At 63.7% G+C, this 230,686-nt stretch carries 218 protein-coding genes, 7 tRNA genes, 1 other RNA gene and 1 pseudogene (1 of these 227 running past the window's edge); 79 read left to right on the forward strand and 148 right to left on the reverse strand.

The genetic code is table 11. The annotated features are described in order from the left end of the window. Positions 1–144 precede the first annotated feature (144 nt). From QMG83_RS08310 to QMG83_RS08320, 3 genes are all read right to left on the reverse strand, one after another. Positions 145–216 (reverse strand) — tRNA-Val (locus QMG83_RS08310). Between the two features lie 42 nt (positions 217–258). After that, positions 259–329: transfer RNA gene (locus QMG83_RS08315), tRNA-Cys, on the reverse strand. A gap of 54 nt (positions 330–383) precedes the next feature. Further along, positions 384–455, reverse strand: a tRNA-Gly gene (locus tag QMG83_RS08320). Between the two features lie 125 nt (positions 456–580). Here QMG83_RS08320 and QMG83_RS08325 point away from each other — a divergent pair. Continuing rightward, positions 581–656: transfer RNA gene (locus QMG83_RS08325), tRNA-Val, on the forward strand. A 59-nt stretch (positions 657–715) separates the two neighbouring features. Beyond that, positions 716–1,522, forward strand: a complete 807-nt coding sequence (locus QMG83_RS08330) for an EI24 domain-containing protein (RefSeq protein WP_283504906.1) — start codon at positions 716–718, stop codon at positions 1,520–1,522. Here the strand turns inward: QMG83_RS08330 and QMG83_RS08335 are convergent. The 4 genes from QMG83_RS08335 to zapE form a co-directional block, all read right to left on the reverse strand. Further along, positions 1,473–2,210 (reverse strand): YqjF family protein, encoded by a 738-nt coding sequence (locus tag QMG83_RS08335; protein ID WP_283504907.1) that lies wholly within the window; start codon positions 2,208–2,210, stop codon positions 1,473–1,475. The genes QMG83_RS08330 and QMG83_RS08335 overlap by 50 nt on opposite strands. Beyond that, entirely contained in the window at positions 2,179–3,267 is a 1,089-nt protein-coding gene (locus QMG83_RS08340; protein WP_283504908.1) for an ammonium transporter, read from the reverse strand. Before QMG83_RS08340 ends, QMG83_RS08335 begins: the two co-directional genes overlap by 32 nt. A 92-nt stretch (positions 3,268–3,359) precedes the next feature. Beyond that, complete coding sequence (locus tag QMG83_RS08345; protein WP_283504909.1) at positions 3,360–4,628, reverse strand: ammonium transporter; 1,269 nt, start codon at positions 4,626–4,628, stop codon at positions 3,360–3,362. 177 nt (positions 4,629–4,805) lie between these two features. Next, positions 4,806–5,825 carry a cell division protein ZapE gene (zapE, locus tag QMG83_RS08350; protein ID WP_283504910.1) on the reverse strand — a complete coding sequence of 340 codons (1,020 nt, stop codon included), beginning with the start codon at positions 5,823–5,825 and terminating at the stop codon, positions 4,806–4,808. Between the two features lie 160 nt (positions 5,826–5,985). On the opposite strand from zapE, the gene QMG83_RS08355 reads away from it, so the two are divergent. Both QMG83_RS08355 and QMG83_RS08360 read left to right on the forward strand, forming a co-directional pair. Beyond that, positions 5,986–6,885: a sulfurtransferase gene (locus tag QMG83_RS08355; protein ID WP_283504911.1), complete on the forward strand. Its 900-nt coding sequence runs from the start codon at positions 5,986–5,988 to the stop codon at positions 6,883–6,885. A 72-nt stretch (positions 6,886–6,957) separates the two neighbouring features. Continuing rightward, positions 6,958–7,332: a SufE family protein gene (locus tag QMG83_RS08360; protein ID WP_502949029.1), complete on the forward strand. Its 375-nt coding sequence runs from the start codon at positions 6,958–6,960 to the stop codon at positions 7,330–7,332. On the opposite strand, the gene QMG83_RS08365 is transcribed toward QMG83_RS08360, so the two are convergent. Then, positions 7,301–8,518, reverse strand: coding sequence for an alpha/beta hydrolase family protein (locus QMG83_RS08365; protein WP_283504913.1), 1,218 nt, complete (start codon positions 8,516–8,518; stop codon positions 7,301–7,303). The two genes, QMG83_RS08360 and QMG83_RS08365, sit on opposite strands and share 32 nt — an antisense overlap. Before the next feature lie 137 nt (positions 8,519–8,655). Here QMG83_RS08365 and QMG83_RS08370 point away from each other — a divergent pair, with 137 nt between their 5' ends. The 4 genes from QMG83_RS08370 to QMG83_RS08385 all read left to right on the forward strand — a co-directional run bounded on the left by QMG83_RS08370 (position 8,656) and on the right by QMG83_RS08385 (position 13,855). Then, complete coding sequence (locus QMG83_RS08370) at positions 8,656–9,192, forward strand: DUF3000 domain-containing protein (protein WP_502949030.1); 537 nt, start codon at positions 8,656–8,658, stop codon at positions 9,190–9,192. Between the two features lie 37 nt (positions 9,193–9,229). Next, positions 9,230–10,453, forward strand: coding sequence for an HRDC domain-containing protein (locus QMG83_RS08375; protein WP_502949031.1), 1,224 nt, complete (start codon positions 9,230–9,232; stop codon positions 10,451–10,453). Between the two features lie 73 nt (positions 10,454–10,526). Then, positions 10,527–11,723: a thiolase family protein gene (locus QMG83_RS08380; RefSeq protein ID WP_283504915.1), complete on the forward strand. Its 1,197-nt coding sequence runs from the start codon at positions 10,527–10,529 to the stop codon at positions 11,721–11,723. Then, positions 11,723–13,855, forward strand: a complete 2,133-nt coding sequence (locus QMG83_RS08385) for a 3-hydroxyacyl-CoA dehydrogenase NAD-binding domain-containing protein (RefSeq protein ID WP_283504916.1) — start codon at positions 11,723–11,725, stop codon at positions 13,853–13,855. The genes QMG83_RS08380 and QMG83_RS08385 overlap by 1 nt, the downstream gene beginning before the upstream one ends. 84 nt (positions 13,856–13,939) lie before the next feature. Here QMG83_RS08385 and dxs read toward each other — a convergent pair whose 3' ends face one another. From dxs to dut, 5 genes are all read right to left on the reverse strand, one after another. Further along, positions 13,940–15,880, reverse strand: coding sequence for a 1-deoxy-D-xylulose-5-phosphate synthase (gene dxs / locus QMG83_RS08390; RefSeq protein ID WP_283504917.1), 1,941 nt, complete (start codon positions 15,878–15,880; stop codon positions 13,940–13,942). 9 nt (positions 15,881–15,889) lie between these two features. Beyond that, a complete protein-coding gene (gene acnA, locus QMG83_RS08395; protein ID WP_283504918.1) occupies positions 15,890–18,706 on the reverse strand; it encodes an aconitate hydratase AcnA in 2,817 nt (938 codons plus the stop codon). Positions 18,707–18,880: 174 nt separating this feature from the next. Further along, positions 18,881–19,558: a DUF3159 domain-containing protein gene (locus QMG83_RS08400; protein ID WP_283504919.1), complete on the reverse strand. Its 678-nt coding sequence runs from the start codon at positions 19,556–19,558 to the stop codon at positions 18,881–18,883. 56 nt (positions 19,559–19,614) lie between these two features. Continuing rightward, the gene (locus QMG83_RS08405) at positions 19,615–20,235 is read right to left on the reverse strand and encodes a DUF3710 domain-containing protein (RefSeq protein WP_283504920.1); all 621 of its coding nucleotides are present in this window, start codon (positions 20,233–20,235) and stop codon (positions 19,615–19,617) included. Next, positions 20,232–20,723 (reverse strand): dUTP diphosphatase, encoded by a 492-nt coding sequence (gene dut, locus QMG83_RS08410; protein WP_283504921.1) that lies wholly within the window; start codon positions 20,721–20,723, stop codon positions 20,232–20,234. Before dut ends, QMG83_RS08405 begins: the two co-directional genes overlap by 4 nt. A gap of 61 nt (positions 20,724–20,784) precedes the next feature. Between dut and QMG83_RS08415 the strand changes: the two genes are divergently transcribed. After that, a complete protein-coding gene (locus QMG83_RS08415) occupies positions 20,785–21,237 on the forward strand; it encodes a DUF3093 domain-containing protein (RefSeq protein ID WP_283504922.1) in 453 nt (150 codons plus the stop codon). On the opposite strand, the gene QMG83_RS08420 is transcribed toward QMG83_RS08415, so the two are convergent. After that, positions 21,234–21,527 carry a DUF4193 domain-containing protein gene (locus QMG83_RS08420; RefSeq protein ID WP_283504923.1) on the reverse strand — a complete coding sequence of 98 codons (294 nt, stop codon included), beginning with the start codon at positions 21,525–21,527 and terminating at the stop codon, positions 21,234–21,236. The genes QMG83_RS08415 and QMG83_RS08420 overlap by 4 nt on opposite strands. 211 nt (positions 21,528–21,738) lie before the next feature. On the opposite strand from QMG83_RS08420, the gene sepH reads away from it, so the two are divergent. Next, complete coding sequence (gene sepH / locus QMG83_RS08425) at positions 21,739–22,752, forward strand: septation protein SepH (RefSeq protein ID WP_283504924.1); 1,014 nt, start codon at positions 21,739–21,741, stop codon at positions 22,750–22,752. 24 nt (positions 22,753–22,776) lie between these two features. Here the strand turns inward: sepH and QMG83_RS08430 are convergent, their stop codons facing one another. After that, positions 22,777–23,910 carry an alkaline phosphatase family protein gene (locus QMG83_RS08430; protein ID WP_283504925.1) on the reverse strand — a complete coding sequence of 378 codons (1,134 nt, stop codon included), beginning with the start codon at positions 23,908–23,910 and terminating at the stop codon, positions 22,777–22,779. A 12-nt stretch (positions 23,911–23,922) separates the two neighbouring features. Between QMG83_RS08430 and QMG83_RS08435 the strand changes: the two genes are divergently transcribed. From QMG83_RS08435 to QMG83_RS08455, 5 genes are all read left to right on the forward strand, one after another. Next, positions 23,923–26,391, forward strand: coding sequence for a DNA gyrase/topoisomerase IV subunit A (locus QMG83_RS08435; protein WP_283504926.1), 2,469 nt, complete (start codon positions 23,923–23,925; stop codon positions 26,389–26,391). 109 nt (positions 26,392–26,500) lie between these two features. Beyond that, positions 26,501–27,670 (forward strand): ROK family transcriptional regulator, encoded by a 1,170-nt coding sequence (locus QMG83_RS08440; RefSeq protein WP_283504927.1) that lies wholly within the window; start codon positions 26,501–26,503, stop codon positions 27,668–27,670. An 84-nt stretch (positions 27,671–27,754) separates the two neighbouring features. Further along, positions 27,755–28,642, forward strand: coding sequence for a Gfo/Idh/MocA family protein (locus tag QMG83_RS08445; RefSeq protein ID WP_283504928.1), 888 nt, complete (start codon positions 27,755–27,757; stop codon positions 28,640–28,642). Continuing rightward, positions 28,639–29,655, forward strand: a complete 1,017-nt coding sequence (locus QMG83_RS08450; protein WP_283504929.1) for a zinc-dependent alcohol dehydrogenase — start codon at positions 28,639–28,641, stop codon at positions 29,653–29,655. Before QMG83_RS08445 ends, QMG83_RS08450 begins: the two co-directional genes overlap by 4 nt. Continuing rightward, positions 29,652–30,629, forward strand: coding sequence for a Gfo/Idh/MocA family protein (locus QMG83_RS08455; RefSeq protein WP_283504930.1), 978 nt, complete (start codon positions 29,652–29,654; stop codon positions 30,627–30,629). Before QMG83_RS08450 ends, QMG83_RS08455 begins: the two co-directional genes overlap by 4 nt. On the opposite strand, the gene QMG83_RS08460 is transcribed toward QMG83_RS08455, so the two are convergent. The 3 genes from QMG83_RS08460 to QMG83_RS08470 are packed head-to-tail and all read right to left on the reverse strand — an operon-like array spanning position 30,626 to position 33,599. Beyond that, on the reverse strand, positions 30,626–31,930 hold the full coding sequence (locus QMG83_RS08460) for a protein O-GlcNAcase (protein WP_283504931.1): 1,305 nt from the start codon (positions 31,928–31,930) through the stop codon (positions 30,626–30,628). The two genes, QMG83_RS08455 and QMG83_RS08460, sit on opposite strands and share 4 nt — an antisense overlap. Next, on the reverse strand, positions 31,927–32,673 hold the full coding sequence (locus QMG83_RS08465; protein ID WP_283504932.1) for a sugar isomerase domain-containing protein: 747 nt from the start codon (positions 32,671–32,673) through the stop codon (positions 31,927–31,929). Before QMG83_RS08465 ends, QMG83_RS08460 begins: the two co-directional genes overlap by 4 nt. After that, entirely contained in the window at positions 32,670–33,599 is a 930-nt protein-coding gene (locus tag QMG83_RS08470; RefSeq protein ID WP_283504933.1) for an N-acetylglucosamine kinase, read from the reverse strand. The genes QMG83_RS08465 and QMG83_RS08470 overlap by 4 nt, the downstream gene beginning before the upstream one ends. A gap of 77 nt (positions 33,600–33,676) precedes the next feature. Here QMG83_RS08470 and QMG83_RS08475 point away from each other — a divergent pair, with 77 nt between their 5' ends. Next, on the forward strand, positions 33,677–34,282 hold the full coding sequence (locus QMG83_RS08475) for a GNAT family N-acetyltransferase (RefSeq protein WP_283504934.1): 606 nt from the start codon (positions 33,677–33,679) through the stop codon (positions 34,280–34,282). 14 nt (positions 34,283–34,296) lie between these two features. Here QMG83_RS08475 and QMG83_RS08480 read toward each other — a convergent pair whose 3' ends face one another. The 4 genes from QMG83_RS08480 to QMG83_RS08495 all read right to left on the reverse strand — a co-directional run bounded on the left by QMG83_RS08480 (position 34,297) and on the right by QMG83_RS08495 (position 39,597). Then, positions 34,297–35,118, reverse strand: coding sequence for a carbohydrate ABC transporter permease (locus QMG83_RS08480; protein ID WP_283504935.1), 822 nt, complete (start codon positions 35,116–35,118; stop codon positions 34,297–34,299). Positions 35,119–35,140: 22 nt separating this feature from the next. Next, positions 35,141–36,025: a carbohydrate ABC transporter permease gene (locus QMG83_RS08485; protein ID WP_283504936.1), complete on the reverse strand. Its 885-nt coding sequence runs from the start codon at positions 36,023–36,025 to the stop codon at positions 35,141–35,143. Positions 36,026–36,090: 65 nt separating this feature from the next. Next, a complete protein-coding gene (locus QMG83_RS08490) occupies positions 36,091–37,338 on the reverse strand; it encodes an ABC transporter substrate-binding protein (protein ID WP_283504937.1) in 1,248 nt (415 codons plus the stop codon). Positions 37,339–37,515: 177 nt separating this feature from the next. Beyond that, positions 37,516–39,597 carry a DNA gyrase/topoisomerase IV subunit B gene (locus QMG83_RS08495; RefSeq protein WP_283504938.1) on the reverse strand — a complete coding sequence of 694 codons (2,082 nt, stop codon included), beginning with the start codon at positions 39,595–39,597 and terminating at the stop codon, positions 37,516–37,518. Between the two features lie 243 nt (positions 39,598–39,840). On the opposite strand from QMG83_RS08495, the gene QMG83_RS08500 reads away from it, so the two are divergent. Beyond that, on the forward strand, positions 39,841–40,065 hold the full coding sequence (locus QMG83_RS08500; RefSeq protein ID WP_283504939.1) for a DUF7455 domain-containing protein: 225 nt from the start codon (positions 39,841–39,843) through the stop codon (positions 40,063–40,065). A gap of 84 nt (positions 40,066–40,149) precedes the next feature. Further along, the gene (locus QMG83_RS08505) at positions 40,150–41,151 is read left to right on the forward strand and encodes a sugar-transfer associated ATP-grasp domain-containing protein (RefSeq protein ID WP_283504940.1); all 1,002 of its coding nucleotides are present in this window, start codon (positions 40,150–40,152) and stop codon (positions 41,149–41,151) included. 22 nt (positions 41,152–41,173) lie between these two features. Here QMG83_RS08505 and QMG83_RS08510 read toward each other — a convergent pair whose 3' ends face one another. From QMG83_RS08510 to QMG83_RS08525, 4 genes are all read right to left on the reverse strand, one after another. Continuing rightward, the gene (locus QMG83_RS08510) at positions 41,174–41,869 is read right to left on the reverse strand and encodes a coenzyme F420-0:L-glutamate ligase (protein ID WP_283505540.1); all 696 of its coding nucleotides are present in this window, start codon (positions 41,867–41,869) and stop codon (positions 41,174–41,176) included. A gap of 19 nt (positions 41,870–41,888) precedes the next feature. Further along, positions 41,889–43,223 (reverse strand): RNA polymerase sigma factor, encoded by a 1,335-nt coding sequence (locus QMG83_RS08515; protein WP_283504941.1) that lies wholly within the window; start codon positions 43,221–43,223, stop codon positions 41,889–41,891. A 236-nt stretch (positions 43,224–43,459) separates the two neighbouring features. Then, positions 43,460–44,797, reverse strand: a complete 1,338-nt coding sequence (locus QMG83_RS08520; RefSeq protein ID WP_283504942.1) for an MFS transporter — start codon at positions 44,795–44,797, stop codon at positions 43,460–43,462. A gap of 54 nt (positions 44,798–44,851) precedes the next feature. Beyond that, positions 44,852–45,775 (reverse strand): proteasome assembly chaperone family protein, encoded by a 924-nt coding sequence (locus tag QMG83_RS08525; protein WP_283504943.1) that lies wholly within the window; start codon positions 45,773–45,775, stop codon positions 44,852–44,854. 135 nt (positions 45,776–45,910) lie between these two features. Here QMG83_RS08525 and QMG83_RS08530 point away from each other — a divergent pair, with 135 nt between their 5' ends. The 3 genes from QMG83_RS08530 (at position 45,911) to sucB (ending at position 50,500) form a co-directional block, all read left to right on the forward strand. Next, positions 45,911–47,404, forward strand: coding sequence for a leucyl aminopeptidase (locus QMG83_RS08530; protein WP_283504944.1), 1,494 nt, complete (start codon positions 45,911–45,913; stop codon positions 47,402–47,404). 95 nt (positions 47,405–47,499) lie between these two features. Then, complete coding sequence (gene lpdA / locus QMG83_RS08535; RefSeq protein ID WP_283504945.1) at positions 47,500–48,873, forward strand: dihydrolipoyl dehydrogenase; 1,374 nt, start codon at positions 47,500–47,502, stop codon at positions 48,871–48,873. Between the two features lie 61 nt (positions 48,874–48,934). Next, on the forward strand, positions 48,935–50,500 hold the full coding sequence (gene sucB, locus QMG83_RS08540; RefSeq protein WP_283504946.1) for a 2-oxoglutarate dehydrogenase, E2 component, dihydrolipoamide succinyltransferase: 1,566 nt from the start codon (positions 48,935–48,937) through the stop codon (positions 50,498–50,500). A gap of 39 nt (positions 50,501–50,539) precedes the next feature. On the opposite strand, the gene QMG83_RS08545 is transcribed toward sucB, so the two are convergent. Then, entirely contained in the window at positions 50,540–51,904 is a 1,365-nt protein-coding gene (locus QMG83_RS08545; RefSeq protein ID WP_283505541.1) for a protein kinase domain-containing protein, read from the reverse strand. A gap of 130 nt (positions 51,905–52,034) precedes the next feature. Between QMG83_RS08545 and lipB the strand changes: the two genes are divergently transcribed. Genes lipB through QMG83_RS08560 form a run of 3 tightly spaced genes read left to right on the forward strand, consistent with a single transcriptional unit; the run spans position 52,035 to position 54,404 of the window. Continuing rightward, positions 52,035–52,661, forward strand: a complete 627-nt coding sequence (gene lipB, locus QMG83_RS08550) for a lipoyl(octanoyl) transferase LipB (protein ID WP_283504947.1) — start codon at positions 52,035–52,037, stop codon at positions 52,659–52,661. Continuing rightward, positions 52,658–53,677 carry a lipoyl synthase gene (gene lipA, locus QMG83_RS08555; RefSeq protein ID WP_283504948.1) on the forward strand — a complete coding sequence of 340 codons (1,020 nt, stop codon included), beginning with the start codon at positions 52,658–52,660 and terminating at the stop codon, positions 53,675–53,677. Before lipB ends, lipA begins: the two co-directional genes overlap by 4 nt. Positions 53,678–53,681: 4 nt before the next feature. Next, positions 53,682–54,404, forward strand: a complete 723-nt coding sequence (locus QMG83_RS08560) for a DUF4191 domain-containing protein (protein WP_283504949.1) — start codon at positions 53,682–53,684, stop codon at positions 54,402–54,404. 17 nt (positions 54,405–54,421) lie between these two features. Here QMG83_RS08560 and QMG83_RS08565 read toward each other — a convergent pair whose 3' ends face one another. Further along, a complete protein-coding gene (locus tag QMG83_RS08565; RefSeq protein ID WP_283504950.1) occupies positions 54,422–54,823 on the reverse strand; it encodes an RDD family protein in 402 nt (133 codons plus the stop codon). Positions 54,824–54,955: 132 nt separating this feature from the next. Between QMG83_RS08565 and glnA the strand changes: the two genes are divergently transcribed. Further along, entirely contained in the window at positions 54,956–56,380 is a 1,425-nt protein-coding gene (glnA, locus tag QMG83_RS08570; RefSeq protein WP_283504951.1) for a type I glutamate--ammonia ligase, read from the forward strand. A 139-nt stretch (positions 56,381–56,519) separates the two neighbouring features. Here the strand turns inward: glnA and QMG83_RS08575 are convergent, their stop codons facing one another. The 3 genes from QMG83_RS08575 to QMG83_RS08585 form a co-directional block, all read right to left on the reverse strand. After that, complete coding sequence (locus tag QMG83_RS08575; protein WP_283504952.1) at positions 56,520–57,659, reverse strand: hypothetical protein; 1,140 nt, start codon at positions 57,657–57,659, stop codon at positions 56,520–56,522. Positions 57,660–57,744: 85 nt separating this feature from the next. Then, on the reverse strand, positions 57,745–60,684 hold the full coding sequence (locus QMG83_RS08580) for a bifunctional [glutamine synthetase] adenylyltransferase/[glutamine synthetase]-adenylyl-L-tyrosine phosphorylase (RefSeq protein WP_283504953.1): 2,940 nt from the start codon (positions 60,682–60,684) through the stop codon (positions 57,745–57,747). Between the two features lie 15 nt (positions 60,685–60,699). Continuing rightward, positions 60,700–62,037, reverse strand: a complete 1,338-nt coding sequence (locus tag QMG83_RS08585; RefSeq protein ID WP_283504954.1) for a glutamine synthetase family protein — start codon at positions 62,035–62,037, stop codon at positions 60,700–60,702. 74 nt (positions 62,038–62,111) lie between these two features. Here QMG83_RS08585 and panB point away from each other — a divergent pair, with 74 nt between their 5' ends. Next, positions 62,112–62,948 carry a 3-methyl-2-oxobutanoate hydroxymethyltransferase gene (gene panB / locus QMG83_RS08590; RefSeq protein ID WP_283504955.1) on the forward strand — a complete coding sequence of 279 codons (837 nt, stop codon included), beginning with the start codon at positions 62,112–62,114 and terminating at the stop codon, positions 62,946–62,948. Between the two features lie 3 nt (positions 62,949–62,951). Then, positions 62,952–65,846 carry an aminotransferase gene (locus tag QMG83_RS08595; RefSeq protein ID WP_283504956.1) on the forward strand — a complete coding sequence of 965 codons (2,895 nt, stop codon included), beginning with the start codon at positions 62,952–62,954 and terminating at the stop codon, positions 65,844–65,846. A 2-nt stretch (positions 65,847–65,848) separates the two neighbouring features. On the opposite strand, the gene QMG83_RS08600 is transcribed toward QMG83_RS08595, so the two are convergent. After that, positions 65,849–66,040, reverse strand: coding sequence for a methionine aminopeptidase (locus QMG83_RS08600; RefSeq protein ID WP_283504957.1), 192 nt, complete (start codon positions 66,038–66,040; stop codon positions 65,849–65,851). 25 nt (positions 66,041–66,065) lie between these two features. On the opposite strand from QMG83_RS08600, the gene map reads away from it, so the two are divergent. Together map and ppgK are read left to right on the forward strand one after the other, a co-directional pair. Then, positions 66,066–66,950 carry a type I methionyl aminopeptidase gene (map, locus tag QMG83_RS08605; protein WP_283504958.1) on the forward strand — a complete coding sequence of 295 codons (885 nt, stop codon included), beginning with the start codon at positions 66,066–66,068 and terminating at the stop codon, positions 66,948–66,950. A gap of 61 nt (positions 66,951–67,011) precedes the next feature. Beyond that, the gene (gene ppgK / locus QMG83_RS08610) at positions 67,012–67,794 is read left to right on the forward strand and encodes a polyphosphate--glucose phosphotransferase (RefSeq protein ID WP_283504959.1); all 783 of its coding nucleotides are present in this window, start codon (positions 67,012–67,014) and stop codon (positions 67,792–67,794) included. 14 nt (positions 67,795–67,808) lie between these two features. On the opposite strand, the gene QMG83_RS08615 is transcribed toward ppgK, so the two are convergent. The 21 genes from QMG83_RS08615 to QMG83_RS08715 all read right to left on the reverse strand — a co-directional run bounded on the left by QMG83_RS08615 (position 67,809) and on the right by QMG83_RS08715 (position 87,729). After that, positions 67,809–68,858 (reverse strand): threonine aldolase family protein, encoded by a 1,050-nt coding sequence (locus QMG83_RS08615; RefSeq protein ID WP_283504960.1) that lies wholly within the window; start codon positions 68,856–68,858, stop codon positions 67,809–67,811. 64 nt (positions 68,859–68,922) lie between these two features. After that, the gene (locus QMG83_RS08620; RefSeq protein WP_283504961.1) at positions 68,923–69,201 is read right to left on the reverse strand and encodes a hypothetical protein; all 279 of its coding nucleotides are present in this window, start codon (positions 69,199–69,201) and stop codon (positions 68,923–68,925) included. 58 nt (positions 69,202–69,259) lie between these two features. Next, positions 69,260–69,624: RNase P RNA component class A (gene rnpB, locus QMG83_RS08625), an RNA gene on the reverse strand. Positions 69,625–69,638: 14 nt separating this feature from the next. Continuing rightward, positions 69,639–70,379 carry a zinc ribbon domain-containing protein gene (locus tag QMG83_RS08630; RefSeq protein ID WP_283504962.1) on the reverse strand — a complete coding sequence of 247 codons (741 nt, stop codon included), beginning with the start codon at positions 70,377–70,379 and terminating at the stop codon, positions 69,639–69,641. A 43-nt stretch (positions 70,380–70,422) separates the two neighbouring features. Continuing rightward, positions 70,423–71,241: a Nif3-like dinuclear metal center hexameric protein gene (locus QMG83_RS08635; RefSeq protein WP_283504963.1), complete on the reverse strand. Its 819-nt coding sequence runs from the start codon at positions 71,239–71,241 to the stop codon at positions 70,423–70,425. A 46-nt stretch (positions 71,242–71,287) separates the two neighbouring features. Then, the gene (locus QMG83_RS08640; RefSeq protein WP_283504964.1) at positions 71,288–74,251 is read right to left on the reverse strand and encodes a purine-cytosine permease family protein; all 2,964 of its coding nucleotides are present in this window, start codon (positions 74,249–74,251) and stop codon (positions 71,288–71,290) included. Positions 74,252–74,260: 9 nt separating this feature from the next. Beyond that, a complete protein-coding gene (locus tag QMG83_RS08645) occupies positions 74,261–75,184 on the reverse strand; it encodes a DMT family transporter (protein ID WP_283504965.1) in 924 nt (307 codons plus the stop codon). Between the two features lie 57 nt (positions 75,185–75,241). After that, entirely contained in the window at positions 75,242–76,018 is a 777-nt protein-coding gene (locus tag QMG83_RS08650; protein ID WP_283504966.1) for a hypothetical protein, read from the reverse strand. Further along, positions 76,018–76,659: a SatD family protein gene (locus QMG83_RS08655; protein ID WP_283504967.1), complete on the reverse strand. Its 642-nt coding sequence runs from the start codon at positions 76,657–76,659 to the stop codon at positions 76,018–76,020. The genes QMG83_RS08650 and QMG83_RS08655 overlap by 1 nt, the downstream gene beginning before the upstream one ends. A gap of 79 nt (positions 76,660–76,738) precedes the next feature. Continuing rightward, positions 76,739–77,791, reverse strand: a complete 1,053-nt coding sequence (locus QMG83_RS08660) for an alpha/beta fold hydrolase (RefSeq protein WP_283504968.1) — start codon at positions 77,789–77,791, stop codon at positions 76,739–76,741. A gap of 26 nt (positions 77,792–77,817) precedes the next feature. After that, positions 77,818–78,462: a CoA transferase subunit B gene (locus QMG83_RS08665; protein ID WP_283504969.1), complete on the reverse strand. Its 645-nt coding sequence runs from the start codon at positions 78,460–78,462 to the stop codon at positions 77,818–77,820. Continuing rightward, a complete protein-coding gene (locus tag QMG83_RS08670; protein ID WP_283504970.1) occupies positions 78,462–79,238 on the reverse strand; it encodes a CoA transferase subunit A in 777 nt (258 codons plus the stop codon). Before QMG83_RS08670 ends, QMG83_RS08665 begins: the two co-directional genes overlap by 1 nt. Continuing rightward, positions 79,235–80,143, reverse strand: a complete 909-nt coding sequence (locus QMG83_RS08675) for an alpha/beta fold hydrolase (protein WP_283504971.1) — start codon at positions 80,141–80,143, stop codon at positions 79,235–79,237. Before QMG83_RS08675 ends, QMG83_RS08670 begins: the two co-directional genes overlap by 4 nt. Next, positions 80,140–80,886, reverse strand: a complete 747-nt coding sequence (locus tag QMG83_RS08680) for a 3-hydroxybutyrate dehydrogenase (protein WP_283504972.1) — start codon at positions 80,884–80,886, stop codon at positions 80,140–80,142. Before QMG83_RS08680 ends, QMG83_RS08675 begins: the two co-directional genes overlap by 4 nt. Then, entirely contained in the window at positions 80,883–81,539 is a 657-nt protein-coding gene (locus QMG83_RS08685) for a TetR/AcrR family transcriptional regulator (protein ID WP_283504973.1), read from the reverse strand. The genes QMG83_RS08680 and QMG83_RS08685 overlap by 4 nt, the downstream gene beginning before the upstream one ends. After that, on the reverse strand, positions 81,536–83,098 hold the full coding sequence (locus QMG83_RS08690; protein ID WP_283504974.1) for a class I adenylate-forming enzyme family protein: 1,563 nt from the start codon (positions 83,096–83,098) through the stop codon (positions 81,536–81,538). The genes QMG83_RS08685 and QMG83_RS08690 overlap by 4 nt, the downstream gene beginning before the upstream one ends. Next, positions 83,095–84,174: a branched-chain amino acid ABC transporter permease gene (locus QMG83_RS08695; RefSeq protein ID WP_283504975.1), complete on the reverse strand. Its 1,080-nt coding sequence runs from the start codon at positions 84,172–84,174 to the stop codon at positions 83,095–83,097. The genes QMG83_RS08690 and QMG83_RS08695 overlap by 4 nt, the downstream gene beginning before the upstream one ends. Then, a complete protein-coding gene (locus QMG83_RS08700; RefSeq protein ID WP_283504976.1) occupies positions 84,171–85,046 on the reverse strand; it encodes a branched-chain amino acid ABC transporter permease in 876 nt (291 codons plus the stop codon). The genes QMG83_RS08695 and QMG83_RS08700 overlap by 4 nt, the downstream gene beginning before the upstream one ends. Continuing rightward, positions 85,043–85,738: an ABC transporter ATP-binding protein gene (locus QMG83_RS08705; protein ID WP_283504977.1), complete on the reverse strand. Its 696-nt coding sequence runs from the start codon at positions 85,736–85,738 to the stop codon at positions 85,043–85,045. Before QMG83_RS08705 ends, QMG83_RS08700 begins: the two co-directional genes overlap by 4 nt. A gap of 26 nt (positions 85,739–85,764) precedes the next feature. After that, a complete protein-coding gene (locus QMG83_RS08710; protein ID WP_283504978.1) occupies positions 85,765–86,520 on the reverse strand; it encodes an ABC transporter ATP-binding protein in 756 nt (251 codons plus the stop codon). Between the two features lie 6 nt (positions 86,521–86,526). Then, positions 86,527–87,729, reverse strand: coding sequence for a substrate-binding domain-containing protein (locus QMG83_RS08715; RefSeq protein ID WP_283504979.1), 1,203 nt, complete (start codon positions 87,727–87,729; stop codon positions 86,527–86,529). A 127-nt stretch (positions 87,730–87,856) separates the two neighbouring features. On the opposite strand from QMG83_RS08715, the gene QMG83_RS08720 reads away from it, so the two are divergent. Beyond that, positions 87,857–89,053, forward strand: a complete 1,197-nt coding sequence (locus QMG83_RS08720) for an acetyl-CoA C-acetyltransferase (RefSeq protein WP_283504980.1) — start codon at positions 87,857–87,859, stop codon at positions 89,051–89,053. 23 nt (positions 89,054–89,076) lie between these two features. Here the strand turns inward: QMG83_RS08720 and QMG83_RS08725 are convergent, their stop codons facing one another. From QMG83_RS08725 to QMG83_RS08750, 6 genes are all read right to left on the reverse strand, one after another. Continuing rightward, positions 89,077–89,433: a YciI family protein gene (locus tag QMG83_RS08725; RefSeq protein ID WP_283504981.1), complete on the reverse strand. Its 357-nt coding sequence runs from the start codon at positions 89,431–89,433 to the stop codon at positions 89,077–89,079. A 37-nt stretch (positions 89,434–89,470) separates the two neighbouring features. After that, the gene (locus QMG83_RS08730; protein WP_283504982.1) at positions 89,471–89,950 is read right to left on the reverse strand and encodes a mycothiol transferase; all 480 of its coding nucleotides are present in this window, start codon (positions 89,948–89,950) and stop codon (positions 89,471–89,473) included. Positions 89,951–89,967: 17 nt separating this feature from the next. Then, a complete protein-coding gene (locus QMG83_RS08735) occupies positions 89,968–90,306 on the reverse strand; it encodes a YciI family protein (RefSeq protein ID WP_283504983.1) in 339 nt (112 codons plus the stop codon). Beyond that, positions 90,303–91,637 carry an RNA polymerase sigma factor gene (locus tag QMG83_RS08740; RefSeq protein WP_283504984.1) on the reverse strand — a complete coding sequence of 445 codons (1,335 nt, stop codon included), beginning with the start codon at positions 91,635–91,637 and terminating at the stop codon, positions 90,303–90,305. Before QMG83_RS08740 ends, QMG83_RS08735 begins: the two co-directional genes overlap by 4 nt. Positions 91,638–91,667: 30 nt before the next feature. Beyond that, positions 91,668–91,994: a YciI family protein gene (locus QMG83_RS08745; protein WP_349357899.1), complete on the reverse strand. Its 327-nt coding sequence runs from the start codon at positions 91,992–91,994 to the stop codon at positions 91,668–91,670. Positions 91,995–92,147: 153 nt separating this feature from the next. Beyond that, positions 92,148–92,223 (reverse strand) — tRNA-Val (locus tag QMG83_RS08750). A gap of 131 nt (positions 92,224–92,354) precedes the next feature. Here QMG83_RS08750 and QMG83_RS08755 point away from each other — a divergent pair. Further along, positions 92,355–93,044, forward strand: a complete 690-nt coding sequence (locus QMG83_RS08755) for a hypothetical protein (protein WP_283504986.1) — start codon at positions 92,355–92,357, stop codon at positions 93,042–93,044. Here QMG83_RS08755 and QMG83_RS08760 read toward each other — a convergent pair whose 3' ends face one another. After that, positions 93,045–93,518 carry a peroxiredoxin gene (locus tag QMG83_RS08760; RefSeq protein WP_283504987.1) on the reverse strand — a complete coding sequence of 158 codons (474 nt, stop codon included), beginning with the start codon at positions 93,516–93,518 and terminating at the stop codon, positions 93,045–93,047. Between the two features lie 215 nt (positions 93,519–93,733). Here QMG83_RS08760 and aceE point away from each other — a divergent pair, with 215 nt between their 5' ends. Further along, positions 93,734–96,460 (forward strand): pyruvate dehydrogenase (acetyl-transferring), homodimeric type, encoded by a 2,727-nt coding sequence (aceE, locus tag QMG83_RS08765; RefSeq protein ID WP_283504988.1) that lies wholly within the window; start codon positions 93,734–93,736, stop codon positions 96,458–96,460. Beyond that, complete coding sequence (locus tag QMG83_RS08770; RefSeq protein WP_283504989.1) at positions 96,417–97,658, forward strand: PucR family transcriptional regulator; 1,242 nt, start codon at positions 96,417–96,419, stop codon at positions 97,656–97,658. Before aceE ends, QMG83_RS08770 begins: the two co-directional genes overlap by 44 nt. Here the strand turns inward: QMG83_RS08770 and QMG83_RS08775 are convergent, their stop codons facing one another. Then, positions 97,659–99,446, reverse strand: a complete 1,788-nt coding sequence (locus QMG83_RS08775) for a hypothetical protein (RefSeq protein WP_283504990.1) — start codon at positions 99,444–99,446, stop codon at positions 97,659–97,661. It lies immediately after the preceding gene. Between the two features lie 121 nt (positions 99,447–99,567). Here QMG83_RS08775 and QMG83_RS08780 point away from each other — a divergent pair, with 121 nt between their 5' ends. The 4 genes from QMG83_RS08780 to QMG83_RS08795 all read left to right on the forward strand — a co-directional run bounded on the left by QMG83_RS08780 (position 99,568) and on the right by QMG83_RS08795 (position 103,099). Next, positions 99,568–100,485 (forward strand): ACP S-malonyltransferase, encoded by a 918-nt coding sequence (locus QMG83_RS08780; RefSeq protein WP_283504991.1) that lies wholly within the window; start codon positions 99,568–99,570, stop codon positions 100,483–100,485. 5 nt (positions 100,486–100,490) lie between these two features. Beyond that, positions 100,491–101,495 carry a beta-ketoacyl-ACP synthase III gene (locus QMG83_RS08785; RefSeq protein ID WP_283504992.1) on the forward strand — a complete coding sequence of 335 codons (1,005 nt, stop codon included), beginning with the start codon at positions 100,491–100,493 and terminating at the stop codon, positions 101,493–101,495. A 42-nt stretch (positions 101,496–101,537) separates the two neighbouring features. After that, positions 101,538–101,786: an acyl carrier protein gene (locus tag QMG83_RS08790; protein ID WP_283504993.1), complete on the forward strand. Its 249-nt coding sequence runs from the start codon at positions 101,538–101,540 to the stop codon at positions 101,784–101,786. A gap of 77 nt (positions 101,787–101,863) precedes the next feature. Continuing rightward, positions 101,864–103,099: a beta-ketoacyl-[acyl-carrier-protein] synthase family protein gene (locus QMG83_RS08795; RefSeq protein WP_283504994.1), complete on the forward strand. Its 1,236-nt coding sequence runs from the start codon at positions 101,864–101,866 to the stop codon at positions 103,097–103,099. Positions 103,100–103,284: 185 nt separating this feature from the next. Here QMG83_RS08795 and QMG83_RS08800 read toward each other — a convergent pair whose 3' ends face one another. From QMG83_RS08800 to aceA, 7 genes are all read right to left on the reverse strand, one after another. After that, positions 103,285–103,443 (reverse strand): hypothetical protein, encoded by a 159-nt coding sequence (locus QMG83_RS08800; protein WP_283504995.1) that lies wholly within the window; start codon positions 103,441–103,443, stop codon positions 103,285–103,287. A gap of 37 nt (positions 103,444–103,480) precedes the next feature. Next, the gene (locus tag QMG83_RS08805) at positions 103,481–103,984 is read right to left on the reverse strand and encodes a DUF3145 domain-containing protein (RefSeq protein ID WP_283504996.1); all 504 of its coding nucleotides are present in this window, start codon (positions 103,982–103,984) and stop codon (positions 103,481–103,483) included. A gap of 181 nt (positions 103,985–104,165) precedes the next feature. Next, positions 104,166–104,714 carry a PadR family transcriptional regulator gene (locus QMG83_RS08810; protein WP_283504997.1) on the reverse strand — a complete coding sequence of 183 codons (549 nt, stop codon included), beginning with the start codon at positions 104,712–104,714 and terminating at the stop codon, positions 104,166–104,168. Positions 104,715–104,738: 24 nt separating this feature from the next. Then, positions 104,739–106,406: a bifunctional 3'-5' exonuclease/DNA polymerase gene (locus QMG83_RS08815; RefSeq protein WP_283504998.1), complete on the reverse strand. Its 1,668-nt coding sequence runs from the start codon at positions 106,404–106,406 to the stop codon at positions 104,739–104,741. 87 nt (positions 106,407–106,493) lie between these two features. Further along, positions 106,494–107,831 (reverse strand): HNH endonuclease signature motif containing protein, encoded by a 1,338-nt coding sequence (locus QMG83_RS08820; RefSeq protein WP_283504999.1) that lies wholly within the window; start codon positions 107,829–107,831, stop codon positions 106,494–106,496. Positions 107,832–107,929: 98 nt separating this feature from the next. Further along, entirely contained in the window at positions 107,930–109,537 is a 1,608-nt protein-coding gene (gene aceB / locus QMG83_RS08825) for a malate synthase A (RefSeq protein WP_502949019.1), read from the reverse strand. Positions 109,538–109,578: 41 nt separating this feature from the next. Beyond that, positions 109,579–110,886, reverse strand: coding sequence for an isocitrate lyase (gene aceA / locus QMG83_RS08830; RefSeq protein ID WP_283505000.1), 1,308 nt, complete (start codon positions 110,884–110,886; stop codon positions 109,579–109,581). 133 nt (positions 110,887–111,019) lie between these two features. Here aceA and QMG83_RS08835 point away from each other — a divergent pair, with 133 nt between their 5' ends. Next, positions 111,020–112,483 carry an XRE family transcriptional regulator gene (locus tag QMG83_RS08835; RefSeq protein ID WP_283505001.1) on the forward strand — a complete coding sequence of 488 codons (1,464 nt, stop codon included), beginning with the start codon at positions 111,020–111,022 and terminating at the stop codon, positions 112,481–112,483. A gap of 8 nt (positions 112,484–112,491) precedes the next feature. On the opposite strand, the gene QMG83_RS08840 is transcribed toward QMG83_RS08835, so the two are convergent. Beyond that, positions 112,492–113,316: a DUF1684 domain-containing protein gene (locus QMG83_RS08840; protein ID WP_283505002.1), complete on the reverse strand. Its 825-nt coding sequence runs from the start codon at positions 113,314–113,316 to the stop codon at positions 112,492–112,494. A 21-nt stretch (positions 113,317–113,337) separates the two neighbouring features. Here QMG83_RS08840 and QMG83_RS08845 point away from each other — a divergent pair, with 21 nt between their 5' ends. Next, on the forward strand, positions 113,338–113,529 hold the full coding sequence (locus tag QMG83_RS08845) for a PLDc N-terminal domain-containing protein (RefSeq protein ID WP_283505003.1): 192 nt from the start codon (positions 113,338–113,340) through the stop codon (positions 113,527–113,529). A gap of 16 nt (positions 113,530–113,545) precedes the next feature. Here QMG83_RS08845 and QMG83_RS08850 read toward each other — a convergent pair whose 3' ends face one another. Then, positions 113,546–113,857, reverse strand: coding sequence for a DUF7882 family protein (locus QMG83_RS08850; RefSeq protein WP_283505004.1), 312 nt, complete (start codon positions 113,855–113,857; stop codon positions 113,546–113,548). A 109-nt stretch (positions 113,858–113,966) separates the two neighbouring features. Here QMG83_RS08850 and QMG83_RS08855 point away from each other — a divergent pair, with 109 nt between their 5' ends. After that, positions 113,967–114,554 carry a hypothetical protein gene (locus QMG83_RS08855; RefSeq protein WP_283505005.1) on the forward strand — a complete coding sequence of 196 codons (588 nt, stop codon included), beginning with the start codon at positions 113,967–113,969 and terminating at the stop codon, positions 114,552–114,554. Here the strand turns inward: QMG83_RS08855 and QMG83_RS08860 are convergent. The 4 genes from QMG83_RS08860 to QMG83_RS08875 all read right to left on the reverse strand — a co-directional run bounded on the left by QMG83_RS08860 (position 114,549) and on the right by QMG83_RS08875 (position 117,316). Then, positions 114,549–114,884 carry a hypothetical protein gene (locus QMG83_RS08860; RefSeq protein ID WP_283505006.1) on the reverse strand — a complete coding sequence of 112 codons (336 nt, stop codon included), beginning with the start codon at positions 114,882–114,884 and terminating at the stop codon, positions 114,549–114,551. The genes QMG83_RS08855 and QMG83_RS08860 overlap by 6 nt on opposite strands. Positions 114,885–114,971: 87 nt before the next feature. Then, positions 114,972–115,169, reverse strand: a complete 198-nt coding sequence (locus QMG83_RS08865; RefSeq protein ID WP_283505007.1) for a three-helix bundle dimerization domain-containing protein — start codon at positions 115,167–115,169, stop codon at positions 114,972–114,974. Between the two features lie 48 nt (positions 115,170–115,217). Next, complete coding sequence (locus QMG83_RS08870) at positions 115,218–116,195, reverse strand: sugar kinase (protein ID WP_283505008.1); 978 nt, start codon at positions 116,193–116,195, stop codon at positions 115,218–115,220. 29 nt (positions 116,196–116,224) lie between these two features. Further along, positions 116,225–117,316: a LacI family DNA-binding transcriptional regulator gene (locus QMG83_RS08875; protein WP_283505009.1), complete on the reverse strand. Its 1,092-nt coding sequence runs from the start codon at positions 117,314–117,316 to the stop codon at positions 116,225–116,227. A gap of 262 nt (positions 117,317–117,578) precedes the next feature. Between QMG83_RS08875 and QMG83_RS08880 the strand changes: the two genes are divergently transcribed. The 8 genes from QMG83_RS08880 (at position 117,579) to QMG83_RS08915 (ending at position 127,251) form a co-directional block, all read left to right on the forward strand. Beyond that, positions 117,579–118,877, forward strand: a complete 1,299-nt coding sequence (locus QMG83_RS08880; RefSeq protein ID WP_283505010.1) for an ABC transporter substrate-binding protein — start codon at positions 117,579–117,581, stop codon at positions 118,875–118,877. Positions 118,878–119,081: 204 nt separating this feature from the next. Further along, positions 119,082–119,909 carry a carbohydrate ABC transporter permease gene (locus tag QMG83_RS08885; protein WP_283505011.1) on the forward strand — a complete coding sequence of 276 codons (828 nt, stop codon included), beginning with the start codon at positions 119,082–119,084 and terminating at the stop codon, positions 119,907–119,909. Positions 119,910–119,911: 2 nt separating this feature from the next. Beyond that, positions 119,912–120,847 (forward strand): carbohydrate ABC transporter permease, encoded by a 936-nt coding sequence (locus QMG83_RS08890; RefSeq protein WP_283505012.1) that lies wholly within the window; start codon positions 119,912–119,914, stop codon positions 120,845–120,847. Positions 120,848–120,885: 38 nt separating this feature from the next. Then, entirely contained in the window at positions 120,886–121,650 is a 765-nt protein-coding gene (locus QMG83_RS08895; protein ID WP_283505013.1) for an SDR family NAD(P)-dependent oxidoreductase, read from the forward strand. Further along, positions 121,647–123,443 (forward strand): heparinase II/III domain-containing protein, encoded by a 1,797-nt coding sequence (locus QMG83_RS08900; RefSeq protein WP_283505014.1) that lies wholly within the window; start codon positions 121,647–121,649, stop codon positions 123,441–123,443. Before QMG83_RS08895 ends, QMG83_RS08900 begins: the two co-directional genes overlap by 4 nt. Continuing rightward, positions 123,440–125,407: a DUF4962 domain-containing protein gene (locus QMG83_RS08905; protein WP_283505015.1), complete on the forward strand. Its 1,968-nt coding sequence runs from the start codon at positions 123,440–123,442 to the stop codon at positions 125,405–125,407. The genes QMG83_RS08900 and QMG83_RS08905 overlap by 4 nt, the downstream gene beginning before the upstream one ends. Continuing rightward, entirely contained in the window at positions 125,404–126,048 is a 645-nt protein-coding gene (locus tag QMG83_RS08910) for a DUF624 domain-containing protein (RefSeq protein ID WP_283505016.1), read from the forward strand. The genes QMG83_RS08905 and QMG83_RS08910 overlap by 4 nt, the downstream gene beginning before the upstream one ends. Beyond that, positions 126,049–127,251 carry an MFS transporter gene (locus tag QMG83_RS08915; RefSeq protein WP_283505017.1) on the forward strand — a complete coding sequence of 401 codons (1,203 nt, stop codon included), beginning with the start codon at positions 126,049–126,051 and terminating at the stop codon, positions 127,249–127,251. Positions 127,252–127,273: 22 nt separating this feature from the next. On the opposite strand, the gene QMG83_RS08920 is transcribed toward QMG83_RS08915, so the two are convergent. Further along, positions 127,274–128,452 (reverse strand): glycoside hydrolase family 26 protein, encoded by a 1,179-nt coding sequence (locus tag QMG83_RS08920; RefSeq protein ID WP_283505018.1) that lies wholly within the window; start codon positions 128,450–128,452, stop codon positions 127,274–127,276. A gap of 580 nt (positions 128,453–129,032) precedes the next feature. Here QMG83_RS08920 and QMG83_RS08925 point away from each other — a divergent pair. Next, a complete protein-coding gene (locus QMG83_RS08925) occupies positions 129,033–129,638 on the forward strand; it encodes a hypothetical protein (RefSeq protein WP_283505019.1) in 606 nt (201 codons plus the stop codon). A gap of 129 nt (positions 129,639–129,767) precedes the next feature. Here the strand turns inward: QMG83_RS08925 and QMG83_RS08930 are convergent, their stop codons facing one another. Further along, entirely contained in the window at positions 129,768–130,589 is an 822-nt protein-coding gene (locus tag QMG83_RS08930) for an SGNH/GDSL hydrolase family protein (RefSeq protein ID WP_283505020.1), read from the reverse strand. Positions 130,590–130,751: 162 nt separating this feature from the next. Between QMG83_RS08930 and yczR the strand changes: the two genes are divergently transcribed. After that, positions 130,752–132,176, forward strand: a complete 1,425-nt coding sequence (gene yczR, locus QMG83_RS08935; RefSeq protein ID WP_283505021.1) for a MocR-like transcription factor YczR — start codon at positions 130,752–130,754, stop codon at positions 132,174–132,176. 393 nt (positions 132,177–132,569) lie between these two features. On the opposite strand, the gene QMG83_RS08940 is transcribed toward yczR, so the two are convergent. Further along, positions 132,570–133,064 (reverse strand): HIRAN domain-containing protein, encoded by a 495-nt coding sequence (locus tag QMG83_RS08940; RefSeq protein ID WP_283505022.1) that lies wholly within the window; start codon positions 133,062–133,064, stop codon positions 132,570–132,572. Positions 133,065–133,401: 337 nt separating this feature from the next. Between QMG83_RS08940 and QMG83_RS08945 the strand changes: the two genes are divergently transcribed. The 5 genes from QMG83_RS08945 to QMG83_RS08965 all read left to right on the forward strand — a co-directional run bounded on the left by QMG83_RS08945 (position 133,402) and on the right by QMG83_RS08965 (position 135,454). After that, on the forward strand, positions 133,402–133,623 hold the full coding sequence (locus QMG83_RS08945) for a hypothetical protein (protein ID WP_283505023.1): 222 nt from the start codon (positions 133,402–133,404) through the stop codon (positions 133,621–133,623). Beyond that, a complete protein-coding gene (locus QMG83_RS08950; protein WP_283505024.1) occupies positions 133,620–133,871 on the forward strand; it encodes a hypothetical protein in 252 nt (83 codons plus the stop codon). The genes QMG83_RS08945 and QMG83_RS08950 overlap by 4 nt, the downstream gene beginning before the upstream one ends. 12 nt (positions 133,872–133,883) lie before the next feature. Further along, complete coding sequence (locus QMG83_RS08955; protein WP_283505025.1) at positions 133,884–134,333, forward strand: hypothetical protein; 450 nt, start codon at positions 133,884–133,886, stop codon at positions 134,331–134,333. A gap of 69 nt (positions 134,334–134,402) precedes the next feature. Continuing rightward, positions 134,403–134,978 carry a hypothetical protein gene (locus QMG83_RS08960; protein ID WP_283505026.1) on the forward strand — a complete coding sequence of 192 codons (576 nt, stop codon included), beginning with the start codon at positions 134,403–134,405 and terminating at the stop codon, positions 134,976–134,978. Between the two features lie 257 nt (positions 134,979–135,235). Then, complete coding sequence (locus tag QMG83_RS08965) at positions 135,236–135,454, forward strand: helix-turn-helix domain-containing protein (protein WP_283505027.1); 219 nt, start codon at positions 135,236–135,238, stop codon at positions 135,452–135,454. Positions 135,455–135,536: 82 nt separating this feature from the next. Here the strand turns inward: QMG83_RS08965 and QMG83_RS08970 are convergent, their stop codons facing one another. Continuing rightward, positions 135,537–135,680 (reverse strand): hypothetical protein, encoded by a 144-nt coding sequence (locus tag QMG83_RS08970; RefSeq protein WP_283505028.1) that lies wholly within the window; start codon positions 135,678–135,680, stop codon positions 135,537–135,539. 195 nt (positions 135,681–135,875) lie between these two features. Here QMG83_RS08970 and QMG83_RS08975 point away from each other — a divergent pair, with 195 nt between their 5' ends. The 10 genes and pseudogenes from QMG83_RS08975 (at position 135,876) to QMG83_RS09015 (ending at position 142,386) form a co-directional block, all read left to right on the forward strand. Further along, positions 135,876–136,526 (forward strand): hypothetical protein, encoded by a 651-nt coding sequence (locus tag QMG83_RS08975; protein WP_283505029.1) that lies wholly within the window; start codon positions 135,876–135,878, stop codon positions 136,524–136,526. 37 nt (positions 136,527–136,563) lie between these two features. Further along, a complete protein-coding gene (locus QMG83_RS08980; protein ID WP_283505030.1) occupies positions 136,564–137,799 on the forward strand; it encodes an AAA family ATPase in 1,236 nt (411 codons plus the stop codon). A 166-nt stretch (positions 137,800–137,965) separates the two neighbouring features. Further along, a pseudogene (locus QMG83_RS15460) lies at positions 137,966–138,115 on the forward strand (hypothetical protein); the annotation flags it as partial. An 18-nt stretch (positions 138,116–138,133) separates the two neighbouring features. Continuing rightward, positions 138,134–138,766, forward strand: a complete 633-nt coding sequence (locus tag QMG83_RS08985) for a hypothetical protein (protein ID WP_283505031.1) — start codon at positions 138,134–138,136, stop codon at positions 138,764–138,766. A 221-nt stretch (positions 138,767–138,987) separates the two neighbouring features. Further along, complete coding sequence (locus tag QMG83_RS08990) at positions 138,988–139,437, forward strand: hypothetical protein (protein WP_283505032.1); 450 nt, start codon at positions 138,988–138,990, stop codon at positions 139,435–139,437. After that, complete coding sequence (locus QMG83_RS08995; RefSeq protein ID WP_283505033.1) at positions 139,434–139,808, forward strand: DUF4314 domain-containing protein; 375 nt, start codon at positions 139,434–139,436, stop codon at positions 139,806–139,808. The genes QMG83_RS08990 and QMG83_RS08995 overlap by 4 nt, the downstream gene beginning before the upstream one ends. Next, positions 139,805–140,578 carry a recombinase family protein gene (locus QMG83_RS09000; RefSeq protein ID WP_283505034.1) on the forward strand — a complete coding sequence of 258 codons (774 nt, stop codon included), beginning with the start codon at positions 139,805–139,807 and terminating at the stop codon, positions 140,576–140,578. The genes QMG83_RS08995 and QMG83_RS09000 overlap by 4 nt, the downstream gene beginning before the upstream one ends. A gap of 16 nt (positions 140,579–140,594) precedes the next feature. Further along, positions 140,595–140,852, forward strand: coding sequence for a hypothetical protein (locus QMG83_RS09005; protein WP_283505035.1), 258 nt, complete (start codon positions 140,595–140,597; stop codon positions 140,850–140,852). 3 nt (positions 140,853–140,855) lie between these two features. Next, entirely contained in the window at positions 140,856–141,128 is a 273-nt protein-coding gene (locus QMG83_RS09010) for a hypothetical protein (protein WP_283505036.1), read from the forward strand. Positions 141,129–141,174: 46 nt separating this feature from the next. Further along, complete coding sequence (locus QMG83_RS09015) at positions 141,175–142,386, forward strand: tyrosine-type recombinase/integrase (protein ID WP_283505037.1); 1,212 nt, start codon at positions 141,175–141,177, stop codon at positions 142,384–142,386. On the opposite strand, the gene QMG83_RS09020 is transcribed toward QMG83_RS09015, so the two are convergent. From QMG83_RS09020 to QMG83_RS09030, 3 genes are all read right to left on the reverse strand, one after another. Then, entirely contained in the window at positions 142,383–144,347 is a 1,965-nt protein-coding gene (locus QMG83_RS09020; RefSeq protein ID WP_283505038.1) for an AAA family ATPase, read from the reverse strand. The two genes, QMG83_RS09015 and QMG83_RS09020, sit on opposite strands and share 4 nt — an antisense overlap. Positions 144,348–144,420: 73 nt before the next feature. Further along, on the reverse strand, positions 144,421–144,888 hold the full coding sequence (locus QMG83_RS09025; RefSeq protein WP_283505039.1) for a hypothetical protein: 468 nt from the start codon (positions 144,886–144,888) through the stop codon (positions 144,421–144,423). A gap of 97 nt (positions 144,889–144,985) precedes the next feature. Beyond that, positions 144,986–145,059, reverse strand: a tRNA-Ile gene (locus tag QMG83_RS09030). Between the two features lie 105 nt (positions 145,060–145,164). On the opposite strand from QMG83_RS09030, the gene QMG83_RS09035 reads away from it, so the two are divergent. After that, positions 145,165–145,503, forward strand: coding sequence for a hypothetical protein (locus QMG83_RS09035; RefSeq protein ID WP_283505040.1), 339 nt, complete (start codon positions 145,165–145,167; stop codon positions 145,501–145,503). Here QMG83_RS09035 and QMG83_RS09040 read toward each other — a convergent pair. Together QMG83_RS09040 and QMG83_RS09045 are read right to left on the reverse strand one after the other, a co-directional pair. Then, on the reverse strand, positions 145,500–146,747 hold the full coding sequence (locus QMG83_RS09040; protein WP_283505041.1) for a glycosyltransferase: 1,248 nt from the start codon (positions 146,745–146,747) through the stop codon (positions 145,500–145,502). The genes QMG83_RS09035 and QMG83_RS09040 overlap by 4 nt on opposite strands. A 15-nt stretch (positions 146,748–146,762) precedes the next feature. Then, complete coding sequence (locus tag QMG83_RS09045) at positions 146,763–147,746, reverse strand: DMT family transporter (protein WP_283505042.1); 984 nt, start codon at positions 147,744–147,746, stop codon at positions 146,763–146,765. Positions 147,747–147,786: 40 nt separating this feature from the next. On the opposite strand from QMG83_RS09045, the gene def reads away from it, so the two are divergent. Beyond that, positions 147,787–148,353: a peptide deformylase gene (def, locus tag QMG83_RS09050; protein WP_283505043.1), complete on the forward strand. Its 567-nt coding sequence runs from the start codon at positions 147,787–147,789 to the stop codon at positions 148,351–148,353. A 3-nt stretch (positions 148,354–148,356) separates the two neighbouring features. On the opposite strand, the gene QMG83_RS09055 is transcribed toward def, so the two are convergent. The 13 genes from QMG83_RS09055 to QMG83_RS09115 all read right to left on the reverse strand — a co-directional run bounded on the left by QMG83_RS09055 (position 148,357) and on the right by QMG83_RS09115 (position 159,173). Next, the gene (locus QMG83_RS09055) at positions 148,357–148,662 is read right to left on the reverse strand and encodes an AzlD domain-containing protein (protein ID WP_283505044.1); all 306 of its coding nucleotides are present in this window, start codon (positions 148,660–148,662) and stop codon (positions 148,357–148,359) included. After that, positions 148,659–149,378 (reverse strand): AzlC family ABC transporter permease, encoded by a 720-nt coding sequence (locus tag QMG83_RS09060; RefSeq protein ID WP_283505045.1) that lies wholly within the window; start codon positions 149,376–149,378, stop codon positions 148,659–148,661. The genes QMG83_RS09055 and QMG83_RS09060 overlap by 4 nt, the downstream gene beginning before the upstream one ends. 87 nt (positions 149,379–149,465) lie before the next feature. Then, entirely contained in the window at positions 149,466–149,795 is a 330-nt protein-coding gene (locus QMG83_RS09065) for an SHOCT domain-containing protein (protein ID WP_283505046.1), read from the reverse strand. Between the two features lie 134 nt (positions 149,796–149,929). After that, positions 149,930–150,604 (reverse strand): response regulator transcription factor, encoded by a 675-nt coding sequence (locus tag QMG83_RS09070; protein WP_283505047.1) that lies wholly within the window; start codon positions 150,602–150,604, stop codon positions 149,930–149,932. Beyond that, on the reverse strand, positions 150,601–151,788 hold the full coding sequence (locus QMG83_RS09075) for a sensor histidine kinase (protein ID WP_283505048.1): 1,188 nt from the start codon (positions 151,786–151,788) through the stop codon (positions 150,601–150,603). Before QMG83_RS09075 ends, QMG83_RS09070 begins: the two co-directional genes overlap by 4 nt. A 244-nt stretch (positions 151,789–152,032) precedes the next feature. Next, complete coding sequence (locus QMG83_RS09080) at positions 152,033–152,881, reverse strand: type II secretion system F family protein (RefSeq protein ID WP_283505049.1); 849 nt, start codon at positions 152,879–152,881, stop codon at positions 152,033–152,035. A 10-nt stretch (positions 152,882–152,891) separates the two neighbouring features. Next, the gene (locus QMG83_RS09085; RefSeq protein WP_283505050.1) at positions 152,892–153,848 is read right to left on the reverse strand and encodes a type II secretion system F family protein; all 957 of its coding nucleotides are present in this window, start codon (positions 153,846–153,848) and stop codon (positions 152,892–152,894) included. Next, positions 153,845–155,407 (reverse strand): TadA family conjugal transfer-associated ATPase, encoded by a 1,563-nt coding sequence (locus QMG83_RS09090; RefSeq protein WP_283505051.1) that lies wholly within the window; start codon positions 155,405–155,407, stop codon positions 153,845–153,847. Before QMG83_RS09090 ends, QMG83_RS09085 begins: the two co-directional genes overlap by 4 nt. After that, positions 155,407–156,771, reverse strand: coding sequence for a CpaE/TadZ family protein (locus tag QMG83_RS09095; RefSeq protein ID WP_283505052.1), 1,365 nt, complete (start codon positions 156,769–156,771; stop codon positions 155,407–155,409). The genes QMG83_RS09090 and QMG83_RS09095 overlap by 1 nt, the downstream gene beginning before the upstream one ends. Next, the gene (gene cpaB, locus QMG83_RS09100) at positions 156,768–157,502 is read right to left on the reverse strand and encodes a Flp pilus assembly protein CpaB (RefSeq protein WP_283505053.1); all 735 of its coding nucleotides are present in this window, start codon (positions 157,500–157,502) and stop codon (positions 156,768–156,770) included. The genes QMG83_RS09095 and cpaB overlap by 4 nt, the downstream gene beginning before the upstream one ends. 9 nt (positions 157,503–157,511) lie before the next feature. Further along, positions 157,512–158,492: a pilus assembly protein TadG-related protein gene (locus QMG83_RS09105; protein WP_283505054.1), complete on the reverse strand. Its 981-nt coding sequence runs from the start codon at positions 158,490–158,492 to the stop codon at positions 157,512–157,514. After that, positions 158,480–158,887, reverse strand: a complete 408-nt coding sequence (locus QMG83_RS09110; protein WP_283505055.1) for a TadE family protein — start codon at positions 158,885–158,887, stop codon at positions 158,480–158,482. Before QMG83_RS09110 ends, QMG83_RS09105 begins: the two co-directional genes overlap by 13 nt. Positions 158,888–158,987: 100 nt before the next feature. Beyond that, the gene (locus tag QMG83_RS09115) at positions 158,988–159,173 is read right to left on the reverse strand and encodes a Flp family type IVb pilin (RefSeq protein WP_283505056.1); all 186 of its coding nucleotides are present in this window, start codon (positions 159,171–159,173) and stop codon (positions 158,988–158,990) included. 314 nt (positions 159,174–159,487) lie between these two features. Here QMG83_RS09115 and QMG83_RS09120 point away from each other — a divergent pair, with 314 nt between their 5' ends. Beyond that, positions 159,488–164,179, forward strand: a complete 4,692-nt coding sequence (locus tag QMG83_RS09120) for an OmpL47-type beta-barrel domain-containing protein (protein WP_283505057.1) — start codon at positions 159,488–159,490, stop codon at positions 164,177–164,179. A 7-nt stretch (positions 164,180–164,186) separates the two neighbouring features. Beyond that, positions 164,187–164,633 (forward strand): DUF6907 domain-containing protein, encoded by a 447-nt coding sequence (locus QMG83_RS09125; RefSeq protein WP_283505058.1) that lies wholly within the window; start codon positions 164,187–164,189, stop codon positions 164,631–164,633. On the opposite strand, the gene QMG83_RS09130 is transcribed toward QMG83_RS09125, so the two are convergent. The 12 genes from QMG83_RS09130 to dusB form a co-directional block, all read right to left on the reverse strand. Then, positions 164,590–165,234: a response regulator gene (locus QMG83_RS09130; RefSeq protein ID WP_283505059.1), complete on the reverse strand. Its 645-nt coding sequence runs from the start codon at positions 165,232–165,234 to the stop codon at positions 164,590–164,592. The genes QMG83_RS09125 and QMG83_RS09130 overlap by 44 nt on opposite strands. Next, positions 165,231–166,787, reverse strand: coding sequence for a sensor histidine kinase (locus QMG83_RS09135; RefSeq protein WP_283505060.1), 1,557 nt, complete (start codon positions 166,785–166,787; stop codon positions 165,231–165,233). The genes QMG83_RS09130 and QMG83_RS09135 overlap by 4 nt, the downstream gene beginning before the upstream one ends. 256 nt (positions 166,788–167,043) lie before the next feature. Further along, a tRNA-Asn gene (locus QMG83_RS09140) sits at positions 167,044–167,116 on the reverse strand. 84 nt (positions 167,117–167,200) lie between these two features. Continuing rightward, positions 167,201–168,217 (reverse strand): D-isomer specific 2-hydroxyacid dehydrogenase family protein, encoded by a 1,017-nt coding sequence (locus QMG83_RS09145; RefSeq protein WP_349357721.1) that lies wholly within the window; start codon positions 168,215–168,217, stop codon positions 167,201–167,203. 4 nt (positions 168,218–168,221) lie between these two features. Continuing rightward, positions 168,222–169,070, reverse strand: coding sequence for an ATP-binding cassette domain-containing protein (locus QMG83_RS09150; protein WP_283505061.1), 849 nt, complete (start codon positions 169,068–169,070; stop codon positions 168,222–168,224). 3 nt (positions 169,071–169,073) lie between these two features. Next, positions 169,074–170,750, reverse strand: coding sequence for an ABC transporter ATP-binding protein (locus QMG83_RS09155; RefSeq protein WP_283505062.1), 1,677 nt, complete (start codon positions 170,748–170,750; stop codon positions 169,074–169,076). Then, complete coding sequence (locus tag QMG83_RS09160; protein ID WP_283505063.1) at positions 170,747–171,787, reverse strand: ABC transporter permease; 1,041 nt, start codon at positions 171,785–171,787, stop codon at positions 170,747–170,749. Before QMG83_RS09160 ends, QMG83_RS09155 begins: the two co-directional genes overlap by 4 nt. A gap of 1 nt (position 171,788) precedes the next feature. Further along, positions 171,789–172,883, reverse strand: a complete 1,095-nt coding sequence (locus QMG83_RS09165; protein WP_283505064.1) for an ABC transporter permease — start codon at positions 172,881–172,883, stop codon at positions 171,789–171,791. Between the two features lie 108 nt (positions 172,884–172,991). Then, positions 172,992–174,623, reverse strand: a complete 1,632-nt coding sequence (locus QMG83_RS09170; protein WP_283505065.1) for an ABC transporter substrate-binding protein — start codon at positions 174,621–174,623, stop codon at positions 172,992–172,994. 183 nt (positions 174,624–174,806) lie between these two features. Further along, positions 174,807–176,702: a DNA primase gene (gene dnaG, locus QMG83_RS09175; RefSeq protein WP_283505066.1), complete on the reverse strand. Its 1,896-nt coding sequence runs from the start codon at positions 176,700–176,702 to the stop codon at positions 174,807–174,809. A gap of 294 nt (positions 176,703–176,996) precedes the next feature. Further along, positions 176,997–178,235, reverse strand: coding sequence for a deoxyguanosinetriphosphate triphosphohydrolase (locus QMG83_RS09180; protein WP_283505067.1), 1,239 nt, complete (start codon positions 178,233–178,235; stop codon positions 176,997–176,999). After that, positions 178,228–179,406, reverse strand: coding sequence for a tRNA dihydrouridine synthase DusB (gene dusB / locus QMG83_RS09185; protein ID WP_283505068.1), 1,179 nt, complete (start codon positions 179,404–179,406; stop codon positions 178,228–178,230). The genes QMG83_RS09180 and dusB overlap by 8 nt, the downstream gene beginning before the upstream one ends. Before the next feature lie 36 nt (positions 179,407–179,442). Here dusB and QMG83_RS09190 point away from each other — a divergent pair, with 36 nt between their 5' ends. Together QMG83_RS09190 and QMG83_RS09195 are read left to right on the forward strand one after the other, a co-directional pair. Further along, the gene (locus QMG83_RS09190; RefSeq protein ID WP_283505544.1) at positions 179,443–179,925 is read left to right on the forward strand and encodes an aminoacyl-tRNA deacylase; all 483 of its coding nucleotides are present in this window, start codon (positions 179,443–179,445) and stop codon (positions 179,923–179,925) included. Further along, positions 179,925–180,365, forward strand: a complete 441-nt coding sequence (locus QMG83_RS09195; protein WP_283505069.1) for a hypothetical protein — start codon at positions 179,925–179,927, stop codon at positions 180,363–180,365. Before QMG83_RS09190 ends, QMG83_RS09195 begins: the two co-directional genes overlap by 1 nt. Here the strand turns inward: QMG83_RS09195 and QMG83_RS09200 are convergent. Both QMG83_RS09200 and QMG83_RS09205 read right to left on the reverse strand, forming a co-directional pair. Next, complete coding sequence (locus QMG83_RS09200) at positions 180,362–180,502, reverse strand: hypothetical protein (protein WP_283505070.1); 141 nt, start codon at positions 180,500–180,502, stop codon at positions 180,362–180,364. The two genes, QMG83_RS09195 and QMG83_RS09200, sit on opposite strands and share 4 nt — an antisense overlap. Before the next feature lie 8 nt (positions 180,503–180,510). Next, positions 180,511–181,170 (reverse strand): DsbA family oxidoreductase, encoded by a 660-nt coding sequence (locus tag QMG83_RS09205; protein WP_283505071.1) that lies wholly within the window; start codon positions 181,168–181,170, stop codon positions 180,511–180,513. 137 nt (positions 181,171–181,307) lie between these two features. On the opposite strand from QMG83_RS09205, the gene QMG83_RS09210 reads away from it, so the two are divergent. Beyond that, positions 181,308–182,159 carry a S1 family peptidase gene (locus tag QMG83_RS09210; RefSeq protein WP_283505072.1) on the forward strand — a complete coding sequence of 284 codons (852 nt, stop codon included), beginning with the start codon at positions 181,308–181,310 and terminating at the stop codon, positions 182,157–182,159. Position 182,160: 1 nt separating this feature from the next. Here QMG83_RS09210 and QMG83_RS09215 read toward each other — a convergent pair whose 3' ends face one another. From QMG83_RS09215 to recO, 11 genes are all read right to left on the reverse strand, one after another. Then, positions 182,161–183,297, reverse strand: a complete 1,137-nt coding sequence (locus QMG83_RS09215) for a putative endonuclease domain-containing protein (RefSeq protein ID WP_283505073.1) — start codon at positions 183,295–183,297, stop codon at positions 182,161–182,163. Positions 183,298–183,542: 245 nt separating this feature from the next. Then, positions 183,543–184,928, reverse strand: a complete 1,386-nt coding sequence (locus QMG83_RS09220) for a glycine--tRNA ligase (protein ID WP_283505074.1) — start codon at positions 184,926–184,928, stop codon at positions 183,543–183,545. A 99-nt stretch (positions 184,929–185,027) separates the two neighbouring features. Beyond that, a complete protein-coding gene (locus QMG83_RS09225; protein WP_283505075.1) occupies positions 185,028–186,071 on the reverse strand; it encodes an aminotransferase class V-fold PLP-dependent enzyme in 1,044 nt (347 codons plus the stop codon). Between the two features lie 67 nt (positions 186,072–186,138). After that, complete coding sequence (locus tag QMG83_RS09230) at positions 186,139–187,197, reverse strand: Gfo/Idh/MocA family protein (RefSeq protein ID WP_283505076.1); 1,059 nt, start codon at positions 187,195–187,197, stop codon at positions 186,139–186,141. A 13-nt stretch (positions 187,198–187,210) separates the two neighbouring features. Next, on the reverse strand, positions 187,211–188,374 hold the full coding sequence (locus QMG83_RS09235) for a cysteine desulfurase family protein (RefSeq protein ID WP_283505077.1): 1,164 nt from the start codon (positions 188,372–188,374) through the stop codon (positions 187,211–187,213). Next, positions 188,371–189,219, reverse strand: a complete 849-nt coding sequence (gene nadC / locus QMG83_RS09240) for a carboxylating nicotinate-nucleotide diphosphorylase (protein WP_283505078.1) — start codon at positions 189,217–189,219, stop codon at positions 188,371–188,373. The genes QMG83_RS09235 and nadC overlap by 4 nt, the downstream gene beginning before the upstream one ends. Next, on the reverse strand, positions 189,216–190,754 hold the full coding sequence (nadB, locus tag QMG83_RS09245) for an L-aspartate oxidase (protein ID WP_283505079.1): 1,539 nt from the start codon (positions 190,752–190,754) through the stop codon (positions 189,216–189,218). Before nadB ends, nadC begins: the two co-directional genes overlap by 4 nt. After that, positions 190,754–192,031, reverse strand: a complete 1,278-nt coding sequence (nadA, locus tag QMG83_RS09250; protein WP_283505080.1) for a quinolinate synthase NadA — start codon at positions 192,029–192,031, stop codon at positions 190,754–190,756. The genes nadB and nadA overlap by 1 nt, the downstream gene beginning before the upstream one ends. Beyond that, positions 192,018–192,731: an NUDIX hydrolase gene (locus tag QMG83_RS09255; protein WP_283505081.1), complete on the reverse strand. Its 714-nt coding sequence runs from the start codon at positions 192,729–192,731 to the stop codon at positions 192,018–192,020. Before QMG83_RS09255 ends, nadA begins: the two co-directional genes overlap by 14 nt. Before the next feature lie 223 nt (positions 192,732–192,954). Beyond that, complete coding sequence (locus QMG83_RS09260; RefSeq protein WP_283505082.1) at positions 192,955–193,758, reverse strand: isoprenyl transferase; 804 nt, start codon at positions 193,756–193,758, stop codon at positions 192,955–192,957. Continuing rightward, positions 193,755–194,483 carry a DNA repair protein RecO gene (gene recO, locus QMG83_RS09265; RefSeq protein ID WP_283505545.1) on the reverse strand — a complete coding sequence of 243 codons (729 nt, stop codon included), beginning with the start codon at positions 194,481–194,483 and terminating at the stop codon, positions 193,755–193,757. Before recO ends, QMG83_RS09260 begins: the two co-directional genes overlap by 4 nt. Positions 194,484–194,556: 73 nt before the next feature. Between recO and QMG83_RS09270 the strand changes: the two genes are divergently transcribed. Then, positions 194,557–195,297 (forward strand): SDR family oxidoreductase, encoded by a 741-nt coding sequence (locus QMG83_RS09270; protein WP_283505083.1) that lies wholly within the window; start codon positions 194,557–194,559, stop codon positions 195,295–195,297. 64 nt (positions 195,298–195,361) lie between these two features. Next, entirely contained in the window at positions 195,362–196,018 is a 657-nt protein-coding gene (locus QMG83_RS09275; RefSeq protein WP_283505084.1) for a trimeric intracellular cation channel family protein, read from the forward strand. 451 nt (positions 196,019–196,469) lie between these two features. On the opposite strand, the gene QMG83_RS09280 is transcribed toward QMG83_RS09275, so the two are convergent. From QMG83_RS09280 to leuA, 8 genes are all read right to left on the reverse strand, one after another. Further along, a complete protein-coding gene (locus tag QMG83_RS09280; protein WP_283505085.1) occupies positions 196,470–198,299 on the reverse strand; it encodes a DUF2264 domain-containing protein in 1,830 nt (609 codons plus the stop codon). Next, positions 198,296–199,588 (reverse strand): O-antigen ligase family protein, encoded by a 1,293-nt coding sequence (locus QMG83_RS09285; protein WP_283505086.1) that lies wholly within the window; start codon positions 199,586–199,588, stop codon positions 198,296–198,298. Before QMG83_RS09285 ends, QMG83_RS09280 begins: the two co-directional genes overlap by 4 nt. Further along, positions 199,581–200,870, reverse strand: coding sequence for an oligosaccharide flippase family protein (locus tag QMG83_RS09290; RefSeq protein ID WP_283505087.1), 1,290 nt, complete (start codon positions 200,868–200,870; stop codon positions 199,581–199,583). Before QMG83_RS09290 ends, QMG83_RS09285 begins: the two co-directional genes overlap by 8 nt. A gap of 2 nt (positions 200,871–200,872) precedes the next feature. Beyond that, positions 200,873–201,742: a glycosyltransferase family 2 protein gene (locus tag QMG83_RS09295; protein WP_349357731.1), complete on the reverse strand. Its 870-nt coding sequence runs from the start codon at positions 201,740–201,742 to the stop codon at positions 200,873–200,875. After that, positions 201,735–202,850, reverse strand: a complete 1,116-nt coding sequence (locus QMG83_RS15420) for a glycosyltransferase family 4 protein (protein ID WP_349357733.1) — start codon at positions 202,848–202,850, stop codon at positions 201,735–201,737. The genes QMG83_RS09295 and QMG83_RS15420 overlap by 8 nt, the downstream gene beginning before the upstream one ends. Beyond that, positions 202,847–203,512 carry an acyltransferase gene (locus QMG83_RS15425; RefSeq protein WP_349357735.1) on the reverse strand — a complete coding sequence of 222 codons (666 nt, stop codon included), beginning with the start codon at positions 203,510–203,512 and terminating at the stop codon, positions 202,847–202,849. Before QMG83_RS15425 ends, QMG83_RS15420 begins: the two co-directional genes overlap by 4 nt. A gap of 86 nt (positions 203,513–203,598) precedes the next feature. Then, entirely contained in the window at positions 203,599–204,756 is a 1,158-nt protein-coding gene (locus QMG83_RS09310; RefSeq protein WP_283505088.1) for a glycosyltransferase, read from the reverse strand. Positions 204,757–204,972: 216 nt separating this feature from the next. Continuing rightward, positions 204,973–206,733 (reverse strand): 2-isopropylmalate synthase, encoded by a 1,761-nt coding sequence (gene leuA, locus QMG83_RS09315; RefSeq protein WP_283505089.1) that lies wholly within the window; start codon positions 206,731–206,733, stop codon positions 204,973–204,975. A 203-nt stretch (positions 206,734–206,936) separates the two neighbouring features. Here leuA and QMG83_RS09320 point away from each other — a divergent pair, with 203 nt between their 5' ends. Continuing rightward, on the forward strand, positions 206,937–207,551 hold the full coding sequence (locus tag QMG83_RS09320; RefSeq protein ID WP_283505090.1) for a hypothetical protein: 615 nt from the start codon (positions 206,937–206,939) through the stop codon (positions 207,549–207,551). 12 nt (positions 207,552–207,563) lie between these two features. Here the strand turns inward: QMG83_RS09320 and QMG83_RS09325 are convergent, their stop codons facing one another. From QMG83_RS09325 to hrcA, 10 genes are all read right to left on the reverse strand, one after another. Further along, the gene (locus QMG83_RS09325) at positions 207,564–208,688 is read right to left on the reverse strand and encodes a hypothetical protein (protein WP_283505091.1); all 1,125 of its coding nucleotides are present in this window, start codon (positions 208,686–208,688) and stop codon (positions 207,564–207,566) included. A gap of 169 nt (positions 208,689–208,857) precedes the next feature. Further along, positions 208,858–209,988 carry a hypothetical protein gene (locus tag QMG83_RS09330; protein ID WP_283505092.1) on the reverse strand — a complete coding sequence of 377 codons (1,131 nt, stop codon included), beginning with the start codon at positions 209,986–209,988 and terminating at the stop codon, positions 208,858–208,860. 161 nt (positions 209,989–210,149) lie between these two features. Further along, positions 210,150–211,055 carry a GTPase Era gene (gene era, locus QMG83_RS09335; protein WP_283505093.1) on the reverse strand — a complete coding sequence of 302 codons (906 nt, stop codon included), beginning with the start codon at positions 211,053–211,055 and terminating at the stop codon, positions 210,150–210,152. Positions 211,056–211,057: 2 nt separating this feature from the next. Further along, on the reverse strand, positions 211,058–212,356 hold the full coding sequence (locus QMG83_RS09340; protein WP_283505094.1) for a hemolysin family protein: 1,299 nt from the start codon (positions 212,354–212,356) through the stop codon (positions 211,058–211,060). A gap of 6 nt (positions 212,357–212,362) precedes the next feature. After that, positions 212,363–212,824 (reverse strand): rRNA maturation RNase YbeY, encoded by a 462-nt coding sequence (ybeY, locus tag QMG83_RS09345; protein ID WP_283505095.1) that lies wholly within the window; start codon positions 212,822–212,824, stop codon positions 212,363–212,365. Then, a complete protein-coding gene (locus tag QMG83_RS09350; RefSeq protein ID WP_502949020.1) occupies positions 212,821–213,873 on the reverse strand; it encodes a PhoH family protein in 1,053 nt (350 codons plus the stop codon). The genes ybeY and QMG83_RS09350 overlap by 4 nt, the downstream gene beginning before the upstream one ends. Beyond that, the gene (locus tag QMG83_RS09355; RefSeq protein WP_283505096.1) at positions 213,863–214,213 is read right to left on the reverse strand and encodes a histidine triad nucleotide-binding protein; all 351 of its coding nucleotides are present in this window, start codon (positions 214,211–214,213) and stop codon (positions 213,863–213,865) included. Before QMG83_RS09355 ends, QMG83_RS09350 begins: the two co-directional genes overlap by 11 nt. A 35-nt stretch (positions 214,214–214,248) precedes the next feature. Further along, on the reverse strand, positions 214,249–214,977 hold the full coding sequence (locus QMG83_RS09360) for a 16S rRNA (uracil(1498)-N(3))-methyltransferase (protein WP_283505097.1): 729 nt from the start codon (positions 214,975–214,977) through the stop codon (positions 214,249–214,251). Positions 214,978–214,979: 2 nt separating this feature from the next. Beyond that, the gene (gene dnaJ / locus QMG83_RS09365) at positions 214,980–216,083 is read right to left on the reverse strand and encodes a molecular chaperone DnaJ (RefSeq protein WP_283505098.1); all 1,104 of its coding nucleotides are present in this window, start codon (positions 216,081–216,083) and stop codon (positions 214,980–214,982) included. 17 nt (positions 216,084–216,100) lie between these two features. After that, the gene (gene hrcA, locus QMG83_RS09370; protein ID WP_283505099.1) at positions 216,101–217,123 is read right to left on the reverse strand and encodes a heat-inducible transcriptional repressor HrcA; all 1,023 of its coding nucleotides are present in this window, start codon (positions 217,121–217,123) and stop codon (positions 216,101–216,103) included. Positions 217,124–217,337: 214 nt separating this feature from the next. Here hrcA and QMG83_RS09375 point away from each other — a divergent pair, with 214 nt between their 5' ends. Together QMG83_RS09375 and QMG83_RS09380 are read left to right on the forward strand one after the other, a co-directional pair. Further along, entirely contained in the window at positions 217,338–217,697 is a 360-nt protein-coding gene (locus QMG83_RS09375) for a DUF4870 domain-containing protein (protein ID WP_283505100.1), read from the forward strand. Positions 217,698–217,762: 65 nt separating this feature from the next. Further along, complete coding sequence (locus tag QMG83_RS09380) at positions 217,763–218,134, forward strand: DUF4870 domain-containing protein (protein WP_283505101.1); 372 nt, start codon at positions 217,763–217,765, stop codon at positions 218,132–218,134. An 18-nt stretch (positions 218,135–218,152) separates the two neighbouring features. Here the strand turns inward: QMG83_RS09380 and hemW are convergent, their stop codons facing one another. The 5 genes from hemW to QMG83_RS09405 form a co-directional block, all read right to left on the reverse strand. Next, positions 218,153–219,379: a radical SAM family heme chaperone HemW gene (hemW, locus tag QMG83_RS09385; RefSeq protein ID WP_283505102.1), complete on the reverse strand. Its 1,227-nt coding sequence runs from the start codon at positions 219,377–219,379 to the stop codon at positions 218,153–218,155. Positions 219,380–219,436: 57 nt separating this feature from the next. Further along, positions 219,437–221,188 (reverse strand): acyl-CoA dehydrogenase, encoded by a 1,752-nt coding sequence (locus QMG83_RS09390; protein WP_283505103.1) that lies wholly within the window; start codon positions 221,186–221,188, stop codon positions 219,437–219,439. Between the two features lie 76 nt (positions 221,189–221,264). After that, a complete protein-coding gene (gene lepA / locus QMG83_RS09395) occupies positions 221,265–223,118 on the reverse strand; it encodes a translation elongation factor 4 (RefSeq protein WP_283505104.1) in 1,854 nt (617 codons plus the stop codon). Positions 223,119–223,183: 65 nt separating this feature from the next. Beyond that, positions 223,184–223,486, reverse strand: coding sequence for a hypothetical protein (locus QMG83_RS09400; protein ID WP_283505105.1), 303 nt, complete (start codon positions 223,484–223,486; stop codon positions 223,184–223,186). A gap of 40 nt (positions 223,487–223,526) precedes the next feature. Next, complete coding sequence (locus tag QMG83_RS09405; protein ID WP_283505106.1) at positions 223,527–224,678, reverse strand: pyridoxal phosphate-dependent aminotransferase; 1,152 nt, start codon at positions 224,676–224,678, stop codon at positions 223,527–223,529. Between the two features lie 25 nt (positions 224,679–224,703). Here QMG83_RS09405 and QMG83_RS09410 point away from each other — a divergent pair, with 25 nt between their 5' ends. Both QMG83_RS09410 and rpsT read left to right on the forward strand, forming a co-directional pair. Further along, a complete protein-coding gene (locus QMG83_RS09410; protein WP_283505107.1) occupies positions 224,704–225,411 on the forward strand; it encodes an alpha/beta fold hydrolase in 708 nt (235 codons plus the stop codon). A 148-nt stretch (positions 225,412–225,559) separates the two neighbouring features. Continuing rightward, positions 225,560–225,820 carry a 30S ribosomal protein S20 gene (rpsT, locus tag QMG83_RS09415; protein ID WP_283505108.1) on the forward strand — a complete coding sequence of 87 codons (261 nt, stop codon included), beginning with the start codon at positions 225,560–225,562 and terminating at the stop codon, positions 225,818–225,820. Between the two features lie 62 nt (positions 225,821–225,882). On the opposite strand, the gene holA is transcribed toward rpsT, so the two are convergent. The 4 genes in view from holA to leuS are tightly spaced (at most 57 nt apart) and all read right to left on the reverse strand, a layout consistent with a single transcriptional unit that may run on beyond the window. Continuing rightward, positions 225,883–226,881: a DNA polymerase III subunit delta gene (holA, locus tag QMG83_RS09420; protein ID WP_283505109.1), complete on the reverse strand. Its 999-nt coding sequence runs from the start codon at positions 226,879–226,881 to the stop codon at positions 225,883–225,885. A gap of 40 nt (positions 226,882–226,921) precedes the next feature. Next, a complete protein-coding gene (locus tag QMG83_RS09425; protein ID WP_283505110.1) occupies positions 226,922–229,177 on the reverse strand; it encodes a ComEC/Rec2 family competence protein in 2,256 nt (751 codons plus the stop codon). Then, positions 229,174–229,773, reverse strand: a complete 600-nt coding sequence (locus QMG83_RS09430) for a helix-hairpin-helix domain-containing protein (RefSeq protein WP_283505111.1) — start codon at positions 229,771–229,773, stop codon at positions 229,174–229,176. The genes QMG83_RS09425 and QMG83_RS09430 overlap by 4 nt, the downstream gene beginning before the upstream one ends. Positions 229,774–229,830: 57 nt before the next feature. Further along, positions 229,831–230,686 carry the 3' end of a leucine--tRNA ligase gene (gene leuS / locus QMG83_RS09435; RefSeq protein WP_283505112.1) on the reverse strand. It continues 1,736 nt past the right edge of the window, so only the last 856 of its 2,592 coding nucleotides appear in the window; its start codon lies off the right edge, out of view; its stop codon occupies positions 229,831–229,833.

The following is a 230,686-nucleotide window of genomic DNA, read 5'->3' on the forward strand; positions in this document are numbered from 1 at the left end:
ATGCTCCGAAATCTCCTTCGTTTGGGGAACCGAAGGGCGGGGCTCGGGCGTGTCGGCCACCCGTCCCCTGGGCCCAGCCGCGGGTGGCGGGTCTACCGGACAGAAAAAACCCCCGGAACCGTGATGATTCCGGGGGTTTTACCGTGAGCGATACTGGGATCGAACCAGCGACCTCTTCCGTGTCAGGGAAGCGCGCTACCGCTGCGCCAATCGCTCAAGCTTTTTTATTGTACCGGGCAGATCTGCCTCGGGCTTCCGAGGTGACGACGGGATTTGAACCCGTGTACACGGCTTTGCAGGCCGTTGCCTCGCCTCTCGGCCACGCCACCACGTGCGGGAAGATCAGAAATCAAACTTTCGTAGGTCCTGACACTTCCCACTCGAGCGGATGACGAGATTCGAACTCGCGACCCTCACCTTGGCAAGGTGATGCGCTACCACTGCGCCACATCCGCATTACTCGCATTGCTGCGTGCGTAGATGACTGTATCCGAAGTCGGCCACGAGAGCGAATCGTGTGACGGCCGTGTCGCGAACGTGTGGCGGCCGGGCCGCAAACCTGTGGCAGGATTATGCTCGCGGGCGATTGGCGCAGTTGGTAGCGCGCTTCCTTCACACGGAAGAGGTCATCGGTTCGAGTCCGGTATCGCCCACCACTCAAAGTTCAGCTTCTTGCGTCCGTGGCCGACCGCGCTGGCGACACTAGGCTGCTGTCGTGACTAGCGCAGCGGAAAAGACGGGAATCCTGCGCCAGTTTCTTGCCGGCGCAGCGATGCTCGGCCGAGGGTTCGGCGTCTGGCGAACCGCACCAGGCTTGATGCTGCTGGGAATCGTGCCCGCGTTCATCGTGGCAGCGCTGTTCGTCGCCGGTTTCATCGCCCTCGGGTTGAATCTCGAAACAATCGTCATCTCAATCACCCCCTTCGCGTCCGAATGGACCGAACCTTTCCGCTCGGGCCTGCGCGTGTTCGTCGGGCTCGCTTTTGTGGTTGTCGCCGTGCTGTTCATCATCAACGCCTTCACAGCAGTGACACTCATCGTCGGCCAGCCGTTCTACGAGCGCATCTGGAAACACGTCGAGAGCCGCGGTGGCACCCGTGCCACTCCCCCGGACGTCGGCTTCTGGGAGGCTGCTTTGCGCGGTGTGGTCGATGGCATCAGGATGCTCGTTCCGACGGTTCTCGCGGGCGCAGCGCTGTTTGCTCTGGGCTTCATCCCCGTCGTCGGCACGATCCTCGCGGCGGTCCTGGGGGCGCTGGTGGGAGGCTGGTTCCTCGCCGTCGAGCTCACCGGTCCCGCGTTCGAATCGCGAGGTAAGTCGCTGACCGAGCGTCGGCGGATATTGCGGGCGAGCCGGCCGATGGCCACCGGCTTTGGACTTGCCAGCTACCTCGTGTTCCTGATCCCGCTCGGAGCGGTAATCATGATGCCTGTCGCCGTGGCCGGCGCGGCGACGCTCAGCGGGAGGCTGCTCAGTTCGGAGACCGACCCTGGCGCCGGGCCCGTCCAAACCACGTCGTAACTCCCTCGCTGTACAGCACGGAATCCGGTGGGTTGTTCGCCACGTCGGAGATTCCCGCCTCACGAAGGAGGGTGTCGTCGAGCGAGACCAGTTCTGCGCTCACCAGCGGCCACGGCTCATGATGGTTGGGCAGGAAGATTGTGCGTCCGAATCGACGGGTGAAGAGACCCCAGCGGGCCGTGAGGAAGTCTGCTGTCGGATCCCCCACCACCGGCGTCGATCCAGGTCGCACGATCATCCGGAACTCACCGGTGCCGAGCAACCGCTGCGACCGGTATTCGACCTGACCGTCGCTCTCAGACAGGGAGGTTCTGGCCCAGAAATATGGAAGCGAGAAGGCAGCGCGAGCGGCGAGCACAGAGGCGAGCCTCGACGCCTCGAGCGAACAGAAGATCACACCGCGTCGACCGCTCTCGTCCACGCCATACAGGCGCACATTGACCTCGGCAAAGGATCCGAGGTACGGGATCGGTGGGCTACCGAAGAGGGTTGCTCGATCGAGGTAGAAGGCGATCAGCCCGACCCAGCTCGATCCGTCGTGCTCATCGGGCCGCACCCCCGCTGGCATCAGCCCCAGCAGCTCCGACGACGGAACTCTCCAGTGCAGAAATGCCAGCTTCGACCACCGCTGGCTCGCGACGGCCCTGCCGGTGAGCTCAGGCGCGAGCCGGCGAATCGGTTCGATCATGCTTCGACGGTACCCTCAGCGCAGTCACCGCTCTGCTCGCGAGTCGCAGGATCATCATCAGCAGCACCGACACAGCCAGGGAATAGCCGGCCACCACCACGGTTCCCGCCACCTGATTGCCTATCAGCGTCACCGATCCGGTGAAGATGAATCCGATATTCGACGCGAGCAGCCCCAGAAGCACAGCACCCGCACCCCCGGCTATGAGGTGTGTGCCCACCACGAACCACTGTTGGCGGCGAGAGCTGCTCACCCGTTGAATGGTGAAGATGCACGCCGCACCGCCCGCCATGATGCCGGCAGCGGCCGCGGACACCGGCGTAAACAGTGGGGCTCCGGCTGTCATGGCGACCAGGCCGCTGATGAGCCCGGCAGCCACCGAGTTGAGCGTGACCGACCTGTGTCGGATGCGCTGGACGCACAGCCAGCCCACCACGCCCCCACCGGCCCCAATGACACCGTTGGCGACGATCGCGCCGATCGTGTCGTCTACGGCGAACTCGGCGCCGGCGAGCCATACGAGCCAGCCCACACTCAAGCCGATCATCCCGACCATTCCGGTGATGCGGCTAACACTCGCCGTCCGAAGACGTGGGCCGCCGCACAGCAAGACCCCCAGCACAGCGGCGCCCGCGGCGACGTTCACGGGCAGGGAGCCGCCGTGATCGATGGGATTTATGCCCAGGCTCCAGCTCGGCTCAAACGGGACGAAGGTGCGAATTGCCGTCGGCACGTAAACCAGCAGGCTCCATGAAGCACCGAAGAGCAGAGTAATCACGATGCCGTAGCCATTGGCCCGCACGGCGATGGTGGCCAGGTATGACGCAACGCCACCGAGGGCTGCGATGGGAAGGAAGAGGGGCGTCACGACATCCGGGAGCACAACAGGAGCCAGCAGCAGCCACGACACCATGCCCGTGGCCGCGCAGGACAGCGACAACAACACTGAGCGCGCCCAGGGCGCTGCGGGCAACATCCTCGCGTCGACGACCGCCAGGGATACCAGGACGAGCAGGATCGCGAGGATGGATGATGCCGACATGCCCCAGTTGTCCACAAACCCCCCTTACACGGACGCACTACGGGGTGCCACTCTGATGAGAGGCACCCCGTGGTGAGTTGTTTTCGATTATGCCGTGCTTTGGGCCATTAGACCTTTACTTCGGTGAGAACGTAGCCCTCTTCACCGTGGACAACGGAGTCGATACCGGCGATCTCGTCCTCGTTCTTGATGCGGAATCCGATCGTCTTCTCGATGGCGTAACCAATCACGAAGGCGAGGACGAAGGAGTACCCGAGAACCGAGAATGCTGCGATGGCCTGCACGAGCAGCTGAGTTGCCTCGCCGCTGTAGATGAGCCCGGTGCCGTTGGCGAAGATGCCCAGGTACAGGGTTCCGATGAGACCACCGACGAGGTGGATGCCCACAACGTCGAGTGAGTCGTCGAAGCCGAGCTTGAACTTCAGGTCGATGGCAAGCGCACAGACCGCGCCAGCGATGAGGCCAAGCACGATGGCCCATCCCGGGGTGAGCGAGCCACAGGCCGGGGTGATCGCGACGAGACCAGCGACGGCCCCCGACGCGGCGCCGACGGATGTGGGCTTGCCATCCTTGATCCTCTCGACCACGAGCCACGCGAGAAGTGCAGCCGCGGGAGCGACGATCGTGTTCACGAAGGCAAGAGCGGCGGTGTTGTCCGCTGCGAGCTCCGAGCCGGCGTTGAAGCCGAACCAGCCGAACCAGAGCAGACCGGCGCCGAGCAGAACGAACGGCGGGTTGTGAGGTACGTGGATGCCCTTGGCGAAGCCAACGCGCTTGCCGAGAACCAGTGCGAGGGCGAGGGCCGCTGCACCAGCGTTGATGTGAACCGCGGTTCCACCGGCGAAGTCGATTGCGCCGACACCGAAGATGTCCTGCATTCCGTGGGTAAGCCATCCGCCGTAGGCGAAGCTTCCATCGTCGGCAAGACCGAAGTTGAAGACCCAGCTTGCGACCGGGAAGTAAACGACTGTCGCCCAGATTCCGGCGAAGATCATCCATGCGCCGAACTTGGCGCGGTCGGCGATGGCGCCGGATACCAATGCCACGGTGATGATGGCGAAGGTGGCCTGGAAGGCAACGAACGCGAGCGGCGGGAATGCCGCGCCCTCTGGGGTCTCAAGAACGTTTCCTAGGCCCATTGCGCCGGTGTCGATCGACCACGGAAAGATTGTGCCTTCAGCGCCGGGAAACGCGATCGCGTAGCCGTAGAGCGCCCAGAGAACGCCGATAAGCCCGATGGCACCGAAGCTCATCATCATCATGCTGATGACGCTCTTTGCCTTGACAAGGCCGCCGTAGAAGAACGCCAGGCCCGGTGTCATCAGCAGCACGAGCGCTGCTGCGATCAAAATAAAGGCTGTGTTGCCCTGATCCATTGTGTACCTCTCTCTGTGTTGCGAAGGGTGCACCGTCGGGTCTGCGTATGGGAGGACTCGCCTCAGGCACGAAGACAGTTTGCCCAAGCGAGGTTTCGCCGGTTGTGTCTGCGCGTTTCGATCGTGTTACGTGGCCATGGCCCGTGTAAACATCGTGTTTCGACGAACCAGCCGAAATCAGTCGGACTGGTTGGTCAGTGCGATAAGTCGTGAAACCGCGCGAAGGTACTTCTTGCTGTAGCCGCCCGCCAGCATTTCGTCGGAGAAAACACCATCCAGGGGCGTCCCCTCCGCAGCTATCCGCACCTGTGCGTCATAGAGGCGGTCCACGAAGGCTACGAATCTCAGCGCGTCGGTCTGGTTGGCGAAGGGATGCACATCGGTGAGCCCAATGGCCGACAGTCCTTCCACGATCTTCACGTAGCGGGACGGATGAACGCTGCCGAGATGGGCAAGCACGTCGTGGAACGAATCGAGGGTCGTTTCACCGGAGAGTTCCTTCAGCGCTGCCGCGGCATCCGGAACTGACACGGCATGCGCCTCGACGTCGCGTCGCCGATAGTCGAGCCCATCGACCCTGAGGGTCGTGAACCGTGACGCGAGGGAATCAATCTCGCGAAGGAAGTCCTGCGCGGCGAAGCGACCCTCTCCGAGCGCGTTGGGTGGGGTGTTGGATGTCGCGGCGATCCTCGTACCCGATGTCGCCAGCTCGTTCAGCAGGCGAGACATCAGCCTCGTGTCGCCCGGATCATCCAGCTCGAACTCGTCGATGCACAGAAGGGATGCGCCAGTGAGAAGGGTGACTGCCGGCGCATAGCCGAGCGCTCCAACCAGCGCGGTGTACTCGATGAAGGTGCCGAAGTACTTGCGGCCGGGAGCCGCATGCCAGAGCGCCGCCAGAAGATGGGTCTTGCCGACGCCGAATCCGCCATCCAGGTAGATGCCGGGCAGCTCGACCGGGGCTTTCTTCCGCGAGAAGAACCCGCCCCCACGACCGGATTGCCACCCGGCAACGAAAGCGCGAATGGCTTCGACCGCGCCCGCCTGCGATGGATAGTCGTCGTCGGGGCGATACGAGTCGAGGGTGGCGGTGGCGAATTGCCGCGGTGGCACCAGATGGGCGATCATCTCCGCCCCGTCGAGAGTGGGGACGCGGTCAACGAGCCGACCCGGTGAGGTCACAGCTTCGGCACTCATTGGTTCAGCCTCGGTTTGTGTCGAAGTCTTACAACGGCCAAATCTCACAGCGCGTAGATTTGTCGTCAGGGGAATTTCAGCCTAGCCCGATCGCGACGATGGCTCGATCGCACACTCGGCCGGGCAACTCCCGCCATCATCGCACTACCGGAGGTAGCTCATGTCGGTCCAGAACGATCCCGCCGAACAATTCGCCCAGTTTGCTCACCCGGAACGCCTGGTCTCCGGCGACTGGCTGGAGGCGCACCTCGGCGATCCGGGACTCGTCGTCGTCGAATCCGACGAGGATGTGCTGCTCTATGAGACGGGCCACATCGAGGGTGCCGTCAAGATCGACTGGCACACCGACCTCAACGATCCGGTCGTGCGCGACTACATCGACGGCGAGCAGTTCGCGGCGCTGCTCGGATCCAAAGGCATCTCCCGCGACTCCACCGTCGTGATCTACGGCGACAAGAGCAACTGGTGGGCTGCATACGCACTCTGGGTGTTCACGCTGTTCGGCCACGAGGATGTTCGGCTGCTTGACGGCGGCCGGGCCAAATGGGAGGCGGACGGACGCGCGTACACGACCGCACCTGAGGCAGCTGCCACGGTCGAATATCCGGTCGTCCAGCGCGACGACTCACGCATCCGCGCCTATAAGGATGACGTACTCGCCCACTTGGGTAATCCCCTGATCGACGTGCGCTCGCCCGAGGAGTTCAGTGGTGAGCGCACGACCGCTCCGGCATACCCGGATGAGGGCGCACTGCGCGCCGGCCATATTCCGAGTGCACAGAGCGTGCCCTGGGGCAGGGCTGCGGCCGAGGATGGCACGTTTCGACCGATCTCCGAACTCAACGAGATCTACCGGGACGGTGCCGGGCTGGTCGATGGCGATAACGTCGTCGCGTACTGCCGCATCGGCGAACGCTCCAGCCACACCTGGTTCGTGCTGACCCACCTGCTCGGTTTCGAGAATGTGCGCAACTACGACGGTTCATGGACGGAGTGGGGATCAGCCGTCCGCGTGCCGATCGTGCAGGGTTCCGAGCCCGGCGCTGTGCCTGCTCGCTAAACTTAACCAGTGACGAACGACACACTGCCCGAGCCGCTAGCCGAGATCCGCGACGACTTTCTGGCACTCGAGATGAAAACCAGGCTGCAGCTGTTGCTTGAGTTCTCGAACGAGTTGCCCGAGTTGCCCGCTCGTTATGCAGACCACCCTGACCTGCTGGAGCGGGTCGTTGAGTGTCAGTCGCCCGTCTTCATCTTCGTCGAGGTGGATGACAGCAGCACCGTGCACATGTTCGCAACGGCTCCACCCGAATCCCCCACGACGCGCGGCTTCGCCTCGATCCTCGTGCAGGGTCTCAGCGGGTTGAGCGCCGCCGAGGTACTCGCTGTGCCTGACGACTACCCGAACTCGATCGGCCTCACCGCTGCGGTCAGCCCGCTGCGCATCAGGGGCATGACCGGGATGCTGGCTCGCGTCAAACGTCAGATTCGCGCGAAGGCTGCCTGAGACTTTCGGTTTCGAGATTCTGCAGCCATCTCCTGATGGCCGAGTTCCAGCGATCCGGATCGTAATTCCAGAGTCGCGTGTGACGCGCGGTATCGAATTCCTCGTACGTGACGATGTCAGGTCTGGCCGCCGCGAGGGCCTGGGAGGCCGTGGCCGGAATGAGTCCGTCGTCGACACTGTGAAACAGCAGGATGGGCAGGTCGAGTTCGCGGGCCCGCGCAACCAGATCGAGTCGTCTCAGGTCGACGGGTTGCGCCTGACCGGTGATGCGTCTCGACCACGAGTGTGTCACCAGGCCCATCATGCCCAACCGAACCAGCCGCGGCAGACGGTGAGCTGCGCCCTGGAAATGCAGGGCGGTAATCCAGTCGACTACGGGAGATTCGAGCACGAGCCCGGTGACTCGACTCGCGAAAGATGACCGTGTCGCGAACTGGAGTACCGTCGCGCCGCCCATCGACCATCCCATGAGAACAATCTGCTCGGCTCCACGCGAGACCGCGAATTGCACAGCGGATTCGACGTCCTTCCACTCGGCATCGCCGAGCGAATAGCGGTTGTCACCGGTGGCTGGGGCGTCCCCGTCGTTGCGATACGACACCAGCAGCGAGTTGTAGCCCGCATCGCGGAACACCGGAACGGCCCTCAGCGCCTCTTCGCGGCGCACCGCACGACCGTGGACACCAATGACCCAGCGCGTCGACGGTTCGGCAGCGGGGATGAGCCAGGCGGGAGCCGCGCCCAACTCGGTCTGGATCTCGACCTCATCCCACTCGTCACTGACGTCTGCCGGCCTCAGAAAGAACCACCCACTGACCCGGGCCCGAGTGACACCCTCGAGCGAACCGCGGTCCACCCCGAGGAGTTGCCGCGTCACTGATCGCCCCGAGAACGTGACAATATCGCCGACGCGGGCATGGCCGGCGTCCCCGGAGAACCACATGCTGTACAGGCCTGGGGTGAAAGCGTCGATGGACCGCGACAGCGTAATGGTGTCGTCGTCATAGTCGAGGATCCGAAGGTCTTCCTCGCGCTTCCTGGGCGGGGTCAGTACCGTGCGCGCGAAATACACCGCGAGCACGCTCCCGGAAATCGCCGTCGCCGCGATGACGCCCCCGACCGTGATGGCGATGACCGCCAGGCTTCGAGCCGCAGTGGAACTAGGGTGCTCGTGCCTGGTCATCATGCTCCTGGTATGGCTATGGCTGGTGCACCCCGGCGTGCCTAGGTCGGGATCGCTTGAAGGAAGCCTAATCTTCACTCGTGTCAGACACGCCCCCAGCGCCGCAGCTCCCCCCAGCTTTCGCCGCCGCCACCGCCTCGATGAGAGCCGCGACGACCCGCGATGAGTTGACAGTCTCGGAGATTCCCGCCCCCGGATCACTGGCTCCATGGTCACTTGCGCTCGCCGCAGACGTCACCCCGGCCTTGCACGGCAGCGATTCCGAACTGGGAACCGGCCGATTCGTTCTGCTCTACGACCCCGAGTCGCCAGAAGCCTGGGGTGGGCAGTTCAGGGTGATCTGTTTTGCGCAGGCTCCGCTCGAGACTGAGATGGGTGTTGACCCGTTCCTGGCCGATGTCGCCTGGTCGTGGCTCGTTGATGCGCTCGACACTCGAGGCGCGAAGTACACCTCCGCCAGCGGGACCGCCACGCGAATCCTGTCCACCGGATTCGGCGAGCTGGAATCACAGGGAGACGGTGCACAGATCGAGCTTCGAGCCTCGTGGACACCCGATGATCACGACATTGCCGCTCATGTGGAAGGCTGGGGTGAGTTGTTGTGCATGCTTGCTGGCCTGCCGCCGACGATCGAGGGAGTAAGTCTGTTGTCTGCACGCCGGGTTCGACGTGAGTAGCGCGAACGATAGCGCCGCAGCTGAAGCAGCTGCGACGATTCCCGACGAGCCGAAACAGGCCGCCCACGTGGAGGTCGATGTCATCGACACCCGCGAGGAGTATCTCGCCGCCGTCGACGCAATCGCCGCGGGAACCGGGCCCATCGCGATCGACGCTGAACGGGCATCCGGCTATCGCTACTCGCAACGCGCATACCTGATCCAGATTTTCCGGCGCGGTGCTGGCACCTTCCTGTTCGATCCGCCAGCAATCGGCTCCTTCAGCGAACTCAATGACGTCATCGCTGGTGAGGAATGGATCCTGCACGCAGCGAGCCAGGACCTGACGTGTCTTCGGGAGGTCGGCCTCAACCCCACCCGCCTGTTCGACACCGAACTGGCCGCTCGCCTGGCGGGACTCCCCCGCGTCGGGCTCGGCGCAGTCGTAGAAGATCTGCTGGGCATCCATCTCGCCAAGGAGCACTCCGCGGCTGACTGGTCGACCCGGCCACTTCCCCAGAGCTGGTTGGTCTACGCAGCGCTCGATGTCGAGTTGCTCGTCGATCTGCGCGAAGAGCTCGCGAACGTTCTCGAGCGCGATGGCAAGACCGGCATCGCCGACGAAGAGTTCTCGTCAGTGCTCTCTCGAGACTTCGTGATCGTGCGCCACGAGCCCTGGAGGCGCCTGAGCGGCGTTCACGCCATCCGCGGCGGGCGCAATCTGGCTATCGCCCGCGAGCTGTGGCAGGCCCGAGATGCGTACGCGCGCGAAATCGACACGGCTCCGGGCCGGCTCGTGCCGGACTCCGCCCTGGTCGCAGCGGCAAGGATGCTGCCAGAGACCAAACGCGACCTCGCTGCGCTCAAGGAATTCACTGGTCGCGCCAGCCGTTCTCAGATCGATCGCTGGTGGAATGCCATCCAGGCCGGTATGGCGAGCGACGACCTGCCTGTTCTGAGGGTCGCGAGCGACGTTCTGCCTCCCCCGCGGGTGTGGAGCGACAAGAACCCTGAGGCCGACAAGCGGCTGAAGACCGCGCGGGCCCGGATAACCGAGTTGGCGACCGAGATGTCGATTCCCGTCGAAAACATGCTCACGCCTGACCTGCTCCGGCGAGTGTCATGGAATCCTCCCACTCCCGCCGACCAGACAGCTATTACCGAAGCCCTCACGGCCCTCGGTGCGCGGGCCTGGCAAATTGACGCAACATCACAGGTAATCGCCGATGCGTTTGTGGAAGCCAGCCAAACGCCTGAGCAGACGACCGAACCTGCATCGTAGGAACAGTCAAAGGATTCGACTGGAGTTTCCGCGAGCCTAGGATCGATTACGACCTAAGGAAAGTGGAGGCATCGTGGCCAAGCAAGCTGAAGTTGTATTCGTCGACGGAGTGAGAACTCCGTTCGGCCGAGCAGGCGAAAAGGGCATGTTCTGGAACACCCGGGCAGATGACCTTGTCGTTAAGGCAATGATCGGCCTGATCGATCGCAACCCCTCGATTCCCAAGGATCGCTACGACGATGTCGCCATTGCTGCCTCAACGCAGCAGGGCGATCAGGGCCTCACGATTGGCCGCACCGCGGCGCTGCTGTCCGGTCTGCCGAAGACTGTGCCTGGCTTCGCCATCGACCGCATGTGCGCCGGCGGCATGACCTCGGTCACCGCCATCGCCGGTGGCATCGCGTTCGGCGCCTACGACATCGGGATCGCCGGCGGAGTGGAGCACATGGGGCATCACCCGATGGGTTCAGGGGCAGATCCGAACCCTCGGTTCCTTTCCGAGAAGCTCGTGAGCAGCGAGGCACTCAACATGGGCAACACCGCTGAGCGCATCCACGATCGATTCCCACATTTGACCAAGGAGCGAGCCGATCGTTACGCCTTCGCCAGCCAGCAGAAGGCATTCGCAGCCTACGAGAATGGCAAGCTGCAGCCCGATCTGATCCCCGTTGCTATCCGGAGTGAATCGGGATGGGGTCTGGCCACTCGCGATGAGGCGCTCAGGCCAGAGACCACCATGGAGGGTCTGTCCACTCTCCGCACGCCCTTCCGCCCGCACGGTCGCGTCACCGCCGGCAACTCCTCCGGACTCAACGACGGCGCCACCGCCAGCATCATCGCCAGTGCCGACGCCGCCAAGGAGTTCGGCCTGAAGCCCAAGATGCGCATGGTGAGCTTCGCCTTTGCCGGCGTCGAGCCGGACATCATGGGCATCGGGCCCGTGCCGTCCACGGAGAAGGCTCTGCGCAAGGCCGGCCTGACCATCAACGACATCGGCCTCTTCGAACTGAACGAGGCATTCGCCGTCCAGGTGCTGTCACTGCTCGACCACTTCGGAATCGACGACGACGACCCCAGGGTCAACCAGTGGGGCGGCGCCATCGCGATGGGACACCCGCTCGCGTCATCCGGCGTTCGGCTCATGATTCAGCTCGCTGCCCAGTTCGCGGAGCACCCCGAGGTGCGTTACGGCCTCACCGCCATGTGCGTCGGTCTCGGCCAGGGTGGATCCGTCATCTGGGAGAACCCGAACTACAAGGGGAAGAAGTAATGACCGCAACCGCTGCCACCTTTGAGAAGCTCGCGTCGCTTGACCCAGACGAAGTCATCACGAACTCGTTCGTCCGCGACATCCCGATCTCCCAGGGCAAGACCCTGGTGCTGCTGACGCTCGACAACGGCAAAGACCACACCCGCCCGAACACGCTCGGCCCCAGAACACTGCTGGAGTTCGCGCGAATACTGGATGAGCAGAAGGCCCGAGCCGACCGTGGCGAGATCCACGGCCTGGCTGTCACCGGCAAGCCCTTCATCTTCGCGGCCGGAGCGGACCTGTCGAAGGTCGGCGACCTGCCGGACCGTGAGACGGGCAAGCAGATGGCCCAGCTGGGTCATTGGGCACTCGGCAAGCTGAGCGAGCTCGGCGTTCCTTCATTCACCTTCATCAACGGCCTTGCCCTGGGCGGCGGAGTCGAGATTCCGCTGAACTCCAACTATCGAACGATCGACAGTTCGGTGCCGGCGCTGGCCTTGCCGGAAGTCTTCCTCGGAATCATTCCCGGATGGGGTGGAGCGTGGCTGCTGCCGAACCTGATCGGCATCGAGAACGCCCTCGAGGTCGTCATCTCCAATCCGTTGAAGAACAACAGGATGCTCAAAGGCCCCCAGGCCTTCGAGCTCGGTATCGCTGACGCGATGTTCGGCCCTGCCAACTTCATCGAGAACTCGGTCGCGTGGGCCGACGGCGTCATCAACGGCACGACGAAGGTGAAGCGCCCCAACGAGCCAGGCAAGATCGAGCGCGCCGTCAAGTGGGACATCGCCATCGGTATCGCGCAGAAGACGCTGGAGAGCCGCATCGGGAAGGTAGCGAAATCGCCCTATCGTGCGCTGGAGCTGCTGAAGGCCGCGAAGAACACCGACAAGAAGACGGGATTCGCCGCCGAGGATGAGGCTTTGGCCGATCTGATCGCGGGCGACCAGTTTCACGCCAGCATCTACGCGTTCAACCTTGTGCAGAAGCGCGCCAAGCGCCCGGCCGGTGCCCCGGATAAGGAGCTCGCCCACAAGGTCACCAAGGTTGGCGTCATCGGCGCCGGGCTGATGGCGCGCCAGTTTGCGTTGCTCTTCGTTCGGCGCCTGCAGGTTCCCGTCGTCATCACCGACCTGGATCAGGGTGCGACTGACGCTGGTGTTGCCGCCATCCACAAGGAGATCAACGACCTGCTCGAAAAGGGCCGCATCTCCAGCGACGAGTCGAATCGACTCACCGCACTCGTGACGGGCACGACGAACAAGGCCGATTTCGCGGACTGCGACTGGGTGATCGAGGCAATCTACGAGGAGCTTGAGGCGAAGCAGAACGTGTTTGCCGAGGTCGAGAAGTTCATCTCGGCCGAGGCGATTCTCGCCACCAACACCTCGTCGCTCTCGGTTGAACAGATCGGCGCGAAACTGGAGCACCCTGAGCGAGTGGTTGGCTTCCATTTCTTCAACCCTGTTGCGGTCATGCCTTTGATCGAGGTTGTGAAGACACCGCACACCAACGACGCATCCCTCTCCACGGCGATGGTGACCGCGGCGAAGCTGCGCAAGAACGCGGTCATCACCCGCGACACCCCCGGGTTCGTCGTGAACCGCATTCTGGCCAAGGTTCTCGGCGAGGCCATGCACGCTGTCGACACCGGCACACCCTTCGAGGTGGTGGAGGAATCCACCAGGCCGTTCGGTCTTCCGATGACGCCTTTCGAGCTGCTCGAACTGGTGGGCCTCAAGGTGGGCGCCCACGTGCTCGACACGCATCACAAGGCGTTCCCTGACCGATTCTTTGAGAGCGCCAACCTGCACAAGCTCGCAGAGCTTGGCCACATCTTCGAGCGAGACTCGAAGGGCAAGATCAAGGGAATCGACAAGGCAGCCCAGAAGATCGTCAAGGGCGGCACCACCCCTATGACGGCCGCGGAGCTGCAGGTTCGCATCGAGGATGGTCTGGCCGACGAAATTCACCGGATGCTCGAGGACAACGTCGTCGCAGCAGCCGAAGACATCGACCTCTGCCTCATCCTCGGGGCCGGATATCCCTTCCAGATGGGCGGAGCGACACCGTACCTCGACCGGGTCGGCGCATCCGAGCGCGCCTTCGGAGGCACCTTCCACTCCCCCATGATCGTGGGAGTGAAGTAGCAGCAGGCGAATTTGTCGCGGTAGCGGACACCCTCGGGACGTGCAAAGTCTCGAGGGTGTTGCTCTGTCTACGGAGGAACGGGCCTACTCGTTAGGAACGCGCGTCTGAACGTCGGAATCGGTCGGCAGGGGCCTCGCTACCGGCAGCTTGCTGCCGAGCACCTGCTCGACCACGCCGCGCGCGATGGCCTGAGGGGTCAGGCCGACCAGATCGAGAATGTAGCCGCGACTGCCGTGGGGCAGGAACTCATCGGGCAGGCCGAGTTCAGTGACGGCGGTGTCGACGCCTGCAGCACGGAGGTCTTGTCGGATGCGAGTGCCGATGCCGCCGACGCGCACGCCGTCTTCAATCGTAATCACCAGTCGATACTCGGCAGCGAGGTCGATGACGCCCTGAGCCACCGGCACAACCCAGCGCGGGTCGATCACCGTGGCGCCGATGCCCTGCGCCGCGAGCCGTTCTGCGACCTCAAGACCGGTTTTCGCCATCGGACCCACGGTGATGATGAGCACATCTTTGTTGTCGGTCTCCCGCAGCACGTCGACGCCGTCGGCTGTGCGGCGTACGGCGTCGTATTCGGTGCCGACCACGCCCTTCGAAAATCTGAGCACGGTGGGCCTGTCGTCGACCGCGACCGCTTCGCCGAGCTCCTCACGCAGCCGCGATGCATCCCTGGGCGCCGCAATCATGATGTTGGGAACGACCTGCAGGATGGCAAGATCCCACATTCCGTGATGGCTCGCGCCGTCAGGGCCGGTGACTCCGGCGCGGTCGAGCACAATCGTGACGCCAGCTTCATGCAACGCGACATCCATCAACACCTGGTCGAAGGCGCGATTGACGAACGTGGCGTACATGGCGATGACCGGATGCAACCCGCCGAAGGCGAGCCCAGCGGCCGAGGTGACGGCGTGCTGCTCTGCGATTCCGACATCGAGTACGCGCTGTGGATACTTCTCAGCGAACTTGTGCAGCCCGGTGGGTCGGAGCATGGCCGCGGTGATGCCGACCAGCCGGGGGTTCTCGTCGGCGAGGTGAAGAATTTCATCTGAGAAGACTGACGTCCACGACGGCGTATTCGACGGGTCGATCGGTTCGCCGGTCTCCGGATCGATCTGGCCCACCGCATGGAACTGGTCTGCGGTGTCGAGGAGAGCCGGCTGGTAGCCGCGGCCCTTCTCGGTGATGGCGTGCACGATGACAGGAGCACCGTAGTTCTTGGCCTGCCTGAGCGCCTCGGTGACAGCCTTGAGGTCGTGCCCATCGACCGGACCGAGGTACTTGATATCGAGATTCGAGTACAGCGCCTCATTGTTGGTGAGGCGCGACAGGAAGCCGTGGGTTCCGCCCCTGATGGCCCGATACAGGGCACGACCGGGGGCGCCGAACTTGTGGAACACGGTGCGGCTGGTGGAGTACAGGCTGCGGTAGGAGCGCCTCGTACGGACATCGTTGAGGAAGTGGGCCATCCCGCCGATGGTCGGCGCGTACGAGCGTCCGTTGTCGTTGACGATGATGACCAGGTTGCGGCTGTTGTCGTCGCTGATGTTGTTGAGTGCTTCCCACGTCATGCCACCCGTGAGCGCACCGTCACCGACCACAGCAACCACGTGCCGGTCGGACTGGCCGGTCATGGTGAATGCACGCGAAATGCCGTCGGCCCACGACAGTGAGCTCGACGCGTGGGAACTTTCGACGATGTCGTGCTCTGATTCCGCTCGCTGCGGGTACCCCGCCAGCCCGCCCTCTTCTCGGAGGTGGCTGAAATCCTGCCGTCCGGTCAACAGCTTGTGCACGTAGCTCTGGTGCCCGGTATCGAACACCATCGCATCATGCGGCGAGTTGAATACCGTGTGCATCGCGATCGTCAGTTCGACGACGCCGAGGTTCGGACCGAGGTGCCCTCCGGTCTTTGATACCTCCCGAACGAGGAACGCGCGGATCTCCGCCGCGAGCTCGACAAGCTGCTCAGGTGAGAGCTTGTCGAGATCACGAGGGCCGCGGATTTCCTCGAGAAGAGTCATACAGTCAGCCTAAACGAGACTCCTGAGTACGTACTGCAGGATGCCGCCATTTCGGTAGTAGTCGGCCTCACCCGGTGTGTCGATGCGAAGGACAGCATCGAATTCGACAACGGCCTTGCCAGCAGCGGAGTGCTCGCTCGGTGATGCCGTCACGTGCAGAGTCTTCGGGGTGTTTCCCTCGTTGAGCTCCTCGACACCAGCGATGTCCACGATTTCGGTTCCGTCGAGTCCCAGCGAGGCCCAGCTCTCGCCGGCGGGGAACTGCAGTGGCAGCACGCCCATCCCGATCAAGTTGGAACGGTGGATACGCTCAAAGCTCTCGGTGATGACAGCCTTCACACCCAGCAGCGACGTGCCCTTGGCCGCCCAGTCCCGGCTTGAGCCGGAGCCATACTCCTTGCCACCGAAGATGACGAGCGGCGTCGACTGTGCTGCGTAGTTCTGCGCGGCGTCGTAGATGAATGACTGAGGAGCCTCGGCCTGAGTGAAGTCGCGAGTGTATCCACCCTCAACCCCATCCAGCAGCTGGTTCTTGAGGCGGATGTTCGCGAACGTACCGCGGATCATCACCTCGTGGTTGCCTCGTCGTGAACCGTAGGAGTTGAAGTCACCACGGGCGACCCCGTGCTCCTGCAGGTAGGCGCCAGCCGGGCTGTCTGCCTTGATGTTTCCGGCAGGGCTGATGTGGTCGGTCGTGACCGAATCGCCGAGCTTGGCCAGGACGCGAGCACCGGAGATGCTGCTGACCGGTGTCGTCTCGAGGGTCATGCCGTCGAAGTACGGTGGGCGGCGCACGTAGGTGGATGCGTCATCCCACTCGAACACCTCACTGTCTGGTGTCGGCAGCGAACGCCAGCGCTCGTCGCCGTCGAAGACCTCGCCATATTCCTTGAGGAACATCTCGGTGTCGATCGACGAGTCGATCGTGCGCTGCACCTCTGCAGAATCCGGCCAGATGTCCTTCAGGAATACCGGCTGGCCGTCACTGCCCGTGCCGAGGGAGTCGGTCTCGAAGTCGAAGTTCATCGATCCGGCCAGGGCGTACGCGATGACCAGAGGCGGCGACGCCAGGTAGTTCATCTTGACGTCGGGGCTGATACGACCCTCGAAGTTGCGGTTTCCCGAGAGAACGGCCGTCACAGCCAGATCATTCTCGTTGATGGCCGCCGTGACCTCATCGATGAGGGGCCCGGTGTTACCAATACACACCGTGCAGCCGTAGCCGACGGTGTAGAAGCCGAGGGCTTCGAGGTCGTCGGTGAGTCCCGCCTTCGCGTAGTAGTCGGTGACAACCTTCGAGCCCGGCGCGAGGGTGGTCTTGACCCATGGCTTGGAGGTCAGGCCCTTGCGGACAGCGTTGCGTGCGAGCAGGCCTGCTGCGAGCATCACGCTGGGGTTCGAGGTGTTGGTGCACGAGGTGATCGCGGCGACAGCGACAGCGCCGTGGTCGAGCGTGTAGTCGAGCCCTGCTGAGGTCTTGACCTTCACTGGACGCGAGAGGTCGCCCGGCGCGTGACTCACATGAGTGTGCGAGAGCTGGTGCGCGGTGCCTTCGTCTTCCGGGGTGAAACCATTCGGGTCTGAGGCGGGGAAGCTACCCTCGATGGCCGCGTCGACGCGCGACATGTCCTGCGAGGTGTAGTCGCCGAGGTCGATAGCGAACTGCGTCTTGGCGTTGGTGAGTTCGACGCGGTCCTGCGGGCGCTTCGGTCCGGCGATGGATGGCACAACCGTCGCCAAATCCAGTTCGAGATATTCGCTGAATTCCGGCTCAGTTTCGGGGTCGTGCCAGAGCTTCTGCAGCTTGGAGTATGCCTCCACGAGAGCAACCTGCTCGTCGGTGCGACCGGTGAGGCGCAGGTAGTCGAGCGTCACGTCATCGATGGGGAACATCGCTGCTGTCGACCCAAACTCTGGGCTCATGTTTCCGATGGTCGCTCTGTTCGCCAGGGGAACCTCGCCGACGCCGGCGCCATAGAACTCGACGAACTTGCCCACGACACCGTGCTTGCGCAGCATCTGGGTGATCGTGAGCACGACATCCGTTGCCGTCACGCCGGTCGGGATTGAGCCGTTGAGCTTGAATCCGACGACCTTCGGGATGAGCATGGAGACCGGCTGGCCGAGCATCGCTGCCTCGGCCTCGATGCCGCCGACGCCCCAACCCAGCACACCGAGTCCGTTGACCATCGTCGTGTGGGAGTCAGTGCCGACACAGGTGTCCGGGTACGCACGAAGCGCGCCGTCCACGGTGCGCGTGAAAGTTACTCGTGCCAGGTACTCGATGTTGACCTGGTGCACGATTCCGGTTCCTGGCGGAACAACCTTGAAGTCGTCGAACGCGGTCTGGCCCCAGCGGAGGAACTGGTAGCGCTCACCGTTGCGCTCATACTCAATCTCAACGTTGCGCTCGAGAGCGTTCTCGCTGCCGAAGAGGTCGGCGATGACGGAATGGTCGATGACCAGTTCGGCCGGTGCGAGTGGGTTGATCTTGTTGGGGTCGCCGCCCAGGGCGGCAACTGCCTCGCGCATCGTGGCGAGGTCAACGATGCACGGGACGCCCGTGAAGTCCTGCATGACGACGCGCGCAGGGGTGAACTGAATTTCGGTGTCTGGCTCGGCGGTCGGCACCCACGAACCGAGAGACTCGATCTGCGATTTCGTGACGTTCTTACCGTCTTCGGTCCGCAGCAGGTTTTCGAGCAGGACCTTCAGGCTGAACGGGAGCTTTTCATACCCGGGAACCTTGTCTACTCGAAAGACCTCGTAGTCGGTCGAACCGACGGTCAGGGTGTCTTTCGATCCGAAGCTGTTCACTGCCGACACTGTCGTCTCCCTCGCTGAGCCCGCGATTACCGCGGGTACCCTGCCATCTTTGCCGCCAACAGCATCAAACTGCTAGCAAGGCAAGCCTAAGACCGTTCCAGCAGGACACATCATGCTGGTTCAATCAAAAAGTATCTTGATATCAAGACAAATATAGCACCGACAGGACAGACGCTACGCTGCCGGACCGACCTTTTTGGATCTGTACACCGTGCGCATCATCAGCCAGGTGACCCACAACACTCCCGCGTAGAGAGGAACTCCAAGGATGAGCTTGAACGCGGCCAGAGCATCGACGTTGCCCGAGAAGTACAGGGGCAACTCGACCCCAAGCCGAACCGAGAACAGCCCGCACCACAGGATCGTCGCGAGGTAGGCAACCCTGACCTTCGCGCGATCTGCGCGCCAGCCCGTGCCCTCACTCGTGATGAGCGACGCGATCACGCCGATCAGCGGCCAGCGCGCGATCATGCTGATGACCAGCGCGAGCAGAAATATCGCGTTGATGAAAAATCCGAGCACGAAATTGTCTTCAGCCCGACCCGTGATGAGAGCAAGGCCGGCACTGAGTCCGAGACCAAGCACACCAGCAATGGCGGAAGTGAATGGCGTCCTGGTGACGACCCTGACCACCACGAACAGCACGGCGATGACGAGTGGGATGAGCACAGACACAAGTAGTTCGCGAGTGATCGTATAGACCACAAGGAAGGAGAGGCCAGGGAGGATCGATTCGACCAACCCGCGGACGCCGCCCATGGCCTTGAGGAGGGCGCCGCTGGATGGCGTCTCGCCCGGGGCGACATACCCGAGACCAGACCGTCGAGCCGCCGCGGCAAATGTCTCAGCCACCGAGGGAGCATCGACCTCCGGCGTGATGTCGTCTTCGTTCGAAGAACTGCCGGAGGTCATGCCTGTGCTGCGGCAGGACCGGTGGCAGGCATGCTCAGCGGGATGAGGTCGCGCGGAGGCATCGGAGTGTTCCCGCGCACCACCACGATCGAACGGAAAAGATCCTCGACCTGAGCGGCGGGTTCACCGCCGGCGGCACCCGCACCGGCAATCACGCCGCGCAGGAACCATCGAGGCCCATCGACGCCGATGAATCGGGCCAACCGGGATCCGCTCTCCTGCCCCGCCGCGAGAGGGATCTCTGCCTGCACCTCGGGGCCGAATGGTCCGACAACCACCTTGGTGGTACCACCCTGCTTGTGAATCTGATCCACGATCTGCTGGCGGATCTCGTGCCACAAACCGCTCGAGCGGGGAGCAGCGAACGGCTGAACCTGCAGCGTTGAACCCGCATAGTCGAGACCGACAGCGACCACTCGCTTGCTTCCCTCTTCAACCTCAAGCCTGAGGTGGAGATCGGGTCGCGGGAGGATCTTCACTCCCCCGAGGTCGACGTATGGCCTTACGGCGTTGGCTTCGCTTTCATCGAGCGGACCTTCCGTGGCACGGTCATCCGGGGCCGACTTGGGCTGATCGGCAATGGGTTCATCGAGCTGTTCTCCAGCAATATCGCTCACGAGGTGACTCCTGGTCGTGTTGTGTCGGTTTCGGGATGATGTCCGACTGGTGTTGGTCGCAGGCCGGTTGAGCCGAAGCCCGCCCCACCGCGGTGACTGCCCGGCAACGTTGCCACCGGGATGAATGTGGCCCGGGTAACGGGCATGACGATGAGCTGTGCGATACGGTCGCCCACCTCGATGGCGAAGGAATGCTCGGCGTCGGTGTTCAATATCGTGACCCTGATCTCGCCGCGGTAGCCCGCATCCACCGTGCCTGGGCTGTTGACGATGGTGATGCCGTGCTTGGCCGCGAGCCCGGATCGCGGAACGACGAATGCCATGAATCCGTTGGGAAGCGCTATCGAGACGCCGGTGCCGACCGTTGCTCTGCCTCCCGGTGCGAGCAGGTGGGCCTCGGCGGCATGAAGGTCCGCTCCAGCATCACCGGGGTGCGCGTAGACAGGAGTCTCGCCACTCGCAATGAGCACTTCGATGTTCTCAGCCACGAGTCGAGGGTAGTGCAGAACGCTGCACGGTCGATGATCGTGAGCAGTGTCTAATAGAGCGGTGACCAACTATCGCGAAAAACTGTGGCCGGCTCCCTGGCTCTTCATCAGCACGGCTCTGGTGATTCCGGCCAGCCTGCTGGTGTTTCTGCCGATCAACATCAACGTGGGAATCGGCGCAGCGGTGGTGCTCTATCTGGGATGCCTCGCAGCGCTGCTCGCGTCGGCGACGAAGGTAGAGGTCACCGAGACGCACCTGATCGCAGGGAAGGCACGGCTTCCCCTCGACATCATTGGAGCCGTTGATGGTTTCGTGGGTTCAGAGGCAACACTGGAACGTGGCCAGCGCCTTGACGCGAGAGCATTCCTCGTCATCCGCGGCTGGATCGACCCGGTCGTTCGAGTCGAATTGATCGACCCGAACGATCCGGTGCCGTACTGGTTGGTGTCGACCAGGAAACCTCAGGAGGTTTCCCGTGCGATCGACCAGGCCAGGAGCGCCCTAAAAAATTAGGCGGCGCACTCCTGGCAGACTGCGCCGAGCTTTGTCGTGTGGTCAACCTGTGAGCGGTGCTTCACCAGGAAGCACTCCACACAGGTGAACTCGTCGGCCTGTGCCGGGAGCACAACCACGTCGAGATCGAGGTCTGAAAGGTCTGCTCCGGCGAGCTCAAAGCTGCCGGGATTGTCCGCGTCGTCGGAGTCAATCGAGCCCGACGTCTTGTCCGGAACGCGCTCCTTCAGTGCCTCGATCGACTCAGAGTCGTCGTCGGTCTTTCGGGGTGCGTCGTAATCGGTTGCCATGCCCATCCACTTCTGTAAGCGTCTCGTCTTGGTGGTCCAGTAACGAATTCGCGGGGACAGTGTGCATCAAACCATCTGGAATAGCAAACCACCGGAGCCTCGTCACCATCGTGCTCTGCGTGCAACTTACGGCGCGCCCGTTCTATTCCCAACAAATAGCGACTCAGCGTGCGATCCTGTCAGCAAATATCCATGGCTGGAGGGCTTCAGCATGCAGGACCTGCGAGTAATCGGAGTAGAGAGCGGCGCGCTGTTAGCGGCTGCTGACGACGGGACGCGATTCCGCATCCCCATTGACGAGATGATGCAGTCCAAATTGCGTCAGAGCGTGGCGGATCCCGGCGCCGGACCCAAGCTGTCGCCACGTGAAATTCAGGCGCACATTCGGTCGGGCATGTCGGCGCAGGACGTGGCGTCCATCACGGGAGCGTCATTCGAGTACATTCAGCGCTTCGAAGGACCGGTGATCGCTGAACGCGACTTCGTCGTGCAGTCTGCCCTCGGCGTGCCCGTAAAGAGCGCAGCCGATGCTGACCCGATGAACCAGGGGCGCAACTTCGGCTCGGTCATCAGGGACCGGCTTCATGAGCTCGGCGCAACCGATGAACGGTGGGCCAGTTGGAAAGATCCCGAAGCCGGCTGGATCGTGAAGCTTGCCTTCACCGCCAAAGAGATCGATCACGATGCGCGCTGGGGTTTCGACCCGAAGAAACAGTCCCTCTCCCCCAATAACGGTGAGGCCGTCACCCTGTCGCGGCAGGGCGAGAACGGGGGCGGAATGATGCCGCGACTCCGTGCCGTCAGCGAGCCCGCCATCGACACGGCCGACTCGGACCCCACACGCTTCGACAGTGGCGCTTTCACCCTGAGCGAGTCACAACAGTTCTCGGCGAACCACCAATCGGGCTCAGAGCCTGCCGCCATCGGTCGAAGGACCGAGGAGCCCGTTCACGGCAACCAGACCTCAGACCTGCTGGAGGCACTTCGACGTCGTCGTGGCGAGCGTGAGGCCGCCCACTTCGACGAGGCTGAGGCGCGCGGATCTCACCCATCAACGGGATCGATCCGGATCGTGGATGTTCCGATGGAGATCTTCGACGAGGAGCCGGAAGAGCCGAGGCGCACAACCTCGCCGCAACCTGCAGTTCGTCGCAAGGCGCGCACCTCTATGCCCAGCTGGGATGAGATTGTCTTCGGCGCCCGACCGGACGACGACCCCGCCTAGGTGCTCGTCAGCGAGGGTGCAGTCTCACCTCGCGAAGGCTCCAAACCTGATGAGTGGCACTCGGACTTCACCCGGCGACCATGAACCGTGCTGGGCGACCATCCCGCGACTGGAATGGTTTTCCAGGCGACCGTCGTAGTACGCAATGCCCTTGCGGGCCGCCACGAGGATGTCGCCAATACGCGGAAGCACTTCAGCACGGACCTCACCAAACCACCCGGCAGCGACCGCTTCCGACCGCGTTGCCACCCACGCCCGCTCGCCTTCACTGGCTCGCCAGCGACTGATGATGTCCGCGCGTTTATCGTCGCTCGCATCGGGTTCGAAATACAGCTGCAGGCATCGCGGCTCCCCGGCCATGAATCTCACGCCGTCCAAAAGTTCGTCGTCGACCAGCACATGTGAGTGCTGTGGCACATCCAGTACTCCGTGGTCAGCCGTCACCAGCAGTCCGTCGTGCGCTCCGAGGGCGCCCACCAGTTCGCGCACTGCTGCGTCCGCCAGCTCAAGGGCAGACGTCCACTCCCGAGAGCGCCACCCGTGGGCGTGCGCGGCCTGGTCGAGCTCGGGAATGTACACGTAGATGAGTTTCGGGGGCCCCGCTGCGGCGATCTCAGTCGCGGCTTTGGTCATCCTGTCGGCCATGGATGCGGCAGACACATATCGGGCGCCGCGAAGTACAGCGCGCGTAAAGCCCGAGTTTTTGTACCGGGCAGGGCCGATGACGACCGGATCCAGCCCCTGTGCGTGCGCGGTCTCGAAGAGCGTGGGTACCTGCTGCCAGGTCTCGGGGTCGAGCAGGGCATCCCACCCGGAGAGCTGGTTGACCACCCTGTCGTTGGCCGCATCGAGCACGCTGTAGCCGACCATGCCGTGCTGCCCAGGGCCGACACCGGTCGTAAAAGTGGTGAGCGCCGATGCTGTCGTGGTCGGGAAGCCCGAATCGATGACCGATTTCGACGTCATCGCACCGGCCAGCGTTCTGGCGTGCCCGGCACTCGATTTCAGTACGTCTGCGCCCAGCCCGTCGATGAGCACGACTATCGCGTTGCCGACCGCCGGCAACGCGAGGCGGTTCTCGTCGCCGTTGACCGCGTCGAGGCAACTTCGCAACACATCGGCAAGGCTCAATCCATCAGGTTTGGGCGCCGGTAGCATGGGGGCAATCTTATGGCTACTCCCGAAAACCCCACCAGCACCGCTCCCTCCGGCGAACGCATCGAAGACATCGATGTCACTACCGAGATGCAGGGATCGTTCCTTGAGTATGCGTACTCAGTCATCTATTCCAGGGCGCTGCCCGACGCGCGGGACGGCCTCAAGCCAGTGCAGCGGCGAATCCTGTACCAGATGGCCGAGATGGGCCTTCGCCCGGACCGCGGACATGTGAAGTCGTCGCGCGTGGTCGGCGAGGTGATGGGAAAGCTTCATCCGCACGGTGACGCCTCCATCTACGACGCGATGGTGCGACTGACCCAGGAATTCGTGCTGCGCGTCCCCCTCATTGACGGCCACGGCAACTTCGGCACCCTCGACGATGGCCCGGCCGCTCCGAGGTACACCGAGGCACGGCTGCACGCCACGGCTCTCGCCCTGACCGAGAACCTCGATGAAGATGTTGTCGACTTCATCCCCAACTATGACAACCAGTTCATGCAGCCGGAGGTGCTGTCTGCGGCCTTCCCCAACCTGTTGGTCAACGGTGCCAGCGGAATCGCTGTCGGCATGGCAACGAACATGGCACCCCACAACCTCATCGAGGTGGTGGCCGCTGCACGGTATCTGCTCGAGAATCCTGAAGCCTCCCTCGAAGACCTGATGGCCTTCGTGCCCGGGCCCGACCTGCCCACCGGCGGCACGATCGTCGGGTTAGACGGCATCAAGGATGCCTACGCGAACGGCCGGGGCGCCTTCAAGACCAGAGCCCGCGTGTCAGTCGAGGCGATCACCGCCCGCAAGACCGGACTCATCGTCACCGAACTCCCCTTCCTGGTCGGCACCGAGCGCGTTATCGAAAAGATCAAAGACGGCGTGAACTCCAAGAAAATCAGTGGCATCTCCGATGTCACGGATCTCACCGACCGCAAGCACGGCATGCGGCTCGTCATCGGCATCAAGACCGGATTCAGCCCCGATGCCGTGCTCGAACAGCTTTATCGCCTCACCCCGCTGGAAGACAATTTCAGTATCAACAACGTCGCCCTGGTCAACGGTGGTCCGCGCACGCTCGGGCTCAAAGAGCTGCTGCAGGTGTATCTCGACCACAGGCTGAGCGTCGTTCGTCGACGCAGCCTCTTCAGACTCGCCCGACGCAAAGAACGCCTTCATCTCGTTGAGGGCCTGTTGATCGCAATCGTGGACATCGACGAAGTGATCCAGGTCATCAGGCGCAGCGACGACAGCGAGCAGGCGCGGGCCAGATTAATTGATGTCTTCGATCTCAGCGAGCTGCAGGCCGAGTACATTCTCGAGCTCCGGCTCCGCCGTCTCACGAAGTTCAGTCGCATCGAGCTCGAAACGGAGGCTGAGAAGCTGCGGGCCGAGATCGCCTACCTCGAGGCCCTGCTCGCAGATCCGGCCCGAATCGCCCAGCTGGTGTCAGATGAGCTCGAAGAGATCGCCGAACGCTTCGGAACCCCTCGGCGAACACTGCTGACCGAAGCGCGACCCTCCATTGCCACGACGGCGGCGTCCCGCAGAACCGCGGCGGTGCTGGAGATCGCCGATGCCCCCTGCGAGGTGCTGCTCTCGACCACGGGACGGGCCATCCGTGTTGACATCGCTCCAGAGGTCGCCGATGAGCCGACTGCCGAGCGTCCCGCCAGACGCCGGACCAAACACGACGCGATCCGATCGCGGCTCATCACCACGAGTCGCACCGAGATCGGGGCCGTTACCAACCTCGGTCGGCTCATCCGTTTCACCGCGGTCGACCTTCCGAGCGTGCCATCCAACTCGATCCAGTTGGCCGCTGGCGCGAAAATCAGCGACTACCTCGCCATCGGCGGTAAAGAACGGGTGATCGGCATCGTCTCCCTCGATTCCGAGGTACCGGTGGCAATCGGGACTCGCCAGGGCGTCGTGAAACGCGTCATCCCTGCATCCTGGCCGTCACGCCCCGACTTCGACATCATCTCGCTCAAACCGCGCGACGAGGTCGCAGGGGTCGCGCACGCCAGAGACAGCGATGAGGTCGTTTTCGTCACCTCGGATGCGCAACTGCTCCGGTTCAGCTCGTCCCTCGTGCGGCCACAGGGTGTTGCCGCGGGTGGGATGGCAGGCATCAACCTGTCGAGCGCGGCGGCCGTAATCTTCTTCGGTGTCGTCGACCCCGGTCTCGACAATGTCGTGGCGACTGTCTCCACTTCCGCTGCCACGATCGCCGGCGCCGATCCCGGCCGGGCAAAGGTGTCGGTGATCGGCGAGTTCCCGGCAAAGGGTCGCGCAACCGGTGGCGTGCGGGCTCACAGCTTCCTCAAGGGCGAAGATTCGCTCGCGCTTGGCTGGGCAGGACCGTCCCCAGCCGTGGCCGTGGGAACCGATGGCTCGGTGAGACACCTGCCGGAGACGCTCGCCAAGCGGGACGCGTCTGGCACAGTGCTCGATGGCGTAGTCGGCTCGATCGGGGCAGGCCTCTAGCCAGCTTCCTCATCGCGTCTGGAACGTGGCCAGGTGGGGAGATTGACAGGTCGTCAGACGGTGGTAGGTTACGGGGATAGTAAAGTTTCCTAACCACGCTGGGGTAGCCATGGCACGGCCTTCCGAAAGTCCTCCCTCCCCCGCCACACCGGGGCTGCTTCGATCGATCAATGACCGAGTGGTGCTCGAGCTCCTGATCACGCATCCGACCCTGAGTCGCGGTGACGTTCGCCGTCTCACCGGGGTGTCGAAACCGACCGCATCGCAATTGCTCTCCCGCCTCGAGGAAAGCGGTCACGTCGTGCAGAACGGGGTCGAGGAACACAACCGCGGCGGCCGCGCCTCGGCCATTTACGAACTCAATCCGCGCGCCGGGTTCGCTGCCGCAATCAATGTGACCGCGACCGGAACCCATGCCCGGGTTGCTGACCTTCGCGGCACTGTCATCGGCGAGCACCGGGACCCAGGCGAATCCGGGCCCGAGACCGCCATCACCTCGCTCAGATACGCCCTGTCCACGGCCGAGCTCGAGATGACCGACCTGACGTCTATCGTCGTTAGCCTGCCGGGATCCTACGATCCGGATGCCGACACCCTGCGGTTCGCCGGGCACCTCCCCCGCTGGCAGCAGCCCGGCCTCGTTGAGGGCCTTGAGGCGATCACGGGCGTCGAGACACATATCGAGAACGACGTCAACGTCGTCGCCATGGCGGAGCAACAGAGTGGTGCGGTTCGAGGGGAGAGTGATTTCTTCCTGCTGTGGAGCGACGAGGGTATCGGTGGCGCGCTCATGCTCGGCGGTCGCATCCACCGCGGAAGTACGGGAGGCGCCAGCGAGGTGGCCTTCCTGCCCGTTCCCGGGGTTCCCATCGTGCGCAACCCAGCGCGAGAAAACCACGGTGGATTCGACGACCTCGCCGGTGTCGCGCAGGTCGTCGAGCTGGGGGCCAGGCACGGCATCCACGCCGACAGCGCTGCCGAGATCGTGGCATCCGCCGTGGCATCCGATGCACACGGCTTCCTCGACGAACTCGCCGGCCGGTACGCGCCGGCACTCGCGACCATCATTGCCCTCATCGACCCGCCGGTGATCGTGCTTGCGGGCGCCGTACTGAACGCTGGCGGACCAGGTTTGCTCGACCTCATCCGGGACCACGTTGATGAGGTCGCAATTCGTACTCCGCGGTTCGCCGCCCGAGAGGTCATTGACGATCCAGTTGCGGCGGGTGCCCTGCTGGTCAGTCTCAATCACACCCGCAACGCGGTGTTCAGCACATGAAGATGGTCGGCGGCGGAGCATCCACATACACTCCCGAGTTCGCCGCGGCGCTGGAAAACACGCAACGACAGTTTGGAATATCACGTGGATGACATCAGATGGGGTCTCGTCGGCACAGGGTTCTGGGCGCGAGAAACACACGCGCCGTCGATTGCTGCGACTGCCGGGGCTACTCTGGCGTCGGTATGGGGCCGCGACCCGGAAGCCACCGGCCTGCTCGCCGACGACTTCGCCGCCCGGCCGTTCTCTGACGTTGATGCATTTCCCGATTCGGTCGACGCGGTGAGCTTTGCTGTGCCTCCCCACGTGCAGAGCGAGATTGCACTTAAGGCGATTCGTGCGGGCAAGCATGTCCTTCTCGAGAAGCCAATTTCGGTGTCGCTCGCGGCAGCCAACGAACTCGTCGCGGCGGCCGAAACCAGCGGCGTCTCCACAACCGTGTTCTTCACGTTGCTGTTCGACCCCCGGATGCGCGCTATCAACGCGAACGCCGAGATCGACGCGTGGTCGGGGGCCCAGGGGCTTTGGCTCGGTTCCGCACTGATGGACGAGAATCCGTTCAACACACCCTGGCGCCACGAGAAGGGTGCGGTCTGGGATTTGGGCCCGCATGCCGTCTCCGTTCTGGTTACCACCCTTGGCCCGATCGTCAACGTGTCCGCGACGGCGGGCGAGCAGGGCCTCGTCCACGCCCAGTTCACGCACGCCAGCGGGGCCACCAGCACGGCCACGATGACACTGTTCGCGACCGAGGCTGCCGATGGATTCTCCACTCTCATGTGGGGCCCGAACGGCAGACAGTGGCTCCCCGTCGACGATGTCGATGAACAGGCGGCAATGCGACTGGCGCTCGCCGAGCTGGTCGACAACATCCGAAACGAACGCACGCAGCACCAATGCGATCTGTCATTCGGACGCGACATCGTTGCAGTACTCGCGGCGATCGAATCCGGGCTCGCGAGCCAACCATGAGATCTCTCGACATCACCTTTCCGCAACCTCGCGTCGTTCAGGTGGCGTCCAACGATGTCGCGGAACCGGGCGAGGGTGAACTACTCTGCGAGGCGCGAGTCTCACTCCTGAGCACCGGCACGGAAACCTTCTGTCTCGCGGGCGAGTTCGACGACGGCACCTTCTGGCAGGAGTGGGTCACCTTCCCCTTCTCGCCCGGGTACTCCATGACGTCGGTGGTCGTAGCCGTGGGGCCGGGCGTCACTCGCTACGCTGCGGGAGACCGCGTAGCAAGCCAGACACCGCACGCCCAGCGCTTCACCGTGCCGGTGACACAAGCTGTGCCAGTTCCCGACGACATCACGGATGATCAAGCCGCCTGGATCTCGCTCGCGTGCACGACGCAGCTTGGGGTCCGCCGGGCCGAACTTCAGCTTGGAGAGACGGTGGGCGTGATCGGGCTCGGTCTTCTCGGACAGCTGGTGGTGCAGTACCTGTCGATTGCCGGAGCCGGGCGCACCGTGTGCATCGACCCCTCGGCGGAGCGCCTCGGGCTTGCCGGTGTCAGCGGCGGCAGCGATCTGATTTGTGCAGACGCGGGTGCTGCGAAAGCCGAGATCGCCGAGCTGACCGGCGGTCGAATGCTCGATGTCGTCTTTGATGTCACCGGGCATCACTCAGTCCTCGCGCCGGCATCCTCGTTGTTGCGGCCGCGGGGACGCCTGATACTGCTCGGCGACAGTCCCTCCCCCAGTCGTCAATCGCTCGGTCCGCGGATTGTCGCCGATTCGATCTCCATCCTCGGCGTGCACGGCTCGAACGCCCCAGAGCAGGCGACGCTGAGCGACCCCTGGACCCTCGAGGCGATGACCGAGCTTTTCTTCCATTTTCTGCGGAAGGGACGAATGAACGTCGACTCGCTGGTGTCACACAGGTTCACTCCGGATCAAGCCCCCGAGGTGTACGCGATCCTGCAGCAGGATCGGTCAGCGTATCTCGGCACCCTCTTCGACTGGACGGACATAGCGACGTGAATGAGGCGGTGCGGTGGGGAATTCTCGGTGCAGCCGGGATTCTCGAAGCGTCAGCGCCCGGAATCGCCCTCGCCCGGAACGCTACGCTCGTCGCGATCGCCAGCCGCTCGCAGTCCAGGGCAGACAATGCGGCGACCAGCTACGGTGCTCACCGCGGAATCGCCGGCTACGAGAGTCTTTTGGCCGACCCGGAGATCGAGGCCGTCTACATCCCCGTACCGAACTGGCTGCACCACGAGTGGGTGCTGAAGGCCGCTGAGGCTGGCAAGCATGTTCTCTGCGAAAAGCCCTTGGCCGTGACCTCGGCAGAGGCGAGGACGATGATCGACGCCTGCACCTCGGCGGGAGTGTTGCTCGGCGAGGCGTACATGTATGCCCACCACCCGCGCTTCGACCGGATGATCGAGATCATCGCATCGGGCGAGATCGGAACGCCGCGAAACATCATCACCACCTTTTCCTTCGATGCGAGCGCTGACCTCGATCACTCCGGCTTCCAGGGCCATCCCGGCAGCGGTGCGGTCTATGACGTCGGCGGCTATGCGATTCATTCGGCGCGGTTGTTTTTCGGCGCAGAGCCCGTCGCTGTCACCGCGCGATCGGCGATGTCTGAGCTGCACGGCAATATCGATCTCGCCACCTCGGCGCTGGTGGAATTTCCCGGTGCGACCCTGCTGTTTCACGTCGACATGGCGGGTGCTGACACAGACACCATCGAGGTGATCGGAACTCGCGGAAGAATCAGGGTGCCTCACGCATTCCTGTGCGCGCCTGGACAGGGCGACTTCTTCGTGAATGATCGGATCGAGTCGGTGCCTGAGACGAACCATTATGTTGCTCAGGTCGAGCGATTCTCGCGGGCTGTGCGTGGTGAGCAGCCTTGGCGCTACAGCGCCGACGAGCCGTGGCGGATGGCGCGGGCACTCGAGGCGACATCGCAGTCGTACCGGCGTTCCGAGCGAATCACGCTCTAGCGCTCAAACTCGCGCGCGAAGTCGGACAAAAACATGTCGACCAGATCGCCATGCACACGAAGGCGATGGCTGCGCAGGTGTGTGAGAGCCGCCATCACTCGAGCCCGTCCGGCCGGGAGAATCTCGCCCTGCCCCATAATCTCGGCGCACAGCGCGATCGCGCTGGCCGCACGCTCGTACTGATCGACCCACGGCTCGACCTCGGCAGCGAGGGCCCGATTGAAGATGGTCCTCATGTGGGACGCGACAACGCCAAGCTCCGCCGCGACGTCGCCGAGTTCTGCCACCGCCACCGCACTATCCCCAAACGAATAGTCAAAGGCGAACCGCTCGAGACGCTCGGCCAGCCGCGGCGAGTCGTCGGTGCAGAGCGCCGAGCCTCGGAGCGCATCAGCGAAAGCGCGCACCGTCTCGCGGTCGGCACCGGCAACGAGCTCTATCGCCCGCTCCCAACTCTGCTCGGGCTGGTAGGCCTCCGGATCGGCCAGATAGTCCGCGATAGAGGCGAACGCGATCTTGGATGCTTCTGGGTATGGCATGGCGTTGGCGATGATGCCGCGTGATGCCGATCCCAACGAGCCATCCCGCCCGAGGTAGGGCCCGACATGAAGCTCGTGGGTCATCGCGACGTCGTTCACCGGGAAGTTGTCCCAGTACAGCGGTGGATGCCCCGTAGCCGCCTCGAACCGCTCGGCGTCGACCGTCTCCAGCACGGGTGAGCAGATCGCGCGCCCCGTGAAGAAGATGTCGATTGTGGGATCAATGCCTCGCCCCAGTTGCGACAGGTACGGCTCATCACCGCGACCCCAGTAGGTTGTGGGAGCCACCATGAGCTCACCATCGAGCAACGGATGGAGCTGACGGATCAGGGTTATCTGTGCATCCACCAGCGAGGCAAACACATCCGCGTCTTCGGGATGTTGCAGTGACGCGGGGATGTCGTCGAGAAGAAGCGCGAAACTGGACACTCCCAGTTCCGAGACCTGCCGGTACTTGGCGATCAGGAGATCCCGATCGCTGGCGCTGGAGTATCGCATCGACAATCCGGGCGACAGTGCGAAGGTGAATGTCACGCCGCTCTGCACGCATGCATCGACCAATTCCCGCAATCGCCGCAGGGCATCCCGATCAAACTTCTTGCGCCAATCGCGGCGCAGGAAGGCGTCATCCTTCGGTCCGTAGACGTACGTGTTCATACCCAGGCGCCCGATGAAGCCGATCATGTCCAGCCGCTGTTGGTGGGTCCACGGCGTGCCGTAGAAACCCTCGATAATGCCGCCGACAGCGAAGGGGCTGGTCATAGGGATCTCACACGGGATCGGTAACGCTCCAGAGTGGCCTGGTTCTGACCGTCACCATCGAGGACATTACTGCTGGTGAACACGGCGGGCTGCGCACCCGCCTGCGCCACCTTCATCGCGGCTGTCATCGCCAGCAGGTTCACGATTGCTGAACCCATCACCGTGGACGTCGGGCCCATCGGCCGGTCGACACCGGAGACCTCGATGGCAGCGTCACCGGGTACCCCACCGTTATCGATGACAAAGCGAGCGAGCTGATGGATGCCCGCCACGGATGACCCGCGGGACGTTGCCGAGGTGGCGTGCGCCACGCTGACCAGGGCAATCGTCGCCATCCCAGCATCATTGGCGAGCTGTGTCAGCTCCCGCGCGATGACATTTGAGCCCGAGTTCGAGATCACGAGCAGAGTGTCTGTGGGGCGGGCATCCATCCTGGCGAAGATCACCGGGCCCAGGCCCGCCGTTCGCTCCATCGAGGTGCTCAGCTCGGCACCGGCATGAAGCAGCAAGCCCTCGATCAACACGGGGTTGACCGCACCGAGACCACCAGCTCGGTAAAACAGCTCAGCGGCGAGAAGATGAGAGTGTCCGGTGCCGAACACGTGCAGCATGCCGTCAGCCGCGATCGAGTCAGCGATGGCCTGCGCCGCATCCTCGATGATCTTCGCCTGGTCGGCGAGCCGTTCGAGCTGACCAACCAGATGGGCTGTGTAGTCGGCAAGCGGATCGGTCGTTGGGCTCATGGGCTACTCCATTTACTGATGAACTGCTCGTAGACGGCCGGAGCTCCCCTTGACGCGAGCTCGAGCGCTCCGTCGAGCGGGGCACCCGCTGCCGCCACGAGTACCAGTCTGGCCTCTTCTCGCACGCGCCGCTCGATCTCGATTCTCAGTGGCGTTCCCGGCGATGCCGCGCGACCCAGTAGTACGGCGGGAACCGGTTCCGGCTCGCAGACCGACGCCGCCGCCAGGGTGGTCGCCACCAACTCGCGGGCGGGCTCCCGCACGATCGTGGTCGCGACGTGGTCTCCCGCCCGAGCATGGTCCTGAACAACCGAGGCAAATTGGGCGATGTCGTTCACCGGACGCTCCCGGGCGTGCACCCTCGCCGCGAGCTGATGAATCGGGCCGAACCGCTCCTGGGCGGCGACGGCCAGCGTCGTCTCGCCCCCTCTGCCGTCGCCAGAGGCCAGCGCCGCAGCGAGGCCGCGACGTCCGATCCAGAAAGATCCACCATTGTCACCGAGCAGGATCCCGTCGCCGTCCACTCGCCGGACACGCCCGCTGCGTGCGTCGACGGCGAGGCACGCGACTCCCGTGCCCACGGCCAGCACCACGCCGTGGTGCTCGGGCAAAGCAGCGAGGTGGGCGGTGATCTCATCACCCACGAGCCAGACCTCTTTTGCTCCCGTTTCCGCGAAGAGGGCGCGTGCAAGTTTGTTCAGGGTGGGTTCATCAGCGGGCATGGTCGTAATGCCGAGGACGATCCTGCCCACCGCGTCGTCGGGTTGGCGAAGCCGAGCCCACGCTTCAGTCACCGACGCCACCAGCAGACGTACCGGATCGCCATCGGTGTGGGCAACGCCATCGCTCACGGCCATTTCTGCTCGTCCAACGACACTGAGCCGAACCTGCGACTGGCCCCCATCGACCCCGATGTCAACCTTCACGAAACGCCGCCCCGTCGCCGTTGCCGAGTCATGGCGCGAGAGTATCTAGGCTGAGAGCACCCGACGGAAGGACTGTTATGCCGCACATTCGGCAGTATGAAGCGCACGATCACGACAGCCTCTACGAGGTGTGCCTGCGCACTGGTGCTAATGGCGACGACGCGACCGGTCTCTACCAGGTACCCACCATCCTGGGTGAGGTGTACGTCGGACCGTACCTCGAGTTCCATCCCGATCTTTCCTGGGTCATCGACAACGACGGCACCGCGTCCGGATATGTGTTGGGCGCCCCTGACACGAAGGCTTTCGAATCCCGCTGCGAAAGCGAATGGTGGCCGCAATTGCGGGAGCGGTATCCGCTGGGAAGTTTCGCGCCGGACTCGCTCGACGAAGAAGTCGTCGGCGATATCCACGTCCCCCCGCGTGCTGACCAGCGAGTGGCCGCGGCGTATCCGGCTCACTTGCACATCGATCTCGCGCCGGAGGTGCAGGGCTTGCGCCTCGGCGGAGCTCTCATCAGTGTTCTGCTCGACACCCTGACGGCGCGGGGCGTCGCCGGAGTACATCTTGGCGTAGCAACCGCAAACACGCGGGCGCTGGGCTTCTACCAGCACCTCGGATTCGCTGTGCTGAGTCACGACGAATCCGGAACGACGATGGGCAAACTGCTTCCGCCCACATGAAGACACCCGTCCACCTAATGCACCGAACCTTCGGTGATGCCGTTGATTACCTGGCGATGAAACACCACATAGATCCCCACCATCGGGATGGTGATGATCGACAGTGCAGCGAAGAGGGTCGGGTAGTCCGTCGAGTACTTTCCGGTGAAAGCGAGCAGACCGACGGGGATCGTGCGCAAATCATCGCTCTGGATGTACAGCGTCGCGAGCAGAAACTCGTTCCACGCGCTCAGCACCGAGAAGGTGGCCACCGTCGCAAGCCCTGGGCGCATCAGAGGCAACACGATTTGGGCCAGAGTCCGGAAGTCGCCGGCCCCGTCGATGCGGGCGGCCTCAAATAGTTCGCGCGGGAGTGAGTCGAGATAGCCCTTGAGCAGAAACACGGCCAGCGAGAGTCCGAGCCCGATGTACGGCAGGATCAGGGCCCAGCGGGTATCGAGAATGTAGAAGGCATCCAGGAGGCGGCTCTGGGCTGTCAGGTAGCTCTGGACCGGAAGCAACAGGCCCAGCAGGAACGGGAGCAACAGCCATTTACTGAACCGAAACTTCAGACGGCTGAACGCGTAGGCCGCGAGCAGGCCGAAGACCAGGATGCCCGACACCGACGCCACCGTCGTGATGACGCTGTTCACTGCGTAGACGCCAAGGTCGCCGCGCTCCCATGCATTGGTCCACACCGTGAAGTCGAGCGAGGTCGGCAGTGCAAACGGGCTGTCGAAAATCTCCCGCTTCGACTTGAACGACGAGACGATCATCCACACCAGGGGAAGCACAAAAAACAGAGAGACTGCCGTCAGCACCGAGTGATAAACAATCGCGCTGATCCGCGGACTCAACCGGGCTCGCCGTGGACGGGTGTCAGTATTCAACATCGACTCCCCCGACCTTGGAACGAATGCGAGCGAAAATCAGGCCGAGAGCCAGAACCACAATCGTCATGATCGTCGCCAGCGCCGCGCCATAGCCCAGATTGTTGAAGCGGAACACCACCTCGACGAGGTAGGTGGTCACGATTTCGGTCGCATGGTCCGGGCCGCCGTTCGTCATCACGTAGAAAAGATCGAAGCTCTGGAATGCGCCCGTGACGCACAGCAGCACCGCGATCTCGATCATCGGCCGAATCATCGGCACCTTCACCGAGAAGAAGATTCGCCACTGCGATGCTCCGTCGAGCGTGGCGGCTTCGACGATATGTGTCGGGATGCGTTGCAGAGCCGCAAAGAAGATCGCCATGTAAAAACCGGCGTAGATCCAGCCGGAGACGACGCTGATCGCGATGAGCGCAGTTGCCGGATTGCCCAGCCACACCAGTGCAAGCGCGTCGAATCCGGTGCTCCTCAACGCCGTGTTGATCAGGCCGATGTCGTCGCTGTACACGAACGACCACAAAACGGCGATGACGACCATCGGCAGCATCACCGGCACGAAAAACGCGATGCGATAGAAGGCCGTTCTGCGGCCCTGCATTGTCACGACGCCCGCCATCACGAGCCCGACGGCCACCTCAAGGATGAGCGTGAGCGCGATGTACCCGAAGGTGTTCCGGTACGCCGTGAGATAGATGTCGTCACGGAACGCGCGGGTGAAGTTGTCGATGCCCACGAAGACCATCTGGTTGGTCCCAGACCAGTCGACGAAACTGAGGCCGGTGTTGAGCAGCGCCGGCAGCAGCACGACGAACGCGAACACCAATACGGCCGGTGCAACCAGCAGGTACGGCGTCCAGACCCTGTCGGATTTCACAGCAGTTGGCCCTTCTCGACGCGGATGTTGTGCGGGGACCGAAAGGGGTCCCCGCACAACTCTTGCTAACGGATCTCGGCTATCCGCTTCTCCGCTGTGTCCAGGGCATCCTGCACGTTGCCACCACCGATGATGTTGGCAACCGCGTCGTAGAACGCCGCTGCCACCTCGATGTCGTAGCCGCTGTCTGACGGTGCAACAACCGTCGGTGCCGTCGACATGAGGGTCGCGAGCGACACCGTCCGTTCGTCAGCATCGACCCCGTCGAAGGGGTCAATTGTCATCGGTGCAAGGCCCGCCTGCGCCCACAACTTCGTTCCCTCTGCCGATGCCACGAGCTCGAGGAAGTCCATCGTCTCCGCGATGTGCGCCGACTTGGCGTTCACCATGAATCCCGTCGAGATACCGAGCACGCTTTCCTGGTCACCTGCGCCGTCAAGGGCAGGGGTGTTGAAGTAGTCGAACTCGAGGCCTTCGCCATCGGTTTGTGCGTCGGCCATGAGCCAGCTTCCGATGACGATCATGGCGGCGCGCCCCAGGAAGAATTGCGTATTTGCCTCATCGTCAGGCAGCGCGTTCACGCTGTCGTTGATGTAGCCTTCGCGGGCGATCTCGGCCAGGTAGCCCATCGCGTCGACCATCTCCGGTGAGTTCATGGGCGCTTCGCCGTTCATCGTCTCGGCGTAAACGTCTTCGCCGACGACTCGCGAGGCGATGTGTGAGGCCCAGTTGCCCACGGTCCACTGATCCTTATTGCCCTCGACGATCGGGGTCACACCGGATGCCTTGATTGCGGCGCAGACATCCATGAATTCGTCCCAGGTCGTGGGGACGTCGAGCCCCAGATCGCTGAAGATCGTCTTGTTGTACCACACGATGTCTGTGACGTCACCGGTCCACGGCACCATATAGATTCCCGAACCGTCGACATCCATTCCGGTGAAGGCGCCATCGTCGAAGCGGCCGTCGAAAGCATCGCCCGAGAGGTACTCGCTGATATCGGCGCCGTCCCCGTCCGCGACGTGATTGCGCATGCGTGGGCCCGACCACTCAAAGTATGCATCCGGGGCTTCGCGGCTGGACAACAGGGTGGACAGCCCCGTCGTCTGGTAGACGTCGTCTTCCTGCACAATTATTTCGACCGTGCGGTCCGGGTACTTCGTCTCGTACTGAGTCTTCAGGGTGTCGAAATTGCTGTCCACAGCATCCCCGGAAGCGCCCATGGCGATCCGGATGACGACGTCAGAACTGGATGCTGGCGCACAGCCCGACACGGCAAGGGCGAGAGTGACACCAATTGCGGCTGCAGTCATTCCTGGTTTGAGCACGTTCCGTATTGCCACGAGTCGACCTCCGGTGCGATGTTAGTAAACTTTACTTCCGTAGCCAGAGTGAACTGCCATTTGCGCTGGATGTCAATGTTTCCGTCGCGAGTTGACGGACTTGTAACAAAGAAATCGGCCCGTCAAGGGGCCGTGCCAGCCCGACGATCAGACGTCGATGCGGTCCCTGTTGAGCCCGTTGCCCGCAATGATGAACTCTTTGCGCGGGGCGACGTCGTTGCCCATGAGGAGCTCGAAAACCGTTGCCGCCATCTCGGCGTCGGGTGAATTGACTCGGCGAAGGGTGCGGTGCTGTCGATCCATCGTTGTGGTCGCCAGCTGGTCAGCATCCATCTCGCCCAGTCCCTTGTAGCGCTGGATCGGGTCCTGATACTTCTTTCCTGAACGCTTCAATCCGGCGAGCACGCCGTTGAGCTCGTTCTCCGAGTATGTGTAAATCGTCTCGTTCGGTTTGGAGCCCGGGTTCATCACGATGACCCGGTGCAGCGGCGGCACGGCGGCGTATACCTTGCCTGCAGCGATCATCTCGGGCATGTACCGGAAAAACAGCGTGAGCAACAGCGTGCGGATGTGAGCCCCGTCGACGTCAGCGTCGGCCATGATGATGACCTTGTCGTATCGTCGTGCATCGAGGTCGAAACTGCGACCGGAGCCAGCTCCGATGACCTGGATGATCGAGGCACACTCCGCGTTGGAGAGCATGTCGCTCACCGACGCTTTCTGCACGTTGAGAATCTTGCCGCGAATGGGCAGAAGTGCCTGATATTCGCTGTCGCGACCAAGCTTTGCGGTTCCGAGGGCGGAATCACCCTCGACGATGAACAGCTCGCTGTTGGCGACATCGTTCGATCGGCAGTCCACGAGTTTGGCCGGCAGCGATGAGCTCTCGAGCGCATTCTTGCGGCGCTGGGTCTCCTTGTGGGCCCTGGCGGAGATCCGGGATTTCATCTCGGCGACGATCTTGTCGAGCACGAGCACGCACTGGGCCTTGTCGTCGCGCTTGGAGGAAGCAAACTTTTCGGACAGTGCCTTGGCGACGACCTGCGCGACGATGTTTCGAACGGCCGGGGTGCCGAGAATCTCCTTCGTCTGGCCCTCGAACTGCGGCTCCGGCACTCTGACGGTCAGCACTGCCGTGAGCCCGGCAAGGATGTCGTCTTTCTCGAGTTTGTCGTTGCCGAGCTTGAGCCTGCGGGAATTTTTATCCGCCTCAGCGCGGAGGAACTTGAGCATGCCCTGCTCGAAGCCAGCCTGATGGGTGCCACCCTTGGGCGTGGAGATGATGTTGACGAAGCTCTTGAGAACAGTGTCGTAGCCCGTCCCCCAGCGCATCGCCACGTCCACCTGGCACGTCCGGGTCAACTCGGTCGGAATCATGTGCCCGTTGTCCTGAAGCACCGGCACGGTTTCCGTAAAGGTGCCCTCACCCGTCATGCGCCACAGGTCCATGATCGGGGTGTCTGTCGCGAGGTGCTCGACGAACTCACCAATCCCGCCCTCGAAATGGTAGGTCTCGTGCGTGGGTTCCGCGGGCCGCTCATCCTTGATGTCGATCGTGAGACCGGATACAAGGAACGCCGTCTGCCTGACGCGATCGAGCAACTCGTCGGTCTGGAACGTCGCACCCTTTGCGAAAATCTGACGATCGGCCCAGTACCGGATGCGCGTTCCGGTGACAGCCTTTCCGACCTTGCCGATGACACGCAGTTCACTGTTCGACACGAAGGGGGTGAACGGCGCATCCGGGGTTGGCTCGCCCCCTCGGTCATCAAAGATTCCCGGCTCGCCCCGGTGAAACGACATGGCCCAGGTCTTGCCGTTGCGGTCGACTTCGACGTCGAGCCGCTCAGACAGGGCGTTGACGACCGATGCACCGACGCCGTGAAGACCACCGGATGCCGCGTATGAGCCTGAGCCGAATTTGCCACCAGCGTGAAGCTTGGTAAAGACGACCTCGACACCCGACAGGCCGGTCTTCGGCTCGATGTCCACGGGAATGCCCCTGGCCTTGTCGCGCACCGTGACGCTCTCGTCCTTGTGCAGCACAACACTGATCTCCGAGCCGTGACCGCCGAGCGCTTCGTCAACAGAGTTGTCGATTACCTCCCACAGGCAGTGCATCAGACCGCGAGAGTCCGTGGTTCCGATGTACATGCCCGGGCGCTTTCGCACGGCTTCGAGCCCCTCAAGAACAGAGAGGTGGCGGGCTGTGTAGTCAGCGCTCGACATGGCTGCCTCCGAAGGTTTCGAGAAAATCAGGGTTGAACAGGTTCTGGCCATGGCCGAAATCAACCATACGGTCCTTCCCGCGACCTCCACCTCTTCGACACTCTTCTCGTGCCGGAGAAGTGACGTCAACGGATTGCCCGCTACGCGTTCAGCGAAATACCCGGCAAATGACGCGTCGCTGTAACACAGTCGTGTTTGTATTGAGTCACGGAAGTTATCGCGTCGACCCGAATGGAGCCGCTCATGTCTCACATCACCACCGAGCTAGACCCCGCAACGGATTACACCCTCTCGGCTCTCGACCGTTGCGACAGCTGCGGCGCACAGGCGTACATTCGCGTGACGCTCAACAGCGGCGACCTGCTGTTCTGCGCACACCACGGCAACCAGTTCAAAGCGAAGCTGTTCCCCACCGCCCTGAACTGGCACGACGAGTCGAGCAGACTTCTCGAAGACCGCACGGTCTGATCCCCCACACACTAGGTTTTTGAGGGTCGGCGTTTACGCCGGCCCTCATTTCTTTGCCATAGACAGCTCATCGCCAGGAGTACCGTGAAACGCATCAGGCATTACCTCTCGCGCTTGAAGAGTCTCGACGTTCGCAACATGTTTGTCGTTGCCGCTTCGGTGGCAACCGAGAGCGGAAAGCCCCGAGCGATCATCCTCGTCGACATGGCGCTCTGTTCGGTGATCTATCAGGCCGGTTACCTTGACTATCAGGAGTTCGAGTTCTGGTCGCTGAACCGCCGAGAACGACGAACGTGGATCACGAGCGGCAACGCCAACTCCATCGTCGTGAAGTACAACCAACGCGCCTTCCGCGAGAAATTCTTCGACAAGCCGACCTTCAACGCGCTCTTCAACGAATACCTCGGTCGTGAGTGGCTCGACGTGCGCACGACTTCAGCCGTCGAGCTGCAGCAGTTCGTGACTGCTCACGACATGGTGATGGTCAAGCGAGTCGACGGGATGAGTGGTGCTGGCATCCAGAAGTATCGCCACGCCGACATTACGAGCTATGAACTCTTCCGCGCTGAACTGCTCGCACATGAGCAGTACCTGGTGGAAGCGTTCATTGTCCAGCATCCAAAGATGGCCTCGCTCTCACCTGCGAGTGTCAACTCTCTGCGCTTGATCACCTTCTTTGACGGCACCACCGTGCACGTGATGGAAGCTGTGCTGCGCATGGGCAACGGCGCTGACGTCGACAATTACGGCCGTGGTGGCATGTACACGGTGCTCGATGAGAAGACCGGAATTGCCGGATTCGGGGCGTTCGACAAGTTCGCGAACACCTTTGACGAACACCCACTCACGGGAACGCCCATCGTCGGATTCCAGGTGCCCCTGTACGACGAGGTCTTGCAACTCCTCGACACGATCTCCCGAATCGTGCCCGAGATTCCCTACGTGGGATGGGATGTCGCAATCGGTGAACACGGTCCAGTGATCATCGAGGGCAACTACAACACCGGCGTCTTTCAGATGAAGCCGAGCCTCACCGGCAACAAGATCGGTCTTCTCCCCCGCTTCCGCGAGGTCATCGACTTCTGACCATTACCGCCGGACCGGCGGCTCAGGCTCGACGGATAATGCCCATCGGAGTTGACTGCCTGTCCTGACCCAGCGGGTTGTCCTTCAGAATGCGAACCATCAGTTCGTCGACGGCACGGCCGGCGGTCGAGCCCAGAATGTTCCCACCGAAGTCATTGATGTCGACAACGAGAACGTCGATCGACTTGCCCAGGGCAGCCTTCACATCGGCGGCAACGCCGTCGGGACGCGCAGGGCCAAGCACTACCTGCGAGTCGTATGGAGGAATCGTGTTCTTGGTGGGGCCGTCGATCGCGCGCGCCTTCGGACCGGCAACCCGGTAGAAGTCACCGCGGCGCCCGACTGCTTTGGTCACAGCTGCAACGGCGGCCGCCAGGAGGATCCGCGGAGTACCGCACTCGCGCAGTGCCATCTCCATGGTCTCGGGGATACCCAGCCCGATGCCGTGCGATGTCTTGGTGACATACCGTGACAGGGTCACAGCGAGCTTCCGGGGCTTGATGTCCTCCAGCGGGAACGCGCGGCCCTGGGTGATGCCGACGATCTTCTCCGTGACGAAAAAGACATCACCATCACGAACGGCATCGCCCGCGTATTTCGTGATGACATCCAGAAGGATGTCGTCACGCATGACGACATGCGTCTTGATCGGGATGCGCTGGTAGGCGATACCGTCAACCGTCACTGTCAGCGGCTTGCCTTCGTTGGCCTGCGCCATCGTGCTCTCAGTCACCGGTCTACTCGAGGTAGTCGCGCAGCGACTGCGATCGGGACGGGTGGCGCAGCTTCGCCATGGTCTTCGATTCGATCTGGCGGATGCGCTCACGCGTCACGCCAAAGGTGTCGCCGATCTGATCGAGTGTCTTCGGCATGCCATCACCAAGACCGAATCGCATACGAATAACGCCGGCTTCTCGCTCAGACAGCGAGTCGAGCAGGCTCTCGAGCTGCTTCTGAAGCATCGTGAATCCGACGGCGTCCGCGGGGACGACGGCCTCGGTGTCCTCGATCAGGTCACCGAATTCGCTGTCACCATCCTCACCGAGCGGGGTGTGCAACGAGATGGGCTCACGGCCGTACTTCTGAACCTCGATGACCTTCTCGGGCGTCATGTCCAGCTCGCGCGACAGTTCTTCTGGGGTGGGCTCCCGGCCAAGGTCCTGCAACATCTGGCGCTGAACTCGCGCGAGCTTGTTAATGACCTCAACCATGTGCACTGGAATACGGATGGTGCGCGCCTGGTCTGCCATGGCACGGGTGATGGCCTGGCGGATCCACCATGTCGCATAGGTCGAGAACTTGAAGCCCTTCGTGTAGTCGAATTTCTCAACGGCACGGATGAGGCCCAGGTTTCCTTCCTGGATGAGGTCGAGGAACTGCATGCCTCGACCCGTGTAGCGCTTGGCGAGTGACACAACCAGGCGAAGGTTAGCTCCGAGGAGGTGGCTCTTCGCGCGCTGGCCATCTTTGGCCACCCACTGAAGTTCCCGCCCGACGGCCGATCGAAGTTCGGTAGCAGACATGCCAGAGAGCTTGTCTTCCGCGAACAACCCGGCTTCGATGCGCATGGCCAGCTCGACCTCTTCGGCCGCGTTGAGAAGTGCGACCTTTCCGATCTGCTTCAGGTAGTCCTTGACCGGGTCGGCAGTAGCTCCGGTAATAGCCGCCGAGTAGACCGGGACGTCGTCGTCATCGTCGACCAGCGAGAGAACGAGGGCTCCGGTAGGAAGCGCCTCATCCTTGCTGGCGGATTTCGGGTTCTCGTCGTCGTCGTCGTCACTCGCGTCGTCCGAGTCCGCGCCATCACCGTTCTTCAGCGCGGCGACGCTTTCGGCATCGTGTTCTTCTCCGGCTTCCGCGGCCGACTTCTTCGTCGCCTTTGCGGCAGCTGCGGCTTTCGCGGCAGCAGCCTTCGTGGGTGCCTTTGCCGCAGCGGCTTTAGTGGGTGCCTTGACTGCAGCGGCCTTCGCCGGCGCCTTGGCCGCAGCGGCCTTCGCCGGCGCCTTCTTCGCGGCAACGGGGGTCTCAACGACCTCGTCGTCGACTGTGTCTGTTTTCGCTCGGGTTGCCATTCGAAACACCTTTCAGGAGTTTTGGGCAGGGTGTTCGCTGTTTTTGGACAGCACTAAGACCCTTGTCAAGTTCTGGGCCGTGTCATCACCGGGATGACGTAAACGACGGAACTAGACCGGGTCTTGTGTTCAATTATTGCACGACTTTTGCCCGGCTATTGACAGATGCAAGCAATTGCCCCTATAACCGAAAACCTTGAGCTAGATTCCCGCCCGGATGCTGGCCTCGGCCCGGGTCAGTCCCGAAGCTTGCGCCAACCACGCACCAGTGCAACCCAGACCGGCGCCACCTCTATTCCCTCTTCGTCATGCATCCTTCGACGTGTTCGACTCCGTGCGTGCAGCAGGAACACCACTCCGCCACCGACGACGAGGTACTGCACAAGAAATGCGATCCGGAATGAGTCGAACGCATACAGCTCGGCGGGCAACCCCGTACCGCCGCTGGTCTTATCAATGACATCCAGAGCCACCGCAATGAGAAACATCATCACAAACGTGGCGAGGAAGCCCCCCACGTTGACGATGCCGCTCGCCGAGCCGTAGGCGCGCATCGGATTGAAGCTGCGCGCAAAATCAAACCCGATGAGTGAGCCAGGGCCCCCCACCGCAATGACAAGCAGGAGTATTACGACAACCCAGGTCGGTGGAGTGCCCGGCCAGGCCAGAACGACGCCCCACGCCACCGCCATGGCGGCAACGATGCCGAGCACGATATTGCTCCGGCGGAATGGGTAACGTGCGCTCAGAATTCCCAGGATGGGACCGCTGACCAGCGCGCTGGCGACGGTCACGGTGATCAGCACGGCCGCCCCGGAAGGTCCGTATCCCAGTCCCACCGAGAGAAACGGGAATCCCCAGAGAAGGGTAAAAGTGGTCAGGGATGACTGAGTCACGAAGTGCGACCAGAATCCCAGCTGCGTTCCCGGCCGCGCCAGGCTTTCGCGAAGGTGATGCCACGAGGCGCCCCACGATTGCCGTGGCGCCGTGGCGACCGGCGCTCCGGCGCTTGCGGGGGCGTTGCTCACGACGACGGTCAGCGCGACGACAGCGATCACGGACAACGCCGCAGCCGAGAGATAGGTGGGCGTCCATCCGAAAGCGTGCAGCGCGAAAGACAGCGGGAAGGCAGAGAGCAACTGCCCGAACTGGCCGAGGGTGCCAAAGATCTGCGACACAAAGGTCAGTTGTCGGCCCGAGAACCACGAGGCCAGAAGCCGGATGGCGGAGATGAACGTCATGGCATCCCCGGCGCCGACCAGCACACGACCCGCAATAGCGATGCCGAGGTTGGGAGACACCGCAAGGATGACCTGGCCGGTCACCATCAAGGAGGCTCCGACGACGAGCAGAAGCTTGGGCCCGACTCTGTCCAGTATCACGCCGACGGGTATCTGCAGCGCCGCGTAGACAGCGAGTTGCACGACCGCCAACGCCGAGAGGGCCGTCGCCGCTACGTCGAATCGTTCCGTCGCCTCGACGGCAGAGATACCGAGCGAACTCCGCTGCATGAAGGCCACGATGTAGGCGAATGTCACGACCCCGTAGATCACCCAGGCGCGACGTGAATTCATCGTACTAATTCTATGGGATCGGAATCCCGGCACCGTCGAGTCGGCGCGCGGGAGTCAGATCGAGGGGGCCGAATCGTCGCCGTTGCGCCTGGATGCAAGAAAATTCTGCAATTCGGCGGCGATCTCGTCCGCCGACGGAAGTGCGCCATCGATATCGGTCAGCGGCGACCGCAGCGGATTGTCCTGGATGTAGCTGTCGTGACGTTCTTCCAGGGTGCCGACCAGCCGAGCCAGCTCCTGGTTGTTCTCGACCTGTCCATCGATCTTCGCCAGAAACTCCCTGCCCTCTTCACGCAGGCGGTCGGTCGGAAAGATCAGGCCGGTGGCCGCGCTCACGCTCTCAATGGCAGAGACCGCGGCAAGAGGGTATTCGGTCTCCGCCAGGTAGTGAGGAATGAGAAGCACGAAGCCGGCAACCGGGTGGGAGAGCTCACTCAGGCGATATTCGAGGAGGTGCAGGGCGTTGGCTGGCGCCTGGGTACGCGGGCGCCACAGTGACATGGTCTCGATCAGTTCCGTGCGATTTCCACTCACGGTGGTGCCGACGGGCCTGGTGTGGGGAACCGGCATCGGGATCGCGTGCACCCAGGTCGTCGCCTTGACCTCATACCTCGCGATGAGCTGCAACACCGCGGCGGTGAAGCGATCCCACTGGAAGTCGGGCTCGTACCCGGTGAGCAGCAGGAACGGCTGATCGAGTTCGTCCTTCATGAGGTACAGGTTCAGAGCAAGGGGCGTGTAGTCCGCGACGTGATCCTGGTCGAAATAGATAGTGGGGCGCCGGGCGCGGTAGTCGAGGAGGGTGTCGTTGTCGAATCGCGCAACGACCGAGTGGCTCATGGTGTCGAGCAGGTAGTCACTCAACTGTGTGACCGCAGAACCAGCGTCCGAAAATCCCGTGAGAGCCGCGACCAGATTGAGACCCACGGGCACCGTGATATCTGGTGTGAGGTCGTAGAGGCCAGCCGGATTTTGCATGTTTCAAGCCTAATCGCGCCTCCCGTTTCGAACCCGTCCAAAGGGTGCGCGGGCGTAGCGCCGAGAGCGAACAGACCGAACCACTGCAGGCCCGTGGCGTCAAACCGCCTCAGTTTGCCTCGATACGATGGGCAAATGACCGTTGCCACGCTCGTTGTATCCGCCCAGCCACTGCTCTCGATCGACGCCGACGTACTCGTGCTCGGAGTGTTGAAGACTGGCGATGGCCCACAATTACAGACTGATGATCCTGCGCTGAGAGAGCTGCAGCAGTCGCTTGCCGCCATTGGGGTGACGGGTGCGCAGGATGAAGTACAAAGGGTTCCGAGCATCAATCCGTCAGTGCGCAGCATCGCGCTGGTCGGTCTGGGGTCAGCCCCCATCAGCCCCGAAACTCTGCGCTACGCCGCCGGGTCAGCTGCGAGGCAGCTTCGCGGAATCGAATCCCTGCTGTTCGGTCTTCCCGTCGCCGACGACGAGGCGGTGCTGGCCGTTCTCGAAGGGTCAGCCATTGGCGCGTACGCATACACGCAGTACCGGGCGAGTTCTCTTGAGAGCACCACGCTGCCGGCGAAGCACATCACGGTCGCCGCTGCGACCTCCAACGACGACCTCGTTGAACGCGCGGGCGCAATCGCACAGGCCATCCACACTGTGCGTGACCTCGTCAACTCGCCGCCCAACGACCTCTACCCCGAAACCTTTGCTGACGCCGCCGTGGCGCTGTCTGTGCACGACGACGTCACCGTCGATGTGCTCGGCGTGCCTGAACTGACGGCAGGTGGGTTCGGCGGAATTCTCGGTGTTGGGCTCGGGTCGACCCGCGGTCCGCGCCTCGTGAAGGTGGCATATTCGCCGGCCGGCGCCACACGGCATATTGCTTTGGTCGGCAAGGGGATCACGTTCGACTCAGGCGGACTTTCACTCAAGCCGCCGGCATCCATGATCGGCATGAAGTACGACATGACGGGAGCCGCGACGGTTCTCGCTGTCACGCTGGCCATCGCTCGGCTCGGGCTGCCGGTGCGGGTCACGGCATGGTTGTGCCTCGCGGAGAACCTGCCGTCGGGCTCCGCCATGCGTCCGAACGACGTCATCACCGCCAGGGGCGGAAAGACCATTGAGGTGCTGAACACCGACGCGGAGGGTCGACTCGTTCTTGCCGACGGACTGGCCGCTGCGAGCGAGGAACACCCGGACGCGATCATCGACGTTGCGACCCTGACGGGAGCCGCCGTCGTCGCGTTGGGCAGCAGATACGTGGGCACGATGGGCGACGAGGAGCTGGCAAGGTCGATCGTTGCCGCAGGCTCCAGGGTCGGCGAGACTTTGTGGCACATGCCCATCGCCGCCGAGCTGCGACCGTTGCTTGCGTCGGACCTCGCGGACATTGCAAACATCAAGCCCGGAAACACCGCTGGTGGAATGATGATCGCCGCCGCATTCCTGCGTGAATTCGTGGGCACGAATGGCGAGGGCGATGATCAGAAGTCGATCCCCTGGGCCCACCTCGATATCGCTGGCCCCGCCAACAATGGTGGCTCGGGATGGGGATTCACGGGCAAGGGACCCACGGGTGTTTCGGTGCGCGCGCTCATCGAGCTGGCTGAGGAATTTTCTCGATCGTAGTAAGGTGTTTTAGGCGGGTTTTCTCCGCTCAGCCCGACCGCTCACCACCTGTATTGGCGCGCCGGGGCACGGATCCTTACAGAGGAGTAGCTGTATTGTCAGAGCACACTTTTGACCTTGTTGTTCTCGGTGGCGGAAGTGGCGGCTATGCCGCTGCGCTTCGGGCAAGCCAACTGGGAATGACCGTTGGACTCATCGAGAAAAACAAGGTCGGCGGCACGTGCCTCCACGTCGGGTGCATTCCGACGAAGGCTCTGCTCCACTCAGCTGAGGTTGCTGACGTCACACGCGAATCCGCAAAGTACGGCATCACATCGACCTTCGGTGGCGTCGACATTGCAGCGGTCACCGCCTACCGTCAAGAGGTCGTGTCCAGCAAGTTCAAGGGCCTCCAGGGCCTGATCAAGGCTCGGGGCATCACCACGATCGAAGGTGAGGGGAAGCTCATCTCCCCCACGACCGTGCAGGTCGGCGACGACACCGTCACTGGCAAGAACGTCATCCTCGCCACCGGCTCGTACTCCCGTTCGCTGCCCGGGCTCGAGATCGGTGGCCGGGTCATCACCTCTGAGCAGGCCCTCGAACTGGACTTCGTGCCAAAGAAGGTCATCGTGCTTGGCGGCGGGGTCATCGGCGTGGAGTTCTCGAGCGTCTGGAAGAGCTGGGGATCCGATGTTCAGATCATCGAAGCCCTGCCTCACCTCGTTCCCAACGAGGACGAGGCAATCAGCAAGCAGTTCGAGCGTGCCTTCCGCAAGCGTGGAATCAACTTCAACCTCGGCACTCGATTCCAGAGTGTCACGCAGAACGATGACGGCGTCGTTGTCACCCTCGAGGATGGCAAGACCTTCGAAGCCGAACTCATGCTGGTTGCCGTTGGCCGTGGGCCAGTCACCGCGAACCTCGGTTTCGAGGAGGTCGGCGTAACCATGGATCGCGGCTTCGTGATCACGAACGAACGTCTCGCCACGAACATCCCCGGTGTCTACGCGGTCGGCGATATCGTTCCCGGTCTGCAGCTCGCTCATCGTGGGTTCCAGCAGGGCATCTTCGTCGCCGAAGAACTTGCTGGTTTGAACCCGATCGTCGTCGACGATGCGAACATTCCGAAGGTGACCTACAGCGACCCCGAGGTTGCCTCGGTGGGCCTGTCGGAGGCGAAAGCAGCAGAGCAGTACGGCGCCGACAAGATCTCGTCATACGACTACAACCTCGCGGGAAACGGAAAGAGCCACATCATCGGCACTGCCGGACTCGTTAAGGTCGTTCGCGTCAATGACGGGCCGGTGGTTGGCGTCCACATGATCGGCGCGCGCGTCGGCGAGCTCATCGGCGAAGCACAGCTCGCGGTGAACTGGGAGGCCTATCCCGAAGACATCGCACCGCTGCTCCACGCACATCCCACTCAGAACGAGGCCCTCGGCGAGGCATTCCTCGCGCTGGCCGGCAAACCACTCCACGCGATCTAGTCGACCGACTCCATCGCCAAACTAAGCTAATGCGTGCAAGCGTCACTAAGGAGCATCACTGATGAGCGAATCCGTCAGCCTTCCAGCACTCGGTGAGAGTGTCACCGAGGGTACGGTCACCCGCTGGCTAAAGCAGGTTGGCGACCGAGTCGAGGTGGATGAGCCGCTGCTCGAAGTCTCGACCGACAAGGTCGACACCGAGATTCCTTCTCCCATCGCGGGGGTCATCGAGGCGATCCTGGTCGCCGAAGATGAGACCGTCGAAGTGGGAACCGTACTGGTCACCATCGGCAGCGGAGCCGAGGCCCCCGCTGCTGAGGCTCCCGCAGAGGAGGCTCCCGCTGCTGAGGCACCCGCGGCGGAAGCACCCGCAGAGGAGGCTCCCGCCGCCGAAGCACCTGCTGCTGAGGCACCCGCGGCGGAAGCTCCCGCTGCAGAGGCTCCCGTAGCTTCGGAGCCCGAAGCCGAGCCTGCCTCACCCGTGACGCCAGCGGCAGTAGCCGAAGCTCCGGCCGAGGAAGCTCCCGTCGCAGAGGTTCCCTCCACCGAGGCCCCGGCACCTGCTGAGGAAGCAGCCCCTGCCCAGGCTCCGGCGGCAGCAGCCCCAGCTCAGGCTCCGGCGGCAGCCCCAGCCGAGGCAGCCACGGCGCCAGCCGACCGGGCCGCTGCAGCTCCTGCAGCGACCGCAGAAGCCCCTAGTCCCGCTCCGGACGCCCACGCAGGTTACGTGACACCGCTCGTTCGCAAGCTCGCGAACGAGCATGGAGTTGCACTCGACGGGCTCGCCGGAACCGGCGTCGGCGGTCGCATCCGAAAGCAGGATGTGCTCGAAGCATCGAGCGCAGCAGAATCCGCTGCCGCCGAGACGTCAAGCGCTCCCGCCGCCAAGGCAGAGGCACCACAGATCTCGCCGTTGCGCGGAACGACGGTACCCATGTCACGTCTGCGCAAGGTCATCGCGGAACGTGCCGTCATCTCGATGCAGACGTCAGCGCAGCTCACCTCAGTTGTCGAGGTTGACGTCACGCTCGTCGCCAACCTGCGTAACCGGGTCAAGGCAGACTTCCAGGCCAAGACCGGACAGAAGCTCTCGTTCCTGCCGTTCTTCGCGCTGGCCGCTGCTGAAGCTCTCACCGCCAACCCCATCATCAACGCGACCATCGACGGAGACACCATCGTGTACCCGCCGCAGGAGAACATGGCGATCGCGGTTGACACCGAGCGCGGACTCCTCACACCGGTGATCAGGGATGCGGCGTCACTCGACCTCGCCGGATTCGCTGGTCAGATTGCTGACCTCGCGGCTCGTACCCGTGACAACAAGCTGAAGCCCGATGAGCTGGCCGGTGGAACCTTCACCCTGACGAACACGGGATCGCGGGGAGCACTCTTCGACACCCCGATCGTCTTCCTGCCACAGTCCGCGATCCTGGGCACCGGTATCGTCGCGAAGAAGCCGGTTGTCGTTAGTGACGCAGCAGGCGACGCGATCGCGATCCGGTCAATGGTCTATCTGGCTCTGAGCTACGACCACCGCATCGTCGATGGCGCCGACGCTGCTCGCTTCCTGGTCGCCGTCAAGGACCGTCTCGAAGCAGGAGAGTTCGAGGGAAACCTCGGCATCTGAATCTGATCCGCGTGCGGGCCTTCTGAAATATGGGGCCCATCACGGTTCAAGGTAATCCCGTATTCGCCAACCGGCCTCGCTCTTCATCAGAAGCAGCGAGGCCGGTTTGTCGTTCGCGGGGTCTCCCAGGCTGATGATCGCCGAATCGCCGAGACGCTCGTCGACAACGACGTGCTCCGGTGAAACGCGCCACGGGGCAGGCAGCTCGTTCCCTGCCTGCAGATCGCGCACCAGTGTCCGGTCTGCCTCGGCAGCAGCCGAATCTGCCTGAACGACTCCGTCGAGGCACAGCACAGACATGTTCCGGATGCACGACTCACGAGCGGCGAGCAACGCAAGCGCCGCAGCAGCCGGGTCATCCCCCACCAGAGCGTCCGGGACGACTGGGGAAGCCGACGCGGGCGCCGACGACTGTGGCGCCGCAGGCGCGACGCCTGTGACTGGCTGTGGCACGAAGACCAACGCGAGAAACAGGAGGGCGGCCGCGACCCCGCCCCCCAACCAGAAACGTAGCCGGACACCGGATATCGCGGCTCGAACCTGCGCCAGTGCGCGTGCCCCATCATGCTGCCGGGGTAGCCACCTGGTCACGAACTCAGGCACAGCAAGGCCAGCGAGAATCGTCGGAGCGTGCTCGCTAGGCTCCGCGTCGCTGGGGAGGGGTGAGCCCCTCAACACCCTCGACGGCACCGAGGGCACCGCACTCTCGGGATGCTGGCGTACATCGACCGGCGCAGGATCTCCCACGCCAAACAGCCCGTCGATGAGGATGTCGAGCCAGCCTGTGTCGGTCGGCTCAGAGTTGCGCAGCCACTCCACGATTGCGCTCGTAGAGTCGCCGCGCACCTGATCGAGCACCGTCATCGCGAATTGCTTCATCGCTCTGAGATCGGCCGAACAAGCCGCTTCTGCCTCGCGCGCAGCGAGGGACAACCCCGGGGAGAGAAGCTGTGCCTGCCCGAAACAACCGAGCGTCGGCGTGCCTGCCGCATCGAAAAGCACGGCGTCGGGGCGGACAGCGCCGTGTGCCACCCCAGCCTGATGCAGGCGCTCGAGAGTCGCGGCAATGGGCGCCAGAATGGTGATCGCCTCCCCCGGCCGAAGTTCTGGTCTTGATCGAATCAGCTTGCCCACACTGCCATCCGCACAGCGGGCGATGATCAGGGCTGGAGCGCCATCCGGGGCGGTCGTCAGATCGAGCAGTGAGACTGTGTGCTCCCCCGCGGCTCGGGACAACGCCTCGATTTCCCGCGTGATGGAGATCTGGGTGACAGCGGGGCGGAAGATCTTGATTGCCGCCGGAATCGCGTCCTCCGCGACCCGGAGGGGATGCCCCAGGAACACCTCAGCCCGGGCGCCCTCGCCAAGTTTTCGGACGAGACGATAGCCACCTAAAGATTCCATCACCACGCCACCAGTGTCGCTGCGAACCGTGCGGCCGTTGCCTTCATCTCGGAAGGTGTGGGATGCCTCGGCCGCCGCGCGCTGTGCGGGAGCGGAGGGCCGGTCGCACTTCTGGACGTAGACTCGTTGCGTGATCGACTATGTCGTCGCGGGGCTAAGCGCCAACTCCGTGCCGTACTTGGAAGCACTTGAGCTTCAACGCGCAACCCATGATGCAGTAGTGAACGGTCGTTCACCTGACACCGTGATCTTTCTGGAGCATCCGTCGGTCTACACCGCCGGGAAGCGTACGGAGGATCATGAGAGGCCGCGGGATGGCACCGAGGTCATCGACGTCGACCGCGGCGGCAAGATCACGTGGCACGGGCCTGGTCAGCTGGTCGGGTATCCGATCCTCAGGCTCGCCGAACCCATCGACGTCGTGGGGTACGTGCGCAGGCTCGAGGGCATCCTCATGGAGGCGCTCAGCGCCATGGGCCTCGAGTCGAATCGCGTCGACGGCCGATCAGGGGTGTGGATCGGTGAGAACGCCAAGATTGCCGCCATTGGCATCAGGGTTTCGCACGGTGTCACCATGCACGGCTTCGCGTTGAACTGCGACAACTCCTTCGACGCGTATGACCGAATCGTGGCGTGCGGGATCGTCGGCGCCACAGCGACATCCATCTCGCGTGAACTCGGTCGGGATGTGTCGACCCATGAGGCTGTGCAGCATGTGCGCGCGGCGTTTTCGAACAGTTTGGTGAACGCGGCATGAGCATCGACACTTCAGCCCAGCAGCACGGCACCCGAAAGCTGCTCCGTCTAGAGGTGCGTAACGCCGAGACGCCGATCGAGCGCAAGCCCGAATGGATCAAGACGGTCGCCAAAATGGGACCCGAGTATCGCCAGCTGCAGGAACTCGTCAAGGGCGAGAATCTGCACACGGTCTGCCAGGAGGCCGGTTGCCCGAACATCTTCGAATGCTGGGAGGACCGTGAGGCGACGTTCCTCATCGGCGGCAGCCAGTGCACCAGACGCTGCGACTTCTGCCAGATCGACACCGGGAAGCCTGCGGACTACGACCGGGACGAACCGCGCAGAGTCGCAGAGTCTGTCACGAAGATGAATCTCAGATACGCCACCGTCACGGGAGTCGCGCGCGATGACCTGCCCGACGAGGGCGCCTGGCTGCACGCAGAAACCGTGCGGCAGATCCACGACCAAAATCCGGAGACGGGCGTCGAGATTCTGGCCACCGACTTCTCCGGCAACCCGGATCTGCTCGCAGAGGTCTTCTCATCCCGGCCGGAGGTCTTTGCCCACAACGTGGAGACTGTGCCGCGAATCTTCAAGCGCATCCGACCAGCGTTTACTTACGATCGATCGCTCGGAGTCATCAGTCAGGCCCGAAACGCCGGCCTCATCACCAAGTCAAACCTGATTCTCGGCATGGGCGAAGAGCCCGCCGAAGTGATCCAGGCCCTCCAGGACCTTCACGATGCGGGGACGGACATCATCACGATCACCCAGTATCTTCGCCCGACACCCCGCCACCTCCCCGTAGCCAGATGGGTTAAGCCGCAGGAGTTCGTGGAGTTCAGCGCTGCCGCAGAAGAGATCGGATTCCTCGGTGTGTTGTCGGGGCCGCTGGTGCGCTCGAGCTATCGCGCCGGTCGCCTGTGGGCTCGATCGATGAAGGGCAAAGGACGTTCCATCCCTGAGGCGCTCAAACACCTCGCAGACGCAAACCTCGGGTTCGCTCAGGCAGCGTCGACAGAGGCCGTATCCTAGGATCATGGCACGCACCACTAACTCCGCGCCCGCGACTCCTAAGGCTCCCAAGGAGCCCGGCCGTCTGAAGCAGATGTATCAGGTCTTCCAGATGACGAGGCGGTACGACAACCTCGCGATCTGGTTCCTGCTGCTCGCATTCCTGGTCCCTGTACTGGTTGGTCTGCTGCTGGCTTTCCTTCTCTCTGGCGACCAGGTGCTCGGGTTTGTGCTGTACATCGTTGCCGGTGTTCTCGGCGGCATCCTGGCATTCCTGATCGTTTTGGGTCGGCGCGCAGAACGCGCCGCCTACGGCCAGATCGCGGGCCAGCCCGGTGCCGTCGGCGCCGTGCTGAAGAGCTCACTGCGTCGTGGGTGGACCGCGAGCGAGATGCCGGTTGCGGTCAGCCCGAAGACTCAGGATGCCGTCTACCGCGCCGTCGGCCGCGGTGGCATCGCGCTCATCGGCGAAGGCCCGCGCAGCCGCACACAGCCCATGCTCGAAGCCGAACGTAAGAACGTCGTGCGGCTCCTGCCGAACGTTCCTGTCACATTCCTCTACGTGGGCCCGGACGCCGAGTCCATTCCGCTGCACAAGTTGCCCGTCAAGCTTCGAGCAATCAAGTCAGCGCTGCGTAAGCCCGAGATTCTGGCCGTGTCGAATCGTCTGAATTCCCTCGGACGCAACGGCCTCCCCATCCCCAAGGGCATGGACCCGTCCAAGGTACGGGCACCGCGCGCCCGCTGATCCCGGTCTGACCGGCGCTATCGGCGAACGAGGATAGTTCCGACGAGCCTGTCGTGCATTCCGCGTTGGTCGGCGTCCCAGATAACCGCCGGGATCACGAGACATAGCAGAATCGTGCGCACCAGGGGGCGCCACGCCCCCAGGTAGCCGCCCTGCAGCGGAACGACACGCATCCCGAGCAGGAGATGACCCAGAGATCCGTTCGCGGTCAAAAGAAAGACGGACTGGGCGACCGCGAAGACCGCGAGAGTTGCCAGCGGGTCGTAGTTGAAAAATGCGACCGAGATCAATACGGCGCTCGCCCAATCGACGGCGATAGCGGCAAACCGTCTGCCCGGACGGGCGATCGACCTCGCCCCGGATTCGGGAAGCCCGAGCCTCTTACCTGGCCATGGGGCGGCGGAGACTGTCGACACCATCCAAGACTACAGATCCGGCCACGCGTAACATGCCGGAAACATTTGCGTGACCGCGGGGAAACTCCTATCGCGTAACCTCGACGGTGGCGGTGTTCGCTGCCGATCAGTACCAAGCTCATTGGAGTTTTACCTATGTTCAGTGATTCCTCCGAAGTGCTCAAGTTCATCAAGGACACTGACGTCAAGTTCCTTGATCTCCGCTTCACCGATCTTCCCGGTGTACAGCAGCACTTCAACATCCCGGCGTCAACAGTCGACGAGGAGTTCTTCTCCGTCGGCCAGATGTTCGACGGCTCATCCATCCGGGGCTTCGCCTCGATCCACGAATCAGACATGCAGCTGATTCCGGATGTGACCACGGCATACATCGACCCCTTCCGCACTGAGCGCACGCTCATCATGGTCTTTGACATCTACAACCCTCGCAACGGCGAGATCTACGGCCGTGACCCGCGCCAGGTTGCCAAGAAGGCAGAGAAATACCTCGCGTCTACCGGAATCGCGGACACGGCCTTCTTCGCTCCCGAAGCTGAGTTCTACATCTTCGACGACGTGCGCTACGAGGTGAAGCAGAACGGCAGCTTCTGGTCTGTCGACTCCGACGAGGGTGCCTGGAACTCAGGTCGCTCCGAAGAGGGCGGCAACCTCGGAAACAAGACACCCTTCAAGGGCGGCTACTTTCCGGTCAGCCCCGTCGACAAGCAGGCAGACCTTCGCGATGACATGTGCCTCAAGCTCATCGACGCAGGCCTCATCCTCGAGCGTGCACACCACGAGGTGGGCACCGGAGGCCAGGCCGAGATCAACTACCGCTTCGACACCATGGTTCACGCTGCGGATGACCTGCTGAAGTTCAAGTACATCATCAAGAACACCGCGCTCGAGTGGGGCAAGACCGTCACGTTCATGCCGAAGCCGCTCTTTGGAGACAACGGCTCGGGAATGCACACCCACCAGTCGCTGTGGAACGACGGCGTGCCGTTGTTCTACGACGAGAAGGGTTACGGCGGACTGAGCGACATCGCACGCTGGTACATCGGCGGGCTGCTCAAGCACGCTCCAGCGGTGCTCGCGTTCACGAACCCGACGCTCAACTCGTACCGTCGCCTGATCCCCGGATTCGAAGCTCCCGTCAACCTGGTCTATTCGGCCGGCAACCGGTCGGCCTCGATCCGCATCCCGATCACGGGCACGAACCCCAAGGCCAAGCGCATCGAGTTCCGCGCGCCTGACGCGTCCAGCAACCCCTACCTCGCCTTCGCTGCGCAGATGATGGCTGGACTCGACGGCATCAAGAACAAGATCGAGCCGCACGAGCCCGTCGACAAGGACCTGTACGAGCTTCCCCCCGAGGAGGCCAGGCTGATCCCGCAGGTGCCGGCATCACTCGAGGAAGCTCTGCGCGCCCTTGAGGCCGACCACGACTTCCTCACGGAAGGCAACGTGTTCACCACCGACCTCATTGAGACCTGGATCGCGTACAAGCGCGACAAGGAGATCATCCCGGCCGCGCAGCGCCCGACTCCGTTCGAGTTCGAGCTGTACTACTCGGTGTAGCACGTACCCAACACCTTCGGCCGTATCCTTTCGAGGATGCGGCCGAAGGTCGTTAACCGGTTCCCGTCCGAGGAAGCCACACTGATCGCATCGGTGTCGATCTCACCGGGGGACGCGGTTCGGGGAGGCGGTTCGGCGTTCAGCCATTGAAGTGCGCGAGAGCGAGCGCCGCGATATCGTCTCGCTCGTGGCCGCTGGCGCTGATGTTCACCGCTGCAGTGTCGGTGAAAGTACTCATCTCGCAGAGCGGCCCACCTTCGTAGTTGTAGCATTCCTGCGCCCGCCAACCCAACCAAAGGCCACTTGCTTCGAGCCACTGGGCGCCGGGAACTGCTGACACGCTAATCCATGCGTGTGAATACTGGTCGGCGCTCCGAAATGAAGCGTTGCAGTGCCTGACCGACTGTCGGGTTAGCGCGGTGGACGAGATCTCACCAATCACCGCGGCGCTCAGCAGAGGGTTCGAGGGGTCTACACCAAACGCCTCCACATTCTCAAGCGGGAGGTTGATCTCGGCCGAGATGGCCTCCCAATCGAAGAGCGATTCGCAGTCGGGCATGATTCCGAGAGCGGCAGGTATCGAGTGCACAGCTGCGGTACCGATCTTCGTCGCTACCTCCGAGACGAGTTGCTCGCTCGACGAACCGGGATGCGACGACACGACCAGTCGACCCAATTCATCCCGATTCGTGCCGAGGTCTACCTCCGACGCGGGAATGCCGTTCAACGAGATGTATATCCAGGTGCCGTTGACTTCAATGGTCCAAGTACACGAGAACCTGATACCCGACACATCATCGGACGCGTCAGAACAGGAATTCCAGGCCGATTCCCCGATGCCGTCCACGCGAGTGGGCCGGTGGATTTCCGGCCGATCCAGTGCGGCGAGCGTGTCAAGGCTTTCGGGCCCGCTCGACCCCGCGATGATGTCGATCGAGGTGCCGTACCCGTCCAGATACGGGCCCTCACCCCAACGGCAGACGAGAGCGGTATCCGCAACCAGTGCGTCCCTCCAACTGTTCAGGCTGGCAGCGCCAGGACCCGGCGCGAGGGGCTGATCGAAGAGCGTAATGATTGCACTGGCTGAGACCAGCGAGTCGCATTCCAGTCCGAACCGGTTGGCGGGCGGTACTGTCGGGTCCGCGGTTTCCTGCGGGGTTGGCGTCGACGACGCATTCTGCGTCGGCTCAGCAACCGGCGCAATCCCGGGAGTCGCGCACCCCGCCAGCATTACGGCGATGGCCACGCAGGCGGCAGAAGTGATGAATCGTCGCGTCATGGCCCAACAATAGCGGCGGAAGGGTCTGCTCGGCCGGGCGTGGGATGACGATTGCGTCACTATCGCAGGCAGGAGAGGCGGATCGCTAGCCGTTGGTGGGACCGCGCGAAGGCGGCCCGTAGAAACGTTTCTCGAAGACCTGTCTGGCGAGTCGCGTCTTTCGCAGGTAGTCCTCCTCCAGCTGGCTTGCCGAACCAGGTGGATATTCGAGGAGCCGGGCAACGCCCTCAAGCTGTTGGCGGTCCGTCGGGAGCACATCAGCAGTCTTCGATGTCCACAGCGTCATGGCGGAGCGTGCGCGGGAAGCGAAAACCCACGCATCCCGAAGCTTTCGGGCCTCATCGGCCGGGATCAGCTTTTCTTTTACCGCGGCGGCAAGCGCGTCCAGAGTGGATGTCGTCCTCAGCCCCTCCACGGCTGCTCCGTGCTGAAGCTGCTGAAGCTGCACGAACCACTCGACATCACTGAGACTCCCCCGCCCCAGCTTGAGGTGACGCGAAGGATCGGCGGCCTGGGGAAGCCGCTCCGACTCGACACGGGCCTTGATGCGCTTGACCTCGCGCACATCCTGTTCAGAGATCTGCTCCGGATACCGCACCTCGTTTGCGAGCTGTTCGAACGCATCTAGTACGCCCGGATCTCCCACGACCCCCCGTGCCCGTAACAGGGCCTGAGCCTCCCAGGTAAGTGACCAACGGGCGTAATACGCGCGATACGAATCGAGCGAGCGAACCATCGCGCCATTCTTGCCCTCCGGACGCAGACCGATATCGAGGTCAAGCGGGATTCTGAGATCTTCGGTGTACTTGCTGAGCCCCTTGACGATCTGCTCGGCTCGCCGCTGGGCGTCTTCATCAGGGATTCCGGCCGCCCGGTAGACGTACATGATGTCGGCGTCCGAACCGAATCCCAGCTCGCCTCCCCCGTAGCGGCCCATGGCGATGATGCCGAACTCGATCCCGTCGCCGTAGCGGTGCACCAGGGCGAGGGCCCCGGTCAGGACCGTCGTGGTGATGTCGGAGAGGGCAGTTCCCATTTCTTCGATGGACGTCATGCCGAGGATGGCGCCGAGGGCTGTTCTGAGCACCTCCCTTCGTCGGGCGGTGCGCAGCGCCAGGGCCGCAGCGTCAAGATCACCCTCGTGCCTGGCGGCTATCGCCCGTGTCTCCTCGAGCAGAGTCTCGAGAGTCCTTGGGCGGAGGTCTGCGTCGTTCTCCAGCCAGGCCGCGGCCTCAGGGATACGCTCGAAAATATCGCTGACGAACTTCGACCCGGATAGCACCTGCGTCAGCCGTTCTGCCGCACCGGATGAGTCACGCAGCATGCGCAGAAACCAGTAGGTTTCCCCGAGGTCTTCGCTCAGCTTACGAAACGACAGCAGGCCGCGATCGGGGTCTGCACCCTCGGCGAACCACTCGAGCATGACGGGGAGCAGCGCCCGCTGGATGCTGGCCCGGCGCGACACCCCGCCGGTGAGCGCTCCGATGTGCTTCAGCGCGCCGCGTGGATCCGTGAAGCCGATGGCAGCGAGCCTGGCCTCCGCCTGACCGGTCGACAGCGCGATTCCGCCATCGGGAAGGGCGGCTACCGCAGACAGGAGCGGGCGATAGAACAGCCGCTCGTGCAATCGCCTCACCGCCTGTTTGGTGCGTTGCCACTGCTCGATGAGGTTGGCGGCCGTTGGGGCGATCCCGCTCGATCTGGCCAGGACGCGAAGCGTGTCGGGGTCAGTCGGCATGAGGTGGGTTCGGCGCATCCGCGACAACTGGATCCGATGCTCAAGTAGTCGCAAAAAGCGGTAGTCGAGAGCAAATTCGGATGCCTCCACCCGACCGATGTAGCCATGCTCGGCGAGAGCAACGAGCGCCGGCAGGCTCGCGACCTCGCGAACGTTCTCGTCGGTCTGCCCGTGCACCAGTTGCAGGAGCTGGATGGTGAACTCGACGTCACGCAGCCCGCCCGGCCCCAGCTTGAGCTGAACATCGAGTTCGTCGCTCGGGATATTGGCCGTCACTCGCTCGCGCATCCGCTGCACGGATTCGACAAAATTCTCGCGAGACGCGCTCGACCACACCATCGGCGACAAAGCATCGATATACCGTTGGCCCAGTTCACGATCGCCCGCGAGCGGACGCGCTTTCAACAGTGCCTGGAACTCCCAGCTTTTCGCCCAGCGCTCGTAATAGGCGACGTGGGACTCGAGCGTTCGTACGAGGGCGCCGTCCTTGCCTTCCGGCCGGAGGTTCGCATCGACCTCCCACAGGCCAGGCTCGGGCGCCAGGTCGTTGATGGCCTTCATCGTGGCCAGCGCGATGCGTGTTCCGATCTGGACGGCCCTGTCGGCGGCCAGGTCGCCCTCGCCGTCGACAACGAAGATCACATCGACGTCTGAGAGGTAGTTCAGTTCCCGGGCGCCTGCCTTGCCCATTCCGATGACGGAGAAGGTGGTTGCGGCAACCTCATCCGCCGGAAATTTCACGTCCCGTCGCGCGATCGCGATCGCTGCGTCGAGCGCAGCGCCCGCCAGGTCTGCAAGCGCGGCCGCCACGCGATCGACCGCTGCCAACGGGTCTGGCTGGCACAGATCCCACGCAGCCAGTTGAGCCAGGTGGCGCCGGTAGCGCACGCGCAGTGCCACCCAGGCTTCCTCGCCGCTCAGCGCTGAGACGCAGTCCAGAAGGTCAGCTTCGTACTCTTCGGCGACCGGGGGCGCTGTGAGCACGGTGCGCAGCGCCTCGAGTTGCCCCGGTCTGCGAACGAAGAAGTCTCCTAGCCCCGTGGACGCTCCCAAAATCTGGATGAGGCGCCCCGCGGCATCCGTGTCGTCCAGCACGGCCTGCGCCTCGGCCGGCGAATTGTCGCGAAGTGCAAGCACCGCCCGCAACGCCTGATCCGGGTCGGCAGCGGATGCGAAATGGGGAACGAGTGCAGGCATGTCCAGCTCGTCGAGCCCGCGGCTCGCCGAGGCGAGCTCGGCGAAACCGAGCCTGGCAAGTTCAGTCAGCGTTACCTGTGACCTCTGCATGGTGCGTACCCCGGATTACAGCATCTCGAGGTTGGACTCCAGTTCGTAGGGCGTCACCTGCGCCCGGTATTCTCTCCACTCGCGCCGCTTGTTGAGCAGTACATAGTTGAACACCTGCTCACCGAGGGTCTCGGCGACGAGTTCGGAGCCCTCCATGATCGACACAGCGTGGTCGAGCGAGGCAGGCAGCTGGCTGTAGCCCAGCGCACGGCGCTCGGAGTCTGACAGCTCCCAGACGTTGTCCTCGGCCTCTGGAGGCAACTCGTAGCCCTCCTCGATGCCCTTCAACCCCGCTGCGAGCAGCAGCGAGTACGAAAGATAGGGGTTGGCTGCCGAATCGATCGCGCGGTATTCAACCCGAGCGCTCTGCCCCTTGTTCGGCTTGTAGAGCGGAACGCGCACCAGCGCCGAGCGGTTGTTGTGGCCCCAGGTGACGAAGCTTGGCGCCTCGTCGCCGCCCCAGAGTCGCTTGTAGGAGTTGACGAACTGGTTGGTCACTGCCGTGATCTCCGGCGCGTGCTTGAGCAGGCCAGCAACGAACTGCCTGCCGATCTTCGACAGCTGGTAGTGCCCGCTCGCGTCGTAGAACGCGTTGGAATCCCCCTCAAACAGAGACATGTGGGTGTGCATCCCAGATCCGGGATGTCCCGACATCGGCTTGGGCATGAAGGTCGCGTACACGCCCTGCTCGATTGCGACCTCCTTGACCACCGTGCGGAAGGTCATGATGTTGTCGGCGGTGGTCAGTGCGTCTGCGTAGCGGAGGTCGATCTCGTTCTGGCCGGGGCCAGCCTCGTGATGGCTGAACTCGACCGAGATTCCGAGGTCTTCGAGCATTCGCACAGACCGACGACGGAAATCGTGAGCCGTGCCACCGGGGACGTTGTCGAAGAATCCAGCGGAGTCGACGGGCTCCGGCTTGCCGCCCTTCAACTTCGACGACTTCAGCAGGTAAAACTCGATCTCGGGATGCGTGTAGAACGTGAATCCGCGATCGGCGGCCTTGGCGAGGGTGCGCTTCAGCACGTTTCGCGGGTCTGAGCCCGCCGGCTGTCCGTCGGGTGTGGAGATGTCGCAGAACATCCGCGCAGTCGGGTCGATCTCTCCACGCCACGGCAGGATCTGGAACGTTGTGGGGTCTGGATGGGCGAGCATGTCCGCCTCATAGGCGCGCGTAAAGCCCTCAATGGCCGAGCCATCGAACCCGAGTCCCTCGGCGAATGCTCCCTCGACCTCGGCAGGAGCGATAGCGACGCTCTTGAGGGTGCCGACGACATCCGTGAACCAGAGCCTGATGAACTTAATGCCCCGCTCCTCGATGGTGCGGAGAACGAAGTCGCGCTGCTTGTCCATCAAGCTCCTTTTCAATCCATTCGACTGCCGTCGGGCAGCGCTACCAGAGTACCGCGCTGGCTAGACTCCCAGTTATGACTGACCCCACCGCAGTTGCAGCCCAGGCCAATCTCAAGCGCATCCGCACGAGGCATTTTCAGAGTGCCAAAGACAACGGAATCAAGATCACCGGTCTCACCAGCTATGACCAGCTGACCGCGGGCATTTTCGACGAGGCCGGCATCGATTTTCTGCTGGTGGGTGACTCGGCCGGCAACAATGTCTACGGCTACGATTCGACGCTCCCCGTGACCATCGATGACCTCATTCCTCTCACCAGGGCCGTCGCAGGGGCCGTCACCCGAGCGTTTGTGGTGGCGGATATGCCCTTCGGCTCATACGAGTCCGGCCCGGATGAGGCGCTGCACACGGCCTTCCGCTTCATGAAGGAGACCGGCGCTCACGCCGTCAAACTCGAGGGCGGGGTGCGGAGCGCCAAACAGATCAAGCGAATAGTGAGCGCGGGCATCCCCCTCATGGCTCACATCGGCTTCACCCCGCAAAGCGAGCATGGCCTCGGTGGGCACGTCATTCAGGGTCGTGGCGAAGGCATCGAACAACTGCTGGCTGACGCGCACGCCGTCGAGAAGGCCGGCGCGTTCGCCGTGGTGCTCGAGATGGTGCCTGCCGAAGCCGCAGCACGCGTGACCAAGGAGCTCTCCATCCCCACCATCGGTGTTGGAGCGGGACCCGATGTTGATGGTCAGTTGCTCGTCTGGACCGACTGGGCCGGGCTGACGAAGGGTCGCATCCCGAAGTTTGTGAAGCAATATGCGAACCTGCGGCAGAGCCTGTCGGATGCCGTGGCCGAATACCGGGGGGACGTTGCAGAAGGCACATACCCCGGTCCGGAGCACTCCTACCAGGACTGACCGATGGCAGGTCGTTCGCTTTCGCCGATCCAGGGCACGCCGCCCCCGATCCCGGCCGCCCTCGCGGAAAAGATCACTCTCGAGGTCTTCGGAATTCCGGCGGCAGCGCGGTCGCTCGGAAGCCACCAGGACCGCAACTTCCTGATGACGACGAGCGACCGCCAACTGCTGCTCAAGTTTTCGAATCCGGCGACCACTCTCGACGAATTGATCGCGCAAAATGCCGCGATCGACTACCTCTCGCAACGCACGACGGCACTGCGGATCCCCCGCGCCCTGGCAGCCACCGACGGCCAATACGTGGGAACCCTGAGCATCGGCGGCGTCGAGCTGTGCGTGAGGCTCCTGGAATTCGTCGAGGGCGAACCGCTCTCGGGCGATCACTACCTCAGCCCAACGGTCACGAGCTCTATCGGTGCGATGGCCGCGACGATCGACCTGGCGCTCGAAGAACTGGCGGCACCAGCGCTCGAGCGCGATCACGAGTGGGATTTGCAGTGCGCACCCGAGGTGCTGGAGGCGCTGCTGCCCTACGTCACCGATCTGGAGCTTCGCGCACGGCTCGCGTCAGCGGCACGCCAGGCCGCGATGGCGCTGCACTCCCTCGCACCTCACCTGCCCCAGCAGCTGATCCACGGCGACCTGACGGACGACAACGTGGTCGCCCTGCACAGCTCCGACGGCGTGCCCGACGGCGTGATCGATTTCGGCGACCTGAATCACAGCTGGACGGTCGGTGAGCTGGCCGTCACCATCGCCTCGCTCCTGCATCACGACGGTGGGTCGGTCAACTCCGTGATGGGGGCAGTCTCCGCCTACCATGCGATCCGGCCGTTGAATCGCGCGGAAGCTGAGGCATTGTGGACTCTGGTAGTTCTTCGTGGCGCCGTACTCGTCGCGAGCGGCCACCACGTCGCGTCCGCTGATTCGGGCAACACCTACGCGCAAGGGAACCTCGAGCACGAGATCGTCATCTTCGACCGCGCGACCGCTGTGCCGCTCGTGGTGGCGAACGCGGTGGTGCTCGACACCCTCGGGTTTGAGCGAGCGTCAGCACGCCTCCCGGATTTCTGTCGGCTGGTTCCCGGTCTCGAGGCAAACCTGATCGCGACTCTCGACTTCTCGGCGACCAGTCCCCTGCTCGACGCCGGTCGCTGGCTCGACCCCGATGCCGAGGCCGAGATCACGGCAGAGATGCTTGTCGGTCGGGAGGCCGTCGCAACCGCGTACGCCGAACCCAGACTGACCCGTTCCGCCATTCATAGCGTCGATGAACCCCGAAACGTGGTGCTCGGGATAGAACTCACCGTGGCCGAGCCCCACAAGGTCGTGGCCCCCTGGCACGGAACGATCGACATCTCCGGCGACGCCGAGGTCGAGCTTCGCGGCCACGGCGTGGTGCTCGCGCTACGGGGACTGAGCGGGTCTCCAGAGGCAGGAACCACCGTTTCGGCGGGCGACTCGCTGGGCCGGGTTGACGGCGCGCTGGCCGTCAGCGTCACGGTGGAGGGTATCGACGCACCGTGGGCCGTCACCCCGTCGCTTGCGAGGGCGTGGGATGTGGCATCCATCGATCCGACTGCGCTGATCGGTGGTGAACCTCGCGTTGTCACGGCGGATCGGCGCCTGGCAGAGCGGCGCGATCGCCACCTCGCGGCCGCGCAGGAGCACTACTACTCCGAGCCACCCGTCATGGTGAGGGGATGGAAAGAACATCTCATCGACGAGAACGGACGCGTCTATCTGGACGGGCTCAACAACGTGACCTCGATCGGCCACTCGCACCCGAGGCTCGTCGAAGCGGCCACCCGGCAGTGGAGTCTGCTCAACACCAACTCGCGCTTTCAGTACCCGTCCGTCGTCGACTTCGCCGAGCGGATCGCGAACCTGTTGCCGGAGGGACTCGATTCCGTCTTCTTCGTCAACAGCGGATCGGAGGCGGTCGATCTCTCGCTGAGAATCGCGCGGTCGTGGACAGGGCGGCGTGATGTGCTCGCCGTGCGGGAGGCCTACCACGGCTGGACTGACCTGTCCGACTCGGTGTCAACGTCAGTCGCCGACAACCCTGATGCGCTCACCACCCGACCACCGTGGGTGCATACGGTGGACGCGCCCAACAGCTACCGCGGTCGGTACCGGGGGCCGGAAGCATCGGGATATGCCATCGATGCCGTTGCCGCGGTCGAGGCACTTGCCGTCGCTGGGACACCGATCGGATCCTTCATCGCTGAGGCCTACTACGGCAACGCTGGCGGCATGCCTCTGCCCGACGGCTATCTCGAGGCCGTCTACGGTGCCGTGCGCGCCGGGGATGGCCTGTGCGTGGCGGATGAGGTGCAGGTCGGATACGGCCGTTTGGGTGAATGGTTCTGGGGGTTCGAGCAGCAGGGCGTGGTGCCCGACATCGTCGCTGTCGCCAAGGCGATGGGCAATGGGCATCCGCTTGGCGCGGTCATCACCACCCGTGAAATCGCCGAGCACTATCGGTCTGAGGGCTACTTCTTCTCGTCGGCCGGTGGCAGCCCCATCAGTTCGGTGATCGGGATGACCGTGCTCGACGTCATCGCTGACGAAGAACTGCAGCGCAATGCCCTCGTGACAGGCGCTCACCTCAGGTCTCGTCTGGAAGAACTCGGAACCCGGCACCGGATCGTGGGCGCTGTGCACGGAACCGGGCTCTACCTCGGGCTCGAATTCGTTCGCAACCGGGAGACACTCGAACCGGCGACCGAAGAAACCCTGGCGATCTGCGAGAGGCTCCGGCAGCGCGGGATCATCATGCAGCCGACCTCTGACCGGCAGTGCGTGCTCAAAATCAAGCCACCGCTGTGTTTCACCCCCGAGAGTGCCGACTACTTCGTCGACGTGCTCGATGAGGTGCTCACGACGGGATGGTGACGCTAGTTATCCTGGGCGTCGTCAGCGGCCCACTTGCGGGCTCTCTCGGCGGCAATCTGGGGCGCGCGGCCTGCCTCTTCCTTCGTGGCATAGGGGCCGTCCCGGTCGGATCCCAGAGACTGTGGGCCCTCTTCCACTACACCCGTCTTGTTGTTGTACCACCACTCGGCCATAGGCACCTCCGGTTGAGTCATATCCATCAAAGCTAGGATCAACTCTATGCCTCGCGATTCACTAGGACACCTTGTCGCGGGGAGAATCTCACCGCCTCGCCCGGTGCCATCCACGATCCCGCGCCCAGAGTATGTGGGCCGACCTGCGCCGAAGCCGTTCACTGGTTCCGACGTGTACACGCCGTCAGAGATCGAGCGCATCCGCGAATCCGGCGCCATTGCGGCCCGCGCCGTCGAGGCTGTCGGCGACGCGATCCGCCCCGGCGTCACCACCGACGAGCTCGACGGCATTGCCCACGACTACATGATCGCCAATGGGGCTTACCCCTCGACGCTCGGCTACCGGGGCTTCCCCAAGTCGAGCTGCACCAGCCTCAACGAAGTGATCTGCCACGGCATCCCCGATGACACCCAGCTCAGCGACGGCGACATCATCAATATCGACATCACCGCCTTCAAGAACGGCATGCACGGTGACCTCAACAAGACGTTCATCGTGGGCAATGCCGCCCCGGATGTCACGGCGCTTGTCGACCACACCCGGGAAGCTCTCGCGCGCGGCATCAAAGCGGTTGCGCCAGGCAGGCAGGTCAACGTGATCGGGCGCGCAATCGAGTCATACGCCCGACGCTTCGGGTACGGAGTGGTGCGCGACTACACCGGCCATGGCGTGGGCTCGGCCTTTCATTCCGGGTTGATCATCCCCCACTACGACGCAGCCCCGGCATTTGATGACGTCATCGAGGTGGGGATGGTGTTCACCATCGAACCGATGCTGACGCTCGGCACCACCGAGAATCCGGGCTCGATCGCGTGGGACCAGTGGGAAGACGACTGGACGATCACCACCAGGGATAAATCCATGACCGCCCAGTTCGAACACACCCTCGTCGTGACCGAGCGCGGCACCGAAATTTTGACCCTTCCCTGACCGACACCGCACTCCACGCAAGCAGCACGTCCCTCCTCAGCAGCAGAGAAAGCAGACCAGAATGGCTAAGGCGCTTGGCATCGACATCGGCGGCACCGGCATCAAGGGGGCGCTGGTTGACACTGTCACCGGCGAACTGCTCTCAGATCGGGTAAAGCTGCCGACGCCAGAGGGTGGTTCCCCCAAGGACATCGTCAGCACCGTTGTGGCCCTCATCGACAAGATCGGTGGGCTGGAAGACGGCGTTCCCGTCGGTCTGTGCTTCCCCGCCGTGGTTCGGAACGGCAGAACCATGTCGGCCGCGAACGTGTCGAACAAGTGGATCGGGCTGGAGGCTGAGGCCCTGTTCGAGAAAGCGCTTGGCCGTGACATCCACTTTGTGAATGACGCCGACGCCGCCGGGTACGCCGAGGTGCGCTTCGGAGCCGCCAAAGACGTTCGGGGCCTGGTGGTGCTCACAACACTGGGGACGGGAATCGGCAGTGCGCTGATTTACAACGGTGTGCTGGTGCCGAACTCCGAGCTGGGCCATCTGGAGATCGACGGTAAGGACGCGGAGTCGAAGGCCTCATACGCCGCGAAAGAGCGCGACGATCTCGACTGGAAGCAGTGGTCGAAACGGCTCCAGAAGTACTACACCCACCTGGAGATGCTGTTCTCGCCTGACCTATTCGTCGTCGGGGGCGGTGTTTCCAAGAATTACGAGGAATTCCTGCCGTTGCTCACACTCACGACCGACATCGTGCCCGCGATGCTTCGCAACAACGCCGGAATTCTCGGATCAGCGGCGCTGGCGACAGAACCGGTGGCCGCGCACGTGCCACAACCAACCGCGACGAAATAGCGGTCGGCGGCAACTCAGTGTGACAGTTGCAGCGAGATGGACGTCATCGCCGCGATGAGTTCGTCGACGTCGGCCTCGGTGGTGCTGAAGGCAGTCACGAATCTCACGCGGCCCGGCTCCCACCTGTCGTGATGGAACACGAAGCCGTCGGAAAGCAGGCTCGCGATCATGACCTCGGGCAGGGTGGCAAAGAACATGTTGGACCGAGGTGTCCCGACAACGCTGGCTCCCGGGATGCTCTGAAGGCCGAGGGCCAGACGTGCGGCCATCGCATTGGCGTGACGCGCATTGCTGAGCCAGAGGTCATTAGTCAGGTACGCGTCGAGCTGCGCAGACTGGAAGCGCATCTTCGACGCCAGTTGCCCTGCGCGCTTCTGGCGATAGCGAAGTTCGGCGGTTTTCGTGCGATCGAATACCACCACAGCTTCGGCATTCATGGTGCCGTTCTTGGTGGCACCGAACGAGAGGATGTCGACGCCAGCACGCCAGGTCATCTCGGCGGGACTCACGCCCAGGGTGACAAGGGCGTTCGTGAAGCGAGCACCGTCCATGTGCACGGCGAGGCCAGCATCGTGTGCAATCGAGCCGAGCCGCTCGAGCTCGTTCACCGAATAGACGCTGCCGGTCTCGGTGGCCTGCGTGATGCTGACCACTGCGGGCTGGACGGAGTGAACGTCTCCCCTGCCCTTGACGACAGCATCGCTCACGGCCTCAGGGTTCAGCTTTGCGTCGTCGCCGGGCAGCGCGATCAGCTTGGCTCCGTTGGTGAAGAACTCAGGAGCCCCGGCCTCGTCGTTGTTCACGTGGCTGTCGGAATGGCAGAAGACGGCTCCCCACGGTGGGGTGAGTGCGGCAAGCGCCAACCCGTTTGCGGCCGATCCGGTGCTGACGACAAGCAGATCCAGATCCCGTTCGAAGACGTCGCGGAGACGGTCGGTCACGCGCGCCGTCACGGCGTCAGCCCCGTAGGCCGCCGCCGGTCCAGCAGAATGCTCGACGATCGCGGCGAGGATTTCGGGTGAAACTCCCGCGGTATTGTCGCTCGAAAAGACGCGCTCGTTCATAACAACCTCCCCGATCGCGCCAGGGGCGATGAACTTCAAGGATAAGTCACGAGCGGGCTTCTCGTCAGGTTCGAACACCCAATCCCGGGAACAGCAGTACGACTACCCCGCCAAGTGCGCCCATGATGCCGATGATCGCGAAAACCCGAAGCATGCCCTGGACAACATGATGCTCAACCTGCGTCGCACTCCGCAGAGCTGCCAGGCACAGCGCGATTGCCGCTACCGACAGCGCGAAGAAAGGGTTGAAAGCCATCGACGCTGCACCGACCACGAATCCCAGCAACGCGGTCAGAATCGCACCAGGGGTGACGAAGCTCTGAGCGGCGGGAAATTGGGACATGTCCAGACTCTAGGCCTGCTGTCTGGATGCTGCCTCGATATTCCCGCACTGCGGGAGAGGAATGGGCCGGCTGATACGCCGGGTTCTGTCTTCGCCCGAAGGCGATGGACGGCCATCTATCTACGACGTACGTTGCCGCACGCCTCTAGCGGTCTACCCGGAAGCTGGGCGAGCAGCCTTGAACGCTTCCTGTCTGACCTTGCTCCTGGCGAGGTTTACATAGCCGATCGGGTCACCCCGGCCGCTGGTGGTCTCTTACACCACCGTTTCACCCTTACCGCCGACCGAAGTCGGAGGCGGTCTGCTTTCTGTTGCACTATCTCGCGGGTTGCCCCGGGTGGGTGTTACCCACCGCCATGCTCTGTGGAGCCCGGACGTTCCTCGGGAGACATTGCTGCCCCACGCGACCGTCTTGCCGACCCATTCGGTTGGTAAGCCTACAGTCCCGATTCCGCGGTGCGTACAAGGATCGCTTCACTCGAGGCGCACATGATGATGTCGTCGGGCGCGGCTGCCCGAATGGCCTGCATCTCGTTCTCAAGAAGCTTCACACCGGACGCGAGCGATACCCCGCCTCGAAGCATCGAGGCGCCGGTGCCGTAGCGCGCCCTCTGCTTCTCGTACAGCGCCAGCAGATCCGCCGGCACCTTCGCGGCGACCGCGTCCCGGCCCGCTGCGGCGATGGTTCGCTCGGCAACAACCTCGCTCAATGATGAGGCTTTCAGAACCTCGACCTCTGCCGTTCTGGCGGCCAGTGCCTCGAGCTGGGCGGTCGTCTTCCCGACCTCAACCTGCTGCTCTTCGAGACGCTCCATGACGGCGAGTTCGATTTCTTCCAGGTCACCGAGTCGCTTGCGCAGCGCCGCCAGTTCCTGTTCCAGGGCTGCGACATCCTTCACCGACGAGCTGACCTGCACGCGATCGTTGTCTCGCTTGATGCGGGTCTCGACGACCTCGACATCTGACTCGATGCGCTTGAGCTCGATGGTGATGTCTTCAAGCCCACCCTTCTGCTCGGCAAACCTCAAACGAACGGCGGCGGTATCTCTCTCGAAGCCGGCGAGGGTAGCGATCTCCGGAATGCTTTTGGCCCGGTGATCGAGCTGTGCAAGCTTTGTGTCGAACGCCTGCAGTTCGAGCAGCAGGGCCTGGTCATTCGGGCTGGCTTTCAACGCCATGTGTTCACTCTTTCAGTCTTGCTTTGTAAAAAATCGGCGAGGGTCACTGCACGATCGCAAAGTCCCAGGGGTCGGTGCGCAACTCACTCACCGTAATGGTGACGCCGGGCAGTTCATTACGCAACTCGGTCGCTGCGTTCTCAAGCCACAGCCACTCGCTGGCCCAGTGTGACACGTCGATCAGGGCCGGCCCGGCCCCAGCGCGCGCATTTTCCCGCGCCTCCGACGCCGGATGATGGCGCAGGTCGCTGGTGATATACACATCTGCAGAGGTCACGGCGCTCTCCGTGAGGTAGGCGTCGCCAGCCCCACCGCACAGCGCGACGGTGCTGATGGGCCGGTCGAACTCCCCCGCCACACGGATGCCGCTGGCTGTTGCCGGGAGAATGTCGCCCAGCGCGCGCGCAAGCGTGCCCAGCGTGGTGGGGTGCGGCAGCCGTCCCACACGTCCGATGCCACGCGCAGGATTCGCCCCGGCCACGATCGGACGAACATCGATGAGCCCTAGCCTGTCCGCGAAGGCGGCCGAGGTGCCGGTCTCGACGACGTCGGCGTTGGTGTGGGCCGCCAGCAGGGCACAGTTCGCTCGGATGAGCCGCGTGAGGGTCGCGCCCTTGTAGCGATCGCTCGACACGGAGGTCACCCCCCGCAGGAGGAGGGGATGATGCACCAGCAGCATGTCGACGCCCTGGTCGACTGCTTCGGCCGCGGTATCCAGTACGGCGTCTACCGCCAGCAGAATGGACGTCACCGGAGCGCCAGGGTCGCCTGCGATCAATCCGACAGCGTCCCAACTCTCGGCACCCGCTGCGGGCCAGAGACGTTCTGCGGCGGCGGCAACATCGGCAACTGTCGTAGACACGGTTCCAGTGTAAGGGCGCCTCACCAGCGGCATGGCTCGGAGCAGGTCAGACGCGAGCTGATTCCTGACGGCGAATTGCAGGGACACCCGCGACGAGGGGAACGATCAGGCCCAGCACGAGTGCAACGACGACACCGAGGTCAGTGCTCGCGATCTCTGAATCATGTTGGAGGCCGGCGGCAGCAAATATGTAGCCCTGCCACGACAGCCAGCTCACGGTCGCAGTGGTGAGGCCGAATCCGATGACACTGATGACGACAAGCCCCGTAAGGTTCGCCCAGCGGACGTCCGGATAGACTCCGCCCCGCGCCAAAAGCGACTCGCTCTCGAATCGGCGGTTTCGGATCATCATCTCAGCCCCGAAAATTCCGATCCACGCGGCGGTTGGCACCGCCAGCGTTGTGGCGAAATCCCGGAACACTTCGCCGATACCTGCCGTGACGGTCATCACCAGAAGCGCAGCGAGCCCGGCCACGGCGACGCCGACGGCCACCACCGACAGGTGCCTCGTCAGCTTCACTCCGGCGCTCTGCAGTGCCAGCCCTCCTGAATACAGGGTGACGACAACGCCAGACAACAGGCTCAGCGCCGTTGCCGCGATCAGCGGTACGGGATACCAGCCGGGGAGCATGCCCGCGAGTGTCTGCACGGGTTGGGTTACCAAACCGGTCGCGATCTCAGGGTCAGATGCGGCGAGGAGTGCACCGTAGCTGATGAGCACGAACGTGGGGATGGTGGTCCCGAAAGTGGCAGATAGCATCGACGATCCGCCCGACGATGTCGGGCGTTGATAGCGGGCGAGATCCGCACCACTGAACGCCCACACCAAACCGACAAAGCTGAAGACCAAAACCGCACCGCCAATTGCCAGCACCCACGATCCATCCGCCACAGTGAGCGCCTGGGGAATATCGATGTAACTGGCGGTGAGTCCGATGAACCCCGCGATCAGCAGCGCCGACACGATAGTGAGTACCAGTTGCAGCCGAGCGAGCAGTGGGTAGCCCATGAACGCGATCGTCAGTGCGACGATCAGTGCGATCGCGAGGGTGACCAGGGAGAGCATTTGGACGTTGTCGGCGAAACCGGCGGTGATCATGACTGCCGCGACCGAGGTCACCAGCAACCAGAGCAGCACGGCACCCCAGAAGAGCCGGGACACGACAGCCAGCACCGCTGGCACGACATTGCCCAGTAGCCCGAACGTCGCGCGTGACACCACCATTGTCGGCTGGCCGCTGCGTTTGCCAGCCAGGGTGGTCAAGGCGAGCGGGAAGAACGAGAGAGCTACCCCGGCAAGGATCGCGACGATCGACTGGCGAAGACTCATTCCCGCTGCGAACACCACCGCGCCCAACGCGAGACTGACAATCGATGAATTGGCGGAGAACCACAGCCAGAAGAGTCGAATTGCGTGCCCGGCACGTCTCTCGACAGGCGTGGGCGCGAGCCCGCTGTGTTCGAGGCTGAAGACCCGCTGGCCCTTGGGCTCGTTGTCGAAGAACACGGACTCGTCCTCCGCGATGCGGACGGTCGGGATCGGGCCCGACGGTGGAACGAGAGCCGGAATAATCGCTGATTCGCCGCTGTGCGCGGAAAGGAGATCGGTGAAGGCCCTGTCGGTGTCATCGACGTCGTCGTCCAGCTCTGCTTCATAGGGCTGATCGATCACGGGGACCGAACCGGTCGTCGCCGGTGGACGCCCACCCTGGACCGCCGGCAGCGGCACGACGAACGCTGATTCGTGTGGGGTCGGCTCGTCGACCGTTGACTCCGGCGTCCGGCCAACGTCGTCGCTACCCGAACGATCGGGGATCTCTTCGTCGGAAGCTGCAATCCCCGAGTGCTCGGTCACCGACTGCTGCGGGGACATTGGCTCAACGAGCTCTGGCGGAGAGAACATCTGCTGCGCGTCATCGATGCTGGCGGGTTGGTCTGGTTCGACCTCGACTTCCGGGTCGCCGACCGGTTCGTCTGATTCGGTCTCGGCAACAGGTTGCTCCTGCACTTCGTACGGAGGCTCGTCGACATGGGCCACTTTGCCCGTCGACGTGATCGACCAGCTAAACGGATCGTTGTCGACTGGTTGCACAAGCGGCGGTGCCGCGGCCGCCGCAGCCGCCGCTGCAATCCAGGGGAACTGCTCCGGCTCGGCCTCTGCCTGTGCGTCTGGTTCGGGCTCGGGCTCCGGCTCGGCCTCTGCCTGTGCCTCTGGTTCGGGTTCGGGCTCGGGCTCGGGCAGCTCAGCACCGGCCGTGTCGACCGGTGACTGTGCGGCACCCGAGTACGTCGGCGGCACCAGCGGCGCCAGTGACCAGGGCGGCATCGATGACACGATGTCTGCACCTGACTCAGGCTCGTAAGCCTGCTCGTCAGCCTGCTCGTCAACCTGCTCTTCGCTCGGCCCGGCGGCCACATCATCGGCCGCTTCTGCGATGGGTTCGTCAAACGATGGAGCGGGCCAACATTCGACCGGAGACTCGGACAGGAATGGCGGTGGGCCGTCGGGAAGCTCCACAGCGTGAGACGGATCTGGCGCCGGGAACAAGCTCCATGGTGCAGCAGCGATATCCGGCACGTCGATCGTGGAGGTGGGTGGGTCGAATGGCGAGACGAAGGTCGCGTTTTCAGACGGCTCCCACGATGATGCGAGCTCCGGCTCCGGCTGTGGCTGTGGCTCCGGCTCCGGCTCGGGCTGTCGCTCCGGCTCCGGCTCGGGCTCGGGCTCGGGCTCGGCTACATCATCGGCCTCAGTCTCCGGCTCGATCATCTCGTTCAGCCACTCTTCGCCACCGCGCTCGTGGGAATTGGCCGATCCATCCACGACCGGGATCGCGGCCGTTGCCATCGACCGGTATTCGGCAGCTAGTGCATCCGCAAGGGCGTCGTCATCGTGAATATCCCCCGAGTCGGTGTGGTCGGAGGCTCCCGGCGTCGGTTCGGACGCGCCCGGATGAGTGGATTCCGGGTCGAATGAGGACTTGTCATGAGCCTCGTCGTCTTGTGCCATGTCGAAATCCTATGGCGACAGAGGCTCCACGCGCTTTTGCCGAGCCGTGGCAAGCACAACAACTGGCACGAGGACCAGCGCCAGCCCGATCCACCCGGCGACAAGAAGGCGCTCTCCCACCACCACCACGGCCAGAAGCGTGGCGACAAACGGCTCCAGGAGCGTGATGGATGTCGCTGTGCTGCTCGTAAGCGTTCGCAGTGCGACCCCGAAGAATACATACGCGACGAACATCGGCCCGAGCGCCAGATACGCAGCGATGGCGATGGTGTCGCTGGATTGCAGCAAGGGACCTCCGAGTAGCAACAGGACCGGCGCCAGCGCGATAGCGCCAAGGCCGAACATGCCGCCCATCGCCCCGCTGGACGTCGCCCCGGAGCGGATCGCGCGACTCGAGCTGTAGGTGTACAGCGCATAGGCGAAGCCTGCAAGCAGCCCCAGTGCAATCCCTGCCCCGGTGTCGGGGTTCGCTGGGTGGACCGGCGCGCTGTCGCCATGGTCACTCCCCCAGGCAAGCAGCACAATGCCCGCGACCGCCGTCGCAGTACATACCGCCCAGAGTCGTGATGGTCGGCGGCGCTCGAACGCCCACTCCAGGATGGCGGCGAACACGGGGCCGGTGCCCAGCGACACGACATTGCCGATGGCGACCCCCGCGAGGTTCATCGAGCTGTAGAACGCGAGCGGGTACACGAACACGCCCACGCTACCCACCAACAACCAGCGTCGGGTAGCGGCATCCCGCAGCGAAGCGATCGCGGCTTTGGCAGCGATCGCGAAGAGCAGGATGCCTCCCATGGTCATCGTCGAAGCACCCACTGCCAGTGGGCTCACGTCGTCGGGGAGGAAGCTCGCGGCCGTTCCCGTGGTGCCCCAGAGCAGTGATGCCAGGATCAACGCCCACGCGCCGGGGGCAGGTGCGGACGCGATCATCGTGCGAGGCTTATCGCAAAACCGGGAAAGAAGAGCACCGCTTATATTCGTGGGGTATTAGCCCGCGACTGATATCCAGATCAGCCCCGCTGCGGCCACGGCGATCGCCCAGCTCACGAGACTCCCGACCAGGAAATACTCGGCCTTCGATCCCCCGGCGCCATCATTCGAAATTTCCGGATACCGGACGATTCCCTTCGCCGCGATGAGACCAGCCACGATGGGCAGGGCGCCCGCAAGCGTGAGCGCAACGATCAGCAGGCGCTCGACGGGACCGATGAGCCTGCCTCCCTTGAGGTCGGCAACCGCGGTGGTCGAAGATGGGGCTCGCCTCCACCATGACGACTGTGCGCTCGGCACGACCACGGGAATAGTCGTGCTTGTCGTCGGCCGAAGGGCCGCGCGAACAATGATGTTCGAGCTTTCGATAGCGAACAGCACGACGCCCACCGCCAGCGCAATCGATGGCAGAGGCAGCGATTGAATAACAGAGGAGACCGCGCCCTCATGCCATTCGACGATGAAACCATCCATCGCCAGCGCCGTGCGATCCCAGATCAAAAAGGCCAGAAGGGCGACAATGACACCGACAGCTGGCAGGATCCCCGGGGCGGTTCTGCTGTCGATCGACGAGGTCGTCGTCACGAGCCAGGCCGCGGCGAGAATCAGCGCGATCGCGATCCACCATGGGGCGATTCCGAGACCGCCCATTGCGAGAATAACGACCACTGCCCACAACGCCGCAATGGTGATCCCACGAACGAACCGGGAGGTAATGCCAACCCTCGCGAGGTCGGCGCTGCCGATGAGGATGAGCAGAATCGCTCCCAGCATCACACGCCACCCTTCCGCAGTTCGTCCACCGCTGTGATCAGGCTGGCACCGCCGGAGCGACGAAGGGCCTGCGACACGGCAGATTGGGTGATTCCTTCCAGGTCGGCTAGTTCTCCCTGCGAGCTTCCGAGCATGGTGCCGAAGGTGAGGCGTCTGACGCGTTCGGTCATCGCACCCACAATCTGGTCACGTGCCATCAGATAGGCGTTGACCAGCGATTCGCGAGCCGCGTCATCCGTGCTCGAACGGAACCATGACCTCACCGACGGCGTTCGGCCGTCTTCCCGCGAATGCGCCTCGTCGATCGCTTCGCGAGCCAGCCACCATGCTGATCCGTCCTGAATGACTCCGGCCGCGCCGTCGCCCACATCGATGACGTCTCCCCGGCCCAGGCCAAACCGGCAGTCGATGGCGTTCGGTAAAGCCAGTCGCGCGAGCAATGTGGCTTCGAGCGCATCGGCGAGTGTGGGGTACACGGCCTGGAATTCGTCACCCACGGTCGCGCGTAGCGGCTGGTCGTGGGGCACAAGCGGGTCAACGCGAGCGAACGATGCCACGATTGCGGCCTGCGCTGCGCGACGATCGTCGATCGCTTTGGAGTCGACGAGATCGACGATGACGGCTATCCGATGGGCATCCATGAGATAAGTCTACAACTTATATTCCTGAAATATAAGTGAGAGGCTAATTCTAATTCCTCCCGTGTCGGGACCCCGCCCTCTAGGCGATGTGCGTCGACAGCGCCTCGAGAAATTCTGCTGGGCGTTCGAGGTGTGCCGAATGCCCGCAGTTGTCCCACGCCAACTCCGTGTACTCGCCGCCGTTGGCCTTGTATTTTTCGAGCACGGCGCGGGTCTGCTGGATCATCGGTTGCGGCGGAGCCACCTCGGCGCCGGGCCACCCGGGAATTACACCCAACTGCCCCAGGAAGTTCAGATCGAATCCGGACGCATCTGAGACGATTGCGTCGTTGACCCCTCGCACCCAGAGCACGCGAGGTTTGGTCGGAAGGTCAACGATGGCGCTCACGTTGAAATGGTCGGGAGTCATCGTATTGAGCACGCCGCGACGTCCGGGACCAAACCCGGGCCAGGCCTGAACCGTCACGGAATCCCCCGGATAGTTGTCGTCGCCCGTAGCCGTGGTGAGCATCGACTCGACCCACAGGTCTTCGTACTCGGTGTGCGCGACGGGATCTGCCACATAGGCGGTGCGGAACACGGTGCGTGCAGAGGCCGGCGACTCGTCGTCAGCGACGCCCGCTTTCAGGGTCGCAATGAAGTCAGGGTTCGCTCCCCCGCCACCGGTTCCCGGGCATTCGGGAGAAAGCAACTCTCCGGCGTCACCTCTCGTGCCCCCGAACCCGAAAGGAGATACCGGGGAAACCAGCGTCACGGTGTTCACACGATTGGCGTGGTCAAGCATGAACTGCATGACGACGCCCCCACCCATGCTCCATCCCACGAGGTCTGCGCGCTCGACGGCGAGCGAATCGAGCACAGACGCGACGTCATCGGAAAAATCACGAACGCCCCTGGTGGCATCCACTGGCAGAGTCTCACTGTCACCGAAGCCACGCAGGTCAATCGCGATCGCCCGGATACTGCTGTCGAGGCCGAGCATGGTGGGCTGCCAGAAAAGCGACGATGAGACGTTGCCATGAATGAAGACCACCGTGGATGTCGCGCTCTCGGCGGGCCGCTCAAGGACTGAGGCCGCAAGACGCGGTGTGGAAACGCGGTGCTGAACGATGCCGTCGAGAAGTGTTGCCATGGGATCTCCGCTGATCGGTGGGGGCGTTAAGGGTTCAAGAGGTCGACGGTGAGTTCGGGTTCGGTTGCCGCCCGCACAGTTGCCTCGTCGACTCCGGGGGCGAGCTCACGAAGCACAAGACCGCCATCGGTGACGTCGATCACGGCGAGGTCGGTGATGATGCGGTGCACAACCCGACGGCCAGTGAGGGGAAGCGAGCACTCGTGCACAATCTTGGGGCTGCCGTCTTTGGCAACGTGTTCCATCAGCACGATGACACGAGCCGCTCCGTGCACCAGATCCATGGCGCCACCCGGGCCCTTGACCATCTTCCCCGGAATCATCCAGTTGGCAAGATCACCGGCGGCCGAGACCTGCATTGCGCCCAGGATCGCGGCATCGATCTTGCCGCCCCTGATCATGCCGAAGCTCAGCGCCGAGTCGAAGAATGCCGTGCCGGGCAGGGTGGTGACTGTCTCTTTCCCTGCGTTGATCAGGTCGGGGTCGACGTCTGCTTCGAGAGGGTACGGCCCCACACCGAGGATGCCGTTTTCCGACTGCAGCACCACCGTGCGGCCCTCGGGAACATAGTTCGGTACCAGTGTCGGAAGCCCGATGCCGAGGTTCACATAAGAACCATCGGCGAGTTCGAGTGCAGCTCGAGCCGCCATCTCCTCGCGTGTCAGTGCCATCACGCCACCCCCTGCCGCACGGTGCGACGTTCGATTCTCTTCTCGATGTCGGAACCGACCTCGAGTATTCGGTTCACGTACACGCCGGGCAGATGCACGGCATCCGGATCGATCTCACCGGGCTCGACCAATTGTTCGACCTGAGCGATACACACACGACCCGCCATCGCCGCGAGAGGCGAGAAATTGCGCGCCGATTTGGCGAAGACGAGGTTGCCATGGCGATCGCCCTTGAGCGCATGCACGAGCGAGAAATCGGTCGTGATCGATTCTTCGAGCACGAATTCTTTCGCGATGCCGTTCACGTCGAACGAGCGAACCTCCTTCTGAGGAGATGCGATAGAAACCCCACCCGAGCCGTCGTATCGGCGAGGCAGCCCTCCCTCGGCCACCTGGGTGCCCACGCCAGTTTGCGTGAAGAATGCGGCGATTCCAGAGCCACCAGCCCGAAGCTTCTCAGCGAGCGTGCCCTGCGGAGTCAATTCGACTTCCAGCTCGCCAGACAGGAACTGACGTTCAAACTCCTTGTTCTCGCCCACGTACGACGACGTCATTTTGCGAATGCGGCGAGCCGCGAGAAGCACGCCAAGCCCCCAATCGTCGACGCCGCAGTTGTTGCTCACAATGCTCAGATCGTCGGAGCCCAACTCCAGGAGCGCCTGGATGAGCGCCATCGGGTTGCCGCAGAGCCCGAATCCGCCCACGGCCAGAGTCGCTCCACGAGGGATGTCGGTGACTGCTTCTGCCGCTGAGCCCACTGTCTTGTCGATACTCACGCTTTTACCTCCCGCGGTTGGTTCGCCATGTGCTCTGTGATGACGCTGGCAACGAAGTCTGCCCCACGCTCAGCCAAAGTGATGGTGTAGTGATTGACGTCCGGCGCCTCGTGAAATGTCACGTGGGGAAGCTCGGAACGCCATTCCTCGCACTGTTCTGGAGAGTACAAGGCTGGGATCTGGTTGAGAAGTCCGCGCGGTGCCCTGATGAAATGCACAGGCATCCTCAGCTCGCCGAGCGCAGCCCGATACCGGGTGTCGCCACTGAGTTGGAGCGCGTCGAAACTCACCGCTGCGATGTTGCTCGAGGGGCGCAGCACCGGCTCGGTGCCGACGAGGTCGTAGTCGACGTAGTCGCGGATCGCCTGCGTGACGTGGCCGGCGAATGCCGGATGTTTGGCCCAGAACTGTTGGTAGGTTTCGCGATCAGGGAACGTCATCGACAGTCGCTCGGCTGCAGGCCCGAGGATGACTTGCGGCAACTCCTCTCTCGAGGTTCCCTCCGGCGCTGGGATCGGCAGGCCGCCATCGATCAGCACGAGACCTGTCACGCGATCCGGGTAGTGCGCTGCGAAGGTTGCGGCGACAAATCCACCCATCGAGTGCCCAACGACGAATGCCGATTCCGTCCCAGTCGCATCCAGCAGGGCGTTCATGTCGTCAGCATGCTGCGGCATCCCGAACGGGGACGGCAGGCTGCGGCTGCCACCGCGGCCACGCAGGTCGGGTGCGATCACCCGGTGCTGCGGAAACGCGGCAGCGATGAGGGGCCACGACATGTGTGACGCGGTGATGCCATGAATGAGCAGGATGGTGCCGAGCGGGCTCGACTCGGGCTCCCAGATCGCCGCGGTGAGATCGCCGCCGGTGACGGGACACGTGATGGTGCTGTATCGCTGAGTCATCGTGCGCTCCAACCGCCATCCATTGTGTATGAGGCGCCCGTGACCATGCCTGCGGTGTCGCCGGCAAGCCACAACACGAGGTCGGCAACCTCGGCAGGCTCCAGCAATCGCTTGATCGCGCTCTCGGTCAGCATCACCTTTTCGACCACTTCAGACTCGGGGATGCCGTGGACCTTCGCCTGGTCGGCGATCTGCTTCTCCACCAGGGGTGTGCGCACATAGCCGGGGTTCACACAGTTACTCGTAACCCCGTGCAAGCCGCCCTCCAGGGCCGTGACCTTGGAGAATCCTTCGAGAGCGTGCTTTGCCGTCACGTACGCCGACTTGTATGGTGAAGCGCGCAGTCCGTGAACCGAGCTGATGTTGATGACGCGACCGAATTTCCGCTCGTACATGCGCGGCAACGCTGCTCGCACGAGCAGGAACGGAGCCTCGATCATCAGGTCCAGAATGCGGCTGAACATCGCCGGTTCGAAACTCTCGATCGCACTCACGTGCTGTATGCCTGCGTTGTTCACGAGCACATCCACGTCGAGATCGAGGTCGGCGAGTGCAGCCGTATCGGTGAGGTCGACCTGCCACGCCTCGCCGCCGACGAGGTCGGCCTGCGCCTGAGCGGCGTCGCCGTTCAGGTCGGCGACGATCACATGAGCTCCCGCCTTCGCGAGCGACACCGCGCAGGCCGCACCGATCCCGCTGGCACCCCCGGTAACGAGAGCTCTGCGGCCCGTGAGATCCGTCACTTGTCGACTCCTTCTGCCTTTGGCTCTGGTACCGCCAGAGCGCGCCGGATAAACGTAATCATCTGATCGAGAACCTCGTCCGGGACGCGCGAAGTCCCGCTCGCGGTGGGATCTGCGTCGTCGCCGGCAGACGGCGAGTCACCCCACAACACCCACCGCATCCCGATCATTTCGCCGATGCCCATGAGCGCCCACGCCGCTACGGTCGGATCGATATCGCCGATCTCGCCCAGCTCGCGTGCCTCTGTGAGGCCCTCGATATAACCGTCCACAATGCGCGAGTAGTGCAGTCGCAACGACTTGGGCGACACGAACTCTGCCTCGCGGACGACCCGGTAAAGAGCTGGGTGCTCTGCGGTGAATTCGAAGAACGCCCTAAAACCTGCGCGCTCAGATTCGATGCGATTGGATGCCGCCCCAGAGGCCTCGCTCATGGCGCGGCGAACGCGGCGGTTGAGGTCCTCCACCAATTCTTCGAAGATCTCGAGCTTGCTCGCGAAGTAGAGGTAGAAGGTCCCCTGGCCGACACCGGCCTCTTCTGTGATGCGCACCACGGAAGCGTCGGTGTAACCGTAGCGAGCAAAGATAGTCTCGGCGGCCTCGATCAGTTTCGCCCTGGTGCGTGTGCCACGGGCCGTCAGTGGGGTGCTCATGAGCTGATCCGTCCGGTTTGCGCCTGCTGTTGTGCCCATTGGCTCAGCAAGACCCTGCGTCGCACCTTGTCGCTGGATGACCGTGGAATCGCGTCCACGAACATCACGTGCTTTGGCACCTTGAACTTTGCGAGGGATGCGCGGGCGAAATCGAGCAGATCCGTTTCGTCCGTAGCAGCCCCCGGCCGCACCACCACCCACGCGACGGCGACCTCGCCCCACGTCTCGTCGGGCACGCCGGCGACGGCGACATCCGCGACAGCGGGATGCCCAAAGAGCACACCCTCGATCTCTGCGGGCGCCACGGACTCTCCCCCGGTGATGAAGATGTCTTTGATCCGGTCGAGTACCCGGTAGTAGCCTTCGGCATCCCTGCTGACCAGATCGCCAGTGGCAAGCCAACCGCCGCGCAGAGCGAGCGCGGTGGCCTCTGGTGCGCGGAAATAGCCGCTGAACACACCGGGACCCCGCACGAGCAGCTCGCCCACCCCGGCGCCATCGATGCGCTCCCCGGTGATCGGGTCGGCGATATCGACATCGACGTGCGGGTACGGTTTGCCCGCTGACCCGATGCGCACACGCGCATCCTCGTCGGGCAGGCACAGCACGTTGGGTGATGCCTCGGTGAGCCCATAACCCTGAGTGAGAGCGACACCTCGGCCATGCCATACGCGCAGCAGTGGCTCCGGCATCGGGGCACCACCCACGATCGCGTGCGCGAGACTCGAGAGGTCGCTCGAGGCGAACCGCGAATGCTGCGAGAGGATCAGGTAGTTGGCTGGCACGCCCATCATGGTGGTGATGCGCCGGTCTGCGATGAGCTGCAGCACTCGCGCGGGATCGAAGGTGCGCTCCAGCACCACGGTCGCCCCCATCCACCACGCCAGAAGGGGCTGAATGTTCCAGCCACCCACGTGGTACTGCGGCATGACCGCGAGGACGGTGTCAGCGCTCGTGATTTCGGCTGTGCGTGAGAGTGAGAGATTCGTCCAGAAACAGTTGGCATGACTCAGGATCGCGCCCTTGGCCTGATCGAGAGTCCCCGAGGTGAAGATGATCAGCAGGGCGTCGTCATCGTGCACTTCCCGATGGACGACGGGCGTCGAGCCGATCCGCTCCGGGGCCACCATGTCGCGCTCGATGCCGTGGGTTCCGAGGACCCCCCTCGATACGGGCGTGAGCAGGCGGTCTGTGGCGAGCGTTGCCAGCGTCGCGAACTCGTCTTCGACCAGCAGCAGCGCGGGGTCAGCCTGCTCGAGTTGCTGGGCGATCTCGCGTGGCGAGAGTCGCCAGGACAGGGGCACGAGTACGAGTCCCGCCTTGGCGCAGGCGAAGAAGACAACAACGTGGTCTGAGCTGTTTCCGGTGATGGTGGCGATGCGGTCACCGACACCGTAGCCACCGTCGAGGAGAGCCTCGGCCAGCGCTGTGGCGCGATCATCCAGCTGGCGGTAGGTCAGCACCACGCCACGGTCGTCGACGGCCACCCGGTCTGGGGTGGCGATCGCGCGATCGGCCGTCCACCGACCCAGCGTGTGCAACCCGTCGTTGTAACTCATTCCGCCTCCTCCAGCTGCTTTCGCGCGAGCGGGGTGACCTGAGCGCCTGTTCCCAGGCGCCGCACTGCGCCAGCGATTCCTCCGGGAAGGAACAACACCACAAGAATAAACAGCGTGCCGAGGATGAAGAGCGGTTCTGAGAGCGGAATCCTGAGAATTGCGGGAAGTCCGGCAATGGCATCGGATGCCGCCAGAGCCGTCAGCCGCTGGTCGAGCAGCGTGTAGATGATGCCACCCACGATGGCGCCCCACCGGGAGCCGACGCCCCCGAGCACCACGATCACCAGAATCGTGAGAGTGAAATCTGCCGAGGTAGCCCGAGGCGTCGTGCCGCTCTGCAGCAGCAGATGCAGCATGCCAACGAGGGATGCCAGCACCGAAGCGATGACGAATGCCATCAGTTTCACACCGAATGGCCTGAGCCCGAGGACGCGCACGCGCAACTCGTTCTCGCGGGTTGCGGTGACCGCGTGACCGGCACGGGAGTGCTCGAACCAGGCAACGACAACGAAGACGATGACGAGCAGCGCCAGTGAGATCCAATAAAGGTTGCGGGTGTTGACGACACCGACGAGGAAGTCGGGAATGTGCGTGGTGTCGAGCCGCAGCCCTTCTTCACCGCCGGTCAGACCGGGGTTTCGCCTCACGAGCACGTTGCCGGCCTGGGCGAACGCCAGTGTGACCATCGCGAACGAAATCCCGGTGACCCTGAGGCTCAGCGAGCCAAGCAGGTACGCGGCCACGATCACGATCGCGAGGGTGAGCCCCAGCGCGGGAATGAGTGTGAGATCGGTCTGCTTCAACACGATGCCGAGACCGTAGGCGCCGAGCGCGAAATACAGGGCGTGACCGAACGACAGCATGCCGGCGGTACCGAACAGCAGGTGGTAGCTCAGCGCGAGACAAGCGAACAGCAGCGACAGCGCAAGCAACTGAAGGGTGCCCGGAGTGTACGTCGCGCCGGGAAGCACCCCTGGGATCGAGATGTTCAGCAGCGGCAGCAGCGCGGCAAGCACAACAAATGCGCCACCGATCATCCACCAGGTGCGTTGGCTGAGGCGTGCGAGCGACTTCATGCTTTCTTCCCCAGAATTCCGGTCGGGCGGACCAACAGCACCACAGCGAGCAACAGGACCACCATCAGGTCGCCCGTTCCGCCGAGAAAGTAGTTGGCGAATTGCTGCAGCACCGCGACGGCAACGGAGGCGATCGCAGCTCCGGCGAGCGAGCCGAGGCCACCGATCACCGTGACGATGAAGGCAAAGATCAGCAGCGATCCGCCCAGCTGGGGCGACACGTAGCCGAAGTAGTGAGAGGCCAGCACCCCGCCCAGTCCGGCAGCGGCACCACCGATCGCGAAAACGACGGTGAAGGCCTTGCGAACGTCGATGCCGAGAGCTGTCACCATCGACCGGTTTTCGACACCGGCCCGAATGACGAGGCCAAATCGTGTGAACCTCAGGAATGCGACGATGGCAAGGAGCACGAGGACCGCTGCCGCGATCAGCAGGAACCGGTCGTTGGGAACTCGCGCGCCCAGGATCTCGGTCGTCTGAGACAGCCACGGTGGCGCCGTGACATAGATCGGGTCTGTGCCCCAAATGCCGTCAAACAGGGCAACCGTTGCCAGCGCCAGACCGACAGTAACGAGTACCTGTTCGATGTGCCGGTTGTACAGGCGCCGAATGAGCAGGAACTCCGTTGCCGCGGCGACGATCGCGCCGACCACCATGCCCAGCAGCAGCGACGCAATCAGGGTGACCCAACTCTCTCCGCCGAGGCGTCGCGCCAACTCCCAGCCTGCGAAAGCGCCAAGGGTGAGGAACGATCCGTGCGCGAAGTTCAGCACGCCCATGAGGCCGTAGATCAGGGAAAGGCCGGATGCCACCAGGAAGTACAGCGCACCGAGACCCAGCCCGGTGATCAACAGCAGAACTATGGTGCTCATGCGACGCCCAGCAATTCTTTGGTCAAAGCCTCGTTGCCCAGCAGGTAGTCGGCAGAGCCGTCGTACACGACTCGTCCGCCCTCCAACACGATCGCCTTTTCTGCGAGCATTCGAACGACCTGAAGGTTTTGCTCAACCAACAGCACCGGCACCGTTTCTGCCGCACGGGCCAGCGCTCGGGCGACATCCATCACAATCAGAGGCGCGAGACCTTTGGTGGGTTCATCGACCAGCAGCACGCGGTTGTCGTTGACAAGCGCGCGGGCCAGCGACACCATCTGCTGCTGTCCTCCCGAAAGAGTGCCGGCAAGTTGGCCGGCCCGCTGGGTGAGGTCGGGGAAGAGTTCGGCAATCAGTTCGCGGTTGGGCGATGAATCGCGCTCCGCCAGCCGCAGATTCTCGGCCACTGTCAACGATGCGAACACCTCGCGGTCTTCGGGCACATATCCGACCCCGCGTTGCACGATGCGGTGGGTGGGTTCGCGATCGACCCGCTCCCCCGCGATGGTGACATCGCCCGAGCGCTCAATGAGCCCCAGGATGGCTCGCAGGGTGCTCGTCTTTCCCACGCCGTTGCGGCCCAGCAGAGCGGTCACGCCTACCGGACGCATGGCAAAGCTCACCGACTCGACAACCTGCTGGCCATCGATGCTGGCGCTGAGATTGGAGACGGTCAGGATCGAGTCGGTCATGGTTGGTGTTTTCCCCGTGGATGTCGTCACAGTGCTGCCCCCAGGTACGCTTTCTGAACTTCCTCATCGGCCATCACTGCCTCTGGTGTGTCGCACGCGAGCAGCTGTCCGTGGTGCATGACCGCGACACGATCGACCAGGCCGAGCACGACATCCATGTGATGTTCGACCATCAGCACAGTGCGCCCGGAGTGATGAACCTGCCGGATGACCTCGGTGAGCCCGGCGACATCGCCGGAGGCAACACCTGCCATGGGCTCGTCGAGAAGGATGACGCTCGGATCGGTAGCCAGCAGCATCGCTATTTCGAGCTTGCGTTTGTCGCCGTGCGAGAGAACTCCCGCCATTGTGGAGCCGTGGTGGCTGAGTCCGACCTCATCGAGTCGAGCTCGAGCGATAGTCGTTGCCTTGTCGTTTGGCCTCGGAAATCGCACCACCGAGGTGGCGCCGCCGAGCTTGACCTGAGCCGCCAGTCGTACATTCTCCACGGCGCTCAGGGCCGGAAAGAGGCTGGATGTTTGAAAGGTTCTGCCGAGCCCAGCCCGGGCCCGCGAGTGGATGCTGTGGCGCGTGACGTCACGTCCCTCGAGACCGATGGCTCCACCTGTCGGAGTCATCACCCCAGAAATGAGGTTGAATAGCGTGGTTTTTCCGGCCCCGTTCGGGCCGATCACGCCGAGCATCTCACCCTTCGCGACCGACAGTGACACGTCATCGATGATGACTGCGCCGCCGATCGTGAGGGCAAGGTGCTCGACCGTGAGCACGGGCTGGTTCGACATTGCCGCTTACTCTGCGGTGGGTGGTGTCACTGCGTCAGCGTCGACCGCAGTGATCAGTGACGGTGCCCACGATGCGCCGTCGGCGACAAGGGTCACCTGGAACATCGGCTGGATCATCGCGTGGTCTTCGGCGCGAACCGTGATCGATCCCTTGACGGAGTCGAAGGTCCAGCCCTCGAGCGCTGCGATCATGGCGTCGACGTCGTCGCCGCCTTCGCGCACTGCCTGAACAACCATCTGTGCGGCAACAAAGCCATCAGGTGAGAAGAGGTCTGCCTGCTTGCCCTCTGCCTCAAGGAAGCTCACCATCGCCGTGTTGGCGTCGTTGTCTGTCGCTCCACCGAAGTAGTGGTTGAGGAAGCTGATCTTGTCGCTGGCGGGGCCGTAAGCGCCGTAGGTCGAGATGTCGCCGAGCCCGGTCGCAACGGGGACGCTGTCGAACACGCCCTGCTGGCTGAGCGCTTCCCACATTGCGCCGGAGGTTGCTCCAGCCCACGCGACGAATACGAGGTCGGGCTGCGCGTCCACGATCTGCTGCGCGAACGGAGTGAACTCGGTGGCGTCTTCCGGCACGAGCAGGCTCGTCACCGTGGCACCCTGGCCGCCCAACACCGCTGTTGCCGCGGCAACGTTGCCCTGACCGAAGGCGGTGTCCTGTCCGAAGACGAGAACGGACTTACCGGCCGGATCGCCGATGAACGTTCCCGCCGTGGCAACGTCCTGGTAGCTCTGTCGTCCCGAACGGAAGGTGTAGCCGTTGACGCCGGTGATGGCATCGGCTGCAGCCGGCCCGGAGATGTAGAGCACCTTGTTCTGCTCGGCCTGTTCGGCCAGCGCAAGGGCGATTCCGGATGACACGGTGCCGATGATGATCTTCTTGCCCTGGCCGATCACGTCTTTCGCCGCGGTGACGGCTTTGTCGGCATCGCCGGCGTCGTCCGTGATCTCGATGTTGAGTTCGCGACCGTCGACGGTGCCTGTGCCGTCGGTGGCGTAGTCGAGCCCGGCATCGAAGCCAGCGAGGTATGCCTCACCGTAAGCCGCGAGGGGGCCGGTCTGAGAGGTGATGATCGAGATGTCGACGGGCGCGAGTTCATCGCTGCCGGATCCTGTGCTGGATCCGGTGTCGACAGTGGGGGCACAGCCCGCCAATGCAATCGCCGCTGTTGCTATTAACGCTGGAACGAAGTACTTTTTGCCGACCCGCATGATGGGACCTTTCCTGCTGCCTTAGAAGGATTGTGATCTGAACCTGACACCCGGTTCAGGTTTCATGTAGCCTAGGGTTGCGAAACTGCGCTGTCAACAACGGCGCGCTAACAAAGGAGTTTGTACCGTGGCGAACACTCCAGCACCCAACGACGTAGTGGTGCTTTCGGCAACGCGCACCCCGCAGGGGAAGCTGCGTGGCCAACTTGGCTCACTCACCGCTGTGCAACTCGGTGCCGTCGCCCTCGCGGCAGCGGTCGAACGCTCCGGGGTAAGCGTCGACGATATTGACCAGGTCATCTTCGGCCACGTGCTTCAGGCCGGCGCCGGACAGAACCCGGCACGGCAAACATCCATCGCAGCGGGCCTCGGTTGGAAAACTCCCGCCGTCACCGTCAACAAGGTCTGCTTGTCTGGACTTGCCGCCATCGTGGACGCTGCGCGACTCATCCGCCTCGGCGAAGCCGATGTGGTTGCTGCCGGTGGCCAGGAATCCATGACCAACGCCCCTCACGTTCTCCCGGGATCGCGGATGGGTTGGGCGTACGGCACTGTTTCTGCGCTCGACTCCGCCGCCCACGACGGCCTCACGGATGCCTTCGACTCCGAGTCGATGGGCGCCAGCACCGAACGCCACAACGGCCGGCTTAACATCGGCCGCACCGAGCAGGACGAGATCGCCGCAGCGTCCCACGTGCGCGCCGCCGCTGCCATCGACTCCGGGATTTTCGCCGAGGAGATCGCACCCGTCACCATCCCTCAGCGCAAAGGTGCCGACCTTATTATCGACACGGATGAGGGCGTTCGCGCCGGCACCACCGTCGAGACCCTGGCCGGTCTTCGCCCCGCCTTCGACGCGGACGGCACCATCACCGCCGGCAACTCTTCACCGCTCAGTGACGGCGCGGCTGCCGTCATCCTGGCCAGTCGCGCGTGGGCCGAGGAGCACGGTCTGACCTGGCTCGCCGTTCTGAATCACTCCGGCCATGTGGCCGGCCCGGACAATTCGTTGCATTCACAGCCGTCGCGCGCCATCGCGGCCGCGCTGAAGAACGCGGGCTGGACCGCTGACAGTCTCGACTTCGCCGAGATCAACGAAGCTTTCGCTGCGGTGAGCCTGCGCTCGGCGTCCGAACTCGGCCTCAGTCACGACATCGTCAACATCCACGGCGGCGCGATCGCCCTCGGTCACCCCATCGGAGCCTCCGGTGCGCGACTGGTTGTACACGCGGCCCATGAACTCGCGAGGCGCGGTTCGGGGCGCGCTGCCGTTGCGCTTTGTGGCGGTGGCGGCCAGGGTGACGCCCTGCTGCTGACCCGCTGACGGCAGTCGCTCAGTCATCCCGCTTAGTCGTCGTTCGCGGTGATGCCCCCGCTGTGCACGGGTCGGACTTCCACACCACCGGTGCGAGTGCGGGTCGCTGGGTTGAGGCGGGCAATCGCCACAGCGGCGTCGAGGTCGGGAGCTTCTATGACGTAGAAGCCCGCCACGAACTGATCGGCCTTGACGAATGGTTCAGCGTCTGTGCTGTCCCGTCGAATGGACACCGCATCAGCTCGAGGGGTCAGGGCAAAGGCGAGCGACATGGTGCCTGAGACCGAAAGGTCATTTGCGTGTTGATCGTGCTCCTCAAGGTCGGCTTCTGCCGCGTCGACGGCATGGAGGGACTCGTCCGCGTAGATGAGGATGGCAAATTGTGGCATTGTGGTGGTCCTTTCGGGAAGCCTGCAGTGGGACTGATCAGTTGACGACAAGATGTTGGTGTCCGTCGATCAGTTCGCGCACGATGTCGAGGTGGCCCGCGTGAGTGGATGTCTCTAACAGCACGCGAAAGACGACCTCACGGCCCGCGCGCATTGGTGGTGCGGCGAACTCGCTGGCTGGCGGCCACCAGCGGGGTGGGTCATCAAGATCAACTTCCGCGAGGATCCTGTTGCTTCGCCTGATCTGGCGCCTATAGATCTCGACCGCTTCGGCGCCCGTCATGGGGCGGGATGCCCAACCGTCGTGAAGCGCGGCGATCGCCTCGGAGTCGCCGCTGAGAACGGCCGAGATCCAGAACATCTCATCGTCGAAGGCGAGGTGGTTGAGAAGGCTCGTTATGGTCCACCCTGATGGAACGAGCGACTGGCTCATCTCGGCTTCGGTCAGCCCATCCACAACCTGCAGCACATGTTCGCGTTCGCTGGACAGCTGCGCCAGCAACAGCTGGTCACTCATGCTGGACACTCGCACGACTACGAGCCAATCTGGCGTATCTCGATGGGCCACAGTTTCGACTCGCCGAGCTTTCCGGCGATCTCCGCCGCGCGTGTCATGTCAACGCAATCGACGATGTAGAAACCGGCCACAAACTCCTTGGTCTCCATGAAGGGACCATCAGTCACGGTGCTTCTGCCGTCCTTCGATGTGACGAACTTTGCCTCCTCGCTCAGCTCATGCGCCTCCACGAATTCTCCGGAGGCCACGAGCTCCTTCTGCAGGGAGGCGTGGGCTCCCATGATTGCTTCGATTTCGGTCGCGGGAAGAGCTTCCCAGGTTTCAACATTGCTCGGAATCAACAAGAGGTGTTTCATTTTTTCTCCTCTGCGCCCGTTCGCGGGCTCGTAGTTTGGTCGGTCTGAGATGCGGGGGCCGTTTCTGCCAGGCGCTTGCTGAGGTAGCGGCGCTCAACCTCCGACGGTGCAAGCTCCCTAGCCCGCCGGTATCCGCGGTGTGCCTCGGTTTTTCTGCCGAGGCGACGCAGGAGGTCAGCTTTCGCCGCAGGCAGAAGGTAGTAGCCGTCGAGAGATCGTTCCCTCTCCAGCCGGTCGATGAGCGCAAGACCGGCCTCCGGTCCTTGAGACATCGCGACGGCGACGGCACGGTTGAGCTCGATGACCGGGGACGGTGCGATCTGCCCAAGGAGCTCATATAGCGCGGCTACCTTCGCGAAGTCCGTACTGCCTGCGTCGGGGGCGACCATATGGCAGGCGGCGATGGCGGCCTGAACACAGTAGCTGCCGGGCCGTGAACGGCGTGAAATGCCCAGTTGCTCGGCAGCCGCCAACAGCGCATTAGCCTCCGCGATTGAAGCCTCGTCCCACGATCCACGGTCCTGCTCCTCCAACGTCACCAGGTCGCCCGCGGCGTCCGTACGCGTCTCCCTCCGCGCATGATGGAACAGCATCAGCGCCAGAAGACCGAGGGCCTCCGTTTGCTGGGGGGAATCGTCGAGTAGGGCGATCAGGAGTCGGGCCAGGCGCATCGCTTCCTGGACGAGTGGTTCGCGGATCAACGCGCTGTCGCCCGTGGCCGAATATCCCTCGTTGAACATGAGGTAGAGCACTGACAGGATGCCGGCAGTGCGTTCGGATATGAGCTCCGGCGGCGGCACACGATACGGGATTCCTGCGTTCCGAATCTTCGCGCGCGCCCGAACCAATCGTTTCGACATGGTTGCCTCCGAGACCAGGAACGCGCGCGCAATCTCGCCTGTGGTGAGACCTGCGACGGTGCGCAGGGTCAAAGCAACCCGAGCCTCGAGCGGGAGGGCAGGGTGGCAACAGGTGTAGATGAGCCGCAACCGATCGTCGTCGACCGCAGGGTTGGCGCCGGGCCCTTCCGGTAATCCTTCGAGTTTGGTGAGGGTCGCAAGTTCACGCACCGCCCTCTTCTCACTGGCGGCACTGCGCATCCGGTCGATCGCGCGGTTCTTGGCTACGGTCGTCAGCCAGGCCCCGCTGTTTTTGGGAATACCGCGCACCGGCCAGTCGACGAGGGCGCGCGCGAACGCATCCTGCACGCAATCCTCGGCAAGGCTCCAGTCGCCGGTAACTCGGATGAGGGTTGCGGTGATTCGCGCGGTTTCAGCGGCGGAGGCCAACGCGATGGCAGTCTGCACCTCCGTTGCCGGCTCCGTCACCATCTCACCCTCCCTGCGATCATCGGCGAATGCTTACTCTCCGAGCGGCCACACGGGCCTGATCTCAATCTTGCCGAAGCGCGCCATGGGATGTTTCGACGCCACCTCGATGGCCTCATCGAGATCGGTGCAGTCGATGATGTCGTAGCCCGCAATCCATTCTTTGGTCTCGGCGAAGGGCCCGTCGGAGACCACCACTTCGCCCTCACGGACCGTAACGGTGGTTGCATCCTCCACCGGGCGCAACCTGTTTCCGTGACGGGTGACACCCCGCGAATCCATCTCGGCGCCCCACTCCACGATGTTGTCCTCGGCCGCCACATATTTCGGCGCTGAGGGATCGGTGCAAATGAAAAGCATGTATTCCACGATGACTCCTTCTAGTTGGTTGTTACACCAGCACGACGTTCAAGACGCCGCGAAAAGGACAGCTAACGAAAAAACTTTCTCACATTGTGGGGCGCAGACCGAGGCCGGGAACACGAAAAGCCCCGGAGATCCGGGGCTTTTTGGTGGTGGGCCCTACCGGGCTCGAACCGATGACATCCACGGTGTAAACGTGGCGCTCTACCAACTGAGCTAAAGGCCCGCGGCGATAATCCGCAGGATTGCAACAATAGCGCTAAGTCTCGATTGCGAAAAATCGCCCTCCACTCAGGTCGCATTTTCCCCGAGTGTCAAGATCCTGACGGAACAAATCCGCGCTCATACACTCTGCTCATGGTCTCTCGTGAGAAGTCCGGGCGTGCGGAACACCGCTGGCCCGCCGCAATCGCCCTCATCGTCGCCCTTGCTCTTTACGCTTTGCTGCCAAGTTCATTCTTCGAGCCGCTGCGATACGTCGTGGTCGGCCTGGGGCTGCTGCTGCTAATCCCGGTGCTTGCGGTGAATCCCTTGCGGATGCATCGGCAAACGCGGTGGTCGCGGGCCCTGTCTGTCGGCCAAACGCTGCTGCTCCTGGTCGCCAACCAGGTGGCGCTCATCCAGCTCATCAACCAGCTGATCTCCTCGAGCAAAGACGACGGTCCACATCTTCTGCTCGCCGCGTTGCAGGTGTGGGTGACCAACGTGATCGTGTTCGCGTTGCTGTACTGGGAGATCGACCGCGGGGGCGCGGTCGCGCGATCAACCCGTTCTCGCAAGGATCTGCCGCCGGCAGACTTCCGCTTTCCGCAGGATGAAGATCACGACGCCGTCGAAGAGGTCGCTGTGCGGTCATCCAATCGTCTGAACTGGACGGCCAGCTTCATCGACTACCTGTACTTTTCGCTGTCCAACTCGATGGCGTTCAGCCCCACAGACACGATGCCGCTCTCGCACAGGGCCAAGGCTCTGATGGGGCTGCAGTCGTTTGCCGGATTCGTGATTCTCGCGCTGGTCATCGCCCGCGCCGTCTCACTGTTGGGCTAGCTAGACCCGGGTTGCATTCAGCTCGGCGAGAGCTTCGGTGTATTCACCGATCGACCGGGCCTGACCAGGGGCCGTGATGAAGGACGACCGGATCACGCCATCGATGTCGATGAGGAACGTCGCCCTGGTGGCGAAGCCCTTCTCCTCGAGAAACACGCCGTACTCCTTGGCGACAGCGCCGTGCGGCCAGAAATCGGCGAGCAGGGTGAAGTCGTAGCCCTCGGCGTCGGCGAAGGCGCGAAGGGTGGCCTTCGAATCGACCGAAATTCCGATGAGTTCGACCTGGTCGTGCTGGAACAGCGCCAGATTGTCGCGCAGATCGCACAGCTCGGTGGTGCAGGTGCTCGAGAACGCGAGCGGGAAGAACACGAGTGCGACAGGCTTCTTGCCGCGGAAATCGTGCAGACGGATGTGTTCGCCGAACTGGTTCGGCAGATCAAAATCCGGCGCTGTCGTGTCATTCGCAAGAGTCATGCTGAATATCCCTTCGCGCCGTGACTCGATTTCGATCAGGCACGAGGCGCAATCCTACGCCCGTACGAGGCGGCGCATCGTCGGTGACTAGAATCTATTGGCGCAACAGATCTTTTGTGGCGGCCTGTCCAGCACGAGCTCTGATGACCTTCGCAACCCGACGGTCGAGAGTGAACTCTCAAAAACCCCCATTTCTCATGAGAAAGAGGTCAACGGTGACGGTGAACGACCAGGACCCGTATTCGGTGAACAACATCGACAGGGATCCGGAGGAAACCGCAGAGTGGCAGCAGTCGCTCGACGGTCTCGTCGCAACCCACGGGCACGAGCGCGGTCGCGAGATCATGCTGAGCTTGCTCAAGCGGTCGAAAGACCTTCATCTGGGCGTGCCGATGGTTCCCACCACCGACTACCTCAACACCATTGCGGCAGAGGACGAGCCCGAGTTCCCCGGCAACGAGGAGCTGGAGCGCCGGTACCGCGCGTGGATTCGCTGGAACGCCGCGATTACCGTCCATCGTGCGCAGCGACCCGGCGTCGGCGTCGGCGGACACATCTCGACCTACGCGTCGTCCGCCTCGCTCTACGAGGTTGGACACAACCACTTCTTCCGCGGCGCCGACCACTCCGGCGGCGGCGACCAGATCTTCTACCAGGGCCACGCCTCCCCCGGCATGTACGCCCGTGCGTACCTCGAGGGTCGACTGAACGAAGACCAGCTGACCGGGTTCCGCCAGGAGAAATCCCACCCGACCGGTGGTCTCTCGAGCTACCCGCACCCTCGCCTCATGCCGGAGTTCTGGCAGTTCCCGACCGTGTCGATGGGTCTCGGACCGATCAACGCGATCTACCAGGCGCAGTCGAACCGCTATCTCACCAACCGTGGGATCAAGGATGCATCTGACCAGCAGGTCTGGGCCTTCCTGGGCGACGGCGAGATGGACGAGGTTGAAAGCCGCGGCGCCCTTCAGTGGGCCGCAAACGACGGGCTCGACAATCTGAACTTTGTCATCAACTGCAACCTGCAGCGCCTCGATGGCCCGGTGCGCGGCAACGGCAAGATCATCCAGGAGCTCGAAAGCTTCTTCCGCGGTGCTGGCTGGAACGTCATCAAGGTCGTCTGGGGCCGCGAGTGGGATTCCCTGCTCGCCCGTGACACCGAGGGCGCCCTGCGCGACCTGATGAACCGCACCCCGGACGGCGACTACCAGACCTACAAGGCCGAGAGTGGCGCATACGTCAGGGAGAACTTCTTTGGCCGCGACCCTCGCACGCTCGAGCTGGTCAAGGACTACACCGACGACCAGGTCTGGAACCTCAAGCGAGGCGGGCACGACTACCGCAAGGTGTACGCCGCGTTCAAGGCTGCTCAGGAGCACAAGGGCCAGCCCACGGTCATCCTCGCGAAGACCGTCAAGGGCTACGGGCTCGGTCCGTCATTTGAGGGCCGCAACGCGACCCACCAGATGAAGAAACTGACACTCGACAACCTCAAGCAGTTCCGCGACGAGATGCGTGTTCCGATCACGGATGCTGCGCTCGAGGCCGACCCGTACCAGCCGCCGTTCTACCACCCCGGCGAGAACGACGAGGCGATCCAGTACCTGCACGAACGTCGTCGTGAACTCGGCGGCTTCGTGCCGGAACGCCGCTCGAAGTACACGCAGATCGATCTGCCGGCCGAGTCCGTGTGGGACATCGCGAAGAAGGGCTCAGGCAAGCAGGAGATCGCCACCACAATGGCGTTCGCCCGACTGCTCAAAGACCTGCTGCGCGACAAGGGCATCGGCAACCGGATCGTTCCGATCATCCCGGATGAGGCTCGCACCTTCGGTATGGATGCCTACTTCCCGACCGCGAAGATCTACAACCCGAACGGGCAGCACTACACCTCGGTCGACCGCGAGCTGCTCCTTGCCTACAAGGAGAGCCCGCAGGGCCAGATCGTGCACGTCGGAATCAACGAAGCCGGTGCCTTCGCCGCATTCACGGCCGCCGGAACGGCATACGCGACCCAGGGTGAACCCCTGATTCCCGTATATGTCTTCTACTCGATGTTCGGCTTCCAGCGCACGGGTGACGCCATGTGGGCCGCCGGTGACCAGATGGCCCGCGGGTTCATCATGGGCGCCACGGCAGGCCGCACCACCCTCACCGGCGAGGGCCTTCAGCATGCTGATGGTCACTCGATCCTGCTGGCATCCACAAACCCGGCCGTGGTCAGCTACGACGCGGCCTACGGCTACGAGCTCGCGCAGATCGTTCGTGCCGGTCTCGAGCGCATGTACGGAGGGGTGCATCCCGACCCCAACGTCATGTACTACCTGACGCTGTACAACGAGCCAATCCAGCATCCGGCCGAGCCAGAGAACCTCGACGTCGATGGCGTCCTGAAGGGTATTTACCACCTCAAGACGGCAGCGATCGAGGGTCCTCGTGCCCAGATCCTCGCCTCTGGTGTCGCGGTGCCGTGGGCGCTTGAGGCGCAGCAGCTGCTGGCCGATGACTGGGGTGTATCCGCCGATGTCTGGTCGGTGACATCCTGGACCGAACTCCGTCGCGATGGTCTGGCCGCTGAGGAACACAACTTCCTCAACCCGGATGCCGAGGAACGCGTACCGTATGTCACGCAGAAGCTGTCGGGATCCGACGGTCCGTTCATTGCGGTCACCGACTTCATGCACGCAGTGCCCGACCAGATCAGGCAGTTCGTGCCCGGCGACTTCGCCACCCTTGGCGCCGACGACTTCGGTTTCTCGGACACCAGGGCAGCAGCTCGCCGCTACTTCAAGATCGACAGCCCCTCCGTCGTGGTGCGCACCCTCCAGTCGCTCGCGAAGCGTGGGCTCGTCGACCGTTCGCTGCCTGCCCAGGCCATCGAGAAGTACAAGTTGCTCGATGTCACGGCGGGTACGACCGGGTCGGCCGGCGGGGAAAGCTAGGCCGAGCATTCCACCCGTCCAGAAGACCAAAGAGCAGACGCTCGCCTGGCTGCGCACCATCACCGGTGAGCTGTCAACGGCGACTCTGAAGCGACTCGAGGAGACGCTGCCCTGGTATGGCGACATGCCTCCAGGGCGGCGCTCTGCCGTCGGGCTGGTCGCGCAGGCCGGAATCACGAGCTTCATCAGTTGGTTCGAAGATCCGAAGTCGACACCGTGGATCGCCGCCGACGTCTTTGGGGCGGCCCCCAGGGAGCTGCTTCGATCGGTGTCACTCACCCAGACGCTTCAGCTCATCCGGTTGACCGTTGAGGTCGTAGAGCATCGCATCAAGAGCGACGACGATGTGTTGCGCGAAGGAATCCTGCTGTACTCGCGCGAAATCGCGTTCGCCGCTGCCGACGTTTACGCACGTGCCGCGGAAGCCCGTGGTCTCTGGGACGCCCGCCTCGAAGCGCTCGTGGTCGACTCGATCCTGAGCGGCGAGTACGACAACGAATTGCCATCGCGCATCGCAGCCCTCGGCTGGAACGGCCATGGTGAAGTCTGCGTCCTGGTCGGGACGGCACCAAAAGTGCTGGACGTCGACCAACTGCGTCGAACTGCGCGCCACCTCAGCGCCGACGTTTTGATCGGCGTGCAAGGCAGCCGGCTCGTGCTGGTGATTGGGCGCGCGAGCCCCAGGACCGAGAGCCCGGATGCCACCGAGCCGATGCCTTTCCTCGACATCGCCCGGCAGCTCGAGCCGGGGTTCGGTTCCGGGCATCTGGTGCTCGGCCACGAGGTGCCGTCACTGGTCGACGCGTCGAAGAGCGCCAAGGCAGCTCTCGCAGGCTTCGCTGTGGCACGCTCCTGGCGCAATGCGCCACGCCCGACGCTGGCCGACGACCTGCTTCCCGAGCGCGCGTTCGCGGGTGACCCGCTCGCGCGGTCGACCCTCATCAATCGCATCTACAAGCCGTTGCAGGCCCACTCCACCGATCTGCTCGCGACCCTCTGGTGCTACCTCGACAATGGTCGGTCTCTCGAGGCGACGGCTCGTGAGCTCTTCGTGCACCCCAACACCGTCCGCTACCGCCTCAAGCGGGTCAGCGACGTCATCGGTTGGGATGCCACCGGTGCGCGCGAAGCGCTCATCCTGCAGGCCGCCCTCATCATCGGGTCGATTGCCGACCCTGATTCGACGAAGCGCCGCTGACTAGTTTTCGTTCACCCGCCACAGCGTGAGCGTTACAGTTCCGCCCGCCTCGGCGTAGCTACCTGAGCTGACTCGTTCGAGGTACCCGGAGCCATCTTCTGCCCAGTCCACCGCACACGAGTCGTCGGTGATGACCCAATTCACATCGGCATTCTGCAGCACTGCCTGGCTGGGCAGAACTCCCTCGTTGCGGAGCCTGAGCAAGCCGAGAATGGCCGGTTTGTCTGCGGGCCAGGCCATACCGCCGTTGTAGTACACAATTGCGGCGCCCGTGTTGGCCTTGAAGTGCAGAGGATCGAGGCACGGATCGGTCAGCACCATCGCGTCGGCAGCAGCTACCGCCTCCGACGCCGCTCGCTGACGTTCTGATTGAAAGGACAGCCCGATAACCTCGGTCTCGCCATAGCGGTAGAAGCTGGACCAGTCCACGAGCGAGACGCCGATAAGTGCGACAGGCAGGACGGTTGCGACGATTCGCACCGCCCACCCTTTCCGCGTTATTTCCGGCCGGTTTCTCAATACGAGGTACGCCGCATAGCCGAATAGCGGCACCGAGGTCACGGCCGTGAAAACAAACATGTCGATCCAGAACCGGTACGGCTCCTGATTTGCACCCCAGCTGTCATTGCCAGCGACGACGAACCAGACCGTCACAATGGCGATCGGGTAGGAACGGAGGAATACATCCCGTCGACGGAAACCGACAACCGCGATGTACGCGAGCAGCACCAGAAGCACCATCGCACACAGCAGTCCGAGGTGGAGGGGAACCCCGAGGTTCTTGCTGGACGCCACGCGATACGCGAGGAAGGGGTCGCCTGCCTTCGTCGCAAGATATGTTCCGATGATCTGCGGAGAGGCTGCCAATGCGAGAGCGACGGCGGGGATGGCGAGCAATCCGCGGGTACGGACAAGCACGAGGATCAGACCGGGGATCGCTGGCACCAAGCCCAGAGTGAGGGTAGCGAGCTGACCCAGCGCCGGTGCGACCAGGGGCCCTACGAAGAAGAGCGCAACGACAAGACCACCAGACAGGGCGATGAGGCTCCGGCGCGGCCGTCGCGACAGCCCAAAAGCGGCGACCGTGTAGCACAGCACGTAGACGCTGGTGAGGAAGGCGTAAGTCTGAACGTTACCCAGCAATCCGACGACAGCCGCAGCCGCGATTCCGACTATGAGCCACACCCTCGTGCTGGGCGCGCGCACCGCGAGAACGAGCACTGCCAGCAGTGCAACGCCGGCGACTGAGAGCGACGCCGCTTCGCCGTTGAGCGTGAACAGGACCGCAAACGGCCCCCACAGCACGGCGTGGGAGTCGAGGAGCGTCATCCAGGTTCCGCTGATGAACGTTGACAATGTGCCGATCACCAGAGGAATCGGGCCGACAAACGCAAACCAGCGATTCCGGGTCATGAGCACCGCAGCAATCGATACCGACACCGTGAGAAGCACGATGAAGCAAATCCCGACGACGCTCCATGTGGCCGCTGGCGTGACGCCGGTGACGTAGGAGACAGCTCCCAGCAGCGAGTAGTAAAGGTGCGGGTAGTTGATAGTGCCAGTTTCGGTGAACGGTTCAACAGCAGCGAAACGTCCCTGCGATCCGTTGATCACGATCGCGAAGTAGGAGAGTTGATCTCCAGCAAAATAGCCCCGGAAGTTGGAGAGTTTCCAGCCCGGCTGGGACATCAGCATCGATACCTGAGTGACGATGGTCAGGGCGATCGTCGATGCAAGACCTGCGGCGATGATGAGAGCGGACGTTAGGAAAGAACGAGTCGCAGGCATCGGATAAGCATAAGGTGCGGGCTCGTACCCGATTTGTCCGCAATGATTGCCACAACGATTCGACTGAAGATTAGGTGAGTCCCAACAGCACCGATTCAGACAGAGTTGGCAGACTGGAACGGTGATTGTCATCGTCGCCCCCGGACAGGGCTCCCAAACTCCCGGCTTCCTCGACCCCTGGCTCGCTGAAAAGCGATTCCGCGACCAGCTCGGTGCAATGTCAGACGCGGTCGGCATCGACCTGATCGCACACGGCACCACGAGTGACGCAGACACCATCCGCGACACCCGAGTGGCTCAGCCGCTCATCGTCGCCGCGGGGCTTCTGACCGCCTCCGCATTGCTCGCCGACGGCCGTCGGGAGAAGGTCGGCGGTGTAGCGGGTCACTCGGTGGGCGAGATCACCGCGGCCGCGGTGTCTGGCATCCTGAGCGAAAATGACGCCGTCGCCTTCGTGCGTGAGCGCGGGCAGGCGATGGCGGATGCCGCAGCGCTCGAGCCCACCGGCATGTCTGCAGTTCTGGGCGGCGACGAGGTCGCACTGCTCGAACGGCTCGCAGAACTCGGCCTGCAGCCCGCCAACTTCAACGGAGGCGGACAGGTCGTTGTCGCTGGCGCCATGCCGGCTCTGGCCGAGTTCGCCGCGAACCCGCTCGCCGGCACCCGGGTCATTCCTCTGCAGGTCGCTGGCGCCTTCCACACCCGCTACATGCAGCCCGCCGTCGGCCGCCTCGAACTGTTCGCTGCCGGTCTCGAGAAGAACGACCCGACAATTCCGATCTGGACGAACCGCGACGGTTCCCGCATCAACAGCGGCAGTCACTTCGTGGAGTTGATGGTCGGCCAGGTCTCGTCCCCGGTACGGTGGGACATGTCCATGGCTGCGCTTGCCGCGGCCGGTGTCACAGGAATCATCGAGCTCGCACCTGCGGGCGCGCTGGTCGGACTGGCCAAACGTGCGCTGAAGGGAATTCCCTCAGTCGCAGTCAAAACCCCTGACGACCTGCCTGCAGCGTTCGCCATGATCGATGGGATCTGAACAGCATGACCAGAGCAGTACTCACCCAGTCCACCGGTGTCGAGTTCACCAGGATCTACAGCTACGGCGCCTCACGCGGCGACCTCGTTGTACCCAACAGCGAACTGATCGGCCCGATCGATTCGAGCGATGAGTGGATCCAGCAGCGAACCGGAATCATCACACGAACCCGCGCATCGGCCGGCATCCTCGCCGTCGACATGGCGACGGATGCGGCGAAGGAGGCGATCGAGAAGTCGGGCATCCCCGCCGATCAGATCGACCTCGTCATTGTCGCCACCATCGGTAACGTGCAGCAGACTCCCTCCATCGCGGCGGTGCTCGCCGACCGGGTCGGCGCCAACCCTGCTGCGGCCTATGACAGCAACGCTGCCTGTGCCGGGTTCAGCTACGGCGTCACCCAGGCCGACGCACTCATCCGCTCCGGCGCTGCGCACTACGCGCTGGTTGTCGGAGCAGAGAAGCTCTCTGACGTCGTCTCCCCCACCGACCGGTCGATTTCGTTCCTCCTCGGTGATGGTGCGGGCGCGGTCGTCATCGGCCCCAGCGACTACGCCGGCATCGCGGCGCCGGTCTGGGGCTCAGACGGTTCGAAAGCTGATGCCGTGGGCATGGACAGCACCCTGGTTGACTTCCGTGATGGAACATCCGAATGGCCCACCCTCCGCCAGGAAGGTCCGGTCGTCTTCCGCTGGGCCGTCTGGGAGATGGCGAAGGTCGCCAAGCAGGCGCTCGAGGCGGCGGGAATCGAGGCGTCTGACCTGGCCGCGTTCGTCCCTCACCAGGCCAACATGCGCATCATCGATGAGCTCGCAAAGCAACTCAAACTCCCCGAAAGCGTCGTCATCGGTCGCGACATCGCGACCACCGGAAACACCTCGGCCGCCTCAATCCCTCTCGCGACGCATCGCTTGCTGGAGGAGAACCCTGAACTGAGCGGTGGCCTCTGCCTCCAGATCGGTTTTGGCGCCGGGCTCGTTTTCGGCGCGCAGGTTGTCGTACTCCCGTAAACTGTCCCACGGTCAAATCACATCCCCCAAGGAGAAAAAACAATGGCATTGTCCACCGAAGAAGTCCTCGCCGGCCTGGCTGAACTGATCAACGACGAAACCGGCATCGCGACGGACACCGTCGAGATGGACAAGTCGTTTACCGACGACCTTGACATCGACTCGATCTCGATGATGACGATCGTCGTCAACGCAGAAGAGAAGTTCGACGTGAAGATCCCGGACGAAGAGGTCAAGAACCTCAAGACCGTCGGCGACGCCGTCAACTTCATCACCAGCGCACAGGGCTAACACTCCCTCAGCGGAATGGCGGGCCGGTCACCGGGCCGCCATTCCACTGGCAATGCCCGCTCCAAAAGGAACGTGAAATGACCAAAAAGATCGTTGTAACCGGCATCGGCGCCACCTCCCCACTCGGCGGCACCGCCCGCGAGTCGTGGGACGCACTTCTTGCCGGCGAGTCCGGAGCGCGAAGCCTCAAGCATGACTGGGTAGAGCAGTATGGGCTCCCCGTCACGTTCGCAGCGGAAGCCAAAGTGCGACCGGAGGAAGTGCTCGAGCGTGTCGAATACAAGCGACTCGACCCTTCGAGCCAGTTCGCGCTGATCTCCGCGCGTGAGGCCTGGGCAGACGCCGGCTCTCCCGACGTTGACCCCGTTCGCATCGGCGTCGACTACTCCACGGGTATCGGCGGGCTGTGGACGCTCCTCGATGCGTGGGACACGCTCAAGGAGAAGGGCCCTCGCCGGGTTCTTCCGATGACCATCCCCATGCTCATGCCCAACGCGGCGGCGGCCGCGATCAGCATGTCCATTCCGTCACGGGCCTATGCCCGCACCGATGTCTCTGCGTGTGCGTCAAGCACCGAGGCAATCGCCAACGCCTACGTGCACCTTCAGGCTGGCCTCGCCGATGTGGTCATCGCTGGCGGTACCGAAGCGGTCGTTCATCCACTGCCCATCGCGGCCTTCGCCTCGATGCAGGCTCTCTCCAAGCGAAACGACGACCCAGCTTCGGCCTCACGCCCGTATGACATCAGTCGCGACGGATTCGTGCTTGGCGAAGGCGCGGCAACGATCGTGCTCGAAACTGAGGAGCACGCGCTCGCCCGTGGCGCACGTATTTATGCTGAGTTGGCCGGTGGCGCCGTCACCAGCGACTCCTTCCACATCACCGCTCCAGACCCGGAGGGTTCGGCAGCTGCTCGCGCCATGCTCGGCGCTCTTGAGCAGGCCGGAGCGTCTCCAGCAGATGTACGGCACATCAACGCTCACGCCACGAGCACCCCGGTGGGCGACATCGCTGAATACCGCGCGCTTTTGCGGGTCTTCGGCGACCACCTCGCCAACATTCCGGTGTCGGCAACGAAAGCCGCGACGGGTCATCTTCTCGGCGGCACAGGTGCTCTCGAGGCCATCTTCACGATCCTGGCCCTGCATCACCGCACCGCACCGCCGACAATCAACCTCACCGAGCAGGATCCAGAAATCCTGCTGGACGTCGTGACATCCCCTCGCGCACTGGGTGACGGCGATCTTGTGGCGATCAGCAACTCGTTCGGCTTCGGTGGCCACAACGCTGTTGCGGCGTTCCGCAGCTACTGATCGCTCGGGCGTGACCCAGACAAAAACCCTGGATAACCGTGAGGTCGTCCAGGGTTTTGTCGTTGAACCCGTTCATCACCCGGACTCTGTGCACCACGATGCGATAACTGCGACCTCCGCTGTTGCGGCGACCGCTTCGCTCCCGCAGCTACCAGATCCGGGCGATGCCGGGTGGCTTGTTGGCTTCAGGCTGCGATCGGTCGGCAACCATCATGAAGAGTGCATTCACCGTCGAACGTAAGCATGTCGTCTTCTGTGACGAGTCGCTCGAGCTGTTCGAGGTCGATGAATGTTGGAGCCACTTCACCGATCAGGTCTTCAAGTTCGCGATGCAGGGTGTCCATGATGCCTCCTTACGTTGATGCGCTGATGTGAAACGTGTTAGCCGACCTTGTGGAGCCAGACAACAGCCGAGTCCTGGCTGGCGTGCCGGAATACTTCGAGTTCCTCGTCCCAGGCCTGCCCGAGGGCGAGCCTCAGCTCGCGGTGGAGTTCGGTCGCGTTGGCGCCGGCGATGTCCATCGCGTATCGCACGCGGTCCTCGGGAATGACCATGTTGCCTGCGGTGTCGGTCTGTGCGTAGAAGATTCCGAGATCGGGCGTGTGCATCCAGCGACCACCATCAGTGCCGAGGCCTGCGTCTTCGGTGACCTCGTAACGCAGGTGCTCCCAGCCGCGAAGCGCGGACGCGAGTCGTGCCCCGGTGCCGCGTGGGCCTTCCCAATAGAACTCAGCGCGCTGCGAGCCCTTGAGTACGGGCTGCTGATCCCAGTCGAAGTTGACGGCGCGATCGAGCGCGCGACCTGCAGCCCACTCGATGTGAGGGCACAGTGCGCGTGGCGAAGAGTGCACAAATAGCACTCCGCGAGCGTGTGATGCAGTCACGATAACTCCGTTCCGGTTGGATGCGACTTCCCCATCGATCCGTGGAACGGTATGTGACCAGCTGTTCAATTGTGTGGTGTGTAGCAAACCACATCCACTGAGGTCATTATCGCGGACAAACCCGCCGAAATACAAGCATGTAGTTCGGCCCGGCGGGAATTTGTGCCGAACTCAACTCCGTTCAGGCACGAACGGGTCTGCCCCGTCGCGGGGGCTCGACGTCGAGAGCGAACGGACGCGACTCGGCCACCAGGGTTTCGGCTCGGGCCAGCCAGCCCAGAACGGCCTCAGCCGCTGCAATCCGCGCATCATCCACGAGCTGTCGCGCCAGATCGGCCGAGCTGCTGCCGGTGCGCAACGCGTCGACCTCGAGCGCGGTCGCAGCGCGCTGGCGATCGACCAGCGCCGCGGCATCCACACCGGGAAGCGACTGGGCTAACGCCAGCTTCAGTGCCAACTCATCGACATCAGCACCAGCTTCGGCGGTCTCGAACCACGTTGCCACCTCAGCTCGGCCTTCGTCGGTGATGGAGTAGAACACGTGCCCCGTGGTGCTCGCTCCGAGCTTCACGACGAGGCCGTCGCGTTCCAGTCGATCGAGAGTCGCATACACCTGACCCACGTTCAGCGGACGAGCCTGCGCTGTTCTGCGTTCGAACTCGACTCGAAGCTGGTAGCCGTAGCAATCGCCCTGGTCGAGGATCGCGAGCAGGCTGTGACGGATCGACATGCATACACGGTATATGCCAGTGGGCTATTTTGCCTGCCCATAGTCATCGACGATTGCAATGGTGAGCGGAAACTCGGCCGGTAGCGCCCCGAAGAGCAGCCTGCCGGCTTCTGCCGCGGCCTCGTTGATCTCGGCGGCAACCCGATCGGCAAGGTGAGCAGGAGCGTGCACCACGACTTCATCGTGAAGGAAGAAGACCAGGTGTGGGCCATCGGTCAGCACGCCGTGGTCGTTCAGGTCATCCATTCGCCGCCGGATGCTCGCCATCCAGCACAGCGCCCATTCCGCCGCGGTGCCCTGCACGATGAAGTTTCGCGTAAACCGTCCCCACGCTCGCGATCGCTCGCGTGCGCGGGTGGCATCAGCGGACGAAACCCCTTCGCTCCAGGAGCCGTTGGAGCTGCCCGGTGCGGAGCTTCGGCCCAGCCTGGTCGTCACCACCTCACCACGCTCCCCCGCCCGTGCCGCACTTTCCACCATGCTGATTGCCCTGGGGTACGCGCGAGCGAGTTTCGGCATCAGCCTGCCACTCTCGCCAGTGGTGGCTCCATACATGGCGCCGAGCATCGCGACCTTGGCCTGGTCCCGTGTTTCCACCGCTCCGCTTGCGACGATCCCGGCGTAGAGGTCTCCAGCTGACCCAGCCTCGATCATTCCGCGGTCGCCAGCCATGGCGGCGAGGATGCGCGGCTCGAGCTGCGATGCATCCGCCACCACCAACTTCCAGCCGTCGTCTGCGACCACCGCCGCGCGGATCTGCCGCGGCAACTGCAGCGCGCCTCCCCCGCTGGTGGCCCAGCGCCCTGTCGCGGCGCCGCCGGGCACATAGTCGGGGCGAAAACGGTCGTTGACGACCCAGGTGTCGCGCCACACCCACCCGTTGGAGGCCAGCAGGCGTGCGAGTTTCTTGTATTCCAGCAGTGGTTCGATCGCGGGATGCTTGAGCTTCCTGAGTTCCCACGACCTCGTCGAGCTCACTTGCAATCCGGCCAGACCGAGGGCTCGCATCAAGTCTGCAGGCGAGTCGGGATTCAGCTCTGGCGCCTCGAGTCGAGATCTCACCAGGTCGAGTGCGGCCTGAAGTTTTTGGGGGCGAGCGCCGTCGACGGCCGGCCGCGGGCCGAGGAACGCGGTGAGGATTGCGTCGTGCTGCGCAGAGCTCCACGGAAGACCGGCGAACCGCATCTCGGCCGCGACGAGCGAACCGGCAGATTCCGCCGCGAGCAGCCGCCCGATGCGCGCGGGCTCGGGGCAGCCCGCCACCGCTGCGCGCTGCAGTTGGAATTCGGCCACCCCATCAGCATCGGCCCCTTCATTGCGGGTCGAAGTCTGATCCAGATCGAACAGGGTCGAGTGGGACGGTCGGGAGACAACCTGACCACTCTGCTGCGGCGGCGCGTCCCATGGCCCAGTGCCTGCGAGGGCCAGATCAGAATCCGCGGTGAGCGACGAGGCGCGCAGGATCGCGTGGCACAACCGCAGATCGAAGCACCGGTCGACGCGGACCCCGGCCGCGAGCAGCTGCGGGTACCAGCGGGAGGTGTCGTCCCACACCCAGCGTGGATGCTCCCGCTCCCGGTCGGCGACGAACGCCGCCAGGTCGGCAACGGTGTCGACCCGCACTATTTCGTCGGAGTCGCTCACCGTCGTCGCACGCACGTCGCCGTGGGTTCGATCGAGGACGATGTGCACGACTCCAGTCTGCCCCCAGCCCCCGACCCCCGCGGTCAGGCAGAGCGGTCAGGCGGAGCGGTCAGGCAAAGCGGTCCTCCGGAGCGGTCAGCTTGCTCCTGTCGAGGTCGTCACCTGGGCATGCGCTCTCGTTTGGGCGAGCCCCCGGCTCTGGGCGGGGATCGGCGTCTGCGTGGGATCGATCGACGGCGGTGGGATGATCCAGTAACGCGAGTCGCGTAGCGATATCTCCCAGCCGTTGTTGTGCGCCAGCATGTGGTGGTGCCTGCAGAGGAGCACTCCCTGCTCGATGTCGGTTCGACCGTCGTCCCGCCCCCAGAATTCGATGTGGTGGGCTTCACACCAGCTTGGCGGTCGATCACAGCCGGGAAAGATGCATCCGCCGTCGCGTGCCGCGAGGGCGATCTTCTGTCGCCAGGTGAAGAGCCGTTCATTTCGCCCGACGTCGAGCGGTTGTCCTTCGTGAAACAGGATGGGAACGTACCCACCGGCGCACGCCAGTCGCTGCGCTGTCGCGAGGGACACGTTTGCTGTCTGACCCTCGAGCTGTGCCGCCCCGCTGCCCGCGGTGAGGTCGGCGAGCGACACGTGCAGGCGAACCTCGGGCTTGCGACTACCGAACAGTTTTCCCTTGTCCGCCACCCCGGCGAGAACAACCATCTCGACCAGCGCGTCGAGGGCGATCTGCTCGGTCGTTCTTGGGTCGGCGATGATGCGCTCCGCGCGCGCCACCTCGGTGGGGTCCACGAATCTCGGCCCGCCACGGCGAGGTGAGGTGATTGAGTCGACGGCGGCGCCCACTACTGCGGCCGACTCGGGATCGAGCAGGCCGATGATCCTCGTCATGCCGTCTGGTTGCGGAATCAGGCGCAGGAATCTCTTGTCGCGCAGTACCCGCTCACGGTCATCCACCCCTTCCAGATCGAGGTCGTCTCTCATCGAGCGTGCCGCGGCGGCGATTCGCTCTGGCGTCGTCTGCGAAGCGACGCCTACCAGTCGAGCGGCAGCGTCCAGTAGATCGTCCGCCGCGACTTGGGAACCCGGCACACCAAGTCCCGCGACGATGCCGTCGGCCGACGCCACGGAAATACTGCCGTCTCGCACGGCAGCGGCCACCGGATCTAGCCACGGCGACGAGCCATCGAGCGCCAACCCAACCCGAATCATCGAGCGCGCTTCGGAACGGGTGACGCCTGCCACTCGCTGGACGAGAGCCTCCGGCGTGCGCAGGCCCGAACGCTGAGCAAGACCCGCATAGCCAAGCTCCAGCGCCGAGCGCCTACTCACTTCCGCAGAGATACTGGCGCTCACCGCATCAAGCTGGCGCCGGGACGCCGCAATCTCACCCTGCAGGGAGAGCAGCGCTGAGTCATCAAGCGCACTGAGTTCGACGTGATCCGGCACGATCACTGTGGTGATCGTCATAGTGATACCTTACCACACATTCGAACATATGTTCGAGAAAATACAAAGCAGGGCGTGACCCAAACGGATCACGCCCTGCTTATCGGTGGCGCTGGATACTACGCGGCGACGGCCTGCGCATTCTCCACGAGGTACTGGCTGTACGCGGTGAGCGTCAGGAAGGTGGGGAAATCCTCCTCCAGCGTCACGGCCCTGAACACCTCGGCCGCCTCGCCAAACCTGCCGCCGGCCGGCGCGGAGTCGAGAACCGCCTCGAGCTCTCGCTCCACAATGGCCCGAGTGATCAGGGTGCCCTCCGCCGTCACCACCCGCTGGTGCATCCACTGCCACAGCTGGCTGCGGCTGATCTCGGCTGTCGCGGCATCTTCCATCAGGTTGTCGATCGCCGCGGCACCAACTCCACGCAGCCAGCTCTCGATGTACCTGACCGCGATGGATACGTTCGAAGCAACCCCGGCATCCGTCACCTTCCCGTCGATGCGCAGGTCGAGCAGATCGTCGGCCGTCACGTGCACGTCGGGGCGGAGTCGATCGACCTGGTTGGGGCGATCGCCCAGCACCGCGTCGAACTCGGCGCGAGCGGTCGACACGAGGTCGGGATGCGCCACCCAGGTGCCGTCGAAGCCGTCGGTTGCCTCGCGCCGCTTGTCTGCGGTCACCGCGGCAAGCGCCCTGGTCGTCACCTCCGGGTCGCGGCGGTTCGGGATGAACGCGCTCATGCCCCCGATGGCGTGCGCGCCGCGCTTGTGGCACGTCGCAACCAGCAGCTCGGTGTACGCCCGCATGAACGGAACAGTCATGGTGATGTCCGCGCGGTCCGGCAGCACGAAGCTTGCCCCGCGCCCACGGAAGTTCTTGATGATCGAGAAGATGTAGTCCCACCGGCCGGCGTTCAGCCCCGCGCAATGTTCGCGCAGTTCGTACAGGATCTCTTCCATCTCGAAGGCGGCCGGGATCGTCTCGATCAGGATCGTCGCCCTGATCGTGCCGTGCTGGATGCCCAGCGCGTTCTCCGCAAAGGTGAAAACGTCATCCCAGAGCCGTGCTTCGAGGTGGTTCTCGATCTTGGCGATGTAGAAGTACGGGCCGGTTCCTCGTTCGATGAGCTCTTTCGCGTTGTGGAAGAAGTACAGCCCGAAGTCGACGAGCGAACCTGACGCGGGTGAACGCTGGCCGGCGCGATCGGTGTACCTGAGGTGCTTCTCAACGAGGTGCCAGCCCCGCGGACGCATCACGATCGTGGGGGTCGTCTCCCCCAGCCGGTACTCCTTGCCCTCAGAGCTGGTGAAATCGATCTGGCGGCGAATGGCGTCGTGGAGGCTGATCTGGCCACCGATCACGTTGTCCCAGGTGGGGCTGGTGGCATCTTCCTGGTCTGCCAGCCACACCTTCGCGCCGGAGTTCATGGCATTGACTGTCATCTTGCGATCGGTCGGCCCCGTGATCTCCACGCGGCGATCCTCGAGTCCAGGGCCGGCACCGGCAACGCGCCAGGTCGGTTCCTCGCGAACGGCTGCCGTCTCTGGCAGGAAGCGCAGGTTGCGCCCATTGCTGATGTGCTTGCGCGACTCCATCCGGGCAGCCAGCCTGTCGTGCCTGCGACCAGCGAACTGGTCGTGCAGCCTGGTGAGGAAGTTCAGTGCTTCCGGTGTCAGTATTTCGTAGAATCGGTCGCCCGAGTCAGCGGTGATCTCCATGCGGTTCATGATCGTGTCCCTAAAAGTATGTGAGCGGATAGTGGTTGGATTTAGTGGAACTGGGCGGTTTCGGTGCTACCGACCAGGGCGAGCGTTTCGCTCGTGGGGTTGAGTGCGGTCGCGATGCGATCGAAGTACCCCGTTCCGACCTCGCGCTGATGGCGCGTGGCCGTGTATCCATCCGTTTCGGACGCAAACTCTGCCTCCTGCAGTTCGACGTACGCGCTCATGTGGCGCTGCGAGTAGTCGCGAGCCAGCGTGTACATCGAGTGGTTGAGGGCGTGGAATCCGGCAAGAGTGATGAACTGGAACGCGTAGCCCATGGCGGCAAGCTCGCGCTGGAAGGTGGCGATCTGCGCGTCGTCGAGGTGGCTCTTCCAGTTGAACGACGGCGAGCAGTTGTACGCCAGCTTCTTGCCAGGAAACTCCTTGTGGATGCTTTCGGCAAACGTGCGCGCCAGCTCGAGGTCGGGCTCCGAACTCTCCACCCACAGCAGGTCGGCGTACGGCGCGTATGCATGTCCCCGCGCCAGCACTGTCTCGATGCCGGGAGTGGTGCGGAAGAAGCCCTCCGTGGTGCGCTCGCCGGTGAGGAACTGCTTGTCGCGGTCGTCGATGTCGCTGGTGATCAGGTCGGCCGCCAACGAGTCGGTTCGCGCGATGACCAGCGTCGACACCCCGGCGACGTCCGCTGCGAGGCGAGCGGCGTTGAGCGTGCGAATGTGCTGAGCGGTCGGGATGAGCACCTTCCCGCCCATATGACCGCACTTCTTCTCGGAGGCGAGCTGGTCTTCCCAGTGCACGCCGGCCGCGCCAGCCTCGATCATGGACGACATGAGTTCGTAGGCGTTCAGCGGGCCCCCGAAGCCGGCCTCGGCGTCGGCGACGATCGGTGCAAGCCAGTCGGTACGCGGTGCGCCGTCTTCGGCAACCTCGATCTGGTCGGCTCGGAGCAGCGCGTTGTTGATGCGGCGCACCACAGCGGGCACGCTGTTGGCCGGGTAGAGGCTCTGGTCGGGGTAGGTGTGGCCGGACAGGTTTGCATCGGCGGCGACCTGCCATCCGCTGAGGTAGATGGCTTTCAGGCCGGCGCGCACCTGCTGCACGGCCTGGTTGCCGGTGAGCGCTCCGAGTGCGGGAACCCATTCCTCAGAATGGATCAGGTTCCAGAGGTTCTCGGCACCACGACGGGCGAGGGTGCGATCTTCCCGCACGCTGCCCCGCAACGCGATGACGTCATCGGCGGTGTACTCGCGCTCGATACCGTTCCAGCGTGCATCCGTCTTCCACTCGGTCTCGAGCTGGGCGGCGGTCTGTGTCTGGTCGCCGGGACGGGTGCTGTTCGCTTCGCTTGTCATGATGAAAACTCCTTGGTCGGTGCTGCCTTGAATCGACTCTGAGGCCTCCACAGTGGTTCTTCTCCAAGTTATGAGGCAGAATAAGTGGGATTCTTCTGGTTCCCGGAAGAACGGCGCAGCGGAGGGCCACCACATGACACCGAGCATCCCGAACCGGGCCCACGATGAAGACATGCTCGATTCCCTCACCGTCGGCCGTCGCATCCGCCAACTCCGCACCGAACGTGGGCTTACCCTCGATCACCTCGGTGCCGAGCTCGGGCGCGCCGCCTCGCAGGTGTCCGTCATCGAGAACGGCAAGCGCGAGCTGAAGCTCAGCGAGCTGCAGAAGCTGGCGAGAATCCTCGAGGTCACCGTCGACGAGCTGCTTAGGCCCGAGGCACCATCCCGGCGGGCAGCACTGGAGATCGCGCTGGAGCGCGCGCAGCGCGGGCCGCTCTACGCCAGCCTGCCGCTGCCGAGCCTGCCGGTCCGCAAGTCGCTCAGCGACGAGGCGATCGAGACCATCCTTGCGCTGCACGATGAGCTGCAGCGGCTGCACCGGGAACGGGCGGCGACTCCGGAGGAGGCACGCCGGGCCAACACCGAACTGCGCAAGACCATGAGAAAGCGCAACAACTACTTCGGCGAGCTGGAGACGACAGCAAAGGGGCTGTTGGATGCCGTGGGCCATGCCGGTGGACCACTGTCGCAACGCGTCGCCTCCGACCTCGCGAACCACCTCGGGTTCTCGTTGCATTTCGTTCCCGACCTGCCCGGCTCCACCCGGAGCGTGACCGATCTGCGCAACGGCAGGATCTACCTTCCTGTGGGGCAAAGTGACGGCGCAGACCCCCGATCCACCCTGCTGCAGGCGCTTGCCTGCCATGTGCTGGGTGTCGGCGAGCCCAAGGACTATGCGGACTTCCTGCGGCAACGGGTTGAAACCAACTACCTCGCGGCTGCCCTCATGGTGCCCGAGCACACCGCGGTGGAATTTCTGCTGGCGGCAAAATCAAAGCGGGAGCTCTCCGTCGAAGATCTGCGCGACACGTTCGCGGTCAGCTACGAAACGGCCGCACACCGGTTCACGAACCTCGCCACCGAGCACCTCGGCGTACCAGTGCATTTTCTTAAGGTGCACGAAAGCGGCACCATCTCGAAGGCCTACGAGAACGACAGCGCCGCCTTCCCGACGGATGCCCTGGGTGCCGTCGAGGGCCAGCTCGTCTGCCGCTACTGGAGTGCCCGCCGCGTCTTCGACGTCTCCGATCGGTTCAGCCCGTACCACCAGTACACGGACAAGCCCGGCGGAACCTACTGGTGCACCTCGCGCATCCAGACGAGCAGCCAGGGCCACTTCTCGGTGAGCGTCGGCACCCCCTTTGCCACGGCCAAGTGGTTCCGCGGCCGCGACACCGCCAATCGCGCGACCTCGACGTGTCCAGACGATTCGTGCTGTCGCCGAGCACCCGAGTCGCTGGCGAGCCGCTGGGAGAAGTTCTCTCTGCCCAGCGCCCGGCTCAACAGCTCACTGCTTGCGGCTATGCCGACCGGAATGTACCCGGGGGTCGACTCGACCGAGGTGTTCGAGTTTCTGGAGCACCACGACGGCTGATCCACGCACTAGATCTCGTGAAGCAGCGATCCATCCTTCTTCAGCACGTTCTTCTCGCCCGCCTCGATCGCGACAGCGAACCGGTTCTGCTTCGGAGGCATCGGGCAGTTGAAGTTGTAGCTGAAGGCGCACGGCGGCAGCACAGCGAGGTTGAAGTCGAGGGTGATCGTGCCGTCAGGGTTTGGGGCGAGGAACAGGAACCGACCAACACTGTAGGTGTCGGCACCGTTGGTGGCATCGGCGAAGACCAGCTGCAGGGCGCGTCCCGATTTAAAGGCGACCAGGTTGTAGTCGACGCCGTCCTTGATGAACGAGATGGCACCGGGGATGACCTGCTCCTTGGTCTTGCCGGTGTCCTTCAGGTGCTCGAAGCCCATGGTGGTGCCGGCGGGGTTCTCGGTGAACGTTGCCGTGATCACCCACTCGGGGTTGTATGGGTAGCCGTCGATGCTCCCGAACTCCTGAATGCCCTCTGACGCTGAATCCCACACGCGCAACGCGTATGCCCCCTCATCGCTCGCGATGACGAAGCCCGTGACCGTGTCGCTGAAGACGACGTCGCTCGGGTCGGTCTGGTCCTTGCCGCGCACGAGCGTCTCGCCGTCAACGACGACGCCGTCGACGACGATGTTCTCGGATGCGGCAGCGGTGACGCGAAGCCCACCGTCGGCCGGCGCCCAGGTGCCGGGCACGCCCCAGATCGTCTGCTCGGAGTCGATCCATTGAGTGTTCACGAGTGCGAGGCTGCCCTTGGGCTGTACCACCGACTCCTCGCGACGGGATCGGAAGGTGGCGAGGCGGGCTTCTGCCGAAGGGGCAGTCGAGTCAGTCATGGTCTCCATTATGCTGGCCCGATGGATCCGGTCACTATCAGCGTCAGCGGCATCGTTGGTCTCATCATTTTCATCATCACTACGGTCTCCATCGTGAATAACCCGAACCACGGCGCCTTCGGAAAATTCATCTGGATCCTCGTCGCATTCTTCTTGTCTGTGCTCGGGTCGATCCTGTGGCTGCTATTCGGGCGCGGTCGCGTCTCCAGATAGCAAGCTCGCCTTCGCCTCAAACATTCCCGTCGTCGGGCTCGTCCAGGATCACTAATCCGCTGCCGCTGCTGGCCACGAGCGATAACTCTTCCAGCCACCGACGATTGAGAACAGGGGCTTTGCTTCCCTCAAAGTCGAAGTGCAGCGGCAACGACGGAGCGATCCAGATGGTCGATCGACCGTGACCTTCGGCGCTCGACTTCGCCCACGAGAACGAGAAGGATTCGCCGCGACGGAGCTTATTGATCATCACCACTTTGAGGTGCGATAGCGTGCGATCCTCCACCGGGATGGCGAACCGAGAGTCTCCGTAATACAGCGTTCCCACGATTGCCCTCCTCTGATTGGTACCCGTATGCACGGAACCCTATCAATTAACCGACAAGATCCATCGTGCAAACTTGACGCTGGCCCATATTCGAACATATGTTCTATTCATGACGCACCACTGGCGGCCGAGCGATCACCTCGAGCGGGCGCCGGGGCGCAGCGAGTGGCGGCTGGTTCACCGTGGCATCCCGATTGGGCGCATTGAGTACGGACGCGTCGCCCACAGACCAGCGTTCCGTTCCCTTACAAGGCCGAACCCGGCAACCGGGGTCGAAGCGGTGGTCGGATACGCCTGGGTGCTTGAGACCGCGTGCGACCGGCTCTGGGACTGGTCGGTACGAATGAAAACGACGACACCGAAGGAGCACTCCAGCATGGCGGCATGGCCGTGGCCACCCATCAGCATCAACGACAGCGAGTGGGTGGTGATGCGCAACAGCGCGAGCCGTCCGAAGGCGATCATCCGACGCATGCAGGCGGATGCCGGTCATCCACCGTTCTTCAGGGCGGTCAGCTGGGCGCCCGTCTCCGCGGATCGCCGGCTCATTGGATACTTTCCCACGCTCGAGCTTGCGGACTTGGCCATCCTGGAAGACCCGCCGCAGCTGATCACACACGGACCGGACAAAGATCGGCTGGGCTCACCACCGCAGGCGATCCGGCCCGAGAAGAGCCGTGCGCCTGCGACCCTATAGATCATCCAGCGATAAGGAATCCGTGTCGCCCGTTGACTCAGGCTGGATTGCAGGCGGGTTCTCGAGCTCCCGGCGGCTCTCCGCGAGCCGCTCCAGATAGGGGCCGGCGTCGAACTCTGCGTCGAACTCGTCCCCCGCATCCTCGACGATGAGCTGGCTCGCTGGCCCGATCACGATTTCGACCATGCCAGGAACGCCGTCCTGGATCACCGGCAGGCTAACCGTATTGGCCTGGCCCGCCCGCGCCAGGGCGGTGGCGTACAACGCCACCGAGTGAGCGATCTCGTCCCCGGTGAGAACCGACCCGCTTGAGTAGAGGATTCGTTTCATATGCTCACTCTTGGGCCGCCGGGGCCGGGATGCAATCCCCCTCGAAAAGCTAGCCAAAACGGCTCGCACGGGGTATGAGCGAGCCGCTCAGTCGCGCTTGAGGCGCTTCTTCGCCGCGCGCTCGGCGAGCACTGCCACGTAGTCGTGCACCGGTTTATCGGCGAGGGCCGCAACCTCTTCGCGCACAATCGACTCCACGTGGCTCGCGCTGGCCTGCGGAAATCGCTCGTGCATTCGAGCCGTAACCTGCCGTGCGACCTCGTCTGCGTCGAAATCTGATGTCATGCCCACCAGTGTTACACGATCGGCTGAACGCGCATACGGCGTGAATGCCTATCGAGAGACTGGGTCCAGTGCCGTCAGCAGCGCGAGCTCCGACCGGCGGGGCGCACCCTCCCAGTCCCCGTCGGAGAGGCACGCGAAGGCGCCCGCCACAACGGCTACCGCAAGACATTGCTCGGGCGTGCCTCCCGAGAGGTGCTCGGCGAGATATCCAGCCACGAATCCATCGCCCGCCCCCACGGTGTCGACGGGAGAGATTGAGACTGCGTCGCATGACACAACGTCGTCTGCCGTGAGCGCTATTGCGCCAGCCGCGCCGCGCTTCAATACGATAGTTGGTGAGCCGAATTCTGCCAGTTGGCGCGCAAGCACCTCGGCATCATCGCCGGTCTCAGTGACAATCTTGGCCTCGTCCTCGCCGGCAAACACGATATCCACCGACGGCAGGATCTCACGATAAAAGCTCGCGGCGTCTGCAGCCGACCAGAGCCTGCTTCGAAAATTGAGATCGAACGACACGGGCACGCCTGCCGCGCGCGCCATCGCAATCGCCGCGAGCGTCAACTCCCGGCACGATGGCGAGAGGGCAGGCGTGATTCCGGTGAGGTGCAGCAGTCGTGCGCCCGCGATCACCGCGGGATCGAGGTCGCCGGGCGACATGCCGGATGCTGCACTGCCCGCCCTGTAGTACACAACGTTCGTCGTTCCCGGCGTTCGTCGCTCCTTGATCATCAGCCCGGTGGGAGCCGTGGAAACGCGAGAAGCCTGAACCGTCACCCCCTCGGACTGAAGCTCACGGACGATGAAGTCGCCGCCGGCGTCCGCTCCAAGCCGACTTGTCCAGGTTGTGGGAACTCCCAGCCTGGCCAGCCCGATCGCAACGTTGCTTTCCGCTCCCCCCATGCCGATGTCCGCTGTGGCGGAGTGCGCGAGACTTCCGATGCGTGACGCCGAGAACCGCAGCATTGTCTCGCCGATCGTGACCACGGTGCCGACGCGGCGCTCGGAATCATTCAGATGCGGGGACATGCTCTCTCCAAACTGTCGGAAGGACCCGGCTACGGGGTGGCGGGAACGTGCAGGAACGAGTCACTGATCGTGTTGGCATACAGCGCCGTCGATTCCCGCACAACCAGCTCGGGTCGCAAGAGCACCGAGCTGCCCGGATCGGTCGACTCACTCGAACCTCGTTCGACAGCTTCGCTGACGGCGAGCTGCGCCATGCGCGTGATCGGCTGGCGGACAGTCGTCAGTGGCGGATCGTACAGATCAGCCAGGATGATGTCGTCGAAACCGATGACGGACACGTCCTGCCCCACCTTGAGACCCATGTCTCGCAGGCCACGACAGAACCCCAAAGCGGTCATGTCGTTAATCGCGACGACCGCTGTCGGCGCCGTCGCCCGATCCGCAAAGAGCTCAAGTGCGGCAGCGCGACCCAGTTCGGATGCCTCGACGTCGCCAAACTGGTCGGCCTCGAGGCCCGCCCAATGCGGCATGTCAGCGACATTCAATCCTGCCGCCTCGATGGCGTCGCAGTACCCGCGGTAGCGCGCTGATCGGTTGACCGAACGGATCGATCCAGAGACGAAGGCGATATTGGTGTGACCCAGCTCGAGCAGGTGTGTGGTCGCGACGTGACCACCCACATTGTTGTCGACACTGATGCTGACTACTGATTCGGGGTCGTGTGGCTGGGCCGGCCGGTCGAAGGTGACGAGGCGGAGCCCCTCCGAGATCACGTGGCTCACGTGGTCGAGCGATGGCAGCGAGGTGCAGAGAATGATGCTTCGCACCCCGTCCTCCCAGAGCTCTTCGACGTACCGGCGCTCACGATCGGGATCGCGCTCGCTGTTGCAGAGCAGGACGCTGCAGCCCAGAGCGAGGGCGGCAATCTCCACCTCGTGGGCGAATGCACCCCAGAAAGGGTTGCCTACCGACGGCACAACAAGTCCGACGGTCTGGCTCTTGCCGTTGCGAAGTTGCCGCGCAGCCCGGTTTGGCCGGTATCCGAGCTCGGCTATGGCTGCCTCGATGCGGTCGCGGGTTGCCGCGACCATACGGTCCTGGCGGTCATTGAGAAAGTTGGAGACCGAGCTGGGCGAGACATTTGCCGCTTGGGCTACGTCCTGAATAGTCACTCGTGCCACGTTGCCTCCTTTGGCGATGATCCGTTGGTGCTCGTTTTAGTGTAACGATTTATTGGTTCAACACAAGGAAATTGCTGACGTCGTGCAGTGCACGTCACTAATTCTGTTGACTGCTCTTGACTCTCGCGGACAGACTCGTCTAGTGTCAGTGCATCGTTACACCGACGACGGCGAGACTCCGCTCATCGGTCAACACTGAACTGAGACGACGAGGTCGATGCGCAGCAGTCGACGCTCGTTCTCATATTGAGAGGACATGCACATGGAAGTGAAGTCACGAATGCGCCGCACCGCGTCGGTAGCAATGGTCGCCCTGATGGGGCTGGGTCTGGTCGCCTGTTCCGCAGGAGGCTCAGACACACCACTCGATCCAGACGAAGTATCCGGAGAGATCAGCCTCCTTACCCCGATCTTCGAAGGCAGCCCGGGCCAGGATCTGCTCGAAGACGAGCTCCTCCCCAAGTTTTACGAGGAATACCCCAACGTCAAGGTCAACGTGGATTACACGACCTACGGCAACCTCAACGAAAAGCTCACCACTGCCGTCGTGTCCGGCCTCGTGCCCGACGTGATGCTGATGGGCGTTGGCTGGGTTGAAGGCTTTGCCTCCAAGAACGTTCTCGCCGACCTCGGCGAGCTCGGACTGAGCGAAAGCTCACTCAAGGAGAAGTACACAGACGCCATCGTCGATGCCGGCACGTGGGACGGCAAGGTTTACGCTGTGCCGATCATGCTCGACACGCGCTTCGGTGTGGCGCGGATGGACATCCTCAAGGAGGCTGGCTACGACAGCCCTCCATCGTCATGGGAGGAACTCATCGAGATCGCCGAGGCGACCACGGTGCGGTCGTCCAGCGGCAAGCTCGAGCGGGCCGGCTTTGACATGCTGTCGCTCGACGCACGTCAGGCGTTCGAAACCATGCTCTTCTCGGCGGGTGGCGACATCTTCAATGACGACGACACCGAACCGACCTTCAACGGCCCGGAGGGCGTCGCTGCGCTGGGACTCATGTCAGACCTCATAAACAAGTACAAGGTCGAAGACATTGGATTCACGTCGACAGACGACATTGTCAATCCACTCATCAACGGTCGAGCAGCGATGGGAATCGCTCACAACAACCTGTGGAGCCAGACGCTCGCCGCCGACCCCACCGTGATTGACAACCTTGAGCCGTTCCTCATTCAGGGTGAAGCTCCCGGAATGTTCTTCGGTGGCACTCTCGCCACGGTGGCCAAGAACTCGAAGAGTCCGCAGGCGGCCCGCGCGCTACTCGAATTCCTCTCGAGCCCAGAGGCAGCGCTGGCAGCGAACGAACAGCGCGGAAACGTGCCTGCTCTCACCGAATTGCTCGACTCTGACTATGTGCAGTCGAACCGCTTTGTGCAGTTCGCCATGGAGAACCTGGATGTCGCGAAGCGCGAGGGTGGGCCGGCCAAGTGGCTCGAGGTGCGAGGAGATGTCGCGCCAGCAGTACAGTCCGCTCTTCTGGGACAGTCGACGCCGGAGAAGGCTCTCGATGATCTCGCCGGGCTTGTTCAGTCAGCGATAGACCGCTAGCACCGATAGTGCCCGGGTGCAGCGTGCACCCGGGCACCTCCCCCTAAGCCACTGAGAAAACACGAGGGCGTGATGACCACTACAGATCGACACCCGGTGCAGAGCGACAGCGCTCCACCGACAGGGATGTCCGTGAAGAAGCTGCCGAAACGGGCCGGCCACATCAGCATCGCTGAAAAGAGAAGGCGCCGCGCCGGTTGGCTCATGATCACGCCATCCGTGATCCACGTCGGCCTGTGGACGGCCATCCCCGTCCTCGCGACCTTCTACCTTTCCTTTACCGATTACAACATCTTTGATGCGCCGAACTGGATCTGGCTCGATAACTACATCGAGATGTTCCAGGATCCGGTGTTCGTTCAGTCGATCTGGAACACCATCTGGTACACGTTCTGGACGGTGCCTGTGGCGATGGCGGTCGCCGTGGTCGTCGCGGTGCTGCTGAACCAGGGCCTCAAGATGCAGAAGTTCTACCGCACCGCGTTCTTCGTGCCACAAGTCACCGCGACCGTCGCCATCGCGATGGTGTGGCTCTGGATCTTCAACCCGCAGTACGGGCTGCTGAACGCGGCACTCGAGTCAATCGGACTTCCCGGACAGGCGTGGCTGGTTGATCCCACCTGGGCGCTCCCCTCGGTCATCCTGGTCGGCGCGTGGCAGGGCATCGGCATCAAGATGCTCATCTACATCGCGGCACTGCAGAACATCGATGAATCCCTCTACGAGGCGGCGTCGCTCGACGGAGCTTCCTCCATCCGCAAGTTCTTCAGCATCACGGTTCCGATGCTAAAACCCGCCACCTTCTTCGTGTTCATCATCTCGATCATCGGAGCGTTCCAGGTGTTCGACCAGATCTACGTGCTCACCGACGGTGGCCCCGCAAACGCCACCACGATGATGACCTACGAGGTCTACCGCTCGGCATTCCAGGAGTTCCGAATGGGAATGGCCGCGGCCCAGTCGGTCGTGCTGTTCGCATTCCTCCTGTTTGTCACCCTCATCAGCCGACGTGCCACCAAGGAAGAGGACTAGTGATGACCGTCAACACTGTTCGGGCCGCTGCGATTGCCAGCCCGGCAACGCGAAAAGGCCCCAAGCGCTGGTACCACCACGCGACTGGGCGCCAGGCCGCACTGATCAACGTCCTGCTGACCATCGGTGCCGTCACCATGCTCGTGCCCTTCGTCTGGATGGTGCTCACGAGCCTCAAGTCCCCGGCGGAGCTCGCGCAGTTCCCACCGACCGTGCTTCCGCAGGAGTGGATGTTCAGCAACTACGCGGCGACGCTGGATGCCGCTCCGTTCGGGACCTACTTCCGCAACAGCCTCATCATCGCGTCGACCCACACGATCATCACGATCGCGCTCGGCTCGCTGGCGGGTTACGCACTGGCCAGGGTCTACTTCCGCGGCCGTGAAGCGATCTTCCTCGCTTTCGTCGCGATGCTGATGATCCCCACCTACACGAAGATCGTTCCGCAGTTCCTGCTGGTGAAGTTCATGCCGCTGTTCGGTGGCAATGACATCTTCGGCCAGGGCGGTATCGGCTGGTTGAACAGCTGGTGGGCGCTGATCATCCCCGGAGGGCTGAGCGCATCCGCAATCTTCCTGTTCCGTCAGTTCTACCTGTCGCTACCGAAAGACCTCGAGGAGGCCGCTCGACTCGACGGCCTCGGAGAGTTCCGCATCTATGCGCAGATCTACACTCCCCTGATCAAGCCGGCAATCGCTACGGTCGGCCTGCTGACGTTCCAGGACAGTTGGAACAACTTCCTCTGGCCTCTGCTGGTCACTACCAGCGCGGATTTGCGAGTGATCCAGGTCGGTTTGGCGGTGTTCCAGCAGCTCGACAACACGCAATGGCAGTACCTCATGGCCGGAACGACGATGGCCACCGTACCCATGGTGCTGCTGTTCATCTTCGCCCAGAAGTACTTCATTCAGGGCTTCACCAACGCCGGCATCAAGTAGCCCACACACCAACTAACAGATAGGCACGGTAGATAAAAATGAGCATTGACCTCACCGGACGGCGCGCACTGGTCACAGGCGCGGGAGCAGGAATCGGCGCGGCGATCGCTTTAGCCCTGGCCAAGGCGGGTGCCGACGTTGTTGTGCACTACGCACACAGCGAAGGCGGCGCGACCTCAGTCAAGGAGCAGATCGAAGCGGGCGGCACTCGTTCCCTCGCGGTTCAGGCAGACCTCACGGACTCTGCCGAGGCAACACGTCTGGTGGATTCCGCTGTCGAGTTTCTGGGCGGGTTGGACATCCTCGTCAATAACGCCGGGCACCTCGTAGGACGTGCGCCGCTCACCGAGACCACGGACGAGCGCTACAACGAGATCATGAATGTGAACATGGCGAGCACCTTCTTCACGACACGGCAGGCCCTTGCAGCGCTCGCCGAATCCTCCAACGGTCGCGTCATCACGATGGCGTCGCTCGCTGCCGAAAACGGCGGCGGCGCAGGCTCCGTCGTGTACGCCACGTCGAAGGCGGCAGTGGTCGGGTTCACCAGGGCACTCGCGAAAGAGATCGCCGGCAAGAAGATCACGGTGAACGCCGTCGCACCGGGCTTCATCGCGTCGACTCCTTTTCACGACACCTTCACGCCGAGCGAAGCCCAGAAGAACATCATCTCGGGCATCCCTCTCGGTCGCGCCGGAACTGCCGACGACGTCGCTGACGTCGCGCTCTTCCTCGCCTCCGATCTGGCGTCGTATGTCACCGGCCAGGTCGTTGACATCAACGGAGGACTCAACTTCCGATGAGCGTGGTGCCGCAGCGGCCGGGTGGGTGGTGGCACGACTATGTGTGCGACACGCACGGGATCGAGTTGGGTGCTCGGGACGGCGACGAATATCTCTGTTCTTATGGGTGCCGGCTGACGGGCGAGAAGGTGGAGGCAGCCTGGCTGGCGCTGGAACATCAGGCTCTCGCTCGGGCCACCCGCGTTGCAGCGCACAGCTACCGCCTGAACGGCAGCGCCAACGACCGGGAGCGCGCTGTCACGCTGCTTGTCGACTACGCCGAACTGTACGACGCGATCTCGGCTGATGGTTGGAGCTCACAGAGCGAATCCTGGATGCTGCGAGGCAAACTTTTCGCTCAGGCTCTCTCTGAGGCGCAATGGGCCGTCGGCATCGCGGATGCCGTGATCGCGCTCGGTCCCCTGCCTGAGCTGCAGGAATCAGCCAGCCTCGCACGGATGCTGGCTGGACTCGCGGAGACCCTCACCGAGTCGCGGCGCATCCTGGTCGACGACCGTTCCGACCAGCGCAGCAACTACACGGCCTGGCTTGACGCGGCGGCACGGTTGGTTGCCCTGGCCACGCACACCCTCGGCGGTGAGCCGCCAGCGGCCCATCTCGAGACGGCAATCTATGAGCACATGCAGATTGCAGTCCGGCCGGATGGCTGGGAGTGGGAGGCATCCACGTACTATCACGTGTTCGTGTTGCGGGCCTATCTGCTGGGGTTGCGCGGTCTCGACCCGCAGGCGGTGCCTGTCGAGACATCCGGTGTTCTGCGCTCCATGATTGACGTTCTGATTTCGATCGCAGCCCCGGATGGATTCCTGCCGGCGCTGCACGATGGCCCGTTCGACCGCGAGGCGATGCACCGCGAGGTGCTGGAAATCTGCACACTGGCTGCGCAGTTCTTCGCCGCCACCGGTCTTGAGACGGTGAAAGCCTGGGTGGTGGAGCGCCTTGGCGTCAACCACGACGGTCTCGAATCGATGCTCGACGGTTGGTTCACCGGAGCACCCGTCGCCAGCGTGCCCGCGGTGGCAGGTTCGCGCTATTTCGAAGACGCTGGCTATGTGGTGTTACGTGACCCGGGCAACCGGATGCACGCCGTGCTCGACGCCGGACCGCACGGTGGTGCGCACGGACACTTCGATAAGTTGTCGCTGTACCTGTACGGCGATGGGGCGAAGTGGCAACCAGCCCCGGCGGTTCCGCCGTACGGTCACGCTTTACGCCACTCGTACTACGCCCGCACCGTGGCGCATCCAACAGTTCGTGTCGATGGTGCTGACCAGCTGGAGGCGACAGCCGACGTTACGTCGTGGGACGCCGCAGCGTCGCGTGTGTCTGCAGTGACGACGACAGCCATCGACGGGGTGCGGCTGAGTCGAACGGTTCAGCTCAGCGACGGTTTCCTGGTGGATGTGGTGCACGTCACCAGTGATCACGATGTTGCGCGCTCGATCTCTCTCGGGCTACGACCCGCCGTCGATTTCAGCGTCGTGCACGAGGGCGACCGATGGCGGTCGACGTGGGACTCCCCCGGCACCACCTCGCTCACCGGGGCGCATTGGGCTTCGGGCGACGCAACTCTCGAATTGTCGTCGGGCCGAGGTCCGTCCGACGACCCCAGCCGGCCTCAACACATCGGCAACTGGGCTGCAACCGCGTCAGAGGCCACTTTTGTGAGCGTGTATTCCTTCGATCCCCAGCTCAGCATCGACAGCGCTCATGCGACCTTCTCGGACGCCAGCGTCGTGATCGACATCAGCATTTCAGACCAGGAAATTTCCCGAATAGAGGTAACACTGTGACCACCCCCATGTTGTTCGGCACGCGAGAAAGCAGTCTCAAGGCTGAGCTCGACGGGCCTCGCAGCGCCCAGTTCCGGCGTCTGCTTGAAGAGTGCGAGCGCGCGAAGGGCATGGAACTGCCGCAGGAGCATCCGCTGGCATCCATCACCTATTTTGGGCCGGGTTCGGCCAACCTGGCGCTCGCCTACCGCCTCACCGGACAGCAGGCCTACCTCGACGAGCTGCTGCGCTGGCTCGCGCCGCCGCTGTCGTTTCCGCATTGGGGCAAGGCCAACCTGCCCGACCACGACCTCGACGCCGGCTGGATCCTGCACGGGCTGTCGCTGGCCTACTCGTGGGCTGGCGATGCGCTTCCCACGGATGTTCGGCAGGCCCTCGAAGACAAGCTGCTGCTCCAGGGCCAGCGTCTGTACAAGTTCGCCGTCGAGACCGAGGGCGGGTGGTGGTCGTCGTCGTACTGGCAGAACCACAACTGGATTTGCTACGCCGGTCTCGCCACCGCGGGTTATGCGCTGCAGGAGAAGTACCCGGAGGCGCGGCTTTGGACTGAACGCGCGAAAGACAACTTCGCGAAGGTGTTGGATGCGCTGCCCGACGACGGATCCAACAACGAGGGCGTCGTCTACTGGCGCTACGGAGTGCCGTGGATCGCGAGCTACCTCGATGTGCTTCGCGACCAGGAGGGCATCGACTGGTTCAACCGCGGAACCTACCTGAAGGAAACCTTCTGGTACCGCCTCTACCAGGCCGCCCCCGACATGGAGCGGATCGTCGACCACGGCGATTGCCACGACCGCCGCAGCGGGCATTCCGTCGCTCTCTACTACAAGCTCGCCGCCGAATACCGCATCCCTCAGGCGCAGTGGCTGGCCGACAAGGTGTCGACGGAGTTCTACTGGCGCGAGGCCTACGAGAGCGGTGTTCGCCCCGGTGTCAGGCCCGAGGCATATCAGGAGCTGCTGTGGTTCGATCCTTCGGTCGAGCCGGCGGGCCCCGAGACCCTCGAACCGAGCCGGTACTTCGCCGACCTTGGTCTCGTGGTCGGACGCACCTCGTGGGATGACCAGGCGAGCCTCGTCTCGTTCAAGGCATCACCCGGCGGCGGACACAAGGCATGGAACCAGTCCCACCAGCAGCGCAAGGAGAACGGTTGGGTGACCCTGAACGCCGGCCACCATCATCCCGACTCTGGCACCTTCGTCTTCATCGGACATGGTTCCTACCTGGCGATCGATGAAGGCTATTCGTCGCGCAAGCTCACTGAGCACCACAACGCGATCCTCATCGACGGCAACGGTTTCGTGAACGAAGACCGCTACCACGTGTTCGAGGAGCTGGCCGAGGAGTTCACGGCGGAGATCCTGACCACCACGCTGCAGGGCGGCTGGACGCACGCCGTGAGCGAATCGTCGGCAATGTATGACCGTGCTCTCGGAGTTACCCGGGTTCGCCGACACCTCGTGCTGACTCCGGGCGGCAGTCTCGTGATCGTCGACGACCTCACCGCCACGCAACCCCGAACCTGGACCTGGCTGCTGCAGATGGACAACGCTCCAACGCAGCTGGGTGCCGACCGCTGGCTCGCGGAAGCTGGACATGGCGTGATGCCCATCGCGGCCCTCGACGGCAACCCCACGAGCGAGATTGTCACCACGTTCGTGCACGCTAACCCCACCTCGTCGACGCCGACCCTGGCGATCAGCAAGGCTCAGCACACGCTCAAGCGGGTCAGCGAACCAGTCGAATCGGCGCGCTTTGTGACGGTGCTCGAGTCGCGCCGGTGGGACGACACAGCACCAGCGACGATCAGCTGCGACGCGACAGACTCGGGTGTCGTCGTGAAAATCGAGCGCGACGGCCTGGTCGAATCCGTATCGTTGGGATATGACGGCGACGCTCCGCAACTGTCTGGGGCGGATGTCAGCGGCGACGGCTTTCAGGGGAGCACGAGCACACAGCGATGAGACAGCCTAAGAGCGGCACCAGGCGGGTTCCCCGGTGGGAGCGTACGCTGCTGGGTGCGCTCACCTATCCGGGAAACATCATCCTGGGGTCGGTGGCTGTTCTGGTGCTGTCGCTCGGCGTGATCACGGCGCTGCCAGCAGCGATCGCGCTTGCCCGGGCGTTCGCCAGCTGGACGGCACAGGGCGATGACAAGGTATTCACAAACACGTTCCGCGAGTTCGCGCGGACCTGGCGGCGAACGCTGGGGCTCGGTGTCGTGGCCGTCGTGGTTTTTGGGATCATGGTCGCTGACGGGCTGTTCCTGTCATTCCAGCTCTCGCAGCCCGGCGGATCCCTCGCGCTGTTGTTCAGCGCGGCGGTGCTTCCGCTCTCCGCCCTTGCTTGCGTCTACACCGTGGCCATCACGGCCGCCGCAACGCTCAACACCGAAGCGAATGCATCGACGTGGATTCGGGAGGCGATCGTTCTCATGCTGGGCTCACCGCGTCGCTCGCTTCTCGTGCTTCTGACCGTGGTGGTAGTAGTGGTGACGTGCGTGCTGCTACCGACGCTGGCTCCTTTTGCTGCTGTTGCGGTTCCCGTTTATGTGGGTGTGCGGTGCTGGGGCCCGCGACCGCCGGTCAACACCGAGCAGGATTAGGTGGCGGCGAAACGGTCGAGCGGGTCTTTCGCGCTGAAGGTTCTCTATGGCGACACCTTCACGATGGCGGTCGGCTTTTACATGCTGGTGCCCCTGCTCGCGTATCACTTCCTTCAAGACCTGACCCTCACAATTGCGGTTGTCGCACTGCTGACCGCCGTGCGCACCGCATCCCAGAACGGGCTCATGCCGATTGCCGGCTGGGTGGCCGACCGCATCAACTTTCGCCGCGCGATCCTCATCGGGGTGCTCATTCGCGCCCTGGGTTTCGCTCTCCTCGGCACCGCTGAATCGATACCGCTGCTCGCCGTGGCGTCAGTGCTCACCGGGCTCGGCGGCGCCCTGTTTCATCCGGCAAGCTACGCGGCCTACGCGGCGCTGACGACGGGTACCGATCGCGTGCGGGTCTATTCAACGCGCGAGGTTGTCAGCAACGTCGGTTTTGTCGTCGGGCCCATCGTTGGCGGGTTTCTGGCGGGCGCCGATTTCGCGCTCGTCAGCCTCTCGGCGGCAGCGATGTTCGTGCTCGCGTTCATCATCAGCGCCATCGGCCTGCCACGGACGGGTGACTTCGAGCACTCAGGCACACCCCCACGCTTGCGGGTGGCCTTTGCGGATGTGGCTTTTCTTCGCTACTGCGCACTGGTCGCGGGTACGGCCGTGTTGATCGCCCAGTTCTATCTGGTGATCCCGTTCCGGGCCGCTCAGTTCATCTCGGGCCCGTCCGAACTCGGCCTGATCTACTCGGGTGCGGCGGTGGTGATGGTAGTCACGATGCTGCCTCTCACCGGAGCGGCCAACCGGTTCCTGCCGACGCGCGTCACGCTGGCGGGGGCCGCCGTGTGTCTGGGCGCCGGGGTTGCGCTCATGGGCCTGTCGTCATCCCTCACCACGATGCTGATCGGTGTTGCCGTCTTCATCATCGGACAGATGCTGGCCCAGCCTGTGCTCAACGCCACGGTCTCCCGGTTTGCGCCTCCCGGTGCGGTCGCGAGCTATTTCGGGGTGCAGGGTCTCGCAACCGCCATCGGCGGGGCTGCTGGCAGCACCTCAGCCGGGGTTCTCTATGCGATCGCTGATTCTGGCAACGCCGGCGCCGCGTACATTTGGCTGGCATTCCCCCTGTGGGCGCTCATCGTCGCGGCACTCTTCGTGGTCTTCGGACCACGGCAGACGTCGGGCACTCCGGAACCGAGCGACTGAACCATCGCGACTCTTCGACGGTTTAGCCCAGTCCTGAGCTCGCTGAGTCGTTTCCCTCGCCCAGGTGGGCCGGGATCACCCACGCCGGCAGGTCGTCAACGAAGGCCGAAAGCACATCATCCGTTTCGCCAAGGGTCCAGTCGACGTCGTCCCCGACCTCTGGCTCGAATTTGTTCCACTCGAACCAGTTGATCATGTGCAATTGGGGGAATCGCGTCGCCGTCTCCTCCGAGAACACCTGCCGCCACCACGCTTGCTTGATGGACCGCTCCAGGTCGGGATCACCGTCGGCAACGACCAATGCGGCCGTCTCGGGAATCCCCAACGCCTTTCCGTGCTCAACGGCATAGGTCTGGTAGAAGTCAGGAGCCGACGTATCGTCGCCGCCGTAGCCGCTGTAGGTGCCGGTGAGCTGTGCCGCGAATTTTCCGGCCTCTGGAATCTCGCTTTCACCCCAGGGGTGGGCCGAGCCCCAGTGGTAGAGCGACAACCCGACCCAATCCACGACGTCGTCGCCCGGGTAATAGGGCGCATAAGCCTCGTCGAGAGTAAGCACACCGTCGCCGGACGTGTCGAGCGCGGCGTAGTCTGCCGAACCCGGAGCGGCCGCGAATGAGCCACCGGTGAAGGGATATCCCCCGGCGTAGTTCGGCGCCCACATCATCGACGACCCTGGGGCGAGTCGGTGCACAGCCATGGCGACCGTGCGATACGCGGCAATGTACGCGCTCGGCTGCTGCCCCCACGCGTACCAGGATCCGTTCATCTCATGCGCAAAACGCACCACAACGGGCACTCCGGATGCGTTGAACTCGGCCAACAGCGTAGCCACCTCGCCAGCAATCTCTGGGGTCACCACCGCGAGCCCGGCATGGGGTTCCAAAGTCAGAAGCAGGGTTCCGTTGCCCGCCCGAACCTGGTCGGCCGCTCCCCGCACGTTCACGAGGTCAGTCTCGCTCATCGGCAGGTGCGTGAAGGAGACTGCGACCGCGGGCTCGAGCCCCAATCGATCACTGAACTCCTGAAGCGACTCGACACCCCAGTCGAGGTTGACTCCGAACAGGGCCCCGCTTTCGGGAATGATGTCAGCGGCCGGCAGGATTGCGCGAGCAACTTCCCCGGTGCTGTCCGGCGAGGCCAGACCAATCGCGCTGCATGCCGTGAGCGGCAGCACCAAAGCTACTGCGACTGCTACAGCCAATGCGCGAGACCCCATATGTTCCAAAATACCTGAGTAGAACTCGCCCTGGGAGCAAGGGGCTACCCCAAAGCGAGGGCCTGCGCGGCCCGGAAGTTGCCGTCGCAGCCCACGCATTATTGGGTCTTGTGGCAACGCTCCAGGAGGTGTATTACGTATCTGAGGGCCGCGCCATCCATCGGCTCTGAGCCCTCTTTGAACTGTTGTGAGGTGTTCATATGGACGGCATTAGTCTCACGAGTCCCTTCGGACTGAACTGCAGCACGGGCGGCAACCTCGAGGCCCACCCGCCCATCCTCCGAATCTAGGGGGGCTGATGAGATCCGGCGCAGAAGCGCTCAGGGTGGCGATGAGTCGTCCCCATATCCCGTTCTCGTTTGTGGGAACTGATGATCAACAGCGCGAGGTCGGCGATCTGATGTGTATGAGGGCTGTGCTCGCCAACTTTGATCTCATCCCCATTGATCACTTTGGGACAGCGAATGACGGGTTTCTCATCTCACAGGGGAAGCACGCCGACAGGAACCCGCCGCGGGGTGCCGTTGTGTGGTTTCCGAACCCCCTGAAAGGGTCGAGCGGTCATGTGGCAATCGCTACTGGCAAACGCGGCGAAGACGAGGTGTGGACGACGCCGGTGTGGTTGCAGGAGTCTGATCGGCACTCGACGTCACACCTCACGACCATTGCAAAGATGGAAGTCCTCTGCGGCAACGCGTATGCCGGGTGGACTGACCACATCGGCGACAACGAGATCGACTTCGTTGCGCCGGCCGGAGGCGCTTTCGCACTTTTCCTCGAACCACCCCCTATCCCAGAATTGGATGATGACATGATCGGCGCGATTGAGCAGCGCGGAACGGCGGATGACCCCACGAACCTGATGATCGCAGTATTTGGTGGCGGAATTGGGTGGGTCGAGATCTCGCCCGCAGACCGCGAGCCGTACAACCGTCTGAGGGCAGTGCTGAATACCATCGCGGATCAGGCTGGCGCTGCTGAGGTGCTGCCCAAGATTCCGATGGGCGTTGACCTGAATGGATGGAACACGACCAAGAGCTTCTTCTTTCACCCGGTACCTCCGAGTGCTGTCGACGCCACGGAGGTGAGGAAAGCCCTCGAGCTTGACTTCGCGGCCATGATCGAAAAACTCGCCGAGTTCGCGGCAATGAACCCTCGGGTGAAAAGCTAAAGGTGGATCTCGTAGGGCGGACGGGACGTGCGCGGCCGGTTTCGAATTTCGCGCAACGTCACGAAGCGACAGGAGGCCGTACCGTCAAAGCCAACGCAGCTAACCCAACGCCTCCGACAATTCGCTGGCCTAGCGGAGGTCAGCGTCCAGAAGCACGTCGCGGATGAGGTCGTTCCCCTCCTGCGAGGGGTGCGTGTAGTCGTCCGCTAGCAGACTGCCGGCGGCAGTCGTCCCCTCCGGTCCATTGAACGGCTCCAGCAGATCAACGCACTGGGCGTCGACCACAGCAACCACTTTGCAGACTTCGGCGCGCCATGCGATCAGGCCGCTGGCGATGGTGGAATTCACGCTCGCTCGGACATCCGGTTGTTCCGCTTCGAGGACCGACCACCCCGACCAGGCGTTGTATGCGGTGAGAACCAAAATCGAGGCTTCCGGCGCTTTTTCGCGGACGTGGTCCAGCACGCCCGCCAACTCCGCGCCAGTCGATGCCGTCTGAGTTGTAATGCACTCAGTGGATGTCGCGATCACGGCGGCCAAGACCTCCGCGTCCGTGACGAGTTGTTCCGCACGACAGGCTTCGCCCTCATCGGCATATGGCGGTTGGTCGTTGAAGCCCGCAGAGACGATGACGACCACGGCGTCGCCAAGCGCCGCGTCAAGGGAGCCTGATTGCAGCTCTCTAAGGATGTCGGCGGTCTGAGCGCCATCATGACGTGAACGATTGACGACCAGGTACGGCTCGTCGTTCGACTGCGCGAGTTCATCGGCGTAGGTATCGACGAAACCTGCGCAACCGGGACAGTCCCCCTCGGCGTTGAACGGAATTGAGTCGCCGATGGCAAGCACCGTGCGCTGCGAACTGGTCGCGCTCGGGGTCGCCGACTCCGCTGTGGGCGCGCTCGGAGCGGCACACCCCGCAAGGATGACAGCGAGCACCACGCCGATCATTCCTGCACGAGAGGGCCGTGCTCCCAACTCGTTGCGGGATCCGACAGCTCTCGTGGTCTGGTGCATTTGGTCCCCCGCTCGTGGGTGCAACTCATTGATAGAGGTTCATATGACCACAAATTTGGTCTTCCGAACAGAGACCAATCCGCGTTAACTGGTCGCATGGCGTCACCGTCAATTCCCCTGAATCACCTCACCGAACAGCTCGGGGAATGGCGCGCTGAAGCGAGCAGCGACTACGCGGCACTTGCGGAGCGAATTCGCCTCCTGACGATCGACGGACGCATTAAGGCCGGCATGCGCCTGCCGTCGGAGCGTCGAATGGCCGAGCACTTTGGCGTGAGCCGAACCACGGTGAACTCCGCGCTCGGAGAACTGCGAAAAACGGGATATGCGCGCAGCAGGCAAGGGTCCGGAACGGTGATAACGATTCCTGGGATGACCGGAGACATCCCGATACCCCACGCGGGCGATCTTCTGGATCTCAGCCGTGCCACCTCGGCTGCAGCGCCGGGACTATACGCTGCTGCAGAGCGGGCGCTCCAGCGGTTATCCGCGAGGCTGGGCACGGACGGTTACGAACTCGCTGGCCTGCCATCGCTGCGTGAGGCGATCGCGGATAAGTACACTACGGCGGGTCAGCCCACTTCGCCCGACCAGATCCTCATTACCAATGGAGCAGCCGGCGCGATTTCTTTGATCGCCCGCACGCTCGTGAGCGTCGGAGACCGGGTGCTCGTCGAAACACCTGGCTACCCGCACTCGAATGAAGCGTTTCGCGCCGTCAGCGCCCGACTTGTGCCCACCATTGTCGACGGGGACGACGGATGGGATCTGACCCACTTCACCCAAACGGTCGCCCTGTCATCGCCCAGAGTCGCGTACCTCATGCCCGACTTCCACAACCCGACAAGTCGCAGCATGTCGATCGCGACGCGAGAGAAGGTCGTGCACACCGCCCGGAGGCACGGGATGCTCATTGTCGCGGACGAGACAACAGCCGACCTCTCCCTTAACGGTGACACCCACATCGCCCCACTTGGAGCGTCTGACGAATGGGGCGAGACGGTGATCAGCGTCGGGTCTGCGAGCAAGACCATCTGGGGAGGTCTGCGCGTGGGATGGATCCGCGCCGCCGAGCAACACATCAACCGCCTCCATGCCGCACGATTCTCCTACGACCTTGGAGTCAGTGTCCTTGATCAGCTAACGGTCTCCGAAATGATCGAAAACCTCCCGGAGGTGCTTGCCTACCGTCGCGGCATTCACCGCCAATCCGCGGACGCGCTTCGTGCCGCCTTACAAGAGCATCTGCCCGAAGCCCGATTACACTCCGTCGCCGGTGGCGTCGCCGCGTGGATCGACCTCAACACACCCATCAGCTCTGCGCTCACGGTTGCCGCGCGCTCCAGGGGCCTGCTGATCGGCGCCGGACCCTGGTTCGGACTCAACGGCGAGTTCGAACTGAAACTTCGCATCCCCATAACTGCGCCTCCTCCCGACATCACGCGCGCCATCGCGATCCTCGCCGAAGCTCGACGCGATCTGCCACAACCTGTCGGCCGCTCAGCTCGCCACGCTTCTTGAGCGGGTCGACATCGACGGCGCCTGCAATGAGTATGTAGGGCGGATGGGACTTGAACCCATGACCGACGGATTATGAGCGCGTCGGATGGCGCTTACCACCCCTGACCAGCGCACACCATTCCGAACCACTGAGACCCATCGTCCCCGTAGTTCAGGGGAAGTTGGGTCCGTCACCGGAGGTCACTGGTACGCGCTGCGAGGCCTTGGTCAGGCGCGGTCCGACGGGATTTCGCCGGGTTCTCGACGCTCTCTCCACATGTTGCGGCACGGGATGGCTGCGCCGATACTCGGTTGGGCGCTCAGTGGTCGGAGGGTCGGGTTGGGCCGGTTGGCCTCTCTTGCTCCGTTCGTCCGTTACGCACCATCCTCGCCACGGCGGTGCACGGGGTTGGTCTAGCCCGCGTCCCTTGCCTTGAGGAACTGGCGCAGCTCCACGACCTTTGGGATATCCACCCATAGCCGGATGCTGTTCTCGACCACTGAGGTGCCACCGACTCGGAATGCGTCGAAGGGCAACGGGTCCAGGAGCGGTGCGAGGGCGGCAGCTTTGGCCGCCGACACATACCCAACCTTCCGACCCTTGCCGTGCACCGCTATTGCGCTCGTGTCGTGACGGTTGTTCGGCTCGCGCACCAGCAGGTACTCGGTGCCGCCGACCTTTCCACGTTCCGCATCTGTTACCCAGTTCGCCGAACCCTTAATTCGCATTCGGATAGAGGGAAGCTCGCGAAGGTCCAGAACCGTTAGCGACATCGGCTCGACCGATTCCGCCTTGACCGGATTCGCCAGCGCTTCCTCGCGCCGGTCGAGTCGGTCGATTTCCTTCATGTATTCGTCATGAACGTCGAAGACGCTGAGACCGTGGCGCTCTGCAATCTCAATGCCCACGTCCCAAAGCGACCGACCAGTTGATTTCTCGACCGCAACGATCTCTGCCGCGATTGCTCTCCGGTCAGCGGCTGGCGGAGTTGCAGGAGCAGGAGGCGATGGGCTTTCAGGAGGCGCAGTACTCGTGCCACCAGCCAGCACTTCCTTAACCGTGCTCCAGAATCCCATGGGCCGAGCTTATCGAGCGGGTGAGAGCGAGGCTCACAAATAATGACCTTGCAGACTCGCCCTTGCAACCTCGCGAAATCGGATTCTGACGGATTCTCAGAAAGCCAAGCGGCGCTGTGTCGTTTCGAGCGAGGCTTAGTTAACGACCCCGACAAACGAAGGAGCTGACATGGCCCGACCCAAGGTGCTCGCCAGTGAAATGGTGACGCTCAAGACCCGCGTCGCTCAGACAGACGACGCGGCGCTCAACAGTCTGGCGCAAGCCACCGGTGAAGCGAAGGCGTCGCACATACGTCGAGCGTTGAGCCAGTACGTTGCGGCGTTCGCTCTGGCGGACCACACGACAACTTCGATTGTCACCCACCCAACACAGAAGGAGACAACACGATGACCATTCACAACGCGTGGGGAACCAAGCCTGACCCGGTGACCGGCCTACCGCCATACCCCCTCCGCACGGCCTCGACCCAGACCCGGCTCAGGAAGCGTGCGGCAGACGCCGCAGCGTTGCGGAAGCAGCTCCAGGCGCGACTGGACTCGCTGACCGAAGAGTTCGAATCGGCGTTCTCAGAGTCCGACAAGCTCGCCGCGACGCGACAGCGGATCACCGCCGCCGCTAAGACCCACCGCAAGAACTAAGGAGACGCGATCATGCACAACCCGCTCACGGGCACTTCCCTAGACAGTTTGAGGCTGGAAGCACGCAACGCGAGCTACCCGAACACCGAAGCCGAGATGACGGCGGTGACGAACCGCGAGCACGAGATTCGCCAGTTGGTCGCCATGCACGAGGACGGTCTCGTGGAGTCCGCCGAGGCTGTCCACCGCTCAGGCGAGCCGCTACTCGCGAAGGCTGATGAGCTCCTGACAGAGATGAGCGGTCTGCGCACCGACATCGAGCGGGCGGGCACCAGCACCGGTCCCGAGCACGCAGCGCGCTTCGAATCGATCCGCCACCGAATGCAGACGCGCATAAACGAGCTGGCCAAGGTGGAGTCCGACGCCCAGTATCACGCCGGGAAGGTCTCGGACCCCTATGGATCGCTGGACAACATCCGTCGCAAGTACCCCGCCATCGTGGCTGGTCGACGCATCAGCTGAACATGACGATGGCCCTACAGATTCACCTGCAGGGCCACCACCTGAACAACCACGAAAGGACACCACGACATGTCTCTACCAATAACGCTACCTGAGCGGGCTTACTCGCCGCAGTTCGGCCCATTCGACCACTTCGCGCGGGCATGGAATCGCGATCTCGAAGCTGAGCCGGAGTTCGACCTCGACGGAAGGCGATCGCCCTTGTTGCGTCTTCCAGCAGTGTCTATCGGAACCCTCCACTACACCGCACCGCCCATCGAGGACATGCATCTCACCACCAGAGGAATGGTGACGGAAGCCTGCCTCAGGCTGGCTCGCTGGCGATGGCAGGACGGCAAGGCGTCGGCGTGGTGGATCGCCAAGCGGCTGGAGGGAACCTACTTCCCTACCGGCGTCGACGGCTACCGTCGCAACGGCGACCCGCTCACGCGCATCCCGCGCAAGGGTCTGGCGCTCATCGCCGCAACCGACGCGCTGAACTCCGGCGGCGTCGAGTGGTATTGCGAAATACCGCGCGACGACGATCCATGGTCTTTCGAGACCTTGCGCCTTTCGGCCGCACTTGCAAAGTTCGAAGGTTCTCGTTTGAACGCGCAAAGGGCAGTCTCCTCAGCCGCCCAGCGGCGACCCCAGCTGATCGAGTAGCGTTAACAGCGAACCGGTCATAGCGGCTCGCGAAAGAAACGAAACGCAAGAGAACATACGGAACCGAAGACGACGAGCAAGACCCAAATGCAGCACCACTACGACATACCCAGCCTCGACTAGTTCGAGTCTGCTCACGCTGAATCCTCAGGAGTACAGGCGTACGGGCGAGTGGAGAACCACCTTCGACTTGAAGGTGGCGACTCCCAACCGTGCGCCCTTTCTGCATTAAAGCGCAGCTCCCCAAGGAGACTGCATTGCAAAACATCAATCCTGAGCATCCCGCCGCCCCCGGTCGTCTGCTCGACACCGCCGAAGTCGCTGAACTTCTGCACATTACTCCCCGACAAGTCGCTCGACTACGGCAATCCGGAAAGCTCAAGTCCGTCCGCATCACGGGCGCGGCGGCTCGGCACACCATTGCCCAAGTCCAAGGGTTTGTAGCCGAGCACTCCAACGACGAAACGGCGCTCTGACATGCGCGATCCATCGACTCGATGGTTGGCAGTGCGCTCGCGAGCCGACATGTCACCGTGGCTCGTTCAGAAACTCGAGGCCCTACGCGACCGCTTTCGCGACGAGTTTGCGGGAAGCGACTCCGTCGTCATCTGCGGCCTCAATGGCGGCGTGAAGGACGAGGAGTCCGTCGAAGGGCGCACCTGTGACCGCTGTCGCGTCTACACCCCGAACATCTGGAGGCACTGGTACACCCTTCGCGCTGAGGGCTACGTCATGCGAGTCGAATCCAAGTTCTGCACGCCCTGCGCACAGGGCGAAGGGTTCCCAACCGGTCGGAGGCCTGACAGAACCGGCTAACCGTCCAGCCCGCGCGCCCACCAAGGCAACGACGCGCTCATGCACCAATTCCGCAGAGCGACCACGAAAGTAGCACTCCCCATGAACGACACAGCACGGCGAAAGCGCGAAGTCTGTCGGTACGACTTCACCGACGAGCGCGGGCGCCTGGTCTTCCAGAAGGTCAGATACGCCATCGATAGTCCCGGTCCTGGCGGTCGGACCAAATCCTTCAAGTACTACAACCCGAACGCCTTTGGTGGCATCGGCGGCTTTGGCAAGCCAGAGGGCGCAGACCGGCTCATCTTCAACCTGCCGGCCACCCTCGCAGCCACCCGGGCAGGTGAGACGATCCACTCGACCGAGGGCGAGAAGGACGCACTCGAACTCATCAAGCGGGGCTATGCGGCCACCAGCGTTCACCAAGGAGCCAACAAGGTCACGGTCGAGCAGATGGCATGGCTGTACGAGGCACCGCGCGTAGTGCTCTGGGTCGACAAGGACGTGGAGCATCCGGAGGTCGGCGCGCACGATGCGGCGATGCGGCATGACCACCTACTGCGGCTGGGCTACCCCGGCATCATCGAGTTCCGGCGCGCACGCGGTCCGTGGGGCGGTCTGAAAGACATTGCGGATCACCTTGCCGCTGGCTACACCGTCGATCAGGCCGTTCGGGTGAGCCCCGCTCGCCTCGCCGCATGCGCAGCGCAGTGGACCCCTGCCGATAACCGGAGGGCTCGCTATGTCCTCTGACGGAACCCGCTCATTCAAGTTGCTCAAAGGCGGCGGCATGGAACCCATCGATAGCCCTAGTGAAGCTGTCGATGACGACCCGTTCGTGCCAAGGGAGCAGAAGGCGCGCGCCCGCCGGAAACAGACCGGCGAATCGTCGATCCCCGAAAACGTCCTGCTACTGCGCGAGAACCAGCCTTCGAAGGCCATCGTTCGGTTCGCAAACGACATCAAGTCGCGTCGGCAGAAGTTCCTTTGGCAAGACCGGATTCCAATAGGAACTGTCGGTCTGTTTGCCGGTCGTGGTGGTGTCGGCAAGTCCACCTTCGCGATCTGGCTCGCGGTCGAGGCACAGCATGGCCGTCTGCCGGGTGACCTTCAAGGTGAGCGCGTGGTCGTGCTGTACGTGTCCGTCGAGGATCACTGGGAGACGCAGATGAAGCCGCGCCTCACGGCGGCGGGTGCTGACATGGCGCGGTTCGGCGCCCTCACAATCCAGTCGAGCGTGGATACAGCGACCGGAGAGCGCATTCCGCTTCTCCCAGAGGACACCGAGGCAGTCCGCAACGCGATCGTGGACACGGGCGCTCGCATCGTGATCCTCGATCCGATTACGTCCACCGTCTCCGGCGACGACCATAAGCGCGAGATCGTCCGCGCCGTGCTCGACCCTCTGGCGAAGGTCGCCGGTGAGACCGGCTCGGTGATCCTCGGCATCATGCACTTCAACAAGGGTGCAGGGGCCGCGAGCGACAAGGTCTCCGGGTCTCATGCATATCGAGACGCGGCGCGCTCGGTGATGCTCTTCGCCAAAGACGAGGAATCCGGCCACGTCGTAATGACGCAGGACAAGGGCAACTACGCCGACTTCGGAGACATGTCTCTCGAGTACGACCTTGTGGACACCGTGGTCGAGTTGGACGACGGTGAGCTCGCCCATGTCGCCAAGGTGAACATGATCGGCGAGACCAGCACGTCTGTCGGCGAGATCATCAACCGCGTTCCCGTGAACGACGAGGTCGTTCGATGGCTCATGAACTACATGACCGAGAGCGCCGGTCCTGTACCGGCAAAGCAAGCTGAGGACGACGGCAAGATCGAGGGCTTCTCGGTGCACCAACTCAAGCGCGCCCGAGCGCGGTGCCGACCGCAGATCGTCGCGAGCAAAGTCGGCATGACCGGCCCGTGGATGTGGTCGTTCGCCGAAGAGAGTGCGAAGAGCGCTGTGACCACGGACGGCGCACTCTTCTCAGAATCCGCGGCACCACCGCGCACTCTTCAGGAGCCGAAATGAAGGGTGCGCGTCGCTCCCCGAAGAGTGCGGCGAACTCCTCAGTAAAACCAAAAGAGTGCGCTCCCCGAGCACACAGCACTCTTCGGCGCACTCTTCGGGAGAACACGACCCAATCGACCACTAGGAACACCACATCGACGCATGAAACAGAAGTTGGAGAGACGACATGACGAAGAAGAAGGACGATCGACCGAGGGGTGAAGCTGCACCTTGGAAGGACGGGCGGAAGCCTGCTGTGACATGCAGTGCACGGACTACTGCTGGGTTCCCATGTAAGAGACCACCCATCAAAGGCTCAAACGTCTGCCGAGCGCACGGCGGGGCAGCTCCTCAGGTGCGCGCTGCCGCACAGGTCCGCATCCTCATGAGCGCGGATGCAGCAGCGGCCAAGCTCATCGAGATGATCCATTCGAAGAAGGTTGCAGACAACGTCAAGCTCGCCGCTGTGAAGGACTTGCTCGACCGAGCGAACCTGTCGGGCATACAAAACATCGAGGTCGGAGTTACCAAGCGGGACTTCTCCGACATCAGCTCGATCATCTCGATGGATCTCGACATGAGCGACTTGGACATTGTCGATGCGGAGGTGATCGAGGAGGACGACAACAGCCCGCTGGTGCCCCGCGACATCGACGGCGTCCCGCCTGCTCGCACACGTGGCGACCGGAACTTCGAAGCCGTGATCGAGAAGGGTCGTCGCGCAGAGGTTCAGCGGATGCGGTCGGGCGGGATGAGCGTCTCTGAGCGCGCGCGCCGCGAAGCCGAGGCCTTCGCCCAAGCGCCATCTTCAACCGACAGCCGGGGCAAGGCCGCGTACCTCGCCGCCCTCGACGCTGGGGCGAGCCACGACGATGCCGAGCGGGCAGCCAAGAGGGCTGTCGAGGGTGGCGACGACTCCGGGAAACGGCGTGCCAGGACCAGCGAGGCCACGATGGGCCAGCGGCGCTCAAAGCGGGATCGGTCCTAGGCATGAGCAGGATGGGCGCTCCCCAACGCAATCACGGGGTCTGGGAGTAGCGCCCATCCCACCGTCCCGACCAGCCCTGCGACCACCCAATGACGCGGCTGAATTTGGCTTCTGACCAGCTATTTGCCTTCTCGCCCGCGCTGGAGTTGAGTAGCCCTCGCCGCCAGTTCTACGGAATCGGCGGCATCCCACGAAAACCAACCGAAGGACCGGAACACGAGATGACCACGACGAAGAACAACAAGACCACCGCTCCCCTCGCACACCGCGTGCCTACCGCGGTGAGCGCGACGATTCAGGAATACACCGCTTGGTTGGAGGGCCAGACTGGCGTCAAGATCGACGCCCTCAGCGTCTACTTGGGTAGCCAGCTCCGAGGCACATGGCAGAAGAGCGCTGAGCGACAGGCTGAGCTTGCCGACGCAGCAGCCGCGAGGGTACTGGCCGACGCTGCCAAGGCCAAGGCGAAGGCCGCTCGTGAAGCCGCCGCTGTTGCGAAGACCGCTGAGCCTAAGGACAAGCCCGTTGCCAAAGCAGCACCGAAGGCCGCACCCAAAAAGGTTGCGCCGAAGCGCCCCACCAAGGCCGGTTCGACCATCGCTGCGACGGGAAACGACGGTCAGCCCGTCGTCATCGCCGAGACCAATCACGTCGACGCGGTGCAGGCATGAGCACGGACCAGCCGACGACACCCGGCGCGCGAATAGCGCTGACACACACCACGGACGAGCACACGCGATTGCAGCCGAACACCATGGGCACGGTGCTACACGTCGACGACCTCGGCACCGTGCATGTGCGCTTCGACACCGGCGAGACGTTGGGGCTCATTTCCGGCGAGGACGAGTGGCGTTCGCTGCACCCGCGCTGGGACGTGCAGCGCATGACCGGCACGACCGATGCACGCTCTCGACGCGGTCGGCTCCGCATGCAGCTTGCCGAACTCATGGATAGCAACGCGCCACGTGCCGAGATCGAGGCGGTCCGTTCACAGATACAGCAGCTCAACATCCAGATCGAGGAACAGGACGGCCACCGATGAACGCCGTCATGTACCTTCGCGTGTCATCCGTGGGTCAGCTAGATGGCTTCGGCCTCGACGTTCAGGAAGAAGCGTGCCGTGCATATGCCAACGCTCACGGTCTTCACATCACCGCCACGTTCCGCGACGAGGGTGTGTCGGGCATGTTAGACGCCACCGAGCGCGAAGGGCTCATGGATGCCCTTACGGCGTTGCAGGACGGGTCAGTGGACCTGCTGTTAGTCGCGCGGCTTGACCGTCTCGCTCGCTCGCTCACGGTGCAGGAGGCCGTGCTCGCGCAAGTCTGGACGGCGAATCGCACGCTGCACTCTGCGGACGTAGGCGAAGTCCTGCGCGATGACCCCGACGACCCCTTGCGCACCGCGATGCGGCAGATGGCCGGTGTGTTTGCCGAACTAGACCGAGGCATGGTTGTGAAGCGCATGCGCGACGGCCGCAGGGCTAAGGCAGCACAAGGCGGTCGCGCGGTCGGGCCTGCACCCTACGGCTATCTCGCGAAGGACGGCATGCTGCACCTCGTCCACGCTGAACAGCTCGCCCTCGCACGCATGCACGAGCTGCGCTTGACCGGCTGCACGATGGCCGAGATTGCCGTCACCCTTGCCGAGGAAAACCATCCGACCAAGCGAGGCGGCGGCTGGTCCAGCCCTGTCGTGAGTCGCATCCTGTCCCGCCCGCCAGTGCCGCTTGTGCAGATCGCCGATGTGGACCTGTCCGAAGCCATCACCCCTACAAACCTCACCAAGGAACCTGCGGCACATGCCGCCTAATCAGTAAGGAAACGCTATGTCGAACTACACCCCAGGGACCGTTGTCACCGTCGGCGCGCTTGCCGTCGGAGACTCCATCTTTCTCCGCGAACGCCGGGCGGTTGGACTGGCCGTCCCAACCCATCCCGCCACGGTCACCGAACTGGTTCCGTCCACAGACGGTCGAGTCCTGGTCCGTGTGAAGAGCGCGAACGCCGGAAGCGATGCAGCGCCGCGCGTTCTGGGTCAGCTCCCTGCCACCCGCGAGTTCCGCCGCGCGGTCGCTGTCATCTGACCCATGCGAACGCGTCCCCTGCCCGAGCGCAAGACTCTCGGCACCGCCTGGAACCTCCGACCCGACACCGAGCGTGTCGAGGCGCGAGCGCTCCGGGTGGGGGACGTCGTCATGGAAAGCCCCGACCACCCATTCCGCATCGCGAAAGTGACGCACCAGAACGGCGTCATCGTCCACGGCAAGTACGTCTGGCAAGACGATCGCGAGAAGTCCTGGATGCTCTCCCGGTTCTCCAACAGCCACGTTCTCGACCGAGCCATCCCCGGCGAGTACTAATTCCGAAATCTCAACCCAATTCCGAAATCCCACCAAGGAGCACAACATGGCACACGTTCGAGAAGTTCCCCGCAAAGGTTCGTCCAACGGAATCGCTTATGAGGTGCACTGGCGACTGCCGGGCGGTAAGAAGGTGCAGCAGACCTTCACTGTAAAGCGCGAGGCCGAACGGTTCGCATTGCGAGTGGAAAGCGACCTCGGCGACGGACAGACCACCGCGCCTCTCATGCGAAAGTCCAAGACCTTCGCGCAGGTCACCGAGGCAGCGCTGGCTGCGAGTGCCGGGCGGCTCAAGGTGCGCACGCAGGAAGGGTATCGGCAAATGCTCGACCGGCACGTCCTCCCGACTTTCGGCACACGCCGCATCGCCTCCATCACCTCCGCGAATTTGGAGCAGTGGATTGCCCAGCTGACGTCCACACAGAAACAACGCGGTGGCTCGCGCCTGCACCCGTCGACCGTTCGACACGCCTTCATCGCGGCGAACAAGGTCTTCCGCTACGCCTTGCGGCACCGGATGATCGTGCATAACCCCGCTACTGGCACCGAGCTTCCGAGAGTCCAGCACACCGAGAAATTCGCGCCGCAGTTTCTTTCGGGTGCAGAGGTCGAGGCGCTTGCAGAAGCGCTCTCGGGATCCGCCCCGGACGATCTGCTGGTGCGTGTCGGTGCCTATTGCGGACTCCGCGCCGGGGAACTGGTGGCACTGCGTGTGGGCGACGTGGACGTGCACCGAGGCCGCATCCGTGTACAGCGCACACTCGTACGGACCCCGGACGGCTGGATCGAGGACTCCCCCAAGTCGGCGAACTCCACGCGCACCGTTCCAATGACCAAGGAGCTTGCAGCTCTCCTGCGTGACTATCTCGCCGCGCACCCACACGGGGACGACCTCGGCGCGCCCTTGTGGCCAGGACGCAACTACGCAGGCGGCGGCGAATGGCGTGGCGCGCTCGACTGGTCCAAGCGACTCGACTACGACAGCTTCTACAGGCGTCGGTTCAGGGTCGCCGCTGAAACGATCGGTCGACCAACGCTCCGATTCCACGACCTGCGACACACCGCAGCGAGCCTGTGGGCGATGCACGGAATGGCGATGGAGCGCGTCGCAGCAGCACTGGGCCACGCCGACACCGGGATCACCTACAAGACCTATCTGCACTTCTTCCCGGATCAGTGGGACGCCGACATGGCTCGCTTCTCGGCGGGCCTCGCTTCCCCGAGCGCGCGGGTCACGCCGCTGCAGCGAGAGGCTTAGGCGATAGCTTCGTTCAGCTTGACGAATGCTTTCTCGAACCTCTCGACGGTGTCGGGGCTGATCGTGCTGAAGAACTCCGGCTGGTTGTAAGTAAGCGCGTGCGCGGGGAGAGCGTGATCGAACCAACCGTGCAGGTCGATCAGCTTCTTGATGATCGGGACCGGCGTAGCAGGAAGATCAGACTCCTGCACGTTGCGGGAGAACGCCCAGTTGTACAGCTTCAAGTAGTCGACCGGCGCGAACAAGTCCTCAATGTCTGCAGTAGCCGGGAGTGCGGTATCGATTTCGCTCACGGCGACGATCGTGGTCGGATCGACACCATTCTCTTCGGCTGCCTTCCGCGCTCGATCGAGGGTCGCCGCAGTTTTGCTCCCATCGACCAGTGCGGACACCTTGAGCCGACGTCCCATCAAAGCCACGAACGCTGGCATGTTGGAAATACCTCCGACTGGAATGATCGCGAGCCGAGGGCTGAGTGGGGTCTTGCCGTTCTGTTCCATGTAAGAGCTGAGCCGCATGAGGTAGATGAAGTCGCTGCTGCCTTCCACCGCGAGATGGGGTCCCGAGCCGAGGAACAGGTGCTGGCTGATCGTGTAACCGAGGGCGGACTCGACGGGCAAGATCGTGTCCCTGTCCGCAGAGAGACTCACGTGAGTCACCGCCACGCCGCCTTCGTTGTCTTCTCGCGTGGCTTTGTCGTGGACCGCCCGAAGCTTTTCGTACACTTCTGGATCGATCATGAACTGCGAATGAGTTGTGTAGATCGTCTGCTTGGATGCGCCGAGCTCGTTGAAGATGTAGTCAACGAAGTCCTTCTGCGCCTCGCCGTGAAGACTCGTGCCGGGCTCGTCGAGCAGGACAACTACGGGCTTGGAAGTGTGCTGGTACTCACTGAATGCAGCGAAGAAGGAGAAGAACCACTGGAACCCGGTGGATCGGGTCGAGAAGTTCGTCTCTACATCTCCATGACGAGCGTCACGCAGTTCGATCTTCAAGATTCGGTGATTGTCCGTGCCTCCTGTTGAAGGGTTCGCAACCGCCACATTGTCGTCGCCGAAAATGACCGCGAGGTCTGTGTTGACCTTCCAGTAGTTGAACACTTCGCGGCTCAGGTCGGAGGCTGCCGCCTGCAACTCGGCCTTGCGGCTGTCGTAGTTCGAATCAAGGAAGTCTTTTGGCTGCACACCTGCGTGTGCAAGGAGGGACACGACAGTTTGATTCTCTTCGCTGAGTGCAGTACCTGCGCCGACCGTTGCTGCTAGCTCAGTTAGGTCTGTCTCCCCCGGCAGGACGCTGTAATTGGAGAAGTAGAAAAAGGTTGGAACGCGCGCAGCGAAGGCGTCAAGCTGGTCTTGCTCCAAGACGGCTGGCTCGACCTGATAGCGGTACTTATCCGCCGATCCGGCGAATCCGCCTACAGCCTTCGCCCGGGTGGGCTCTCGCTCCTTGAGCGCCTTTGCCAACTCTTTGGACTTCGCGATAGCCGCATCGAGCGTCTCCTCGCCGAGCAGTTCGTCTATTTCCTGAGCGGCGATTGATGCATCTGCACCCGCCGCCTGGATGACTTCCGCCAAGTCGGCTTCAAGCCAGACATAAAACTGGTTCGCGTAGCTCTTTGCCGCAAACACCTTGGTGTCAAGAAGAAGCGGGCCTGGCAGTACTCCGTCAAGTGCGTCGATGTCGCTCTGCTCGACCGCAAATTCGGCACTTACGGGCCTCGTATTTTGCAGGTTCGGGTCCGCCCTGCGATCGCGGGCAAGACGCCAGCGAGGATACTCCGTGACAAGTTCAAACTTCCTGCTGTCACCGTTCGCGGGGTGCAGCCGATGCAGAGCTTTTAGGATCGTTGTCTTGCCAGACTCGTTCTTGCCGACGAGCGCCGTGACGTCACTCTCGATTTCTATCCGTTGGGGCTCCACAAAGTTGCGGAACTTCTGGATAGTCACAGCGACCAACTTCATTGGATCTCCCTCGATACCTGTATGACGCTCAGGATATCGGCAGGCAGCGACACTCCATGCCCCCAGACTGGGCTTAGCCCAAACATGCAGTCGCGTCGCCGATGCCAGCCCCGGCTTCCGCAATCACGTTGGAGACCGGCATCATGACGACCGTGTGCGAGGCTGTCACGTCGTCAAGCGGAAAGACCATCGACGTTGTCTCGCCCGAGGGGTCCTCTCCTGCTCCCCAGGAACCCAGAATCTCCTCACCCGATGGCGACGTGTAGAGGAGCGCCACCGAGAAGTATCTACCACCGGACGGCACCGCCGAGCCGCGAGTCACTGTGTACCCCTCTTCCATGAATCCCTGAATGTGGGCGACCCAAGTTGCGCTCATCATTAGGCACTCTGGTGCAGGCTCGGGCACTGCGGTCGGGCTGGCGTCCTGCGTCGGCTGGGTGGTCTGCGTGGGTCGAGGCGCTTCATCTTGCTCGGCGGACGAGAGTCCGGAACACCCTGCAAGCGCGAGGACCAGGACGGCAAGAGCGATGGGACGGAACATGCCGCAACCGTATCGGTTCTCGAACGCGGACGGGATTTGGACGGGATCGGCTCCGGGACCTCGCAGCGCCGACACCCAACTTCCCCGTAAACATTCGTAGGGCGGATGGGACTTGAACCCATGACCGACGGATTATGAGTCCGCTGCTCTAACCAGCTGAGCTACCGCCCCGAGCCCCACGTGCTCGGGCGGATACCTACGATACAGGCCTGCGAGCCGTAATCTGGCACCTTCGTGTGCCGTCGAACAGGCTGTCTACTGCGCTACCCTTTGGGCATGGAGATTTCTTGCTGCGTTCAGTTTTGGGCACACCCCGGCATGGAGACTGATCTGTCGACCTACCTTGATCGCGTGGTCGATCTGGAGATCGAACACGGTGGGAACATACGGTATCGCGGTGTAACCAGTGGCACCGATGACCAGCCGCTGGAAATTCATATCCTCGAATTCCCGACAGCGGACATGCTCAACAACTTCATGGGCGACGATCGCCGAACGGCCATGGCTCCTGAACGCGAGCGAGTCATCGCACGCATGGAGATCATGACCACGAACGAGGTGCCGGTACAAAACCAGACCGCCGAATCGGAGCTTCCTCAGGCGAACAAAGCCTAGGCGCCCGGCTCAGCCCTTGGCTGAGCGATGACGACGTCTCCATCGACCTCTTCGCCGCGGTACAGCGATTCGAACGTGTCGAGCGTGCGCTGGATGTCGTGTGACTCGACAATCTTCAGGCTCTCGTTCTTGAATTTCAGGATCTCATCCTGCGACATCGAGAGCACCCTGGTGAGCTTTTCGGCGAGGTCGGCCACATTGCCCGGCTCGAAGAGAAAACCGTTCTCCCCGTCGTGCACCAGATGAGGCAGCGCCATCGCATCTGCGGCCACGATGGGCAGTCCTGATGCCATGGCTTCCATGGTCGAGATGCTCTGAAGCTCCGCAATGGACGGCATCGCAAACACTGTGGCGCGGGTGAGGGCGTTGCGCAGGTAGGACTCCTCCACATAGCCGCTGAACTTCACGCGATCGCGCACCCCCAGGTGCGAAGCGAGCGACTTCAGCCGGCCCTCCTGGTCGCCACCTCCGACAATCTCCAGCCGGGCATCCAGCGATGGGTCGAGGGTAGCGAATGCTTTGATCAGCTTGTCGATCTGCTTCTCTTCGACCACTCGGCCAAGGAAGACGATGAGGTTGTCAGTTCTCGGCTGCATATTTGGCGTGTAGTTGTGCGCATCGATGCCGCACGAAATAGCCAGAACCTTCTTTACCGAGGTGTTGGCCTCGAGGTACTCGGCAGCCTTACGCGTCGGCGTCGTTACACGTTCGGCGCGCCCGAACGAGCGGTCCGCAGCACCCCACGCCGCCTTGACCGCCTTCTCCCTGAGGAAGGGAGGGATGATCAACGTGTATTCGAGCAGGTTCTCTGGCATGAAGTGGTTGGTGCCGATGAGGCGAACGCCACGCTTCCGGCCCTCCACGGTCATGCCTCTTCCGATGATGACGTGCGATTGGAAGTGGATCGCGTCAGGCTTCACGGCATCGATGATGCGGGCGCTGTTGTGCTTGATGCGCCACGGAAGGGAGAAACGAAGCCAGGGATGCGGGTACCAACGCCATGAGTAGATGCGGTGCACGGTGAACGTCTGGCCCTCGTGCTCCTCGAGCAGAGCGCCGAGTTTCTTGTTCGAGTACGACGGAGCAGCGACGTGCACATCGTGTCCACGCTCTGCCAGCCCGGCCGAAAGTCGCGCAATGAAACTGGCTGCCCCATTGATCTCGGGCCAGAAAGTATCTGCCCCAATCAGGATGCGGAGTCGAGGTTTTCCCTCGTGCGGGGAGAGGCGGGGGGCGTCAGACACGCTGTACACCGTACCTCACGGATTCGGGGCGCCCTCTTCTGCTACGTCGGCGAGTGGAGTATTGGCGAGCGCCTGGGGGTGGTGACGCGAGAGCGAGAGCACACCCCAGACCGCGCAGCCTCCGGCCACAATGAATGCGAAGACTGCCCAGAGGGGCGCACCCGCGGCCTCCCCCAGCACGATGATGCCGATCGCCACCGCCACGATCGGGTCGATAACGGTCAGGCCGGCAACAACAAGGTCTGGCGGGTTTGACGAGTGTGCGGTCTGAACGAAATAGGTGCCGAGCAGCGCCGCGGCGATGAGACCCACTACGCACAGCACCGTGAGGATATCGGCCGAGCTGAACTGGAAATTCGTGCGCAGGATGGTCTGCACGCGACCGATCACGACGTTGGCGAGCGTGACCACGAAGCCGAAAAGCACGCCGGCCGCGATGACGTAGAGGATCGGCTTAGGTGCCTTGTGCCGCATCACCAGGAACAGGGTCACAAATACCGCGAGCACGGCGGTGAGAATGATCAGCACGATCAGAAGCTGGGTGCCGGTAACCGGATGCTTCTCGGTGACCATGGCAGCGATAGTCACGAATACCGCGACCCCACTGATGCAGACGATGATGGCCCGGATCGAAATCCGGTCGAGCGGAAGCCCGGTCAACCGGGAGTTGACGATCGCGGTGATCACCAGGGCGATCGCCCCCAGCGGCTGCACCACGGTGATCGGAGCGAGCGTGAGACTCGTTAGCTGCAGAACGACCGCCAGACCGAGGAACAACGTGCCGACCACCCACGACGGCCGCGCCAGCAGGGAGGTGAGTTGTCCGATGCTCAGGCCCGTCTTGCCCTCGTGACCGGATCGCTCGTTGACGACGGCCACCCCGCCGTGCTGGAACTGGGTACCGAACGCCAGCAGTACTGCGGCGATGACGGCAAGGGCGATCCCGATGGGGGCATTGCCGCCAAGCGAATCTGCGATGTCTGTCAGGTCGGGCTGCACCCGACGAATCTACCCGCTCTGCCTCCGTTATTCTGGAGGCATGGCCGTGCTCCCCATCAGAATCACCGGCGAACCGGTACTCCACTCAATCGCCGAAGATGTGGTCGACTTCGATGCCGAACTCACGACGCTCGTCGAGGACATGTTCGAGACCATGGAGGAAGCTCCCGGTGTCGGACTCGCCGCACCGCAGGTCGGCGTCGGGCTGCGCCTGTTCGTCTACAACTGGGTTGACGATGACGAGGTGCTGTGGCGCGGGGTGGCCATTAATCCTGAACTGTGGCTCGCGCCGACCCCGATCGGCGAACCTGACGACGAAGACGAGTCGGAGGGCTGCCTGTCGATCCCCGGTGAGCGATTTGCGCTGCGCCGCTCACCGAAAGTGATCCTGCGCGCCACCGACCTGAACCAGAAGACCTTCGAGATCAACGCCGACGGCTGGCTGGCGCGGATCTTTCAGCACGAATACGACCACCTCGACGGCACCCTCTATGCCGACCGTCTCGACCACGCACAGAAGAAGACGGTGACAAAGACGATCCGCAAAAAGGGTTGGGGCGTGCCGGGCCAGAGCTGGATGCCCGGCGAGGACGACCTCGAAGGCTAGGCCCTAGGTCACCGCCCTGATCAGCGCTGCGGTTGCTGCGGCCGCGATGATCACCAGGATGAACGGCACCCGTACCGCGAACAGGCCGGCCGCGACCAGCAGTGCTGGAACTCGCGCGTCCACGGTCACGTCCTGCCCCGCCCCGATCGTCTGCGTGACGATGAGCGCCGACAGCAACGCAACGGTGAGCAACCCAGCAATGCGGGCGGGAAGCGGCTTCTCAATCAGTGACGGCGGCACCAGATAGCCGACAAGCTTGAGTGCGAGTACGGCGATGGATGCCAGGATGATGACCTGCCAGATCGTCACGCTTTCGCCCCCCACCAGTTGGTGACCCCGACCACCACGGCGACCATTGCGGCCATCAGAACGGGAATCCCCGGCGGGAGCCACGGTGTGAGCACGGCGGCCACCACGGCTGCTCCGATAGCGACCACGACGGGCTGCAACTGCTTCAGTCTGGGCCACAGGAGGCCGAGGAAAGCGGCGGCGGCAGCGGCATCCAGCCCGTATTGGCTCACATCGCCCAGCTGGTTGCCGATGAGGGCGCCCACGAAGGTGGTGAGGTTCCAGCCGAGATAGATGAGGCCGCCAGTAAACCAGAAACCGGTGCGCTGGCCCTCGAGGCCGGGCTGGGCCGTCGCGACGGCGGTGCTTTCATCGATGGTCCAGTGGGCAGCGAGGAGCTTCCTCGGCCAGCGACCGCCGATGAGCGGCGCGATCCGCAGCGCGTACAGACCATTGCGTGTGCCGAGCAACGCCGCACCGGCGATGGCGGCGCCTCCCGCCGCCGCGCCGCCCGAGGCGAGCACTCCGATGAGGGCGAACTGCGAGCCTCCGGAAAACATCAGCAAACTCAGCACGCAGGTCTGCCAGATATCGAGACCGGATGCCACAGACAGCGCTCCGAACGAGAACCCGTAGGCGGAGACGGCCAGCGCAACGCCGAGGCTGGCGCGGATCGCGGCGGCGCGCTCGGCGCTGCGCGGTGCGCGTGTTGTGGCGCCACCTGGCTGATCGACCAACAAAAAATCTCCCTCCGGACCGGCGCCACCTGACGGCGGACGCTGCTCCGAAGGGAGACTCTATCGGCAACGAGATGCGACGGTCGGCTACTTCACCGGGGGCGTGACGTCGTTGTTGGCGCGAAGCACTTCGAGACGCGCGCGGTACTCCTTCTCATCGATATCCCCCTGCGCGAAACGCTCAGCGAGCGTCGACTCCGCGCCACGGCTCGCGCTGTTCTGCCCATAACCGAAATGGCCTGGGCCGAAATGACCGGGGCCGAAACCGTTGCGGCTCCATCGGCGGCGGGCCAGCCCGCCGAACAAGAACAGGAGGCCGATGATGAAGAGCGGGATGATGAAAAACAGGAGTCCGAAGCCGAAGCCATAGCCGCCCAGGTGAGCGGCGGCGGCGGGTACAGCGAGTGTTGACAACATGAAAGGGTCCAATCACGGGAGGGTTCGCGGTTGCGGTGCACCGGTGAAACAAGCCTCGCCTTCGGCACGCCCTGGGGAATCTGCCCGCCGGTGTCTCTTGCGTACTCCGCCCGGTGCACAACAGCTCCCCCGTGCTACTCCCCTTCGACCGAACGCCCTGCCCGCACCAATCCCGTCTCGTAGGCGATGACAACCAGTTGCACCCGGTCGCGGGCGGCCAGCTTCGACATGATTCGAGACACGTGGGTCTTGGCGGTGAGCGGGCTCAGGAAGAGACGCTTGCCGATCTCATCGTTGGTGAGGCCGAGCCCCACGAGGCCGAGCACCTCCCGCTCGCGCTCGGTGATGACCGAAAGCTGCGAGGTGTCGGGCTCTTCCCGGAGGTCGGTCGAGATCCGCTCGAGCAACCGCCGCGTCACCCCGGGGCTCAGCAGAGCGTCGCCGCCCGCGACAACGTGCACGGCGCGGATCAGCTCGACAGGTTCGGTGTCCTTGACGAGAAAGCCGCTGGCCCCCGCGCGAATCGCCCTGCCGACATATTCGTCAAGCTCGAACGTCGTCACGATGACGATGTGAGTGCCGGAAAGGTCGGGGCGCTTCGCGATCTGCTCGGTGGCCCAGAGGCCGTCGCCATCGGGCATCCTGATGTCCATCAGCACCACATCGGGCCTGGTGGCAATCACGAGCGACACCGCTTCGGCCCCCGTGCCCGCCTCGCCCACGATCTCGATGTCGGGTTCGGCCTCGAGCAGGCTGCGGAATCCGGCACGAATCAGTTGCTGGTCGTCTGCTATCGCTACACGGATCACGTGGTGCCCCTCGGGTTGCGCTCGGTATGCGGGATGCGAGCGGTGATCAGAGTTCCTCCGCCTGGCGCTGTGCCGACGTCGAGGCTGCCGCCCAGCAGCTCGGCGCGCTCACGCATCCCCAGCAGTCCACGGCCGCTCACCGGCGACTCCGACATTCCCCTGCCGTCGTCGCCGACCGTCACCACGTAGTCGTGGTCGTCGGCGGCGACCCTGACGTGCACGGACGACGCCTGCGCGTGCCGCACCACGTTGGTCAGCGACTCCTGCACGATCCGGTAAATGGCGAGCTGTGCCGCTTTCGGCGCCTCGGTGACATTGGAATCCAGGGTCACGTCAACACCCTGCGACGAGACGGATGCGACCAGCCCTGCCAGTCGCGAGAGGTCAGGCTCGGGCACGAGTGGCGCGCTCGGATCCTGGCCGGCTTCGGCCCGAAGCAGCCCCAGCACCGATCTCACTTCATCGAGTGCGGTCTTGCTGGTCTCCTTGATGCTCGCGAGAGCTTCGGCCGCTTTGGCCGGCTGTTTCTCCATGAGATGCAGGCCCACCCCCGCCTGCACATTGATCTGGCTCAGCGAGTGGGCGAGCACGTCGTGGAGTTCACGCGCGATGCGCACGCGCTCCGCCTGGACTTCGGTCTGCTGCCGTTGCAGCTGTTCCCGCCGGAACTCGACGATGTGCTCCCTACGGCTGCGAAGCCCCTCGCCGATGCCGAAGGTGATCAGGATACCCAGGGTCGTGACGGCGATTCGCGCGGGGTGCCAGTCGGTTCCGGTCAGAAGCCCCACCGTGATGGTTCCCACCCAGCCAACACCCACCGAGATCCACGCCCAGATCCTCGCGCCCCGCGCAATCGACAGGATGATCGCGAAAGCGAGGGCGAGAAACTGCCCACCCTGCATTCGTTCTGACAAAACGAAATCGAGGCAGGCCGCGAGTGACACGAAGGCGACGACGGGGCCAGGGTGGCGTCGAATCAGCAACAATGCCAGCGGCCCCAGCACGGCGAGACCCACCGAGATCCATGCGGCCACGCTGCGGTATTGCGCCAGCCAGAACAGGTTCGCCGGCAGCTGCACCAGCAGCGAAAGGATCACCGGCATGAGTAGCCGGGCCCTAGACGAGAGAAGGAACATGGGAGGGGGACGCGAGCCGTATCGATCGATATGACTGGGCAGAGGCATGAGTTGATCGTAGTTGCGGCGATCGCACGCGTCATCGGCCGTCAGGTGTTGAGCTGCTACTCCCCCGGGCGTACGTTGTCTCGGGAATCAAAAAGGCCCGGATCGTGGAGGACCCGGGCCTTAGCTCCTCGACTTGGACTCGAACCAAGAACCTGCCGAAATATCATCGAGGACACACCAACACGAACTAGTCGAGTTGCAGGTACCAATGATACATGGAGCCGCGGGGAACACGCACGTGGCCCTAGAAGAATGCTTTCACGATGTTGAGGACAGCCGGCGTGAGTAGCACGATGAACAGCACCGGCAGGATGCAGAAAATGAGCGGGAAGAGCACCTTGACCGGAATCTTCATCGCTTTTTCCTCGGCGCGTTGGCGGCGTCGCAGTCGCATCTCGGCCGCCTGAACGCGGAGTACGGCCGCAATCGCGATGCCGTAGGTGTCTGCCTGCACCACCGAGCGGGTGAATCGGCGCAAGTCGGGAGACGACGTGCGATTGCCGAGCTCCTGATACGCGTCCTTGCGCGAACGGCCGATGCTCATGTCCTGGAGCGTGCGGATGAACTCCTCGGCGAGCGGGCCTTTCCCGTTCGTCGCAGCTTTCGCCATGGCTGCCTCGAAGCCGAGCCCAGCCTCAACGGCGATCGTCATTTGGTCAAGTGTGTCGGGTAGCGCCTCCTGCATAGCCGCCTGTCGCCTCTCTGCCCGACTCCGAAGTAGCAGGTCAGGGAGCATGAAGCACAGCAGGACAAGAAATGCCCCGAGAATGATGCGGATCGGCACCGGATCGCCGCTCGCCCACGACACAGCGAGCAATGCCCCGACAGCCGCGATGAGCGGCTTGGCGATCAGAATTTTGTCGATGGTCCAGGCTGGCGGCCTGCCCGCGAGCGCGAGCTGGTGATCGAGTTTTCGGATGTAGCCCTTGGGGACGTGCGCACGCATTCGGGGCCGACCCGCACTGCTGGTTGCCGGCACGGCATCAGTGGATGCCCCGACTGGTGAGGGTCGACCTCCGACCAGGATCCCCACGAGCGCTCCGACGCCCGCCGCCACTGCAACGGCGGCGGCCATGGCCAGGATGAATTCCATCTCACAACTCCTAGAACTTGACCTTGACGACGGCCATCATCCACAGGGATCCGACGATGAGCAGAACCCCGGCGACGATGAGCGCTATCACCCCAAGGATGTTGTCCAGGAAGCCAGAGAAGTACGCTGGCTGCGTGAGGAGCAGGAAGGCGAAAACACCCACCGGGAGAAGAATGAGCACCCACGCGGACATCTTCCCCTCGGCCGCGAGAGTCTTCACTTGCCTCCGGATCTCGTTGCGTTCACGAATGGTGTGTCCGACCTGGTCAAGCACCCCGGAGAGGTTGCCGCCGACCTCCCTGTTGATCGCTATGGCCTGAGCGACCCATTGGAAATCGTCACTGCGCATTCTGATCGCCGTGTTATCCAGGGCATCGCTCAGGTCTCGGCCAATGCGGCTCTCGTTCACGATTCGTGCAAACTCGTCTGCGGTGGGCGACTCCACCTCCTGCGCCGCGGCGTCGATCGCCCGGAGGAGGCTATGCCCCGCGCGAAGACCGCCCGCGAGCAGCCCCAATGTCTCATCGAGTTGCTCCGAGAACTTGGAACGACGGCGAGCGGTGCGCACGCGGAGAATGAACTTAGCCCCGAGCGGTGCGAGCAGGGCAAGCCCTGCCGCCAGCGGAATCATCCACACTGATGGTCTCGCGGCGACGAGGCCCGCAACCCCGAGCGCCGCTGCGACGGTGACCACCATGAAAAGGAAGACCGTCGGCTTCATTCGCACGTCGGCCTGCTCGAGTTCCTCCGCGTTGAACGGCGCTTTGCCGCGACGCCGGATCCCGCGCTCGATGACCGACAGCGTGCGATCGGTTAGCGCAGACATTGTCGTCGTCTTCACTGCTCCAGGGGCATTACGGCGCTCAAAAGACACCCGCGCAACAGGGGGCCCGATCACGAGGAACACGACGGCGAGTAGTGAGAGTAGTGCCGCGGTAAGCCCGATGAAGAGCACGATGTCGTTCATCGTGCGCCTCGCGTTGCCAACTCGGACTGGAAGACCGACGGAGGGAGTTCGATCCCCAATTCGGAAAACCGCTCAGAGAACCGAGGGCGCACTCCCGTCGCCACTACATGCCCACGATGGCGACCGTTCTCGTCGACTCCTGCCGCGTAGTCAAAGACGAAGGCATCCTGAAGCGTCACGATGTCGCTTTCCATCCCCTGCACTTCGGTGACGTGCGTGATCCGCCTGGTTCCGTCCTTCATTCGTCCGACCTGCACGATCACGTCGACGGCAGAGGAGATCTGTTCGCGGATGGCCCGCAATGGCAGATCCATCCCCGCCATGAGGACGAGCGTCTCCATCCTCGCGATAGCGTCTCGCGGAGAATTCGAGTGGACGGTCGAGATTGACCCCTCGTGGCCGGTGTTCATCGCCTGCAGCATGTCCAGCGTCTCGCCACCGCGGCATTCGCCGATGACGATTCGGTCGGGTCGCATCCGCAGCGAGTTGCGCACGAGATCTCGAATCGTAATCTCACCGCTACCCTCGATATTCGCGGGGCGCGACTCGAGGCGAATCACATGCTCCTGTTGCAGTTGCAGTTCGACGGCGTCCTCAATGGTGATGATCCGCTCGGTCGCGGGGATATAGCTGGACAAGACGTTCAAGAGGGTCGTCTTGCCCGTACCGGTGCCGCCGGAAACGATGATGTTCAGCCGAGCCTTTACGCACGCGTCGAGCACGGCAGCGATGTCGGTATTCATCGTGCCGAAACGAATCAGGTCATCGACCGTGAGCGGTTCCCGCGCGAACTTGCGGATGGTCAGGGACGACCCGTCAACCGCAAGCGGAGGGATGATCGCGTTGACTCGCGATCCGTCGGCGAGCCTGGCATCCACGAGTGGCGATGATTCGTCGATCCGACGTCCCACTTTCGAGACGATCCGCTCGATTACCCGTCGAAGTTGGGACTCGCTCGTGAATCGGGCGGGATCCCTGGTGAGACGACCATCGCGCTCAACATAGATCTGCGCGGGTCCGTTGACCATGATTTCGGTCACGGCGTCATCCGCGAGCAGCGATTCGAGTGGGCCAAAACCGAGCACGTCCGCATCGATCGCGGCTATAAGCCGCTTGCGCTCCTCGCCGCTGAGGGGCACTTGCTCGGCCTCCACGATGGTGGCCAGCTCTTCCCTCGCATACGTGTGGAGTTGCTCTTCAGACAGGTTTGGGTCGTTCAGTCGCAAACCGATTCGCTCGAACAGCAGCTGGGCTGCACGCTCTTTGATCTCCAGAAGTGGATCGGATTGAGGGTTCGTCGTAGGACCGATCTCCTGCTCCCCCACGACCGCTTTCGCTGCCCGCGCTCCGCGCTGCGCGGACGAATCGTCCAGTGCCCCGACCACAGCAGTCGGCTCCCGAGATCCAGCCGCGTCACCGCGCGATGAGGGCGCCGGCACAGGTGCGGGCATCGTGGCAACGGGGGTCTCCCGACTCTTTGTTGCGGCAACAGCCCGGGCGATAGACGGCGATGGCACCTTCTCGCGCCGCAAGGCATCAGCTCGTTCCGTGAGATTCATCACACAACCGTCCTTCGGTGGAGTCGATGCCGTTTCGGAGGGGCGGAGGGATCGAATCTTTGCACGATCGCGGCGAGGGCCCGCGAGGCAGAATCCCTCGATCGATCCTGCAGCACCGGAATGCCCCGATTCATCGACAGGACGAGCCGCTTAGACCGGGGAATCGCGATGTCGATGGACATGCCGGTGATGTGCTCGACGTCACGAACAGTGAGGCCACTGTCCCTGTCGGCGAAGTTGAGAACGACGTGTAGCGAGCTGGGCAGAATATCGATGCTCTCGAGCGCCGACAGATGACTTCGCAACCCGCGCGCGCTCGTCACGGACATGCCGCAGATCAGGACGACATCGGTCGACCGCTCGATCGCGGCGAGCGTGTGCTCACCGAGTCCTGGTGCGGTGTCGATGACGACGTAGCGGAACTCGCCAGAGAGTTGAGCAATCAAGTTGCTCAGCTGGTCACCTGTAACCCGGCCTCCGTCGACGGGCGAGTCCGCCCCGCAGATAGCGAAAAATCCCGCTGGGTGAACTGTCAGATAGGACTTCAGCACAATCGGGTCGCTCGCGGCGACGTCGGACACCGCATCGGGCAATGTCGTCAGCGGCGCAAGCGCGAGCGCTGCGGCGACGTCGCCGAATTGCACGTCGCCGTCGATCAGCACGACCGACATCGGCGCGATCTTCGCGAGTCCGACGGCGATGTTCGTCGCCACGGTGGTCTTCCCCATCCCACCCTTGGGCGAGACGACCGCGATGATCTGGCTGAGGATCGCCGGCGACGGATCCAGGGCGTCTTGGCCATCGTCGGCGTGCACTTCGTAAGAGAGGTCGGGCAGGGTGCCCTCTTCAGCCGATGCGCCGTCAGCAGGTGAAAGGTCGTCCGGCACGTCCTTCGCGTCCAGGGGTGGGTGCTCAACAATGTCGCGAATCAGTGGGGGTTTTACTGCGGCAGGCTTGGCACGAGCGCGGACCTTACGAGCCTTACCTTCCTGAGGGGGACGACCGCGCAGACCCGCCACTGCCTCAACGAGAGCACGGTCGTTGAGGTTCGGGCTCGCTACGGCGTGAACGTTCATGTCCGACATCCACTTCTCGATTCCCGGACCGGGCTCTCGCACCAACATGATGCTCGTACTCGGATAGCGCGCCGACAATGTGCTGGACAGCTCGTAGGCCTGCGCATAGGAGAGGGAGGGACCGATCATGGCGATGTCGGGAGCGTCATCCAGGGCCAATCCCGCTATCGCGACAGATGCGCCTCGTGCGATCGAGCGCCCCATGATGGTGTCGACCTCGTCACCGAGGAGTCCCCGCAATCGCGTCTCGAACTTGCGGCTTTTGCTAATCAGCAGCACCCGGCTCATTCGAAAACCTTCCCGATGTCGACCCGGCTGGAGCCGGATTCATCCGCGGCGGCGGGCTCGCTCGTCAGCCACACGGAGCCAAACTCCTGGCCCCACACGAGCTTCTCGAGGGCGGGCGTAGCGAGGGCGAGTGTGACCATCAGGGTGTCCACCGGTTCGGCCGGGCTGTCGCCACTACTGGATGGTTGGGTGGACGTTCCGGGAAGAATGGCGAGCACGAGCACCTTGTGATGGATCTGCTTCGTTATCGGTATGTCCGTGCCATCCTCGGCTCTTGCCGTCGCTGAAATGACAATGCCCACGGTATCGCCGGCCTTAACCGCGCCACCGACGACGTGCTCGACGGGGAGGGCTATCGTGATGGCCTGCATCCCGTCGGGGAGGGGGACATCCCCGCTCGCTGCGAGGTCACCGGGGCTCACCCAGCGCGCCTTGAGTAGTTGTTCGCCCGGAATAAGCGCTACTTCAGCAACTTTCCCTTCCAGTTCCTGCAGCTGGGTGACCCGATCAGTGGCCGCGGCGACTGCGGGCACCCGTTTTGCGACGATCATGCTTTCAGCATCGGCTGCCGTAGTGCCCGCGCTGATTGGCGCAGACACAACGTAGACAGTGACGAGCTCGGCCCCGGCGAAGGCACGCGCATCGGCGCCTCTTACATAGCTGGTAAGCACCAGGGTGCCTGCAACGGCAAGCACTATGGCAACGATTGCGCCCACGAGTCGGGTCTTCATGGCGTTCTCCTAACGAATGAGTCTGACGACGGACGCGCCCAGGTCGGGACCGCCAAGTTCACCCTCAACGGCGTCGATTGACACCCAATGGCTGAAATATCCCTGGATGCCACGGCAGTTTCCTGTGCACTTCGGAGCTTTCGGGTCGATGTTGACGCTCGGCATCTTGTTGCCACCCGAGAGTTTCCATCCGGTGATCGTGAAAGCTGCGAATGCATAAATGTGGTAACTCGCAGCCGGGCCATGCGTGACATTGGCCCCGTCGAAGATCGGTATGAGCACGGTGGTGCCGGCCGCGTTCGCAAACGTCGCGTCGCACGCGCCCGGATAGGAGTTTCCGGGCTCGCTCGGTATCGAGGCGCTGGCGAGATCGACGAAAGCCGAGCACGAGTTGTTGGCGAGCCTCTCAATCCACCCGAATCCGCCCGGGATGGGATGCCCGTCCCGCGACGCGCACGTGAGGTCCTGGTCGTACCGGATCAGCTGAAGCTTGCCCGACAGGGCGGGCTCGAACTCGCAATAGGAGACCGCGATCGGCAGCGCAACGGTCGCGGAAGCGGGTGAACCCCATTCCGCTGTCGCCGAGGCTCCGACCGTCGTCGTGCTAGCGCCGCCCGGCGAGATGACGGAGGCAAAGATATTGGTCAGTGCGGGCGCATTGCTGCCTGCTTCCCGGGTACTCGCGTTGACCTTGACGCTGTGACTCGTGGGGAAGGTCGGGGTGAGCACATTCGCCGCCCCGTCGTTGGCGTTCGAGTTCGCGAAGGACAATGCCGTCGCCGCAGTGCCCGTGCACGTCCCTGCTGCGCACTTCTGAGCAATGGCCAGCGCTGCGGCATCCGCCCCGTTTTGCAACTGCGCACGTTCCACATACAGGGCGCCCACGTCGATGGATATCGCGAGGCCGCCAATGATCGGCACCATGAGGATCCCCACGAGTACCGCGGATGCTCCGCGTTCGTCGCCCCGTAGTTTGCTCAGCCACCGCATAACATCACTCCTTTTCCTTGAAGAGGCAGCGTGACTCCGAAAAATCCGGTGAGGAGAGTGGCGCTGTACCGAATGGTCACCGTGACCGATGACCCGGCGACGCATTTTGTCGGGGCCACGGTGACGTTGGCGGCGCTGAGGCCTGGGCGGAGCGACGGAGCTGCGGCGACCGCGGCGCTGCGTGCAAGCGAAGGGTCGTTGTGAATGGCCATTACACGAGCTCCTTCGCGAGCGGCGTTCATTACGGAGATCTGAGCGTTGAAGAGCAGACTGAATTCGACAAGCCCCATGATGAGAAGCACGAGGACCGGCAAGACGAGCGCAAACTCGACCGCGGCGGCACCTGTCTCGCCCTCTCTGTTTCGATCTCTCATCGCGATGCGCCTAACCTTCATTCCGTCCGCTCCTTGCGATTGTGTGGCGGCTTCCGCCTTCGCGGAAACCGCCGCACGACCCGGGTTCGACTGAGGTGGCGAGCCACCTTCGTCAGGCTGCTCAGGGGGCTTTAATCTCGCCGGCGACTCCGTTGAAGACGGCAAGGAGGTTGGTGCCGAGGAGCGTCACGCCAGCGATGATGACGACCGCGATGAGCGAGACCATCAGGCCGTACTCAACGGCCGTGGCACCGTCTTCGTTCTGCATGCTGTTGAGCCGGGCCTGGATTCGGGTGTAGAGCTTCATGTGCATTCCCATCTGTGAGCCGCCGGTCCAAGAGGAGGGGGGTGACCGAGCGGGTGAGCGCCAAGTTACGCGCTGGGGAATGCTCACGCCAGACCGCCGGCGTTCAAAGAACTAAACGGCCGGTGCGCGGCCGTTTGAATGACTAAACGGACACCCGCCGGTGCTGCAGGGCTGCGCGTTTAGGAGTTTGAACGTCGCGGGCCGCTGCGTTCAGGTTTTTGAACGCTCCGACCTGCCTCATGCGGCGCGGGCGACCTTATCGTCGGAACAGCGCCACGGAATCCGTGTCCCGATCCCCCGATTAAGGAACTGCAATGTCCACGCCCAAACAATCGTTCTTTACCGCCCCGCGGCGCACCCACGCCTCGACTATTCATGGCGGAATGCGCGCGCGAACAGTGCTCAGCATCGGAACGGTCGTAGCGCTCCTCTCAGTCGGGGTCATCACACCCGCAGCGCATGCCGCGAACGCGCCGGCGACCGCCGTCTTCACCGGCGGAAGCGGAACTGTTCTCGTCAGTGGCGAGCTTTACGCCACCACTGGGGCTGTATTGACGCTCACCGTGACCGCGCCAAGCGACACGATATGCCTTGACGTGAGCGGATCATTCACCACGCACGCCACCTCAACTTCACCCAGATCCGTCTGGACGATGACCACGATCGCCGGCAGCGGCAGCGGGATTCGATCCATAACTGCCTCCGCGTCTCCCAGTGTCAACCCGAACGACAAGTGCACCGGTCAAGCTGCACTGGCAAACGCTTCATATATTCTCGACAACACCGGGCCGGTCGTAGCCGCTTCTCTGACCCCGGCGCCCAACGCGGCTGGCTGGAACAAAACGGCCACGACTGTTACGTGGATCGCGACCGACTCCGGCTCCGGAATCGGCAGCGGCCCGACTCCGGCATCGTCCATCGAGACGGCCAACGGCATCGTCGTCCGCCAAGCGACCGCGACCGACCGGCTCGGCAACGTCGGCAGCGGCTCTGTGACAGTGCGCATTGACAAGATCGCCCCGACCATTTCTGCGGCGGAGACGAAGAACCCCGACGGCACGACGACCGTCTCCTTCACGTGCGACGACCCTGGCTCAAGCGGGTCGGTCTCCGGCATCACGAGCTGCCGCGCGGGAGGGTCATCCACCAATTCCGTGACCGTGCCGCCAGGCACAACAGTGAGCGGGACCGCGACCGATGCGGCCGGAAACAGCACGAGCACATCGGTGACCGTCGCCGCCGGAGACATCACCCCGCCGACGCTCACCGGCTCGCCGACGACCTCCCCCAACGGCGCAGGTTGGTATGCCGGCGACGTCACGATTCGCTGGAGCGCGTCAGACAACGAATCGGGCGTTCCCGTCGCCCCCGCTGACACGACGATCTCCGGAGAGGGCGCGGGCTTGGCGAGCACGACCACGGTGACCAACGGCGCCGGACTCTCCACGACGGCGACGAGTTCGCCGCTGGTCAATATCGACCGCACTGCTCCGACAACAAACATCAGTGGAGGCTCCAACCTCTGGACCAACAACGCGGTGACGATACGCCTCACCGCGAGCGACAACCTCTCGTCGGTGGCGACCACCGAATACACCGTGGACGCCGGCGAGGTTCACACGGGCACGGTCTTCACTCTTTCGACCGAGGGCGATCACGTCATCACGTTCCGCAGCATCGACGGGGCTGGCAATACCGAAGCCGTCCAGACCGCGCGAGTGCGAATCGACACGACCGCTCCGACGATTAGCCACGGGTTCACACCTCTCACGTACGCCGAAGGCTCGTGGAGCAATTCAGCAATCACCGTCACCTTCACGTGTGAGGACCAGGGCGGATCCGGGGTATCCGCCTGCACCGCCCCCGTCACCACCAGCGCCGAGGGCACCGTCAGCGTCGACGGTGTCGCGGTTGACGGGGCGGGCAATTCCGCAAGTGACACTGCCACCGTCAGGATCGACCTGACCGCCCCGGCAATCGCCGCCGCTTCGAGCGGAATCAAGAATGCTGCGGGCTGGTACAAGGAAAGTGTCACCGTCCGCTACGAGGTGAGCGATGCGCTGTCAGGGGTGTTAATTGCCCCCTCCGAGCACGTGTTGGGCGAAGGCGCTGGTCAGAGCACGCACGCCACCGCCGTCGACATGGCGGGCAACAGCAATAGCGCGGGCGTGTCAGACATCAACATCGACCTGACGCCGCCGCTGGTGGAGGGCACATTTGCCGGCGGATGGCACACCGATGACGTGACCGTCGACTGGTCTTGCACGGATGCCCTTTCCGGGCCCAGCGCGCAGCCGGACCAAACCGTTGTCACGGGTGAGGGCGGCAACCTATCCTCCACCGCCAGTTGCACCGACCTGGCCGGAAACATCTCTATCGCGACCGTCTCCGGCATCATGATCGACCGGTCGAAGCCCACCACTCAGGCGGTTGTCCCCGCGCCGCTGGAGAGCGGCTGGTACGGGCAGCCGATTTCGGTCACTTTCGTCGGAAGCGACAACCTGTCGGGAATCGCAGGAACCTACTACACGGTCGACGGAGGTCCAGTCTCACGTTACGAGGGCGCGTTTGATTTCGCCGAGGAAGGCGAGCACACAATCGCATTCTGGAGCGTAGACGGCGCTGGCAACCGCGAAAGCGCTGCTGCGCCGCTGACGGTCAAGCTCGACACCAGGCCGCCGACGACAACGGTGATCAACCCGATCTCCCCCGCCCTCGGATGGTTCGTGACGAGCGGCATCCCGGTCGCGTTCCGCGCCGAAGATGACAGATCGGGCATCGCAGCGACCTACTTCTCGATCGATGGAGGGGAAGCCCTCGAGTATGGCGAGCCGTTCACGGCCCAGCTGTCGACCGGCGTTCACTCTTTGGTCTATTGGAGCGTCGACCTCGCCGGCAACATAGAGGCACACACAGAAACCAATCTCGTCATCATTCAGGTTGACACAGACTCGCCCACGATCTCAGGGTCGGCCAGCCCGGCGGCGAATGGGTTCGGCTGGAATAACACCCCCGTTGATGTCGCATTCACCTGCGATGACATTGGCTCGGGTGTCGTCGGATGCGCTGGAGGCACGACGCTCGCTAACGACACCGACGGACAGACGATTCGCGGCGAGGCCACGGATGCGGCAGGCAACAGGAGCCACGCTCTCGTAGGGCCCATCAAGATCGACCAGACGAGGCCGACGCTGACGGGCGTGCCGACGACAGATCCCAACGCCGCCCGGTGGTACAACCGCGACGTCACTGTCCGGTGGGTAGGAGATGACGCGCTCTCTGGGATCGACCCCGGATCCCAACCAGAGCCCTCGATCGTGACGGGTGAAGGTCGGAACCTTGGCGCTGGGCCGGTGACCATCCTGGACAAGGCTGGCAACGCGAGCGACGACGCGACGATCGCTGGAATCAACATCGACCGGACCGCGCCAGGCATCTCGGGGAGGCCAACCACGAACGCCAATGCCGCAGGTTGGCACTCGGGTGAGGTGACGGTCGACTTCCAGTGCACAGACGCACTCTCCGGCGTCGCCTCCTGCCCGACAAGCAAACTGCTCAGGGGTGATGGGCTGAATCAAAGTGTGACGAGCGACCCGGCCACCGACCTCGCCGGCAACGTGAGAACGGGAAACACCGTCGGCGGCATCAACATCGACGGGACAGCGCCGAGCACGACAAGCAACAACACGTGTACCGCGGTCAATGACTACTGCACAGGCCCTTTTGCGGATGTCGTGCTCACCGCGATCGATCAGATCGGGCTGTCCGGAGTGAAGGAGATCCGCTACAGCATCCATGACGACGTCGAGCAGGTCGTTCCCGGATCGAGCGCGACCGTGAGAGTTCCGCTGACCGATAGCGGAGCCGGAACTGTGCGCTACTACGCGGTCGATAACGCGGGCAACTCAGAGCAGGTGAACGCCGTTTCGCTGAAGTGGGACAACATCGCTCCCGCCGTCAGCCACAAGCTCGTTCCCGCGCCCAACGCCGCCGAGTGGAACAACGCGGATGTCACTGTCACGTTCACGGCGAAGGATGACGACAAGGGATCAGGTGTCCACAGCGTCACCTCCCCGGTCACCGTGTCCACGGAAACCGGCGGGCTGGTGGTCACAGGCGTTGCACGAGACACAGCTGGAAATGTCGGCAGTGACTCCGTGACGGTCAAACTCGACAAGACCGCGCCGACCATCGCCGCGGCCATCACGCATGGCACGAGGACAGCAAGCGGGTGGTACAACGGGCCAGTGACCGTCAGGTTCACCTGCGCGGACAGCCTGTCTGGCGTGGCGCTCTGCCCTGACGCGATCATTCTGGCCACCAACGGCGTGAACCATGCGAGAGGCACTGCCACCGACGCTGCCGGGAACAATGCCTCCGCGAGCGTAGAAGACGTCTACATCGACCAGGAGAAGCCGACCATGACTCCGGCAGATGTCAACGTCGCTGGCGCCGGCTACATCCTGGGCGGTGTGCCTGCCGCACGCTGCACGGCCACCGACAGCTTCTCGGGACTCGCCTCCTGCGTCGTGACGGTCACCGGCGGAAACGCCAACGGAGTAGGAACTCACTCATACTCCGCAGTCGCAACGGACAATGCCGGCAACACCACCACGATCACCGGGACCTTCACGGTGAGCTACCGATTCGACGGCTTCCTGCAGCCGATCAATGACACGGCACACCAGATCGGCACCTCGACGAGCGTGTTCAAAGCGGGAAGCACCGTCCCGGTGAAGTTCCGTCTCAAGGACGCCGATGGCACCATCGTGGAGTCGGCGACGGCGCCGGTATGGCTTGCCCCGACCAAGGGCGGTGCGATGACAGCTCCCGTCGATGAGACCGCGTACGCAATGGCCTCCGACAGCGGCAGCAGCTACAAATATGACTCGAGCGGGCGTCAGTTCAGTTACAACTGGAAGACGGGCTCGGGCGGCAACTACTGGCGCATCGGTGTCAAGCTCGATGACGGCCGGATCTATTACGTCAACATTGCGCTTCGGTAAGGACGCGATGACAGGAACGCTGCCCGGCGCGACCGGCAAGTGGAACCCGGCCGAGCCGGGCGGCCCGCACCAGGAAGGGGTCAGTGACATGCACGAAGCGCAATCCCCTGGGGGAATCGGCCGAGAAGCCCGCCCACGATGCGAGAGCATCGAATGGTGCGTCTCAGAACACGGCAGTACAGCGGGAGAGGAGGACTGGGTTCACGAGAGCGAGCCGTTTTCCGTCGCGGCCGGCGTGACCGCTCGATTGTGCATGTCGATCGATCCCGTCGTGGGAGCCCAGGACGGCCCCTACGTGGTTATCGATGTGGCCGTGGACTCGCCCGAGTACACCCTGGCCGAGGCCGAGGCCTTCGCTGCGTCGATGACAGCACTCGCCCGCCGAGGTGCCGTCGCTGTTGGATCGGGTGCTACACATCCCGTAACAGTGCAAATGCGCCGTCACGGTCTTTGACGGCGAGTTTTCGGAGTACCGCGGATACGTGCACCCTGACGGTCGTCGGCGACACAAAGAGTCTTTTGGCGACTTCGTCGGTAGAGATCCCCTGACTGAGCATCTCCATGACTTCCCATTCCCGCGGACTGAGCCTGCTGGCCGCCGAGGACTTGCGGGCGAATCGCTGGTGCGAAGGCCCGCGAAATTCCTCGAGAACGCGCGTGACGAGCGCGGGCGGCATGGCAGCCTCACCCGCGATGACGGATCGCAGTGACGCCGGGATCGCCTCCGGATCGGACGTTTTGAGAAGGTAGCCGGAGGCACCTGCGCGCAAAGCATCGAATAGGTCGTCGTCCTGATCCGACTGCGTCAGCATGACGATCGCGACTTCTGGCAACTTCCTGCTGATGTGCTGGGCGGCATGGATTCCATTGCCGGGCATGTGGATATCGAGCAGCACGACGTCTGGCTCGTGCTCGACAGCGAGCCGGATCGCATCGGCGGCGCTCGCGCCTTCCCCACAGACCACGCATCCGTCCGCTTCCAGCACGCGGCGGATGAGCGAGCGAATGGGCGCGTGATCGTCGGCCAGAACCACCCGGATGCTGCCAGCGCTCACCACTGCACCGCCACCCGGCTCCCGACGCCCGCTTCAGAGGTGATACGCACTGCGCCCGGCAACGCGCGGCCACGCTCTCGCATGCTGACGAGACCGTACCCGAGTCCGGCCGCACTCGCCGACTGAACGTCGAAGCCGGTTCCGTCATCCGCGATGGTTAGCTCTCGTTGGCCGTCAGACTGGCTGAGTGTGACCTGCACTCGGGTCGCGTTCCCATGATGGATCGCGTTTGAGACGGCCTCGCGGGTTATTCGAGTCAGCGCGTGCTGCTTTTCTGAGTCGACGACGATCGAGTCATCGAGGTCGACGACGAGCTGGAAATGGTATCTCTGGGCCAGCTCCGCCAGCGCGCGGTGCAAGTTCGAGCTCAGCGATTCCTCGCTTGTGCAACCAAGGGTCTGAACGGCGGATCGCGCTTCGTCGAGCGCGCGATCGCACGCCCCGACGATGTGCTTGCGGCACTCCTGGTCCCCGTGGATGGACTGGCCTTCCATCCTGATGTACGACAGTTCCTGGATGACCCCGTCGTGTATCTCGCGGGCGAGACGCAGACGATCATTGTGCAAGGCAGCCTCGATGTGCGAGGTCGACGCTCTCCGGAATTCGCCGACCGCTCCCACCAGAAGCAGCAAAGACGATCCCAGGCCCAAAATGTTTCCGACGTGGAACCAGTCGGAGTACACGGTCGGGACGATGGCGTAGGTAACCTGCGCGAACGCCCCCAGCGCACAAGCCGGAGCGAGCCATCGTAGGAGTTCGTTTCCGTGGCGCGCGGCCTGCACGGCAAGAGCGACAGACGCAGCCGCAAGCCCTACCGCCCCCACGATGTGCGCAGTGACGAGTATTCCCAGCGCTGCGGTCGGCTGAGAGGCATCCGCGCCCGTGACCCCGTTGGGCACAGCTGGCAGCTGCGGGCCCACTAGCAGCACGAGCGAGCCCACGCCCACCATCACTGCCACGGGCAATCCCCCGACGAGGTACCACGGCAACGCTCGCGTGGCGAGCCGTCTACCTAACACCACTGCGGCGGCGATTGTGATTATCCCAACGACTCGCAGGCTCACACCGAACCACACATCGAAAGATTCGACGGGCAGTGCGGCTACTGGCTGCTCTGCGACCATGACGAACTTGCCTGCCGCGATGAGAATGAGCCCCTGGGCGAACCAGAAGTCGCGAAGTACGCGTCTGCGCATAAAGCGACCGTGAATGACACCCGCCGCAGCGAGTGCGATGCACCCTTGCACCGAGCCCATTGCTGGATGCAAGGAAGGGTTGTAATAGCTGATTGCGCCGAAGGGTGCCCAGAGCATGAGTATTGTCGCGGCGAGGCCGAGAGCCCAGGATGCGATGACGGACCGCCATCCGGCTAACCGCGCAATGAGCGCGCGGGAGCGGGTCGCGATGCGCTCGTGCGCCGCAGTCGATGGCTGCGTGTGGGCGTGCCTTGGCGACCGCGGACGGGCGAAACCGGAGAGACTGAACCTCACGGGTGAGTCCAGCACCGAGTCGAATACCTGCGGGAAAAACTTCGTTGTTCTCACTACGGCCATGGAGAGCCTTGGTTCGGGTCATCGTGGCGTTCGGTTAGCCACGTCGGGTGAAGAGAGTCTAATGAGAATATGACAGCTCCATTGTCCCCCTTTCGGGGGACAAAACTCGCTTTCCTGCGATCGACGCGACGGAAGCAGCCAGTATCGGCCTGCGGCGAGACGCCGCTCGAGTGTGTCCACTCCGGCGGCAATTGGCTAAAACGTGGCCTCCGATGACAAAAAATCCCCGTACTTCCGGGGAAGTACGGGGATTAAGCTCCTCGACTTGGACTCGAACCAAGAACCTGCCGATTAACAGTCGGCTGCTCTGCCAATTGAGCTATCGAGGATTGGCATTTAGCTTGGCTACTTTACCAAAGGTTGCGGGTTCACCAAATCGAGGTACAAAATGACGCCATTTCCCCGTGCCGCCGTCAGTATCCGGCGATGGGATCGACGACCCCAACGAAGGCGCCATCGCCCAGCAGTGCTGCGACATTTGTCCGGATTCGCTCCGCAAGCAGCGGTTCCGTCATCTCCGGCGTGTCTGCGGTGTGAGAGGTGATGACGATCCGCGGGGCGGTCCACAACCGATGCTCGTCCGGTAATGGTTCGGGCGAGGTGACGTCCAGACCTGCGCCGACCAGGTGTCCGGCATTGAGAGCGTCCACCAGTGCATCCTGATCGATGAGTCGACCTCTCGCGATGTTCACCAATGCGGCGCTGGGCTTCATGGCCGCGAGCTGTTCGGCTCCGATGAGATGCTCGGTCTCCCCCGTCGCCGCCGCGGCAAGGATCACGACATCGGCCTCCGGAAGCACGTCCATGAGCCTGGATGCCGCAACCGTGCGCCGCGCTCCGGGAACCTCGCCCGACGTGCGTCTCACAATCGTCACTGAGACCTCGAACGGGGCGAGCAGGCGCATGATCTCGATCGCGATGCCGCCAGCGCCCACAATGACCACCTCGCGGCCGTACAGCGAGATGCCTGTCTTCGGCCTGGCCCAGCTGTTCGACCTCGACTTGCTGGGCAGGCTCCTCATCACGGCCAGCGTCAGGGCGACAGCGTGCTCGGCGACGGGCTCGGCAAACGAACCCTTTGCGCTCGTCCACAACGGAAGCTCCCGATCGCCCTGCGCCTCGAACAGCCCGGCAAAGCGTTCGACGCCGGCCATGGGCACCTGCACCCATTCGATCGAGGGATGCGCCGCCAGCACGGCACCGAGAGCCTCTCCATCGATGTTGAGCCAGACCACACCCCGCGTGTTGGCATCGAGCGGACCAACCTCACCACCACCCTCGCGAACCGCCGCAGCGAATCCGTCGTGGTCGAAGGGAAGCACCGCGATCGGGCCAACTGTGGGGCGCGTGCCGCCGATCGGTCGCGCGTCGGCGGCGACCGGGTCTCGGTGCTGTCCGGGCTCGCGAAAAGTCAGTTCAGCCTCGCGCACAGTGCTAATCCTTGCCAGAGCTGAGGGTGGGCGTGCCGCGCTCCAACGACCGGGCGAGACCCTTCACGTACGGATGCTCGGCGTTCGCGAGCACCTCATCAAGCTGGCCGCTCGCCACGATCACCCCGCGGTGCATGATCGCGACCTTCGTGCTGACGCGGCGAACCTCGGCGAGGTCCGCGGTCACGATCAGCGCCGAGAAGCCGCGCTGCCTCTGCAGCGAGACGATGATGTCGAGGATGGCACGGCGGGCGGTCACGTCGATGCCGGCCGTCGGGTCATCCGCCACCAGCAGCTTTGGATCGAGGATCATGGCCCTAGCGATGGCTACCCGCTGCCGCTGGCCCTTGCTCAGCTCGTGCGGATACTTGTTCATGCTCGTCAGCGGCAGGCGCACGGCATCGATGACCGTTGCCACGGCTTCGCCCGCGTCATCCTGGTTGAACCTGCGATCGCGCGCATAGATGGGTTCCGCCACGTTCTCACCGGCGGTCAGGCGGGGCTGAAGCCGGTCTCCCGCCTCCTGCCGAACATAGCCAACGTGTAGCCCGACACGGCTGCGTTGACGCCGGGTAATTCCGCGCACACTCGTGCCGAATACGCTCAGCTCGCCACCGCTGATCCGGGGCGACGAATCATCCAAGCGATCGATATCGAGCGCGACAGCGCGCGCGAGGGTGCTCTTGCCCGAACCTGTTTCGCCCACCACCGCCAGCACTTCGCCCGGAGCGATGTCGAAGGTGACCCCGTCGAGTGCGACGGCCCGGGTTTCGGGGCTGCTAGAGCTGTAGCGCACCGAGAGATCCCAGGCACTCACCGCCGCCGCCTGCGGATCGATGTGGTGATACGTCATGCCCTAGTCCGCCGCCTTCAGTGCGTTGAGTGCCGTTCTGCGCGTGGCCTGCTCGACCGGGTCCGGCACCGGCAGCGATGCGAGAAGACGCTGAGTGTATGGATGCTGCGGAGCACCGAGCACGTCGTTGCCGCTGCCCTCCTCCACGAGTTTGCCCTTGTACAGCACCGCGATGCGGTCAGACAGCATGTCGACCACGGCAAGGTCGTGGCTGATGAAGAGCGCCGCGAAACCCAGCTCCTTCTGCAGTTCGGCGAACAGCTCGAGCACCCGCGCCTGCACCGACACGTCGAGCGCGCTGGTGGGCTCGTCGGCGATCAGCAGTGACGGGTTGAGCGCGAGGGAGCGTGCGAGGCTGGCCCGCTGGCGCTGACCGCCGCTGAGCTCGTGCGGGAAGCGATCGGCGAACGATCGCGGCAGTTGCACGGCCTCGAGCAGCTCGTTGACGCGCGGGCGTGCTGCCGCCGCATCCCGCGCCTTCCCATGCACGATGAGGGGTTCTGCCACGCACTGGGCGATCGTCAGCAGCGGGTTGAAGCTCGACGCCGGATCCTGGAAGACGAAACCGATGTCGCTGCGGACCGGCCGGAACGCCCTCTCGCGAATGCCCAGCATCTCGTGACCGAGCACCTCGAGTGATCCTCCGGTGATCTTCGTCAGACCGCCGATGGCGCGACCGATCGTGGTCTTGCCTGAACCGCTCTCGCCGACAAGACCGAGCACCTCGCCCGGCGAGATCGTGAAACTGACCCCGTCGACCGCGCGGAAATTGTGCCTGCCGAACCGGCCGCCGTATTCGATCACCAGATCGCGGGCGACCACCACGGGAGGTGCGGTGTTGACGGTTCCTGAGGCGACCCGCTCCGTGGCGCGCGCCGTGGCCCTCGCCCCGCCGCTGCCGATGCGAGGCACAGCGGCGAGCAGCTTCTGGGTGTACGGATGTTGCGGCGCGGAGAACAGCTGTTCGACACCGGCCTCCTCGACGACGTTGCCCTGATACATCACAGCGACACGATCCGCGAGGTCGGCAACGATCCCCATGTTGTGGGTGATCAGGATGATCGCTGTGCCGAACTCGTCGCGGCACTGTCGCAGCAGGTCCAGTATCTCGGCCTGCACCGTCACATCCAGCGCCGTCGTCGGCTCATCGGCGACGATCAGCTCAGGATCGAGCACGAGCGCCATCGCGATGACAATGCGCTGCTTCTGGCCTCCCGAGAACTGGTGCGGGTAGTAGTCGATGCGCTCCTCGGGGCTGGGGATTCCCACCTTGCCGAGCATCTCGATCGCCTGGGCCCTGGCCTGCTTGGCGTCGTAACCCTTGTGTGCGCGCAGGCCCTCGATGATCTGCCAACCGACGGTGAACACCGGGTTCAGGGCGAGGGACGGCTCCTGGAACACCATGGCGACGTCGGTGCCACGGATTTCCCGCAGCTGCGCGCCGGTCATGCCCACGACCTCGCGATCGTTCAGCAGGATCGCACCACGGGTCACGGCAGTCTCGGGAAGCAAACCGAGGATCGTCTTCGCGGTCACACTCTTGCCGCTGCCGCTCTCGCCGACGATGGCCAGCACCTCGCCGGCCTCGACCGACAGCGTGACGTTGTTGACGGCGACCACGTCTCCCCCGTCGGTCGCGAACGTGACCTCGAGTTCTTTGATGTCTACTACGCGGGTCATGCCGGCGCTCCCGTCGAGTCGGTCGCCGAGGTGGCGGCGGTCACCGGTGCGGCGTCGTCAGCCGTTGCGACACCTGATGTTGGAGAATCTGCCTTACGTCTCGTCCTGAGACGAGGGTCAGCCAGGTCATTCAGGCTCTCCCCCACGAGCGTGATGCCGAGCACCACCAGCACGATCGCAAGCCCGGGGAACACCGAGGTCCACCAGATTCCGCTGGTGACATCCGAGATCGAGCGGTTGAGGTCGTAGCCCCACTCGGCGGCAGACGTCGGTTCGATGCCGAAGCCGAGGAATCCCAGCCCGGCGAGGGTCAGGATGGCCTCTGAACTGTTGAGCGTGAAGATCAACGGCAGCGTGCGGGTGGCGTTGCGCAGCACGTGGCGGAACATGATGCGGGAGGTACTCGAGCCGATGACCTTGGCCGACTCCACATACGCCTCTGACTTGATGCGCACAGTCTCGGCTCTGATCACGCGGAAGTACTGCGGGATGTAGACCACGGTGATCGAGACCGCCGCGGCGAGAACACCGCCGAACAGCGTCGACTGTCCGCCGCTGATCACGATGGCGGCGACAATCGCCAGCAGCAGGGTCGGGAACGCGAAGACCGCATCCGCGATGACGACGAGCACCCTGTCGAGCCAGCCGCCGATGTAGCCGGAGATCAGGCCTAGGAAAACCCCGGCGAAGATCGACAGCATCACCGCGACCACGATGACAGCGAGTGCGGTCTGGGTGCCCCAGATCACCCGCGACAGCACGTCATAGCCGCCGACGGTCGTGCCGAGCAGGTGGGCACCGCCGGGGGCCTGCTGCGCTCCGAAGAAGCCGTTGTCATCTCTCAGCTGCGCGAAACCGTACGGCGCCAGAACCGGCGCGAAGATCGCGGTCAGCAGGAAAATGCCGGTGAGAGTCAGTCCGGCGATCAGCATTCCGCGCTGCAGGCCCACGCTCTGCCGCAGTTGGTGCACGATCGGCAGGCGGTGCCACAGCGGCGCGCGACGCGGTGGGGCGGATGTCACAACCGGATCAGTCATTTCAGTACCTCACCCTCGGGTCGATGACCGCCGCGAGTATGTCGACGATGAAGTTGCTCAGGGCAACGATCACCGCCAGCAGCGCCACGATTCCCTGCACGGCCACGAAGTCGCGGGCGCTCAGGTACTCGGCCAGCTTGAAACCGAGACCCTTCCACTCGAAGGTTGTCTCTGTGAGCACCGCGCCGCCCAGCAGGACCGCGATCTGCAACCCGATGACCGTGATGATCGGGATGAGCGCTGGCTTGTACGCGTGCTTCCGCACGAGCCGGAACTCGCTGACACCGCGGGAACGCGCCGCATCGACGTAGTCCATCGACAGCGTGCCGATGACGTTCGTGCGCACCAGGCGGAGAAATACGCCGGCGGTCAGCAGACCGAGTGCGAGCCCGGGCAAAACGGCATGCTGCAAAACGTCGGAGATCGCGGCAGGGCTGCCCAGCTGAATCGCATCAATCAGATAGATGCCGGTGCGATTTTCGAGTTTCCCCATCTGCAACTCGGTGCGGGTACTCGCGCGCCCGGCGACCGGCAGCACCTTGAGCCAGACCGAGAACACGAGCTTGAGCAGCAGTCCGGCAAAGAACACCGGGGTGGCGTAGAAGAGGATGGCAACCACGCGCAGCACCGCGTCCGGCCAGCGATCGCGCAGGTACGCTGCGACCATCCCCAGGGGAATCCCCACGACGAATGCGACGAGAAGCGCGTAGAAGGCCAGCTCCAGCGTCGCGCCACCGTAGGTCAGCAGCAGCTGCGAGACGGGGCGGCCGTCGCTGATAGCCGTGCCGAAGTTGCCGGTCGCCACCTGCCCGATGTACTCGAAGTACTGCACGATCAGCGGTCGGTTGTACCCGGCAGCCTCAATACGTTCGGCGAGCTGCTGCGCGCTGAGCCGGCCGCCGAGCGCCGCGGTGATGGGATCGCCGATGCTGCGCATCAACAGGAACACCATCGTCACCAGGATGAAGATGGTCGGGAAAATCAGCAAGAACCGCACGATGATGAAACGCACCAACGGGCTTCCACCACCGAAGGAACGTCGAGGAGCCTGTGATGGATCCTTGGATGCCGGTGGGGCCTGGACGGTCGTCGTCATGTTTACCAATCATGCTGGAGCGAAAGAAGGCGACCCGCTTGACGCGGGTCGCCCCCTCACTGCGCTAGAGAAACTCTAGCTGTCGTTCATTCGAGTCGCAGGTGTCTGCTAGCCCTTCGCGAGGCTGCCGTAGCGGAACTTGAACGAACCGTCGAGAACTGCGCCGGTCACATCCTTGCCCGTGACGGCAATCTGCGAACCCTGCAGGAACGGCACCGTCGACAGGTCGGCGGCAACCTTCGCCTGAATTTCCTCGATCAGCGCCTGGCGCTTGTTAGCATCCCCTTCGACAGCCTGATCCTGGATCAACTGGTTGACCTCGGGGTTGTCGTAGTGGTTGCCGAGGAAGTTGTCCGTCGAGAAGAACGGCGTCAGGTAGTTGTCTGCGTCCGAGTAGTCCGGGAACCAGCCAAGCTGGTACGCCGGGTACAGGTCCTTGGTGCGGTCCTTGGCGTAGGTGACCCACTCGGTCGACTGCAGGTTGACCGTGAACAGTCCGGTTGCCTCGAGTTGGCTCTTCACCAATGCGTACTCGTCACCCGACGACTCGCCATAGTGATCCGGGTTGTACTGGAGGTTGAGCGAAACCGGAGTAGCGACTCCAGCGTCGGCAAGAACCTTGGCTGCGGCGTCGGCGTCAGGGCCGCCATCCTTGCCGTACAGGTCCTTGAGCACCTCAGTGGCGCCGGTCAGACCAGCAGGAACGTAGGAGTACAGCGGCAGGTAGGTGCCCTTGTAGACCTGCTCCGAGATCTGCTGGCGGTCGAGGAGATCGGCAACTGCCGCACGAACGGCCAGCGCCTTGGCCGGGTCGGCCTCGGCAGTGGTGGCACCGAACGGCTGGGTGTCGAAGTTGAAGACGATGTACCGGATCTCGCCACCGGGGCCAACGATCACGTTGACAGCGTCATTGCCTTCGAGGTCAGCAACGTCGGTCGCAGACAGGCTGCGGTGTGCGACATCGATGTTGCCCTCCTGCACGTCGAGCTTCAGGTTCGAAGCGTCCGTGTAGTACTTCAGGTCGATGTTGCTCGTGGCGGCTGCGCCAAGAACGCCCTGGTAGTCAGGGTTGGCCTCGAACGACACCAGGTTGTTGAAGTCGTAGCTGGTGATCACGTACTGGCCGGCAAAAGCGTTGCCTGCCACGATGTCAGCGTCGGAAGTGATCGCGTCAGCGGAGAAGACATCCTCGTCGACGATCGGACCGGCCGGGCTCGACAGGATCTGGGCGAAGGTCTGGTCGTTGCCGTTCTTCAGCGTGAAGACGACGGTCGTGTCATCCGGTGTGTCGATGCTGTCGATGTTGCCCAGCAGAACGGACGGGCCATTCTGGTCAGCAATGGTCAGCTGGCGCTCGAACGAGAACTTCACGTCTGACGAGGTGAGGTCGTTGCCGTTGGCGAACTTCAGGCCGTCCTTCAGCACGACGGTGTACTCGTTGTCGCTCGTGTACTCGGCTGACACCGCGATGTCAGGCTCAACATCAGACGTACCCAGCTTCGAGTTCAACAGGAACGGGAAGACCTGGTTCATGATCGCGAACGAACCGTTGTCGTACGAACCGGCCGGGTCGATGAAGGTCACCTTGTCGGTGGTGCCGACAATCAGTGACTCGCCCGAACCGCCACCGGTACCACCGGTGCCTCCGTCGCCTGCGGCGCAACCGGCCAGTGCCAGTGCGAACACGGCCGAGCCTGCGACCGCTGCGAGAGCGCGCTTCTTTTTGGATGCGGATGTCATATCCGTCTACCTCTTCCTCAATGTGAGTGCCTCGTGGGCACTGCGTGGCAAGGAACGCGACGGAGCGCTAGGCGACTCCGGCGTTGCTGTATCCCCAGTAGTAACACAGACACTGTGCGGATCAGCGTCCATGAGGCTGAAAATGAACGATCTTTACTGAAAAGCAATGCAGTGCTCCAGGGCCTACTCGTTGCGTAAAACCCGTCGCTCGGTCTCGATTCGCACAAGCTCACGCTGCACCTCGGCATACCGCTCGGGATCTGCCGCGGCATCCAATCGCTGCATCATGCCCATCACCGACCTCTTCTCGCGAAGCAGATCCCTGTCGATGAAGTCAGACACGATGCTGGTGCAGTACACCGCCAGTTTGTCTTCGCGCGCCGGAATCGGGGCAACAGCCAGCTGGTTGACCAGTGTCGCGTACCGCTGAGGCACCTCCGCGGTCACTCGGGCGACCCAGTCTGGGCTCTCCGCGTGCGCGATGCTCACGGCCACGGCATCCCGCACAATCTCGAGGGAAGCGTCGCCAAACCCGACCGCCGCGGCCTTCGACATGAGGGCAGACCCGACGAGCTCCGGATGCTGCAGGATCGCCATCAGCACGTCGCGTTCGGTTCGGGTCGTGGTGTCGGTCGCGAGGCGCGTGATGGATGGCTCGTCGGCGACCGGGGTCGGGGCTGCCTGCTGGTCGCGAGACGCACGGTTCTGGCCCTCGTGGGAATCGCCGCGGGGTGCGTGGTGGTCGAGGGATGAACGAGCCGTGGACACCGCACGCTGCACCTCGGTGGGCTCAAGACCCAGCCATCCGGCGAGATTTCGGACGTAGCCGACGCTCATCGACTGGTCCCGGATGCCCGCGACCACCGGTGCCGCCGCCCTCAGGGCAGACACCCGGCCCTCGACAGTCTCGAGATCGAAACCGGTCAGCACACGGCGCACCATGAACTCGAACATCGGCTTGCGCGTCTTGATCAGGCGCCGAACCGCATCGTCGCCCCGGTTCAGGCGCAGGTCACACGGGTCGAGCCCGTCCGGGGCCACGGCGACGAAGGTCTGGGCGGCGAAACGCTGCTCTTCCGCGAACGCGCGGCTGGCGGCCTTCTGGCCGGCGTCATCCGGATCGAAGGTGAAGATGACCTCGCCGGTGCCGGTCGTGTCCGGGTTGTCGGTGTCGCCGATGATCCTGCGGACAATCTTGATGTGGTCGACACCGAATGCCGTGCCGCAGGTCGCGACCGCCGTCGTGACGCCGGCAAGGTGACAGGCCATCACGTCGGTGTAGCCCTCGACCACGACCACCTGCTTGCCGCGCGCGATGTCACGCTTGGCCAGGTCCAGACCGTAGAGCACCTGGCTCTTGTGGTACACCGGCGTTTCCGGGGTGTTGAGGTACTTCGGTCCGTTGTCGTCGTCGAGCAGCTTTCGTGCACCGAAGCCAAGAGTTGCGCCCGTGACATCCCGAATCGGCCACACGAGGCGGCCCCGGAACCTGTCGTACACGTCGCCGCGTTCGCCGCGACCGAGCAGGCCAGCGATGACCAGCTCGTCGACGGTGAACCCCTTCGCGGTGAGGTGCTTGTTCAGCGCCTGACCGCGCGGTGCGAAGCCGATCCCGAAACGCTCCGCGGCGGATGCGTCGAAGCCGCGCTCCCCCAGGAACTTGCGCCCCGGCTCTGCATCGGGAGTCGTCAGCTGCTCCACGTAGAAGTTCGCGGCGGCCTGGTTGGCTGCGAGGATGCGAGCACGGTTGCCGTGATCCGTCGCCGCCCCGCCGTCCTCGTAGTGCAGCTCGTAGCCGATCCGGCCCGCCATGCGCTCCACGGCCTCGGAGAAGCTGACGTGATCCATTTTCTGCAGGAACGTGAAGACGTCCCCGCCCTCACCGCAGCCGAAGCAGTGGTAGAAACCGACCTGCGGGCGCACGTGGAAGCTGGGGCTGCGTTCTTCGTGGAAGGGGCACAGGCCCTTCATCGACCCGACGCCGGCGTTCTTCAGCGTCACGTAGTCGCCGACGATGTCGGCCAGATTGGTGCGCGACCTCACCTCGTCGATATCGCTACGTCGGATCAGTCCAGCCACACCCCGATTCTACGGTTGCGCGCGCAGACCCCGCTGCCGCTGTCCCCCGCTCGCGCGCAGCCCCGCCTCCGCCGCTGCCGCTGCCGCCCCTGCCGCCCCCGCCGCCGCCCCGGCCCCTTCGGAAATTCAGGAAATCAGCAGCGCTCCGAGATGTGTCGCCCGCGTGTGCTGCGGAATCGGCGGATGCCACACCGGATTTCCTGAATTTCCGAAGGGGGGTGGAAGAGGACGGGGTGGCGGGGTGGCGGAGGTGGCCGCGCGGGCTGCGAGGGCGCCGCGTGCGGCCGCGGAAGGTCAGCCGACGAGGCGAGCGTGCCAGACCATGGCCGACTGGTCAGTCAGCGACGCCACCTGGTCGACGACAGCCCGCTTGCGCTGCGTGTCTGACTGCGCCTGGTGCCAGTCGGCCGTGAATCCGGCGTCGAGGTTGGTCGGCGCCGTCCACAACAGCACGTCGGCAAGTTCCGACAGGATGTCACGCTGCTGGGCGTAGATCGGACGGCGGGCATTCGTCGACATCACAAAAGCCGCCACGATGCCCTTCAGTACCGCGATCTCGGCCTGAATCTCGCGCGGAACAACGAGGTCGGCCCCGAAACGGGCGAGACTTCCGGAGTGCGACTCCCTCGTGGCGTGCACCGCGGCTCCGGCAAAACGTCCGATGAGCTGGCTCGTCAGGTTCTTCAGCCGACCGTGGGCCTGTCGGCTTCCGTCCCACCGGTCGATCCAGACGTCGAGGTTGTCCAGCCGGTCGAACGCGGCGATGAGCTCGTCGTGGTCGACCTCTCCCCCGATCCACGCGAACATCGAGTTGACGAGTTCGTCGTGGTCGACGCGCGCGCCGAGGGCCGTGACATCCACATAGCCGTTGACGATCGCATCCTCGAAATCGTGCACCGAGTAGCCGATGTCGTCGGAGAGATCCATGACCTGCGCCTCGATGCAGCGCTGGCGGTCGGGAGCGTCGGCGCGCAGCCACTCGAACGCGGCGGTGTCGTCGTCGTAGAACCCGTACTTGCTGCGGCCGCTGGGATCCGGAATGCCCTGGGCGCTCGGCCACGGGTACTTGCAGCTCGCGTCGAGCGTCGCTCGCGTCAGGTTGAGCCCGTACGACTCCCCATCCGGCCCGAAAACCTTCGGTTCGATGCGGGTGAGCAGGCGGAGCGTCTGCGCGTTGCCCTCGAAGCCGCCGATGTCGGCCGCCCAGTCGTTGAGGGCGCGCTCGCCGTTATGGCCGAAGGGCGGATGCCCCAGGTCGTGAGCCAGACACGCCGTGTCGACAACGTCGGGGTCGAGTCCGAGGCTGTCTGCCAGCTCGCGCCCAACCTGCGCAACCTCGAGGGAGTGGGTCAGCCTGTTTCGCGCGAAGTCGAGCGCGGTCGTCGGGCTGAGCACCTGCGTCTTCGCCGCGAGTCTGCGCAGCGCGCTCGAGTGCAGCACCCGCGCTCGATCTCGCGCAAAGTCGCTGCGGCGGCTGTAATGCTCTTCGGGAAACCAGCGCTCGGCATCGACGGCCGAGTAGTCGTCAACCACCGCTGGTGTTCAGTTCGGCTGCGGCAAGCTCAACGCGGTGCGTCTCCTGCAGTTCGCGGCTGTCGAGCCACCCCTGCGGCAGGCTGGGGCTCTTGGGGGTGCCGGCACGGCCACGCTGGCCTTCGGCGTCGGCGCCCGGGTACGGCTGATCCCAGTCGAGCTGGGCGAGAAGCTCGTCGAGCTGCGCGAGATCCTGCACCGTCGCGAGTGAGGCGCGAAGCTCTCCACCGACCGCGTATCCCTTGAAATACCAGGCGACATGCTTGCGGATGTCGCGGCAGGCGCGGTCCTCCTCCTCGAAGAACTCGGTCAGCAGTTCGGCGTGCCGCCTGAACGCCCGCGCAACCTCGCCGAGACCCGGCTCAGCCTTGAGCTGCTCGCCGCGGAACGCTGCGGCGAGGTCACCGAACAGCCACGGCCGTCCGAGGCATCCACGGCCGACGACGACTCCGTCGCAGCCCGTCTCGTCGACCATTCGCAGGGCATCCTGTGCGCTCCAGATGTCGCCGTTGCCGAGGATCGGCGTGCCGGTGATGGTGTTTTTGAGCTTCTCGATGGCCGACCAGTCTGCGGTTCCCGAGTAGAACTCGGCCGCGGTTCTGGCGTGAAGCGCGATGCTGGCGACGCCAGCGCCCTCCGCCGCCTTCGCTGCCTCGAGGTAGGTCAGGTGGTCTGAGTCGATGCCTTTACGCATCTTGATGGTGAGCGGAACGGCGCCGGCAGCCTTCACCGCGCCCTCCACAATGTTGCGGAACAGGTCGCGCTTCCACGGCAGCGCAGCGCCGCCGCCCTTGCGGGTGACCTTCGGCACGGGGCATCCAAAATTCAGGTCGATGTGGTCTGCACGATCTTCGGCGACCAGCATCGTGACCGCCTCGGCGACGGTCTTCGGGTCGACGCCGTAGAGCTGGATGCTGCGCGTGGTCTCAGACTCGTGGTGCCGAATCAGCCGCATGCTTTCGGGGGTTCGCTCGACCAGCGCGCGGCTGGTGATCATCTCGCTGACGTAGAGCCCTGCGCCGTATTCGCGGCACAGGCGCCGGAACGCGGTGTTCGTGATGCCCGCCATCGGCGCGAGCACGACCGGCACGTCGAGCGCGATCGGCCCGATCTTGAGCGCGGGCGTCGACGCTGGTGCCGCAGCAACGCGCGGGTCAGCAACAATGGTCATGTGGCAATTCTCCCAGAGATTTCGGACGAGCTCGGCATGGTCCACGCTGGCACCCAGCGAATGCTGCAGGATGCCGCCAGCCGAGGCATCCCCATCGAGGTCGTTTCGCACCCCGAAGCCGGCTCGCTGGCCGAGGCCGCGGCGCTGCTCGGCGTCTCCCCCCGCGAGGTGGTGAAGTCGCTCGTCGTGAAGCGCCACGACGGCGCCTTCCTGTTCGCGTTGGTGCCGGGCGACCGCCAGCTCTCATGGCCGAAGCTGCGTGCGGTCGTCGGCGTCAACAAGTTGAAGCTGTCGACCCCAGAACTTGCGCTGGAGGCAACGGGGTTCGAGCGCGGCACCATCACACCGCTGGGCAGCACCACCGCCTGGCCGGTGTTCGTGGATGCGCGGATCACAGCTCAGCGGATCGCCATGGGCTCCGGCGCTCATGGGACGAGCGCGTGGGTCTCGACCGAGCAGCTGATCTCGGGTTTCGACGCGACAGTGGCCGACATCACCACAGAACTGGCGGCGGACTAGTGGCCCTCGACGATCATCCGAACGTCTTCCGGTTTGACGGCCGCATCTGGGTCAGCACAGCTCCTCGCGAGGACGCCGTTGCGCAACTCCGCGCGCAACGGGCCTGGGATGCCCAGAACGCCAAACTCCAGCGCTGGTGGGTGGCCATCGCGATCGGCGCAGCCGGTGGCGTCGCGGCGACGCTCATGTTCGGCTCCGCGGCGGAACTCGCGCCCGCGGTCTACCTGCTGCTTCTACCCATCGGATTCGGCGTCGGGGCGGTGCTCGGCGCCCTGCTGAACAAGCGCTTCAACGCACCGGACGCGCAGCACTCATCGCTGCCGCCGCGGCCCGCGACCGTTCCCCTCACCCAGGTGCCTCCCCGGGTCGCTCGTGCCGCACCGGCTGACGCGGGTGTGACCGACCTCATCGAGTGGTCGAAGCGGGGCTTCGTCAGCTAGACGTTGTCGTCGTCGAGCCGACGATTCACGATGGCCTGCGTGTGGTGCTCGGGGACAGCACAGAAGTCGCCATCACAGGATGCAGCGCTCGGGTCACCCAACGGGGTCAACCCGATGATGGGCAGGGAGTTCGTCATGGCATCCACTATTCACTCTTTTCGATTGACCGCTCGGTCTGTACCTGTGTGAGCACGTTAGCGAAAGTAGCAGCATCCTGCGCGCCGGACACCCCGTAGGTGCCGTCGATCACGAAGAACGGCACGCCCTGAATGCCGTATTCCTGGGCGAGCGCCACGTCGGCCTTCACATCGGCGAGGAACCTGTGGCTCTCCAACGCCTCCGTGACCTCGGCGGCATCGAAGCCCAGCTCCTCGGCGATCGCGACGAGATTCGGGATGCGCCCGACGTGCTCGCCGCGCACGAAGTACGCGTCGAGCAGCCGCTCCTTCATCTCGATCTGGCGACCCTTGCTCTTGGCGAAGTGAAGCAGCTCGTGGCTGATGATGGTGTTCGTCTGGTGGACGTGGTCGTAGTCGTAGTCCAGCCCGACGCTCTTGGCAATGTCCGTGACATTCGCGAGCATTTGGGTGACCTGCTCGGCGGGAATGCCCTTGCGCTGGCTGAGGTAGTCGGTGGGCGTGCCGTCGAAGTCGACCGGAGTGTCTGGAGCGAGTTCGAAGGAGTGGTACTCCACCTCGACCTCACCGCCGAACTGGGCAGCGCCCGCCTCGAACTTTCGCTTGCCGATGTAGCACCAGGGGCACTGCACGTCTGACCAGATATCGACCTTAATGGGATTACTCACCCCCAGCACAACGACCTGCACCTTCAGGTATTCCCGCGCCGATGGGAGATGTCCTCATTAATGCCTATTGCCACCCGAACGGGGGTAGGGGCATGCTCAGAAGATCGAAACCCTTTCGAGACTTGAGGAGTTCTTCCATGAGAAAACGAACAATCGCCGCCGCTATCCTGCTGGCGACACTGTCAGGACTGGCGCTCGGCACACCCGCCGTGGCCAGCACCGGCGGAACCGAAGACGGAAATCTGCACCCGGATGTCGGGCTCATCCTGTTCTACGACGCCGACGGGCGTTTCCGCTGTTCAGCGACATTGGTGTCGCCGACCGTGGTGCTCACCGCCGCGCACTGCACCCAGGGCACTGTGGGCAAGACGCTCGTCACCTTCGACACGGTAATCGCAAGGACTCCCCCGTCGCTGTTCCCGGTCGCCGCAGATCCGTCCGTGGGATTCACGCAGGCCGAGATCGAGGCTGCCGGCTACCTGTCGGGTACGGCGTACACGCATCCGGACTACTCGAACTTCACCGACATGAACAACTGGAATGACGTTGGGCTCATCCAACTTGACCACCCCGTTGCGTCGTTTGGTGGCGGATACCCGGCAATTGCACCCGTTGGCACCCTGAGCGCGATCAAGACGAGCAACTTGTCGAAGACGCTCTTCACCGCGGTCGGCTACGGCACCGAGGTGCGCAAGCCCGACTCGGGACCGCAGAAGCCTCAGCCGATGAGCTACCCGCTGCTGCGGCGCTACGTGGACATGCCCGGTCAGAAGCTGACCCCGCAGATCCTGCAGACCAACGGAAACCCTAATGACAATAAGGGAACCGGCGGCACCTGCTTCGGTGACTCGGGTGGTCCGGTCTTCCTCGACGGCAAACTGGTCGCGGTGACCAGCTACGGCTACACCAGCAACTGCCGCTATCTTGGTGGCTACCAGCGGGTCGACATCCCCGTGGTCGCCAACTGGCTGTCAGGCTTCGGGCTCTGATTCAGTGAGTGGCGGGCCGTTCGCGGCCCGCCACTTCGCTGTGCCCGCTGGCGCCGCCCCCGCTCCCGCCGCCTCCGCCGCCTCTGCCGCCGCCCTTCCCGCTGCCGCCGCCTCCGCCGCCGCCGCCGCGGCCGCCGCCCCCGCTCCCGCCGCCTCCGCCGCCTCTGCCGCCGCCCTTCATTCTCGGAAATTCAGGAAATCTCGACCGGGCCGCGTGCGCTCTCCCGCCATTACTGTCCTTAGCCCCAAGGCGCGTCGCCGTTTCCTGAATTTCCGAAGTGGGCGGAGCGTGCGACGCCAGTGCGACGTCGACCGCCCGGAGGAAATGGGCCCAGTTGCCAAAAATCATCTTCGCGCTCACGCTCATTGCGTGAAATCCCGCGATCGTCATGTCGACGCATTTAAGTCGGTCCTCCTCAAACGTGTCTGCGTGAAATTTTTTGCCGTCGATCTCAATCCCCATGATGTCGTCAACGACCAAGTCGATTCGCTGGGTTCCCAGAGCTACCTGAATCTCTACCGTGTGACCCGCCAGCCTGAGCCTCGTGCGAGCGAGGCTCTCCGGCAGGCTCTCGCACCTGCCGTCCACCCAGGATCTGATCCACCGCTTGCGTCGCGGCAAATTCAGGATCAGCCGTTCGAAGTCGAATTCGTCGAGCCGCCCGGTGTGCAGCGCCCAGTCGATCGCAGCAACGGCCGTCTCAAGATCCTCATCCATGACCACTCGCACCAACGCCTCGATCAGGCCGACGTGCGACGCACTTCCTTGCTCGCCGATGATCAGCGAGTCCCAGTGGAGTCGCACGCCGCGACGGACTCCGAGCGGCCGCCGTCTGTTCCATTGGCTGCGCAGTCGCGCGGCATTCTGCGGAATGGAGACGTGCAATGGATGCTCGCCCAACACCCATCCGCCCCACTCGCGAATGGCGGAGATCCCCGTCAGGCGCCCACCAACCCGCACGGCCCTCACCCGCGCGTCCGCGTAGTCCAACGTGGTGTACCAACCCTGCCTGGCGCGAATCACCGTCCCGTCTCGCACAGCGTTGGTCAGGTCGACGTCTCGCGCTCCCCGCGCGACAAGTTGCCGTTTTTGCGCGAATCCGCCCAGCTCATGGACCACTCTCGAGATATCCACCATGCGCAGAGCATCGCGAAGTGCGCCCTCGGCCGGGACGCGTGCGGCCCAATCGGTGGACTCTCGGCGCGCGCAGCCCGTGTGGAGTAGCTGTCTCCTTCGGAAATTCAGGAAACGGCGCGCGGACGACCGCAGAGTCCCCGCCACGAGTGGAGGACACCGCTCAGCGCGACCGGATCTCCTGAATTTCCGAAGGCGGTGGGGGCTGGAAAGGCGGCCTGCGGCAGCCGCCGCAGCGGCCCGGGCCGCTACGCGCCGATGAGCCGCTCGGCGAGGTAGCTGCGCAGGCCCTCGAGCGGGATGCGCTCCTGCGCCATCGTGTCGCGCTCGCGCACGGTCACCGCGTTGTCGTCGAGCGAGTCGAAGTCGATCGTGACGCAGAACGGGGTTCCGATCTCGTCCTGGCGGCGGTAGCGGCGGCCGATCGCGCCAGCGTCGTCGAAGTCGACGTTCCACAGCTTGCGGAGGTCGGCGGCGACACTGCGGGCCAGCGGCGACAGCTGCTCGTTGCGGGACAGCGGCAGCACTGCCACCTTCACGGGCGAAAGCCGGCGGTCGAGGCGCAGCACGGTGCGCTTGTCGACGCCTCCCTTAGCGTTGGGCGCCTCATCTTCGGCGTACGCGTCGATGAGGAAGGCCATGAGGGCGCGGGTGAGGCCGAACGCGGGCTCAATCACGAACGGCGTCCACCGCTCGTCCTTGGCCTGGTCGAAGTACGACAGGTCGGCACCGGATGCCTCGGAGTGCGTGCGCAGGTCGAAGTCGGTGCGGTTTGCGACGCCCATGAGCTCGCCCCACTCGCTGCCGGCGAAACGGAAGCGGTACTCGACATCCACGGTGCGCTTGGAGTAGTGCGAGAGCTTCTCCTGCGCGTGCTCGTAGAAGCGCAGGTTCTCCGGGTTGATTCCGAGGTCGGTGTACCAGTTCATCGACTCGTCGATCCAGTACTGGTGCCACTCTTCGTCCGTGCCGGGCTCGACGAAGAATTCCATCTCCATCTGCTCGAACTCGCGGGTGCGGAAGATGAAGTTTCCGGGGGTGATCTCGTTGCGGAACGACTTGCCCACCTGCCCGATGCCGAACGGCGGCTTCATGCGTGCGGCGCCCATGACGTTGGCGAAGTTGGTGAAGATTCCCTGGGCCGTTTCGGGGCGCAGGTAGTGCATGCCCTCTTCGTTGTCGACCGGGCCGAGGAACGTCTTCAGCAGTCCGGAGAAGTTTTGCGGTTCGGTCCACGAGCCGGGCTGCCCTGTGTCGGGGTCGCGGATGTCGGCAAGCCCGTTCACGGGTGGATGACCGTGCTTCTCCTCGTACGCCTCGAGGAGGTGGTCGGCGCGGTAGCGCTTGTGGGTGTGCAGCGATTCGACGAGCGGGTCGGAGAACACCTCGACGTGACCGGAGGCCTCCCACACCTTGCGGGGCAGGATGACGGCGGAGTCGATGCCGACGACGTCGTCGCGGCCCTGCACCATGGTCTGCCACCACTGCTTCTTGATGTTCTCTTTGAGTGCAGTGCCGAGGGGTCCGTAGTCCCACGCGGAGCGCGAGCCACCGTAGATCTCTCCGGACTGGAAGACGAATCCCCTGCGCTTGGCGAGGTTGATGACGGCGTCGATTTTGCTGGGCGTGGCCACGGTGTGTCTCCTTCGGTGCGTCCATTGTCGCGGCGCGCACCATCAGTCAGCCGAGCTGGATGCCCGGTCGGCGAAGTGTCCAGCCTACCGGCAGCGCCGCTACCGAAGCGTCGTCAGAACCGCCTCGACATCGGCCTCGGTGTTCCACAGGTGGAACGAGGCGCGCAGTCGTCCCGCCCGGCCGGACGCCCTGATCCCGGCGTCGATGAGCTTGGTGAGGTCGGCGCCGTCCGGGTCGGGCCAGCTCACGATCGCCTGGTGCTGCTGGGGTATTCCGAGGCCATCACACAGGGCATCACCCAGCCCGCTGGTGCGCGCCCATACCTCCCCAATGTCGAGGCCGGCGAACAGGGCGATGGACTGTTCGGCGCCGATCCACGCCTGCCAGGCGGGTGACACGTCGAATCGCCTGGCGGCCGGTGCGAGGTTCATGTTCGGCCCGTAACAGCTCTGCCAGATGTCGCCGCCGGCGTACCACCCCGCGTAGAGCGGGGTCAGCAGAGCGTCGAACCGCTCGGCCACGGTCAAAAACGCGACGCCCCTGGGTGCGCACAGCCACTTGTAGGTGTGGCAGACGGTCACGTCGAAGATGGATGCATCGACCGGCAGCACTCCGGCCGCCTGGGTCGTGTCGCACATCGTGTAGGTGTTGTGGCGGGCCGCCGCCGCGCGGATCGACTCGACGTCGGCGACTTTTCCGCTGGATGACTGCACCAGCGAGAACACGACCAGCCACGTGTCATCCGTGATCGAGTCGGCGAGAGCCTCGAGGGGCGCCTGCCGAACCCGGATGCCCTGCCGCTGGAGGAACGGGAACACGATCGACGAGAAGTCACCGTCGACGCACAGCACTTCGGCGCCGTCCGGCACGGCGGAGGCGACGAGCGCGGCGAGCACCGAGGTCTGTGACCCCTGCGCGACCCGGTCCGGATGCACGCCCACGAGTGCGGCATACGATGCCCGGGTGCGGTCGATGACCTCGTCGTAGCCGCGCGGGTCGCGGTTGGCGTGCCACCACGCGTCGAGGTCAGCTGTCAGCGCCTCGACGGCCTGCCGCGGGGGCAGCCCAATGGATGCCACGGCCAGGTAGCCGCGCGGGTCACCGAAGCTGTCGATCGCAGACTGGAGCGGTGCAGAGGTCATACCCAAGCATCCCGCTCCCACCCACAGGCGGCAAGAGCCGCATCGGCGACTGCGGACCGGGCGCTGCCTAGGCCGACACCGCTGCGGACAGGTGGTGTGCGCGCTCGATGATGCGCACCACAGCGAGGGCGTCCTTCGGGTCGACCGGTGAGGGCGCTCCATCGAGGATGCTGGCGGCGACTCCCGCGTAGAACTCCGGGTACGCGCCATCCTCGGTGCGCACCGGCGTGAGCTCCTCGCCGACTCCGACCAGACCCCACCCGGCCTTCGGGGTGAGGCCGTAGCCCTTGGATCCGGGCCATTGCTGCTGCTTCAGCATCGGCTCCTGGTTGTCGAGCCCGTTCACCGAGTACGCCGACTCAGAGCCGAGCACCCTAAAGCGTGGGCCGATCTGGCCGGCAACACGGCTCATGGTGAGGTGTGAGCGCACGCCGCTGTCGTGCAGCAGCGAGATGAACGCGTCGTCGTCGCTGACTCCCCCGTCGCGCACGACGGTGAGTTCGGCGGTGTCAACGGTGGCCGGTCCGAACAGCTGCAGGGCCTGGTCGATGAGGTGGCTGCCCAGGTCGTAGGTGATGCCCGCGCCCTGCTCGGCCGTGGTGGAGTCCTGCCAGCGGTCGCGCAGCGCGCCTCCCCAGCGTTCGAAGGTGGACTCGAAGCGGTGGATGTCACCAAGCGCACCCTCGGCGAGCAACTTCTTGATCGTCAGGAAGTCACCATCCCAGCGGCGGTTCTGGAACACGGCAAGCAGCTTGCCGGCATCCTCTGACGCCTCGATGAGTTGCTTGGCGTCGGTGACGGTCGGCACGAACGGCTTGTCGATGACGACGTGCAGGCCGGCCTCGAAGGCGGCGAGACCTTGGGCGAGGTGCACGTGCGCTGGCGAGGCGAGGATGACCAGGTCGAGGTCGGCGGCGCGCGCGAGCAGCTCTTCCGGGCTGCCGACGATCTCGGCGCCCGGGTGCTGGGCCGCGGCCTCTGCCGCGCGTTCCGGGCTTCCCGTGGAGATCAGGTCGAGGCTGAACGCGGGGTTCGTGGCGATGAAGGGCGCATGGAACACCCGGCCCGAGAGGCCGAAGCCAATGATTCCGGTGCGGATAGGGGATGACTTCTGCGTTGAGGGCATTCGGCCAGCCTAGCTAAGGTGCGGCTGTCGCGGTGGTGGTGGATGCGCCCAGTGCGTGCACCGTCTGCGAGGCGTCGACGAGGTGACGCACAACCTGCTGCAACTGCTCGGCGGTGATCGTGGCATCCATGCTGAAACGCACGGCGGTCTGGGCGACTTCGGGCTCGATGCCCATCGCGACGAGCACGTGCGAGGGCTCGTCGCTGCCCACGGCGCAGGCGGATCCGGCCGAGCACACCACCCCGCGCTGGCCGAGCTCGAGCAGGATGGATTCGCCGCTCGTTCCCGGGAAGCAGAACGACGCATTCGACGGCAGCCGGGGCTCCGTCGGCCCGGTGAGCGTCGCGCCGGGCACTGCGCTCACCACGTCGGCGATGAAGGTATCCCGCAGCGCCGTCACGCGGTCGGCGTGGTCGACCCGCGCGAGTTCGCTGAGACGCACGGCCGTGGCGAGCCCGACGGCGCCGGCCACGTTCTCGGTTCCGGACCGCCTGCCGCGCTCCTGACCGCCGCCGTGCACGAGCGGTTCCAGCGGGATCCTGCGCCGCAGGTAGAGCGCACCGATGCCTTTGGGCGCCCCGAGCTTGTGCCCGGAGACGCTGATCGCGTCAGCTCCGAGGTCTTTCAGGTCGATCCAGCCGGCCGCCTGCACGGCATCGGTGTGCATCACGGCCCCAACGGCATGCGCGAGCTCCGCGATCGCGCGGATCGGCTGCACCGCGCCCACCTCGTTGTTGGTCAGGATGATGCTCACGAGCGTCGTGTCGGGGCGCAGCAGCTTCGCCACCTCGTCCGGGTCGACGAGCCCGTGCCGGTCGACGCCGACAATGCTGATCTCAAAACCGTGGATGCGACGCAGGTAGTCGCACGATTCCAGCACGGCCTCGTGCTCGACCGCGGAGGTCACGATGTGCCGGCCGCGCGGGTTGGCCAGCGCGATTCCCTTCACCGCGAGGTTGTCGGATTCGGTGCCGCCGGCCGTGAAGATGACCTCGGAAGGACGAGCCCCGAACAGCGCGGCGACGGTGGCCCTGGCATCCGCCAGTGCGAGCGCCGCCGACTCCCCCAGCTCGTGGTGGCTCGACGGGTTGCCGAACGAGCCCGTGAGGTACGGCCACATGGCCTCGAGCACCTCGCCGCGCACCGCGCTCGTCGCTGCGGCATCCAGATAGATCATGAGATGGCCATGTCGAGCCCCAGGTCGAGGGCGCGCACGCTGTGGGTGAGCGCTCCGACCGAGATGATGCCGACGCCACAGCGTGCGATCTCGCCGACGGTGTCGAGGTTCACGCCGCCGCTGGCCTCGACGAGGCAACGACCGGCGACGATCGCGACGCCCTCGCGCAGCTGCGCCGGCGAGAAGTTGTCGAGCATGATCGTGTTGACTCCGGCCGCCACGACGGGCTCGATCTGGTCGATGCGATCGACCTCCACCTCGATGTGGGTGGTGTGTCCGAGCCTGAGGCGGGCGTCGCGGATGGCGTCGCCGATCGGGATGCCCGCCCGCTGCAGCACCGCGAGGTGGTTGTCTTTGGCGAGCACGGCATCCGAGAGGGAGTAGCGGTGGTTGTGGGCGCCGCCGTCGCGCACGGCCTGGCGTTCGAGCATCCGGAGCCCCGGTGTGGTCTTGCGGGTGTCGACGATGCGCGCCGAGGTGCCGGCCACGGCCTGCACGTAGCGTGCGGTCATCGTGGCGATGCCCGACATGCGCTGGCTGAGGTTGAGGGCGATGCGCTCAGCGCGCAGCATGGCGCGGGCGTTCCCGTCGACCGTGGCGAGCACGTCGCCGACGGCGAAGGCCGCGCCATCCTCCACGAAGAGTTCGACCTTGGCGTCGGCATCCACAAGCGCGAAGACCCGCGCAAACACGTGGATGCCGCTCATCACGCCCGCCTCGCGGGCGACCAGGCTCGACTGCGCGCGTGCGGTCGCGGGCAGGAAGGTCTCCGAGGTGATGTCGCCCCAGGGGGCATCCTCGGCGAGAGCGCGGCGGATGATGTCGTCAACGGCATCGGAGTTCACAGGGTCGCCTCTTCTTTTACACGTAAGGATGCCGGCACGACGCAGTCGAATGATTGCGCGAACAGTGCGGAGCTTTCGGGAAAATCGGTGCGCCAGTGGGCGCCCCTCGACTCCTCACGGCACAGGGCTGCGGTCACCGTCAGCCGGGCGAGGTCGAGCAGGTTGCGGGTTTCGAGGTCGCTGACGGAATCGCCGACGACCGTCCACTCTTCGAGCTGGGCCGCGGCGGCACGAAGCCCCGCGGCGGAACGTTCGATGCCGACGAGATCCCACATCAGTCGCTGCACCTGAGCGCGATCCACCGGAACGTCGCCCGCGGCAGCAGCGCCCAGCGTGGTCGCCGTCGAGGCGAACTGCGGCCACGCGTCGGTGAGCACATCCGTGGCGCGCCAGGCGAAGGCGAGAGACTCGAGCAGCGAATTGGATGCGAGCCTGTTTGCGCCGTGAACGCCCGTGCACGCGACCTCGCCGACCGCGAACAGCCCGCGCAGCGAGGTGCGGCCGTGCGCGTCTGTGCGGATTCCGCCCATCCAGTAGTGCGCCGCGGGCGTCACGGGGATCGGTGTGGTCGCCCAGTCGAAACCGTGGGCGGCGCATGACCGGTCGATGCCCGGGAAGCGCTGCTCGAGGTAGTCGCGGCCGAGAGCCGTGGCATCCAGCAGCACGGGCCGACCGCCCTGCGCAGCCATCGCGTTGGCGATGCCGCGGGCGACGACGTCTCGCGGGGCGAGCTCGCCATCCGGGTGCACGTCGAACATGAACCGGCGTCCGTGCTCGTCGAGCAGCACGGCGCCCTCTCCGCGCACGGCCTCGGAGATCAGCGGGGTGCCGGCGACGGCGAGGGCCGTGGGGTGGAACTGGTAGAACTCCAGGTCGGCGAGCACCACGCCTGCCCTGAGGGCTGCGGCCGTGCCGTCACCGGTGGCCACTAGCGGGTTCGTGGTGTGGGTGTAGAGCTGACCGGCGCCGCCGCTGGCCAGGATCACGATGTCGGCGTCGATCACGCGCACGACACCGGCGGTGTCGACGACCTCGATGCCGCTCACGCGACGGTCGGGCCCGCTGTCATCGATCACCAGATCGCGCATGAAGGTGTGCTCGTGCACCTCGAGCGCGAGGGTGCGCACGGCCGCGACGAGGGCGGTCTCGATGGCGAGCCCGGTCGCGTCGCCGCCAGCGTGGATCACGCGGCGGGCCGAGTGGGCGGCCTCGTGGCCCCGCTCCAGCTCCCCGTTGATGCGGTCGAACTCCACGCCGAGCGCGATCAGGTCGCGAACCCGGCCGGGACCTTCCGTGCACAGCACGTCGACAGTCGCCGGGTCACACAGCCCGTCGCCGGCGCGCACGGTGTCTGCCGCGTGGGCCTCGGCGCTGTCATCCGGAAACAACGCAGCCGCAATGCCGCCCTGCGCGTATTTCGTGTTGCTTTCGCCCAGGTCGGCCTTGGTCACCAGCACGACGTCATGCTCAGCGCTGGCCCGGTACGCGGCAATCAGCCCCGCGATCCCGGTGCCGACGACGACGACGCGTGCCATCAGACCGTCTCCTGCGCCGGGATCGGCTTAGCGGCGAGCATGCGCTCGAGCGCGACGCGGGCGTCGGCCGCGACATCCATTGGCACAGTGATCTGGTTGATGACTTCGCCGCGCACGAGCCCCTCCAGCACCCAGGCGAGGTAGCCGGGGTGGATGCGGTACATGGTGGAGCACGGGCAGATCACCGGGTCGAGGCAGAAGATCTTGTGCTGCGGAAACTCAGCTGCGAGCCGGTTGACCATGTTGATCTCGGTGCCGATCGCGAAGGTGGTGGGCTCGGTCGCGGCCGCCACCGCCTTACGGATGTAGTCGGTAGACCCTGCCTCGTCTGCGGCGTCGACGACGGCCATCGGGCATTCGGGATGCACGATCACGCGCACCCCCGGATGCTCCACCCTGGCCGCGTCGATCTGGGCGACGTTGAAGCGCTTGTGCACGCTGCAGAAGCCGTGCCAGAGGATGACCTTCGCGTCGAGCACCTCGGCCTCGGCGTTGCCGCCGAGCGGCTTGTGCGGGTTCCACATCGGCATCAGTTCGAGCGGGATGCCCATCGCCTTCGCCGTGTTGCGACCGAGGTGCTGGTCGGGGAAGAACAGCACGCGCTGGCCGCGCTCGAACGCCCACTCCAGCACCGTTGCGGCGTTGGAGCTGGTGCACACGATGCCACCGTTGCGACCGCAGAATGCCTTCAGCGCGGCAGACGAGTTCATGTAGGTGACCGGGATGACCGGAACCCTGCCCGCGGAATCGGGCTGGGTGCCGTACAGCTCGGTGAGCTGCTCCCAGCACTCCTCCACGGAGTCGATGTCGGCCATGTCGGCCATCGAGCACCCGGCGGCGAGGTTCGGCAGGATGACGGCCTGGCCCGGACGCGCGAGGATGTCTGCCGTCTCGGCCATGAAGTGCACACCGCAGAACACGATCGCCTCGGCATCCGGAACGGTCTGGGCGGCATTGGCGAGTTGGAACGAGTCCCCGAGGAAGTCGGCGTGCTGCACGACCTCGTCGCGCTGGTAGAAGTGACCCAGGATCACGGCACGGTCGCCGAGCACCTCTTTCGCCGCACGGATTCGATCGTGCAGCTCGGCGTTGGAGGCATCCTGATACTCGGTGGGCAGCTGGCCCTGGCGCGGCGACCCTGTCGGGATCACGTCGCCCATCGACGATCCGGGGCCGTAGCCGGGGGTGCCGAGGTCGAAGGTCCAGGGGCCGTCGGCCAGCTCGGGCGCACAGCTTTCGCCGGGCGCGGTCTGGATGAGTGCATCAACTGATGACACGGGTACTCCCTGTTTTCTCATGACTGAGCGGGCCGTTGTCGACGAGCTCGGTGTTGGCGTTGTAGCGGTAGAGCCGCGGCGGGCGGTGCCTGCCACCGCTGACGACGGCATCGGTGGGCTGAAGCGAGCCCTCGACCTGCCGGCGGAAGTTGGCGGGGTCCAGCGGCTTGCGCAGGATCGCCTCGTGCACGTTGCGCAGCTCGGTGAGCGTGAAGGTCTCACCCAGCAGCGCGTGAGCGATGCGGCTGTACTCGACCTTGGTGCGCAGCCGCCACAGCGCGTACTCGATGATGACGTTGTGATCGAAGGCCAGCTCCGGCAGGTGGTCGGCGGGGAACCAGCGCACGTTGTCGCCGTCGGTGGCCTGCTCCGCCTGGTCGGCCCGCACGAGTGCCCAGTACACGATCGACACGACGCGGCTGGAGGTGGAGCGCTCGACGTCCCCGAAGGCGTACAGCTGCTCGAGGTAGCTGGGCTGCACTCCGGTGGTCTCGAGCAGGTTGCGTGCCGCGGCATCCGCGAGGCTCTCGGGCTCGGTCACCCAGCCGCCCGGCAGCGCCCAGCGGTCGAGGAACGGCTCTTTGATGCGGCGCACCAGCGGGATCCACACCGCGCTCAGCCCGGTGTCTGGGTGCTCGCGCAGGGCGAAGATCACGGTGGATACGGCGAGTTGGATGCCGTCGCGCGGTGAGTCTGCCATGGGGCTTCCGATCAGTAAAGGTCACTATGACCTGAAGAGAGTGTAACACTTCAGGTCGAACTGACCAAAACGCTCCCGGCGCCCTCCCCCCTTCGGAAATTCAGGAGATGAGCGTCGCGGCGGTGGCACGTGCCGCGCGGCTCCGGTGTTCCGGGTTCGGCGCGCACGCCGTTTCCTGAATTTCCAACGGTGGGGGGCAGTGGGGCAACTGTGGGGCCCGCGGTCAGGCGCCGGGCGCGTCCACGGCCCCGCCGAAGCGGCGGTTGCGGGAGGCGTAGATAGAGACGGCCTCCCAGAGCTGCTCGCGGGTGAAGTCTGGCCACAGGGTGTCGAGAAACACCATCTCGGCGTATGCGCTCTGCCACGGCATGAAGTTGGACATCCGCTGCTCCCCCGAGCTGCGCACGAACAGGTCGACGTCCGGCAGGTCGGGCGTGTACAGGTGCTTCTGGATCGTCTTCTCGCTGATGCCGGAGGGCTTGAGCCGGCCGGCGGCGACGTCCTCGGCGATGACGCGCACCGCATCCGTGATCTCGTTGCGTCCGCCGTAGTTGACGCACATCGTGAGGGTGAGCACGTCGTTGTCGCGGGTCAGCTGCTCGGCGAACTGCAGCTCTTTGATGACGGATGCCCAGAGCCGGGGTTTGCGGCCCGCCCAGCGCACCCGCACTCCCCACGCGTTGAGCTGGTCGCGCCGCCGGTGCAGCACGTCCCGGTTGAAGCCCATGAGGAATCTGACCTCGTCGGGTGAGCGGCTCCAGTTCTCGGTCGAGAACGCGTACACGCTGATGTGTTTCACGCCGATCTGGATGGCGCCGGCCACCACGTCGAGCAGGCTCGCCTCCCCCGCCTTGTGGCCCTCAACCCTGGTGAGGCCGCGGGCGTTGGCCCAGCGGCCGTTGCCATCCATCACGATGGCGATGTGCTCGGGCACGGCTTTGCGCGGTATCTCGGGAGGGTAGATGCCCGTCCAGTCGACGGGCTTGTAGTCGACGGCGTCTTTGTGGGTGCGCTTGAACGGCCTCATGCGCTGCGGTCCACGTGCTGCAGTGATCGGAGTGATCGTTCCAAGTGGAACTGCGTGTAGGCGGCAACCACTCCGCTGGCCTGGCTTCGCGAGCGCTCGTCTGCCGCCTCGGCGACCTCCCAGCGGCCTTCGATCAGCGCGCCCAGCAGGTGCAGGGTGTCTGGGTCGAGCCGCGGCGAGCCGGGGGGTGCGACCTCGTCGGCGACCACGCCACCGAGTTGTGCGACGAAGACGGTGTGCGGGCCTGGGGCGCCGGTGATGGCGCAGTCCTCGAAGCTGGGTGCCCAGCCGGCGATCGACAGTGATCGCAGCAGGTACGAGTCGAGGGTGAGGCTTGGATGATGCTCCCGCCGCGACAGGGAACGCAGGGCGCCCACCAGCAGGAGGTATTGCTGCAGGCTGCCGTCGTCATCCGTGATCTTGTCGGCTGTTTCGATCATGGCGCTGGCCGCGGTGTAGCTGGCGTAGTCGTCGGCGATCTCGGCACCGTACGACCCGAGCGATTCGGCCTGCTGGATGATGTCGAGGCTGCGGCCGACGTAGCACTGCACGTCGGCGACCATCATCGGCTCGAGTCTGGCGCCGAACTTCGACGCCGTGCGACGCACGCCTTTGGCCACGGCCCGGATCTTTCCGTGCTGGCGCGAGAGCATCGTCACAATACGGTCGGCTTCACCCAGCTTGTGGGTGCGCAGCACAACGACTTCGTCACGGTAGGTCGGCACACTCACGATTATCCTCTGCTGCACCGTCACGCGCTGGCACAACCGGCCGTGGCGGGTGTAGACCTGAGCCACCATGACAATACTTGTGACCGGCGGCACGGGAAGCCTCGGCCGTCCCACGGTCGAACTGCTACGTGCAGCCGGGAACGATGTGCGGGTGTTCAGCCGCACGCGCGGCCCGGGGCGGGTCACGGGCAACCTCACCTCGGGAGAGGGGCTCGCCGAAGCACTCGACGGTGTGCACACGGTGCTGCACCTGGCGACCAGTGCGGCCAGCGGTAAGGATGCCGCCCAAACCAGGCGACTCCTCGACGCGTCGCTCGCGGCTGGCGTTGCCCACTTCGTCTACATCTCGATTGTCGGAGTCGACGTGAACCCGTATCCGTATTACCGCATCAAGTTCGCCTGCGAACGAGCGATTTCGGAGTCGGGGATCCCCCACACCATTCTGCGCGCGACACAGTTCCACAGCTTTCTGGCGATGCTGGTGTCGGCGCAGCGGCGGTTTCCGTTCATCCTCGCGGCCGACATCCCGGTGCAGCCGATCGCGGGCGAGGAGGTCGCGGCCCGCCTGGTCGAGCTGGTCGGGGCCGCTCCCGCCGGAGCGGTGCCCGACATCGGTGGGCCGGAACAACTCAGGCTGCTGGACGCGATCGCGACACTGCAGGCGGCGGCGGGCACCCACAAGCGTGTGTGGGCGCTGCCGCTGGCGGGGCGCACCATCCGCGCTTTCAGGAGCGGAACCCACATGCCCGGGCTGCCCGGCTTCGGGCGCGAGACGTTCGCGGAGTACGTGCAGCGGGTGGTGCGGTGACCGCGCGGCCCGGCTCGCGGCATCCGGGGCTGGTTTCTCGCGCCAGCCGTGGTACGAATAGGGCGTGAACGAAGCCTTCGTTATCCCGCTCTGGGCTGACCTTCTTGCCGTCGGCATCGGCGCAGCTCAGGGAGCGCTGTTCGCCGCCCAGTTCCGTGACCGCCGGCTCGACCTGCTCGGCGTGGCGATCATCGGCGTCGCGTCTGGCTTCGGCGGCGGTATTTTGCGCGACGTGCTGCTCGCGCAGGTGCCCGCGGCCCTCAGCAGCAACTGGTACCTCGTCGTCGCCACCGCCGCCGCCCTCACCGGCATGTTGCTCGAACGCCTGATCGCACGGCTCGGCCCCCTCATCACGGTGCTCGACGCGCTGACGATCGGGCTATTCGGCGCGATCGGCACCACTAAGGCCCTGGCGATGGGTCTGCCGGAGGTTCCCGCGATCTTCGTTGGCGTGCTTTCTGCCGTGGGCGGATCCATACTGCGCGACGTGCTGCTCAACCGTCCCATCGCCCTGATGCACGTCGGCTCGCTGTACGCGCTGGCTGCCGTGGCGGGCACCACGCTGCTCGCGGTGTTGGTGCGAGTGGACGTGAATGTGTTCGTGGCCGCGTCGGCGTGTGTCGCGATGACGTTCGGCGTTCGCATTCTCGCCGTGCTGTTCAACTGGACGCTTCCCGAGCAGCGAGCCATCGAGAAAATGCCGCGCATCCGCCGCCGCTAGGCCCGGAGCGCAGGCACAACCAAGACCGTACGTTGTTTAGAGATGGCCCTGCAAACCCGGCTTTGCACGCGGCAAAAGGGACTCAAATTTGAGACACGGGGCCCATTCGCTGCAGAGGATGATGATCGGCAGTACGGCCGCTACGAGTGTGCCCACTTACCTATATTGCCGCGCATCGATCTGCACCATCTCTCGGGACACGCTCGACTCGTCCCACCACTACGGTCAGTGGTGAGTACTTGCCGGCCAGGGCATTCTCCAGGTCAGATTCTCAGGTCACGCACGCCGCTATCGTTTCGTCGCGGTGTCGCGAGAGTCTTTGGTGGATAGACACGGGCCCCTATGTGCTTCGTGTCTTTGGGGGTCGAACTAGAAAACGCCCAGAACTCCCCCGCGGAGATGTCCGAGGGGCCACTCGGCTTCGCATTCACCGAGAGCACGATCGATTGGTCTAGTTCGCACGCCGGGTCATACGCAAGTCTCCCCGGACCATCGTCACTTCAATTTTCGAGCCGTCTCCCTGGAGCAGCGCAGATCGAGAGTCTTCAGATACTTCGATGACGCGTGCGCAAGGACCACTTGCGCCCATTGGGTAGACAGAGACTTCGCACACCATCAGGTTCCAACCAGGTCGAAGATCTGCGTAAAGTAGCGGCTCGGCGCCAAACCTGCCAAACGCCGACGGTCTCACCTTCGATATTCCGGCCTGTTTGAATCCAAGAATGCCGACGGCGCTCGATGAGACGCCCAGCCTGTCAGCAACTACGGTCGCACGAATGCCGTCCTTTGAGGCGTATCTTTCACAGCCAGATTTTGTCCCGGATGCAAGCGCTAGCCCCGTGTATACGAGCCTGGCCCGACGGGGGGACCTAACAGCCAATACGACTAGAACAGAGCTTTCAAGCTCCACGGTGAGTTTCCGCACCTGGAGGGACTTGATTCTGATAGCGGGCCGCCCGAATTTGTAGGCAAGCCTTCGCGGGATCGAAATACTCGTTCCCATTGCCACGTGCAGAACGCCGCCTTCCGCCAGCCTGGAAACCTCTGCGGCCCGAATGAATGGCGACATTCTGATCCGGACTCGACCTGTCCTGACATTTGGGGCGGTGTGAGTTGTGTAGATCTCGCTTTCGTAGAGCGGGTCATCGACGCGTAAAGGTCTCCCGAGGGTTAGGGGGTGCGCGGTAATTATCGAAACTCCGGGCGATTCTCTGACAGCAGGCTCCTCGAGTCGAGACACTCGCACCGGGGAGTTCCCGAGCTTCGGTGACGCTTGCCACGGCGCCGCGTCGCTGGTTAGCAACAGCCCCACAAAACCTTTAGACGCCCAGAGGGGGGAGGAAGGACCGGAATATGGTTGTCGGTCAACTTTCCCGTTTTCATTCCAGCGGTACGTAAAATTGCCACCTTCCCAACCACCATCAGCGACTATCCGACTCATCACTCGGCTGGATAGATCTAGGGCGCGCTCACCTCCAAAAGGCACCACGCCCAACATCTCGGCTAGCCAAAATGGGGCAGTGCTACCAAATCGGTAGACCAAAGATCGACCCCGATACAAAATCCGGCCGTCAGAAGCAACCCAGCCGTCGGCGGATTCGACGAATTTCTCTAGGCGAGCGGTTACCTGGCCACGATCCATGATATCCAAGCCCAGATGGGCCATTAGTGGTGGGTAGAAATGAAACGCGAAATGGTTGTAATAGTCAATGCGGTGCGACTCTCCATCTGTGTACCATCCGCCAGACCTGTAGAGGCTGTCGATTTCGCCTGTTCGAGTGAGCACAGATGCTCCTGCGGCCGATGGGAAACCTAGTGAGTCTAGGACTTTAGCTATCACCAAGGGGAAAAGACCCCAGTTGTTGGCGTACACGCTCGCTCGGGTTGCAATCGATAGGTACTCGACTACAGCATGTTTCTCCTGCTCCGAGAGAGGATCCCAGAAAAGCGCCGGAGCGATTGCCAAAGACAACGCAATCGAGGTCGATTCCACGATCGATTGAGCGAAGTCAGTTGGAACTGGCCATATTTTCACCCCGGCAACCAATCCACGGCGATATCGCGCCGAGTAATCAAGGTCGGCCTCGATAAGGTCGTTTTTCAGAAAAGCCAGCAGCAGCATCGACCGCGCAAAGCCCTCCTGCCCGTCAGATAGACGGCCATTTCGACTCGCTTTGCCTGGAAGGAATATCAGAGACTCATCCGCTGTCCGATACTGATCAAGATGCTGAATCGAGCGCTTAGCGACCTGCACAAAGTCCCCCCGCTGGGAAAGGATCATGGCAATCTTCCACGCTTGGAACTGACGAGATCAATGTTCGCCGCCCTCAGCCTTTGATATCTTCCTGCGTCCGGGCCTTCTTGGTTTGGTAGCACCAAGGTCATGCACAGCCACGGGAAGAGCATCCAATACGAGTTCGTGAGGGTCGCGCAGATGAGCAATGCAGCGAAGACAGGGATGGCATCGAACCGTTTCGCGGAGGCGAGAAACACCACGACCAGAAGCCCGCAAAAAATCACTAGACCGACAATGCCCGCGTCGTACAGCCATCCAATCCAGAGGTTGCTCAGGTAGCCTTCCGTGGCCTGGGTGAGATCGAGCGGATGGCGTTGGCTGTACGAATTAACACCCAGGCCAAATTGGTGGGCACTGCTGGTAGCGATGTCATTGAATGCAATATCCCAAGTGCGTACTCGATAGAGGCCCGTGCCTGTGTCGCTAGCCAGTAGGTTGCCAATTTTCCAAGCAAAAGTCCCTCGTTCTGCGCTTTGCGTGATCGGAGCCAAAATCGCTAACACCACCATGAATAGCGCGGCGCCGATGGGGATGAAAACTCCGATTTTAGATCGCAGATCCCAGAGCACAAAGATCGCAAGCAAAACCAGCGCTAGCCAAGCAGCACGAGTATTCGTGAGGACACAGGCGACGGCTATCACGCTGGCGATTAACCCGTACCTTCGCGAGAGCGAGCGGCGCCAGTAGTACATCACAGCTAGCCACCCCACACACGTAGCCCCCATGAGGTTTGGCTCTAGCGAAAGACCACGGACCCGAAACGAATTTCCGCCTTGTGGTGCAGCGGAGAGAGTTGAGGTGCCAGGGAATGCGAGCAACTCAAGGAGACTCAGCGCACAGATTACAAACAAAACCCAAGTCCCGACGCGCACAATCTTCGCCCAGTCAAGGTGCAGGCCCCAGAGAGCAAACAGCACCAACCCGCCGACGGCAAAGTTAGCGAGCATGAAATAGCTTCGAACAGGCGCAAGCGCATTTGCTGTGCTAGACCAAAACGCGACTACTCCGAGCGAAAAAAGGAGTGCGAAATATGCCCACCTCATTCGGGCGGCTCGCCCATGTTCGCGCTCATCACGACGGACGGCGATCACGAGTAAAACAACCAACGCGACGATCGCGTCGATTCGTACTAGCGCTGGACCAAGAGGAAAGCTCACTACTGTCAAGAAGGAACTCGAGATTAAGACGATCACCAGCGCATCGAGATTGGCGAGGGACCACAGGGCTAAGAACAACAGCGGGACTGCGGCGACGCCTAGGACAAGTTCAAGCATTTCCCACCCCACCCCGACCTAGCAATTTCGTTAACTGTCGCCGAAGTTCCCCGAAATCTGACGAGCGGGGCAACGCAAACTGCCACGGGGAATATCCGAAAAACCGATACAACTGGATGAGATTGGTATTGCTAATCACCATAGTCGTCACAACGGCGGCTATGGCCGCACCCCACGCACCAAGACTGGGCACGAGAGAAATCAGAAGCACCACGTTAAACACTAGTCCGACAGCTAGCGAGCCCGATCTGAGCTCCGGTCTGCCTCGCGCCCCCAAACCCATTCCGGCGACGGAGCCAGGCACACCGAGCACAATACCGAGGCAAAGCACGATGGTTAGTGGAATCGACTCCCCAAATTCTGGGCCGAACATCAGCGGAATTAGAATTGGGCTCACACCGGCGATAAATACTGCGGAGACAATCGCGATGATTGTGGAAACGCGCGATGCGGTAGCGAGCCTGGCTACATCGGAATCCTTGCTTTCCGCCGCATAAATCACATCCCGGAACGCTTGATTGGAAATGAGCATGACCTCTGAGAGGTTTACAGCTACGGCGAAAAGTCCAAGCTGGTGTGCATCGCTCAGGGGCAACAGAATCGCCTGACTAAGGCGGGCCGTGAGCATTCCCGCCAGTGTGCCGGCCCAACTTTTGGCCGCGTAGCTCATAAAAGGCACATCAGTCACCTGCCGCCCGGGAGTTGCAACGCGGCGGTACGGCAGGTACGCGATCGCTCCGAGCAGGGGTGCGCCGACGAGCGCTAACGAAGCATTCAAGATCGAAAAGTTGCCCAGTGCAACAGGTATCAATATGCCCGCAACTCGCGCAATCGCAGCGATCGTCCGCTCCGCTGCGATTGTCCCCCACCGTTGGTGCCCGGCCGCAGAAGCTCTGAGCAGGGAAACGAGCATCGAGGGTAGAACAGTGATACTCGCAATGGTTATGACCTGAGCTAAGTAATCGTTCCCACCGCTTAGGGTCGGCGCCAGCAGCGCAACGACCCCCGATGAAGTGATCCCCGCAAGCAAAGTCACCCATATCGCGCGCCGGTTGGCGAACCCCCCGCGACCACTTCCATTCCGCGCCACGAAATACGTCAACGCTTCGGGAAGACCGAATGCGGCGAATGCGGCTATCAGCACAATTACCGCGTTTACTGCGGCAACTTCTCCTCGCCCGGCTGGTCCAGCCTGCTGGGCAACAACCGACGAAGCGACGAGTATGGACGCAGGTCCGACGAGGTTGCCAAAGGTCGAAATTACGAGGCTACGGGCCAACATCGCTACGCGCGGGAATCACGAAGACGGCGCGCCAGTGGCCCCAGGACGAGACGAGAGTCCAACGTCGCGCTCCTGAAGACCAAAACAATTCTTCCGATCAGGCTCCGTGCTTCCTTCGATTGACGCAAGAGGACACGAGCACGAATATTGCGTTCCGACCATTCGGCAACCTCAAGATCTAGAAACTTCGAATAGTGAGAGCGAATTTCGGATGACGCTCGAATGCTGCGATCGGGAGCGACAGTGGACTTTCCGCCAGCAAGGGAGTAGCGGGCGCTCACCTCGGAGTGAACAAGAATCGGCCCTCCGCTCATGCTCGCTCGAACTGCAAGCTCGAAGTCTTCGGCATACTTCGGACTGAGCTGGGGCACACCGTATGTGGACATCGCAAATTTCAAGCCTGTTGTCCTCCACACGAAACAGGCGGGCGGGACCGGCGAATAACCTTTTCGAACTAGGTCCGCGGCTGAAGCGATGCCGCGCTCAGGCCGAATAGCGACATCTGCCCGGCCTTCCACGAAGCCTATAGCTGCTCCCGCCGCTCCTGAGAATTCTGATCCGCGCATCAGCTCACGCAGCGAGCGTTCGACCCCTTTCCGGACCAACTGATCATCGGCATCGAGGAGGACAACGAACGGCGCGGTGACGAGTTCGATGCCTCCGCGACGCGAGGCAGCAGCGCCCTGATTGGGTTGGGAATGAACTGTTGCTCCGGCCTCCCTAGCACGCTGAGCTGTTTCGTCGCTTGAGCCGTCGTCGATAACGTAAACCACCGCAGCTCCAGCTGTAAACGCGCTAGCTATTGCAGTCCGCACGGTCGTTTCTGAATTGAACGCTGGTATCACTACGTCGAAACGCGCTGCCTCAGTCACCGTTTATCTTCCCCCATGCTTTTAAGATCACTGACTCGAACGCGCTCGGCGAATAGGTAGCGAGATACTTCGCACGCGCGTCCGCGCTCTTGGCCACCGCATCATCTATTGACAATGACCGGAGGACTTCCGCCAGTGCACGATAATCCTTGTTCGGATACTTGTATCCGTTGACGCGGTGATCGATGATGCCACCGAGCCCGCCTGCTTCGCTGCCCACAACCGGACGGCCTCTAGCAAACGCCTCTATCGCAACCAAACCGAAAGGCTCTGGTTCATCGGAGGGCACTATGAGGTAGTGCGAGCGGTCAATGATCGCGCCCAATTCTGAGGTCTCACCAATGATTTCAATGCTGTCGATAATGTTCAGCTCGCGCGCCATCTCTGGCACGTCAATTCCTTTCCCGCCAGGAGGTGGGCCACCCGCTACGAGAAGGCGACCCTCAATTTTAGCCTCCTTCCAGGCCAGGAGTAGCGTGCGGTGGCCTTTCCAAGAATTCCAACGACTTGCAACCAAAAGGGAGAGCGGCTTCTCTATTGGAATCGGGGCGACTCGTGCAACGTCCGCGGTAGCGTTTGTGACGATTGTCGAACGCCTACGGAGCCATCCAGGGAGGGAGCCCTCGGCTGCCGACGAGACCGAGACGACATGACTGACGCTCATTGAGAGCACGCCGAGAACATGTCGTTCCATCCCCGACCAGATTTCTTGATTGTGCAAGATGACGGTTCGAACCCCGGCGACCCGCGCTATAACCGCTGCGAGAACTGCGGCGCTGGTCCCGCACCACACAGCGCTCGGCCTTTCCTTCCGGAACATCTGATAAAGCGCAATGGAACGCTTCGCCAACTTCATCGCACCAAATGGAGTCAAGTAGGAGCGACGCAAGATCGGCAAGTCCATAAAGACAACGTCTGTCAACGTTGCGTCGAGTTCCGCGGCAAGTGAGTCGGGCGAGTTGGGCACATCGGTAGGCAGTAGCACGGTATGGGGGCCAATCACGGGCCCCAGTGCGCCTAACACACGTAGCAACATACGGTCCGCACCATACATGTCATTTGATGAGTGAACAAAAATCACCGCAGGGCCATCACCGGGCGGCATCATGACCTCTCACGGGAGCGGATTACTCGACCTGGTACGCCGGCTACCACGCTGTAGGGCGGGACGTCCTTAGTAACGACACACCCAGCAGCGATCACCGAGCCGCGACCCACCCTCACATTGGAAAGAATGGTTGCACCACTACCTATCCAACAATCGTCCTCGATAATGAGCGCTCCCCGCGTCACCCCTTGAGATTTTATCGATTTGACCGTGTCGGTTATTGTGTGGTTCTCGGAAAACAGGCGTACTCCTGGGCCGACCAGCACGTCGTCCCCGATCTCGATCCAACCGGAGCAACCGATGAAGCTACCCGCGCCGACGCTCGATCGACTTCCGATACGCATCCCGAGCCCTGCATCGCCCCCGTAATAGCTGCTGGGTCTGATCATTGCACCGCGACCGATCGAAACGCTGTCGCCAAACTGGATCCCGTTCTCAGAGACACCTTGCAACTCGACATAGTCCTCAAGTACGAGCCGGCCGCTGTATGAGATGAAACGAGCGTTGTACAACGAGACACCCCGGCCACGATATAGAGGCCCGCCTGAGTGCCCGAACCACGGCCTCGACAGGATTCCTCGCAGGTACATCAGACCCGTCCGAGTAAAAATTCGTGAGGAGGCGAGAACCGCATTGCCTCCGCGTACTCCTTTAAAACGCATCCCGATGCCTCCCGACTCTAATTACGGCAACCGGCGCATGGAGTCTCCGCAGTACCAGATTCCCGCAGCGGATCACGGGGTCGTAGTCAACTGCCACTTGGCACTCGTCTCGACTTGACTTCTCTTGTGGACAACGTCGCGAGCGAATTTTCATAGCCCGCCAAGACCGAGCCCCATGAATAGATATCTGCTGCGCGAGCTTTTGCGAGTTCAGAATATCTCGCTTGCTCCACACCATCTGACAGTATGTGGTTCAAAGCGTCGATGATTGATTTTCTTTTCACCGCGGCAATGATTCCGCTCTCACCAAGCACCTCGGTGTTGTACACCGTATCGCGCGCCACGATCGGAGCCCCCAGCGCCATAGCTTGCACCAACGCTGGGTTAGTACCTCCCACACTGTGCCCGTGGAAGTAGACACCAGCGTGTTGCCAAAGAGAAAAGAGCCGCTTGTCATCGCTGACGTGGCCGAGCCATTTGACTCGTGGGTAGTCGGCCGCAAGCTTGGCGGCTGCTTCATCCAATTCTCCGCCATAGCCGCTGGAGCCCACAATCACGATGTCATGCCGTTGAGCCAAGTCTTTGCATGCCTCGAAAAACTCGGGAATCGTATTCTCGGGGACGAATCGCGCAACAACAAGGATGTACCCGCGATGCACCAGCCCAGGCTCGATCGGCAGTTCGGGCTGAGGGTCTCCGCCGTACGGAATGAAAACACCATCACGGCCGAAGTCACGCCGCCAGCGCGCGCCAATGGCTTCGGCGTCGAAGACGAGTTGGGTTGCGAATCTCGCTGTCGCCTTTGCACCGCGGAAGAACACCGCTTTCGCCAGACGACCCCATTTGGCGCGATCCCATTCGATGCCGTCCACATTTACCAGCGTGGGTATTCCGCGCATACGCAGGAACGGGATCCAGAACCCGTTTGCAACATTCATGATCAGCGCCACGTCAGGTTTGCGACGGGCGGCATCAAGCGTTGATGTGAACCCGTAGGAAAGCGTGCTTAGCGACTTGGTCTCGAAACCACGAGTGACGCGGGTCGTGACTCGTGAATCGCGCGTCGGGTCATCGACGCGTGTTGACCCAGGGCGGCCGTACACCGTGACATCCCAGCCAGCGTCGACGAGGTGCGGCGCCAATCGACGCACCGCCGTTTCAAAACCACCGTAATAGCTCGGGTATCCCCTGGTACCGATAATCGCCACCGAGGGCTTGCGGGTATCCGGGCTGGAGACTTTCACTTCTGACCACACGCGGTCGCGACAGCGATTGACGCGAACCTGGGTCGTTCGCGAGGGGCAGCCGCCGTGGCTGCAGGGAAGGCGGTTTCGAATACCGTCATGTCGGCTGCTCCTTAGTGCAGCTTCGACTATATGGACGAACACTCATGAACATCGAACCCGAGGGCCCAACTGAGCGTCGCGGCAACCCGGCCGCTCGCCCAACCGGCACCGCGCTTACGCGTCGACGAGCTCGCGATCGCCGGTCTCGGCACGCACCGCGCGGTTGACCGCAGACACCACAGCCTTCAGCGATGCGGTGGAGATGTCGGCGTCGATGCCCACACCCCAAAGACGCTTGCCGTTGACGTTCAGCTCCACGTAGGCGGCGGCGAGGGCATCCCCACCCGCACTCATCGCGTGCTCGACGTAGTCGTACAGCTTCACGTCAATGCCCTGCTCGGCCATGATGCTGAGGAACGCGGCGATCGGACCGTTGCCGGTGCCGGTGGCCGGCGCAGCAGTCTCGCCGATGCGCAGCGTGATGTCGAGCCGGGTGGAGCCAGCGAGATCGCTGGCCGTCGCCGTGGAGTGCAGCTCGAACCGGCCCCACTTGTGGTCGGTGTTGTGGGCTGGCAGGTACTCGTCGTGGAAGATCTCCCAGATCTGGTCGCTGGTTACCTCGCCACCCTCCGCGTCGGTCTTGGCCTGCACGACACCGCTGAACTCGATCTGCAGCTTGCGCGGCAGGTCGAGCGCGTGGTCGGCCTTCAACAGGTACGCGACACCACCCTTGCCGCTCTGCGAGTTGACCCGCACGACGGCCTCGTAGCCGCGTCCCAGGTCTTTCGGGTCGATCGGCAGGTACGGAACGGCCCAGATCAGCTCGTTGACGTCGACGCCCTTCGCTTTCGCGTCGGCCTCCATCGCCTCGAAGCCCTTCTTGATCGCATCCTGATGCGAACCGCTGAACGCGGTGTACACGAGGTCGCCCGCCCATGGGCTGCGCTCCGGAACGGGCAGCTGGTTGCAGTACTCGGCGGTGCGCTTCACCTCATCGAGGTCGCTGAAGTCGATCTGCGGGTCGACACCCTGGGTGAACATGTTGATGCCGAGCGCCACCAGGTCGACGTTTCCGGTGCGCTCACCGTTGCCGAAGAGGCACCCCTCGATGCGATCCGCGCCAGCCATGTAGCCCAGCTCGGCCGCCGCCACGGCGGTGCCGCGGTCGTTGTGCGGATGCAGCGAGATCAGCACGTTCTCGCGGTGGTTGAGGTTGCGCGACATCCACTCGATGGAGTCTGCGTAGATGTTGGGCGAGGCCATCTCGACGGTGGACGGCAGGTTGATGATGACCTTGCGGTCCGGGGTCGGCTCGAGCACCTCGAGCACCTCGTTGCAGACCTGCAGGGCGAAATCGAGTTCGGTGCCGGTGAAGCTTTCTGGCGAGTACTCGTAGAAGATCTCGGTGCCCTCGGCAATGCTCTCGGCCTCCCGGCAGAGGCGTGCGCCGTTCAGGGCGATGTCGATGATGCCCTGCTTGTCGGTGCGGAACACCACATCGCGCTGCAGCACGCTGGTCGAGTTGTAGAGGTGCACGATCGCCTGCTTCGCGCCGACCAGCGACTCGTAGGTGCGGTTGATCAGCTCGCCGCGGGCCTGCGTCAGCACCTGGATGCGCACGTCATCCGGGATCAGGTCGCCCTCGATGAGCGACCGCACGAAGTCGAAGTCGGTCTGCGAAGCCGACGGGAACCCCACCTCGATGTCTTTGTAGCCCATCTTCACCAGCAGGTCGAACATGATGCGCTTGCGCTCGGGGCTCATCGGGTCGATGAGGGCCTGGTTGCCATCGCGCAGGTCGACGGCGCACCAGCGCGGTGCCACGGTAATGTGCTTCGTCGGCCAGGTGCGGTCGGGCAGGTCGACCGCGAACGTCTCGTGGTACGGGCGGTACTTGTGAATCGGCATTGCAGAAGCCGACTGGGTGTTCTTCATGGTCTCTTACTCTTTCGTCTCAGATGTGGTCAGCCAATGACGGACTCCGCGACGAGTGAGGCCTGAAGTTAGGACTCGTCGCGGCAGCTAAGAAGGAGCAGACCGGTAAGCACGCGTTCAGAATAACACGGCACCCGAGCCGACGTTCGAGACGTCGGGAACGTTGGGTGGTGGATGCCGCGGCAGCAGGCCACCATGGAACCATGTCTCCTCGAACCGCCCGCGCACTGCTGCCACTCATGCTCGCGGCCGCCCTCGGCCTGAGCGCCTGCGCGACCCTATCGCCCTCCCCCGCCGACGGCGGACCAAGCCCTGCCGGCCCCATCGATGTCGTCGGACAGGGCACCGTCATCCAGGTCGGCGATGCCGCCCCCGAGTTCTGCCTGGGTGGCGTGGCCGAGTCGTACCCGCCCCAGTGCTCCGGCCCCGAGCTCAGCGGCTGGGACTGGGCCGCGTATGAGGGGTCCGAGACGGCGAGCAACGTGACGTGGGGCACCTATGCGGTCTTCGGAAACTGGGACGGCAACGTGCTCAGCGTCGACAGCGCGATCATGCTCGCCCTGTATGACACGGTGGCCGAGGTCGATCCACTCCTCGACGAGGCCAACGCAGGCTCATCGAGCGAACAGCAGCTGCTCACCATTCAGGACGGGATCTTCGACGCCGCTCCCGTCGAGGTGCTCTCGAGCTGGCCAGACAACGGCTACCTGTTCGTGTGGGTGGTGTACGACGACGGCTCCGTGCAGGCCTGGGCCGACACCACCTACGGCCCCGACGTCGTGGCGGTGCGCTCAGCCCTGAAGCCCCTCGACGGGTAGAGCCGCGGCGAGCTAGTTCTTCACCTGGCTCGTGGTCACGACCGTCAGCCACGGCCCTGCAGGCACGTCGGCCCGGTCGACGAAACGCCAGCTGACCTTGTCGCTGTCGCCGTCGAGTGACGCGAAGCCGAGGCATCCATTCAGCGCCGGCGACACATCCATGCCCGCGCCCTGCGTCTTGTCACCGCTGAACTTCTTGTTCTCGGGGCGGGCGTCGGTCGTGCCGAACACGTAGTTGGCGTCGTGGTACAGCGTGCCGCTCGAGGGGCCAGCATCCTGCACCTGGCCGTAGCAGGTTGCGCCATTGGGCCCCTTGATCTCCACCCAGGCGTTCTTCATGTACGAATGGTTCTTATCGTTGCAGCGGTTGATTCCGGATGCCGCGTTGTCTGCCGCGGCCCACGGAATAGTCGTGCAGCGCTGCGCGAAACCTATCTTGTCGTTGAGGTCATCGAACGGCAGGTCGAGGTAGAAGGGATTCTGCTTCGGGGTGATGCTCGTCGGGAAGAACCCGTTGGATGCCCGGCGCGTCTCGGTGCGGCACGTGCCCGACGAGGCGACACCATCGCAGCCGCCATAGTTGGCGAACCACTTGGCGTCGTAGGTGGAGAACATCTGGCTGCCATCGGGCAGGGAGGCATCGAAAATCTCGCCCACCCAGAAAGTGGTCGACACGATGTTGGTGTGCAGCGGGTACTTCGCCACCACCGGGATCGGCGCCACAAACGCGATCGGAGCCGGGACGTGCACGAGCGTCGGAGCCGTGACAACAGCGACGGGAGCGGCCATCGGGGTCAAGGTTGGGGCCGCAACCGGGGTTGGCTCGGGGCTGGGCGCGAGGGTTGGCGCGTTCGTGGGCGCGGGCGCTGCGGTCGACGCTGGCGGCTGGTCCTGAAGGGCGACCTCGGCCAGTGCAGGCTCAGCCGTGCTGGGCACGCTAAGTGGGACGTCGCTGTGCTTGTGCTCGGCGTAACCACGAGGAGCGGAGGTGGCGTCGCCAGCGCCGGCCCAGGCCGCCGACGTTCCAATAGTTACGAGCGCGACCACGGCGATGGCGGCTGCAACCGCGAGGCCGGCGCGCCGGTTCACCTGCGTGCGCGTCGACAGGACAGACGCGCGTTCAAGATGCTGATTCATCGTGGAAATCCCCCAAAGCTGCGACGCCTCGATCTCAAATCCCCCCACGAGATCTGCGACACGCCATGTTCCAACGCGATGAATATAACCCAAGAAGGGTGGAATCCCTAGCGCAGGAGCGAATTAGCTTCTGGATGCCGGGATTCCACCCTCGTGGAAGCAGCTGACGTTAGTTGGTCACCTGGCTCGTGGTTACGGTCTTCAGCCACGGTCCGGCGGGCACATCGGCCTCGTCGATGAAGCGCCAGTCGACGTGGTCGCTGTCGCCGTCGAGGGAAGCGAAGCCGAGGCATCCGTTCAGGGCCGGTGAGACATCCATGCCGGCGCCCTGTGAGGAGTCGCCACTGAACTTCTTGTTCTCCGGACGAGCATCGTTCTTTCCGAAGACGTAGTTAGCGTCGTGGTAGAGCGATCCGCTGGATGGGCCAGCATCCTGCACCTGGCCGTAGCAGGTAGCCCCGTTCGGACCGGTGAGCTGCACCCAGCTGTTCTTCATGTACGAGTAGTTCTGGTCGCCACAGTGGTTGACTCCCGAGGCGGCGTTGTCTGCCAGTGCCCACGGAATAGTCGTGCAGCGCTGCGCAAAGCCGGCCTTGTCGTTGAGGTCATCGAACGGCAGGTCGAGGTAGAACGGGTTCTGCTTCGGGGTCATCGAAGTGGGGAAGTAACCGTTAGCCGCGGTTCGCTTCTCGGTGCTGCACTTCCCCGACGATGCGACGCCGTCGCAGCCGCCGTAGTTGGCGAACCACTTGGCGTCATACGTGGAGAACATCTGGCTGCCGTCCGGCAGTGAGGCGTCAAAGATCTCGCCGACCCAGAACGACGTCGCCACAACGTTGGTGTGCAGCGGGTAGCTCGTGCTCACGGGCTCGACCGGAGCCGGGGCGGGAGCGGGAGCGGGAGCGGGAGCGGGAGTCACCGGCAATGCCGATGGGGGCGATACCGGCTCTATCGGGATCGACGTCGGGGTGGCGGTAGGCACTGCCGACGGCGTTGCACTCGGCGTCGCGGTCGGGTTGGGAGTCGACGTCGAGGCCTGGTCGCGTGAGCCAGAACGCTTTCGGTCGCTGCGACCGTCGTGCCGGTGCCCGCGGTAGTCAGACTGGCTGGCCGACGAATCGCGCGAACCCCACTTGTTCTTTCCACCGTTACCGTAGTCGCCGTTTCCCGCCCAGGCGGCCGTTGCGCCGACGGAAAGGAAAGCGAAGGCGGTGATCGCCGCAGCAACCCCCATCGTCTTGCGTCGTTTGACCTGCTTGCGTGCTGCGAGTCTGGTGGCGCGTTCGTTCAACAAGTTCATTCAGAGGAGCTTTCGTGAGTCGGTGACGCACCGATCACAAATCCATCCACAGAATCTACGGCACGCATTTTCTAACGCGGCCACCGTAACCCGCTCACAGGTTTAAGTCACAATTCAGCAACGATTAACCGCCAACACTCAGAAAGCCCTGCCTACATGGGCTAGAATCCCAGGCGGCCCAGCTGCTTCGCGTCACGCTGCCACTCTTTGGCGACCTTCACGCGCATCGACAGGAACACCTGGCGACCCAGCAGTTTCTCGATCTGCGTACGAGCGCGAGCTCCCACCTCCTGCAGTCGCTGCCCCTGGTGGCCGATGATGATGCCCTTTTGGCTGTCACGTTCGACAAAAAGGTTGGCGTAGATCTCGAGCAGGTCTTTCGACTCGCTCTCGATCATGTCGTCAATGGTGACCGCGATGGAGTGCGGCAATTCGTCAGTGACGCCCTCGAGAGCGGCCTCGCGAATGAGCTCGCTGATGCGCGATTCCGTCGTTTCGTCGGTGACCGCGCCCTCCGGATACAGGGCCTCTGACGTCGGCATGAGCTTGACCAGTTCGGTCGCCAGAATGTCGAGCTGAATCTTGTCGAACGACGAGATCGGGATGATCGCATCCCAGTCGCGCAGCGCGCTGACGGCCTGCAGCTGTTCGGCTACGCCCGGGCGCGATGACGCATCGATCTTGGTGACGATCGCCACTTTCTTAGCCCTGGGGAACGAGTCGAGCTGCTCGTTGATGTAACGATCGCCCGGACCGATCTTCTCGTTCGCGGGGAGGCACAGCCCGATCACGTCAACCTCGCCGAGCGTTTCCTGCACAATACTGTTCAGTCGCTCACCGAGCAGAGTGCGTGGTCTGTGCATGCCGGGGGTGTCAACAATGACGAGCTGGCCGTTGCTGTGATGCACAATGCCCCGGATGGCACGACGCGTGGTTTGCGGCTTCGAGGAGGTGATCGCCACCTTCTCCCCCACCAGCGCGTTGGTCAGAGTCGACTTTCCCACGTTGGGTCGCCCGACAAACGAGACGAATCCCGCTCGGTATGGTGCTTCATCAGAATGGGCCACGGTTAGTCCGCCTTTTCAGTGTTGAACGCCGTTTCGGCGTCGATAAGGGCCGCATCGCGCTCGACCAGCACCGTGCTGAGTCGCTTGCGGCGACCCTCCGTGCGGTCGGCCGTGAGCACGAGCCCCGAGTATTCTGCGCTTGAACCGGCGGTGGGAAGCCGTCCGAGCACCTTGGTGATGAGCCCACCCACGGAGTCGACCTCGTCGTCTTCGAGTTCGAGCCCGAACAGGTCGCCCAGTTCGTCGATGGCGAGCCTCGCGCTGACGCGATATCGGCCGTTGCCCAGGTCTTCCACCTCGGCGATGTCGTTGTCGTACTCGTCTGAGATGTCGCCGACGAGCTCTTCGATGAGGTCTTCGAGCGTCACCAGTCCCGCGATGCCGCCGTACTCATCGACGACCATCGCCAGGTGGTTGGATTCGAGCTGCATCTGGCGCAGCAGGCTGTCGGCCTTCTGCGATTCGGGCACGAAGAGTGCTGGGCGTGCCAGCTCCGCTGCGGTCAGGGTCTCGGCATCCAGCGTCTGCTCGTAAACCACCCGAGAGACGTCGCGCAGGTAGATGATGCCCAGCACCTGGTCGATGTCGCCGCCGATGACCGGCATGCGAGAGACACCCTTGCTCAGGAACAGCCCCATGGCGGCGCCCATCGTCGCATCATCATCGATGGTGATCATGTCGGTTCGCGGCAGCATCACCTCGCGCACGACGGTGTCGTTGAATTCGAAGATCGAGTGGATGAGCTCGCGGTCGTCCTCCTCGAGCACCTCGAGCTCAGTCGCCTCGTCCACCATGCTCAGCAGCTGTTCTTCGCTGGAGAAGGTGGCGCTGGGTGGCCGACCGGGCGTGACCTTGTTGCCCAGCGCGACGAGCGCGGCCGCGACCGGGCCGAGCACCACGCGGATGGCGTGCACTATCGGGGCCGAAAACTTCATGATCGGCCTCGCGTTGGCTCGACCCACGCTGCGGGGGCTCGAGCCCACCAGCACGAATGACGCTCCGGTCATGATCAGCGCCGCCAGCAGCAGCGTGATCCACCATTCCTCGATCGAGTACGCGAACGCGAGCGTGACGAGCACAGCGGCCGTGGTCTCGGTGACAATCCTCATGAAGTTGAGCGCGTTGATGTGGGTGCCGGGGTCGCGGGCGATGGCGAGCAGCGACGGACCCGAGCGGCTCTGCGCCGCCAGATCTGACAGGTCGCTGCGGCTGAGGACGCCGAGCGCTGCGTCTGCCGCCGCGAGCAGTCCGCCGAAGACGACCAGGACAACCGCGACGCTGATGAAGATCCCGATCAGCATTCGTGGCTACTTTCGTTGTTCAGCGAGGGCGAAGCCGACGAGGATGTCGCGCTGAAGGCCGAACATCTCCTTCTCTTCGTCGGGCTCGGCGTGGTCGAACCCGAGTAGGTGCAGGATGCCGTGGGTGGTGAGCAGCAGCATCTCTTCGATGGGGCTGTGACCAGCAGTTTCGGCTTGCTCGATCGCCACCTGCGGGCACACCACAATGTCTCCCAGCAGGCCGGCGGGGGTGAGCGCGTCTTCGCTGCCCGGCCGCAGTTCATCCATCGGGAAGCTCAGCACGTCGGTGGGGCCCGGCTCGTCCATCCACTGCACGTGAAGCTGCTCCATGGCCGCTTCGTCGACGAAAACTATCGCGAGCTCCGCGTCTGGATGCACGTGCATCTGGTCGAGCGCGAACACCGAGAGGCGCTGAATGGCCTGCTCGTCGACGGCGACCCCCGACTCGTTGTTGATCTCGATGCTCACGGGGTGGCCTTCCTGTTGCGCCGGCCATCCCGCTCGAATTTCTCGAGCTGCTGTTCGGCGTCATATTGCGTGTAAGCGTCGACGATCTGCCCGACGAGGCTGTGCCGAACAACGTCGGCGCTGGTCAGCCTCGCGAAGTGGATGTCGTCGACGTCATCGAGAATGGATGTCACCAGCTGCAGCCCCGACGCTCCCGCGGGTAGGTCCACCTGCGTGATGTCGCCCGTGACGACCATCTTCGAGCCGAAACCAAGTCGGGTGAGGAACATCTTCATCTGCTCGGGGGTGGTGTTCTGCGCCTCGTCGAGCACGACGAAGGCATTGTTGAGCGTGCGTCCACGCATATAAGCGAGCGGGGCGACCTCGACGGTTCCCGCTGCGAGCAGCTTGGGCACGAGCTCGGGATCCATCATCTCGTTGAGCGCGTCATAGAGCGGGCGAAGATAAGGGTCGATCTTGTCGGTGAGCGAGCCCGGCAGGAAGCCGAGCCGCTCCCCCGCCTCGATGGCGGGACGGCTCAGGATGATGCGCTCCACCTCTTTGCGCTGCAGGGCCTGCACCGCCTTCGCCATCGCCAGGTAGGTCTTGCCCGTTCCGGCCGGTCCGATTCCGAAGACGATCGTGTTGTCGTCGATCGCGTCGACGTATTCCTTCTGGCCCAGAGTCTTGGGGCGCACACTCTTGCCGCGCGAGGTCAGGATCGCCTGGCTGAGCAGCTCTGCCGGGCTGCCCGACTTCGATTCGAGGATGCGCGCCGACGATCTCACCTCGACGGGGCCGAGGTCAACGCCATCCCGAACCAAGTGCACGAGCTCGTCTACGAGCACTCGTGCCGCATGCACCTGGTCTGCGTCGCCGCTGAGGGTGATCTTGTTGCCCCTGACGAGCACCTCGACGAGCGGGTACTGCTTCTCGATGGTGTGCAGCAGGCGATCCTGCGGACCGAGCAGCCTCACCATGGCCACGCCATCCACCTCCAGGTCGACCCGGTTCTCGAGCTGACCGGCGTCGGCACGGTCGCGTGCGGTGGATTTGTCGCTAGAAACCAAGGGAGCCTTCCGTGAGGGTTCCGCCGAGTACGTGAGCATGCACGTGGAAGACGGTTTGTCCGGCATTTTCGCCGGTGTTGAAGATCAGACGAAACTGGCCGCCGCACTGTTCGTCGGCAAGCTGTTGTGCGGTGGCGACGAGTTCGGCGAGCAGCGCGGGGTCGCCGGCGGCAAGCTCCGTGACGTTGCTGTACTGCTCGGTCTTGGGAACCACGAGCACGTGCACCGGTGCCTTCGGGGCGATGTCGCGGAACGCGATGATCGTGTCGCTTTCGAAGACGATGTCTGCCGGGATTTCGCGCGCAACGATGCGGGAGAAGATGCTCGGCGAATTCGACATGATTACAGCTTAAGGCGCTTCGGGCGGCGGCGTGCCTACCAGCGTCCCAGCTTCGCATTCAGCACTGCGAGGGCCGCGGGGCCGGCGGTGGATGTGCGCAGCACCTCGGAACCGAGGCGCACCACAGAGGCTCCGGCCGCGGCCAGCGCGTCGAGCTCGTGGGAGGCGATTCCGCCCTCCGGTCCGACGACCAGGATGAGGTCGCGGTCGTCGACCTCGAGCTCGCTCAGCGTCGCTTCTGCGGTCGGCTCGAGCACGAGAATCCGGGCGCCCTCGGCCAACTTCACCAACTGGCGGGTGGTAACCAAATCGAGCACATCGGGAATCCACGATCGAAGAGACTGCTTGGATGCCTCGCGCACGACGGCCATCCAGCGGTCACGACCCTTGGCAACCTTCGCGCCCTCCCAGCGGGAGATGCTGCGCGCTGCCGTCCACGGGATCACACCATCGATCCCCAGCTCGGTGGCCGCCTGGACCGCGAGCTCGTCGCGGTCGCCCTTGGCCAGCGCCTGGGCGAGGAAGACCGCCGGCGTGCGACGCTCCTCAATCTCGACTGTCGCAACCTCGATGGCAAGCTCGGTGTGCTCCGCGGTCACGATGACACCGGTCGCCACGAGCCCCGCACCATTACCGATGGCGATGGTCTCCCCCACCGCCAGGCGCGACACCGTGACGGCATGACGAGCCTCGGAGCCCACAATGGCGATCCTGTCGCCGATGGCAGCAGACTCCAGAGTCTCGTCGATGTAGAAGTGGGCCACGGTTACAGGTTCAGAAACCGATCGCGCAGCTTCGTGAACAGTCCCTGCTGGAAGTGCGCGAAGTGCGGTGGCGTGGCCTTGCGGGCGCCCGCCAGCTGCTTGATGAGCTCCTGCTCCTTGTGGTTGAGCTTGGTGGGCGTCATGACCTGCACGCCGATCTTCAGGTCACCACGACCGGCGCCACGCAGGTGCGTGATTCCCCGGTCGCGGATGGTGATGACCTCTGCGCTCTGGACACCGGGCTTGATCTCGATGGAGATGTCGCCGTCGAGCCCCTTCACCGTGGTGCGCGTGCCGAGGATGGCATCCGTCATCGCCACCTCGATCGTCGCCAGCAGGTCGTCGCCGTTTCGGCTGAAGGTTTCGTGGTGTCGCACCTTGATCTCGAGGAACAGGTCGCCATTCGGTCCGCCAGCGGGTCCGACCTCGCCCTGCTCGGGCATCTGGAGGCGCAGACCGGTCTCGACGCCGGCCGGGATGTCGACGGGGATGGTGCGGGATGCCCGAACGCGACCCTGGCCCGCGCAGGTGGCGCACGGGTTGACGATGATGGTGCCGTAGCCGCGGCACGTGCCACAGGGGTTAGATGTGAGCACGTTGCCAAGCAGGCTGCGCATGGTGCGCTGGATCTGGCCCGAGCCGTGGCAGATGTCGCACGTGATGGGCGAGGTGCCCGGCGCTGTGCACGAGCCGTGGCAGGTTTCGCACAGCACTGCCGTGTTCACCTCGAGGTCACGCTTGGTGCCGAAGATCACCTCGTCGAGGTCGATTTCGACGCGCACGAGCGCATCCTGTCCGCGTTCCCTGCGCGAGCGCGGACCGGTCGTGCGGCCGCCACCACCGCCGAAGAAGGTTTCGAAGATGTCGCCGAAGCCGAAGTTGGCGCCGCCGCCGAACCCGGCCTGCGGGCCGATGTCGTATTGCTGGCGTTGCTGCGGGTCACTCAACACGTCGTAGGCGTGGGTTACCGACTTGAACCGCTCCGAGGCGTCAGCGCTCGGGTTCACGTCGGGGTGCAGCTCGCGCGCCAGGCGGCGGTAAGCCTTCTTGATTTCTTCAGGAGTGGCACTGCGGTCAACGCCGAGTACCTCGTAGTGGTCTGCCAAAAGTTGATGTTCCTCAGTTATTCCGTGCCGAGCAGCCGCGAGAGATAGCGAGCTACTGCTCGCACCGCGGCCATGTTGTTCGAATAGTCCATGCGCGTAGGGCCTAACACCCCGAGTCGCGCCACACTTCCCCCAGACGAGGAATATCCGCTGCTCACAACGGATGTCTCGCCCAGGCCGTATCCCGCATTCTCGCGACCGATGCGCGCCAGCACCCCACCGGGCTCGATTTCCATCTCGCCGAAAAGCTTGAGCAGCGTCACCTGCTCTTCGATGGCTTCGAGCACGGGATAGATGCTGCCGCTGAAATCTTCCTCGGTGCGAGCAAGGTTTGCCGTGCCGGCCATCAGCAGCCGGTCCTGCTTGTTGGCGAGAACCTGCTCAGACAGGCTCGCCACGATCTGCTTCACCATGTGGTGACGTTCTGGCGCGAAACTCTCCACAAACGTGGTCAGTTTTGTCGCGGCATCCGCCAGCCCAAGCCCACCGAGCGAGGAGTTCAGTTTCGCGCGCAGCTCGCCGATGAGAATCTCGTCGATGGGGGTGGCAATGTCGAGCACTCGCTGCTCGACCCGACCCGAGTCGGTGATGAACACCGTCATCAGGCGCGTGTCCGTGAGCGGCACAAGTTCGACGTGACGCACGCGCGCCGTCGACAAAGAGGGGTACTGCACGAGCGCCACCTGGCTGGTGAGCTGCGACAGGAGCCGAACTGTGCGTGCGAGAACGTCGTCGAGGTCGACGGACTGGCCGAGGAATGCCTCGATAGCCCCGCGCTGGGCCGGCGTGAGCGGCCGCACGTCGCTGAGCTGGTCGACGAAAACGCGGTAGCCCTTGTCGGTGGGCACCCGGCCGGAAGACGTGTGCGGCGCGGTGATGAGCTCCTCGTCTTCGAGGAGGGCCATGTCGTTGCGAATCGTGGCTGCAGACACACCGAAAGAGTGGCGTTCGACAATCGATTTTGAGCCGACCGGCTCGCGGGATGCGACGTAGTCCTGCACGATGACGCGCAGAACTTCGAGTCCGCGATCCGAAACCATGCCGTCACCCGCCTCTCGCTGCTGGCACTCAATCGTGTGGACTGCCAATTGTATCGTGACACGCCGCGTCGCAACCGTTGCACGTGCTGCACGGGAGGCGATACCTTGTTGCGTGTGCCCGATACTAAGGCGGCACGCCGAACCGACGCCCTAGTTCCTCACCCGCACCGACCGAGGCAATCAGCCAAAGTCACCCTTCGAAAGGCAGACCACCATGACCGATCCAACTCCGCAGGCAGCCCCGTCAGCACCGCTCACCGAGACCGAAGACCGCCAGTGGGCATCGTTCGCTCATCTCGGCGGCATCGTCGGCTTCCTTCCATCCCTCATCATCTGGCTCGTCTTCAAGGACCGCGGCGCGTTCACCAACACCGAGGCTAAAGAGGCTCTGAACTTCCAGATCACCGTCGGCATCGTGTACATCATCGGCTCGATCCTGACGGTCATCGTCATCGGCCCACTGATCTCGCTCGCAGCGGCAATCATCTCCGTGATCTTCTCGATCATGGGATTCCTCAAGGCAAAGGACGGCATCGCGTACCGCTACCCGTTCGCCCTGCGTCTCATCAAGTAGTCCACCGATTTACCTCAGTCAGGCCCGCGAGCACCGCTCGCGGGCCTGACTGCTTTAATGGAGCCATGTCAGAATCCACGCCTCCCACCAGCCCGTACGCGACAGTTCAGCCGTTGAGCCCCAGCGACGAGAAGCTTTGGGCAACACTCATCCACGTTGGCGGGATCATCATGTCGTTCCTGCCTGCGCTGATCGGCTACATCGTGCTCAAAGACCGCGGCCCCTTCATCCGGGCACATTCTGCAACAGCGTTGAACTTCCAGATCACGCTCATGATCGCGTACGTCGCCGGAACCATCACCTCGTGGATCGGCATCGGCCTGCTCATCCTGCTCGCCGCCTGGGTGCTCTCGATCGTGTTCGGCATCATGGCCGCCATCGCCGCCAACAATGGTCAGGCGTACCAGTACCCGCTCGCGATTAAGTTCGTCAACTAGCGCATTCGCGCCGAACCGTCACTCGTCGAGCAGGCGTCGCACGACGGCGTCGGCCATCAGCCGGCCGCGCATGGTCAGTTCCACGCGCCCGGCGAATGCTGCGCGGGCATCCACCAGCTCGTCGGCGATGAGGCCGGCGACGGCGGTGCGCCCGGATGCCGCCAGCCGAGTGACCGGGAGTCCCTCACGAACGCGGGTCTGCAGCAGAACCGCTTCGACCCTTCTCGTCTCGTCGTCGAGGGTCTCCCGCCCGGCGGCCGGTGAGACCCCGGCAGAAATTCGGTCGGCATAGGCGGCAGGGTGCTTGACGTTCCACCAGCGAACCCCGCCAACGTGGCTGTGCGCGCCAGGGCCGACGCCCCACCAGTCGTGCCCCACCCAATAGCCGAGGTTGTGAGCGGACCGGAACGCGTCATCCCTCGCCCAGTTCGACACCTCGTACCACTGGTATCCGGCAGCAGAAAATCTCTTCTCGGCCAACTCGTACATGTCTGCCTGCACGTCGTCGTCGGGCATCGCGACCTGGCCGCGACGAATCTGGCCCGCAAGTTTCGTGCCCTCCTCGATGATGAGGGCGTAGGCGGAGATGTGATCGGGATGCTGCGCGAGGGCCTGCGAGACCGACGCTTCCCAGTCTTCGAGGCTCTCACCGGGGGTTCCGTAAATTAGGTCGAGGCTCACCTGCAGCCCAGCCTCCCGCGCCCACTGCACGACGAGTGGGATGCGGGCAGGATCGTGGGTGCGCTCGAGGGTCGCGAGAACGTGCGGAACCGCTGACTGCATCCCGAACGACACCCTGGTGAAACCCGCCTCACGAAGGGCGAAGAGGTAGTCGCGGTCAACGGAGTCTGGATTCGCCTCAGTGGTGACCTCTGCGCCATCGGCGAGACCCCAGGCATCGACGACCGCACCGAGCATGTCGGCGAGGTCGGTCACCGGGAGGATGGTGGGAGTACCTCCCCCGAAAAACACCGTGGAGGCGGCCCGGGCTGGCAGCGACGACTCGCGCATCACAGAATGCGCGAGTGCGATCTCGGTGATCGCCTGGCTCGCGAAGTCACTGCGCTTCGCACCCCGAAGCTCATCACTCGTGTACGTGTTGAAATCGCAGTATCCGCACCGCACCCGACAGAACGGCACGTGAAGATAAACGCCGAAGTTCCTCGATGACGCGCCGGCGACCACGGTCGACGGCAACAACCCGTCCGCTGGTGCTGGATCGGCTATCGGCAGGGCGCTAGGCACGCCGTCTGTTCCGTGTCATCCCTCAATTCTCGCAGGTCTGTTCGAGCCGGGGTTGCGTCACGACGCGAGCTGCTCGCCCCCGAGGGCGAACAGGTCACTGCTTCCGGCCGTCGCGGCGCCACGCAGGCCGGTGGCCTGCGGCAGAATCTGCTCGGCGTAGAACCTCGCGAGCACGAGCTGGGTCTCGGCCAGGTCGGCGTCATCCGTGCCTGCTGCGGCGATCGCGGAGCGGGCCATCAGCCAGCCACCGACGCACAGACCCCACATCCGCAGATATGGGCTGGAGCCGGCCAGGGCCGCATCCATGTCTGACGGAGCCGTGGCGAGCATCCACTCGGTCACCTCAGACAGCTCGGCGAGGTGGGTCGTCAGGTGCGAGGCGATGGTCGCGAAATCCTCGCCAGCCTCGGTCAGCTCCGGGATGATCTCACCCATGGTCGCGAGGAATTCTGTCACCGATGCACCGCCGCGCACCCCCAGCTTCCGGACCACGAGATCGGCGGCCTGGATACCATTCGTGCCCTCGTAGATCGCCGCGATCCGGACATCGCGAACGTGCTGGGCGGCACCGGTCTCCTCGATGAAGCCCATGCCGCCGTGGATTTGCAGCGCGAGAGAGCTGAGCTCGTTGCCGAGGTCGGTGCCGAACGATTTGCAGATCGGTGTGAGCAGGCCGACGATCTCGGCCGCCCTGGCCCTGGCATCCGCGTCGGGTTCGTTGGTGCTCTTATCCATGGTGACCGCGTTCAGCAGCATGATCCTGCGCAGGGCAGCGATCGACGCCTTCTGGGTCAGGAGCATGCGCCGAACATCCGGGAAGTCGATGATCGCGGAACCGCTCTGGGTGCGTTCCTTCGCGTAGTCAAGCGACTGCTGGTAGGCCCGCTCGGCGATGGCGAGCCCCTGGGTTCCCACCGAAAGGCGCGCGACGTTCATCATCACGAACATGATGCGCATGCCGAGGTTCTCCTCGCCGATGAGGTAGCCGGTCGCGTTCTCGTACGACATCACGCAGGTGGGCGAACCGTGGATGCCGAGCTTGTGCTCGATGGAGAGCGCCGAGACGGTGTTGCGCTCCCCCAGCGACTCGTCATCGTTCACGATGAACTTGGGAACGATGAAGCAGGAGATGCCGCGGGTGCCGGCGGGAGCGCCCGGTGTTCGAGCCAGCACAAGGTGCACAATCTGCTCGGCCGCGTCGTGCTCGCCGAAGGTGATGAAGATCTTCTGGCCGGTGATCGCGTACGAACCGTCGTCGTTGGCCACCGCCCGCGTGGTGAGAGCGCCAACGTCAGAGCCCGCCTGCGGCTCGGTGAGGTTCATGGTGCCCGTCCACTCGCCGGTGATCATCTTCGGCAGGTACCGGCGCTTTTGCTCGTCACTGCCGTAGTGAAGCAGGGCGTCGATCGCGCCCTGCGTGAGCAGCGGGCCGAGCGAGAACGCGAGGTTGGCCGACTGCATCATCTCCTGGATGGCGACACCGACCGCGTGCGGGAATCCCCCGCCACCGAACTCCTCGGGGAAAGGGATGGAACCCCACCCGGATGCAACGTACTTGCGATAGGCCGCCACAAAACCGGGCGGCAACGTGACCGTGCCATCGGCATTGCGCACGGCCCCTACGGTGTCGCCGGCACGGTTGGTGGGGGCGATGATCTTCGCGATGAAATCACCGCACTCATCCAGCAGGTCTGTGACGGTTTCGAGGTCTGCGTGTTCAAAGCCCGGCAGCGCTGCGATCGACTGATAGTCGACAACGTGCTCGAGGACGAAGGAAAGATCGGACACTGGGGGTCGGTAGTCGCTCACCTTCGTCAGCGTATCCGCGGACGCCCGCGTGAGGTAAGGATTAGAGCAACAGGCCAAAGGTTGGCGTGCTTACGCCCTATTTCTTGTCCTTCTTCTCGACATCACCGGTGAGCGCCGCAACGAACGCCTCCTGAGGCACCTCCACGCGTCCGACCATCTTCATGCGCTTCTTGCCCTCTTTCTGCTTCTCGAGGAGCTTGCGCTTGCGGGTGATGTCACCGCCGTAGCACTTGGCGAGAACATCTTTTCGGATGGCGCTGATCGACTCACGCGCGATGATGCGGGCGCCGATAGCCGCCTGGATGGGCACCTCGAACTGCTGGCGCGGAATGAGCTTCTTGAGACGCTCCGTCATGAGCACGCCGTAAGCGTAGGCCTTCTCGCGATGCACGATGGCGCTGAATGCGTCGACGGCCTCGCCCTGCAGGAGGATGTCGACCTTCACGAGGTCGGCTTCCGCTTCGCCGCTGGGCTCATAGTCGAGACTTGCGTAGCCGGCCGTCTTGCTCTTCAACTGGTCGAAGAAGTCGAAGACGATCTCGCCGAGCGGGATCGTGTACTTGATCTCGACGCGGTCTTCACCGAGGTAGTCCATGCCGATGAGGGTTCCGCGGCGGGACTGGCACAGCTCCATGATGGTGCCGACGTAGTCCTTCGGAGCGAGGATGGCGGCGCGCACCATCGGCTCGCTGACGTGCGCGATCTTCGTGCCGGACGGGAACTCGCTGGGGTTGGTGACGGTGAAGTGCTTCTTGTCTTCGGTCATCACCTCGTAGGTCACGCTCGGGGCCGTTGAGATGAGGTCGAGCCCGAACTCGCGCTCGAGCCGCTCGGTGACGATCTCAAGGTGGAGCAACCCGAGGAACCCGCAGCGGAAACCGAAACCGAGAGCTACGGAGGTCTCCGGCTCGTAGTTGAGCGAAGCATCCGACAGTTTCAGCTTGTCGAGAGCCTCGCGCAGCACCGGGTAGTCGCTGCCGTCGATCGGGTACAGGCCCGAGAACACCATGGGCTTCGGGTCTGTGTACCCCGCGAGCGCCGTGGTGGACGGACGCTGAGCGTTGGTGACAGTATCGCCGACCTTCGACTGGCGCACGTCTTTCACACCGGTGATCAAGTAGCCGACCTCGCCAACACCGAGCCCCTTGGTCGGTGTCGGTTCCGGGCTCGAGACGCCGATTTCGAGAAGTTCGTGCACGGCACGGGTCGACATCATCTGGATGCGCTCGCGCGGGCTGAGGGTTCCGTCGATCATGCGCACGTAGGTGATCACGCCGCGGTACGAGTCGTAGACGGAGTCGAAAATCATGGCTCGGCTCGGAGCGTTCGGGTCGCCCTGGGGCGGCGGGATCAGCTCAACCACCCGGTCGAGGAGTTCTTCGACGCCCATGCCGGTCTTGCCGCTGACACGCAGCACGTCTTCCGGCTTTCCGCCGATGAGGCTGGCGAGTTCCTTCGCGTACTTGTCAGGGTCGGCCGCCGGGAGGTCGATCTTGTTCAGCACCGGGATGATCGTGAGGTCGTTGTCGAGAGCCAGGTACAGGTTGGCGAGAGTCTGCGCCTCGATGCCCTGGGCGGCATCCACCAGCAGGATTGCACCCTCGCAGGCGGCAAGGCTGCGCGAAACCTCGTAGGTGAAGTCGACGTGGCCGGGAGTGTCGATCATGTTGAGCGCGTACGGCTTGCCGTCGAGGGCCCACGGCATACGCACGGCCTGGCTCTTGATCGTGATGCCGCGTTCGCGCTCGATGTCCATGCGGTCGAGGTACTGGGCGCGCATGTCGCGGTCGGAGACGACGCCGGTGATGCCAAGCATGCGGTCGGCGAGTGTCGATTTGCCGTGGTCGATGTGCGCGATGATGCAGAAGTTGCGGATGAACGCGGGGTCGGTGGAAGCCGGCTGCAACACCGTGGTGGCTTTGGGACTCAACGCATACCTCTCGTGGACGGCCGGATGAGGCCGCCCACAAGTTTACGGACTCTGGCGGTGAACTCTCACCAGAAGAGGATTCCGGTGGCCGCGAACGGGATGAAGAGCAGCGCCAGCAGGCCTGTCCCGAGCAGTCCCGCCACGCTGAGCGATCCCGTGACGATGCCCCAGATCGCGAATTTTCCGCCCACTGCTTCCCTGCGCAGGGACAGGATGCCCAGCACCACCGCCGCGGCGCCCAGTACGACCTGGAAGCCCGTGAGGATCGATGAGAGGCCGAGGACGAAGCTGACGATCGCCAGGGTGTTCGACTGGACGACCGGGGTGGGGGTGGTCGAGGTTTCCGGGGAGTTGGTGAGGGTTTCCATAGTTAGAGGCTAGGGAGACGGCTCTCGCGGAGGTATCCGGCTAACCCCCGGAAATGGGAGAGGGCAGCCGCCCCAACCCCTCGAGCAGCGGCGTCAGCTCGGAGGCCAGGCTCACCCTGATCCATCCCTCACCAGACCGGCCAAAGGCACTGCCGGGCGCGACGGCGACACGGTCGCTCCTGAGGAAGTCCTCCGCCCAGGTCGCGACATCCCCCTCTGTGATGTGGCTCATGTCGATCCAGAGGTAGAAGGTTCCCCCGGGCGTCAGGTACCGGATGCCGCGGCTGTCGAGCAGCGCGGTCGCGGCGGCGAGGTTGCTGCGGTAGTGCTCACGGGCATCCGTCACGGCCTGCTGTGAACCCGTGATCGCGGCGACGCTGGCGAACTGTCCGGGCTCGCTTGCGCAACTGATCGAGGCCTCCTGGACTGTGCGCATGGTCTGCGCCAACCCAGGTGGCGTCACGAGGTAGCCGATCCTGACACCGGTCATGGCATAGGTCTTCGACAGGGAGAAGACCGAGAACACCCGGTCGTCGTTGTCGAGGCTCGCCATGCTCACGTGCGGTTCGGTCCAGGTGAAAGCCTCGTACACCTCGTCGCTGATCACCCACAGGTCGTGGCGTTTCGCAAAGTCGAGCAGCTGCTGAAGCAACTCCCGGGGGAACACCGTGCCCAGCGGGTTGGACGGGGAATTGACAATCAGCACGCGCGAACGGTCGGTGACCAGAGTCTCAAGCTCGGCGATATCCGGCATGAACCCGGCATCCGCCCGCAACGGGTACGGCACGGCCGTGGCCCCCAGCATGTGGGCGTTCATGGTGAAGGTTGTGTAGCCGGGGTTTGGCAGCAGAACCTCGTCGCCCGGCGCGAGCGTTATCGCCATCGCCTGATGCAGCCCCTGGGTTGCGCCCACCGTGACCCACACCTGCTCGGTGTCGACGTGAACGTCATTGTCGCGAGCCAGCTTCTCGACGATCGCGCGCCGCAGCGGTGCGATGCCGCCGTTGGCCGTGTAGTTGGTGGCATCCCGGCGCCAGGCATCCGTGGCCGCGTCGGCGATGTGAGGCGCGACGGCAACGTCGGGCTCCCCCACGGCGAGCGAGATCACCTCATCCATCGTGAGAGCGATCTCGTGGATGCGGCGGATACCGCTGCCGGGAACTGCGGTGATGTGGGCGGCAATCGAAGGCATGGACACAGGCTATTACGCTCGAAGCATGGTCTTCAGCGTCGTGCTCGTGCACGGACTCCGCACCTCCGCAACGATGTGGCGCGCCCAGGTCGAGGCGCTCGAGGCCGCAGGACACCAGGCCATCGCCGTCGACCTCCCGGGGCACGGCACCCGGATGGACACCCGCTTCACGCTGGCTTCCGCCGTCGACACCATCGCGGCGGCCGTGGACTCGGCCGCGCACCCCACCCTGCTGTGCGGGTTCTCGCTCGGCGGGTACACGTCCATCCACTACGCGGGAAGCGGCGCGCGCCCGATCGTCGGACTCATCGCGGCGAGCTGCGGCACCCAGCCGAGCCGCGTCGTGCTCGACGCGTGGAGGGTTGCTGCGCGCGTCATCCATCGCCTGCCCGACCGCGGGCTCGCGCTCAACAACTGGGCCGTGCGCGCGGTGGTGAAAGATCCGGCGTACTCCGACGATGTGCTGCGCGGCGGCGTTGCACTCGAGGTGATGGACGATGCGCTGCGCGAGCTTCGGGCGCTGCATCCGGTCACATCGCTGCAGCGCATCGACGTGCCCGTCACCCTGGTGAACGGAACGCTCGACCACTTCAGGCTTCAGGAACGCCGTTACCTCGCCGCGGCGCCCAACGCGCGGCTGCTTCACGTGCCCGGGGCAACCCACATGGTGTCGGTCACGAAACCGACCGAATTCACGCGGATACTGCTGGACACGCTGGCGCAATTGCCATAGCTCCACCGCGCTGGTATTGTTGCTCTTTGGCTTGCGCTGGTCTTCGACCATGCGAACGCAGCCGGGATCGAGCAGGTTCTGCTGTCTTAGGATGACAGACTTCCCTCGGCTGCCCATAAACACTCAACGAACGAGAAGGTACAACAACGTGGCAAACATCAAGTCGCAGATCAAGCGCATCCTGACCAACAAGAAGTCGCAGGACCGTAACCGCGCCGTCAAGAGCGAGGTCAAGACTGCTGTCCGTGCCGCCCGCACCGCCATCGCCACCGGCGACAAGGCCGCTGCAGCCGCATTGCTCGTCGTTGCCGGCAAGAAGCTCGACAAGGCTGCCGCCAAGGGCGTCATCCACAAGAACCAGGCTGCGAACAAGAAGTCGGCCATCGCCAAGCAGGTTGCTTCGCTGTAACCCACATCTTCACTGAATGCCCTCGCCTCACGGCGGGGGCATTTTGCGTTCGCGGGGCGCGGCTAGTAGCCGCGACCAGCGATCACGGTGACCATGCGCTCGAGCGCGAACACTGGGTCGCGGCCGAGGCCCTTGATCTGGGCATCCGTTGCTGCGATGGCCTCGATGCAGTGGCCGAGCCCCTCGTCGTTCCAGCCCTGAAGGTCGCGGCGGGCCCTGTCGATCTGCCAGGGGGCGATGCCCAGCTTTGAGGCGAGCTGGCCGGCCGGACCGTTGGTGCCCGAGATCTTCGCCATCGTGCGGATTTTGGACGCGAAGGCGGCGACGATCGGCACCGGGTCGGCTCCGGACGACAGCGCGTGGCGCAGGAGCACCAGTGCCTCGCCGGTGCGGCCAGCGATCGCGGCATCCGCCACCTTGAATGCGTTGGTCTCGACACGGCCGGAGTAGTACCGCTCCACCGTCGCCTCGGTGATCTCGTCGCCATCGTCGGCGAGCAGCTGCTGGCAGGCCGACGCGAGCTCGGCCAGATCGTCAGAGAAGGCAGACACGAGCGCCCGGATGGCCCCACCCGTCACCCGCCGGCCTGCCGAGGCAAACTCCGAGGCGGCAAACTCTGTCTTCTCTGTTTCTTTCTTCAGCTCAAGACAGGTGATCTCGATGCCGCCACCTGCCCCGCCGCGGATGGCGTCGAGCAGTTTCTTGCCCCGGACGCCGCCAGCGTGCCGCAGCACCACGTACGTGGAGTCGGCAGGGCTTGCGAGGTAGGCGATCGTTTCGGTGATGAAGGCATCGGTGCACTTCTCGACGTTCACCACCCTGATCAGCCTGGGCTCGTTGAACAGCGAGGGGCTGGCGAGGGTGATCAGCTCGCCGGGCGAGTACTGGTCGGCCTCCAGATCATGGATCTCGAGGCTCGGGTCTTCGGCCTTCAGCAGCTCACGCAGGGTGCGGATCGCACGATCGGCCAGAAACCCCTCGGTGCCGCTGACGAGAACCACCGGCGCCGGACGCACCTTGTTGAAGGCGAGCTGAGGTATCGAGACTTTGGAGGCTGCCACCCGGCAAGCCTATTGCGCGCACCCGACACCGCGGCACGGGTCAGCGTTCGGTCCAGACCGTCACCGCGCCCCCCTCCCCACCCGGCAACAGCAAAATGAGCCCGGCATTGTCCGTTCGCACCGCCGCGGTGTCGGTACTCGTCAGCAGGTCGAGAAGCTTCTCGGTCGGATGCCCGTAGCCGTTGTCAGCGCCGACACCGATGAGCCCGACCACGGCGTGGAGTCGCTCATACATCCGCACACTCTGGTCGGCAGACCCGTGGTGGCTCACCTTGACGACGTCGACCTCACCGAGCGGGTTCGCAGCCAGCAGCCGGTCCTGCGCACTCTCGCCGAGATCCCCCAGAAATATCGAGCTGAAACATCCGGCGAGACAGTCGCCGACGGGTTCGAACTCGACCGTGACGCTGGCGGAGTTGCCGGGTTCGATTCCCGCCAGGCGTACGGGCGGCCACAGCACGTGCCAGCGGAGCTCGCCCAGCATTCCGCTCGGACCCCTCGCGACCTGCTGCACGTCGGCGCCCGCCGCGCGAAGATCCGCGACGATGTCGTCGTCGCCCGGCCTGCCCACCGGGCCGACCAGGGCTCGATCGACGCGCCCGAGCACGGCACTTACTCCCCCGACATGATCGTGGTCGTAGTGGGTGAGCACCAGCAGGTCGATCCGATCGATGCCGAGGTCGGCGAGACACGCGGCGAGAAGTTGTTCATCGGGGCCGGTGTCGATGAGCGCAACGACACCGGCGCTGCGCACAACGAAGGCATCACCCTGCCCCACATCGCACCCTGCGATCTGCCACTCTGCGGGCCGACCAAGCTGCTGCCCGATCCGACCGCCGGCAGCCACGCCGACGTACCCCACCATGATCAGGATGAGCGCGGCGGCTGCCCACCGCCGCCAGCGGCGACTGCCGACCACCGCCCCCACTGCCAACGCGCTGACGGCAACCAGGAGTGCGACTCCCCCGGCGCCCGCCGGCCATGGCAGCTGCGCTCCCGGAGCCCCCGCGAAGAACGACGCGACTGCCGCGATCCAGAAGGAGGGAACCCAGGCGAGCAGACACAACAGCGTCCCCAGGGGCGGAACGAGCGCCAGCAGAACGCAGGCGGCGAGACCCACGACTGTCGCGATCGGTGCCGCTGGCGCCGCCAGGATGTTGGCGACGACCCCGTAGGCCGGCAACGATGCGTTGAGCAGCACGATGACCGGTTGGCAGGCGAGTTGGGCCGCGACCGGAACCGCGATCACCAACGCGAGCCAGCGGGGCAACCAGCGGCCGAGCACACCCGCGAGCGGCCCGGCAAGCAGCAGCAGCCCGGCCGTGGCGAGCACCGACAGAACGAAACCGTAATTTCGTGCGAGCCACGGGTCGAGCACCAGCAGCGACATTGTGGCGAGCGAGAGGATGGGCAGCCCCTGCACTGGTCTGCCGCCCGACAGCGCCAGAAGTACGAGCGCGGCCATCAACGCGGCACGCAGCACACTCGGCTCGGGAGTGACCAACACCACGAATCCGATCAGCGTTGCGATCGAGACGCCGATCCGCAGCCAGCGAGGCAGCCCGAGCGCCGCACCCGCGAGCATCATCAGCCCGATCACGATCGCACAGTTCGCCCCGGAGACGGCGGTCAGGTGGCTGAGCGAACTCGATTTCATCGCCGAGTCGAGATCATCGGAGACCGCGGAGGTGTCGCCGATGGCGAGGCCCGCCAGCAGGTCACCACCGTCTCCGGGAAGTTCCTGCGTCGCCCGCAGAAACCCGGCGCGCAGCTCGTTCGCCCAGTCGAGGTACCAGGGCGGCGACTCGATCACGGTGGGTGGGTCATCCGGAAAGATGATGAACGCACGATCATCGCCAGCCTCCGTGGCCACCACGTACCCCGCCAGTGTGATCCGGGTGCCGATGCCGAGACGCTCAGCGAGGCCGTCGCCGTACACGAGAACCGGCACAGACACGACGGTCTGCGCCACGGACTCGAACCGCACCTCGAACGAGCCGCGGCCTGGGAACGCCGTCTGGGTGGTGGTGGCCACGGCGGTCACCGTGCGGTGCTGGCTCGCGGCATCCATCAGCACCTGTGGATGGCGCGCGGGCGCCTGCAGCGCGATCGACGTGCAGCAGAGGGCGACAGCAGCAGCAGCCAGCGCCACGCGTGGACGCACCAGCACGAGAACGCCGGCGGCGATCCACGCCAGGACGAGTGCCGGAGTTGCCGCGAACGGCACCCCCACGACGATCGCTGCGGCCACCCAGCCCGCGGCTGCGGGGATCGCCAGCCGAAGATCGACTCTCACACCGTGACCAGGTCACGCATGCCTTCGAACGTCTTTGCTCCCACTCCCGTCACGTTCATGAGGTCTTCGATCGCCGTGAACCTGCCATTCGCGGTGCGATAGGCGATGATGCGCGCGGCCATCGCCGGGCCGACTTGTGGAAGCGTGTCGAGAGCGGCCTCATCCGCGGTGTTGATGTTGACCTTGCCGCCGGATGCTGCGCCCGGGCTTCCAGGCGCGGCATCGGGAATCTCCCCGACGATCGGCACCACGATCTGCTCGCCGTCCACGACGAATCGCGCCAGGTTCAGCTGGCGCTGATCGGCGGTCTCGAGGAAGCCGCCGGCCGCCGCGACCGCGTCGATGGCGCGGTCGCCCTCTGAGAGCGAATACAGACCGGGACGCTCGACCGCCCCGAGAATGTGTACGAAGATCGCGCCACCCGTCGAGGCACCGGGCGTTGCGGACGGGGTGCTGCGGACGACGTCGGACGTGCTCCCGTGGTCACCCAGCGCTGCCACGAGCACCGCACACCCGAGCGCGACCAGCACGAGCACCACCACGGCACCCACTGTGACGCGCAGGCGTGCCCGTCGCGGCTCCGGGATCTCATCCACGCAGGAAACCTACGCGGATGCTCCCGTCACTCGCAGAGCAGTGTCACTGCCCGTGGACTACGCCGGCTTCGTGGCGATGTTGACGAGTCGAGGCGCACGCACGATCACGTTGACGATCTCGCGGTCGGCTGTCGCGCGAGCGACGGCCACGGATGCCCGTGCCAACGCTTCGAGCTCACTGCTCGAGATCTTCGGCGCCACCTCGATGCGGTCGCGCACCTTGCCGTCGACCTGGATGATGGCAGTCACCGACTCCTCGACCAGCAGCGACGGGTCTGGCTTGCGCCAGCCTGCCAGGGCCACGGTCGGCTTGTAACCCAGCTTCTCCCACATCTCCTCAGCGGTGAACGGTGCGAACATGCTGAGCGCGATGGTGATGATCTCGACTGCTTCACGCACGGCCGCATCCCCGCCGCCCGCTCCGGTGTCGATCACCTTGCGAGTGGCGTTGGTCAGCTCCATGATGCGAGCAACCAGCACGTTGAACTTGAGGGTCTCTGCCAGAGCAGGGCCGTCGGCGAGGAAGCGGTGGGTCTGGCGGCGGAGTGCCGCATCCCCCGTCTTCCATTCGATCTCGGGAGCGCTCGTCACGTCGGTGGCAAGACGGAACGCACGCGCCAGGAACTTCGCCGACGCCGCGGGCGAGACGTCCTCCCAGTTGATGTTGTCTTCTGGTGGGCCAGCAAACGCGAGCGTGAGACGCAGCGCGTCGGCGCCGTGCTTATCCACCTCCGCAGTGAACGTCGTGCCCTTGGGGCTGCGCTTCGACATCTTCTTGCCCTCAGAGAGCACCATGCCCTGGTTGAGCAGCGCGCTGAAGGGCTCGGTGAAGCTCACATATCCGAGGTCGAAGAGCACCTTGGTGATGAAACGGGCATACAGCAGGTGCAGGATGGCGTGCTCGACGCCCCCG

The organism is Salinibacterium sp. G-O1 (assembly GCF_030063305.1).
In the GTDB taxonomy this organism is placed as follows: domain Bacteria; phylum Actinomycetota; class Actinomycetes; order Actinomycetales; family Microbacteriaceae; genus Rhodoglobus.

Coding starts and splice junctions, on each gene's coding strand:
- QMG83_RS08335 (WP_283504907.1), bottom strand. CDS start 2,210: ATGATCGAACCGATTCGCCGGCTCGCGCCTGAGCTCACCGGCAGGGCC.
- QMG83_RS08345 (WP_283504909.1), bottom strand. CDS start 4,628: ATGGATCAGGGCAACACAGCCTTTATTTTGATCGCAGCAGCGCTCGTG.
- zapE (WP_283504910.1), bottom strand. CDS start 5,825: ATGAGTGCCGAAGCTGTGACCTCACCGGGTCGGCTCGTTGACCGCGTC.
- QMG83_RS08355 (WP_283504911.1), top strand. CDS start 5,986: ATGTCGGTCCAGAACGATCCCGCCGAACAATTCGCCCAGTTTGCTCAC.
- QMG83_RS08360 (WP_502949029.1), top strand. CDS start 6,958: ATGAAAACCAGGCTGCAGCTGTTGCTTGAGTTCTCGAACGAGTTGCCC.
- QMG83_RS08365 (WP_283504913.1), bottom strand. CDS start 8,518: ATGATGACCAGGCACGAGCACCCTAGTTCCACTGCGGCTCGAAGCCTG.
- QMG83_RS08370 (WP_502949030.1), top strand. CDS start 8,656: ATGAGAGCCGCGACGACCCGCGATGAGTTGACAGTCTCGGAGATTCCC.
- QMG83_RS08385 (WP_283504916.1), top strand. CDS start 11,723: ATGACCGCAACCGCTGCCACCTTTGAGAAGCTCGCGTCGCTTGACCCA.
- dxs (WP_283504917.1), bottom strand. CDS start 15,880: ATGACTCTTCTCGAGGAAATCCGCGGCCCTCGTGATCTCGACAAGCTC.
- QMG83_RS08420 (WP_283504923.1), bottom strand. CDS start 21,527: ATGGCAACCGATTACGACGCACCCCGAAAGACCGACGACGACTCTGAG.
- sepH (WP_283504924.1), top strand. CDS start 21,739: ATGCAGGACCTGCGAGTAATCGGAGTAGAGAGCGGCGCGCTGTTAGCG.
- QMG83_RS08430 (WP_283504925.1), bottom strand. CDS start 23,910: ATGCTACCGGCGCCCAAACCTGATGGATTGAGCCTTGCCGATGTGTTG.
- QMG83_RS08435 (WP_283504926.1), top strand. CDS start 23,923: ATGGCTACTCCCGAAAACCCCACCAGCACCGCTCCCTCCGGCGAACGC.
- QMG83_RS08440 (WP_283504927.1), top strand. CDS start 26,501: ATGGCACGGCCTTCCGAAAGTCCTCCCTCCCCCGCCACACCGGGGCTG.
- QMG83_RS08450 (WP_283504929.1), top strand. CDS start 28,639: ATGAGATCTCTCGACATCACCTTTCCGCAACCTCGCGTCGTTCAGGTG.
- QMG83_RS08460 (WP_283504931.1), bottom strand. CDS start 31,930: ATGACCAGCCCCTTCGCTGTCGGCGGCATTATCGAGGGTTTCTACGGC.
- QMG83_RS08465 (WP_283504932.1), bottom strand. CDS start 32,673: ATGAGCCCAACGACCGATCCGCTTGCCGACTACACAGCCCATCTGGTT.
- QMG83_RS08475 (WP_283504934.1), top strand. CDS start 33,677: ATGCCGCACATTCGGCAGTATGAAGCGCACGATCACGACAGCCTCTAC.
- QMG83_RS08490 (WP_283504937.1), bottom strand. CDS start 37,338: ATGACTGCAGCCGCAATTGGTGTCACTCTCGCCCTTGCCGTGTCGGGC.
- QMG83_RS08495 (WP_283504938.1), bottom strand. CDS start 39,597: ATGTCGAGCGCTGACTACACAGCCCGCCACCTCTCTGTTCTTGAGGGG.
- QMG83_RS08500 (WP_283504939.1), top strand. CDS start 39,841: ATGTCTCACATCACCACCGAGCTAGACCCCGCAACGGATTACACCCTC.
- QMG83_RS08510 (WP_283505540.1), bottom strand. CDS start 41,869: ATGGCGCAGGCCAACGAAGGCAAGCCGCTGACAGTGACGGTTGACGGT.
- QMG83_RS08515 (WP_283504941.1), bottom strand. CDS start 43,223: ATGGCAACCCGAGCGAAAACAGACACAGTCGACGACGAGGTCGTTGAG.
- QMG83_RS08520 (WP_283504942.1), bottom strand. CDS start 44,797: ATGAATTCACGTCGCGCCTGGGTGATCTACGGGGTCGTGACATTCGCC.
- QMG83_RS08525 (WP_283504943.1), bottom strand. CDS start 45,775: ATGCAAAATCCGGCTGGCCTCTACGACCTCACACCAGATATCACGGTG.
- QMG83_RS08530 (WP_283504944.1), top strand. CDS start 45,911: ATGACCGTTGCCACGCTCGTTGTATCCGCCCAGCCACTGCTCTCGATC.
- sucB (WP_283504946.1), top strand. CDS start 48,935: ATGAGCGAATCCGTCAGCCTTCCAGCACTCGGTGAGAGTGTCACCGAG.
- QMG83_RS08545 (WP_283505541.1), bottom strand. CDS start 51,904: ATGGAATCTTTAGGTGGCTATCGTCTCGTCCGAAAACTTGGCGAGGGC.
- lipA (WP_283504948.1), top strand. CDS start 52,658: ATGAGCATCGACACTTCAGCCCAGCAGCACGGCACCCGAAAGCTGCTC.
- QMG83_RS08560 (WP_283504949.1), top strand. CDS start 53,682: ATGGCACGCACCACTAACTCCGCGCCCGCGACTCCTAAGGCTCCCAAG.
- QMG83_RS08565 (WP_283504950.1), bottom strand. CDS start 54,823: ATGGTGTCGACAGTCTCCGCCGCCCCATGGCCAGGTAAGAGGCTCGGG.
- glnA (WP_283504951.1), top strand. CDS start 54,956: ATGTTCAGTGATTCCTCCGAAGTGCTCAAGTTCATCAAGGACACTGAC.
- QMG83_RS08575 (WP_283504952.1), bottom strand. CDS start 57,659: ATGACGCGACGATTCATCACTTCTGCCGCCTGCGTGGCCATCGCCGTA.
- QMG83_RS08580 (WP_283504953.1), bottom strand. CDS start 60,684: ATGCAGAGGTCACAGGTAACGCTGACTGAACTTGCCAGGCTCGGTTTC.
- QMG83_RS08585 (WP_283504954.1), bottom strand. CDS start 62,037: ATGGACAAGCAGCGCGACTTCGTTCTCCGCACCATCGAGGAGCGGGGC.
- panB (WP_283504955.1), top strand. CDS start 62,112: ATGACTGACCCCACCGCAGTTGCAGCCCAGGCCAATCTCAAGCGCATC.
- QMG83_RS08595 (WP_283504956.1), top strand. CDS start 62,952: ATGGCAGGTCGTTCGCTTTCGCCGATCCAGGGCACGCCGCCCCCGATC.
- QMG83_RS08600 (WP_283504957.1), bottom strand. CDS start 66,040: ATGACTCAACCGGAGGTGCCTATGGCCGAGTGGTGGTACAACAACAAG.
- map (WP_283504958.1), top strand. CDS start 66,066: ATGCCTCGCGATTCACTAGGACACCTTGTCGCGGGGAGAATCTCACCG.
- ppgK (WP_283504959.1), top strand. CDS start 67,012: ATGGCTAAGGCGCTTGGCATCGACATCGGCGGCACCGGCATCAAGGGG.
- QMG83_RS08615 (WP_283504960.1), bottom strand. CDS start 68,858: ATGAACGAGCGCGTCTTTTCGAGCGACAATACCGCGGGAGTTTCACCC.
- QMG83_RS08620 (WP_283504961.1), bottom strand. CDS start 69,201: ATGTCCCAATTTCCCGCCGCTCAGAGCTTCGTCACCCCTGGTGCGATT.
- QMG83_RS08630 (WP_283504962.1), bottom strand. CDS start 70,379: ATGGCGTTGAAAGCCAGCCCGAATGACCAGGCCCTGCTGCTCGAACTG.
- QMG83_RS08640 (WP_283504964.1), bottom strand. CDS start 74,251: ATGGCACAAGACGACGAGGCTCATGACAAGTCCTCATTCGACCCGGAA.
- QMG83_RS08645 (WP_283504965.1), bottom strand. CDS start 75,184: ATGATCGCGTCCGCACCTGCCCCCGGCGCGTGGGCGTTGATCCTGGCA.
- QMG83_RS08650 (WP_283504966.1), bottom strand. CDS start 76,018: ATGCTGGGAGCGATTCTGCTCATCCTCATCGGCAGCGCCGACCTCGCG.
- QMG83_RS08655 (WP_283504967.1), bottom strand. CDS start 76,659: ATGGATGCCCATCGGATAGCCGTCATCGTCGATCTCGTCGACTCCAAA.
- QMG83_RS08660 (WP_283504968.1), bottom strand. CDS start 77,791: ATGGCAACACTTCTCGACGGCATCGTTCAGCACCGCGTTTCCACACCG.
- QMG83_RS08665 (WP_283504969.1), bottom strand. CDS start 78,462: ATGGCACTGACACGCGAGGAGATGGCGGCTCGAGCTGCACTCGAACTC.
- QMG83_RS08675 (WP_283504971.1), bottom strand. CDS start 80,143: ATGACTCAGCGATACAGCACCATCACGTGTCCCGTCACCGGCGGCGAT.
- QMG83_RS08685 (WP_283504973.1), bottom strand. CDS start 81,539: ATGAGCACCCCACTGACGGCCCGTGGCACACGCACCAGGGCGAAACTG.
- QMG83_RS08690 (WP_283504974.1), bottom strand. CDS start 83,098: ATGAGTTACAACGACGGGTTGCACACGCTGGGTCGGTGGACGGCCGAT.
- QMG83_RS08695 (WP_283504975.1), bottom strand. CDS start 84,174: ATGAAGTCGCTCGCACGCCTCAGCCAACGCACCTGGTGGATGATCGGT.
- QMG83_RS08700 (WP_283504976.1), bottom strand. CDS start 85,046: ATGAGCACCATAGTTCTGCTGTTGATCACCGGGCTGGGTCTCGGTGCG.
- QMG83_RS08705 (WP_283504977.1), bottom strand. CDS start 85,738: ATGACCGACTCGATCCTGACCGTCTCCAATCTCAGCGCCAGCATCGAT.
- QMG83_RS08710 (WP_283504978.1), bottom strand. CDS start 86,520: ATGTCGAACCAGCCCGTGCTCACGGTCGAGCACCTTGCCCTCACGATC.
- QMG83_RS08715 (WP_283504979.1), bottom strand. CDS start 87,729: ATGCGGGTCGGCAAAAAGTACTTCGTTCCAGCGTTAATAGCAACAGCG.
- QMG83_RS08725 (WP_283504981.1), bottom strand. CDS start 89,433: ATGCCACAATTTGCCATCCTCATCTACGCGGACGAGTCCCTCCATGCC.
- QMG83_RS08730 (WP_283504982.1), bottom strand. CDS start 89,950: ATGAGTGACCAGCTGTTGCTGGCGCAGCTGTCCAGCGAACGCGAACAT.
- QMG83_RS08735 (WP_283504983.1), bottom strand. CDS start 90,306: ATGAAACACCTCTTGTTGATTCCGAGCAATGTTGAAACCTGGGAAGCT.
- QMG83_RS08740 (WP_283504984.1), bottom strand. CDS start 91,637: ATGGTGACGGAGCCGGCAACGGAGGTGCAGACTGCCATCGCGTTGGCC.
- QMG83_RS08745 (WP_349357899.1), bottom strand. CDS start 91,994: ATGCTTTTCATTTGCACCGATCCCTCAGCGCCGAAATATGTGGCGGCC.
- QMG83_RS08755 (WP_283504986.1), top strand. CDS start 92,355: ATGGTCTCTCGTGAGAAGTCCGGGCGTGCGGAACACCGCTGGCCCGCC.
- QMG83_RS08760 (WP_283504987.1), bottom strand. CDS start 93,518: ATGACTCTTGCGAATGACACGACAGCGCCGGATTTTGATCTGCCGAAC.
- QMG83_RS08770 (WP_283504989.1), top strand. CDS start 96,417: ATGTCACGGCGGGTACGACCGGGTCGGCCGGCGGGGAAAGCTAGGCCG.
- QMG83_RS08775 (WP_283504990.1), bottom strand. CDS start 99,446: ATGCCTGCGACTCGTTCTTTCCTAACGTCCGCTCTCATCATCGCCGCA.
- QMG83_RS08785 (WP_283504992.1), top strand. CDS start 100,491: ATGACCAGAGCAGTACTCACCCAGTCCACCGGTGTCGAGTTCACCAGG.
- QMG83_RS08790 (WP_283504993.1), top strand. CDS start 101,538: ATGGCATTGTCCACCGAAGAAGTCCTCGCCGGCCTGGCTGAACTGATC.
- QMG83_RS08795 (WP_283504994.1), top strand. CDS start 101,864: ATGACCAAAAAGATCGTTGTAACCGGCATCGGCGCCACCTCCCCACTC.
- QMG83_RS08800 (WP_283504995.1), bottom strand. CDS start 103,443: ATGGACACCCTGCATCGCGAACTTGAAGACCTGATCGGTGAAGTGGCT.
- QMG83_RS08810 (WP_283504997.1), bottom strand. CDS start 104,714: ATGTCGATCCGTCACAGCCTGCTCGCGATCCTCGACCAGGGCGATTGC.
- QMG83_RS08820 (WP_283504999.1), bottom strand. CDS start 107,831: ATGACGATCACCACAGTGATCGTGCCGGATCACGTCGAACTCAGTGCG.
- aceB (WP_502949019.1), bottom strand. CDS start 109,537: ATGAACCGCATGGAGATCACCGCTGACTCGGGCGACCGATTCTACGAA.
- aceA (WP_283505000.1), bottom strand. CDS start 110,886: ATGACAAGCGAAGCGAACAGCACCCGTCCCGGCGACCAGACACAGACC.
- QMG83_RS08835 (WP_283505001.1), top strand. CDS start 111,020: ATGACACCGAGCATCCCGAACCGGGCCCACGATGAAGACATGCTCGAT.
- QMG83_RS08840 (WP_283505002.1), bottom strand. CDS start 113,316: ATGACTGACTCGACTGCCCCTTCGGCAGAAGCCCGCCTCGCCACCTTC.
- QMG83_RS08845 (WP_283505003.1), top strand. CDS start 113,338: ATGGATCCGGTCACTATCAGCGTCAGCGGCATCGTTGGTCTCATCATT.
- QMG83_RS08855 (WP_283505005.1), top strand. CDS start 113,967: ATGACGCACCACTGGCGGCCGAGCGATCACCTCGAGCGGGCGCCGGGG.
- QMG83_RS08860 (WP_283505006.1), bottom strand. CDS start 114,884: ATGAAACGAATCCTCTACTCAAGCGGGTCGGTTCTCACCGGGGACGAG.
- QMG83_RS08865 (WP_283505007.1), bottom strand. CDS start 115,169: ATGACATCAGATTTCGACGCAGACGAGGTCGCACGGCAGGTTACGGCT.
- QMG83_RS08870 (WP_283505008.1), bottom strand. CDS start 116,195: ATGTCCCCGCATCTGAATGATTCCGAGCGCCGCGTCGGCACCGTGGTC.
- QMG83_RS08880 (WP_283505010.1), top strand. CDS start 117,579: ATGGAAGTGAAGTCACGAATGCGCCGCACCGCGTCGGTAGCAATGGTC.
- QMG83_RS08885 (WP_283505011.1), top strand. CDS start 119,082: ATGATCACGCCATCCGTGATCCACGTCGGCCTGTGGACGGCCATCCCC.
- QMG83_RS08890 (WP_283505012.1), top strand. CDS start 119,912: ATGACCGTCAACACTGTTCGGGCCGCTGCGATTGCCAGCCCGGCAACG.
- QMG83_RS08895 (WP_283505013.1), top strand. CDS start 120,886: ATGAGCATTGACCTCACCGGACGGCGCGCACTGGTCACAGGCGCGGGA.
- QMG83_RS08900 (WP_283505014.1), top strand. CDS start 121,647: ATGAGCGTGGTGCCGCAGCGGCCGGGTGGGTGGTGGCACGACTATGTG.
- QMG83_RS08910 (WP_283505016.1), top strand. CDS start 125,404: ATGAGACAGCCTAAGAGCGGCACCAGGCGGGTTCCCCGGTGGGAGCGT.
- QMG83_RS08930 (WP_283505020.1), bottom strand. CDS start 130,589: ATGATCGGCGTGGTGCTCGCTGTCATCCTTGCGGGGTGTGCCGCTCCG.
- yczR (WP_283505021.1), top strand. CDS start 130,752: ATGGCGTCACCGTCAATTCCCCTGAATCACCTCACCGAACAGCTCGGG.
- QMG83_RS08945 (WP_283505023.1), top strand. CDS start 133,402: ATGGCCCGACCCAAGGTGCTCGCCAGTGAAATGGTGACGCTCAAGACC.
- QMG83_RS08950 (WP_283505024.1), top strand. CDS start 133,620: ATGACCATTCACAACGCGTGGGGAACCAAGCCTGACCCGGTGACCGGC.
- QMG83_RS08955 (WP_283505025.1), top strand. CDS start 133,884: ATGCACAACCCGCTCACGGGCACTTCCCTAGACAGTTTGAGGCTGGAA.
- QMG83_RS08960 (WP_283505026.1), top strand. CDS start 134,403: ATGTCTCTACCAATAACGCTACCTGAGCGGGCTTACTCGCCGCAGTTC.
- QMG83_RS08975 (WP_283505029.1), top strand. CDS start 135,876: ATGAACGACACAGCACGGCGAAAGCGCGAAGTCTGTCGGTACGACTTC.
- QMG83_RS08980 (WP_283505030.1), top strand. CDS start 136,564: ATGGAACCCATCGATAGCCCTAGTGAAGCTGTCGATGACGACCCGTTC.
- QMG83_RS08990 (WP_283505032.1), top strand. CDS start 138,988: ATGACCACGACGAAGAACAACAAGACCACCGCTCCCCTCGCACACCGC.
- QMG83_RS08995 (WP_283505033.1), top strand. CDS start 139,434: ATGAGCACGGACCAGCCGACGACACCCGGCGCGCGAATAGCGCTGACA.
- QMG83_RS09000 (WP_283505034.1), top strand. CDS start 139,805: ATGAACGCCGTCATGTACCTTCGCGTGTCATCCGTGGGTCAGCTAGAT.
- QMG83_RS09005 (WP_283505035.1), top strand. CDS start 140,595: ATGTCGAACTACACCCCAGGGACCGTTGTCACCGTCGGCGCGCTTGCC.
- QMG83_RS09010 (WP_283505036.1), top strand. CDS start 140,856: ATGCGAACGCGTCCCCTGCCCGAGCGCAAGACTCTCGGCACCGCCTGG.
- QMG83_RS09015 (WP_283505037.1), top strand. CDS start 141,175: ATGGCACACGTTCGAGAAGTTCCCCGCAAAGGTTCGTCCAACGGAATC.
- QMG83_RS09020 (WP_283505038.1), bottom strand. CDS start 144,347: ATGAAGTTGGTCGCTGTGACTATCCAGAAGTTCCGCAACTTTGTGGAG.
- QMG83_RS09025 (WP_283505039.1), bottom strand. CDS start 144,888: ATGTTCCGTCCCATCGCTCTTGCCGTCCTGGTCCTCGCGCTTGCAGGG.
- QMG83_RS09035 (WP_283505040.1), top strand. CDS start 145,165: ATGGAGATTTCTTGCTGCGTTCAGTTTTGGGCACACCCCGGCATGGAG.
- def (WP_283505043.1), top strand. CDS start 147,787: ATGGCCGTGCTCCCCATCAGAATCACCGGCGAACCGGTACTCCACTCA.
- QMG83_RS09065 (WP_283505046.1), bottom strand. CDS start 149,795: ATGTTGTCAACACTCGCTGTACCCGCCGCCGCCGCTCACCTGGGCGGC.
- QMG83_RS09075 (WP_283505048.1), bottom strand. CDS start 151,788: ATGCCTCTGCCCAGTCATATCGATCGATACGGCTCGCGTCCCCCTCCC.
- QMG83_RS09080 (WP_283505049.1), bottom strand. CDS start 152,881: ATGGAATTCATCCTGGCCATGGCCGCCGCCGTTGCAGTGGCGGCGGGC.
- QMG83_RS09085 (WP_283505050.1), bottom strand. CDS start 153,848: ATGAACGACATCGTGCTCTTCATCGGGCTTACCGCGGCACTACTCTCA.
- QMG83_RS09090 (WP_283505051.1), bottom strand. CDS start 155,407: ATGAATCTCACGGAACGAGCTGATGCCTTGCGGCGCGAGAAGGTGCCA.
- QMG83_RS09095 (WP_283505052.1), bottom strand. CDS start 156,771: ATGAGCCGGGTGCTGCTGATTAGCAAAAGCCGCAAGTTCGAGACGCGA.
- cpaB (WP_283505053.1), bottom strand. CDS start 157,502: ATGAAGACCCGACTCGTGGGCGCAATCGTTGCCATAGTGCTTGCCGTT.
- QMG83_RS09105 (WP_283505054.1), bottom strand. CDS start 158,492: ATGCGGTGGCTGAGCAAACTACGGGGCGACGAACGCGGAGCATCCGCG.
- QMG83_RS09110 (WP_283505055.1), bottom strand. CDS start 158,887: ATGAAGGTTAGGCGCATCGCGATGAGAGATCGAAACAGAGAGGGCGAG.
- QMG83_RS09115 (WP_283505056.1), bottom strand. CDS start 159,173: ATGAAGCTCTACACCCGAATCCAGGCCCGGCTCAACAGCATGCAGAAC.
- QMG83_RS09120 (WP_283505057.1), top strand. CDS start 159,488: ATGTCCACGCCCAAACAATCGTTCTTTACCGCCCCGCGGCGCACCCAC.
- QMG83_RS09125 (WP_283505058.1), top strand. CDS start 164,187: ATGACAGGAACGCTGCCCGGCGCGACCGGCAAGTGGAACCCGGCCGAG.
- QMG83_RS09135 (WP_283505060.1), bottom strand. CDS start 166,787: ATGGCCGTAGTGAGAACAACGAAGTTTTTCCCGCAGGTATTCGACTCG.
- QMG83_RS09150 (WP_283505061.1), bottom strand. CDS start 169,070: ATGACGTATCACCACATCGATCCGCAGGCGGCGGCGGTGAGTGCCTGG.
- QMG83_RS09155 (WP_283505062.1), bottom strand. CDS start 170,750: ATGACCCGCGTAGTAGACATCAAAGAACTCGAGGTCACGTTCGCGACC.
- QMG83_RS09160 (WP_283505063.1), bottom strand. CDS start 171,787: ATGACTGATCCGGTTGTGACATCCGCCCCACCGCGTCGCGCGCCGCTG.
- QMG83_RS09165 (WP_283505064.1), bottom strand. CDS start 172,883: ATGACGACGACCGTCCAGGCCCCACCGGCATCCAAGGATCCATCACAG.
- QMG83_RS09170 (WP_283505065.1), bottom strand. CDS start 174,623: ATGACATCCGCATCCAAAAAGAAGCGCGCTCTCGCAGCGGTCGCAGGC.
- dusB (WP_283505068.1), bottom strand. CDS start 179,406: ATGACCATTGTTGCTGACCCGCGCGTTGCTGCGGCACCAGCGTCGACG.
- QMG83_RS09190 (WP_283505544.1), top strand. CDS start 179,443: ATGGTCCACGCTGGCACCCAGCGAATGCTGCAGGATGCCGCCAGCCGA.
- QMG83_RS09200 (WP_283505070.1), bottom strand. CDS start 180,502: ATGACGAACTCCCTGCCCATCATCGGGTTGACCCCGTTGGGTGACCCG.
- QMG83_RS09210 (WP_283505072.1), top strand. CDS start 181,308: ATGAGAAAACGAACAATCGCCGCCGCTATCCTGCTGGCGACACTGTCA.
- QMG83_RS09215 (WP_283505073.1), bottom strand. CDS start 183,297: ATGGTGGATATCTCGAGAGTGGTCCATGAGCTGGGCGGATTCGCGCAA.
- QMG83_RS09225 (WP_283505075.1), bottom strand. CDS start 186,071: ATGACCTCTGCACCGCTCCAGTCTGCGATCGACAGCTTCGGTGACCCG.
- QMG83_RS09230 (WP_283505076.1), bottom strand. CDS start 187,197: ATGCCCTCAACGCAGAAGTCATCCCCTATCCGCACCGGAATCATTGGC.
- QMG83_RS09235 (WP_283505077.1), bottom strand. CDS start 188,374: ATGATCTATCTGGATGCCGCAGCGACGAGCGCGGTGCGCGGCGAGGTG.
- nadB (WP_283505079.1), bottom strand. CDS start 190,754: ATGGCACGCGTCGTCGTCGTCGGCACCGGGATCGCGGGGCTGATTGCC.
- QMG83_RS09255 (WP_283505081.1), bottom strand. CDS start 192,731: ATGGCAGACTCACCGCGCGACGGCATCCAACTCGCCGTATCCACCGTG.
- QMG83_RS09260 (WP_283505082.1), bottom strand. CDS start 193,758: ATGAGGCCGTTCAAGCGCACCCACAAAGACGCCGTCGACTACAAGCCC.
- QMG83_RS09270 (WP_283505083.1), top strand. CDS start 194,557: ATGACAATACTTGTGACCGGCGGCACGGGAAGCCTCGGCCGTCCCACG.
- QMG83_RS09280 (WP_283505085.1), bottom strand. CDS start 198,299: ATGATCCTTTCCCAGCGGGGGGACTTTGTGCAGGTCGCTAAGCGCTCG.
- QMG83_RS09285 (WP_283505086.1), bottom strand. CDS start 199,588: ATGCTTGAACTTGTCCTAGGCGTCGCCGCAGTCCCGCTGTTGTTCTTA.
- QMG83_RS09290 (WP_283505087.1), bottom strand. CDS start 200,870: ATGTTGGCCCGTAGCCTCGTAATTTCGACCTTTGGCAACCTCGTCGGA.
- QMG83_RS15420 (WP_349357733.1), bottom strand. CDS start 202,850: ATGATGCCGCCCGGTGATGGCCCTGCGGTGATTTTTGTTCACTCATCA.
- QMG83_RS15425 (WP_349357735.1), bottom strand. CDS start 203,512: ATGCGTTTTAAAGGAGTACGCGGAGGCAATGCGGTTCTCGCCTCCTCA.
- leuA (WP_283505089.1), bottom strand. CDS start 206,733: ATGAAGAACACCCAGTCGGCTTCTGCAATGCCGATTCACAAGTACCGC.
- QMG83_RS09320 (WP_283505090.1), top strand. CDS start 206,937: ATGTCTCCTCGAACCGCCCGCGCACTGCTGCCACTCATGCTCGCGGCC.
- QMG83_RS09325 (WP_283505091.1), bottom strand. CDS start 208,688: ATGAATCAGCATCTTGAACGCGCGTCTGTCCTGTCGACGCGCACGCAG.
- QMG83_RS09330 (WP_283505092.1), bottom strand. CDS start 209,988: ATGAACTTGTTGAACGAACGCGCCACCAGACTCGCAGCACGCAAGCAG.
- QMG83_RS09340 (WP_283505094.1), bottom strand. CDS start 212,356: ATGCTGATCGGGATCTTCATCAGCGTCGCGGTTGTCCTGGTCGTCTTC.
- QMG83_RS09355 (WP_283505096.1), bottom strand. CDS start 214,213: ATGTCGAATTCGCCGAGCATCTTCTCCCGCATCGTTGCGCGCGAAATC.
- hrcA (WP_283505099.1), bottom strand. CDS start 217,123: ATGGTTTCGGATCGCGGACTCGAAGTTCTGCGCGTCATCGTGCAGGAC.
- QMG83_RS09375 (WP_283505100.1), top strand. CDS start 217,338: ATGACCGATCCAACTCCGCAGGCAGCCCCGTCAGCACCGCTCACCGAG.
- QMG83_RS09380 (WP_283505101.1), top strand. CDS start 217,763: ATGTCAGAATCCACGCCTCCCACCAGCCCGTACGCGACAGTTCAGCCG.
- QMG83_RS09400 (WP_283505105.1), bottom strand. CDS start 223,486: ATGGAAACCCTCACCAACTCCCCGGAAACCTCGACCACCCCCACCCCG.
- QMG83_RS09405 (WP_283505106.1), bottom strand. CDS start 224,678: ATGCCTTCGATTGCCGCCCACATCACCGCAGTTCCCGGCAGCGGTATC.
- QMG83_RS09410 (WP_283505107.1), top strand. CDS start 224,704: ATGGTCTTCAGCGTCGTGCTCGTGCACGGACTCCGCACCTCCGCAACG.